Below are 230,686 nucleotides of genomic sequence, written 5' to 3' on the forward strand. Positions count from 1 at the left end.
CCTTCCTGAAGCTCCCCGTCACCCATCAGCACATAGACCAATTGTTTATCACCGTCCAGCTTTTTGGTCTGGGCAGCACCGATCGCTACCGAGAGTCCCTGTCCTAAAGATCCTGAGGCGATCCGGATTCCCGGCAGGCCGTCATGCGAGGTCGGGTGTCCCTGCAAACGTGAATTGATCTTGCGGAAAGTAGCCAGCTCGCTGGCCTCAAAATAACCGGCACGCGCTAAGGTGCTGTAAAACACAGGGGAAATATGACCCTGTGAAAGGAAGAACATATCCTCACCCTTTCCTTCCATCCGGAAGTTGGTGTCATGCTTTAATACATGAAAGTATAAAGCCGTAAAGTAATCGGCACATCCTAAAGAGCCTCCCGGATGGCCTGAACTGCATCCGTGTACCATGCGAACAACATCGCGCCTTACCTGCGAAGCGATGCTTTCTAGTTGTTTAATATCTGTCATTTTTTTCTTATTGCATTTTATTCGCAGCTGCTAAAAACTGAACCATACCCAAATCTGTTAAAGGATGCTTTAATAACCCCAATATAGATTCTAAGGGGCATGTGCAAACATGGGCACCTGCTTCAGCACAACTAATAATATGATTTGGATTACGGATTGAAGCTGCAAGAATTTCTGTTTTATATCCTTGTACATTATATATCTTTGCGATCTGCTCAATCAATTGAACTCCATTCCAACCAGTATCATCAATCCTACCAATAAAAGGCGATACATAAGTAGCTCCTGCTTTAGCAGCAAGAATTGCTTGACCAGCAGAAAACACCAATGTACAATTTGTTTTAATACCATTATCTGTAAACCACTTCAAAGCTTTTACACCTTCTTTTATCATCGGAACCTTCACTACAATATTAGGATGAATAGCCGCCAATTTCTTCCCTTCAGCTACCATTCCATCGAAATCTGTAGAAAGAACTTCTGCACTAATATCTCCTTCCACTATATTACAAATGGAAAGATAATGAGCGTGAATATTGTCTTCACCTTTGATTCCTTCCTTAGCCATAAGACTCGGGTTGGTTGTAACTCCGTCTAAAATCCCCAAATTTTCAGCTTCTTTAATTTGTCCTAAATTTGCTGTGTCTATAAAAAACTTCATGTTATTATTAATTAAATTTATAAATTAGTGCCAACGTTTGCATAAAGATATGGATTTATTTAAAATTCACAATTAAAACAATGATTTCTACAACAATTAACAGACTTTTTATGAAGGTTTAGTTAGGTTGTATTTAAAGTATCGAATATTTGAATATATTTACTTTATTAATAATGTCATATTATTAATAATAGCAAGCATTTCTACTATATTAAATCGATCTTTGCAACCAGCTAAGCATTAGATTATTAGACTAGAAGTAAAACCATTAAACATTTCACATTGAAAAAAATAACGATACTTGATATAGCTAGAGAATTAAATATTACATTCTCTACTGTTGCAAGAGCTTTAAATGATCACCCAGCCATTAGTACAAATACCAAAGCTCTAGTCAGAGAAACAGCTGAACGTTTAGGGTATACCCGTAACAAAATTGCGTCTTCATTGCGATCTGGAAAAACCAAAGTTATTGGTTTAATTGTACCCAGACTTGAACTTAGTTTCTTTAGTTCAGTTATTCATGGAATTGAACATGTTATTAATGCTAACGGCTATACATTACTATTATATCAATCACGTGAATCTATAAAACGAGAAATAAAAGGGATCGAGACCTTTCTACAATTGCAAGTCGATGGGATTATTGCTTCAATATCTCTAGAAACAACTTCTTATAAACATTTTACAGACCTCCGCAAACAAAAAGTTCCTCTATTACTTTTTGATCGAATCATTGAGAATGCCGACATCCCTTATGTTAGCATTAATGACTATAAAGGAGGTTTTATGGCCACAGAACACCTTATAAAACAAGGATATAAAGATATTGTTATTATTTCAACCAACCATAAAATCAGCATCTTTCAAGAACGCTTGAAAGGAAGTATTGACGCGTTAAAGTTTTACAATTTACCAATAAGAGAAGACTTGATCTTTTACGGAAACCCATCCAGAGAGTTTGGCGAAAGTTGCATAAGACAACTCTATCAAAATGGAGAAAAGTTTGATGGTATCGTTACTCCTGAGGATTACACTGCATTGGGTGCAATACAAGCTCTAAAGTCTTATGGACTTAAGGTACCGGAAGATGTAGGTGTTATTGGATTTGCAAATGAAGCTTTCGGGGATTATATTACTCCTAGATTAACTACAATTGATCAACAAAACATAGCAATGGGAGAACAGGCGGCTTCTCTATTTGTTAAGCTAATTAAAAGTCCAGACTTTTATGCACAGCCAATACCCAAAATTATCATTGATCCTATTCTGATTCCAAGAGAGTCTTCTGTTAGAAAAAGTTAGGTTTTCTAATATATTAAAAAGGGTATCAATAAAATTGATACCCTTTTTAATATATTTTAAGATAATCCTATTAATCTTCGATTATATTCTTCATTACTGCCTGTTGCAGCAAAATCATCAAAGGCTTTATCGGTTACATGGATAATATGATCAGCGATAAACTTTGCACCTTCAATAGCTCCATCTTCAGGATGTTTAATTGCACATTCCCATTCCATTACTGCCCAACCCTTAAAGTCGTAAGCAGCTAGCTTACTAAATATCGATTTGAAATCTACCTGTCCATCTCCTAGCGAACGGAAACGTCCGGCACGATCAATCCAATTAGAATAACCACCATACACACCTTGCTTTCCCGTCGGATTAAACTCAGCATCCTTCACATGAAACATTTTTATACGTTCATGGTAATAATCGATATAACTTAAATAATCCATAGATTGTAAAACAAAATGCGATGGATCATACAGTAAACATGCTCTTGAGTGATTATTCACTTTTTCAAGAAAACGTTCATAACTCACACCATCATGCAAATCTTCTCCAGGGTGAATTTCATAACACAAGTCAATTCCATTTTCTTCATACACATCTAATATCGGTAGCCAACGTTTTGCCAACTCATTAAATCCAGTCTCTACCAGTCCAGCAGGGCGCTGAGGCCATGGATAAACCGTATGCCAAAGCAGGGCGCCACTAAACGTTCCAGCTGCACTCAATCCTAAATTCCGGGAAGCCCTGGCAGCAAACTTCACTTGCTCTATGGCCCATTCTGTTCTCGCTTTGGGATTGTTATGATATTGTTGTGGTGCAAAACCATCAAACATCTCGTCATATGCGGGATGAACAGCCACCAACTGCCCTTGAAGGTGTGTACACAATTCAGTAACTTCTAAGCCCCATTCATTAATCTTACCTTTAATTTCCTGAGCATAATCTTTACTTTCAGCTGCAAGTTTTAAATCAAAGTAAGAATTTGCCCAAGTCGGGATTTGAATTCCTTTAAATCCAATACTCTTTGCCCATTTACAAATAGACTCTAAATTATCAAAAGGTGGATTTTCACCTAGAAACTGAGCTAAAAATATACCGGGTCCTTTAAGCGTTTGCATAGTTTAATTATTTATTTCAAAAACAGTCCATTTTTCATTGCTCTCACCACTCTTCACTACCGTATCTATAAAGGCCATTCCTCTAATACCGTCGTCAATAGAAGGAAAATCTAATAATTCTGATGGAGTAGTACCATCTATCTTTGCAGATAAAGTTAAGGCAAAACTACGATATAAATTTGCAAAAGCTTCAAGATAACCTTCCGGGTGACCAGCGGGAGTTCTACAATTAAATTTAGCTATATCAGATAAGAAACCGTTAGTTCCAGCTCGATAAGTTTGAGTTGGTTGAGTATGCCATTTTACCATTAGTGTATTAGGTTCCTGTTGTGCCCATTCCAATCCGCCTTTTTCTCCATAGACACGAATCTTCAGAGCATTCTCCTCACCAGCTGCTATTTGAGATGCCATCAGTACACCTGCAGCTCCATTATCGAATTTTAACAATACATTCCCATCGTCTTCTAATCTTCGTCCTTCTACCATTGTATTCAAATCAGCACAAAGATGTGTGATCTTCAATCCAGAGATATATTCTGCAAGATGGGCAGCATGCGTACCAATATCACCCATTGCCCCGCTCTTACCAGACTTTTTAGGATCCGTTCTCCATGCCGCACCCGCATTACCCTCTCGTTCGGTTAATGTACTTAACCACCCTTGAGGGTATTCAACATATATTTTGCGAATTTTGCCGAACATTCCTTCTTTTACCATTTGTTTGGCCTGCTTTACCATCGGATAACCTGAATAAGTATGAGTTAATAATAATATCAACCCAGTCTCTTCAAGCTTTCTTTTTAATTGGAATGCCTCATCCAAACTAAAAGTAATTGGCTTTTCAACGACAACATTAAAACCCTTATCCAATGCTAACATTGCCGGAGCAAAATGCGCATAATTAGGTGTTACAATGGTAACAAAGTCCATGCGGACATCAGGAGGCAACTGGCTTTCTTTCTCAATCATTTCTTCAAAGTTGAGATACACTCGTTCCTCTGGCAAAAACAACATTTTTCCACTATCCTCAGCTATCTGTGGGTCAATACTAAGAGCGCCACAAACAAGTTCGACAAGCCCGTCCATATTGGCAGCGTGTCTATGAATTGCGCCAATGAAGGCATCTTTCCCTCCTCCTACCATTCCCATTCGTAATTTCCTGTCCATAATATTTATTTTATTCAGTTTTCTAAATTCTTTAATTCAAATTAAAGATTACAATTCTTTATAAAGTATATTCTTATACTGTACTTTAAACGGCTGACCAACATGCATTTGAAATCCAATTAATCCTTCAGCAGTAAAGTTTTTCTTATCATCATCTAACAAAATGCTCATTAATTGACCGTTGACAATCTGAATAATTATATTCCCACGTGCAATAATATGAACCGTGTTCCAACCATTAATATTAAAAATACCTTTTAATAAAATAGGATCTCCAATCTTCGCTACTGATTTAAATAAAGTTATTTCAGAATCATTAACCACTCTCGTCACTTCACCACGCTTTGATAAGACAAGCGCACTTCCTCCTTGCCATTCTCTTACAGTTCTTTCATCATGAATATTTCCAGAATAGCTATTATTAAAATCAATATCAGCCTGATATCCTCTAAGGATCCATTTACCCACTTCAGGCATTTCCTCACTTCTATATTGGATGCCACTATTAACTCCATTAATCCTAAAATCCACTTTTAGCTCAAAGTCCTTAACTACATCTCCCTTCCATATTAAAAAATTATTAATCTTAACCGGATTATCTACGGTCGATTGACCGATGATTTCACCGTTTTCTACCCTCCAGAAAGCGGGATCTCCATCCCAGCCGGCTAGAGATTTACCATCAAAAATGGGAATAAACCCTAGACTGTCATCTTGTATAGTTGGTGGATAAACACCTCTAAATTGGGTTTGAGCAGATGAAAGTGTATTTTGAGCATTCGTTCTATTAATGATAATTAATAGAACGAATACCACAATAATTTTAATTATTGACAGATATTTTCTTGTCCCTATTTCCATAGATATATTTATTAATCCAATAAATATATCTATTTAATTACAAATAATCTTTTAAATATATCGATTAATAAGGTTTTCTAAATACTCTTGTCTACCACTCCTACGTTCTGGTTCTCCATTAGCAATCGCATATTCGCGTAGGTCCTCAAGTTTAAGTTTTCCACTTTCAAACTCCTTTCCCGATCCGCTGTCATAAGAAGCATAGCGATCCTTCCGTATCTTTTTATATTCAGATTTCTCTAAAATCTGGTCTGCAATAATCAAAGCTCTGGCAAAAATATCTACTCCACCTACATGTGCATAAAACAAATCAGCCGGATCTGTAGAATTTCTTCTGATTTTAGCATCGAAGTTAATTCCACCTCCTCCAAATCCATTGGATTCCAAAATAATAAGCATCGATTCTGTCAATTCGTTAATATCATTTGGAAACTGATCAGTATCCCAACCATTTTGATGGTCGCCTCTGTTCGCATCAATAGATCCAAGCGCACCTGCATCAGCAGCTATCTGAAGCTCATGTTGAAACGTATGTCCCGCTAATGTTGCATGGTTCACTTCAATATTTAATTTAAAATCACCTAAAAGATCGTACTGTCTTAAAAAGCCTAATACAGTAGCTGCATCATAATCATATTGGTGCTTTGTCGGCTCACATGGTTTTGGCTCAATAAAGAATGTTCCTTTAAAACCTTGTTTTCTAGCATAATCCTTTGCCATATGTAAGAATTTAGCAAAATGTTCCTGCTCCCTCTTCATATCTGTATTCAAAAGGGTCATATAGCCTTCTCTTCCGCCCCAGAACACATAATTTTCTCCACTTAAAGCAATCGTAGCATCCAATGCCGCTTTAACTTGAGCAGCACCGTGACTCAATACATGAAAATCAGGGTTAGTAATCGCTCCATTCATATACCGCGGATGAGAAAACAAATTTGCAGTTCCCCAAAGCAACTTTACACCGCTTTGTTTTTGTTTCTCCTGTGCGTAAAGAACCATCTTCTCTAATCTGCGTTCATTTTCTACAATATCATCTCCATAATCTACCACATCAACATCATGAAAGCAATAATATGGAAGATTCATTTTTGTAATAAACTCAAACGCAGCATCCATCTTATCTTTTGCACGCTCAATCGGGTCAGCTTTCTTATCCCATGGAAATGATAAGGTGGGTGCGCCGAAAGGATCACTACCGTTAGCATTAAAAGAATGCCAGTAAGCAACTGCAAACTTTAAATGGTCTTTCATACTCTTGCCCCTTACTACCTTATCTGCATCATACCATCTATATGCAAAAGGATTATCCGACTGCAATCCTTCATATTTAATTTCTCCGATTCCCTTGAAAAATTCTTGATCTCCCAATATTGTTTTTGACATAATAATAATTTATTAAATTAACTTAATTCTCTGATTAATAATTCTTCCCATTCTCGATAAACCTCTTCGTAAGAAGTGATAGCTTTGGGCTCAACTATCTTTATCGGTTTTATATTAGCAAATGCCTCTTCTGCAGAGGAAAAACTCTTATATCCAATACCTGCACCTAATGCAGCTCCAACACTTCCATCAGTTTGGTAAAGTTCTACCGGAACTCCAGTGGAGTTCACAAATGCATCAATGAATAAATCACTCATAAAAAGATTGGCTTTTCCAGCTCTGATGATATTAGGCCTCATTCCCATCTCTTTCATCCTATCTAAACCATATCGAAATGAGAAGGCAATGCCTTCTTGGACAGCTCTAAAAATATGCGCTTGCGAATGTCTATTTAAATCAATATTATTTATATGTGCGCCTATAATCTTATTATTTAACATCCTCTCAGCCCCATTTCCAAAAGGTAGTACACGCAATCCTTCACTACCGACGGCTACCCTTTGCGCTTCTCTATTCATACCCTCATAACCTTCGTTAGATAAAAAATTATTTTTAATCCAACGGTTTAATATTCCGGTACCATTAATGCAAAGCAAAACTCCCAAACGATTAACTTCCTTTGTATAATTTACATGTGCAAAGGTATTTACACGCGAATCTGAATCGTAAACTAATTGATCTGTAACTCCATATATTACGCCCGATGTTCCTGCCGTAGCTGCAACCTCTCCTGGTCTTAATACATTCAATGATAATGCATTATTTGGTTGATCGCCTGATTTATAAGTTACCGGAATTTCTGGCTTCAACGATAAAATATCTGCAACACTTTTACTAAGATTACCATGCGCTGAAAATACTTCTTGAATCGGAGGAAACATTCCCCTATCAAAACCATAATACTCAATAATATCTTTCGATAAATCGTTCTCTTTAAAATCCCAGAACACTCCTTCTGATAATGCAGATATACTTGTTGTAATATCTCCCGTTAGTTTCATTGCAATAAAATCTCCAGGAAGCATCACTTGGTATACCTGTTCAAATATATCAGGTTCATTCTCTTTCACCCAAGCTAGTTTTGCTGCAGTAAAGTTACTTGGAGAGTTCAAAGTACGACTTAAACACCTCTCATGCCCTATTCCATCAAAAGCTCTATCTCCAATTTCAACTGCCCTACTATCACACCAAATAATGGAATTTCGCAAAACATGTTTATCCTTATCTACCAGAACTAACCCATGCATCTGATAAGCGATACCGATAGCAGCAATATCTAACGGGTTATATATGCCTGACTTATTAAGCCTTAATATAGCCTTCTGTACATGTTCCCACCACATTTCCGGATCCTGTTCTGCCCAACCCACATTTTTTACTATTATCTCCGATTCTATATCAGGATATTGGGATGAAGCTATACATTGTTGATTAGCTGAATCAACTACTGAAACTTTGATCGAAGATGTACCTACATCAATTCCTAATAATAACATAAATTCTATTTCCTAATAATAACAATTTCCGCATTTTTTCTCTTTTTTAAGCGGGGTTTTCAAAGCCCAACGCCAACGTTTGCATTGAATTTGTAAAGCTAAAAAATATTACAATAAAATAAAACAAATACCTATTATCTTTATGAAACACCATATAGAAATAGTTATTAAATGAGTTATGAACAATTGAATGAATACCTGAAATTAATAAGATGTAAATAATACAATTTATTAATTTCAGGTATTCAAATATAGATTAATTGTCTTTAGCAGATTCGGCTTCAAGCTCTTCCACCGTCCATGGTGTAGTCCTAGATTTCAATTTCTCTCTTAAAGCACTTACCTCTTCTGTACTTATGAAAGGTGAAACTCTATTAAAATTACCAAAATTTCCCGGTCCGCCGCGCAACTCGAAACGTGCATAACTTAAAATTGATGCAATCCAATCATCGCTATTATCTCCAAAAGGAGGCATAAAACCGCCTGGGTAATTTTCGCCATCAATAGCTCCGCTAATACCATTAAGCACTATTCGTATTGCTGTATTCTTATCTCCTAATAATCTTCTTGACCCAACCAATGGTGGAGCAACCTTCGATGGAAGACCTTTTCCATCATCACCATGACAACTTGCGCATAATGCCCGGAAGATTTCGGCACCTTTCAAAACATGATCACGGTCAGAAGCCGATAAAGAACCAAGCCTAACTCCATAATTTTTAATATTTTCAGTCTGCTCTAATGAAGCGAGAGTGGCGTTAAGCATTTCATTATTTTTATTCTCGGCCATAAGAGCATCAATCAGTGGTTGAGTAGCCTTCTTATTAACTGAAAGTGATAAAAGAAGCTGTGTACGAACATCATAATTCGGATCGGATTGAAGCACTTTTAACCTATCCATTATTTTTGCGTTATTCTCTCTAATATACGGTTCACTAATCCAAACCGCTGTTCTTCTTACTTGAGCATTTGGATCATCAAACGCGGCTATTAATATATTCTCATCAATCGAGTTAAGACCTTCAAGAGTCCATAAGGCATGAATCTTCGCCAAGTATGATAACTCTGAATCAGACGAACCTGTCACAATCTGTTTTAGTAAAGGCACTACAGATTTATCGCCAAGCACTACTAATTCCTTTTGAGCGTTATCTCTCCACCATCCATTTGGATGAGATAAATGAGCCACCAACTGGGCTGGTGTTTCATTTAGCATTTTTGGCAAAGGTTGAGACTTATATCCATCATGAACCAAACGGTAAATTCTTCCATGACCAACGTTGTCGCCAAATCCAAATCTATCGATCACTTTTCTAAGAAAAGATCCTGGTCTTGTCCAATTTCCTTGTTGAATGATACCACGATGCATATCTACTATATATAAATGCCCATCCGGACCTGTATAGGTATTTACTGGGCGAAAATTCATATCAGTTGAAGATATAAACTCTTGTCTATAATAGGCATTTTGAACCACTCGCTTACCTTTTAAGTTTAATACTTTTGCTCTTCTTATTAACCTACCAACGGGTTCTGCAACTATATAATCACCTAATAAATCATTTGGCAATGCATTACCTCGGTAAATCGATTGACCTGCAGCTGCAGTAAAGTGATTCAATGTACTATCGGGACGTAATCTAAGTAATCCACCTTGAACATCCGGTGTAGAAATAATAGGCCATACAGCATTAAATTCGTCACTATATTGATCTTTAAAATCAAGGGCTCCGTATACAGGGTTAATCTGAAACCTTTGAACAGCAATCTCCCCACCAGCGCGAGAATAGAATAATCTACCATAATTATCATGCGTTAAACCCCATTGTCCAGCCGAACCACTAATAATTGAATCTGCTTTCAAAACTCCATCAACATACCTAAATCGTATTGGCTCATAAGTCATGTACATCCAATTATCGAGGTTCCAATCCAAGCCGCTTCTTTGATGCTCCATATTAGCATCATTCGCAGAATAACTAGGATCTTCATAAACAATTCTCTTCGCATCTGCTTTACCATCTCCGTTCGTATCTTTATAAGCGGTTATAGTTATACTATTAGTTTCATTTATAAAAACTTCATCATTTACACATAATATCATTCTAGGAAGTAAGAGACTATCAACAAATATTGTACTCTTATCCATAACTCCATCGTTATTAGTGTCTTCAAGCATTGAAACACGGCTAACAGGGCTTTGCTCACCAGAAGCGTTAGCATCTTGCATGTAAGTTAGCATCTCAGCAACAAACATTCTTCCATTACCATCCCAGGCAATAGCAACTGGCTCTTTTATCATTGGTTCACTTGCAACCAACTCTAAATGATATCCTGGAGGTAAATTGAAAGTTTTCATACTTTCTTCCGGAGTCAAATATTCAGAACTAGGATTAGGATCGAACGTTCTTGCAGGGTATGGATTGTTTACCAAGCTAGTATCTTTTGATTTTATTGCTGTACAAGTGATGATTAACATGGAGATCATGATCATGCTAAAAATCCAAAGTGTCTTTTTCATATCTAATTTTTCAGATTATTTTAATTATTTTGTCCGCCCCATAGCATATTTAATCCCTCCTAAAATATGCTTCACAAGAAGAGGATCGGTAATGGATTTTTCGTCATGGCCTAAAGCTGTATAGAAAGAACGGCCTCCATCAAATGCATGAAACCAACTAATTGGATGAAATTCACCATTCTGGCCACCTTCATAGCTATTCTCGTCAACTGTAATCAAAACATCAAGCCCTTGACCAATCCATTTAAAGTTATAGATCTCATCAGTTTTTTCCCACTGTTGTGGTAAATGAGATGTTGATATATTATTCGCGTCAATTATATTCAATAATACATCCTGTTGTCCACGAGGATGATTCTTAAAGTAGGCCCCTATAAGTTCACCATACCATGGCCAATCGTATTCAGTATCTGTAGCGGAGTGGATTCCAACAAATCCTCCTCCTGATTGTATGTAATTCTCAAATGCTTCCTGTTGCTCATCATTTAAAACATCTCCAGTTGTACATAAGAAGACTACAGCGTCAAATTGTTTTAGGTTTTCAGAATTAAAAACCTGTGAATCTTCGGTAATTTCAACTTCAAAACTATTCTCCTTACCCAGTTGCTGAATTACTATTTGGCCAGCTGATATAGCAGAGGAATGTCTAAATGTTACTGTTTTACTGAAAACTAATATTTTATTTGAATTAGCCAATAAATTTTCATTAAATGAAAGAATCAGGAAAAAACAAAAAAGAAGTGATAAAGTAATTTTATTTTTCATTTGATAGACGATTAGTATAATATTAGGAGTAATAGTCTCTTTTAATGAAGAGAGTGTTATAATTCAAGAGTTACTCCCTTATAATGTATGCTGTTCCTGAAATTAATTATTCATAAAGAGATTCATGAATATCAATAACAGTAATATAAGAAACGGGATTAACTTAAAATCAAGCAATCCCGTTTCATTTTTTATCTAATTTGTATAACCTGGGTTTTGTTCAATATTTGGATTTTGATCTATCACATTTTGTGGGATCGGGCTCATATATTGTTTAGGTAAAAACTTCACAGTATATTTCTTTTCCTCTTCAACAGAGTATACCCACACACCTGAGTTATCAGCTGGTTTTGTATTACGGATAACCATATTATGTCTAGGTGTACCCATTATTTCTTCATTCTGAGCTAGACGCTTATTATCAAGGAATCGCTTATCTTCAAAACAAAGCTCCACCCTTCTCTCTCTATAGATTGCTTCTCTCATCTGCTCTTTTGAAAGTCCAGTTGCAAGACTTGGAAGATCTGCGCGGTTTCTAATTTTATTAACTGCGTCATAAACAGATGCGATAGGTCCACTTGCTTCATTCGCTGCTTCTGCATAGTTAAGTAAAACCTCTGCATAACGATAGAAAATGAAGTTTTGACCACTTGCATTATCTCCAGGAGCTTTATCAGGATTTAACTTTTTCTTTTGATAGTAACCTGAATCTCCAACATCTGTTGTACCAGCTAAGTCAATTTGATTTGTTTTATCTGGATTAGGAACAGTTTCGTCGATGCGGGTACGAATTATTTCCTCTCTAGGCATCCAATCCATTTTATAATGAGCTCCATCAAATACAATGAAATCATAAAATCTTTGTTCACGGTCTTTATATGGATCCTGAGGATCATAGCCTGAAGTAGGATCAGTAATTAGTTTACCATTTGCCATACTAAACTGATCAACCAATTCCTGAGTTGGATTATAATTTCCCCATGTTTGATATTCCCCTAATACGTAAGTCGGTCCACCAAATCTTTCATAACTAGAACCCATATTTGTATTAGCGACAACTTGTCTGTCCCAGATCACCTCAGAATTATATTCATTCGACTCTCTCCATAAATTTGCTAAATCATCGAATAAACGGTAAGGATTACCATTTCCATATTCATCAATAAATTTTTTATTAGTGGCTGCAGCAGTAGCCCATCTATTTGCATCATAGTTTCCAAAATGAACAAACTTGCCAGGATCAGGTAAATAAGGCGACGCTGTGTTAAACAGAGGACTTGCGCCAAATAATTCAATCCATCCTTTTACTACTAACGCAGCACCTAAAGTAGCTCTTCCTGCATCAGGTGAACCTGGTGACATTTTAACTGGCAAATAACCATTAGAAACAACACTTCCTAATTCACTAGTAATGAAATTAAAAGTTTCTTCGAAAGTAGCTCTCGGTGTTTGCAACTCTTCTGGTGTCATACTATTACGATCCAATACCTCTGTAAGTATAGGTAATCCTCCTACATGCATAAAGAATTCACTGTAAAAATAGGCACGTAGAAACCTTGCTTCATCAATTCGACGATTGAAATACGCTTCAGAAAAATTAGCCTTATTTTCATTCATTTTTTGTATGTATGTATTGATCTTCCTGATTTTCACAAAGAACTGCTGCCAGGTATATCCATCGGTCGGACCCTGTGTGCCTCCCCAAATATTATCTGTACTGGATGATGGTACAATAGCCATACCTACTCTCCAATTGGACGCCGTATAATAATGGCTAATATTATAATTATCTGTGAAAAAATCCAGGTTTTGTGTCAGGTTTGACTTATTTGGGATCTCGCTATAGATATCATTTAGGTAAATATCTGCGTTCGTCTCATTCGCCCACTGTGTAACGTCCGTTAAATTACTCTTATTATCATTATCCAGGAACTCGTCTGGTTTACATGATGCGATTAAGAGAATCACCCCTAAACATATCATAAAGGGCCTAATTCGATTATATATTGATTTATTTGCTTTCATAATAATTATCTTAAAAATTCAATTCTATTCCAAAGGTTGTTGATTTCATAACAGGATATGAGGTCTCCCGATTAGAGTATCCTACTTCAGGATCTATATGTTTTAGCTTACTAAATGTAAACATGTTTTGACCTGTTGCATATACTCTCAAAGATCCAATTCCCCATTGTTTGGTTATTCTTTCAGGAATTCTATAGCTGATAGAAGCAGTCTTCAAACGAAGATAACTTGTATTTGCCATCCAGAAATCTGAAGCCTTTGTATTATTTGAATAAGGTGCAGGAAGAGAACGAGGATATTTAGCATTTTGGTTTTCAGGAGTCCAACGATTATCATAATACTCATAAGCTGTATTACTTCCATTGTTTTCAAATGGAACAGTCATAAACTGTCTAATATTGATATTTGATTTGCCTGATCCTTGGAAGAATAAAGATAAACCAACCCCTTTCCATTCAACCGAAGGAGTAAATCCAAATGTCCATGCAGGATAAACAGGATTACCAATTACTGTTAAATCATTATCATCAATAATACCATCTGGAGTGCCATTTGGACCACTCAAATCTGCATATCTTATATCTCCGGGATGAAGAGCACCAAACTGTTGAATATTGTATCCATCCTGAGCATCCACAATACCATCATCATTAACATCATCTGCAGTTGAGAATAAACCAAGCGATTTAAAGCCATATGGAGTTCCGAAAGGCTGTCCTACTCTTGTACGGTTAGGGTTATTACGCTCAGCGTCTGTTTGAAAAACTTCAACCATACTATTTTTCGCATAACTAACGTTTGCATTAAAAGAATAACTAAAATCTTCACTAAAGCTTCCTCTGGTTCCTGCACTTATTTCAAAACCTTTATTTTTCATCTCACCCTTATTCTCTTCTGATAATGAAAGTCCGTATTCTACAGGAAGAGTAACTTGAGGAGCTAATAACATACCAGTTCTACGTTCTGTAAAATAATCAAACTCTACGTTAAGTCTGCTATTCCATAGATTGAAATCAACACCAACGTTAGTTTTGGTTGATATCTCCCATGTTATATTCGGATTAGGCTCTCGTTCAATGCGAGACCCTTGCACTAAAGTACCATTACCAAAAGCATAAGCATTTCCTCTTAGGTTATAACCAGTCATATATTGAAAAGCTCTTCCGGCAAGCATCCCTGCTTTACCCCATGAACCTCTAATTTTCATATCTGTTAACCAGTTATCAGTACCATCCATAAATTTCTCTTCAGAGATACGCCATGCCGCTGAGAAAGATGGGAAATACCCCCATCTGCTTCCCGGAGCAAAGTAATAGTGTCCATCATACCTTCCTGCCGCTTCAAACATATATTTCTGATCATAAGCATAAGCTAAACGATATACGTATCCAACTTCACTACCTGTATTCGAATTACCATCATTATTGAAGTCTAAGCGATTTGAACTTCCCAAACCAAGCTCATCAATCCCTACACTAAAGTTATCTCTTCTTGCATTAAAGAAGTCTTCCTTATATTGACGGCCTTCTGCAACCAATAAACCAGTCACGGAATGAACATCATTAAACGTTTTACTATAATTAACGTATCCTTGATAGGTGTAATTAGTTTGACGACGGTTTTCTAAACTAAGCCATGTATAAGGCTTTCCTCCACCTTCTTGTAACGATACAGCCTCTGTAAATGAATAAGGATTCGTAGACAAATCAATCACATGATATTTAAAAGGAACATGATATAGCTTATTATTAATTTGAGTAGGGTCATAACTAAATACACCCTTTACACTTAAGCCATCAATAATTTGTTGTTCAACAAATAAAGTACTTAATAAAGTATTTTGATCAATCTTTCTATATCCTGGAGACCTTAAAACACCTACCGGACTGTTCGCAGAAGATTCTCCCCAATGCTCGCCATCTGGATAAATTAAACTTTGTGTAGGTAAGAATTTATAAAAAGAGCGGAATAAGTGATTCCCTGTTGTCTCATCAGCATCGATGTCGTCTATGCGCGAAATAGATCCCTGCAAGGAGAAACCCACTTTTGTTGTAGCAGTAGGCTTCATTTCCAAATTAATATTATAATTATATCGATTATAGCCTACTTGATCAAAAATTCCTTGTTGGTCATAATAACCTAAAGCAGCATAATAACTAACATGCTCTGTACCGCCCCTGAAATCAATTCCATAGTTCTGAGTAGGGGTATTCTTATTAAATAGATCAAGGAAATTAGAATTAGGATATTTATAAGGATCATCCTTATGTAGCTGATTATAATCTTTAATTAGATCAGGATCATTAGGTGGCGTGGTGCCATTCGGAGTCTGATTATAATACCCTTCATTTTGCAATGTCATATAATCAACTGCGTCCAACATCTTAGGCAAATAAGTAGGATTAGAAAAACCTATAGAAGAACTTAGACGAACCTGAGGCTTTCCAACTACTCCGCGCTTGGTTGTAATTAACACAACACCATTTGCACCCCCTATACCAAATGGAGCCACTGCAGCCGCATCTTTCAATAATGTAACGGTTTCGATAGTAGACGGGTCTATTTGTTGCATATTATCCCGTTTTATTCCATCCACTATAATTAACGGCCCATTATTATCTCCAGTAGTTACAATACCACGAATATGAATGTCTGGACTATCAAAACCAGGTTGTCCACCATTTGGACGCATACTGATACCAGAAAGTCGACCAGCCATAGACTCTGAAATGTTAGGAGCAGGCACTTGAGCTAGCTCATCCCCCTTTATGGAACTGATAGATCCGGTAACCTCTGCACGCTTCTGAGTACCGTAACCAACAACAACAACTTCAGATAAAGCTTGAACATCTGGCTCCAAAATAACATTCAACATACTATTGTTTCCAACAGTTACTTCCTGTTTAAGATAACTAATGTACGTAAACTCAAGAACGCTACTTTGGTTAGGAACAGCAATCGTAAAACGACCATTTAAATCAGTCGCAACTCCTTGAGAGGTTCCTTTAACTTGGACACTCACTCCAATTAATGGCAATCCTTCTGGATCTTTTACAGTTCCGGAAACTTGAGTTTGTGAAAATGCTAACGAAGCAGTTAAAATCGTCAGCACAACTAAAACGGAAAACCTTTGCAGACTCTCCCAATAGTACTTAAGACAAAATCTCAATCTGTTAGATTTGTCTAACACATTTTGTAAAATTTGATTCATAGTAATTAGGTTTATTTATAAATTTAGGACAATAGGTATTCAGTGTATAAAATTGGTTTATAATCTATGCAAACGTTGGCAATACAACAACTAATTAACATTTAGTAAATCAAAATTTAGATTATATTGGATGCCAACGTTTGCATAAACTTAGTAAATATAAAAATTATTTCTTATTAACGCAAAAAAGAAAAAAATATTTAATTGAGCTTTAAAAGACACCATCATTATTAAATCTTAGCAGAGAAGGGCAAAGGTCTTTAAAAAATGTGTTATTATAAATATTATGCAATATTAATGCAACAAACAATAACTTCTAATGCAACAAGTGCAAAATTAAACACAGGGCCAACGTTCGCACAGTAAAATTAAAGTATCAATAATTTAGATTATAATCCAATATCATTTAACTACTCGAATAACTCCTCTCATTACAAGATAATGACCTGGGTAAGAGCATATATAAGGATAAACTCCTGGAGTATTTGGCACATTCAAATAAATTGCTTGTGTTTCCCCTGGTTGCAAAATTTTAGTATATGCAATAACCTTAGAACTATTAGGAACATAATTCATCTTCTCTCCTTGCACGCCTAATTTCAACGCTAACTCTCCGATTTCATTTCCTGCACCAACTTCCGTCATTACAAAATTATGAAGCATATCATCGTTATTATTAAAAACTAACTTAAGCTTGGTTCCGACTTTTACAGTAATATTATCTGTACTAAACTTCAATCCCGACAATGTTCTCAGTGTTATCGTAAGATCGGCTTTTCCACCCCAATTTGCAGGCATTTGTACCGTATGTTTACCTAAAACTTCTTGATCTTTTACTGCTTGAGTTGTATTTGAATTACTAACCATTGATTCATGATCATGACCCATTGACATTTCAACTCTGTTATCATCTGTAATTATTACCTTCTCTCCATTAGGTATATTATTCAATGTGTAATACCCAAAATTATGTAATAGAGGACGTTGTTCTGCAGATAAAACACCTTCAGCTTTTATTTCATGTATGTATCCTTCTTTTAAACTATCTAAAACTAGTCGAACGCGCATTTTATCTTCAGACACGACAATTGCCTTAATCGCACGATCTGCTTGATTAATCGGAGGACTTCCATACGTACTATGATATTTATAAATAAAGTCTCCTATACTATAAGATGATACATCACGAGCGGACTTTTCATCAACTGGCAATGTAAATTCTATTTCAAAACCATCAGGCTGCGCCTTAATTGTTTTCATTTCAAAGGGCATAACACCTGTCCATTCCAGCTTCTGCAATCCAAACGGAGCACTTCCTGTAGATCCCCAACCGCGAGATGTCATTCCAACAAACATGGCTCCATCAGGACCCCAATTCATTCTTAATATACCTGAGGAAAATCCTTCCCGAAAAGGAAAAACAACTCCTTGATAAACACCCTTCACTTTCTCAAGAAATACACGCATAATTTTACTATGACCTTGATCCCCAACAAACAATTGATCTTCAAATGGCCCCATCTTTCCTTCATTATTATAATTAAGAATCCCTGATGTAGAAATCCCTAATATCGTGTGAGGAAACCATACAGCGGGCGTTTTAATTCCTTTAACGGTTTTAGCTACTTCAAACATAGGCTTTCCTGTATCTGGAATATCTGAAGGTTTCAATGTTATATTCGACTCGGGTTCTCCAGACCATTTCAAGCTACTCGGATTTCCCATAAAATCTCTTTCCGCAACATGTGAAATAAAGCCTGATCCCACCCAGTGACCTTGATTATCAGAATAGAATATATCTCCTGAACTATTTAACCCCATACCCGCTGGCGATCTAAATCCGGCCGCAAAAGGTGTCATTTTAAAATCTGGAGAAAATTTGAGCATCCAACCATGCCATTTTGAAAGGCTTTCACTATTCCCATTCCAACCAAGATTCAACGCTACAATCATATCACCATTCTTATCTAATAATGGTCCATAAGCATACTCATGATAATTTCCTGTTTCAGACAAAGGCCAAGAATACATTGTTTCATACTGGTCAGCCTTACCATCACCATCTGAATCTCTCAAACGAGTTAATTCAGAACGTTGTACAGCATAAATATCTCCTTTAATATAATTTAAACCTAAAGGTTCATGTAGACCTTGAGCAAATAATCTGTAAGTTGGCTGCCTTCTATCCTTCATTGAAGTATTGTCTATAATCCAAACTTCGCCTCGACGTGTAGAAACTGCCAGTGAACCACTAGGCAAAAATGTCATTCCACCTACCTCAAGAAGAAGCCCTTGAGGAATAGGCACTGTACTTAACCGATAAATATCATTTTCGGTGTATATCTTAACAGTATCATTAGCTGTAGAATTATTTATACTATTATTTTGTCCAAAGCTAATTGTTGAATATAGAACACCTATGACTGCTAAATATTTTATATAATTTATTTTCAGATTCATGTCAGATTAATTTACCAGATGATCGAATATTCCAATGAGGAGATGTTTTTACTAAATGCGATTACAAGTTCGTCTGCATTTCGCGATTTTCTAATAATAGGCTTCAAACGTTCATTTACTTTTATATAATATGATTTCCCGTCTATAACATATAAACCCTTCCCTAAAGATTCTATCACTTTACCGCTTGCTATTCTAAAATATAAATTTGTCGGTGCATTAGTAACACTAACCTCTCTTATCAAAGATTCTCCATTGGCTACCATTGAAATTTTATCATCAACATTAAATCCACTATACTCATAATGGAAAGTTACATTTTTGTTATTATCTAGAGAATAGCCTTTATTATGAAAATCATCAAATGGAATTGAATCTGGCCATATAGAATCTGAATTACTTAATAAAGCAACCGATGGTGCAGAAGACAAAGTAATCAACGCTCCAAGTGGGGTAGCTAACTGGGGTTCACCTCTAGACTCCCACATATCAGTCGCATCAACAAATCCTCCTCGCCAAAATTGTAAAATGGATCCTTGTTTTAAATCATAAGAATAATTAGTATGATTAGGATTTCCTACTGATATTACGTGCGTGCGCTTGCCATTGTCGAACAATAAATAACTTCTTAATACATATGGTTCTGCTTTAGCTTCTACTATAATAGGATTAACCATACGAAATCGCCTGGCAGCATCACCGGTTAATTGTTGAACAGGTTCTTCGAAGCTTTTATAACTTATATTTCTAAATGCTAAAACATGGTTCTCATCTGCTTGAAAAACGAGAGGCCCCTTTGTACTTTCATCATTAAAAATCGCTCCATCAGAAGGACCTTCTAATGAAATGCCTTGATGAATAAGCACTCCATTCAAATATACCTCAGCAAAACTTGCTTTATCTACTTTCTTCCCTGAACTATCAAAAGTAGGAGATTTGAATTTCACTTTTAAATGTTGCCATAAACCAGGTGCTTTCCCAACATTACTTATAGGCTGCTTTGTATGAAAGGAAATACTACTTTCTGCTTTATTAACATCTATAGTTCCAATTCTAGATAGGGGATTTTGACTTTCCGGCCAACTATCAGATAATTGGATCTTATAACGTCCCATTATATATACGGCAGAATTACTTCCATTAGTTGTTAAAAAATCAAAATCTATTTCAGTATCGCCCTCCAATTGCAATCCAGATACTAAATTAGTTGCGCCTTTCATTGGAGTATTCACAACAATGCCATTTCCCTTAACAAACTTTGTTGTTGATTTATTAAAATCTGTTATTAAATCAGAAACAATCAACCAATTTTCACCTGGTTTCTCGAATGCGTCAAAATTCGAAGTGGGAACAGAACTTTGAGAGAATACATAATTCGAACATATTATGCTCCCTAGTAATAGCAAGACAACTTTCTTCATAAAGCTATAATTTTAAAATTCGTTACAATTTAAAAATTAAACGTCAGATTTTTGTTACAATGCAAAAAATCTGACGTTTAAATAAGCAACAATAATAAGAGTCAATTTTAACTAAAGGTAAATTCAGGCAGATGCATAATCTCTCCTCCTTTCATTGCAGATTCATGTGCTAAAATACCTACACAGGTAATGTTAGCCGCCTCAACTGCATTAGGATAGGGTTGACGATTCTTCGATAATGAACTTACAAACTCATGAACTAAATGGGGATGAGAACCACCATGTCCGGATCCCTGGATGAAAGAAAGATGCTGATGCCCTTCTAAATCATACACAGATTCAGTTGTGAATTCTTGAATCTCTGTAGGTAATAAGTGAGCATAATCCTTAATCTTAACTCTTTCCGGACTTTCTCCGGTATGAATAACGCTATCTTCATGTTCAATCAATGTCCACTCAAAAGATTTTTTAGAACCATACACATCAAAACTCTCCCGGTATTGACGTGCTGTATTAAACAATGAACGGGTTACCTCAGCTGACAGATCGGAGTCCTTTAGCTTAATATGACAAGTTTCAATCGCAAAGGGAGAACCATATTTTGGTATCAGATTTTCATCAATCCTACCAGAACCGAAACAAGAAACATATTCAGCAGAAGCTTTTGGAAGTGCCAAAACCGGACTAACACAATGGGTAGCATAATGCATAGGCGGTAATCCTTCCCAGTAACCTGGCCATCCACCCATTTCCTGTTGATGCGATCCGCGCAGAAATTGAATCTTGCCTAATTCGCCATTTTCATATAATTCCTTTACAAACAAAAACTCCCGGCTATAAACCACGGTCTCCATCATCATATAGGTAAGCCCGGTTTCTTTTACAGCATCGACGATTCGTTTGCAATCCTCAACACTGGTAGCCATAGGAACTGTGCAGGCAACATGCTTTCCTGCACGCAAGGCTGCAATTGACTGCTCCGCATGGTTCTGAATCGGAGTATTGATATGAACCGCATCAACTTCCGGATCTTTCAACAATTCATCGAAATCTGTGTATCGCTTCTCAATCCCAAAAGCATTACCAATTTCCTCCAGTTTCTCTGTATTCCTCTGACAGATAGCATACATATTTGCATCTGGATGCTTTTGATAAATCGGAATAAATTCCGCCCCAAACCCTAATCCTACTATCGCTATATTTATTGGCTTATTACTCATTTCAAATTCTATTTACCTTATTAAAAATCGTATCTAATAATCATTTATTTCTCTTGCGACCACTTTCTTAAAAACTGCAAACCTTCCTCGGCAAAACCATCTTGACTTGGTACTAAAGGTCGCCACATACAAACAGCACCTGCTAACTCTTTATTGTCAGGAGTAAAACTTTCAATAGAAACAGTTTTATTATAATTAATTGCTGTTAACCCACGTTTATAGGCTCCCCAATTAGTTTCACCCGTTCCAGGTGTACCTCTGTAATTTTCCGATACTTGTAAGTGAACAAGCTTATCTCCAACGGAAATAATAGCTTTTTCAATATCTCGTTCTTCAATATTCATATGAAAGCCATCCAGAATAACCTTAGCTGAAGGATGATCAATATCTTTAATCAGCTTCATTACATCTTCAGCAGTATTTACAAGATCCGATTCAAAACGATTAAGAGGTTCAATAGCTAACTCTACACCGAAATCCTCTGCCATTACACATGCTTTTCTGATGTTAACTACAGCACGATCCCATTCAATCCGTTTCTGATCAGGAGATACCAAGCGTGCTTTTCCCACCGAAGAGTACATGGGGCCTGAAACAGATTCAGATCCCAATGCACTAGCTACTTTCACACAAGCATGAATATAATCAAAACTAGTTTGATGATAAACAGGATCATCATTTGTAAAATCCCTGCTTGGACCAAATGCCCCACAAATCATCGCTTTTAGATCATTTTTTAAGAGAGCTTCATTTACTTTCTCTACATCAATTAAAGAAGGGTCTTCTACTGGTATTTCAACAAAATCATAACCCATCCGCTTTATTTTGGGAAAAAGAGATAATGTATCAGAATTAAATGGCGATGTCCAAAGCCATGTACTAACACCAAACTTAATATCTAAGCCCATAAATTAATTTCCTTTTAATAAAGTCAAACTTATTTAACTACTTTCATTACTCCTTGCATCATTCTCCAATGTCCCGGGAATGTACATACAAAAGGATAGTCCCCTACCTGTGATGGAGCAGTAAATTCTAAGACAGTGCTTTCGTCCGGATCTAACAATTTTGTAGCATGCAACACTTCTGGAATGCGGGGAACATAGGACAAAGAGGCTGCATTCGCATTAAGTGCCATTTCATCGGCTGCCGCACCTACTTTATTTAGTGTTCCTGGTTTAATAATAATTAAATTATGTTGCATTTGATCTGGATTTGCAATACGAATACGTACTTTTTGACCAGCTTTAACCGTTACCAACTTCTTACTAAATGCCATCGCATTTGGAACAACATCTATTTGTAATACCGTTACATCCTGTGCAGGTGCATTCACAGGCTTAGCCGTTTCTGCAACAACTGTCTTAGCGGTGCCTGGTTTTCTTAATTCAATGGTAGCATCTTCCATACTCCCGGTAAATCTGAATGTACCTTCATAATCACCAATTTTATCATTAGTAGGTTCTTGAAGATCCTGAGAAGATCGCAAATTCAGGTCTAATGTCTTGGTAAATAATGCGGGAGCCTTACCCTTAGCCACCTGCTTACCGTCCACTTCGATACTCATTTCTCCACCTGCCAGTAACTTAGCAACCAATTCATATTTTTCTGGTAAAGCAGCATTTGAAACAGCCACATAAGATTTACCATCCTGCCGAACGATCATATTTAATTTGCCGTCCTGAATAAAGACTCCATAACCGTTTTCTCTTCCACCTTGACCCGCTATAAAACCTTGAATAGGTGCATTCGGATCAATAGCAACCTGCTGACCTCCTGGGCCATTTGGACGGCCATCCTGCTGGCTTGCACGACCAATAGCAGCTTTAATGATAATTTCCTTGCCAACCACATCCGGGCTAAAAGCTACTGCGCCAACAGAACCTTGTCTGCGAGCTAAGGAATATATCTCGTTACTCAAACCCTGAACAACCCGTTGAGTTAAGGTCAATTCGGTTGTACCTGAAGTCTTAAATCCAGCCGGCACTGATGACATAAATCCATCTTGATGTCTTATAGCTGCTGCATACAAAGCTTTTGAAATCCACTCATCTTTCGCATTCTCAGCATCCAGACTTGCTGTATATAATGCTTTACCTGCTTCTACGGAAGTCGGAAGTTGAGCCACAACAACGAACGCATTCATGCGCGTATTCAGATCAGGATCCTTTAATAAACCAGCCTTTTGAATCAATGCAAATGTCTGCTCATTTTTAGGCAGCACTTCCAGAGCAGCTTTTCTGACACCAGCAGAAGGATGAGATAAAGCACCAACTACCGCTTGAGAAGCCTCAGAATTAGAGCCATCTAATACTTTTAAACCTTCCAAGGTCCATAAAGCATTAATTGCGGGGCCATTCAAACCAATTTCATCAACTTTTTTATCATTAATTAGTTTAATCAATCCCGGTATTGCTGCCTTATTATTATTCTCAACCAATAAACGTTGTGCAGTCAATCGCCAAAATAAATTATCACTTTCCAAAGCGCCTAATAAACCAGCCGTGTTATCTTTAGAAAGACTAATGGGGGTATAAGGTTTAGCATCTTTATAAACAATTCGGTAAATACGACCTCGGTCTAGATCACGCATTGGAGTAATAAAAGCATTACCCTGACCATTTATAAATTGCTTTCCTTCAGAAACGGTAGGTCCAGGAGTAGGGTTATGCTGAATAATGAAGTTATACCAATCAGCAACCCAAACAGCACCATCCGGACCAACCGTTGCCTGAACGGGACCTACCCACTCATCTGAACTTGCTAATAAGTTCCATCCATCTACCTCTTTATAACCTGCTCCACTACGCTCAATTATTGCATTATGAGTAAGTCTACCAGTAGGCTCATTTACAAATGCAATGCGATTCCAATATTCCTTAGGAAAATTCCTAGCCGTATAAAAATCATGACCAGCCGCGGCAGTAAAACCTCCATGCACATCTACCTGTCTTAAATTAGGAGTAAGCGTATGCATATCACCGTGACCCTGAATGATGGAAAGAGGAATAACTTGTTGAGCAACATTTCTTCCTCCAGGTCTTCCATTGCTATTCTGTGTATCAGAAGCTTGAACAATTCTTTCAGGGAAAGGTCTTTGCATCAATTGATAAGGCATTGAGTAATAATCACTGTGATTACCGTTGGCTGTAGAAACAAAAACATTATTATCTTCCGTAAATCCTAAACCCCAGGTATTATTATTCGAATTTGCTAAAAATTCAAAATCAGTGCCATCAGGGTTAAAACGATAAACTCCTTGAGCAAACCTAAAACTCTTATTATCGATGGTATTATTAAATCCAGAATAACCAACTACCCCCCAAATCTTATTATCAAAACCATATCTTAAATTTGAAGGTCCTGCATGTGTATCATTCTTACCCCAACCTTCCATAAATTCCTGACGAAGATCCGCTTTATCATCCCCATCTGTATCCTTCAAGAAAACCATATGGGGAGCCATCGATATAATCACACCTCCATTCGCAAATACGATGCTGGAAGGGATATTAAGACTATCTGCAAAAATTGTAAATTTATCTGCTCTTCCATCACCATCGGTATCTTCTAATATCTTAATTCGATCGTTAGCAGCACCATCCGTTTCCACAAAAGTATTTGGATAATCTACTGACTCTACAATCCACAACCGCCCTCTTTCATCCCAAGACATCGCAATCGGATTCGTTATATCAGGCTCTGCTGCAAAAAGTTTAACTTCGAAATCAACCGGTACCTGCATTAAATCCATAGACTCTTCGGGTGTCAAGGCATATTGAAACTTTGGTGCAGGATCCCGTTTCTCATAATTAGGAACAATGATCGTATCGTTATATAAAACCTTCGGAGTTTTAAATGCTGCAATTTCAGCCTGAACTTTATCACCGATAGCCCACAATACTCCGTTTCCAATCAACTTCTGAAACATCGGATTTGTCCAGGTGCTGTCATTATGACCGTAAGCAGTATAAAACACTCTTCCTTTTCCCTGATTACGAACCCAGGTCCAAGGCTCTTTCACACCATTTTCTACACGTTCCTGCAATACCGTTTTATCAGGATTTATGTTACTATGAACATAGGTTTCATCCCAGGTCTCAAACTCATTAATACCTTCCATAACCGGATGAGTCTTGTTAACATTTACTGCGGTGAAATGACCGGTTTTATGCGATTTAAACTGACCTCCAATAGCTTGGATATACCACGATGAATTAACAAAACTCGCTGATGCAGAATGAATCGGGATCAATCCCTTTCCGCCTTCTACAAAGTCTTTTATCACTTTTTCTTTAGCCGGAGAGATCTTATCATAATTAGCATAGATAATCAGCCCGTCATATTTATTTAAATTTGCTGCATTAAGATCATTCGTATCGGTAGTATAAGTGATATTAATACCACGGGCAAACAAAGGAATGCTAAGCATAGGAGCAAACTTCCCGGAATTATGATGCGTATCTTTATGTCCTAAAAATAACACTTCAGCCCTACGCCCCGGAGGTTGCTGTTTGTCATTCTTGTCTCTTATATTAATTGAATGGTTATAAATACCGTTTGCAAGACTGCTAAGCAAAACACCGCTAAACAGCATTAAAAAGAAAATCTTCTTCATATAAAAAATTGTTTATTATGGTTTATTTAAAATGCAAACGTTGGCAATCAACCAATCAATAACCAAATTTAATAATGCTGACAATATTAGATCAATAATACCAATGCCAACGTTCGCATCCTAAACGTAAATATATATTATTATTTTAATATTTAAAAATTAGCATGAAATAAATGAAGCCAGAGCTGTTAATAGATCGATTTGTCTGCCTCTTCATTTATAAACATATTTTGTAAAAGTAGACACATCAACTGGCTTAAAGATTAATTGAGAAAACATATATAATCCATTCTTCCATACTTTAAAATCGTGCACTCCTGGTTCTATATAATAAATGTGTGGAACCCCTTTTTCAACAAGGTAATCATGTGTGCGTTTGCTGAAACCAATTAACCCGTCGTCAGCTCCACATGATATCCATAACAACTTTAATTGCTTTTTTGCAGCATCAGGGTCAGGAATCAACTTTTCTGGCGCTTTTGTATTTGGAGCTGAAGAAAAACCACCAACCCAGGCAAATTTGTTTAAATTACCTAAACCAAAATTCAAAGATTGTCCTCCACCCATTGAAAGCCCCGCAATAGCACGATGCTCTCTATCTGTTAAAACAGGAAAATTACGTTCTACAAAGGGAATTAAATCATTAAGTAAGTCTTCTTCAAAGACTGCGAAGCCTGCTACTTTATCAGCCGCCATATGGTTTCCTATTGCACGGTCATCCTTTATGGCTCTTCCATTAGGCATTATCACAATCATTGGCTCTAACTTTCCTTGAGCATATAGATTATCTAAGATCACATGTGGTTGACCTCCATTGTACCACTCCTTTTCATCGCCACCAATGCCATGTAAAAGATATAGTACAGGATACTTTTTACTCTCTGAGTAACCTGGCGGAGTATAAACTAATGCTCGGCGGATGGTGCCAACAGTTTTGGACTCGTAACTAATAGTATCGATCTTACCGTGTAATATATTTTCCTGATAGACATCAAAACCAACAGGAGCTTGTTTCACAATATCTTGTGAATAGGCAGGGGCTGTAAATGCAACAAGCATACTTACAATAAAAAGAAACTTTTTCGTCTGTAGTATTATTTTCATATTTAATTATTACTTACTAGGTTTTCATTCATAATTAGGTTAGGCACAAGCATAGATTTCCTAAACTTTCATTTAATAGAAAAGCATAATGTACTTCTGCTAAAATAGTAAATATCATATAACTTTATCCTCCAATTAATGTATAACTTTTCCCTTTCTTAGTTTTGATATCATAAAGCCAATTCTCAGGCATAGAAACACTTAGATCCTTATTTGATGGCTTAATAAGGGGCGAAGGTATATTTACTATTTTATATAGCGGATTTGGATTAACTCCACTCGACTTCTTCAGCAAGTTGTTTGTTTCAGCCTGATTTAACCTTACACGAAGATTACCACCAACTGATGAGTGCACAACCAAGCGCGTTACTTTATGATTATCCCAATCCATATCAATAATAAAACCGCCTCTGGCTACCAAACCTTTTACACTTCCTTTTCCCCAAACATCAGGCAAAGCAGGTAACAAATAAACAAATCCATCATGGCTTTGCATCAACATTTCAGCAACACCAGAAGTATATCCAAAATTACCATCGATTTGAAAAGGAGGATGTGCATCAAATAGATTTGGATACGTACCACCTGATCCTCTTCCTACAGGCGCAATTTGATCAGTTATTAGCTTGTAAGCATGATTGCCATCAAGTAAACGTGCCCATAAATTAATTTTCCAAGCCATTGACCATCCTGTTGAAACATCACTGCGATAAATCATTGAATTTTTTGCTGCAGCAAAAAGTTCAGGATTACGGAATGGCGATATCTGATTTCCAGGAAACAAACCATATAGATGCGATACATGACGATGATGGTCAGTTGGAGAATCCATATCCTCTAACCACTCCTGTAACTGGCCATATTTACCAACCTGCATAGGTGGAAGTCTCTTTCGATAACTTAGAACACTATCAGCAAATGCTTTGTCGATATTTAAATCAGCAGCAGCACTCGCAACAGCTGTAAACAGACCATAAACTAACTGATTATCCATTGTTGTACCTGCAGAAACAGAGACCTGATCTCTGCCTTTAGTAAGATAGGCATTTTCAGGCGATACTGAAGGAGATACAACCAACCAACCATGTTCCTCTTCTGGCTGTAAAACATCAACAAAATACTGAGCGGCACCTTTCATTAGTGGATAATACTTTTTAAGAAAAGCACGGTCTCCAGTATACAAATAGTGTTCCCAAAGATGCTGACAAAGCCAGGCATTACCTGTCGGCCAAAGTCCCCAAAATGCACCATCAACAATACCTGTAATTCTCCATATATCTGTATTATGGTGTAATGACCATCCCCTTGCACCGTACATTTCCCTTGCAGTCGTCTTTCCAGTAACAGATAAGTCTTCTATCATATCAAAAAGTGGTGCACTCAGCTCTGATAATTGTGTAACTTCACTTGGCCAGTAATTCATTTGGGCATTTATGTTTACCGTATATTTACTGTCCCACGCCCCTTTTAAATCGCCATTCCATATACCTTGTAAGTTTGCAGGCTGCGAGCCGGGTTGAGACGATGAAATAAGCAAATATCTACCAAACTGAAAATAGAGCTCTGCCAATTGCGGGTCTTTCCCATTGGCAAAATCTTTAATCCGAACATCTGTAGTAGCTTTTGCAGCTTCACTTATACCTAAATCTAATTTTACCCTATTATAATACTCTTGATAAAACTTAGAATGAGCATGTAATAACGTTTCAAAATCCTTTTTATAAGCCTTATTCAAAATACTTTGTGCACGACTAAAGGGATCTGCACTAATATCATGATAATTTACAAAGTTGGTAGCCATAGATAAGTAAATTACTGCAGTATCAGCGTTATTAATTTTGATGCCTGCCGTATCAGCAGTAACAACACCGCCAGAATTTTTTACACGAGTGATAACATTAAATTTAACCTTACCTTTTTGATTTTCATGATCACTCCCTAAACCCGATAAAACCAGATCTCCCATATGGATTTCTTTATTTTCTTTAAGTGGGCTTTGCAATGTAATATCGCATGTGATCATCTTAGGTTTGTCAGCAGTCAACCTAACCATTAAAACATTATCAGTAAAGGATGTGAAATATTCCCTTTTATAACGCACTCCGTTATGAACGTAGCTTACTGATGCGGTAGCATCTTCAATATTTAAATCTCTTCTATATTCCGATGTATTTTTGTGGTCAGAAAAGTTAATATATAGGTTTCCAGCTAGCTGATAAGGCATACCACTATTACCTTTCGGACCCAACAACTTATTGGCCACTAATTGGGCTTCTTCAAACTTTTTTTGAACCAATAATGCCCTAACCTGCTCAATGCCGGACTTAGCATTAACATCATTATTGTTATTCGGCCCCCCAGCCCATATGGTTGATTCGTTTAACTGTAATCGTTCCATTTGAGTTGTACCAAATACCATTGCTCCAATATAACCATTACCGATAGGTAATGATTCGTTCCAATTACTGGCCGGCTCATTATACCATAAAACATTTTCTTGTGCCACAGCAGTTACATGACAAACAAGCAAACTTAGAAATGCAATTAACCTTTGATAATTAAGTTTCATAATTCTTTTTTTTATATAATTAAGTTCCAACCTACCGGACTAGCGAACAATCCAAAATGGCAAATAAAGTAAACTATAATTGGCCTCCAAATAAATGCTTTAAATTCAATCTAAGATTACACATAATTACCCTGTTATTAAGGAATATTACCATCGCCAATCTTTTACTTTTCTACGTGTCTCTTGTTATCCTGATCTTATGCAATGTAGTAAGTTCGACCGAAAAAGATAGTACAGACTAATAAGAGACTTAAACGATTCTGATTTTCTTAATATCTTTCAAACTCCTAATATTATTTAAACTATCTGACTAGTTATACGAAACATTACAATCAATGGTAATTTCCCTTAATAACAGGGTAATTATGTAAAACCATAAGTCTTTTCTAAATCCTTTATTTGGTTGTTAAGCTACAGCCAAAATGTAGCACCATTTATTAACCAATTATAAACGTGATGCGTATGATATAAAAGACAACCCAATTTTGCAATGTAAGAAAGTGTATGCAGCAATTCTGGTGCATACTAAATCAAAAACAAACCCAAAAAATTATGAAAGTAAAAAAATCTACCCTGTATTATGCAGGATTTCTATCGCCAAAAAATTTGTCGATCAAAAGAATATTGTTACCCGCTATTATGATTGTGGCCACGACAAATATAATGGCTAAAGAAACAAACAAAACACTTGTAAATTCAAATAATTTAATTCTATTACAAACTGAACAACAGGCGAACGTTATAACAAGAGTAATTACCTCTAATAACCAAGCCCTCGGAGGAGTTACAATATCTCAACTTCAAGTTTCGGGAAAGATCACTGATGATGCTGGTATGTCATTGCCAGGGGTGAGTGTAAAAGTAAAGGACACCAACATTGGAACCGTATCAGGTATTGATGGTAATTATACTCTTCCTGCTTCTGGAGAAAATACAGTTCTTGTATTTTCATACCTGGGATTTGAAACTAAAGAAGTGGTAGTAGGAAATCAATCTACTATTAATGTAATCCTTGTACCAAGTAAATCTTCCTTAGATGAAGTTGTTGTAGTTGGATATGGTACGCAAAAGAAAGCAACGTTAACTGGCTCTGTAGTAGATGTGTCTGGCGAGGAGCTAACAAAAAGTCCAAGTGCTAACGTCACTGCGTCTCTTCAAGGAAAATTACCAGGTATGATAGCCGTACAACGAACTGGAGAACCAGGAAGAGATGATGCCAATATATTAATTCGCGGGAATGGAACAACCGGAAACAATTCACCACTTATTATCATTGATGGTGTTGAACGTAGTTTAATTGGTCGGCTAAATAATGAGGATATAGAATCCATATCTGTATTAAAAGATGCATCCGCTGCCATTTATGGAGCCCGTGCAGCGAACGGTGTTATTTTAGTAACTACTAAAAAAGGGGAAATCGGCAAACCTGAATTTAGCATTTCACTTAATAATGCTTTTAGCCATCCTACTAAGATTCCAGATATGCTAGACGCTGTTACTTTTGCTCAGGTTTATAATGAAGGTAATTACTATAGAGCTGGTAGACCTGAAAACTCAACACCTTTCTACTCTGATGATGCTATACAAAAATATAGAGATGGTTCTGATCCCGTTCTATATCCAAATACCGATTGGATGGGAGAAGTAGTAAAAGACTACTCACTTCAACAAAAACTTAACATGCAAGTAACTGGTGGTTCTGAAGCAGTAAGATACTTACTTTCTTTTGGTACAATGAGCCAAGATGGAGATTTTAAGCACAATCCTACCGATTATAAACAATATAACTATAGAGGAAAAATTGACGTAAACATCACTGAAAACCTTAGTATAGGTGCAAACATAAGTGCCATTCTTAGTAAAAAGAACTATTCAATTGTTGGAGGTGAAATCAATTTCGTAAACTTGTTACAAGCTAGCCCGTTATTGGTAGCTAGATATCCTAACGGGTTGATCGCACCGGGTAGATTTGGAGAAAGCCCTCTTTTATTAGACCAAAGAGGTTTTAATAATACCAAAGACGAACCTATATATTCTACATTTACACTTGGCTACAAAGTTCCATTTGTAAAAGGTTTAAGAATTGATGCTTCATACAATTATGATTTAAGTCATGTATTTCAAAAAAGATTTAATCTGCCCTATACTTATCATGAATACAATGTAAATACTCAAGAGTACGATCTAAAACAAGGTACTGGTGCTTCAACAGTAGAACTTTGGGACAGATTCACTAGGTATACTACCCAATTATATAACTACAGGCTTACTTACGAAAATACATTTGGCGATCATAATATAATGGCCATGGTAGGACAAGAACAGCAACAAAATACAAGTAACTGGACTGAGGCTTATAGAAAGAATTTTGTAAGTCCGGCTATCGATCAAATTAATGCAGGTAGTAGTTCTGCTGAAGATAAGAATAATGGAGGTAATGCATCAGCAAGTGCATATAACAGCTATTTAGGTCGTTTAAGTTATGATTTCAAATCTAAGTATCTGTTTGAAACATCATTCCGCTATAATGGATCTCAAAATTTTCCTAAAACCACAAGATATGGTTTCTTCCCAGCAGTACAAGCTGGTTGGCGTTTATCTGAAGAGGACTTTATTCAAAATGCCCTCCCTTTCGTTAACAATTTAAAGGTTAGAGCTACCTATGGAGAAGTTGGAAATGACCGTGTAAGCCAATATCAATATTTGCAATTATTCTCATTAGGTGGCAATTATGTGTTTGGTAGCAATGATGCACCAGGAGTTACTTCTAGCACATTACCCAATCCTAATATAACTTGGGAAGTTAGTAAGAAAACAGACTTTGGATTAGAAGCTTCTCTTTGGCAAGGATTGTTAGGTTTTGATTTTACTTATTTCACTGAAAAAAGAACCAACATCTTGGCGGCTAGAAATCTTTCAATTCCAGCCATTTTAGGTTTCCCTTCCTTACCAAACGAAAACATTGGAAAAGTTGATAATAAAGGTTATGAAATCATCATAAACCATAGAAATACATTTAATGAGTTAAGATATAATATCTCGGCGAACATGGGTTATGTAAAAAGTAACGTCGTGTTTTTAGATGAAACACCAAATCCAAATGCGCCATGGAAAAGTGTAACAGGGCATCCGGTTGGAGCCAATCTAATTTATAAAGCAGATGGAATATTTCATACGCAAGCTGAGTTAGATGCCTATCCTCATCAAAGCGGCACACAGGTCGGAGATATTAAAATTATTGATTATAATAATGATGGTAAAATTGATTCTGATGACCAATACAGATTTGACAAGTCATCTACTCCAGAAGTAGTATTCGGTATGAATATGAATTTTGAATGGCGTAGTTTAGACTTAAATGTATTCTTCCAAGGACAAACCAATGTTTACAACTATGATAGTAATTTTGCAAACTTAGGAAACGCGAATTTTACGAATGCTTTTGTCGCAAGAGCAGCTGATCGATGGACTGAAAGCAATCCAAACGGCACCATGCCTAGATCCGATGGTTTCTCACCAGGAACAAATACATTCTTTTTATACGATGCCACATTTATTAGATTAAAAAGTTTAGAATTAGGTTGGACAGCACCTAAGAAATTAACTTCTACAATTGGATTAAATAGCGTGCGCTTCTATGCAAGTGGTTTCAATCTACTTACTTGGTCTAAAGAAAATAAGTGGTCTGATCCAGAAGGAACAACTGCATTGGTTTACCCACAACTAAGAACCATAAACTTAGGAGTAAATGTTAAATTTTAAAAAGAAGGAAATGAAAAAATTAATTTTATTAATCATAATGAGTTGCGGATTTTATTCTTGTAGCGATAATATCCTCAACCTTTCGCCAATAGATCAAATTAGCGAAGATGCCGTATGGACAGACTCTAAGCTTTTAGCTGCATACCAAACAGAGCTATATAACTCCATACAACATGGTTTCAAAATACACATGCAATCTAAAGCTACGGACGAAGCTTTTGCTAGTATTGACTTTGATATAGGTGTAATCCCAAGAGGTAATCTTAATGCAGATAATGTTGGTAATGTATCCAATGAGCATTGGACTGGCGGGGGTAACATTTACTATTGGAACACCGGTTTTAAATACATAAGAAAAATCAATCTTTTTCTTGAGAAAATGGAATCAAGTACACTTGAACTTAATGATAAAGCGAGATTGATTGCTGAATCAAAATTCTTAAGGGCGTTTATTTATTTCCAGTTCATTGAAAGATTTGGAGGTGTCCCTATTGTAGATAAAACTTTTAATCTAGGAGATGAATTTTCTTTTACAAGAAATACATTTGATGAAAATGTCGCTTTTATTGAATCTGATTTGAATGCAGCCATACCTGACTTACCAGCCAGATATGCCTCAACCGATGCGGATTTTGGTAGAGCTACAGCAGATGCATGTAAAGCATTGAAATCTCGATTATTCTTATATGCTGCTTCACCACTTTTTAATACTACTAATGATCGAAGTAAATGGGAAAAAGCAAGAGACGCCGCTAAAGATCTATTGAATAGTGGATATTCATTACACCCAGATTACACCACACTTTTCAATCAACCAAGTGGTTCTGCAAATAATGAGATCATCTTTTCCAGACAGTTTTCAAGTACAAACTCTCACCAAAACCCCATGAATAATTTAGGTCGTAGGTATGGTGCTTACGGTGGATGGTGGTCTAGTAACGGTCCTTCTCAAAATTTAATAGATGATTATGACATGATCAATGGCGAGCGTCCATTTATTTATTCAGGTAGTGGGGCCAATATCACTAAAAGTGTTAACCCTCTTTCTGGATATGATCCTCAGAACCCGTACAGCAATCGCGACCCACGTTTAGATGCGACAGTTATACATAATGGAAGCCAATACCATGGTGATACTTTTGAAATGTGGGTAGCATCCGACGGAAATACCTGGGGCTATGACACCTACAAAGAAAGTGGAGATAATCCTCGTTCAAACTATCAATTAAAAAAGTTTATGCCAGACGTTAATACACCTCTTAGCTGGCAATACAACTATACAAACCCATGGATAATATTCCGTTTGGGCGAGATATATCTTAACTATGCCGAGGCTTCGTTTGAATTAGGAGACGAAGCTACAGCAAGAGAATATCTATCAAAAGTTAGAGATAGGGCCAGCGTTAACATGCCAGCCATACCTTCTACTGTAACAGGCGAAGCATTAAGACAAAGAATCTACAACGAACGTAGAGTTGAGCTAGCATTTGAGGAACACAGATACTGGGATGTAAGAAGATGGAAAATTGCTGAAGATGTTGGAAACAGACCAATTTACGGCATGGATATATTTAAAGATACTAATGGTAATTTAGAATATGTTCCCGTTTTACTACTTAAAAGAACATTTCTACCTAAAATGTATTTATTACCTATTCAAACTAGTGAAATTAATAAGAACAATGGTTCATTAAGCCAAACTCCTGACTGGCAATAACCAATAAATTTAGTTGTTTTACATTGAATGCGCCATTGCTATAAAACAATGGCGCATTTTTTATTAAGAGAAATATAAAACAACCCCTAGGCTATAGAAACAGCAGCTTTCTCTATTAGAGTAATTGTTTAAATAGGTTTAAACAATTATAGATTAGCCATTGCCTTAATTACAGACGACTTAGGGTCAAGCCAGCTTTTAAAATCGGTGCTAAGAGTACTAAAATCTGAACGATGTGTTATATAGTTCATTGGGTCAATCAACCCCTTCTTCATTGAATCAATCACATGCTCAAAATCAGCCCTTGTGGCATTTCTACTACTCATTAGCGATCCTTCACGCTTATGAAACTCTGGATGGCTAAACGATATTTCTTCTTTCTGCAAACCTATCAGAATAAGACGTGAACCATGTGCCATATATTGAAATGCAGAATTTATAGCACTTCGGCTACCGGTTGCATCTATTACAACAGTAGGCATTTCACCACCTGTAATCTTCCGTATTTGCTGCTTTACATCTAAACGTGCATTAACTGTATACTCGAAGCCGAGTTTCTCCTTACAAAATGCTAAGCGGCTATCCTTAATATCCATAGCAATTACTCGCGCTCCAGCGATTCTGGCAAATTCCATTGCCCCTAAACCAATTGGACCTGCACCAATAACTAAAACAAATTCATTCTCAACAATAGAAGCACGTCTCACGCCGTGAACTCCAATAGCTAGCGGCTCTACCAATGCAAGCTCATCATAAGTTAACCCATTACCATGTACTAATAATCGAGATGGAACGGACAAATATTCCACCATGCCACCATCCATGTGTACTCCACAAACCTTCAAACTTACACAACAATTAGGTTTACCATTATTACAAGCAATGCAATCTCCACAATTAATATATGGAATAAAGGTAACAGGTTCGCCAATAACAAAACCTGGCGCATTATCAGCCTCTATCAATTCTCCAGAAAGCTCATGCCCTAGAATACGTGGGTAATCAAAATAGGGTTGCGTACCTTGGAAAGCATGTAGGTCTGTGCCACAAATACCTATTCTTTTAATTTTTATGATTGCATTATTCTCAGTTAATGATGGCCGATCAGCCTGTTTATACTCAAATTTTCCCGGTTGGGAACAAACTAACGAATCCATTTTCATTCTTATAACCTATAAAACTCAATTGCATTTTTGCCAAAAACCTTCTGTTGTTCCTCATCACTATATCCTGAAAAATAGTTTTTAACAATCTCATAAACCTCACTAAAGGATCCGGATAATGTACAAACCGGCCAATCCGACCCAAACATAACCCTGTCAACTCCAAAAGCTTCAACAACAATATCTATATAAGGGTCAAACTCATCTGCTGACCACTGATTCCATCTTGTTTCAGTAACCATACCTGAAATTTTGCAGAACACATTCCTATACTTGGAAATTTCGATTATATCGGTACGCCAATTTTCCAAGATATTATCTTTAATAAAGGGCTTGGCAATATGATCGATAACGAATCGCTGTTCGGGGAATTTTGCGACCAATTCTTTAGCAAATTGTAACTGGTCGGGATTTATTAGAATATCATAAGTATAATCATACTTAGTAAGTAGCGATATTCCATTTAAAAAATCAGGCCGTAACATAAAATCCCGTTGCTGTTCACCTTGAAGAACATGACGAAACCCTTTTAATTTTTTAAATTGACTGTAATAATCGAGTCTTTTCTCTACATTGGGGGACAAAAGATTTACCCAACCTACAATACCTTTAATAAAGTTATATTGTTCGGCATTGAGTTGTTGGAAATCATTTTCTTCTTCTGACTGATTTGATTGAACAACCACACAACCATCAAATCCATTTGCTTTTAAGGCTACGCCTAACTCTGGCGGTAAATAATCCCGTTGAAGTATAGCCATATCTTCTGTAATCCATGAATCCCTTATTGGATCATATTTCCAAAAGTGCTGGTGCGAATCAATCTTTAGCATTTCGGAAAGTTATTTTAGAAAAGCCAAAGTGTCATCTATCAGCCCCTGTTCAATTAACTGCGTCCAAAACTCCTGAGGAATAACGGTTTGTATCATATCCATATTTTGTTTAATTCGTTTTGGATTAGCTGTATTCAGTGCTATACTTTTTACTCCTGGAGCCTTCAACGCAAATGCTACACACGCTTCTGCGGGATTAATATTAAAAGTTTCGCATATTTTAAAGAAATCATAACGCCATTTTATAAGATGATTATGCCCTGGCATATCCGAATTCACTAGCTTGTAGTCGTAAAAGTTACTGCCAATTAAAAAACCCGAGTGGAAAACAGCAGAGTTAATAATCGGAATATGTTTTTGCTCCAATTCACGCATAAACTCTAATAACTCTATTGGATGACTTTTTAGAGTCATACTATTCGCTATCATCACCCAATCCAAATCTACATCTTTTACAATGCGAGAAATTATTTTCCAATCTTTTGCTCCTACCCCAACTGAACTCACCTTACCACTTGTCTTTAAGTCAGACAATGCACGATATGCTTCAAGTATATCATTATACCGTTTACTTTCATCTTCAGAACTATTAGCTTCTGCTAAATATTCATCGGGGTCGTGAACAGAAACCATCTGCGGAACATAGCCTTTTAGCAATTCATTTCCTTGCTCAAAACATTGCATCATTCCCTGGTAGCTGATCATCTGTACCGCATCATGTTGAAGGTCTATCCAAACATCTTTTTCAAAAGTTGGCTCTGGAGTCTTTAGCTCGGTCCTAAACCATCCCAACTTATTGCTTATAAGTACCTTTCCTTTCTCAACCTTTAAGTCATTCAGATATTTTCCAAGTGATTCAAGAGCCAATCCTGCGCCATATTTTCCGGCCGAATCAAATACAACCTGGCTTGCCGATTGATCAACACACTCTTTAACAATTTCTCTTTTTATCTTTTCCTCAAGAGCAACAAATAAGTTTCCAAGACTGCTTGTCCCAAATATAACTTTCGGAAATTCTAATACCGCTGAATCCATTTTAATGGTGCTCATGAGCTAGTTCTTGTTTCAATTTAGAACCGTATAATGCATAATAGGTTATATAAACATACCCGATAAGTGGTATAACCATAGCAATAGCCATACTCATTGATTTTTCGGCTATGTATCCCATTAAAGGTGGAAATACAGCACCGCCTACAATAGCCATAACCATAATTGATCCAGCTAATTTTGCATTTTTTCCAAGTCCACGGATACTTAAAGCAAAGTTTGTTGGATACATCAGCGACATAAAAAAACTAGTGAGAAATATAGCCCAAACACCTATCATACCAGGGATGACTATTCCAATACCTACTAATAAAATATTGATCATACCATATAAGGTCATTAACTTATTGGGAGGAATAAATTTCATAAAGTACGTTGCAGAGAAACGTCCGATACCAAAGGCGACCAATGTTCCGGTCAAAAAGTAACCAGCAACCTTTTCAGGCTGACCTGTAAAGTCTTGAACATAAGTAATAAAAAAACTCCAAGTACAAGTTTGTGCCCCACAGTAAAAGAACTGAGAAATCACCCCTTTATAAAAATGAGGGTATCGGAGCAAATCTTTAATAGTAGTTCTATGACTTCCATCTTCGACTTCATCATTGCTCTGCGGAAATCTTAAAAATGCTAGAATAACGCCCCAAATAACAGCGAAGCCACCTAGTACAAGATAAGGTGTAACAACACGCATCGTTTCTTGTTCAAGATAGGCTTGATACTGTCCACTTAGCTTCAAAGCTTCTATTTTTGAGGGATCATGCTCAATACCTGAAAATATAAATACGGTACCCAGCAAAACACCTAACACAGCTCCTATCGGATTGAAAGCTTGCGAAAAATTAAGACGACGTTCAGCTGATGCCGCACTTCCCATCTCAACAATAAAAATATTAGCTCCTGTTTCCAAGAATGTTAATCCGGAGGCAATTACAAACAATGCAAATAAAAAATACTCATACTTTCCAGCAATTGCAGCGGGCCAAAATAAAAAGCAGCCCGCTGCAAAAAGGAATAAGCCAAGACATAAACCAACCTTATAAGAATAACGCTTTATTACGAGAACCGAAGGAATCGCAAGCACAAAATAACCCAAGTAGAAAGCAGACTGAATTAATCCGGCTTGAAACCTGGTTAATTCAAATGACTTCATAAATTGCGTTATAAGAACGTCATTCATATTATTGGGAATACCCCAAATGAGGAATAATACAGTTACAAATGAAAATGAGACTACATTATTTCTTGGGATAAACCCTAACACTTCCGAATTTTTAGACATTATTGCTGTGTCAATGAATTATTAACTATTTAAATAATAATGGCGCAAGTTCACAAAGGCTGCGGCGCCAGGTTAAAAACTCATGAGCTGTGTTTTCTGATACATAAGAAACAGCGTTATAACCAGCTGCTTTCAATGCAGTTGCCGCATTTCTAACACCATCTGGTCTTTCTTTGCTGCCAGCACTTAAGAAAATAAGTTTCGGTTGAGATTTACCTTTAAGTTCTTCTGCATTATAAGTTCCACCACTTAGTAAAGCATAATAAGCAAATACATCAGGCTTATTTAAAGTAATAGTATGCGTTTCCATACCTCCCATTGAAAGGCCCGCCATCGCACGGTTATTCCTGTCTGTAAGCGTCCTGAAGTTTGCATCAAGATAAGGTATCAATTCATCTATCAAAACTGTTTGAAATCCTTCTATTTTAAAGTCTCTCATGCCACCAAATCTAACTTCATTAGTCATACCGTATGTCATTACGATAATAAAGGGTTTAACTTTACCTTCAGCTATCATATTATCCATTATTAAGTTAGCACGGCCTTGATTGCTCCATGCAGTTTCATCTTCACCCCAACCATGTTGAAGGTATAATACTGGATAGCGTTTTGAGTCTTTACCATAACCCGGAGGAGTGTAAACAAATGCGCGACGAGAAGTATTAGTGCTTTTAGAAGGGAAGAGTATCTGCTGCACATTACCATGTGGAACATCTTTCAAGGCATAGAAGTCCTGGTCATGCGCAGGTATTTCGATACCACTTTCCCAACGAACAGAACCATAATAATTCAACGCGCCTGGGTCGTTAAATACACCCCCATCAATTGTTAGATGATAGTAATGAAATCCTTCATCCATCGGTCCTGCGGTAGTACCGGTAAAAAAACCATCAGCTCCTTTTGTTAATAAAGTGCCCCCTTGTCCTCCTAAACCTAAGCTCACTCGAATACTGTCTGCTTGAGACGCTTTTACCCGAAATCTTGCGTATCCCTGAGAATTTACCTGTGGATACTCTTGTCCGGGCTGGTTAAGAATTGAAGGTTTAAAATCATCCTTTATTACAGACTGTGCTTGTGTCTGAAAAATGCTTCCTACAAATATTATTGCGAGGGCAATGCTTAAAAACTTTAATTTCATTTTTGATAATTTAGATTATATAATGGTTTATTTATCACTCTTGAAAGACGTTGATTACTGTCATTCTAGATTTTATTTGGCAATTGCAATTTGCATCCAAATAACTGCTTTAATCCAATCTATGATTATAAATAATTACCTCATTATTAAGGAATATTACCCTGATGATTGCAATGCATTAAGTCTCATCAAAGCTTCTAGGCATGTAGCTTTGTTTATAATTTAATGGAGTCTTTCCTGTAATCAATTTAAACATGGAATGAAAAGAAGAAAAATTATTGAACCCACTTTCATAACATATCTGCTTAATACTAATTTCATCCTCGAGAAGCAATTTGCAGGCATGGCTGATCCTTATTTCGTTAACAAATTGCAGATATGTTTTATTGGTTTTGGCTTTAAAATAGCGGCAAAAAGAATTAGGTGTTAAATTAGCTATTGCCGCTATTTCCTCAAGCAATATTTTATCTTTAAAGTTCGCAAAAGAGTAATCATAAATAAGCTTAATCCGATATTTATCTCCTTCATCAAAATTGCACATAAAACCAACAGAAGATAATGGCTTTCCACTATTAGTCAATCCAATAAGAGCCAATACTTCCATCAACAAAATAATACGTGTGTGCCCTTCAGCACTGACCAATTGTTCAATTAAGCCCGCAATTACAGGTTCTTTCTTCGCAGAGATCTGTATCCCCCTTTTTGCATTATTTAAAGTGTGTTTTATAACTTTGTTCTCCGGAACATTGAGGAAAGTTTGACCCCAGAAATCTTCAGAGAAATGTATTACCGTAGCATATGGATTCTCACCTTGCCGCTCTATATGATTTTCGTTATCGTATTTCCAGTAATGTGGCAAATTAGATCCAAGCAAAACTATATTGCTTTGTTCAAATCTTTTAATACTGTCACCCACAAACTGCGTACCTGATCCCTTATGAAAATATATTAGTTCAATTTCCGGATGGTAATGCCATCTATTATTAATGTTTGGCAAACAGTCTTGTCTTGTGCTAAAGGATAGTACTGGCTGATGAGATACTTTTAATAATTCTGGTTTCATAATATCCTCCAAGCTAATTCATTAGTTACAACGCCATTGAATGAAACTAATAAATTTGATTTCTAATATTATAATATTCAGTTAAACTTCAGTTTATAATCTATTTAACTTCCTTGACACCTAAATTCTGATCTCTGATATATCAATAAGTAATGCTAACGTTGGCATAACCACAACAATTAACCAATTTATAATGCTGACAGGAAATACTAGATCAATAATACTCAATGCCAACGTTCGCATTACAATGGTAAAAGTATAAATTATTTTTAAATAACCAAAGATTATTACTAAATAATTCTTTTATTAATTCGAAATAATAAAAGAATTACAAATCAGGGTAATGAAAGTAACAAAAAAGGTTAGTGAAAAAGCTAATTGCTTTCTCACTAACCTTTTAACAAACTTAGTTAAAACCTAATATTTAATTAATAATCAGGATTTTGTTCTAAAGTGTATTTACCATCTTTAAAGCTATTATCAATAGCTTGTTGAGGAATTGGCATAATAGCATCCGGAACTCTGGTATAAGTACCACCTGATAAGTAACCTTTTAAAGTAGACTCATAAGCAATAAAACCATTTAACTCCTTGGTATCTGTAGTTCCATCTTCAGCTCCGAAACGGACTGCATCGAATGCACGGTGACCCTCTAAACCTAACTCTAAGGTGCGTTCAAAGAAGATAGCTTCCAATGCTTTTGCCGAACTAGCAAACTGAGGTGATCCTGGAGGATATAACCCAATCTTATAATTAGCTGCAGGAGTACCATCAGCATTCAGAACCCAGTTTTCTTTCGATCCGGTATTTGTTGCCATACGGTTACGAACCTGGTTTACATAGTCCATAGCTAACGGAAGGCTTCCAATTCTTGCTTCCACTTCAGCAGCCATTAACAATACATCAGCATAACGAATTACATTGATATTTAAATTATTCTCAGGTCTTGATGCAGCTAAACCATTAGCAGCTTTTGAAGTAAAGAACTTCTGGCTAATATAAGGACCAGCAGCAGCAGCGTCTCGAACCCAACTTGGTGAAAATTGTCCGTAATCCAAGAATGGAATACCGCGACGACCAACACTCCAGTCTAATCTTGGATCAATTAAACCAGCATCCGGAGTATAAGGACTTGCTGCAGGAATACCATCATCACTTTTAATTTTATCTGCATTACGAGCAGCATCATTAAAAATAGGAAGACCATTAGCATCTACACGGAAATGGTTAACAAACCATTGTGACGGGTAGAAGAATCCATATCCTCTGTTATCTCCAGGGCCACCACCACTTTGTGGGCTAATATATTGTAAATCTCGGCTTGAATTCGCATAGCCACCGTCACTTCCATCATTCACAGAATGTTGAACAGCAAATACAGCTTCTGGTCCGTTTTCGGTTAAACTGTTAAAGTTTGCATGATAGTCATTATTTAATTTATACTTAACGCCACTGTTTGTTACACCATTTGCAATCACATCGTTAAACGCTGTTTGAGCTAAAGCATAATTTGCATTATCGCCTTCATTTCCCATGTAAAGGTATGTTTTACCTAAATAAGCCATAGCTGCCCATTTGTTAGCTCTACCTTTATCAGCATTCGTAGGGGCCAGATTTTCAGCTGCAAATTTAAAATCAGCAGCAATACTAGGCCATGCGTCTACGAAATTACCTGATTCGTCAGTATTCGGAACTAATGGATCGCCAATAACGGCCTCATCAATAAAAGGCACATTCCCAAAAAGACGTTTTAATTGGAACATATAATGTCCACGTAAGAAACGGGCTTCTGCTGCTATTTGCGTTTTCTGAGCATCAGTTAATCCTTCAACATTTGGAAGGTTTGTCAATACTAAATTAGTGCGATAAACCGCATCATAATAAAATCTAAAATTATTAAGTCCATTACTGTTACCGGCATTCGCTTCAAATTTTTGGATTTCAATCATCTGAGGTTGATCTCCACCGGTTGACCCTTTATGGGCCTCACCACCCCGGATACTTCCGAAAAGGATGTTACCTGGTCCTCTATCCATACCACCCGCACCGTTCAAGGCAGAATATGCGCCTGTCAAGGCCTTATCAATTCCATCGGGTGTAGTTAATACGCTTCCTGGGAAGGAACCGATAGGTTGCTGCTCTACGAAGTTATCCTTGCAGGACAACAACGTAACACATACAACTAATGTAAATATTACTGAATGAATCTTTTTCATATTTATCTTATTAAATATTATTCCTTAATTATTAAAACCCAACGTTTATACCAAACAAAATTTGTTTTGGTGTTGGAAAGCTATTATTAATTACACCCATGGATGTATCACCTCCACTCATGAAACCGTCAGGATCCAATACCGTTGTGTTCTTAGGTTTAGCAGTAAACAAGTTTTGCGACTGAACGTAAATACGTACCTTATCCAATCCAATTCCACTAATTACATTCTTTGGCAATGTATAACCTAATTGAAGCGTTTTCAAACGTAAATACGAAGCAGATTCCAAATAGTAATCGGTAGCGTTCACATTTGAATAGGTATCCAACAAATCAGCCTTAGGCAATTTCGCATTGTTTCCTAATTCAGGAGTCCATGATTCGTAAAGCATACGGGCACTTCTGTTATATTGGAAAGTATTAAAATCAACATTATAACGGCTTAAGTTAAATAACTGACCACCTTTGTTCCAAAATACAAAAGCTGTAAAATCAAAATTCTTGTAATTCAATCCTAAGTTAAAGCTCATTTGGAAATCAGGATGTGGGGAACCGATAATGGTACGGTCATCTGCATTGATTACCTTATCACCGTTCACATCTTGGATCTTCCAACGACCTACTGCAGGTGGAATCCACGGAGTAGTAGTACCTTCTGGATTATAGGTAGCATTAAATGCATCTACTTCTGCTTGCGTATTAAAGAAACCATCCAGTTTATAACCGTAGAAAGAAGCAATCGGATCACCTACACGGGTTAAACTTGGGCTACCATTCAAACGAGTGCTTGAGCCAGCAATTGTTGCTGCAGGATTATCCAATACTCGTGTTACCTCATTTTTGTACTTAGAGAAGGTAGCAGCTAAATCATAACCAAAACCTTCTATAATATCACCACGTTTGCTCAAGCTGATATCAATCCCTTTATTGGTCATATCACCAGCGTTTAGGTATGGTTGAGTAGCATCAATACCTGTTCTCGGGGGTTGATTTTGAACCAATAGATCCTTGGTCTGCTTATTATAGACTTCAATGCTGAAGTTTACCGAATTGTTGAACATCGTTGCATCCAAACCAATATTGGTCGTTGTGTTTTCTTCCCACTTAGCAGTAGGATTACCCACTCTATCAACAGTATAGCTATCACTTTTCACAGCATTACCTCCACTAATAGGGTAACCTTGTGCTAAGCTTGATACATAAACATTGTATTGATTCTCAGCAGAAAGACCACTTTCGTTACCAATAATACCGTAACTTGCACGAAGTTTCAAATCGTTTAAGAATGTAAGGCTTTGCATAAACGGTTCTGCGGAAATTCTCCAACCGATTGCCGCTGCAGGGAAATAACCTACACGGTTATCAGCACTAAATTTAGATGATTCATCACGACGAACCGTTGCATTGAATAAGTATTTACCGGCATAAGCATAGTCAACACGAGTAAATAAAGAATACAAGCTACTACGTCCGAAACCTCCTGAATTCGTTTGAACACCTGTAGCTGCGTCAATTACCTGGAAGTTTGGATCATCTTCCAATGCCAAAGAAATTAATGTACGCCCAGCTGTTAAATTTTCATTGTACGATTTAATAGCTTCTGAACCTAATAAGATCTTGAAATCATGATCTTCTCCAAAAGTAGTACCGTAGTTCAGGGTATTGGTCCAAGTCCACTGATTATTAAAATTCTTTTGATTACTAATCGAGTTCGAATTCGTATTTTCAGCATGCTCATAAGTAACCGGTGATATATCCTTAAAGTTTCTTGAGGAATAATTGATACCAAACGATGTACGAGCTGTCAATCCTTTAATGATATCGACTTCCCCGAATACGTTACCAAAAATACCGTAGTTTGTCATCTTATCGAAGCGGTTACGGTAAGATTCACCTATACCGTTTCTACCAGTATCACCTACGGCAACCAATCCTGGAGCTGCCGAACTTGCCGGATTGCCCATGATATCATAAACAGGAATCAATGGCTGCATAGTCCAAGCTGTTGATGCAGATGCCCGATCACCATTCATCTCTCCATAGGATACTTGAAGGTTCTCTCCTAAACGGATGTTCTTACGAACGTTAAAGGTAGAGTTTGCACGAAGTGAATAGCGCTCAAATGAATTATCCTTTCCAATCGTATTCTCACGTTTCATGTAATTCATACTCAAGGCATAATTACCGGTCTGAGTACCACCACGTGCACCTAATTGAATATTGGTCATAGGAGCAGGATTGTAATATTCATCGAACCAATCTGTATCAGCAGATTTAACGATCTGGTTCAACCCCGGTTGTCCAAATTTATAGTTTGCAGGATCAGTAATAGATGCAAATGTAGCTGGGTCACTAACACGCAATGCTTCTAAAGCAGCACCACCCAGTTTTGAACCACCGTTATAAGCTAAAATATATTCAGGAATAACAGGGGTAGCACCATAACCATAAGCCGGATGTCCCCATGAAGCTCCACCAGGTTGATAAGCAGGATTCCCTGATGTCTCATAAGCTCCTTGTAGCTCTTTCCAGTATAAATCACCCATTTCTTTTGCATTCAAAAGATCAGGAAAATCACTTTTGCTTACATAATCACTACCATAGTAAGCATCTACGGTAACTTTTGGAGCACCTGCCTGGCCTCTTTTTGTTGTGATAATTACCACACCATTGGCAGCACGAGCACCATAAATAGAAGCAGCAGCAGCATCTTTCAATACCTGCATCGATTCAATATCGTTCGGATTCAGGTTGTCAACTGCAGAGTTGGTACTTCCAGAACGGCCTCCACCAACAGGAACACCATCAATTACATATAGGGGCTCTGATCCTGAGAAAGATCCGAAACCACGGATACGAACTTTGGCACCTCCATCTAAGCTACCGTCTGAGCTTACTGTAACACCTGCAGAACGTCCTTGCAATTGACTGGTAATATTACCTGTTGGAGTTGTATTCAGGTCTTCAGCATTTACAATCGAAACTGCACCAATGATGTCTTTCTTCTGTTCTGTGGTATAACCGGTTACAACCACTTCGTTTAAGCTGGTTACTGCTTCAGCAAGTGTCACATTAACCATAGCACGGCTGTTAACCGCAACACTTTGAGCCACATAACCAATGTATGTAAACTCCAAAGTAGCGTTTGCCGGAGCATTTAATGTATAGCGGCCATTCACATCGGTCAATGTGCCGTTCGTAGTTCCTTTTACCACTACGCTTACGCCTGGTAAAGTTTCTCCGGCTGCATCTGTAACTGTTCCTGATACCGCAGCCTGAACCAGGCTGGAATTATTAGCTGCCAAACTTACCATTGGGCTCAACACGCTATTGCTTGATGCAAATGAAGTGCTTCCCAAAACAAGTACAGCTAATACCTGGCCTGCCGTAATTCTCATTACTTTGTTCCAGTTAATAGGTTTTTGTAAATTAAGATTCATAGATTTTTTCTTTCAGTTTGAAATTAAAATAATTAGATCCCCACTCCGATTGCTCAGAGTTTTTCATCATGGGAATTAAAAATCAGTCATGTTATTACAGGACCGACATGGTTTTAAATCAGTTTGTTTTTCTGTCATATAGTTTATTTAGTTTAGTGGTTAATTGATTAAATTTATAATTGGTTAATTATTTAAAAAAGCAAACAACAATCCTAACGTGACTGCTCAACAGCAATCACGTTAGTTTGTTTAGACTATAGAAATTGTGATACTAAGCACCTAATGCTTTTCTTGCGTATTCTACACATTTCGCAACTTCTTTCACAGCATCAGAGCCAGCAGGAATTTCATATTCCAATTCGATGGTAGCAGGGAAATGATATTTGTTCTTTGAAATTAGGTTAAGAACTTCAATAATAGGTGTATCTCCTTGACCCCAAACCACATTCTGACCTCCATTCGCTTTGTTCTTTCTATCTTTAGTGTGCATACTCGAAATATGAGAAGCGCGAGCATTGATAAATTCAATCGGATCAAATCCAGCTGCTACATAATGTCCCATATCAAAATTGGCAGCATTATTAGCAGATTGAATGAAAGAAGCATCCCACATATCAAACGTTTGCTGTAAGTGACCGTGATAACCTACACGCATATTATTTCTGTAAGCAATATCTCCCAAACGTTTCGTTTGAACAGAGCTCGTAGGAAACTCAACCGTAACCTGGTTAGCACCCAATGCTTTACCGGCACGCATAGCGTAATCTATTTCTGCATCCGAATTATTTACCCCCAATGCACTTGGTTTAAAACCATAGACAGTAACACCTGCATCATTGTACATTTTACGCAATTGCTCAAAACGTGTCATAGGTACACTTGCACGCCATTCTGCTAATTTTTTAGCATATTCAGCCTGTGCAGCTACATATTCAGGACTAGGTTGAGGACGCGGTTGCCCTGGAGCAGGCGCAGCCATTTGTGGACGAGGAGGTGCCACAGGAGCTCCAGCAAAAGCTTCCGGAGCTTCTCCCATTAACTCAATAGCACTCACGTTTGCATCTAAACAATACTGAAGAAGTTGTTCAGCACTGCTAGGCATACTTCTAAAAGAATAGGTAATACATCCTATTTGAACACCATTAAATAAAGAATTTGGTTTGCCTAAGTTCTTAATGTAGACAGGTGCTCCAAAAGTTGATTTGGAAGCTACAGCCATACCAGCTACTGCAAGAGTACCGGTGCCAAGAAACTTACGCCTAGATAGGTAGTTGTTTGTCATAGTTTATAAATTGATTGGTTATTGATCTAATAATTATCTAATATCTATAAAACAATTGTAAAATAAAAATTACTATCGTAAAAAAATTACAATCACAAAAATATTATGTTCTACATATTATCTTACAGGTTTATGTACAGAAAATAAGCAATTTAAAATGGCCATTATGAGCCAAAATAAAAACATTAAACAGATCGAAGTCCCAAAAGTTGAACTTCCAGGACTTCGATCTATAAGAATTCAAGAATTATTCTTGTTTAAACTCAACACCATTCAGTGTCATTAGAGGTTGTGTAGCTCCAGCTTCTGCATTTTTAAATACAAAGTATATATCTTGTGGACCTGTTAAAGCCTGATCCAGATTGATAACAACTGGAGGAGCTGTGTTAGCTGCTCTCGCTGCGGCCATTGCTGCTGCTATTGCTTTCTCAGCTGCTGCTTTATTGCCACCTGCATCTTGCAATGCTTGTTCCATAGTAGGCATCTGACCTCTTGGAGGAGCGATGAATAAAGCAATAGTTGTTTGTCCGATCAAGGCACCAGTAGGAGAACCAAGGTGAGCTTCAATCGTAGCACCAGCATTGTTTTCTCTTTGCGTAGCTGAGCCAGCGATTTGCAATGATTTGATATTGGTCAGATCCAATCCCTTGAAACCAACGCTAGTACCATTCAATGGTTTAATAACCTTACCACCTCGTCCGTTATCCGACATTTCACCACCTTGAATATCATCAGCATCACCTGCAGGAACCAATGGGTTGCGCAATCTTACGATACTTTCAACTGCTTGAGCAGGCGCTGTTCCAGCTCCTTTATCAGTATATCCAGCTTGAAGAATATAAGATCCACGACCATTATCACCATCAGGAACTACTGCATTAAAGGTACCTTTTACAGGTAAACTCTTAGAAGTTTCATCCGTAACGTGCATAATGTAGTTTAAGATTGTACTAGCATCATTCGCTGATACACCTGGATTTGCCGGCATTACAGCTTCACCCCATACACCTGTACCACCATTACGTATTTTATTATTTAATCTTTCCCACTCTGAAGGTGTGTTTTTATATTTCTCAGAAATCTTAACCAAAGCAGGTCCGATTGAAACCTGGTCTAAGTTATGACAACTAGTACAGTTGTTTTTAGCCATTAATGCTTGTGCAACATTCAAACCAGCCGACATATTAACACTTCGTTGATTTTGAATTACTTCAGCCCAGTCAAAACCTTCCGATACGTATTGAATCGAAACAGAAACATGATCAGGAGTAATTTTACCGTCAGCTAAGCTTCCATCTTCAGCATCACTTAAATTCACCTGATAGTTAAATGGTTTGCCAGGGAAGAAGAATGTTTTATTACCCAATACATCAAAAGTGATCTCAGGTGCAGTATTACCAGAAATAATTTTCACAGATTTAGAGCTGCTTTCTCCAGATGGATCAGTAACAGTCAATGTAGCTGTAAACACGCCTTCTTTATCAAAAGTAACCGAAGGATTTGCTTCAGTAAATGTTTGTACAGAAGCCCCAGCTTCATCCGTAACTTTCCACTCATATTTCAACTCATCACCATCCAGATCGCGTGATCCTTCAGCAGAAAGTTTAGTAGTAAATGGAACCGGACCCCCATTTTTCTCAACAGAAGCTTCTGCGATAGGTGTACGGTTACCTGCATTATACTCAATTTTCACTAATTGAGAATTATGGCTCTTAGCAAACCAGGTGCTTCCATATTCCAATACATATAAATCTCCCTCCGGACCAAATTTCATGTCAATTGGTTCAACTGGGTGATAGCTTGGTAAGAAACGTTCCATAGATTCGTAATCGCCATTTTCTTTCATGGTAATTGCCATAATCCAACCTCTTGAAAGGTCAGTAGCCAACCATTTACCTTCATAATATGACGGGAAAGGACGTTTAGCATCATCCTTGAAATCTGCTCTATGATAAATAGGACCTCCTGTTGCACTACGGCTACCACTACCTACCAATGGAAACTCTTCTGAAGGACCATAAGGGTAATAGATAAACGGCTTAGCAACTGGCGGCAATAATTCAAGTCCGGTATTGTTTACCGAAGTATTGGTATAATTGTTCGGGTCTTTTTTCTCTAAAGGAACATCCTTTTCGTAATCAAAATACGGGAAAGCAGCATTTGGACCAACAAAGAATGGCCAGCCAAAGTTACCGGGACCACGAGCCTGATTTAATTCATCGTATCCACGAGGGCCAATTTCACTATCTACACTAGCATCCGGACCAACTTCTCCCCAATAAACATAACCTGTCTTACTATCTACAGAAACTCTCCAAGCATTACGGTGTCCCATAGTATAAATTTCCGGACGGGTCTTTTCAGTTCCTTCTGGGAATAAGTTACCTTTTGGAATTGTGTAAGTACCATCATCTTCCGGATGAATACGTAAGATTTTTCCACGTAAGTCATTGGTGTTTGCTGCATGAGCCTGATCATCCCAACTTGCACGTCCTGGTCTTTCATCTGTATGAGCAGATAAAGCATTTCCTGTGTTATTTCCAACAGTCAAGAATAAGTTACCATCTTTATCCCAAGTCATACCACCACCTGTATGGCAGCAAACTTCACGTTGAGTAGTAACTTCCAATAAAACTTTTTCAGAGTTATCTACCAATTTACCATCAACCATTTCCCAACGAGTAAGAATGTGTTTTTTCTCAGTTGGATGAGCATAGTAAATATAGATCCAATGATTCGTATCAAAATCAGGATCAAGAATTAAACCCAAAAGCCCTTCTTCAGCTTCTCTCACAACACCTTCTGCACTTGTATATTTTGTATTAACATTAATATGAGCAACTAACGTGGTTGTATCCAACGCAGCATCATATAATTTGATATCCCCTTTACGTTCAGAGATAACAACATTCCCGTTGTTCATTACCGCAAAGGTATTTGGCTCATCAAGATCTTGCGCCAAGACAACTGGTGTGAAGCGACTATCATCTGGCTTCTGCCCATCATCTACCATTCCGCTATTTCTGGAACAACCAGCAAGCACAACAGTAAACAATACAAGAACCAGACCCATGAGCTTCATAAATTTAAAATTTCTCACAGTACAAATTTTCATAAAGTTTAGTTAATTAAGTTTATTGATATTAAGATTATAAATTAGTTTGCGCATTAATTACAAGGTGTCATATGCACACACTTGTACAATTGAATTTCAAAAGTATATAATAAAAACTTTAGTTCCTATACATTTTTTATTTTATGCAACAAATAAAATATTCATAGCAATGTCACAATCTCTTGCTGTTTTGTAACTATACTGTAAAACGAAAAAAGGCCTTCAATTGACCCTGAGATCAATTAAAAACCTTTTTCCTATAAATTTAGAATCTTATATATTTAGATTCCGCTCAATTTCCAAGGGTCTCTGTACTCTCCCTTAACATATTGATTTACAATATCTACGTTAGTAACACGCATGTTTTTAGCATCCCATAAAAGTTTCTTTCCTCTAGAAGGGTAAGATTTACGCATTGGGCTTCCGGCAGGAGCGTTAGCAGCAGGAGGCACATCAACAGATGAAGTAAACCCTCTGATAGCAAGATTCGCAATTAACATAGCTTCTGTTAATAAAGCAGCTTTTTCAAATGGTGAACTTACTTCCATATTGCCATAACCGGCTAAACAAGCTTGTACCCATTGTGCATAGTGGCCACTAGCTCCATTAGGAACTCTCTTATATTTAACTGGCACATTTAACCCATCCATTCTTGATACAGGCAATAATCTTGCATTATCAGAATAGGTTTCAGCCATCATCTTTCCTTTAGTTCCAATGAAAAGAGAACCATTGGTTGGCCAAATTTCATCCGGTCCAATTTCATCCGGTCGAGAAGGAATAATACCACCATCAGACCAATGTACTTTCAATGCTTTTTTAGTTTTACTAGTAGGAGCAAATGTTAAAGTAGAAGTAGTAGCAACCGGTCCGCTTTCATCATTTGTATATAAAGTAGAAACACTTGATTCTACAGAAGTCACTTCTTTTAAATCAAACACATTCATAGGTGCTTCAATTAAATGCGCACCCATATCACCAATAGCTCCCGTTCCATAAGCCCACCAGCCTCTCCAGTTAAACGGCACAACCGTTCCATACTGAGCATTCGGATCCGATTTAGGATAAGGTTTTGCCGCAGCCGGCCCTTGCCATAAATCCCAGTCTAAAGTAGATGGTACCGGCGATGTTTCTGTCGGCCATTTAACACCTTGTGGCCAGATAGGTCTGTTTGTCCAGCAATACACATCTTCGATATCGCCAATCAATCCAGCCTCAAACCATTCCTTTAAAAGACGGGTACCGTCATTAGAAGCTCCCTGGTTACCCATTTGAGATACCACTTTATAACGTTCTGCTAATTCAGCAAGTAAGCGTGCTTCATAGATATTATGTGTTAATGGTTTTTGTATCCAGATATGTTTCCCCAATGTAATGGCAGCAGTACCAATTACCGCATGCGTATGGTCAGGAGTTGAAACTGAAACAGCATCAAAGTTTTTAACTTCTTTATCGAACAATTCGCGCCAATCCACATACTTTTTAGCATCCGGATATTTAGCATAGGTCTCTGCCCCTCTTTTTTGATCCACATCGCACAGGAATGCAATTTTAGCTTTCCCACTTCCATGAAATCCGTCAATATCACTTGCACCTTTACCACCAATACCTACGCCTGCTATATATAAGGTATCACTTGGTGCTACAAACCCTTTACCTAGAACGTGTCGGGGTACGATACTAAATGCAGCAACTCCCAGTGCACCGGTCTTGATAAATTCTCTCCTTGATGGAGCTTTAGAGGTTTTTGTTGTCTCTTTTTTTGTCATCGTTTTTAGATTATGGTTATTGAATATTATTGGTTGTTGAAAAATTCATAGTGATCTAATCTGCATAGAATAATTATTCTATACCTGTATGCAACAAGCAAGTTACATTTTTTATACTTTTTAACAAATTTATAAATCAGAAAATTTTAAATTTTAAAAGCATGAAATAATGCATGGCTTAAAATTTGGATTTACTGCGATTTATATTTTACTTTAGACGACAGAACAAAAACCCACACAATGAAAATCATTAAAAGCGTATTGATTATTGCTATTATGTTAATAGTTAACCAAAGCCAGGCACAAACCAAGGTAATTGCGCATCGCGGTGCATTTAAACTACAAAACCTGCCCGAAAACTCCATTGCTTCGCTTAAGCATGCGATCCAATTAAAGTGCTTCGGTTCCGAATTCGATGTTCATCTTACTAAAGACGATGTGCTGGTTGTTAACCACGACAAAGATTTTTACGGCATTGATATTGAACGATCTACCTATCAGGAATTATTAGCTAAAAAGCACCCTAACGGAGAAAGCATTCCAACACTTGAAGCCTACTTAAAGGAGGGAATGAAACAAAAGAAAACCCGTTTGGTATTAGAAATAAAAACCTCTGTAATTGATAAAGCACGTACGCTAAAAACAACAGAAATGACTGTAGCTCTGGTCAATAAATTGAAGGCGCAAAAATTAGTCGATTATATTTGTTTTGATTACGATGCCGGAAAGCTAATCCATCAACTAGCACCGAAAGCAGAGGTAGCCTACCTGAATGGAGATATTGCACCCGAGCAAGTAAAAAAAGACGGCTACACTGGCATCGACTATCATTTCAATGTGTTTAAAGCACATCCGGAATGGATAGAAGAAGCACATAAACTTGGTTTAAGCGTTAATGTCTGGACAGTTAACACAGATGAGGATATATTAACTGCCTTAAATCAAAAGGTAGATTATATTACTACCAATGAACCTGAAAGAGTATTTGAACTTATAAAAACACATCAATAAACAATTTTATGAAAAATTATAAATTAAAAATTTTAACAGTCAGCTTTTTAAGCTTTTCAGCCTTCCAAGCCAGCGCACAACAACCTGCAGCAGCTCAACCCGCACCAGCCAGAGGAAATCCTGCAGATACAGAAGTATGGGAACCCATTCCAAAAGTGGTTGTTCCGGGAGCAAGCTTCAGCAATGCGCCCTCAGACGCAATTATCTTATTCGATGGAAAAAACCTGGATCAATGGGTAACAACCAAAGACAAATCACCTGCTAAATGGACGGTTGCCGATGGATTGCTAACAGTAAATAAAGCAACCGGTAATGGAAACATCGAAACCAAGCAATCTTTTAAAAACTACCAACTGCATATCGAATGGCGTATCCCTGCTGATATCGATGGCGAGGGACAAGGCAGAGGTAATAGCGGCCTATTTTTAGCTTCAACAGGAGGCGGCGATAGCGGCTACGAAGTTCAGATTATGGATTCGTATAACAACGAAAATAAAACTTATGTTAATGGAATGGCTTCCAGCATCTATAAACAATTTATTCCGGCAGCTAATCCGGCAAAAAAAGCAGGTGAATGGAATACCTATGATATAGCCTGGGTTGCACCTACTTTCAATGCAGATGGTTCAGTTAAAACACCTGCCCATGTTACTATATTCTTCAACGGCGTATTAGTTCAAAACAATATTGAATTAAAAGGTGAGACCTTATACATCGGGCAACCCGCTTACAAGCAATACGATTCTGCTCCTATTAAATTACAATCACACGGAGATAAGAGCAAACCTATCAGCTTCCGCAATATCTGGGTACGCAATCTATAAGAATTTTTCTACCAGTAAAAGAAGCAAAACGAGGCTTATAAAGATACTTTATAAGCCTCGTTTTGCTTTTACGAATATACCATTATTGATCCTTCCGTTGTATCTGCGTTAAAACAGCCCAAATAGCGCAGACACAACGCGAGGACCACTCGCGAACCATTCGCTTATGTAAAGCAAGGGTATTACAATACATCACTATGCTTTTAAGAAACCTAATATCTGCATCTTTTCTGTATCTTTGCAGAAATTAGAATAAAAGCACCCTTTTAAATAATACCATGTCAAATATCATCGCCATCGTTGGCCGTCCGAATGTCGGCAAATCCACCTTCTTCAATCGTTTAGTAGAGAAGCGCAAGGCCATTGTTGACGATTTTAGCGGAGTAACCCGCGATCGTCATTATGGAACAGGAGAATGGATCGGGAAACATTTTTCGGTGGTAGATACCGGTGGATATGTGCATGGTTCAGACGATATTTACGAGTCAGCCATTCGTGAACAGGTACTTATCGCAATTGATGAGGCAACTGTTATTTTATTTATGGTTGATGTAACTACAGGAGTTACCGACTTGGATGATGAAATTGCAAGCTTACTTCGCCGAAGTAAAAAACCAGTCTTTATGGTGGTTAATAAAGTTGATAACACCAATCTTCATATCGAAGCTACTGCTTTTTACAGCCTGGGCCTGGGCGACCTTTATCCTATTTCATCAATGACAGGTTCTGGAACCGGAGAATTGCTAGATGAAGTTGTAAAGCATTTTGATGACCTGCCAGAAGAAGAAAATACGCTTGGTAAATATGCTATCGTAGGCCGTCCGAATGTAGGTAAATCTTCTCTTACGAATGCTCTATTGGGCGAAACAAGAAATATTGTTACTTCTAATGCTGGCACAACGCGCGATTCGATATCAATTCATTACAATCAATTTGGGCATGAATTTCTTCTTATCGATACTGCCGGATTAAGAAAGAAAGGAAAGGTTACTGAAGATATCGAATTCTATTCAGTTATGAGAACCATCAAAACACTGGAAGAGGCAGATGTTATTCTCCTGATGTTAGATGCTACAGAAGGTATTGAATCTCAGGATATCAATATTTTCAGACTGGCTGAAAAGAACAGAAAAGGAGTTGTGATTATTGTGAACAAATGGGATTTAGTAGAGAAAACACATAAAAGCAGCAAGGAGTTTGAAGATCGTATTCGTGAAAAGATAGCTCCTTTTACTGATGTGCCTATTATTTTCACTTCCGTTACTGAAAAGCAACGAATCATGAAGGTGGTAGAAGCAGCGGGCAAGGTTTATATCAATAAGACCAAGAAGATCTCGACATCGAAACTGAATGATATTATGCTGCCGATTATTCAGAACTTCCCCCCTCCTGCTACGAAAGGAAAATATATTAAAACAAAATATGCAACACAAATCAATGGTCGTTCACCAATGTTTGCATTTTTTTGTAACTTACCTCAATATGTAAAAGAGCCTTATAAGCGTTTTATAGAAAATAAACTTCGGGAGAACTTCGACTTTGAAGGGGTGCCTTTAGAAATTTATTTCAGACAGAAATAAGCTCAGCCTTCGCTGAGTGGTATAAACCGATAAAGCCTTGGGATTGATTTCTTGAGGCTTTATTTTTTTATTATGAATTGTGTTAGATATTATTGCAGAACTTCCAGGCTTCGCTGAATCATGTAATCGTCGTGGTTGCGAACCTTAAACCAAGCTTCATTTCCGAAAAAATAACGCCCCATCAAGGCTTTAATATCTCCTTCTAACTGCTTAGCAGATACGTTAACCTCTTGTTGAGAAAAAGAGACTTCCTGGCTTCTTACAAATTGAAGAAACTCTTGAAAAGTAGCTGAAGGGAGCTCATAATCTTCAATAAAATTCTCGACAGCAAAAGACGGCGGACTATCAATTAATCGATTATAAACAAATTTACTGATCAAATCTTTTGCTAATACTTCCTTATAGAAAGGAGTTAAAGCTGTGGTATCCATCGGAATATAAATGTCGGGCATAATCCCTCCAATAACTTTAAACAACTTACCTGAATTGCTTTTATAGATCCTGCCATCAGCACTTACTGAATCAGTCCGGGTAATTTCCTGCGTAAGCTCGCCACTTAAAAACCGCTGGTTCAATTCATTAAAATACTGCCCGTTCCCGAATTTGTAGGGCTTTTGAATACTTCTGCCTAATGGTGTATAATAACGCGCAACGGTAAGACTTAAGGCAGAGCCATCTCCAAAATCAAATTGCTCCTGCACCAATCCTTTACCAAAAGAGCGTCGGCCGATAATAGTTCCTCTATTTAAATCCTGAATAGCGCCTGCAACGATCTCACTGGAAGATGCGGAGTTCTCATCAATCAATACCACCAATTTTCCATTCTCATATAATCCCCCATCAGTAGAATAATAATCAGTTCGCCTTTCATTAGCACCTGAGGTATAAACTAAAAGTTTATCGGCCGCAAAAAATTCATCTGCCACAGCCAAAGCAGCATAGAAATAACCTCCTCCATTTCCTCTCAAGTCCAGAATCAGTTTATCGAAGCGATGTTTATCCAATGCTTTTAAGGTAGCATCAAATTCTTCTGCAGTACGTTCGCCAAAGCGTTTTATACGAATATAAGCCACTCGGGGTTCAATCATATAGGCAGCATCAAGCGAGCTAACAACAATCTGATCTCGTTTAACCTTCATCGGCGTTTCAATCTCTTTTCCATCTCTGCTAACCCAGATATTGACTACGGATCCGCGCTTTCCACGAACCATATTAGAAATCTCTTCCTGGCTGCGATTAGCTCCTGCAATAAGCGAATCATTAACCCAAATTAATTTATCTCCACGCAATATACCTGCTTTTTCTGCCGGTCCGTTATCAACTATACTGGTAACTAACAGAGTATCGTTTATTGAAAAATACTCAATGCCAATGCCGTCAAAGCTTCCGGAAAGGTTCTCTTCCATTGCCTGAGCCTTACGCGGTGGGAAATAAATAGAGTGAGGATCCAGGCGTGACAGCATTTCCTTGATCGCGGCATCTTGAAGGGTATCTAAACCTACCTTATCAACATAACGCTCTTGAATTAATTGTAAAGCTTTCTGAACTTTTCCCGTTTTATCTGTTGTACCAAGTGGGATAAAACTACTATTACCAATACTGATGGATTCTTCTGCATAATTCTGACCCAGGATTAGCCCGACCGCTAGAACGGCGGCATAAGCCAAGGCAAACCAGATGTTTTTTTTGGTAGAATTTTGCATATAATAATGGAACAAAAATAGCGTTTATCGCTTGTATTTTAACAATTATTGCTTAAAAGAACAAATAAAGAGCCAAATTACTTTATAAAGAATTAATTGTATTAATTTTATGACAGTTACCTGTTATTACACGTGAATATATGCATGAAATTGAACCTTATTATCGCTGGCGCGATGATTACATTGCAGCAGAGGATGAACGCTCACCGTTTTATAACGAGGAGTATAATGAATTTGAATATGATAAGCAGATCTATAATTTTTTACTGCATCCGCAATGGGATTCTTTTGGTTCAGAAACTTTATACTTAAAAGTTTTGTTTGCTGATTATGAGCATGAGTATGTAATTATTGAATTTATAGGCGAGTGGAATGATGCCATCGATAATGATATTATGCTGCTAAAAAGAGAGGTAATTGATTTGATGATTGATGAAGGAATCAACAAGTTTATTTTAATTGGAGAGAATATATTAAACTTTCACACCTCAGATGATAGCTATTATGAAGAATGGTTTGAAGATATTGGTGATGGATGGATTGCAGGAGTAGGTTTCCGCGATCATGTGATTGCTGAATTTAAAGATTCAGATATCGATTACTTTATTAACTTAGGTGGAGCGTTGAACGACTTGAACTGGCGGACTTTAAATCCTGTTCAGGTTTATCATCATGTAAAGGAACAAATACAACTCCGTTTAACTTAAATGTAATGTATGAGGAAATCAATTATTTCGATCTCGTTTCTAGTAGGCCTCATGGTTCTATCTATTAATATTGCTGCCCAGGAAACGGGTGACCAATCTTTTGATAAACTTGTAGACAAAGAAAGCCTGCCCGTTCCGGCTGAAAAAGATCAGCTATTTTATCTTCAGCGTGATCCTAATTCTAATACAGTTATTTATTCGATAAATTTAGAGGATGGCGAGCTTGATACCAGCCGGCCAGTAAAAGCACACTGGATTCGCTATTCAGAAGGAAGTAAGCGAACTAACCTGTCCTTTATCCAACGCACTATGGCCTATGGGGTACATCATACAAAAGTAGAGGATGGCAAATTCGATATCCGGATTCAAGCGTATAAAGATTTACCGATTGAAGTCAGGTATAACAAACAAAGTAAAAAATACCAAGCTTATACTCTCGTTGAAAATAAAGAAATAGTATTGGAACGTATTTTCGTCCGCATTAATGGAGGGTCACTCTTTAAACCGAAAGTAGAATATATTGAAGTTAGCGGTTATAACCCAACCAGCAATGCAAAAATCAATCACCGTTTCCAGCCCTAACAGGCAGCATAAAAGAAACGGTGATTGAAATAATAATTAAACGTCGTATGTAGTAGACGATGTCTCTCCTCCTCTACCTGTCCAATTGGTATGGAAAAACTCACCACGCGGTTTGTCAAGACGCTCATAAGTATGAGCACCAAAGTAATCTCGCTGAGCTTGTAATAAGTTAGCCGGTAAGCGTTCGCAACGGTATCCATCGTAGTATATTAATCCGGCACTCAAGCATGGTACAGGAATACCGTGAGTTACAGCAGCCACAATTACATTGCGCCATCCTGCTTGTGCAGCTTGAATTTTATCACGGAAGAAATCATCAAGAATTAGATTCTGTAAGTTTGGATTCTTTTCAAAAGCTTCCTTGATTTTTCCTAAGAATGCTGAACGGATAATACATCCTTCGCGCCACATCATAGCAATGCTGCCATAATTAAGTGTCCAGCCATATTCTTTGGCTGCAGAAGCCATCATTTGGTATCCTTGTGCGTAAGAAATTACTTTTGCAGCATAAAGAGCATCGCGCAAGTCATTAAGAAAAGCAGTACGATCGCCTTTAAACACTACACTCGGACCTGACAATACTTTAGAAGCTGCTACACGCTCGTCTTTCAATGCAGACAGGCAACGTGCGAAAACAGACTCAGCAATTAATGTTAATGGTATGCCTAAATCAAGCGCTACTGTACCTGTCCACTTACCAGTTCCTTTTTGTCCGGCAGTATCCAATATCTTATCAACCAATGGCTGACCATCTTCGTCTTTGAACGCTAAAATATCACGGGTTATCTCGATCAGGTAACTGTCTAATTCCCCTTCATTCCACTCTTTAAATACATCGTGCATTTCATCAGGCGTCATACCCAACACATCTTTCATGATGTGATAGATTTCGTTGATCAGCTGCATATCACCATACTCGATGCCGTTGTGCACCATCTTCACAAAATGTCCGGCACCGCCACTACCTACCCAATCACAACAAGGAGTACCATCAGCCACTTTAGCGGCGATACCTTGAAAAATAGGTTTTATTGCAGGCCAGGCTGCTTCAGAACCCCCAGGCATGATAGATGGCCCTAACAAGGCTCCTTCTTCTCCACCTGAAACACCGGTACCGATATATAATAATCCTTTGCTCTCTAAATATTCTACACGACGTTCAGTATCAGGGAAATGTGAATTACCACCATCGATAATAATATCTCCCGGTTCTAAATGAGGAATTAACAACTCAATAAAATCATCCACCGGCTTACCAGCTTTCACCATTAGCATCACCTTGCGAGGGCTCTTCAATGAATTGATCAGGTCTTCGATAGACGAAGCACCATAAATGTTCTTTCCTTTTGCACGCCCATTAACAAAACGCTCTACCTTATCTACCGTACGATTGTATGCCGTTACATGAAACCCTTTACTCTCCATATTAAGAATAAGGTTTTCTCCCATCACGGCAATCCCAATGACACCTATGTCAGATTTTTCTTGCATATCAGTTATTTATTTATTTTCCAATCTCCAAAGTTATACTTTAGACGCGAAAAACAAACAGAAATTAAGGAAGTTTATCAGCGATGATGGTTATTTTATTCCTTTTCTACCTAATTCCATTTCACGCATTGAGTTAATTGCTTCAATCTTGTTTTTAAAATATTTATGTTACATTGGGTTTTCTTTTTTATCTTCAAAGTATAAGACCTATACAATCGATATATACATGAATTACAAATATTTATTTTTAATACCTCTTTTATTTATCAGTGTTTTTTCAATAGCCCAGCAAACAACAGCAACAGCACAGAATTATAGTCAAAAAATTGACGGAACAAATTTGTCTTTTACAATGCAGGCTATACCAGGCGGGACTTTCAAGATGGGTAGCGATCAAGGAAAGCCTGATGAAGCACCTGTACACGATGTAAAACTGGATCCATTCTGGATGAGTACATTCGAAGTAACATGGGATATTTTTGAACCATTTCTATACAAAGATTTTGAAGTATCTCATAGTACAGAATCCATACCTGCAGAAGTAGATGCAGTAACCCGGCCCACAAAGCCTTATTTGGATATGACATTCGGCATGGGTAAAGAAAATCACCCGGCTTTAGCAATGACTCAATATAATGCGATTCAATTTTGCAAATGGCTCTATGTCAGAACAGGGGTTTTCTATCGCTTACCAACTGAAGCAGAATGGGAATATGCTGCAAGAGCAAATAAGCAGTCAGCTTATTTTTTTGGTGAGGATGCCGCATTGTTAGATGAGTTTGCCTGGTTTAAAGATAACAGTGGTGATAAAACTCATGAAGTTGGTAAGAAGAAACCTAATCCATGGGGGCTATTTGATATTTATGGAAATGTAGCAGAATGGACTTACGATCAATATGTTGACAATTATTCAGCTTTTGCAGGTAAGGTTAGCCATAATCCGGTAGTTATACCAGAAACGCTTTATCCGCATAGTATTCGCGGAGGCTCATTTGTTGATGAAGCAATGGACTTGCGTTCAGCTGCCCGCCTGGCTTCTGATCCGGCATGGAAACAAATCGACCCTCAAATTCCTAAAAGCAACTGGTGGATGCCAGATGCTCCTTTTATTGGCATTCGCCTCGTAAGACCTGCCGTAACACCTTCAAAAGAGGAGATTGACGCTTACTATGATAAAAAACCTATAGAAGATTATTGAAACCCTAAATAAACAGTTATGAAAAATAAATATGATCGTCGTGATTTTCTAAAATCGACAGCAGTAATTGCAGGTGCTACAGCTATTGGCACAGCACCAATTTCTGGAGTTTTTGCTTCAGTTGATGATACTATCAAAATTGCATTGGTAGGATGTGGTGGTAGAGGTACTGGTGCTGCATTTCAAGCATTAAGTACGAAACAAAATCTTAAGATTGTAGCACTGGCAGATGCTTTTAGAGAGCCTTTGGATGAGTGTTATAAAAAGCTTGTAGAACGCTTTAAAGATAAAGTTGACATACCTGAAGATCATAAGTTTGTAGGCTTTGATGCTTATGAAAAAGCTATTGCGCTTGCAGACGTAGTATTATTTGCTACTCCTCCTGGTTTTAGGCCTGCGCACTTTGCAGAAGCTATTAAACAAAACAAACATGTCTTTATTGAAAAACCTCTGGCTGTAGATGCACCAGGTATTCGCCAGGTATTAGCTACAGCTAAAGAAGCAGAAACTAAAAAACTAAATGTAGTTGTAGGTTTGCAACGCCGTTATCAAAAGAATTATCGCGAAACAATAAAGCAGATTCAAGATGGTGCAATCGGTAAAATTCAAGCCGGACAGGTTTACTGGAATAGTGGTGGTGTTTGGGTAAGGCCTCGCACAGCTGATCAGACCGAAATGGAATATCAAGTAAGAAATTGGTATTATTTCAATTGGTTATGCGGTGATCATATTGTTGAGCAGCACGTGCATCAACTGGATGTGGCAAATTGGGTTGTTGGAGGGCATCCTGTATCTGCGCAAGGAACTGGAAGCAGAGCATGGCGGACAGGAAAAGAATATGGTGAAATTTATGATAACCATGCTGTTGAATTTACCTATGAAGATGGAGCGGTAATTTATAGTCAATGTCGACATTTTGAAGGTACTTCCAATCGAGTAGATGAAACTTTTCAGGGTACGGGCGGTAAAGTCTATCTTTCTGCTTCTAATGTAGGAACACTTTGGGATAAAGATGGTAAAGAGATTTTCAACCATCAAGGAAAAGGTGATCCTAATCCATATCAGACAGAACATGACGAACTTTTTGAGGCGATTGCAAAAGGTGAATATAAGTTTGCTGATGCAGAACGCGGAGCAGAAAGTACATTTACAGGGATACTTGGTCGGTTAGCTACCTATTCAGGAAAAGTTTTGAAATGGGATGAAGCATTAGCGTCTGATATTAGCTTAATGCCAGACAAGTTAAGCTGGGATGCATTGCCAAAAGTTTTACCAGATTCAAATGGTTTTTATCCATATGCACAACCTGGAAAAACAATAGTTATCTAAAGTAAGGTTGAAAAACATCTTTAGTATAATCTTAATTAGTACTTGTTTGGGGTTTTGGTCTTTTCAGGATCCTGAACAAGTACATTATACATTTAATGGTCAGGCACAAGGCACCAATTACCTGATCTCATACTATCATAATAGTGAAAAAGTTAGTCAAGGTCAGATTGATAGTATTTTGTTAGTGATTGACAATTCAATGTCTTTATATAAAAGTAATTCATTGATATCAACGATCAATGAATCTGCGCAAGGAGGAGAATTAGACTTTCATTTTCTTCAAGTTATTAAGAAAGCTTTTCAAATTAATAAAGAAACAGATGGCATATTTGATGTAACTGTTGCGCCGCTGGTTGCAGCATGGGGTTTCTCTTCTGAAAAAATCAGGAAGCTTCCAGACAGTAATCAAATAGCACAGATTTTACCCTTTGTTGGTATGGAAAATATTGAACTCAATGGAAACTACCTAAAAAAGCTAAAACCAGAAGTTAAAATTGACTTAAATGGAATTGCCCAGGGTTATACGGTTGATGTGATAGCAGATTTTCTTACACAAAATGGAATAAAGAACTTTTTAGTTGAAATAGGAGGAGAGTTACGTGTTGAAGGCAAAAAGCCTGATGGAGAAGATTTCCATATAGGTATTGAAGGGCCTGTTAACTCTATAAATAATGAAAGTACAATAAAACATGTCGCTATTATTAAGGGAAAAGCCTTAACAACTTCCGGAAGCTATCAAAAATATATACAATATGGCAAAGACAGGCTGACCCATATTATTAATCCTAAGACCGGCTATCCGGTTCATTCAGAGATATTATCTGTCACAGTCCTTGCTAAAGGCGCTCTATCTGCTGATGGTTATGATAATGCCCTTTTGGCTATGGGCATAAAAAATGCTTTTAGCTTTTTGGATCAGTACCCTGATCTAGAAGCTTACTTTGTTTATAAAAATGAACAGGGCAGTATTGTTGATACGATGTCTAATGGGTTTAAGAGCATTTTAAAAAACTAATCAATTAATTAAATCAACGGTTTTTGAATTTAATTTTAATCCCTTCCTATTTGGTAGAGATTCTAAAAAATTATTTGCATCTTTGCAGTGCTTATAGAGAAAGACGGAGGGATTAGACCCTACGAAGTCTTGGCAACCTGTACTTACAAGGTGCTACATTCTACCTGAACGAGAAATCAAACCAGGAAAGATAAGCTGCAGTTTCATTACCTCCTGCTCCTCTATATTTAAAGCATTTTAAAATAATTTTTCCAGCGTATTTAATTACGATGGTTATTTATCAATGACATGGATATTAGAGAAGAGTTACAAAAGCGTATTTTGATTATTGATGGAGCCATGGGAACGATGATTCAGCCTTATAAGCTGGATGAAGCGTCTTTCCGCGGCGAACGATTTGCCCATCACCCTTGTGATGTTCAGGGGAACAATGATTTATTAAACCTGACTCAGCCTGAAATAATTTTAAGTATTCACCGCGAGTATTTAGAAGCAGGGGCTGATATCATTGAGACGAACACGTTCAGTTCGCAGAAAATCTCAATGGCAGACTATCAGATGGAATCTCTGGTCTATGAACTCAACTTGGAAGGTGCTAAACTGGCAAAGAAAGCAGCCATTGAATCTACACAAAACAATCCTGATAAACCTCGTTTTGTAGCTGGAGCTATTGGTCCAACAAACCGTACGGCATCTTTATCTCCGGATGTTAATGACCCGGGATTCCGTGCTGTTACTTTTATGGACTTAGTAGATGCCTATTATGAACAGGTACGCGGCTTGGTAGATGGTGGTGTGGATATACTTTTAATAGAAACAATATTTGATACTCTAAACGCGAAAGCAGCAATCTTTGCCATAAAAAAATATCAGCAAGAACTTTATGATAGTGGAAAGTTAGCAGCCGACAAACAACTGGAAATTATGATTTCCGGTACGATAACGGATGCGAGCGGAAGAACATTATCGGGGCAAACAGTTGAGGCTTTTCTTAATTCTGTAAGTCATGCCAATGCTTTAAGCATTGGTTTAAACTGTGCTTTGGGCGCTAAAGAAATGCGTCCGCATATTGCAGAGCTTTCTGAAAAGGCAGCATGCTATGTTTCGGCATATCCAAATGCAGGTTTACCCAATGAATTTGGGGCCTATGATGAGGATGCGCATGAAACCTCACACTTGCTAGAAGATTTTATTAAAAATGGTTTTGTTAATATTGTAGGTGGTTGTTGTGGTACAACACCCGAGCATATTTCTCATATTGCAGAAAAGGCAGCTGGTGTAACTCCGCGGAAACCTGCTGAACCTAAGCCTTATTTACGTTTAAGCGGATTAGAGCCTGTAACTCTTCAACCGGGCAGTCTTTTCGTAAATATTGGAGAACGGACCAACGTTACAGGCTCTCCAAAATTTTCTAAACTAATACTAAACGGTGATTTTGAAGCTGCGCTAGCAATTGCGAGACAGCAGGTTGAAGGAGGAGCGCAGGTAATTGACGTAAACATGGATGAAGGGATGTTGGATTCTGAAGCGGCCATGGTCAAATTCTTAAACCTGATTGCCTCTGAACCGGATATTTCGAAATTACCTATTATGATCGACTCTTCCAGGTGGTCGGTTATTTATGCCGGGCTCCAATGTTTGCAAGGAAAAGGGATAGTAAATTCCATTTCATTAAAGGAAGGTGAGAAAGAATTCCTGGAACATGCACGCATTATCATGAATTTTGGTGCTGCAGTCGTGGTCATGGGATTTGATGAAGTAGGACAGGCGGATAGTTTTGAGCGCAGAATAGAAATTGCTGAACGATGTTATAAATTATTAACTGGTATAGGATTCCCTGCACAGGATATTATTTTCGATCCTAATATATTGACTGTAGCGACTGGCCTTGAAGAACATAACAATTATGCAGTTGATTTTATTCGTGCAACAAAATGGATTAAAGAAAATCTCCCTCTGGTTCATGTAAGTGGAGGGGTAAGTAATATTTCCTTCTCTTTCCGTGGAAATAACACAGTTCGGGAAGCTATGCACTCTGCGTTTCTATACCATGCGATTAAAGCTGGTTTGGATATGGGAATTGTAAATGCAGGTATGCTGGAAGTATATGAAGCAATAGATCCGGAGCTACTGATCTATGTGGAAGATGTTTTGTTGAACAGAAGAGAAGATGCAACAGAACGTTTGGTTGATTTTGCAGAAACCATTAAATCAAAAGGAAAGACAGTTGTTAAATCGGAAGAATGGAGAAATGGTACTGTTCAAGAACGTTTATCGCATGCATTGGTAAAAGGGATTATTGATTATTTGGATAATGATGTTGAGGAAGCGCGTTTAGCATACGATCAGCCATTGCAGGTAATTGAAGGACCTTTAATGGATGGAATGAATGTAGTGGGAGATTTATTTGGGGCTGGAAAAATGTTTCTTCCCCAGGTAGTGAAATCTGCAAGGGTTATGAAAAAGGCGGTAGCCTACCTCCTACCTTTTATTGAAGCAGAAAAGCTAAAGAATAAAGATACCGTAAGTCGCAAAAATGCTGGTAAGATAGTTATGGCGACCGTAAAAGGAGACGTACATGATATTGGAAAGAATATTGTTGCGGTTGTATTAGCATGCAATAACTTTGAAGTAATCGATCTTGGAGTGATGGTTCCATTACAGCGGATTATTGATGAGGCAATTAAAAATAATGCAGACATTATTGGTGTAAGTGGGTTGATTACCCCTTCATTAGATGAGATGGGGAATTTTGCCAAGGAAGCTGAACGGCAAGGATTAAAGTTGCCTATTTTAATTGGTGGAGCCACCACATCGCGCATTCATACAGCTGTTAAGATTGCACCCAATTATTCAGGACCTGTTGTGCATGTACTGGACGCCTCACGAAGTGTAGGAGTTTGCACTAATTTATTAAACGAAGAGAATAAAAAGGTATATACTGATAAAATCAGAGATGATTATACCAGGGCGAGAGAAGCTCATTTAAGTAAGCGTTCTGATAAAAAATTCGTAACGATTCAGGAAGCAAGGAAAAATCGTTTTCAAACAGATTGGGTAGATTATACTCCTCCTAAACCTACTTTCTTTGGCACTAAAGTACTGGCTGATTTCCCATTGGAAGAACTAGAGCCTTATATTGACTGGACACCTTTTTTCCATACATGGGAACTTCATGGAAGCTATCCCCGAATCTTAACAGATAAGGTTGTAGGTGCACAAGCCAGCATTTTATTTGAAGAAGCTAAAGTAATGCTTCGGAAATTAATCGATAATAAACTGCTAAAAGCTAATGGAGTTATTGGTTTCTGGCCGGCTAATAGTATAAACGATGATGATATTGAATTATATACTGATGATACTCGAAAAACGGTTTTAACAACTATTCATACGCTGCGTCAGCAATCTGAAAAGGTTAAAGGCGAACCGCATTATGCATTGGCCGATTTCATTGCTCCAAAAGACAGTGGAAGAGCCGATTATTGGGGTGGATTTGCTGTAACGACCGGATTGGGATGTGATGAATTGGTGAAAGAATATGAAGCAAATAACGATGACTATAATGCAATTCTTGTAAAGGCTCTTGCAGACCGCCTGGCAGAATCTTTTGCTGAAAAGATGCATGAACTGGTACGGAAAGATTTCTGGGCTTATGCACCTCAGGAAACTCTGAATAATGAAGAGTTGATTAAAGAGAAATACGATGGTATCAGACCAGCACCAGGTTATCCTGCTTGTCCGGATCATACAGAAAAGCGGACATTATTTGATCTACTGAGCGCTGAAGTGAATGCAGGAATTCATTTAACTGAAAGCTTTGCCATGTATCCGACAGCTGCAGTTAGTGGCTTTTATTTTTCTCACCATCACTCACGCTATTTTGGATTGGGAAAAATCGCGAAAGATCAAGTGGAAGATTATGCTGTTCGTAAAGGAATGTCATTAGAAGTAGCAGAACAATGGTTAAGTCCGAATCTATCTTATTAAAACATTTTACCCATTTCCTTAAAGAAACAATTGACTCAAATGAAAATAACGGAACACATTAAAAATGCTCAAGGAAAAGCTTTATTCTCTTTTGAACTACTTCCTCCTGTTAAAGGTCAAAGTATAAAGCATATTTACGATACCATTGATCCGCTAATGGAATTTAACCCTCCTTTTATTGATGTAACCTATCATCGTGAAGATTATATCTACAAAGAACAGCCAGGGGGATTGTTACAAAAAATTGCCTATCGGAAACGACCAGGCACAGTAGCTATTTGTGCTGCTATTATGAACAGATATAAGGTAGATGCAGTTCCGCATCTTATTTGCGGAGGTTTTACCAAGGAAGAAACTGAAAATGCACTCATCGATTTACAATTTTTGGGAATCGATAATGTATTGGTACTTCGGGGAGATGCTCGTCAAACGGAGAATGCTTTTTATCCTACGCCGGGTGGGCATGCCTATGCATCTGATCTATTGGAACATGTAGTAGATATGAATCAGGGTAAATATTTACACGATGCCATTGATGTTACGGATCAGAGTACCTTCTGTATTGGCGTTGCAGGATATCCAGAAAAGCATTTTGAAGCACCGAACTTAGAAACGGACTTTAAGTATTTAAAGAAGAAAGTTGATTTAGGTGCGAATTTTATTGTTACTCAAATGTTCTTCGACAATCAGAAATACCTGGAGTTTGTTAAAAAGTGTAAGGAGTATGATATCCATGTTCCTATAATACCTGGACTAAAACCTATTACTCATTCAAGACAACTTATATCTTTGCCAAAGACTTTTCATATTGATATTCCTGTTGATTTAAGTGATGCTGTACGTGCATGCAAATCTGAACTGGATGTTAAGGAAGTTGGTATTGAATGGTTAATTTCACAAAGTAAGGAATTGATTGAAATGGGCGCACCGGTTCTTCATTATTATACAATGGGGAATGCTGAACCTACTAAACGAATTGCAGAAGCTGTATTTTAAATAACAATAAATGGAAATAGCACTTGAGAGAATCGCTGAAAAGAAATTACGAAAGTTTACGCAAGATGTATTTCTGGCAATAGGCTGCAGTAAAGATGATGCTGAACTGGCAGCCGATGTGTTGCTTAAGGCAGATTTACGTGGAATTGATTCTCATGGTGTGGCAAGACTTACGGGCTATGTTCGTTTGTGGGATAAGAAACGAATTAATCCGACTCCCCAGATCAAAGTTGTTTCTGAAACTCCAAGTACAGCTACTATTGATGGGGATGCTGGACTAGGTTTAGTTGTTGCACCATTCGCCATGAAAATTGCTCTTGAAAAAGCAAAGAAATGTGGTTCTGGATGGGTAGCTATTAAAAATTCAAATCATTTTGGAATTGCAGGTTATCATGCTTTAATGGCTGTTGAAAAAAATATGATTGGAATGGCAATGACCAATGCGAGTCCGTTGGTTACACCAACTTTTTCAAAAGAAAGGATGCTGGGAACGAATCCTATCTGCTACACTTTCCCTGCTGGTAAATACCCCCCAATTGTAATGGATATGGCAACTTCTACAGCAGCTAACGGAAAATTGGAAGTTGCTAAAAGAAAGGATTTGCCTATTCCAAGTGGATGGGCTCAAGATGTTGATGGAAAGCCTTCTGTGGATGCTGGTGTTGTTACAAGAGGTGGTTCTCTCCTGCCTCTTGGTGGTGATCGGGAACATGGCAGTCATAAGGGCTATGGTTTAAGTGCTGCAGTAGATATATTCTCTGCAGTAGTATCGGGAGCTAATTATGGGCCCTGGGCTCCTCCTTTTGTTGCTTATCTGGATCCGCTGAATGACCTTCCAGGAGAAGGATTGGGACATTTTTTAGGTGCCTGGCGTGTGGATGCTTTTCGACCGATTGAAGATTATAAAAAGAATATTGATCAATGGATAGGGCGGTTTAAAAGCGCTGAAAGGATCGATGAATCGCAACCTGTAATTATTCCTGGTGAACCTGAATATGAAGCTGAACTTGTTAACCGAGTGGAAGGGATTCCTTTGGTACAGTCGGTTAAGGATGATTTAAACACTTTAGCGATGAGGTTTGATATTGAAGCGTTGTAAAGGTTTGTTTATTATTTTGATTTAAAGATCAATTATGATTTCAGTAGAATTTTTGTAGCCAAAAATAAGTTACCGAAATCACAATTGATCTTTTTAGTTGGATACCTACATGAACACCTTTACTAGATCTATAATATTGAGAGTTATTAATCAATCCCCATAAAGATTCGATTCCAGCGGACTTTATTAAAGAGATTCCCTACTTCATCCAAGCTTAACCATACAAACAAGGCTTTACCTACAATGTGATCCTCAGGTACAAAACCCCAGAAACGGGAATCGGCTGAACTATGGCGATTGTCTCCCATCATCCAATAGTAATCCATTTTAAAAGTATAACTATCTGCTTTTTCAGAATTGATATAATAACCATCAGCACGCTTTTCGAAAGTATTACCTTCATACACACTGATTAATCGCTCGTAAAGTGGCACATTCGTACTATCTAATGCGACAGTCCATCCTTTTTTAGGGACGATAATGGGACCATAATTATCAACATTCCAGGGGAAAGCTGCATCATGTGGGTAAATTTGATTGTCATAAACACCGGCAGGAGCAATATTAGGCTTAACGGCTTCTACATTCGCCCATGCAGAAACAGTTTTAGCTTGCCCTTCTGTCATAGTAAAAATATATTCTGTTTCAGATTGACGCATTCCCTCAATACGCATATCCAATAAAGTTTGTGGATTTAAGTCAGTGCCATTTGTTTTTACATAATAGGTTGTTTGACTCTCCGGAGGATTCACATCTGCTTTTCCATTTACATATACCTGAGAATTCACAATACTCAATGTATCGCCAGCAATAGCAAGGCAACGTTTAATATAGTTCTCACGCTTATCAACCGGACGGCTTAAAGGTGCATCGGCATCCATAGGATAGTTGAATACAACAACATCATTCCGCTCTATTTTTTCAAAGCCGGGTAAACGGTGATAATCTAATTTAATTCCTTCCCAATAAGCTTTACCTCCTGTAGGTAAGGTATGATGGGAAAAAGGAAATGCTACGGGAGTCATGGGAACACGAGGTCCGTAATTCACTTTGCTTACAAAAATAAAATCGCCGATTAAAAGACTCTTTTCCATAGATCCGGTAGGAATCATATAGGCTTCAATCAGAAAACCACGAATCAACGTGGCAGCAACGACTGCGAATATAATGGCATCAGCCCATTCGCGGGCAGCATTCTTTTTAAAAGGGTATTTCTCTTTAAACTCGGGTGTGGCTGATTGACCCCAGTAGCTTGTTGTTGTATCCATTCCCCACAAAGGGAATACAACAAAGGGCAATAGTACAGTACCGGCATGATCTAGAAAACTTCGTTTTCCGAAGCTTTTAACAAAATCGATATAAAGAGTAATACCTATAAAGATATTTAGGATAGGGATAATTAAAAGAATTACCCACCAGGATTGTCTTCCTGTTAATTTCGTTATTATATATTCACGGTAAAATGGAATTAGTGCTTCCCAACCTGGTCGCCCGGCTTTAATAAACATTTTCCACAATCCAAAATGGATCAGAACAAGTATAATAAGACAGATGATATAATTCATTGTATGGTTATTTTGGTTGTTTAATTAGTCGAATTTAAACATATCTTTCACATTATAGAATCCAGTTTTATCATGGAGCCATTCAGCGGCAATAACTGCGCCTAATGCAAATCCTGAGCGACTGTGGGCTGTATGCTTAAATTCAATCTGGTCTACTTCAGAACTATAAAGAACTGTATGTGTTCCAGGAACATCTTCTAATCGGTGAGATTCTATTAATAATTGATTGTTTTTAGGAATAGCTTCATCCTCTCCAATAACATTATTAATCCAGCTAGACTTGCTATCATAATTCTCTAAAATTCCTTCAGCAATGGTAATTGCAGTACCACTAGGAGCATCTAGCTTTTGGGTATGATGAATCTCTTCTACCTGAACTTCGTATTGTTTATAAGGATTCATGGCTTTCGCCAATAGTTTGTTAATATGGAAAAAGATATTTACTCCAATGCTATAGTTCGATCCATACATAAGGGTATGATTATGAGTTAAACATTGCTCTTTAATATCATCCAGCTTATCATACCATCCTGTAGTTCCTACAACAAGGGGTACATTAGCCCTAAAGCAAAATTCTATGTTTTCTAAAACTGCACTGGGAGTACTAAAATCAATGGCGACATCGGCTTGCTGAAGTTCTTCAACCGTTACTTGATCGCGATTGTTTTCGTCAACTATCAGTACAATTTCATGGTTTCTATCGATGGCAAACTTCTCGATGATTTGCCCCATTTTACCATAGCCTATTAATGCGATGTTCATCTTCTATTATTGATTGATTTAGATTGCAATATACGATATTATCTTTTTCTGTAAATTAAAAGGTCAGTGAATTGTAAGAGTCATTTTTAATCCGAAAACCGGTGTTCTGCTTGCGAATATGCCTGATGGCTTTTCAATTAACGGATTAATCTTAAAACTTAGGTCATCCTCCATATTGTAACGAAACATCATGCCATCTACATAAGCATCAATTAGATTCAATGCATAAAGTCCTGCACTCAGAAGGATCGTCAAATCCCGGTTTCTTCTGTAAAAATCTTTGGATTGAATAACCCATTCAGTACTGGCTTTGGCATACTTCTCGTATAAATATTGGTTATTATTAAGTGTACGGAACTGGGCTTCAGCAAGCATTTCTTTATAGCCGCTTTGAGCAACATCATAACTTATAATCAGACCAACAACTCCTCCATACAAGATAGGTACCTTCCACCAACGGTTATTAGTAATCTGGCCCCAACCAGGGATAATAGCAGAACGTTTTACGGCGAGCCGGGATCTGTTTTCTAAGGCCAGGCGGGCAGAGTCTTTATATACAACGGATTGTTGCTCTTCAATTATACTTTTTTCTGCATCTTCATCATTAGGAATATTGGTGGTATCTTGCATATTTAAGCTATCCACAGAAATTATTTTGATTTCGCTGCTAACAGAATCGGGTGTTTGTGCTTGCGCAGATCCGATACAACAAATAATAACGATTAGGAATGCTTTAAAATATCGCATTGTTTACCAATCTAATAATTCTAAAATACGATTAAGGTCATCCTCCGAATTAAAAGGAATTTGAATGGAACCCTTACTCTTATCAGCAGCTACACTCAGTTTAACACGTGTAGCAAATTTAGTAGCCAAATCATCTTCAATCTTTTGAAATTGAAAGGATTTGGGATGTGTGTTTTTCTTTTGATTATTACTTTTATCGTCTGTATTCAGCATACGAACAAGCTCTTCTACTTTTCGTACAGAAAGACCTTTTTTAATAATCTCCTGATGGATAAATAACTGCTTCTCTACTTCTGCAACATTTACTAGAGCACGTGCATGGCCCATACTAATTTTACCATCACGAATTGAGGCTTGTATGCTTGGCGGCAATCTTAATAAACGAAGGTAATTGGTTACAGTAGATCGGTTTTTACTAACACGTTCGCCTAATTCTTCCTGCTTAAGATTACATTCGTCAATCATCCGTTGAAAACTCAGGGCTACTTCAATTGCGTTGAGGTTTTCTCGCTGAATATTTTCTATCAATGCCATCTCTAGCATTTGTTGATCATTTGCACTACGCACATAGGCAGGAATTTCTACTAAACCTGCTAATTTTGAAGCACGTAACCTCCTCTCACCAGATATAAGCTGATAAGAATTGTTTGACATCCGACGAACTGTAATGGGCTGAATAAGTCCCTGTAACCTAATCGATTCAGCTAATTCTTCTAATGCCTGGCTATCGAATTCTGTTCTGGGTTGAAAAGGATTGACTTCAATGTCTTCAATCTTGATAGGATTTACAGAACCTAAAGATCTGTTAATTCTATCTTCCGATACAGGTCCATTTTGAGGTTCTCTCCGTATATCCTCATTATCATTCAATAATGCACTTAATCCTTTTCCTAAACCTGTTTTTCGCTGCTGTGCCATATTATTTTGTCGTCTTTTGATCCTCGATCTTTCTTAAACCATTTTTCAATAGAACTTCTCTTGCTAAATTTAAGTAATTGATTGCTCCTTTTGAATTCGCATCATGCATAATCACAGAAACACCGAAACTAGGCGCCTCACTGAGACGTGTATTTCGCTGAATGATGGTATCAAACACCAAGTCTGTAAAGTGCGAACGAACCTCTTCTACTACCTGATTAGAAAGACGCAAACGCACATCGTACATCGTTAGCAAAATTCCTTCAATTTCCAGATCCATGTTTAAACGATTCTGTACGATTTTAATGGTGTTTAATAGCTTACCCAAACCTTCTAATGCAAAATATTCGCATTGTACAGGAATAATAACTGAATTAGCGGCTGTTAAAGCATTAATGGTAATTAAACCAAGAGACGGGGAACAATCGATAATAATAAAATCATATTGATCCTGAATCTGACTAAGAACGTGTTTCATTTTAAACTCACGATTCTCTAAATTGATCATCTCAATTTCTGCCCCAACTAAATCGATATGGGCAGGCAAGAGATCCAGGTTAGGAGTGTCTGTAGTACAGATTGCCTCGATAGCAGGGACATCATTAATTATACACTCGTAAATGCTGGTCTTTATGGTTCGTGGATCGTAGCCTATTCCGGATGTAGAATTAGCTTGTGGATCTGCATCCACCAATAAGGTTCGATATTCTAAAACAGCCAAACTAGCGGCCAAGTTGATTGAAGATGTAGTTTTCCCAACTCCGCCTTTCTGGTTAGCTAATGCGATAATTTTACCCATATATGCAATTTCCTGCTATGTATATAAACTGCTAAAGACTAAATCTATTGTCTTTAATTTAATAAGCAAGCTAATATGTTTAACTTTGCATTATTAGCAATTATGAAAGGGCTAAGATACAAAAATTAAAATTTTAACTTCTTCTCTACGCGCTTATATTATCTTTAATTTTAAACATGATTACGATCATTTCTGGCACAAACCGTTTAAATAGCAGCACATTAAAGCTTTCGAAGTACTATCAAAAACAATTTGCAAAATTAGGGGCAGATACTAGCCTTCTTTCTTTAGAAGATTTACCTTCGAATTTAATTGTATCTGATCTTTATGGCGCCAGAAGCGAAGCCTTTAGTAATATACTAGCTACAATTGAACGGAGTGAGAAGCTTGTTTTTGTTATACCTGAATACAATGGAAGTTTCCCGGGAGTTCTAAAAACCTTTCTTGATGCTACTAAATACCCGGATAGCTTTCAAGGAAAAAAGGTTGCATTAGTTGGCCTATCAAGCGGAAAATACGGTAATATCCGAGGCATTGAACACTTTACCGGTGTTTGCCATTATATGCAAATGCATGTACTACCTCTCAAGATTCATATTCCTTATATCCGTCAGGAAATAAATGAACAAGGCGACCTCTTTAAAGAGGAAACTGTGATGTTTACGCAAATGCAAATTGAAAACTTCCTGAAATTTTAAAGATTTATTTAGGATCTCCTTCTACTGTATAATTTTTCACCTCTCCAAACTGACCAATTGTATCTTTAAAGGTTGCAATATTACCTACGATGATTAAGTAAGCATTAGCCGGTTTAATATATTTTGGGGCAATCGTGTTAAGCGCCTCAATTGTTACTGCATCTAAATTCTTTAAATAATTTTTATAGTAATCTTTGGGCAGGTCATAGATTTCAGTATTCAATGCAAAATTAGCAATGGTAGCGGGGTTCTCTAAAGAGCGTCCAAAACTACCTGTTAAATACGCTTTTGCTGCAGCCACTTCTTCTTCTGTAATAGTTTTCTCAGTAATATTCTTTAATTCATAAAAGAACTGATATGCTGCACTATCAGTAACCTCGGTACGGACACTGGCATCTGCTGTAAAATTACCGCTGATCCTATCCGGACTAATACTAGAATAGGCGCCATAGGTGTATCCTTTACTTTCACGTAAATTCATAAACAAACGAGAGGATGAACCTCCACCCAATATATACGTTAATAACGTAGCACTAATCCTATCCGGACTGTTATATTGAAGCTCTACAGGGTAAGTTATATTCATTACTGATTGTACACTGGCTGGTCTGTCAACCAAGATAACCTGATTTTCTGCAGGAGCAACAGCCTTTCTCCATTCATGAGTAGGAACGGGTGCTTTCTCCCAATCTCCAAAATATTTCTTCACCAGAGCTTCTGCCTCGCTCTTAGTTATATCTCCAACAATTGCCATATAAGCAATATTTGGCCTAAAATAGCTCTTGTAATAATTGGTAATGTCGGCTACTTCAATAGCATTGACAGTTGCTTCAGTAGCATTCTCGCCATAAGGGTGATCTTTGCCATATAAAACTGCATTACTAACAACCATTCCAATAGATCCCGGATCGTCTTTCTCTGCAGCTAAAACTGAAATTGTTTGCTTTTTTAGCTTATCCAGCTCTTCCTGCGGAAAGCTTGGATTAAACAATACATCTGCAAATAGATTTAAGAGAGCTTCCTGGTGTTTAGTTAGAGAGGACGCAACTGCAGAAGTGGAACTTACATTAATGCTTGCGCCAATCTGATCAATGGCTTCATCTAATTGATCTTTATTTAAACTAGTAGTTCCGCCCATCATTAAGGGACCAACTAAACTAGTATATCCGGCTTTATTACCTTCAAGAATAGGATCCCTATCCAATTTCAACGAAAAGGTAACGCGTGGGAGTTTATGATTTTCTACAACAAATACTTTAAGTCCGTTTGGCAAAACAAAGGTTTCAGCATCGCCAATATTAATAATAGGCGCAGGTGCAGGCTCAGGATAATGACTACGATCAACCTGAGCTGAAACACTATTAAAGGTAAAAAACAGAAGCGAGATATAAATACTTATCGATTTCATTTGTTTTCGTTTTAATTTTAATCTTATTGAACAGGGTTTCCAGGTTGAGCAGACTTTGGCAAATAATGCAAAACGACACGCCCGCTCCTATCAAAATATTCTTTTGCTACGCGTTGAATATCTTCTCTTTTAACCTTATTATACTTCTCCATCTCCTTATTTATTTCATTGGCATCTCCAAAATAAACTTTGCTTTCTGCCAAATTCTCTGCAATACCAGCAACGGATGAATTCTGAGTTACAACAGCGTTTTCAACTTGAGCCAATAGTTTCTGAAAATCTTTCTCAGAAATGCCTTCAGCTTTTACTTTTTCAATTTGAACATCAATGCTGTGCTCAAGAGAATCAGCTTCAATACCCATATTTGCGATACCATACAATAAGAAAACACCTCCATCTTCCAAGTCTAAAGGAATTGCAGCTATTTGCAAGGCTACTTGTTCCTTATCAACAAGTTCTTTATTCAATAAAGAACTGTTTCCACCCGTTAAATAAGTAGAAAGCATATCTAAGGCGTAAGAATCTGGATGATCTTTACGTGGAAGATTATAAGCTTCAATCACTGCCGGTAATTGGATATTATCATAAATTACATCTCTTATTTCTTCATTTCTTCTTGGCTCTGTCACTGTTGGACGAGGGATCTCTTTGGTTCCTTTTGGTATTTCTGCAAAGTAAGTTCTTATCCATTTTTCAGCCTGATCATAATCAATATCTCCGGCAATGGTTAGAACTGCATTATTAGGTACGTAAAAAGTTTTATAAAAATCCATAAATTCATCCAGCCTTGCAGAGTTCAAATGTTCCATAGAACCAATGGGCGGCCATTGATAAGGATGAACATGATAGGAACGTTTTAATACTTCAGGAAGGATTGTCCCATAAGGTTGATTTTCATAACGCTGTCTTCTCTCCTCTTTTACTACTTCTCGCTGAGTATTTACTCCAACGGTATCTATTTTAGCATGGAGCATACGCTCGCTCTCCATATAAAGTGCAGTTTCCAGGTAATTAGAAGGTACAACTTCGTAGTAATAGGTTTGATCATTTGAGGTATAGGCATTTAATGTTCCTCCGATGGACTGAATCTTCTTCATATACTCACCCCGACCAATATTCTCGCTCCCCTCGAATAGTAAATGCTCAAAGAAATGCGCAAAACCAGTACGTTCTGGATTTTCATTTTTTGATCCAACATGATATAATACAGATACAGCAACAATAGGTGTCGTTTTATCCTGATGCATAATAACGTTTAAACCGTTATCCAGTTTAAACTCCTTAAACTTAATCTCATTTTGAGCATGTACATTTAAGCCAATACACAAAAAAGCAGTAATTAAGGTTGATGCGAATAATTTCTTCATTTAAGTGATTTTAAAGTTTCTTGAGCTTTCGCAAAATTATAAAAATTAGATGACTTCTCAGGACATTAACCAAACCCATCTATTTGTTGTTTCCAAGCCTGATAAGATCAGGATATCATAATTCTAATAGTAAATTAATGCCTTGAATAACAAAGTAGGTATAATTTTATTCATCTTTGCTCACTTTATGTAGTTTTGTAACGAAAAAGAGACTTGTTTGATAAAACGAGAACAGTGGAAATTTTTAGATCTAAATGGGAAATGTAAATATTAAAGATTTGGCACATGCCTTAGGGCTTTCTACTTCAACAGTATCCAGAGCATTTCGGGGAAACAGCGATATTAATCCTAAAACAAAAGAACGCATATTGGCTCAGGCAAAAGAGATGAACTATCTGCCTAATCATTATGCTAGTAATTTAAGAGATCAAAGGAGCCATACAATTGCCGTTATTGTTCCTGAATTGGCTAATAATTTCTTTTCACAAGCTATTAATGGAATTGAAAAGATAGCACAGAAAAATGGCTATCATATTCTGATATATCGTACAGGCGATGACTTCGAAAAAGAAGTATCCTTTATCAACGCTTTGCATAATGGACGTGCAGAAGGAATCATTATGTCGGTTTCTGGCGAATCTCAAAACCACAGTTACTTAAAGACTTTAAAAGCCAAGGGAATAAAACTTGTCTTTTTTGACCGCGTATATGATGATATACCCGCTTCAAAAGTTATTACTAACGATTATGAAAGCAGTTTTCTGGCAACGAAACATTTAATTGAGGCAGGCTGTAAACGACTAGCTTATCTGGTAATTAATAAAAAGCTTTCTATTGGAAAAATGCGTATGCAAGGGTATTTAGATGCCTTAAAAGAATCATCTATTCCTTTTGATGAAGAATTAATTATTAATTGCAGCAATGAGGCCGAAGAAAATCATAAAATCTTAAGAAAGGTTTTTACTAACCTCAAGCCAGATGGTGTTTTTGCCTCAGTTGAACGTTTGGCAATAGCTAGTTATTATACCTGTCAGCATCTTGGATTAAGCATTCCAGATGATATGAAAATCATTGGTTTCTCCAGTTTAGAAATTGCCCCTTTATTAAATCCATCTCTTACTACTGTAACGCAACCTGCTTATGAAATGGGTATAAAAGCTGCCACGCTTTTATTCGATTCTCTAAAATCTCCGGAACCAGCTCATGATTTTGAGACCCTGGTTTTAGAGTCTAAAATCATTCAAAGAAAGTCGACTTCCTGATTTTTAAGTTGTTATTTCATCTTCATTAGCGAATAAACCCTTAAAAAGTTATCCACATTTTAAACAAAAGGGAAAAATTGTAATTGTTAATCTTCATTTTACAATTTATTAATCTCAATTAAAAAAAATCAAGATTTATATTACAACTTGTTTATAACAAGTGTGTTATAAATTAAAAATCAAGAGTGTAAAATTTACGCTTACTCAATTGCTTTTTCATTGAATTCCGAACCTTCTTCGAATGTTAATAACTTTTAATGAATTATTTGTTTTCGGGAACGTTCCCGAATATCTTTGATTCTACACAACCACTCTTAAAGGAAGATCAATAATTGAGAACTAAAACCCAGTAAAATGAAAAAACAATACTTAAAAAAGTTTAGTCTCTTTTTGTTTCTGACAATGCTGACCAACCTGGCATTTTCTCAAACAGGAAGCATCAGCGGTCTCGTGACCGATGAGACTAATGAACCTGTGATTGGTGCGTCTATTTTTGTAAATGGAACGACAATAGCTACATCCACAGATTTAAATGGAAACTATGTTCTATCATCAGTTCCCACAGGCAACCAAACCTTAACCATCCGATATATAGGATATCTCAATCAGGAACGTCAGGTTTCTGTTTCAGGAGATATTACTGTAAATATTCAGTTAGAAGAGGATGACCTTTTGCTAGATGAAGTAGTCGTGGTGGGATACGGTACGCAAAAGAAAAGCGATTTGACCGGATCAATCGCAAGTGTTTCTACTGATGATTTCCAACAAGGTGCAATCACAACCCCGGAACAATTGATTTCAGGAAAAATTGCTGGTGTTGCTATTACCTCCAATAGCGGTGCACCAGGATCAGGAAGCACCATTCGGATTCGAGGTGGAGCTTCATTAAATGCAAGTAATGACCCGCTTATTGTTATTGACGGAGTACCTGTCAGCAATAGTACAATTTCAGGATCAGCCAATCCTTTAAACTTAATAAACCCGAATGACATTGAGAACTTTACGGTTTTAAAGGATGCCTCTGCAACTGCTATTTATGGATCCAGAGCTTCTAACGGGGTTATTCTAATAACTACCAAAAAAGGTAAAGTGGGAGCAACCAAGATTGACTTTAGTTCCCAATTTTCTATCGCTACTCCTTATAAACAAGCAGATGTTTTATCTGCCGATCAGCTTAGAGACTATGTTAATACACATGGAAATGACACATACAAAAGCTTATTAGGAACAGCTAATACTGACTGGCAAAAAGAGATTTTCCAAAATGCGGCCAGTACCGATAACAATCTAAGTATTTCGGGTTCCCTAAAAGATTATTTACCATACCGAGTTTCGGTTGGATATTTGAATCAAGACGGGATTCTTAAAACTGGAAGCTTAGATCGTATGACGGCAGCAGTGAATTTAAGTCCGAGTTTATTGAATAATCATTTAAAGGTGAACCTTAATGTAAAGGGAACCTACAGTAAGAATAGATTTGCAAACCAAGGTGCTATTGGTGCGGCTGTTAGCTTCGATCCTACCCAACCGGTTTATTCAGGAAATGATAATTACGGTGGCTATTTCGAATGGTTAGATCCGGATCCGACATCATCTACAGGAATTAAGCAATTGGCTCCTAGAAATCCGTTAGGCTTATTGGAACAAAGAAATGATAGAAGTACAGTACAAAGAAGTATTGGAAATATACAACTAGATTATAGCTTGCCCTTTTTACCTGATTTACATGCCAATTTAAACCTTGGTTATGATATATCAAAAGGAGAAGGTACTATTGTAGTTCCTGAATCTGCTGCTGCTTCCTACCGTAGATTCCAAGATGACAATCAGAATTTCTATAGCGGAATAAACAATCAATATAAACAAACTCAACAAAATCAACTTTTAGAGTTCTATTTGAATTACGGAAAAGATCTTGATTTTTGGAATAGTCGTTTAGATGTTGTTGGTGGTTATGCTTATCAGGCTTTTTCAACTACTAATTATAATTATGGCGATTACAGCATTGACGGTCAACTACGTCCGGGATCAACGCCATTATATGAATTTGATAAACCAGAAAACAGATTGGTATCTTTTTATGGACGTGCCAACTACTCAATTAACAATCGTTACTTATTAACAGCTACTGTTCGTACAGATGGTTCTTCTCGCTTTAGTAAGGAAAACAGATGGGCAACTTTCCCTTCTGCTGCCTTTGCATGGAGAATTATCGATGAACCTTTTATGATGGATACTAAAGTTGTTTCTGATTTGAAACTTCGTATCGGTTATGGAATTACTGGTCAGCAGGAAGGTATCGGAAACTATGATTACATTTCCTATTATAACCTAAGTACCGGCTCAGCTCAATACCAATTTGGTGATGAATTCTATAACATGTATCGTCCGGGAGGTTATTATTATAACCGTAAATGGGAACAAACAGCTACCTCAAACATTGGTATTGACTATGGATTTTTAAACAACCGGATTACTGGTAGCGTAGACCTGTATTATAAAAAGACTAGTGATCTTCTCAATGAAATTGGACAGTCGGCAGGAACCAATTTCTCTAATAAGATTGTTGCCAATGTTGGAACAATGGAAAACAAGGGAATTGAATTTGGCTTGAACGCCCAGGCTATCCAAAGAGATAATTTCAACTGGGACATCGGCTTTAACATGACCTATAATAAAAATGAAATCACTAAGTTAACCATTGAAGATAATCCTACTTCTCCAGGAAATAAATACGCAGGAATTTCGGGCGGTACAGGACAGACTGTTCAAATATTCTCGGTAAACTATCCTCGTAGTACATTCTATGTTTATCAGCAAGTATACGGCGACGATGGTCTTCCTTTAGATGGCATCTTTGTAGATAGAAATGAAGACGGGGTTATTAATGAAAATGACTTGTACCATTATCAAAACTCAGATCCTAAACTATATTTCGGATTAAGCAGTAATGTTAACTACAAAAAATGGACAGCTGGTTTTTCATTAAGGGCTAGTTATGATAATTACATTTATAATAATGTATTCTCAAATACAGGAATTGAACGCAATATTTTAAATCCATTAGTTTACTTAAATAATGGCTCAACAGATGTTCTAAACAGTCATATTTCTGGGAACATCAATGGCGATCGCACCTTGCTTTCGGATTATTACATTCAAAACGGTTCTTTTATAAGAATGGATAACATCAATATAGGTTACAATTTCGGCAAAGTTTTAAAGAACGCCGGGGATTTAAGTATTGGATTTAATGTTCAAAATGCATTTGTAATCACAAATTATAAAGGTGTGGATCCAGAATTAGGGAACGGTATAGACAATAACTTATACCCAAGACCGAGAACTTATGTTTTAGGATTAAACTTATCCTTTTAATTGATTAAACCATTTAAATAGTGTTTGGAATTTTATTCTTCACTGCTTAAAATAAAATATAAAGAAGATGAATCTATCATTAATAAAAACCATGATTGCCGCAGCGTTGATTACAACTGCAGCATCTTGTACAGATAAACTGGACCTTCTCCCAACAAATGATGTAACTGCAGATATTGTTTACAGCACACCAGAAGGGTACAAACAAGCTTTAGCTAAAGTGTATGGTGCTTATGCCCTTACAGGAAATACTGGCCCGGCAGGAAATAAAGACATTCAAGGATCTATCGATGAAGGAAACTTTACTGACTTTCTTCGTACTTATTGGTATGCGCAAGAGTTGAGCACAGATGAAGCCGTTTTAGGATGGAGCGATCCCGGATTGCCTGATTTCCATAACATGAACTGGTCACCAACGAATCCTGCATTAACCGGATTATATTATCGCTCTTTGTTCCAAATTACTTTGGCAAATGATTTCCTTAGACAAGCAACAGATGCCAAGATCTCTGAACATGGAATTACAGGTAGCGATGCCGATGCCATTAAAGCTTATCGAAGTGAAGTTCGCTTTTTAAGAGCTTTCCAATATTGGGTATTAATAGATCTATATGGTACACCTGCTTTTGTTACTGAAAATGATGTATTAGGAGCTAATTTACCTCAACAAATTCAAAGAGCAGATCTATTTACTTACATAGAATCCGAATTAAAAGCCATTGAGACTGAACTATTAGACCCACGCACTAATGAATATGGACGAGCAGATAAAGCTGCGGCCTGGGCATTACTAGCTAGATTATATTTGAATGCTGAAGTATATACTGGAACTGCAAAATATAGTGAAGCTATTACCTATTCTAAAAAAGTAATTGATGCTGGTTATAGTTTAAGTAGTGATTATCGTCATTTGTTTTTAGCCGATAATCACAAAAACAAAAATGAATTTATTCTGACCATTAATTATGATGGTACTCGCAGCCAGAGTTATGGAGGAACCTCTTTTATAACACATGCAGCTGTAGGAGGATCAATGCCAGCACAAAGTTTCGGTATTAGCGGCGGCTGGGGTGGTATCAGAACAACAGAAAACTTACCTAAACTATTTCCCGATTATAGCGGAACTGCAGATAAGCGTGCACAATTCTATCAGGATGGTCAAAATATTGAGATCAAGGATATTAGTCTATTTACTGACGGTTTTGGAGTAACTAAATTTAGAAACGTAACACAAGCAGGAGTAGCAGGTTCAAGTTTAGACTTTGCAGACATTGATTTTCCATTGTTCCGTCTTCCAGAAATGTATTTGATTTATGCTGAGGCTACTCTAAGAGGAGGTGCTGGTGGCGATAAAGCTACTGCCATAGCTTATATCAATAAAATGCGGGAAAGAGCTTACACGAACACTTCAGGAAATGTGAGTGATATCAATTTAGATTTCATTTTAGATGAACGTGCAAGAGAATTGTATTGGGAAGGTTTCCGCCGTACAGATCTTATACGTTACAAAAGATTTGTAGAAAATTCATACTTATGGCCTTGGAAAGGTGGATCAAAGAACGGACAAGAAGTAGCATCGTATCGCACATTATTTCCAATCCCTTCAGATGACTTAACGGCTAATCCGAATTTGAAACAAAACACCGGTTATAATTAAGGTTAGACTTTATATGTTCAAATAAAAAAAATAAAGATGAAATCAATCAACTATATTCTTCTATTTACCATGATTTTTGTTTTGCTTGGATCATGTAAAAAGGATGAACAAAAAGCTATAGCTACCTCTGGAACGGCTACTACTTTCAGCGCATCCACTTCAACTGTTGCTCTTTCTAAGGAAAATGCAGACGAGCCAGTCCTTACACTAGAATGGACAAAAGCAGATTTTGGCTATTCGGCGGAAATTGCTAATACAATTCAATTTGATGTACAGGGAGGAGATTTTTCGAATGCAAAAGAAGTTACTACGGATGTTGCTTCTCTTTCTAAGGAATTTCTAGGATCAGAATTTAACAACATGCTATTGTCTATGGATTTGCCAGTAGGTGAACCTGTGCAGCTAATTGCCCGGTTAAAAACTCAGATCAAATCATCCACTTTAACCCCTGTTTATTCAGATGTGTTGAATTTGGAAGCTACTCCATTCTCATTAATCTCATATATCTATGTACCTGGAGATTATCAAGGTTGGAACCCTGCAACAGCCGATAGTTTAACTTCGCTAAAAAGTAATGGTATTTATGATGGGATTATTTATTTCCCAGATAACGCTGGTGCTTCTTTCGAATTCAAAATTACTACCGCTAAAAACTGGGATAATGGATATGGAGATGCTGGTGATGGTAAGTTAAGCACCGATGGAGGTAACTTAAAAGCACCAGGTGCAGGAAGTTATCAAATAAAAGCAGATCTAAATGCTCTTACTTTTGAAATGGTTTACAATCAAATGGGAGTTATTGGAAATGCTACACCAGGTGATTGGAGCACAGATACAGATATGATTTTTGACAATGGAAAACAAACCTGGTCTGTTACAACCCAATTGGTAGCTGGAGAACTTAAATTTAGAAAGAACCATGATTGGGGAGTAAATTATGGAGGAGCTGATGGTACTGCTGTATTAAATGGTGATAACATCAAAATCACCGAAGCAGGCGAATATGTGATTACGTTAGATACAAACACATTAACATATAGCATCATTAAAAAATAAAAAATGGAGGTGGTTCTTATAGTCGCAGACATCTTGTGGCTATAAAAACCACCTCTCTTATTCCATTTCAATCTTCTACTATGAAACTTAAATATATCCTTTCCGTCTTCTTATTTTTCATTTTATCTTCTTTATATGCTCAAATTCCATCTCTTGAGCGTATCGAACCTGCGAATTGGTGGGTAGGAATGAAAAACCCAAACTTGCAATTAATTGTCCATGGCAATAACATTGCTGAACGAACAGTTTCTATCGATTATCCGGGTGTTAGCCTTAAAAAGGCAAATCTCGTAGAAAATCCTAATTATTTATTTCTTGATTTAGAAATCTCTGCTACTGCAAAAGCAGGTACATTCCCAATTGTATTTCAAAAGAACGGAGAAAAGAACATTGAATTTCTCTATTCTTTAAAAGATAGAATAGTCGATGCGAATAGAAACCAAGGTGTAAACAACGAGGATTTCATTTACTTGATTATGCCAGATCGATTTGCAAACGGAGATCCTGAAAATGATATCGTAAAAGGGATGCGTGAAACGAGTTTAAATCGTGATTCGATGTATAAACGTCATGGCGGAGATTTACAAGGGATTATAGATCATCTGGATTATATCGAGGAGTTAGGAGTAACCGCCTTATGGTTAAATCCAGTTTTAGAAAATGATCAGCCTACCACATCTTATCATGGCTATGCTAATACTGAGAATTATAAAATCGATCCTCGATTTGGAAGCAATGAATTGTATAAGAAACTAGTTGAAGAAAGTCACAAACGTGGAATAAAAGTTATTAAAGACCTGGTGCATAACCATATTGGCAGTCAACATTGGACTATGTTGGATTTACCTATGAAAAACTGGGTACACCAATGGCCAAGTTATACCAAAACAAATTATCGAGAACAAGTTTGGATGGATCCTTACGTTGCTCAAGCAGATAAAAAGATTATGGTTGACGGTTGGTTTGATAATCACATGCCCGATGTAGATCAATCGAATCCTTTTGTAAAGAACTATATTACACAAAGCCATATCTGGTGGTTGGAGTACAGCGGCTTAGATGGTTTCAGATTAGACACCTATGCATATAATGACTTAGATTATATGGCTGAATGGGGGGAAATTATTAAAGAAGAATTTCCCAGAGTTACCTTTTTTGGTGAAACCTGGGTTCATGGGGTTCCCAATCAAGCATATTTTACACAGGGAAACACCCTAAATCAAGGATTTGATACGCAATTAGAAGGAGTAACTGACTTTCAGGCCTTATGGGGAATCAATGAAGCCTTAAATGGAAAATTTGGGTGGATGGACGGTGTGGCTCGTTTATATAATGTATTTGCCAATGATTTTGTTTACCAAGATCCAACCCGAAATGTAGTGTTCCTGGATAATCATGATTTATCACGTTTCTACTCTGTAATAGGAGAAGATTTCGATAAGTACAAATCAGGGATTTCTTGGTTAATGACTACAAGAGGCATCCCACAATTGTATTATGGGACTGAAATTTTGATGAAGAACTTCTCTAATCCTGATGGGCTGGTAAGAGAAGATTTCAAAGGAGGTTGGAAAAACGATAAAGAGAATAAATTCATTCAAGATGGCAGAAACGCTCAAGAGAATGAAGCTTTTAATTTCGTAAAAACCTTAGCTAATTATCGTAAGAACCATAAGGTATTACAGAGTGGTAAAATGATGCAATTTATACCTGAAGAAGGTATCTATGTCTACTTTCGATATAATGCTGATGAAACCATTATGGTTATCATGAATAGTAATGAAAAAGAAGAAGAAGTGACTACTACTCGCTTTGCTGAGCGCATAAACGGTTTTAATAAAGCGGTGAATGTAGTATCACAAGAAGAAATAAGCGAATTGAAAACAATAAAGATCCCTGCTAAAACCACTTGGGTATTAGAATTAAGAAAATAAAATGAGAGAAATTAATGCTTGCCTATTCGACTTAGATGGGGTTTTAGTTGATACAGCAATTTATCATTACAAAGCATGGCGACGATTAGCCAATGAATTAGGTTTCGATTTCACTGAAAAAGATAATGAAAAGTTAAAAGGAATCAGCCGTATACAATCATTGAAACTGATCCTAGAATGGGGTGGAATTAAGAAAACATCAAAAGAAATTGAAGAGCTGTCTCAGAAAAAGAATGATTGGTATTTGGAAATGATTGCTGACATACAGCCAAATGAATTATTGCCAGGTTCACGAGAGTTTTTACAAGAACTGAAAGACCATGGTATAAAAATCGCTTTAGGGTCTGCCAGTAAAAATGCCATCATCATCTTGGACAAAACTAATATACGTCATTTCTTTGATGCCATCGTGGATGGGAATATGGTTCAGGCATCTAAACCTGATCCCGAAGTTTTCTTAATCGGTGCTAAGCTTTTAAATATTCAACCTCAACAGTGTGTAGTAATTGAAGATGCGGTTGCTGGTGTAGAAGCAGCTTTAGCAGGCAATATGAAAGTCATAGGTATTGGTGATAAAGGAGTATTGAAAGAGGCAAATTTAGTAGTTGCCAGTTTAGCAGAAATGAGTATTGATCAATTGAACAGTTTATAATCCTACTATTTGAAGGATTGATATTATATGAAGAATTACATAAAAATAGATGAGTGGAATATCATCGAAGAAGGATTTGATCCTACTTTAAATAAAATATCAGAAAGTATATTTAGTATCGGTAATGGTCGTTTTGGACAACGTGCTAATTTTGAAGAGTCTTATTCGGGCAATACATTGCAAGGAAACTACATAGCAGGGATTTATTATCCTGATAAAACACGGGTAGGATGGTGGAAAAACGGATATCCTGAATACTTTGCTAAAGTCTTGAATTCGGCAAACTGGATTGCAATTCTAGTAGAAATAGAAGGAGAACAACTGGATTTGAATACATGTAAAATTTCAAATTTTAAACGAATCCTTCATATGAAAGAAGGCTATTTGGAGCGATCTTTTGTTGCTGAATTCAAAAATGGTAAACAAATTAAAGTAAATACTGCTCGTTTTTGTAGTATCGCGGACAGTGAAATTGGTGCTATCCGTTACTCCATTACTCCTTTAAACTTTTCGGGAATCATAACAATCACTTCTTTAATTGATGGCGATGTTAAAAACAAAGACTCCAATTATGATGAAAAATTTTGGGATGAAGTTTATCAGGAGATACAAAATGAAGAAGCTTTTTTAACTCTTCGTACCAAGAAGACCGCATTCGACGTATGTACAGGAATCAGCACTTCTATTTTCAATGAAGAAAAACCTCTTTCTGTAAAAAGCGAAGCGATTTCCAAAGAAAAGTGGGTAGGGAATCGCATTCAACAAGAAGTGGCAGAAAAAGTAGAATATACACTCTATAAATATGCTGCTATTGTTTCATCCGAAAATTATAAAAAGCCTGAACTAGTAGATGCTTGTAAAAAAACTTTGAAGCGAGCAACTGAAAAAGGTTTTGAAAAACTCTTAGAAGAACAAGAACAAGCCTGGAAAAAGAAATGGGAAGAGAGCGATATCTTGATTGAAGGTGATGCCGCTGCACAACAGGGTATCCGTTTTAATATTTTTCAACTCAACCAGACCTATACAGGCGAAGATGCAAGATTAAACATTGGACCCAAAGGTTTCACAGGGGAAAAATATGGAGGATCTACCTATTGGGATACCGAAGCCTATTGTGTTCCCTTTTATTTAGCAACTGCAGAACAAAAGGTCAGCAAGAATCTATTAATATATAGATATAGACACTTACAGAAAGCCATTGAGAATGCTGAAAAATTAGGTTTTGAAAAGGGCGCTGCATTATATCCAATGGTAACTATTAATGGAGAAGAATGTCATAACGAATGGGAAATTACCTTTGAAGAAATTCATCGGAATGGAGCTATTGCTTATGCTATTTTCAATTACATCCGATACACCGGCGATCAAGATTATTTAATTGATTACGGGCTGGAAGTGCTCATTGGTATTGCCCGTTTCTGGAGCCAACGTGTGAATTGGAGTGAAGAAAGAAAACAATTTGTTATTTTAGGAGTGACAGGGCCTAATGAATATGAAAATAACGTTAATAATAACTGGTACACTAATTTAATGGCTACTTGGTGCTTAAGTTATACTATGGAAGGATTAGCGTATGTTGCAGAACAATCACCAACAAAATATCAAACCTTAATTCAAAAAACTAATTTCGATCAAGAAGCCGAAACAGCTCGTTGGAAAGAAATCATAGACAACATGTATTTCCCAGGCGATGATAGATTGGGAATTTTTCTTCAACAAGATGGATATTTAGATAAAGAACAAACATTAGTAAAAGACCTAAACAGAAAACACTATCCTATTCATCAAAACTGGAGCTGGGATCGGATTTTACGCTCCTGCTTTATTAAACAGGCTGACGTTCTACAGGGCTTATATTTCTTTGAAGATGATTATGATATCGAGACTTTAAGAAGGAATTTTGATTTTTATGAAGCACGTACAATTCATGAAAGCTCTTTATCTCCCTGTGTACACTCTATTTTAGCTGCTAAACTAGGAGATGAAGAAAGAGCCTATGACTTTTATCTCCGTACCTCACGTTTAGACTTAGACGATTACAACAATGATACGCAAGACGGCTTGCATATTACATCAATGGCTGGAACCTGGATGAGTGTAGTAGAAGGTTTTGCTGGAATGCGTGTGAGAAATAATCAATTGTATTTTAATCCAATACTTCCAGAGAAATGGTCTTCTTATTCTTTTACTATTGGTTTTAGAGGTAGTAAACTAAATATAAGAATTCAAGAAAGTCTTATTAAGATAAGTAATCACTCCGGAAAAGACCTGGTTGTTGTTATTCATAATCAAGAATACTCCATTGCAGGGAAAACGAACGTAGAAGTTTCAAGCCTTAAAGACTATCAAAAATGAAGATTGCCAATTGCATACTTATTATATTGTTCGCTGCTCTTAGTATGTCTTGTCAAACTATGAAAAAGAATGCTGAGGTCAATAAAGAGAAGGTTGTACTTTATCAAATGATGGTCCGTCTTTTTGGCAATCAAGATCAAACCAATGCCCATTATGGTTCTAAAGAAGAAAATGGAGTTGGGAAGTTTAACGATATTACGACCCTTGCCTTATCAGAAATTAAAAAATTAGGCGTTTCACATATTTGGTATACAGGTGTTTTAGAACACGCTATGATGACTGATTACACCACTTACGGAATATCATTGGATGATGGGGATGTAGTAAAAGGAAGAGCAGGATCACCTTATGCCATCAAAGATTATTATGATGTTGATCCTGATCTGGCAGTAAAAGTCGATCAGCGAATAGAAGAATTTGAAGCACTTGTTAAACGAACACATGCTCTTGATTTAAAAGTAATCATCGACTTCGTTCCTAATCACGTGGCACGTAAATATCATTCAGATAAGAAACCAGCTGGTGTGCGTGATTTTGGAGAAGATGACAATAGAAGTAAGGCCTTCAGTGCAACCAACGACTTCTATTATATACCAGGAGAGCCTTTCATAGTTCCCACACAAGAAAGACTCAGCCTCCCACAATTTGAAGGTGATATCAGAGACGGAAGATTTGATGAGAACCCCGCTAAAGCAACTGGGAATAATATTTTTTCAGCAAATCCTTCTGATCAAGATTGGTACGAAACCGTTAAACTAAACTATGGAATTGATTACCAAAATGGTGATAAAGAGTATCTTGAGCCTATTCCTCCAGTCTGGGAAAAGACCAAAGCCATTTTATTATACTGGGCAGAAAAAGGAGTAGATGGCTTCCGTTGTGATATGGCAGAAATGGTTCCTGTAGAATTTTGGAATTGGGTTATCCCACAAGTAAAAACGGAATATCCCAACCTTATTTTCATTGCCGAAGCATATAATCCTATGGTTTATGAAAAGTATTTAACCATCGGAAAATTTGACTATTTATATGATAAAGTAGGGCTTTACGATGCTTTGAAGCCTTTGATTAAGAATGATGAAGGTGCAAATGTAGAAATGATCCGCCAAAGCAAGAACTTCATCAAAGATTATCAAAACCAGTTTTTAAGCTTTTTAGAAAATCATGATGAAGAACGGATCGCTTCTGCAGGCTTCGCCGGGAACCCACTTTATGCACAACCGGCGATGGTGGTTTCAGCAACAATTTCTGGTGGACCAATTATGCTTTATTTCGGACAAGAAGTGGGTGAGCCTGGAAAAGGGAATGAAGGCTATGGTGGAGAGGATAACCGAACTACTATTTTTGATTATTGGGGTGTTCCTGAACATCAAAAATGGATGAACAATGGAAAGTTTGATGGCGGTGGATTATCCACCACGCAAAAAGATCTGCGTTCATTTTATGGCAATCTATTACGTTTTGTAAAAAATGATCCTGCTATTGTAGAGGGAACTTTTACAGAATTAGAAGTATCTTCCAATACACCTGAAAAAATATATGCTTTTATCCGCTCTTTTGAGAATCAACACGTATTAGTCCTTGCTAATTTTAATCGCGATTCATCAAATGTAACCATTACGCTTCCGAAAGAATTACTTACTCGTCAAGATCAAAGCCTCACTATTAAGAAAGTACTCACTGGGAACTCTTTTCAAATAAACTCCTTTAATGATGGAATTTCTTTACAAATTGAACCGTCATTCGCCCAAATACTAAAATTTGAACTATGAAACGAATAGAGAAACCTACCCTTTCTTTTTGGCAAATATGGAATATGAGCTTTGGATTTCTAGGAATCCAATTTGGCTTTGCCCTTCAAAACAGTAATGCTTCTCGAATTTTACAAACATTTGGAGCAGATGTAGAACATCTTTCTCTATTCTGGCTAGCTGCACCTATTACAGGCATGATCATACAACCTATTATTGGACATTATAGTGATCGAACCTGGACCAAGCTAGGAAGAAGAAGACCTTATTTTTTAGTGGGAGCCTTATTCGCTGCATTCGCTCTTATGGTAATGCCTAATGCCCATTTATTGGCTTATTTACTTCCACCAATTATGATTGGGGCTGGAATGCTCATGATTATGGACGCTTCTTTCAATGTAGCGATGGAACCTTTCCGAGCATTGGTTGCAGATAATTTACCTGATAAGCAAAGAAGTCTTGGTTTCTCTATACAAACATTTTTAATCGGAACAGGAGCTGTCTTAGGCTCCTGGTTACCTTATTTATTAAGTGAATATTTAGGAGTTTCCAAAGTAGCTCCTCCAGGAGAAATTCCTGATAATGTTATTTTCTCTTTTTATGTTGGTGCAGCCACCTTAGTAGCTACTTTGCTTTGGACCGTCTTTACGACCAAAGAATATACTCCAGAAGAGTTACATCGTTATGATCCTGCTGAAATCGAGGCAGAATCTGAGACAAAAGGAATACTTAGCATTTTTACTGATTTCTCGAATATGCCTAAGGCGATGAAGCAATTAGGTTTAGTACAATTTTTCTCTTGGTTTGCTTTGTTTTCTATGTGGGTGTTTTCAACACCAGCTATCGCACAACATGTCTATAAGTTAATGCCTAGCGATACTTCGTCCAGCACTTACGCTGATGCGGCAAACTGGGTTGGAATTTTATTTGGAATCTATAATGGTGTTTCGGCTATTTATGCTCTATGTTTACCTAAAATAGCCAGATTCACATCTCGCAAAATAACACATGCTTTCTCATTAATCATGGGAGGGGTCGGGCTATTATCTATCTATTTTATAGAAGATCCTACTCTATTAATTTTCTCAATGATTGGAGTTGGTTTAGCTTGGGGAAGTATTTTAGCAATGCCATATGCTATTCTTTCTAGCTCTATTCCTGCACGTAAAATGGGTGTTTATATGGGAATATTTAACTTCTTTATCACTTTACCACAAATTGTAAATGGCTTTTTTGGAGGCATAATCGTAAAAGAGATTTTTGGTGGTCAAGCAATTTTTGCATTAGTAATGGCTGGAATTCTAATGATTGTTGCCGCAATTTCAGTGTTATATGTACAAGACGAGGAAAGTAATCCTGAAAAAAGCCCTATTCTACCAAATTAAACGATTAAAGAACGAGTTATGAAAACGGTGAAGAAATTACTACTCATATTGACAATCCTTAGCCTTGTAGTTTCGGCATGTAAGAAATCAATTGATTCGGGAGAGCCAGGAACAGATCCAACACCTATTCCTCCAAATACTGTAACGGGCGGTCTCCTTTCTTTTTCACCTAACTTTCCATCCGGTAAAGAAGCAATAACTTTTATTTTTGACGCTTCAAAAGGAGACGGTGGCTTAAAAAACTACACAGGAGATGTGTATGTATATACAGGTGTTATTACTGATAAAAGCAATCAAGCTGGTGATTGGAAATACAACAAATGGGATTGGGATCAGACCCCTCCCACTGATGTAAAGATGAAAGCTATTGGCGGAGGAAAATACAGTCTTGAAATAAAAGATTTAAACACTTTCTACAAAATACCAGCAGGTGAAACCATTTTGAAATTAGCGATCATTTTTAGAAATAGTGATGGCTCCCAAACAGGTAGAAATAGTGATGGAAGTGATATATTCTTACCTCTATACAAAGAAAATCAACTCCATATTCGCATTATTTCACCAAGTTTAGAACCTACTTTTAATCCATCTATCAGTGCTGTCTCTAAAGTAGTGGGAGAAGAATTAGAAGTAAAAGCTATCTCTTCAAAACCTGCAAACCTCAGCTTGTCTTTGAATGGCAAGGTCTTTCAATCCAAAGACAACGAGAGCACGATCTCTGGAACAATAAAATTAACAGAAAGTGGCAGTCAACTCATTGAAGCAAAGGCTAGTTCTTCAGGCGAAAATGCAGTAGCCAATTTTGAATTTGCAACTACTGGTGAAGTAGAACAAGCTGAAATACCATCAACAGCCAAGATAGATGGATTTACGCGCTTAAATAATGGTACTTCAGTTATTCTTACCCTTTATGCCCCTGAAAAGAAAGGTATATTTATTATCGGTGATTTCAATGATTGGAAAGCACAATCCGATTACTTTATGAAGCGCAGCCCTGATGGAAAACGATGGTGGTTGCAAATAGATGGGCTTGATCCTCAACGCGAATATGCTTATCAGTTTCTGGTAGATGGTACTTTAAAAATTGCTGACCCTTATGCAGAAAAGATATTAGACCCTGATAATGACACGTATATTCCGGCAGCCAATTACAAGGGTAATAAAACCTATCCCAGTGGTAAAACTACAGGTATTGTCAGTGTGTTCCAAGGTAAACCTGAATCATATAGTTGGGGAATCAACAATTTTAATCGACCAGAAAAGAATAAACTCGTTATTTACGAATTGCATTTACGAGATTTCCTAAAAGCAAATAACTATACTACATTAACAGATACCTTATCTTATTTAAAAAGATTAGGTGTAAATGCTCTACAATTAATGCCTGTTAATGAATTTGAAGGGAATTCAAGTTGGGGTTATAATCCATCTTTTTATTTCACTCCAGATAAATTTTATGGTAGCCCAGCAATGCTTAAAAAACTAATTGATGAATCTCATAAAGCAGGTATGGCTGTTATATTAGACATGGTACTCAACCATTCTTTCGGTCAATCACCCATGGTACAATTATATTTTGATCAAGGCAACAATAGGCCGGCTGCAAATAGTCCATGGTTTAACGCAATTCCTACCCATCCATATAATGTAGGATATGATTTTAATCATGAAAGTGAAGCGACTAAACAGTTCACCAAAAATGTTGTGAAATTCTGGATGCAAGAATATAAAATAGATGGCTTCCGTTTTGATCTCTCAAAAGGATTTACACAGAAGAATTCAGGAAGCGATGTAGGCGGATGGAGCAGCTATGATGCCTCACGTGTTGCTATTTGGAAAGATTACAACAAATACATGAAGAGTCTTGACCCTGATAACTTTTATGTAATATTAGAGCACTTTGCAGACGATCAGGAAGAACAGGAATTATCAAAAGATGGTATGATGCTATGGAATAACCTAAATGCTAGCTTCAATGAAGCAAGTATGGGTTATTTGCCAGGCTCAAACTTCTCAAGAGGATTTTATAATACCCATGGCTTCCAAAGTTCTGAAAACCTAATCTCCTATATGGAAAGCCATGACGAAGAACGGATGATGTATAAAAATTTACAATATGGCAATTCCGCAGGCACCTATTCTATTAAATCATTGGCTACCGCTTTAAAACGTCAGGAAATGGCCGCGGCCTTCTTCTTTGCTATTCCAGGTCCAAAAATGATCTGGCAATTCGGAGAGTTAGGCTATGATCAGTCTATTGAGGAAAATGGCCGCACTGGAGAAAAACCCATCCTTTGGAACTACAAAGAGAATCCAGACCGAATAAAGCTATATCAGACTTATGCAAAACTCATCGCATTAAAGAAAAGCAAAGCTGTCTTCAATACCACTAATTTTGAATATAAATTAGATGGAGCTATCAAATATATTATATTGACAGGCACGGAAGAAACCTTGTTTATAGTTGGAAATTTTGGTGTCAGCTCACAAGAAGCGAAGGTTACTTTACCTAAAACCGCTACTTGGTACAGTCAATTAACAAATGAGCAAATAGCTCTTGCAACAAATAACTATGTCAAGAACCTGGCTCCTGGAGAATATTATATTTTCAGCGACAAAGCAAAATAAAGTTTAATCTGTTTAATCAATCAAAAGGTAAGAATCAAAAAGTATAATTGCTCTTTTATTTTTTATTGTGTAAGTTTGGAAAGATGAATCAAGCATTAACATATAACAGGCTCAGTCTGTATCGAAGTTCCTATTCAAATAAGGAACATACTCGATTCATCAAATTCCTTATTGTATAAGATAGCTGCATCTCAGCAATCTGTTTCTAAAACCAAATTTCTTACATATTCATTAACCTTATCAGTTTGATAATTAACATACAATAGCTTTATGAAAAATAACACCAATACAGCAGTAGTTTTAAGCGAAGAAGACTTCGAACTACTAAAAAGCTTTGTGACACCTTCTGCAAATGATGAAAACCCAATGTCCTTAGCTTATGAATTAAGCCGGGCTAAAGTTGTGAAAAAAGATCAGGTCCCAGAAGGTCAGGTTAGAATAAACTCAAAAGTTACAATCGAAGATTTAGTGAGTAAAGCTAAAACTACAGTCACTATAGTTCACCCTTCAGATGCTGATATTAAACAACAAAAAATATCTGTTTTAACACCTATTGGTTCTGCACTGATCGGCCTTAAAATTAATGACGAAATTGAATGGAAGATGCCTGTAGGCCTAAGAAAATACATCATATTGGAAGTAAGTAACCCTAGTTAGTAACTTACTTTATCAAAGGTTAATCTTTATCCATTACATCTTCCAACTTATAAGAAAGCCCTTCAACAATTAATTGTTGAAGGGCTTTCTTATAAATGTATCAAATCCTAAGAATAGATATTTTTATTCAACCATTTCACACTTTCTGCTACATCATCAATAGTTTTGGCTCCATCCTGTTCAATAAAAGTATGCTGCACCCCGGAAAGCTGTGAATTTTCAAAAATCCGTTTAAAATCAACCTTCCCTTTTCCTACACTGATAGGCCGATTAGTTGATGGGTCGATATCTTTCACATGCCATAAAGGAAAACGGGCAGGATATTCCTTAAACATTTCAACCGGATCCATACCAGCTTGTGTAGCCCAAGCAAGATCTACTTCCATAAAAACCTCATCTTTACTTGTGTTATCAAGAATATAGTTATAAGCACTTACTCCGTCAATCTTATCAAATTCCGATTCATGGTTATGGTAGGCGAATTTCATTCCACTTTTCTTTGCTGCTTCACCTGCTTTAGCAAAAACTTCTGTTGTTTCCTTTATTTCATCCATGGTCGACTCTGCAGACATAGAGCATATAACCCAAGGACATCCACCCTCAGCTGCCTCATCGATTACCTGTTGCAAATTATCACGGAAGTTTGTCAGCTTTCCAAACTGATTGTTTTTTGGCATAACTCCAAACACATGATTACCGATCCATTTCATTCCCAAATCATTAACCATAGCAGCAAACTCTTTCGGTTTATGACCATAATAAAGCCCGCCTGTATAAGCTGTTGCAGTCTCTAATTCTAAAATACCAATATCTGCAATCTGTTTCAATGCAACCTTGGTATCAATTTCTTTGTTATTAAGAAGGAAACCCAATGTATAAGTTTGCAAACCTATTGCAGGATAATTAGCCGCATAACTCTTAAATATTGAATTTCCGCGACTTAATCCTGGTAACATACTGGCAACAGCCAATGCACCGCTAGTCTTTAAAAAAGATCTTCTATTAACCATAATTTATCGTTTACTTTTTTTATTAATAGTACTATTTAACTATTGCGTTATAAATACACAATAAAAGTAAACAACTATTTTAACAATCCATAATTATTTTATTCGGAAATTATTTTCACTTTCGAACAGTTATTGGCTTTGCTTTTTAAAACATTATATTATTAGCTTTGATTATGAATACAAAAGAAGAGTTGCATGATTTCATAAAAAATGGCCATCTTCATTATTTACCCCATCTTGCAATAGACTGTGCTATTTTTGGATACCATAATCAAAAACTAAAGATTCTATTGGGAAAAAGAAGCATGCAAAACGGGTGGAGTCTACCTGGCGGTTTTTTTGGAAAAAAAGAAAGCCTTTCTTTTGCGGCAGCAAGAATACTGAAAGAACAAACTGGATTAGATCAGGTATTTTTACAACAATTCTATACTTTTGGAGACAACGAATACAGATTAAAAGATAAAGGCGATTCTCTTCCAAAAGAGTTTTATGAAATATATGGTGAAGACAATTGGTTAGCAAAACGAACCATCGCCATTGGCTTTTATGCCCTGGTTGATTTCTCAAAAGTAAAGATCAGTCCTGACTTGTTTTTTGAAGAATTCCAGTGGTTTGATTTTAATGAAATACCTTCCTTACTGTATGATCATAACGATATGATTGACAAAGCAACTAAAGTCCTTCGTCAACAATTATTTCACCAACCAATTGGTTACAATTTACTAGATGAAGAATTTACTTTGCCAGAAATCCAATCTCTCTATGAAACCATTTTAAACAAATCACTTGATAGAAGAAATTTTCCTAAAAAACTAATCAGTCATAGCATCATTAAAAAGCTACCAAAGAGAAGAAGCATCGGACCACATCGTTCTCCTTACCTATATTCTTTTGATAAAGAAAATTATTATAAAGCCCTGAAAGAAGGTATAATCCTGGTGTTCTAAAATTCTGTTATAGTACGATATTTACAATCCTACCTTTCACAACAATTACTTTTTTAGGAGACTTGCCATCCAGGTATTTCTGCACATCCTTATTCTTTAAAACCTCTTCTTCAACTTCAGAAACTTCCATATCCAATGAAAGTTGAATCTTCATCCGTACCTTTCCATTAACAGAGATTGGATAAACAAATTCACTCTCAACTAAATGTTGTGGATTAAATATAGGATACGTAGCGTAACTTATTGTACCTGCTTGATTTCCCAATTTCTCCCATAAGTCTTCTGTAATATGTGGAGCATAGGGCGAAAGCACAATACACAAATCCTGTAGAATCTCTCTTTTATTACATTTAAGGTCAGTTAACTCATTAATGCAGATCATAAATGCAGAAACAGAAGTATTAAACGAGAAACGATCGATATCCTCCTGAACCTTTTTAATAATCTTATGGAGGGCCTTTAACTCAGCTGGTGTTGCCTTATCTTCTGATATATTAAAATTAAAATCAGCATCATGAAAAAGCTTCCAGAACTTACGTAGAAACTTAAATACTCCCTCAATACCGTTTGTATTCCATGGCTTACTTTGCTCTAAAGGTCCTAAGAACATTTCATACATTCTCAATGTATCAGCCCCATATGCTTCAATAATATCATCCGGACTAACTACATTAAATTTCGACTTAGACATTTTTTCTACTTCATGTCCACAATGGTACTTACCATTCTCTAATATAAATTCAGCATCCTTATATTCAGGTCTTGAGGCTTTAAATTTCTCAATATTTAAGATATCATTAATAACAATATTAACATCGACATGAAGGGCATTCGTTTTATAATTATCTTTCAATCCGTATGAAACAAACGTATTGGTCCCTTTACCTTCTTCATCCAATACCCGATAAATAAAATTAGATCTCCCCTGAATCATTCCCTGGTTAATCAACTTTTTGAAAGGCTCTTCTTCAGGAACATAACCTAAGTCTTTAAGGAATTTATTCCAAAAACGGCTGTATAACAAATGGCCGGTAGCATGCTCAGATCCTCCGATATAAAGATCGACGGCATGCCAGTAATTAACGGCACTTTTCGAAACAAACTGCTCCTTATTTTGAACATCCATGTAACGATACCAATACCAGCTAGAACCTGCCCAGCCAGGCATAGTACTTAATTCATAATCATATTGATCCTGATATTTCCAATTCTTTGCTCTACCCAAAGGAGGCTCGCCACTTTCGGTAGGAAGATATTGATCAACTTCTGGCAATATCAATGGCAATTCACTCTCTTTCATTAAATAGGGCAACCCATTCTTAAAATAAACAGGAACAGGCTCTCCCCAATAGCGCTGGCGACCAAAAATAGCATCGCGCATTCGATAATTTACTTTTCCTTTTCCCTTATGCATCTCCTCCAATTTTTCTAATAAAAATGGAACCGCTTCTGAATAGGTCATCCCATTGATAAGGTCAGAATTAATATACTTTCCATCTTTTGATGGATCTGCTTCTTGTTCAATATTCTGTTGATCGTGAATTGGGATAATTGGCAAGTCAAAGTGCTTTGCAAAAAGATAATCGCGTTGATCGCCTGATGGAACTGCCATAACGGCTCCAGTCCCATAACCAGCCAATACATAATCAGCAATCCAGATTGGAATAGATTCTCCAGTTAAAGGATGAGTTGCATAACTACCTGTAAAAGCACCTGATACTGCTTTAGTATCAGCCATTCTCTCCAGCTCCGATTTCTTCTTAGTCTTTTCAATATAAGATTCTATTGCAGCTTTTTGCTCAACTTGAGTTAGTTCACTAACCCATTCATGTTCGGGTGCTAAAACAATAAAACTAACTCCGTATATAGTATCTACACGTGTAGTAAAAACTTCAATATCTTTATTGGCTTCTGTCGTAAAATTAACTAAAGCACCAATACTTTTACCAATCCAGTTCCGCTGCATTTCAACCAAAGGATCCGGCCAATCAATGGTTTCAAGACCTTGCAATAAACGTTCAGCATAAGCAACAATACGCATACTCCATTGCATCATCTTTTTTTGCTCTACCGGATAACCTCCTCTTTCAGATAAACCACCAATAACTTCATCATTGGCTAATACAGTTCCGAGCGCTGCACACCAATTCACAGAACTTTCTCTTAGATAAGCAAGTCGGTACTTCAACAATTCACGTTGCTTTTCTTCTTCTGTAAAATCATTCCATTCCTCAGGAGAGAACTCTCTTATATCCTCATCAGAAACAGCGTAAATACCGACACTCCCTTTTTCCTCAAAATGTTGAATAAGCTGATCGATAGGTTCGGCTTTATCACTTGCAAGATTATACCATGCATTAAATAGCTGCATAAATATCCATTGTGACCAATGGTAGTAATCAGGATCGCTGGTACGTACCTCACGACTCCAATCAAAAGAAAAACCTATTTTATCAAGTTGAACACGGTAGCGATTTATATTTTCCTCTGTAGTTATTGCCGGGTGCTGACCTGTTTGAATAGCATATTGTTCTGCCGGCAAACCAAAAGAATCAAAACCCATTGGATGCAATACGTTGAATCCTTTTAACCGTTTATAGCGTGCATAAATATCTGAGGCAATATATCCAAGTGGATGACCAACATGCAACCCGGCACCCGAAGGATAAGGAAACATATCCAAAACATAATATTTTGGTTTTTCCGACGTATTATTTACTTTATAAGTTTGGTTGGCCGCCCAAAATTTTTGCCATTTTCGTTCTATTTCCTTAAATTGGTAATCCATTTTATTGCGTTTTCAAGCTTAATGGCAAAAATAGAATTTTTTTACGGCATTGGGAGTTTTTGAATAAGGATAGTCCTTTTCTCACATCATTTAGTTAATTTCGCACTTTAATACTTGGACATGGAAGAATTTGAAGTAAGTACAACCTCCAGAAAAACAAAATCAGTATATATCTCTACGGTAATAAGTATTGCTTTGGTGCTATTAATGACTGGTTTGTTAGGTTTAATCCTGGTTCACGCAAAGAATCTTTCCAACTACGTTAAAGAAAACATCGTTCTAAACATCATCTTGGATGGAGATGCTAAAGAAGCGGAAGTGCTGAATTTTCAAAAAGAAATCAATGCAGATAAATATGTGCTCAAAACACAATATATAAGCAAAGAACTTGCCGCCAGAAACTTACAACAAGATCTAGGAGAAGATTTCGTTGAGTTTTTAGGCTATAATCCTTTACTATCCTCTATTGATGTATATCTAAAAGCAGAATATGCAAACAAAGACAGTATTGATGTTTTCACCAAACAGATTACAGAAAATAAAATGGTTAACGAGGTTGTATATCAAGAATCTTTAATTGATATGGTCAATCAAAATATCCGTATAATAGGATTGATTATTCTTGGATTCGCATTTATACTATTAATTATTGCGGTTGCATTAATTAACAATACCATTCGTCTGGCAATCTATTCTCAACGCTTTCTGATTAAAAGTATGCAGATGGTGGGAGCAACCAAAGGTTTTATTCGAAAACCATTTATCGGTTATGGCTTAGTCCATGGCCTTTTAGGTGCACTCATCGCCATCATTATGCTAATGCTTTTACTGTACTTCGGACAAGAACAAATTCCTGAATTAGTAATCCTGAGAAATTACTATGAATTTGCTTTGATCTTCCTTGGCGTTATCATCCTCGGGATACTAATGTCCGGCCTTAGTACTTACTTTGCAGTGTCAAAATATCTAAGATTAAGAATGAACGATTTATACCGTTAAAATGGCTCAAAAAACGAAAGAAACCACCCAAAAAAACCAATCATCAGGAATGGTATTTGGCAAAATAAATTACCAGTTTATGCTGGCCAGTATATTAGTAGTTGCCCTAGGATTTTTTCTAATGTCGGGAACTACAGATATTTATAGTTTTACAAAAATAACCCTAGCACCCATTGTTGTTATTATTGGATTCGCATTAGGATTTGTTTCTATCCTGATCAGACCAAAACGTAATTAAGCTATGACTTTATTTGAGACGTTAGTCTTAGCTATTATTGAAGGCCTAACAGAATTCTTACCGGTTTCATCAACCGGGCATATGATTATAGCGACCTCCTTATTGGGCATGGAATCCTCGGCTTTTGTAAAGTTATTTACTGTAGCAATTCAACTGGGTACTATTCTCTCTGTTGTTGTTCTTTACTTCAAACGTTTTTTCAGATCAATCAATTTCTATTATAAGCTATTGGTAGCTTTTATACCTGCCGCAATTTTTGGTTTGGTCTTTAATGATCTGATTGATGATATGCTTGAGAGTCCCATGACCGTTGCAATATCGCTGGTTATTGGAGGGGTTGTTTTATTATTTGTTGATAAATGGTTTAATAATGCTGAAATTAACGACTCCGATGAGATTAGTTATGCAACAGCCCTAAAGATTGGCTTGTATCAGTGTTTAGCGATGATTCCAGGAACTTCCCGCTCAGGCGCAAGCATTGTTGGAGGGATGTCTCAAAAGCTAAGTAGAAAGGCTGCAGCCGAATTTTCATTTTTCCTGGCAGTACCCACTATGTTTGGAGCAACCGTTAAAAAGCTGATCGATTTCTATAAAGGTGGTGATACACTTACTTCTCATGAAGTAGGAATGTTGTTTGTAGGAAACGTAGTTGGCTTCATTGTTGCCATTATTGCAATCAGGTCCTTTATTGGCTTCCTCACTAAAAACGGATTCCAACTCTTCGGCTGGTACCGTATTATAGTTGGAGCAGTCATTATAATATTATTGCTGAGTGGGCAGAGTTTAAGTATGGTGTAATGAATCAAGTTGAAAATATAAGTTTTCCAACCTTTAATTTTGAAGAAGGAGAGGTTCTATTAATTGATAAGCCACTACGTTGGACAAGCTTTGATGTAGTTGGAAAGATAAGAAACTCCATAAAACCCCTTAAAGTTAAAGTAGGTCATGCCGGAACATTAGATCCATTAGCAAGTGGCTTACTAATTCTTTGTACTGGGAAAAAAACAAAGATCATTGATCAATTTCAAGCTCAGGAGAAAGAATATACAGGAACTATCCATTTAGGAGCAACCACCCCTTCTTATGATTTAGAAACCGAAATAGATCAGGAGTTTGATATTAGCCACATAACTCCAGAACAGATTATAAAAGCTACTCAGCAATTCACGGGCGAGATCAGTCAATTTCCTCCACCCCATTCTGCTATAAAGATTGATGGTGAACGTCTTTATGAAAAGGCTCGCAGAGGAGAAGTTGTTGAACAAAGACCTAGATTAGTTAATATCACTACCTTTGAAATAACTGCTATAAATATGCCTGAGATAAGCTTTCGGGTTGTTTGTAGTAAAGGAACATATATACGTTCACTGGCTTTTGATTTTGGAAAGGCTTTAAATGCGGGGGCTTACCTGAGTTCTCTTCGTCGGACCAAAAGTGGCGATTTCTCTGTAGAGAATAGCTATAAAGTAATGGAACTGGTGAATCATATACGTTCACTAAACCAAAAGATTACACAGTAAATTATTGAAGAAAATCGAGATTATCTTGCATTCATATGAAAATCTATAGAAACATAGAAGATTTTATACCTGTTGATAATGCAGTTGTCACTATAGGAACATTTGATGGTGTTCATATAGGTCATCAGAAGATTTTATCGAACCTCAGGGAGAGTGCGAAAGAAATAAATGGAGAAACAGTTCTGTTAACTTTTTTTCCTCATCCCCGAATGATATTGCATCCGGAAGATGACAGCTTACGATTAATTAATACAATTGAAGAAAAAGCACATCAATTAGCAGCTTGCGGAATTGATCACCTGATTATTACTCCATTTACAAAAGAATTCTCCCAACAAAGTCCGGAAGATTATATTCGTGATGTTTTAGTAAGCAAAATAGGAACAAAAAGGATTGTAATTGGTTATGACCACCGATTTGGAATCGATAGATCGGGATCCCTAAGCGACCTTCTTTTCTATGCACCGATATTCGGGTACAGCGTTCAGGAAATTCCAGAGCAAGATATCAATGCAGTTACGGTTTCATCTACTAAAATACGAGAGGCTTTAATAAAGGGGCAGATTGAAGTAGCAAATAGTTTCTTAGGCTATCCATATGAACTTACAGGAACTGTTATTAAGGGAAAAAAGGTAGGAAGAGAAATAGGCTTTCCAACAGCAAACCTTTCAATCGACGAGAGCTATAAACTTATTCCGGCATATGGAATTTACGCTGTAGAAGTATCCATTGTTAATCATATTCAGATTAAGGATGGTGAATTTGAGGATCAAAAAGAATACGAAAAATTTAAAGGTATGGGCTATATCGGCACTAGTCCCACTGTAGATGGCACGAAGAGAACTATTGAAGTTAACTTATTCGATTATCATGATAATCTATATGGCAAAACTTTGCGTGTTAAATTTCTACATTTCGTTCGACAAGACATCCGCTTTGATTCACTCGAAGAAATGATTCAACAAATTGCAGAAGATGAGAAGACAATCAAAAACCTATTGTCTTATAAACTGCACTGATATCTGAAACCGTATTATATCTCCCACAACAACAGAACCTGCCTCTGTTACCGCATTCCAGCTTAAGCCAAATTCTTTACGGTTAACCTTACCAGAAACATCAAAACCTGCTTTAAAATTCCCATAGGCATCCGTCGTTGTCCCACCAAATTCAACATCAACATCTATTGATTTAGTAATTCCTCGGATTGTTAAATCACCAGTCAAAACAAATTCATCACTTTCATTACCTTTTGCCTTTAAAGAAGTTGATTTAAACGTTATAGTGGGATGATTAGCCGCGTCAAAGAAATCAGCTGAACGGAGGTGTTCATCACGAGGTTCCTGATTGGTGTCAATACTTGCTACATCAATTGTAAAGTCGACCTTAGCAGAATCAAAGCTATTATCATTTGGAGTCTCAACTGTACCGTTAAATTTTCTAAACTTACCAGAAACGGTTGAAATAACGAGATGCTTGGCTTTGAAATTTACTTCTGAGTGTGTAGGATCCAATACCCATTTAGTTGCCATAATTTGTTGGTTTTAATAACATTCATATTGTATGAAAACAATACGTTATCTCCACTAACAAACAATGACAAACATTTGTTTATGAAAACTAGGAAAGTATAATTTCATAGGTAATTTCTACTCCCCCGGAAGCGAGCATATCATGAACTGAACAATATTTTTTAACAGCTAGTTCTGCTGCCTTTTCAGCTTTTTCAAGTGAGATTTGATTCCCCTTTATAAAGAACTTAATATGAATATCAGTAAACACCTTTGGGATAACATCCGTTCTATTCCCTGATATTTCAATTTGTATATCCTGAACATCCTGTCTTTGTTTCTTCAATATACTAATAAGATCAAGCACACTACAAGAACCCAAAGCCATTAAAACCAATTCCATTGGTCGAACACCCAAAGCCTCGCCACCTATCTCCGGCGAACCATCAATATGTACTTTTACTTCAGAACTCGATGATGAGCCTTCAAAATGCACTGCTTGATTAGCGAGTTTTAAATTTACTTCCATTTCAACCCTTATTATTTTTCTTAATTGCTATTTCTTAATGCTTGCAAAATATCTTCTTGTATATCTTCGATAGCTTCTAAACCAACAGATATCCGGATACTTCCTGCTAATATACCTAAATTCACACGTTCCTCTTCAGACAGTTTTGAATGTGTGGTAGATGCCGGGTGTGTTACAATTGTCCGGGAATCTCCCAAATTAGATGTTATTAAAATCATCTTCAAACTATCCATAAAACGCTGTGCCTGCTCATATCCACCTTTCAGAACAAAAGTTACCACACCTCCTCCTTGTTTCATTTGTCTCTTAGCCAACTCATATTGTGGATGTGACGGTAAAAAAGGATAACGAACTAATTCTATTTCAGGTTGCTGTTCTAATAACTCAGCAATAACCAATGCATTACTGCAGTGGCGATCCATCCTCAAAGGAAGTGTTTCCAGACTTTTAGATAATACCCAAGCATTAAACGGTGACATCGCCGGACCTGTATGACGGATAAAGAATAACATTTCATCAATCAATTCCTGTTTTCCTACAACCACGCCACCTAATACCCGTCCTTGCCCATCCATATATTTTGTGGCAGAATGACTTACCAAATCAAACCCATATTGAACTGGTTTTTGCAAATAAGGAGTAGCAAAACAATTATCAATATTCAAAATAATATGCGGATATTTCTTTTTAAACCCACCAAGCCATTCTAAATCTACCAATTCAAGACCCGGATTAGAAGGTGTTTCAAGAAATATCATCTTAGTATTATCCTGAACAGCCTTTTCCCAATCTTCTGGCTTTCCAGCATCAACGTAAGTATGAGTTATTCCCCAACGAGAAAATAATTGAGTAAACAATTGATGGGTAGAACCAAAAATGGCACGACTAGAAACAATATGATCACCACTTTTTAAAAGGGCAGCAAAAGAAGCAAATACCGCCGCCATTCCTGATGAAAATGCGAGACCGGCTTCAGCACCTTCTAAAGCACAAACTTTCTGAATAAATTCGGTGGTATTTGGATTCGAATATCGTGAATATATAATACCTTCTTCTTCATTGGCAAATACAGCACGACACTGCTCAGCATCGTCAAAAATAAAGCTAGACGTTAAATATAATGGTACTGAATGTTCCCGGTTTTGAGAGCGAGGGAACTGCTCGCGGATGACTTTGCTTTCGTCTTTCATTGAATTTGATTACATAGAACAAGACTAAAAGCAATATCATTTAGTCTTGTTTATTCCCTGCGAATTTAATGAAAACAATAGACCTTCAGGGAATTATTTTTGTAAAATAACAGCTCTTTTTGACAGAAAATTCTAGCTAAACATCAAGGCACCAACCGTAAGGTTTGTACGGGTATCAATTAAGATAGCTCCACCGGTCGCTTTATTCTCTGCATAAGTATCAACTACCAATTCATCAGCAGATCTAATTCTAACCTTTCCAATATCATTCAAAGAAAAGGTATCAGCAGGAATTTCTTCAAGCGTATTAATATTAACTTTATGAAGTATATCCTGAATTTTTACACGAGATAACTTACTATTTGTTTGAAGAAGATAAGTCTGCGATAAATCTAAAGGCCGTAAATCCATCCAGCAGATAGAAGCTTCAATATCTTTCGTAACTTCAGGAATATCAGCAGCTGATACAATAAGGTCTCCCCGGCTGATATCAATATCGTCTTCTAAACGAATAATAACCGATTCACCCTCTTCCGCATCCACCTTTTGCTCATTATTCAGCTCAATATGGGTAATGGTACTTCTAAAACCAGAAGGCATAATTGCCACTTTATCTCCAACTTTAAAAGAACCTCCAACAATTCGGCCTGCATAACCACGGTAATCATGAAGTTCATCTGTCTGTGGCCTTACAATCCACTGCACAGGAAATCTCCCTTTACCCGATGTCGCAAATGGCTTTACATCAACAGTTTCTAAAAAATGAATCAATGAAGGTCCATCATACCAAGGCATATTCCTTGATTTAATAACAATATTATCTCCTCGCAACGCACTAACCGGAATAAATTCAATATTCTGGATCGTTAATTTGTTCGAAAATTGCAGATAATCACTCTTTATTTTCTCAAAAGATTCCTGGTCATAATCAACCATATCCATTTTATTAACGCAAACCAGTACGTGCTGAATATTCAATAAAGAGACTAAAAATGTATGACGAATAGTTTGTTCAATAACACCTTTACGGGCATCAATTAAAATAATCGCAAGATCAGCGCCAGAAGCACCAGTTACCATATTTCTGGTGTACTGTATATGTCCCGGAGTATCAGCAATTATAAACTTGCGTTTATCTGTCTGAAAGTACTTATAAGCAACATCAATCGTTATACCTTGTTCTCTTTCAGCCTTTAAACCATCCGTTATTATAGCCAAATCTACCGTTCCGTCATCGTTCTTACGGTTCGCACTTTTTATTGCTTCAAGCTGATCCTCTAATATAGAATCTGTATCATAAAGTAAACGACCAATTAATGTACTCTTTCCATCATCAACGCTTCCCGCAGTTATGAATTTTAATATATCCATTTTATAGTAATTCTTGTTTTCAATCAATTAAAAATAGCCGCCTTTTTTACGGTCTTCCATGGCTGCTTCTGAAACTTTATCATCCATCCTAGCCCCTCTCTCAGAAATACGAGATTGACTGATTTCAAGAATCACACCATCAATATCACTTTTATCCGACTCAACTGCAGCCGTACAAGTCATATCACCAATGGTTCTAAAACGAACTTGTTTACGCTCAATTTTATCTTCATGATCAAGATTTAAACTTGGGTCTGCGGTCATCCATTGTCCATTACGATAAATACAATCACGCTCATGAGCAAAATATAAGGAAGGTATCTCTATATTTTCTCTTTTAATATAATTCCAAACGTCTAATTCAGTCCAGTTGCTGATAGGGAATACCCGAACATTCTCTCCCTTCTGAATCTTACCATTGAATATATTCCAAAGCTCAGGCCTTTGTCTCTTAGGATCCCATTGTCCAAACTCATCACGAACAGAAAATATACGTTCTTTTGCTCTGGCCTTTTCTTCATCTCTACGTGCACCACCAATACAGGCATCAAAACCATTCTGTTCAATAGTCTCTAATAAAGTAACAGTTTGTAATGGATTCCGACTAGCATTTTTACCTTTTTGCTCTACTACTTTTCCTTGGTCAATTGCATCCTGAACATTTCCTACAATCAATCTCTCACCCAATTCTTCAATTAAATTATCACGAAAAGTTATCGTCTCAGAAAAGTTATGTCCTGTATCGATATGTACCAAAGGAAAAGGAAATTTCCCAGGTCTGAAGGCTTTTTTCGCAAGATGAACTAAAGTAATTGAATCTTTCCCTCCTGAAAATAACAAAGCAGGTTTTTCAAACTGGCCAGCTACTTCCCTTAATATTGATATTGCTTCTGCTTCTAAATGATCTAAATAATCCATTTCAATCTATAATTTTATACACTTTCTGATGCAGGATCCGTAATATGTAGCCCACATTCTTTTTTACTTTTATCTTCCCACCACCAACGTCCGGCTCGAAAATCTTCTCCAGGTTGAACAGCCCTTGTACAAGGAGCACAACCTATACTCGGAAATCCGCGATCATGCAAGGCATTATAAGGTACATTATTCACCCGGATATACGACTTCACTTCTTCCAATGTCCACAAAAACAAAGGATGAACCTTAATCAACTGATGGCCTTCGTCCCACTCAATCCAATGCATCTGCTCCCGATTTAAAGATTGGTCAGCACGAATTCCTGTTATCCATATCTTTTTACCTTTTAAAGCCCGATTCAAAGGTTCAACTTTTCGGATTCCACAACATTCCTTGCGGTTATCAACCGACTCATAAAAACTATTTGGCCCCTTCTGGCCAATCATCGCTTCAAGCTTTTCATGATCCGGATAGTAAGCCTTAATATCTTTCTTATAACGATCACGCATTCTGCTCCAAACCGAATAAGTTTCAGGAAAAAGCCTGCCTGTATCTAAAGTAAATACTTCGATTTCTAAATTATTGGAAAATATCATATCAGCAATTACCTGATCTTCCCAACCAAAACTTGTAGAAAACGTAATTTGATCCTTAAACCTCTCAGCTAGTAATGCTAATACCTGCTGCGGTTCAAGATCTTTTATTAACTCTTCAACTTCTATTATTTTATCCATTGCATTACATTTAAAATCTCCAAAGAAGGAGAGCAAAAATAATCAAAACTAAAAGAACAGCAGTTCCAATCATTAATCTGAATGTCAATAAAGAAATAGTCAGCGTTTTAGGCTTATCAACCAAGCCAGCTGTTATTTCATTTAGCTTTCTAACTTTATAAGAGAAATCTCCTTTCAACGAATCCCGAACCGCATTTAAACGATCCAGAGTTTCATCTATTTCATTAGGAAGAGCATCATTAAGCACTTCCTTTAAACGCTTGGCAAATGTTGGCGATTTACCATTTGTAGAGATAGCTACCTTTAGGTTTCCTTTTTTTACGATAGATCCTAAATATAAATCACATAAATCAGGAGTATCTGCCACATTCAATAAAATCCCCCGTTCTTTTGCTAGCTCATAAATATATTCATGGAGACCACGATTATCAGTAGCTAAAATAATAAGAGAAATTCCATCTAAATCACTTTCTTCGAAGAACCTCTTCTCAATATGAACATGAGGATAGCCAGAAGCAAAAGATTCAAATTCAGAAGACACCTCTGTTGCTACAACTAAAATATTTGCTAATGGGTCATTTCCTACAAGTGCGGTAAGCTTCTCCAAACCCACATTTCCAGCCCCTAATAACAGAGTATGGAAATTCTGAAGCTTTAGAAATATCGGAAAAAGCTCATTCGTGCTCTTCATCTCCTGCTTATCAACTGTTTCAAATATTAATGAGTTCATTTTCACGAATCAATTTTTGATAGTCTGCATGAAACGACACCACTTCTCCAATAACAATTACTGCCGGCGACTCAATATGCAGCTCTTTAGCAACATTTTCAATAGACTGAATATCGGCTACAGCTATTTTCTCATTGGGCATTGCTCCATTCTGAATAATAGCAATCGGCAAAGAATCGCGGCCCGCTTCTTTATAAATACGAACAATTTCCGGCAACTTTCTTACTCCCATCAATATAACAACTGTGGCAGAGGTCTTCGCTGCTGTATAAACATCTTGCGCAATCTTTCCTGATGATGTAGTTCCTGTAATAACCCAAAAGCTTTCTGTAGTTCCACGATGCGTAATAGGAATCCCTTGTAAACTCGGAACACCAATCGCACTCGAAATACCAGGAATTACTTCTGTTTCAATATTATTCTTATGTGCAAATTCTATCTCTTCATATCCTCTTCCAAAAACAAAAGGATCTCCACCTTTCAAACGTACTACATGGCCATGAGAAAGTGCATATTTAACCAACATTTCATTAATCTGATCTTGGCTATAAGCATGCTTATTAGCCCTCTTCCCGACATATATTTTCTGAACTGCCTGTGGACAATATTGCAAAAGCTCCTCACTCACTAAAGCATCATATAATACAATATCAGCTTTAGCCAGAGCTTTTAATCCACGTAAACTAATTAAATCCGTACCTCCAGGCCCTGCTCCGACCAATGTTATTTTTGAACTTACTGTCATCTTTTCTAATTAGCTATTCGCTAGTTCACGAACCTTGCTTACAATTTGATAAAACTCATTAGCATCTTTTAAATAAGATGCTGCAAAAGCCTGCGTCGGTTCATTGTCTTTTATTTGCATAATAATGTTTGTGAAACTATCTCTAAGTTTGATTTCACCAGTTTCAATAAAGTTCTCTTCAAAGGCCTTAATAGTAGCTACTTGCGTGCTATTATTAACTCCTTTATCTAAAAGGAGAGCTTTGGCTCCTGTAATGAAAACATTATAGGTATGAAAAATAGAGTCAGCCCATGCACCAATTTCATAGCTCTCATTAGCCCACTCAAGTTTCTCTTCTGTCTCGAACAATAGAGTCGCAACTAAATCGATTATCACACCCGCACATTCACCTACACCAATCGCTGGCTCATACAATACGGTATGGCCCCAATCAACATATTCGTCTTCAGTCAATGTTGTTAAATCTGCCAAAGGCTTTAACAAACGATAAAAATAATCCTTCGTTTGACGATCGAAATAATCATGAAAAAGTTCGCTATCAACCGAATTATCCTTAAAATCATCAATAAGATAATTTAATGCTTTGGTTACTCGCTTAGAAGGCACCTTAATAACCCGTTCAGCTGCTCTGCCAATACCGCCACCTAAAGAAGCACCTCCTAACATAATCTGAGCTGCAGGAACAACCGACTTGCCGGCTTTTAATGAGCTACCATGAAATCCGATATGAGCCAAACTATGCTGTCCACATGAGTTCATACATCCGCTTATCTTGATCTTCAAATCACGGTTGTATATTAAGTCGGCATATTCATCCAAGATTACCTTTTCAAGTACCCTTGCCATTTCTGTACTATTAGAAATACCCAGGTTACAAGTATCCGTTCCCGGACAAGTAGTAATATCTGCTACACTATCAAAACCAGGAGCGGCTAAATCTAGCTTTGTTAAAACTTCATATACATGAGAAAGACCCTCTTCCTTAACAAATTTGATCATCAGGCCTTGATTTTGCGTAATGCGAATCTCATCAGCAGCATAAGGTCTTATACCGTCTACTAATATCCGAGCCTTGGCTGTACTAAGATCACCGGTAGGAACCTTTACAAACACACAGAAATACCCATCTTGTTTTTGCTCAAAAACATTCGTTTTGCGCCATATCTCATAGGCTAACGGATTAGCAACTTCAATGGCTTTTACATTTTCGTAATCAGGCAAATCAAGAGGTTTGATTTTATCCCTGTCAATTTTATATGATTTACTCTTTATAGATGGCCGCTCTTCTTCAATCAAACGCAAAGCCTCATCTACTCCAATCTTCTGAATAACAAATTTGAAACGAGCCTTATTACGATTATTTCTTTCTCCTACCCGGCCAAATACCCGGATAGTAGCTTCAGTAAATGGAATAATTTGATCTTCATGCAAGAATTCATGCGCTACATAAGCCATCATAGGCTGAGCACCCAAGCCCCCGCCAATCATTACTTTAAAACCTCGCTCTTCAACTCCATTTACCACTCTCACTCTTGGAACAAAGCCCAAATCGTGGATATAAGCAAATGCAGTATCTTTCTCACTTGAAGAAAAAGAGATTTTAAACTTTCTACCTAATTCCTGGCAAATAGGATTACGAACCAGGTACTCAAACATCTCGCGCGCATAAGGAGAAACATCAAAAGGCTCTTCCCGGTCAATACCAGCAGTAGGAGATGCAGTAACATTCCGCACTGTATTACCACAAGCCTCACGCAATGTAATATCATCTTCAGCAAGTTTCGCCCAAAGTTCAGGGGTACGATCCAGGCTTACAAAGTGAATTTGAATATCCTGCCTTGTAGTTAAATGCAGGTTTTTAATAGCATATTCATCCGAGATATCAGATATCTTTAACAATTGCTTAAAAGTCACCTGACCAAATGGAAGTTTTATCCGCACCATTTGTACACCAGGCTGCCGTTGACCGTAAATTCCACGGGCCAAACGTAAACTCCTGAACTTGTCATCATCAATCTTTCCATCTCTAAACAAACGGATCTTCTTCTCCAGATCAATAATTTCCTTTTCTACAATTGGATTTTCTAATTCTGTGCGAAAGCTTTGCATCTTCTTATTTTTATTAATAAAAAAACCTCTTTTTTTCATAAGAGGCTTACAATAAATTACATTTAATTCATAGTGTTAGCCTGCGCTATTCAAAACACATACACATTGAATATAAATTGAACTTCTCCATACTACATTGCAAATATATATATAATCCCTATGTATTTGGTATACTTTAAATGCAAATAAACAAAAAAGTTGCAATTAGCTGATTATCAAACATAAAAATTCCGTTACAATTTCAATATCGAAGAAGATTCCTTCTCAATAATATCAGCGATACTGGTATCATTTAATATTTGTAACATCGCGTCACGAACTTCTACAAAGGTATCACGGATGCCACATACCTCTTCTGATTTGCACTCATCACACTTCTGATAGAAGTTCAAACTAACGCAAGGCAGCAAAGCAATAGGCCCGTCCAATAGTCGGATAACCTGCGTTAAACGAATATCTTTTGGATCCTTGTTTAAGCTGTATCCTCCTTTCGCGCCCTTTACACTATACAATAAACCTGCATTGCGAAGCTCAAGAAGAATCTGTTCCAAAAACTTTTTAGGAATCTGCTCTTCTGTTGCTATTCTCATTATCTGAACAGGTTGAGCACCGTAATTTTTCCCTAAAAAAATTAATGCCTTTATACCGTACTTTGATTTTTTTGTTAACATGTTAAATCGTATTAGTAAATGCCTTTAAATGAGGAGCAAGATATTGACCTGTGTAAGACTGATCACAATTTACAATATCTTCTGGTTTACCTGCAAACACTATTTGTCCACCCTTCTCTCCTCCTTCCGGACCAATATCAATAAGCCAATCGGCACATTTTATAACATCCATATTATGCTCTATAACAAGAATTGTATTCCCTTGTTCCAATAATGCATTAAAAGACTTCAACAGTTTTTTAATATCATGAAAATGCAATCCTGTGGTCGGCTCATCAAATATAAACAAGGTATTCTTACAAGCATTACCTTTTACAAGGAAAGAAGCTAATTTAATACGCTGCGCTTCTCCGCCCGATAATGTATTAGATGATTGCCCGAGCTGCACATAACCCAAACCAACATCTGATAATGGTTTTAATCTGGCGGCAATTTTAGGATGATCTTTAAAGAACTCCAAAGCCTCATCAATGGTCAACCTTAATATATCAGCAATTGATTTCTCATTATAAACCACGTCAATCACATGTTGTTTAAATCGATTTCCATCACAAGCCTCACACGGAAGATAAATATCGGCAATAAATTGCATTTCAACCTTAATCTCCCCTTCGCCCTGGCAAACATCGCAACGACCACCCTCTACATTAAAAGAAAAGGAAGAAGGTTTTAACCCCAAAGCTTTGGCTGAAGGCAAACTACTATATAAATTCCTGATCTCATCCCAGGCTTTCACATATGTAACAGGATTTGACCTGGAAGAACGGCCTATTGGGTTTTGATCAACCATTTCAATATGTTCCACCAAATTAACATCACCCTCTAAGCCATCAAATAAACCTGTTTGCTCACCCGCATAACTACCAATCGCCTTTTGCAGCGCAGGATATAATATTTGCTTAATCAATGAAGTTTTCCCAGAGCCCGAAACCCCCGTAACAACCGTAAACACCCCTAAAGGAAAAGTAACATCAACTCCCTTCAAATTATTTTGCCGCGCGCCCTTTACAATAACAGAAGAGTTCCATGAGCGTCTATAAGAAGGTGTTTCTATAGCCTCTCTGCCACTCAAATATTTACCCGTATAGCTTTCTTCACTTTCTAATATTCCATCATAATCTCCAGCATATACCAACTCTCCTCCTTGCGAACCAGCTTCCGGCCCAATATCAATAATGTAATCGGCAGCCTGCATCATCTCTTGTTCATGCTCTACAACAACAACTGAATTACCAACATCACGCAATGATTTTAACACAGAAATTAATCGGTTTGTGTCTCTTGGGTGCAAACCAATACTAGGTTCATCAAGCACGTAAATAGATCCAACCAATGAACTTCCTAAAGAAGTAGCCAGGTTAATACGTTGCGATTCTCCGCCTGACAAGGAATTCGACAACCGATTTAATGTTAAATAAGGCAAACCAACTTCGTTAAGAAAAGTTAAACGATTGTTGATTTCCAATAAAAGCCGTTTTGCAATTTTAATTTCCGTATCAGTCAATGTTAACTGCTGAAAAAACTCCAACGCTTTTGCAACAGGCAACAATACAACATCTTGAATAGACCGACCATTTATTTTAACATAGGCTGCATCTTTCCGCAAGCGTGTACCCCTGCATTCAGGACAATCTGTTTTACCTCGATAACGAGAAAGCATAACCCGATATTGAATCTTATAGGCATGTTCTTCCAGGTCCTTAAAAAAAGCATTTAAACCTGAGAAATGTTTATTGCCTGTCCATAATAATTCTTTCTGCGCTTCTGTTAAATCGCTATAAGAACGATGAATAGGAAAATCAAACTTAAGAGCATTATCAACTAGCTTATTTAACCATTCACCCATCTTCAATCCACGCCATGGAGCAATTGCTCCGTCGTATACAGATTTACTTTTATCTGGGATCACCAAATCCGGATCAATTCCAATTATCTTTCCATAACCTTCACAACGAGGACAAGCGCCATAAGGATTGTTAAAACTAAAGAAATTCGGGCTTGGCTCTTCAAAGCTCATTCCATCACTCTCAAACAAATCACTAAAAAGATACTCTTCTCCATTGGCTTCAATGGTACAAACTCCCTTTCCTTCAAAGAAAGCAGTTTGTACAGAATCTCCCATTCTACTCATAGTTTCCTCTTCTCCATCAACACGGATCCGATCAACCACAATAGAAAGGTCTCCCACTTTAAGCATCTCATTTGGAATAGACTGATCTTCCAAAAGAGTTTCAGTTTTCTCTATAACGCCCATCCATTTCACCCTCACAAAGCCCTTTTGCAGTAAAATAGAAAGCTCCTCTTTTAAAGTACGTTCATTATGAGGCTGTAGCGGACTAAATAAGGTTACAACTGTGTCTTCCGGCAAAGCAATCATAAAGTTTACAACCGAAGTCACCGTATCTTTTGTTACTTCCTTGCCCGAAATCGGAGAAATAGTTTTCCCAACCCGGGAAAAAAGCAACTTTAAATAATCATAGATCTCAGTAGAGGTTCCAACTGTCGATCTCGGATTACTCGTAATTACCTTTTGCTCAATCGCAATAGCTGGTGCTATTCCTTTAATATAATCAACCTCTGGTTTATTCATTCTGCCCATAAATTGGCGGGCATAAGACGACAGGCTTTCAATATATCTCCTTCTACCTTCTGCATAAAGCGTATCAAAAGCTAAAGAAGATTTCCCTGAACCCGACATCCCTGTAATAACTACAAGTCTATTCTTGGGTATAGAAACATCAATGTTTTTTAGATTATGAACACGAGCTCCTTTGATCAAGATATGGGTTTTGGGGTTTTCAGCGGTATTTCCTGCCATAAAAATTTCGGATTACAGTATTCAAGAAATTAGTGAATACGAATTATTTACAAAAATAATGAATATGTGGCAGAACACATTATTTTATAGATTATTCTTTGTTTTATAAAAAAAAATGCCTTTTTTTGAGCCGTTACAATTTCTTAATAGGATTTTAACTTTTAACACAGATACTATCGCATAAACTACTACTTAATTATTACTTTTTATTTAAACGAAAAGAATAAATAGCGTAGTATGGACCTACTGTCAAGAACTGACCAAGAACTGATACATTTCTATCTTTCCGGAAACAATACCGGATTAGAAACGTTGATTAATCGACATAAATCAAAAATATATACATCTATATTCTTACTGGTAAAAGATACGTACCTGGCTGAGGATTTATTTCAGGACACTTTTATTAAAGTTATTAAAACTCTGAAAAACGGTAAATATAACGAAGAAGGTAAATTTCTTCCATGGGTTATGCGAATTGCACACAACCTGGTTATAGATTATTTCAGAAAAGAAAAACGCACTCCGGTAATTACCAATTACGATGGCTTCGATATTTTCGATGTTTTGCATTTTTACGATGAAAGCATTGAAGACCAGCTGCTAAGAGAGCAGACGCATCAAGATTTACGAACGATGATACAAAGGCTTCCTGATAGCCAAAAAGAGGTATTAATTATGCGACACTATGGAGAGATGAGCTTTAAAGATATTGCTGAAGCAACCGGTGTAAGTATTAATACGGCTTTGGGAAGGATGCGTTATGCTATTAACAATTTAAAGAAAATGATGGAAATTAAGGAACTATCACTTAATTCTCAAAAGCTTCCAACGTTTTTACAATAATAGCAACACACTCTAATAACTGATCTTCAGTAATAATTAATGGCGGAGCAAAACGAATGATGTTACCATGGGTCGGTTTTGCTAACAGACCATTATCCCGGAGGGCTAAGCAAATATTAAATGCAGTTTCACTTTCTTCAGTGTCGTTAATAACAATTGCATTTAACAATCCTTTACCTCGGATTAGCTTAGCGATCTTACTATGAGCGGTATAGTCGTTTAGTTTGGTCCGGAATAGATGACCCAGCTTTTCAGCATTTTCAGCAAGATTTTCATCTTGAATTACCTGCAAAGCAGCAATAGCAACCGCAGCGGCAATCGGGTTTCCACCAAAAGTAGAGCCATGCTGTCCGGGTTTAATAACATTCATAATGCTATCATTAGCCAGAACTGCCGAAACCGGATAAACTCCTCCTGAAAGCGCTTTCCCTAATATTAAAACATCTGGCTGAACGTTTTCATGATTTACAGCCAACAATTTACCTGTCCGCGCAATACCTGTCTGCACCTCATCAACCATCAATAGCACGTTGTATTTTGTGCAGAGTTCTCTTATCTTAGCTAAATAACCATCATGAGGCACAAAAACACCAGCCTCTCCTTGAATGGGTTCAACCAAAAAACCGGCAATATTCTTATTGGTTGCCAATACAGTTTCTAAAGCCTCAATATCGTCATAAGGAATCCGAATAAATCCGGCTGTATACGGACCAAAGCCACCTCGTGAATCAGCATCGCTTGAGAAAGAAATGATAGTCGTTGTTCTGCCGTGGAAATTATTCTCGCAAACAATAATTTGTGCTTCTCCCTCCTGAATACCTTTTTTCTCATAAGCCCACTTACGGCAAATTTTCAATGCGGTTTCTACTGCTTCAGCGCCTGTATTCATCGGCAATACTTTATCAAAGCCGAAAAGTTGAGTGATATACTTTTCATATATACCCAATTGATCATTGTAAAAAGCACGCGAAGTTAACGTCAGCGTTTGTGCCTGATTTACCAAAGCTTCCACAATTTTTGGATGACCATGCCCCTGATTCAAAGCAGAATATGCCGACAAAAAATCAAAGTATTTTTTACCCTCTACATCCCATACAAAAACCCCTTCTCCTCTGGCTAATACAACCGGCAAAGGATGGTAATTATGAGCTCCATACTTATTTTCTAATTCAATATAATCAGCCGATGATTTTTTATTCTTGAGCAATGACATTCTACTTCCGGATTTACTTTTCAAGCAATTTACAAAAAATATAATAACAGTTTTAGATTATCAGCTATCTTTGGTATCAGAACAAAGATGTATAAAAACATCCTTACAATAACTTCTTAAATCTTATGAAAAACATCAGTTTTCTAATCAACATTCGTACTACCACACTTCTTGCAATACAAGATCTCTCACCCGATCAGCTCAATGAAATTCCATCCGGATTCAACAACAATATTATTTGGAATGCAGCACATCTGGTGGCTTCCGAACAGCGAATGCTTTATTCAAGAAGCGGACAAACCCCTCTTGTCTCATCCGAATTTTTCGACAAATACCAGAAAGGTACACGTCCTGATGGATATGTTAACGAGGAGGAAATTGAAAAGATCAAAAAGCTTCTTATCTACTCTATTGAGAAGTTTGAAAAGGATTATAAAAACAACTTGTTTACGAGCTATGACTCCTGGACTACCTCTTATGGAAATAGCATATCTGATCTCGATGATGCTATTACCTTCTTACCTTTTCATGAAGGCCTTCACCTTGGCTGCATAAAAGCACTTAAGAAACTTGTAAAATAGTTCAGGCTCTCTTAAAAGCCCCTTTATCCATTCAAGTCATACCCAAACAATCCTTGAACAGAAGATGTACAGTCTTTGACCAGTCCTTTTACCACTGTTCAAGGACTGTTTAACCACTGTTCAACCACTGTTTGACTACTGTTTAATTAAAACCAATCTTTCTACATAATTCTGTTAGCTATGACGATTGTATTATCGTTCACTAACAGCGCTTCTTCCAATACAGTTCTTAGGGTCTCAATTTTTAAAAGACTAATAGATAGGCAAATGAGCAATGCTTTGGCAACGATTGCGCAGATTTTCTTGACCTAATGTAACATCTTTGTAATTTCCATTTAGTAATATTGTGTATTGACCATCTAAATATTTACGCCGTTCATTAGAGCGTAATACCAGTTATATTAAGCACCTATTGCTATGAAAAACAAATTATCCAGGCGAGATTTTATACAAAATAGCCTAGCCGTCGGTATCGGTATCTCTATGACCAACCCTTTGTCGGTTTTTGCCATGCAGAAGGAGCAGCAAATGCGCCTGGGCCTGGTTACTTACCAGTGGGGAAAAGACTGGGACCTGCCAACGCTGATTGCTAATTGTGAGAAAACAGGCTTTTTAGGCGTGGAGCTCAGAACACAACATGCGCATGGAGTAGAAACCAGCCTAAACGCTATTCAGCGCGCAGAAGTGAAAAAACGCTTTGCTGATAGTTCAGTTACTTGTGTAGGCTATGGCTCCAATTTCGAGTACCATAGTCCAGACCAGGCGAAGCTTCGTGAAAATATTGAACAGACAAAAGAATACATCAAACTTTGCAAAGATATTGGCGCAACGGGAATCAAAGTAAAACCTAATACCTTGCCAGCTGGTGTTCCAAGAGAGAAAACCATTGCTCAGATTGCTGCTTCGCTTAATGAAGTGGGTAAATTTGCGCAAGATTACGGACAGCTCGTCAGGGTGGAAGTTCACGGACCTATTACTGCTGAAATTCCCAATATGAAGGCAATCTTTGATCAGGTGAACGAGAAAAATGTAAAAATATGCTGGAATAGCAATGACCTGGATCTGGCGCCTCCCGGTTTCGCAGGAAATTTTGATATGTTAAAAGAATGGATTGGAGACACCGTACATGTTCGTTCATTAAACGTTGAAGAATATCCGTATCAAGAATTGTTAAATTCATTAGCAGGCATCAACTATAAAGGATGGATACTGCTGGAAGCAGCCAATGAAGTTCCAGACAGGATTACTGGTATGAAAGAACAATTGAAGCTTTTTAACGGCTTAAAAGCAAATATCAAGACGAAATAAATAGAAGTATCTGCTTTCTTTAGCACATAAAAAAAGGAGACACTATGTAATAACATGGTGTCTCCTTTAGTAGCGGGGAGCAGAATCGAACTGCCGACCTCAGGGTTATGAATCCTGCGCTCTAACCATCTGAGCTACCCCGCCATATTAAAATGCTATCTTTCAAACAATACGCTTAATAATAATTAAGCACGTTCTGGTTAAGCATATGTCCCAAAAAAGAAGGTTGCTTTTTCGGTTTGCAAATATAGTTTAATTTCCCTTTCTTTAGAAAAAAACTTTACAATCTATTTTTGCATTTTAATTGATCAAGAGATATATGTCAGAGAAAATAAAATTCCATTTAGAATATGAAATAAAATCATCCCCCAAAATTCTGTTCTCCTTTTTAATTGAGCCAAATGCCTTATCGCAGTGGTTTGCAGATGAGGTATCAACCCGTGAACATGTATACACATTCACTTGGCATGATGATAGCAGAAAAGCTAAATTAATGAACGAAAGGGAAAACAAGCTTGTTCGTTATAAATGGTTAGAGGATGATCCTTACTATTTTGAGTTGGAAATTGTTCAAGACGAATTAACAAATGACGTTGCACTTGCCGTAACTGACTTTGCATATGAGGATAATCTCGAAGACCGTAAATCAATTTGGGATAACCAAATCGACTATCTACTAAGCGTTTTAGGTGCTTAAATCATAAATTTCTCCTTACCTTTGCAAGGTGAAAAAGATTCATGTACTTGTACTTAAGGCATTCATAAAGCCTTTCATCGTTACGTTTTTTATCGTAATGTTCGTACTCTTGATGCTTTTTCTATTCAAATATATTGATGATCTTATAGGAAAAGGCTTCGAGTGGTATGTCATTCTGCAATTACTCTGGTATGCTTCTGCAACCAATGTAGCGATGGCATTGCCTCTATCTATGCTGCTTTCATCCATCATGACCTTCGGTAATTTGGGGGAAAGTTCTGAACTTACTGCAATTAAAGCGGCAGGTATTTCCTTAAGAAAGGCAATGATGCCTTTAATTATATTCGTTTCTCTTTTTAGCATGAGCGCTTTCTTATTTAGCGATTATATGCTTCCGATAGCCAATTTAAAGATGGGCTCTCTCTTGTATGATGTGCGTGAAAAGAAAGCAGACTTTTTAATAACTGAGGGAGTATTTAACAATAGCATCCCGGGCTACGCTATCCGTGCAAAAAGTAAGAGTGAAAAGGGCAGCAAGCTCGAAGATCTTATTATCTATCAGCATACGCCAAATACCTCAGGCACCAATGTGTTGATGGCTAAAGAAGGGAAAATGTACAATTCTCCGGATAATAATTACATGGTTCTTGAACTTAAAGATGGAGTTCGTTATGAAGAAACATCAGGATCAAGAACATACAATCCGAGACAGCTTTTTACGCGTTATTATTTTGACCAAACAGAACAGAAATTCGATATGTCGGCATTTCAAATGAAAAGGACAGATGAAAACCTTTTCAAAAGCCATTATGCCATGCTGAATTTAAGGCAATTAGAATATTATGCCGATTCTATATCTCATTACAATGATAGCTTACGTCAAGAGGTATTTCAGGAGCTAGAGCCTTATTATAAGATATATTCTCAATATTCATCTGCCAAAAATGCTGCAGATCCGGTTAACTACAAGAACAACCTTCTGGAAATTATTCCCGAGGACAACAGAATGATTGCCATTGCCGAGGCTCAAAGTCAAGTGCGCTATATACAAGATGTACTTTCTATAAAATCAACCATTGACAATGAATATTCCAGCTCAATCAGACGTTATTTGATGGAGTATCAAAGGAAGTTCACCCTATCTGTAGTTTGTCTGGTATTTTTCTCAATTGGCGCACCTTTGGGAGCCATTATTCGAAAGGGAGGACTGGGTTTACCTGTTGTGATGGCCATAATTTTCTTCCTGATCTATTATGTAATTTCAACACTTGCCGAAAAGTCTGCACGAGAAGGAAATATGGATGCCACATTAGGGATGTGGACTGCAATAATTATTCTGGCACCTCTAGGAATTTTCTTAACTTACAAAGCGGCAACAGACTCTGCTTTATTTGATATTGAACAATATAAGCTTACCCTTAAAAATTTATGGGATAAGCTTAGAAAGCGAATCTCCGCTTAGTTTAATGACGGTCATATTATCTAATAAACATTCATAAAACGTACTTTTGTACAAATTTTCAATACCCATAATCTATGACAATTCGTTTAAATACAATCCAAGAAGCGATTGAAGATATAAAAGCTGGAAAAGTAGTTATCGTAGTCGATGACGAAGACCGCGAAAATGAAGGTGATTTCGTGACAGCTGCAGCGAATGCGACGCCCGAAGTAATTAATTTCATGGCAACGCATGGTCGGGGTTTAATTTGTGTTCCGCTAACCGAAGAGCGATGTGATGAGTTAAAACTGGATTTAATGGTAGGTAAGAATACAGCAGCTTACGAAACTAATTTTACAGTTTCTATTGATTTAATTGGCCACGGCTGTACAACAGGCATTTCGGCATCTGACCGTTCTAAGACAGTTAAAGCACTTATAAACCCAGAAACTAAACCAGAAGAGCTGGGTCGTCCGGGACATATTTTCCCTTTGCGTGCAAAAGATGGTGGAGTATTGCGCAGAACCGGCCATACAGAAGCTGCTATTGACCTGGCAAGATTAGCTGGTTTTGAACCGGCAGGAGTGTTGATAGAAATTCTAAAAGAAGACGGTGAAATGGCTCGCCTACCCGATTTATTACTTATAGCTAAAAAGTTTGATCTAAAGATCATTTCCATCGAAGATCTAATTGAATATCGTTTGAATAAAGATTCTTTAATTACAAAAGAAGTTTCTGTTAAAATGCCAACGGCATGGGGCGACTTTGAACTTTCTGCTTATACGCAGAAAAATACAGGTGAACAACATGTGGCTCTGATCAAGGGATCTTGGGAACCTAATGAACCTATTTTGGTAAGAGTGCATAGCTCTTGTGTAACGGGTGATATTTTTGGCTCATGCAGATGCGATTGCGGTGCGCAATTACATGCCGCTATGGAGATGATTGAAAAAGCTGGTAAAGGCGTAATTGTTTATATGAACCAGGAAGGAAGAGGTATCGGCTTAATTAATAAGCTTCGTGCCTATAATCTTCAAGAAAACGGATTAGATACTGTAGATGCTAACTTAAAATTGGGCTTTAAAGCTGATGAACGTGATTATGGCGTTGGCGCTCAAATACTTCGGAATCTGGGTGTTACAAAAATGCGTTTAATGACTAACAATCCTAAGAAAAGAGCTGGAATGATTGGTTATGGTTTAGAGGTAGTAGAAAACGTACCCCTAGAGATCAAATCTAACAAGCATAATGAATTGTATCTACGTACAAAACGCGATAAGCTTGGTCATTCGATCATGAAAAACATATAAAAACAACTGTTCAGCGTTCGACTATCATTGTGAAAAGTTTCATAAAGTCAAAATAGTTGGAAGGTTTTAAAACAAATGACAACGTATTTCTCTTTTATATTAAAAACACATTTTCTCACTTAAAAGATTTGTCATGAAAGCAAAAATTTATTCCCTATTAACAGTACTATTGTTAGCTTTTACATTTAGTTCTTCGGTTTCAGCCGCTACAACAGCTCCTGATAATCCTGCTAAAACTTATACAGACGAAGAAATAACCATTCGCATGAATGAAATGCGAGAACGTGTAAAGGAAATTAAAGAGCTGGATAAATCTGAATTGAGTAAACAAGGCAGAAAAGAGCTAAAAAAGGAATTACGTGAAATGAATAAAGAAGCGAGGGCACTCGGACAGGGGGGAGTTTATCTTTCTGTAGGAGCAATTATCATTATTATTCTATTACTTATCTTGATTCTGTAAGAAATCCATATTTAAAACACAAAAAGGGAAACTCAGGTTTCCCTTTTTGTGTTTTAAATTATTCTCATTTAATCTTTTTTGTCACTAGTTTTTTGTAAAATTGTTACTAGCTTAAACCAATCCTAAACGTATTTCACATATTTAAATCGGTATGATACTAATTGTAGATGATAAGCCCGAAAATTTGGTGTCCTTACGTGGCTTTTTAGAGCACAATAACTTTAGTGTTGATAGTGCATCATCTGGAGAAGAAGCATTACGAAAGGTATTAAAAACGATTTATTCGTTAATAATCTTAGACGTTCAAATGCCCGGAATGGATGGCTTTGAAGTAGCAGAAACTATACTGGATTATAGTAAAGCAAAAGACACCCCCATCCTATTCCTTTCTGCAGTAAATATCGACAAAGAGTTTATTACCCGCGGCTATCAATCAGGAGCGGTAGATTACATAACTAAACCTTTCGACCCTGATATTCTATTACTAAAAGTAAAAACCTTCAATCGATTATTCGAACAAAATAACCAACTAAAACAAATACAAAAATCTTTAAAGAAGGAGATTGAACAGCGAAAACTACTTGAGAAAAAGAAAGATGAGTTTATAAGCATCGCTAGTCATGAACTAAAAACTCCTTTAACGAGTATGCGGGGCTATATCCAACTATTAGAACGCATCATTAACAAAGAAAATAACGAAGACCTCAAGACATACATTTCAAAGGCCAGTTTTCAGATCAATAAGTTAGGCGACTTAGTTTCAGATCTATTAGACATATCCAATATGGAAAGTGGAAAGATGAAGTTTAATATACGCCCCTTTTCTTTTCAAGATATGCTCAACAATGCTGTCGAAAATATTCAGCACATCTTCCCGGAGCACTCTATAATCAGAAAAGGATCTGCTGATTTGATTTTCCTTGGAGATGAAATGCGCCTTGAACAGGTGGTTGTAAACTATTTAACCAATGCTATTAAATACTCGCCAGATAAACGAGAAATAGAAGTTGAATCTATCATCACAAAAGATACTTTAGAAATTCGCGTTTCAGACTCGGGGATTGGTATCTCGAAAGAATTACAAGATCAGCTTTTTGAGAAATTCTTTCGGGTAGAAGAATCTTCCAATCGCTTCCAGGGCTTAGGCATAGGACTTTATATCTGTCGCGAGATCATTCAACGCCATAATGGAATTTGTGGGGTAAACAGTCAGCTGGGAAAAGGATCCACTTTCTTTTTCAATCTTCCAATAAAGAATACTTAGATACTAATAAATCATTTCAATAAATGAGAAAGCTATTCAACAAAATCCCATTACATTTAAAATTGCTTTTTAGTGCAGTTATTCCACTGCTAGCACTATTCTATTATTTTTATATTATTCAGGCAGAAAAACAGATCAGGATCACTAGCACAGATAACTTTATAACACGCCTAAATAGTACAATTGCTACCAACAATCTAATTGATGAATTACAACAAGAGCGACGCTTCAGTTTAAGCTTTATATTAAAAAGGGAAAACAACAGTAATATAAATGGCCAAAGAGAAAGATCAGACATTGCTTTTAGTGAACTAGAGAAGCTCTCAAATGATGGCTTTACAGACGACTATAAGAAGTTTACTTTTATTGATGAGTTAGGAGAGTGGAGAAGAAGAGTGGATAGCGACAGTATTACCGCAAATGAAATACTATCAAATTATCAACTTTTAATTGACCGTTTGCAAGGAATTGTCAATATCAGAACCGACAATCCTCTTTTAATTCAAAGATCTAACAATAAATTAGAAGCCAGTGCAGCCTTATCAGAAATGACTAATTTGATTGCATTGATGCGTTTAGAGATCTACCTGAAACTTATCAATAATCCATCGATAACACCCTCTTTACTCGATTTCCAAAAAAACTATGCTCTATTCAAATCCTACGAATATGAACTTTTAACAAATGGAGATAAAGAAATCGTTAATAATTATAATAAGTTACGAGAGAGCTCAGTCTTAAATCCGACGTTAAACTTCTTTGATACGATCACAGAAACAAATGAGATCGAAAATCCAATTGATGCAGAAGAATGGTGGCGAACTTCCGCCGCAGGAATGGATGCTCTAAAAAATATGCATCAAGGTATCTTAACTAATATACAAACAGATACATTACAAATGTATCAAGACAATATTCAGGAACAGAGAACTCTTCTTATCGCCTTAATACTTATAGCTCTTTTAATATCCATAATTATCTTCTTTGCTATTAAATCTACGACCGAACAGATTAATAAATTAAAGAAAGAAGCTTATAGAATAGCCCTTGGTGAAACAGGAATTGATCTGCCTCCGTATCCAAATGATGCTCTTGGAAGGCTAGCCCAATCGTTTATTCAAATCGACAAAAACAATATAAAAATAGCTAAAGCAGCAGAGGAAATAGGGAAAAACAATTTCAATACCGAGTTTAATGCCAGAGGTGAAAAAGATAAACTAGGCCAGTCTATTTTAAAGATGAACGAATCGCTTAAAAGCTTCTCTGCATCTAAAGAAAATGAAATCTGGATACAAACTGGCTTATCAACCATCAATAGTGTATTAATAGGTAGAAAAAACCTTGAAGAGACCTGTAGTGCCGTATTAGCATCCTTAGTAAACTACTTAAATGCCGACATTGGTACTCTTTACCTTCATAATTATACAGATACCTTAGAACTTCAATGCAGTTATGCAGCCATTAACAATAATTTAATTCCTAAGGTTATTAGACTGGGTCAGAACCGTTTAGGTACAGCTGCAAAAAACATGAAACCTATTATCATAGATCATGTACCTGAAGACTATCTTGCAATAGGAAGCAGTATGGGGAAATCTCAGCCAACTCATTTATTTCTTATACCACTTGTTCAAAACGGCCAAGTAGAAGGTATTATGGAAATCGCTTCTTTTGTTTCCTTTCATAACGCTTCAGTAGATTTCATTAAGCAAGTAGCAGTAAATATTGCAAGTACATTCCAAAGCATGAAATCGAGAGTTCGGCTACAAGAACTTTTGGAAGAAACACAAACACAAACAGAAGAATTACAAACACAACACAGCGAACTAGAAAATCTCAATACAGAATTAGAAGCTCAAACACAAAAATTACAGGCTTCGGAAGAAGAATTAAAAGTACAGCAAGAAGAGTTATTACAAGCTAATCAGGAATTAGAGGAAAGAAGTAATTTATTAGAAGACCGTAATCATCTTATTATTGAGCGTAATCTGGAGATCCAAAAGAAAGCAGAAGAATTAGAATTAAGCACACGCTATAAATCTGAATTCCTGGCAAATATGTCGCATGAACTCAGAACCCCTTTAAACTCTATCTTACTTCTTTCACGCCTTTTAAGTGAAAACGGAACGAATAACCTTAGTCCGGATCAAGTAGAATATGCAGAAGTTATTCAAACTTCGGGAAAGGGTTTATTATCGTTAATTGATGAGATTCTAGACCTATCTAAGATTGAGGCAGGAAAGATGAGTGTTGAGTTCAAGTTAGAAAAGATTGATGAAATCGTCTTAAGAATGCGCTCGCTGTTTGGAGAAATGGCTAAAGAGAAACAACTGGATTTACAATTCTCTGTGAGTGGAAGTACACCAAGATCAATAACCACCGACCGCTCCCGTCTTGAACAAATTCTCAAGAACCTACTTTCAAATGCTCTTAAATTTACTGCTAAAGGGTATATTCAGCTGCGCATTGAACCAAACACAGCCGACCCGGATTTCATTGATGTAATTGTAAAAGACACAGGTATTGGAATTGCTCCGGAAAAACAAGAACACATCTTTGGGGCTTTCCAACAAGCAGATGGCTCTACGCGCAGAAAATATGGAGGAACTGGTTTAGGCCTTGCAATTAGTAGAGAGTTAGCAAGACTTTTAGGTGGCACTCTTACATTAAAAAGTAAAGTAGGTACTGGAAGTGAATTTACTTTAACGATTCCAATTGATATAAATAAACTCTCGCAGAATAGAAAAAGTGGAATAACTGCCGTCCCAGACGTCAAACCTGTTGATACCATTATTAGAGAAGAGATCGATGAGGGGGAAGGTGAGCAAACCTACATTGCTTCAGTTATTCCAGAGGAGATTCCTGACGATAGAGATAAGATCAAAAAAGGAGATAATGTCATTCTGATCATTGAAGATGATCCATCTTTTGCGAAATCTCTACTTTCCTTTACTAGAAAGAAGGGCTATAAAGGCCTTGTTGCAGTAAGAGGTGATTATGGAGTAGAATTAGCTTTTAAATATAACCCACAAGCCATTTTACTCGATTTGCAATTACCTATCAAGGATGGGTGGCAGGTTATGAGTGAATTAAAAGAAAACCCTTCAACGCGTCATATCCCTGTTCATATGATGTCATCCTATGAAATAAAGAAAGAGAGTCTTCGAAAAGGGGCCATCGACTTTATCAATAAGCCGGTTGCCTTTGAGCAAATGAATGAAATATTCATTAAACTAGAAAAAGCACTATCAAAAGGGCCTAAAAAAGTATTGATTATTGAGGAAAACCCAAAGCATGCTCAAGCCCTTTCACAGTATCTGGACAGCTTCAATGTAAAAGCTGAGATTAAAGAAAATATCCAGGATGGAGTTTCCGCACTGCAAGGCGATAAAATAGATTGTGTTATCCTGGATATGGGAATTCCAGATGAAGAAGGGTATAAAACGCTGGAAACAATTAAAGACAACCCGGGTTTAGAAAATCTACCGATCATTATCTTTACCGGTAAAAATCTATCCCGTATTGAAGAACAAAAAATTAAGCAATATGCCGATTCTATTGTAGTAAAAACAGCACATTCTTATCAACGAATACTTGATGAAGTGACACTTTTTCTACACCTGATAGAAGAAAATAAAGTAGCCGAAGGAAAAACTAAGCCTTCCAGAAAAACAGGAAGATTCAACGAAATCCTTGAAGGAAAAACTGTATTAATTGCGGATGATGACATTCGTAATATCTTTTCATTAACCAAGGCATTAGAAAGCAATAACATGAAAGTGTTATCTGCCAATGACGGAAAAGAGGCCTTGGAGATTCTTGAAGCCCATCAGGACGAAGTTGATATAATCTTAATGGATATGATGATGCCCGAATTAGATGGCTATGAAACGACTACACGTATCCGCAAAAACCCTAAAATGGCTAACCTGCCAATTTTAGCGGTTACAGCAAAAGCAATGATAGGCGATCGTGAAAAATGTATTCGTGCAGGCGCATCCGATTACATATCAAAACCTGTAGATATTGATCAGTTAATTTCTTTATTAAGAGTATGGTTATATAATTAATTAAACAAGCTGGAACCCTTAGTTTTACGTATGAAAACACAAATTTTAGTCGTTGACGATGACTCAAAAAACACTTTTGCACTACGCGCTGTACTTCAGTCAAGAGGTTTTATTTGTATACCTGCACAGTCTGCTCAAGATGGCATAGATCACTTATTAGAAAACGAAGAAATTGGCATAGTTTTGATGGATATGATGATGCCGGATATGGATGGCTATGAAGCAATAAGCAAGATCAAAGCTGAAAAAACTTTAAAAGATATACCCATTATAGCAGTAACTGCTCAAGCAATGTCTGGCGACAAAGAGAAATGCCTGTTGGCAGGAGCATCTGACTATCTGCCAAAACCAGTAGACATTGATTTACTGATAAATAAAATTAACCACTACTTAGATAATGGAATTACAAACAGTTAGAGATGAGGACATTGAGATTCTATTAATAGATTTACACCGAGCACATGGCTATGATTTTTCAGACTATAGCCGTGCTTCTATGAAAAGGAGGTTAATTAGGCTTATTACCATTGATAAATTTCCAAGTTTTGCAGAAATGCATTATCGTTTAATCCATGATAGTTTCTATTTAAGACGATTCATCGAAGAAATTACAGTAAACGTTACAGAAATGTTTCGGGATCCTGAGTTCTTTAAATACCTTAGACAACATATCATTCCAACCTTAGGCACCTATCCTTTTATTAGAATATGGGTCGCGGGCTGCGCCTCTGGTGAAGAGGCATATTCAATCGCAATTTTATTAAAAGAGGCCAATCTTTTACACAAGAGTTTAATTTATGCTACTGACTTAAATCCCCGAGTGCTGGAAAAAGCAAAATCAGGGATTTTCTCTTTGAAGTCAATCAAACAATATTCTGAGAATTACCTGGCCAGCGGCGGGTATGAAGATTTCTCATCCTATTATTCTGCAAAATATGATGTCGTTATATTTAATGAAGCACTTCGCAAGAAAGTAGTTTTCTCAACCCATAACCTGGTTTCTGACTCTTCTTTCAATAGTTTTCAATTAGTATTATGCAGAAATGTATTGATCTACTTTAATACACACCTCCAGAGTCATGTACTTGATCTGATAGACAAAAGTTTGGATAACCTGGGATATCTAGCCATGGGTACAAAAGAAACCCTTCGCTTTTCCGGCATTTCTCCAAAATACAAACAAGTAGACACAAAAGAAAAGATATGGAGGAAACATGATAGCTGATCTAATTACAATAGGAGGATCAGCTGGCAGCCTGCAGGTTATTCTCGAAATCCTTCCAAGGCTCAGGTCCGACCTGTCCACTTCCATTGTCATTATTTTCCATAGGAAAGCTACCCCTAATCCAGAAATACTGATCAACCTTCTAGCCTTAAAAAGTTCTCTTCCTATAAAAGAAGCTGAAGATAAAGAAAAGATAAAGCCTGGCGTAATATATATTGCAGCAGCCAACTATCACCTATTCGTAGAAAAAGATCATTCTTTTTCGCTTGATGCTTCAGAGAAAGTTAACTTTTCAAGACCAAGCATTGATCTCACTTTTATAACCGCTGCAGACGTTTATAAAAACCATACGATGGGCATTCTCCTTTCAGGAGCAAACTCAGATGGCATACGCGGACTTGAGGCCATCCAATCACAAGGAGGTTATTGCATAGCTCAAGATCCGGCTACTTCACAAGTACCCTATATGCCTGCAAAAGCAATTTCCAAAAAGGTGGTCGATCATATTGCAACACCTGCAGAAATTGCAGATATTATTAATAACTGTAAATCTACAGTATCCTGAATGTTTCTTTGTGGTTTAAAAAAGCACAACTATCATAACCATCAAGAGACTTATGCCCAAGTAAAATTTTACGTACATAAAGTCCCTTTCTATAAAATTCGTTATGTTTGTGCTGAAAAATTTCAAGCACTACTCTGCAAACATGTTGACACTCGGTGAGATAAAAAAACCCATTGCTGAACAACTTGATCTATTTGAAGGCAAGTTCAAGCAGTCCATGCAGAGCTCAGTGCCCCTTCTAGATCGTATAACACATTATATTGTTAAAAGGAAGGGAAAGCAGATCAGACCGATGTTTGTGTTTTTTGCAGCAGGTAACTGTGGCCTTATCAATGACGCAACACATCGGGGTGCAGCATTGGTTGAATTATTACACACAGCCACGCTGGTTCACGATGATGTTGTCGACAATTCCAATGAACGAAGAGGCTTCTTCTCTGTCAACGCTCTTTGGAAAAATAAAGTTGCAGTACTTGTAGGCGACTTCCTATTATCAAAAGGACTTACGCTTTCGATCAAAAACAATGACTTCAAGCTTCTCAAGATAATTTCAGAAGCAATGGAACAAATGATCGAGGGTGAATTATTGCAAATGGAGAAAGCAAGGCGTCTTGATATTGATGAGGCTGTTTACTTTGAAGTTATCCGTAAAAAAACAGCATCTCTTATCGCTTCTTGCTGTGCATGCGGAGCCGCATCAGTAACTGCAGACGAAGAGGTTATCCAACGAATGGGTCAATTAGGAGAAAAGATCGGCATTGCCTTTCAAATAAAAGATGATCTATTCGATTTTGGAATCGATGATGTAGGAAAACCCTTAGGAAATGATATCAAAGAAAAAAAGCTTACACTGCCTTTGATCCATGCCCTCAAACAAACTAAAAAAGCTGAAAAACGTTACTTTATTAACCTGGTGAAAAACCACAGTGAAGATTCAAAAAAGGTGAAAGAGGTAATTGACTTTGTAAAATCAAGCGGTGGCTTGCAATACGCCCACGAAAAAATGCTTGAATATCAAGACGAGGCCTTCAGGATATTAGACACCTTTCCTGAAAGTGAATACCGTACAGGACTTCAACAATTAGTACAATTTACAACAGAGCGTAAAAAATAAAAAATGGATTCTTCTTTTCTGACACATGAACTTCTTTTCTTTGGTGGATTTCTAATATTTATCGCTCTCATGCTTGCTATTGACCTCGGTCTCTTCAGTAAAAAGAACGAAGCCATCAGCTTTAAAGCAGCCGCAATAATGAGTACCGTTTGGGTAACTTTTGCACTCATATTTTATGTTATACTCCGCATCTGGGGAAATGAGCTACACAACATTCAAGACTTTGAAACCCTTGTAGCCATTACAGAAAAGCACATGCATAACATTCAATTGATCCCGGATGACCTTGCAGCAAGTTTAAGAATTTACAACAACAACCTCGCTCTCGAATACCTCACAGGTTATGTAGTAGAATATGCTCTTTCAGTAGATAATATCTTTGTTATGGTTTTGATCTTCAGCTCGTTTGGAGTTGACCCTAAATATTACCACCGTGTATTAGTTTGGGGAATAATGGGAGCTTTAATATTCCGTTTTATCTTTATCTTCTTAGGAGCAGCATTAATCAGCCGTTTCGATTGGATTTTATACGTTTTCGGCATCTTCCTGGTTTATACAGGAATCATGATGTTTATTAAAAGAAACGAAGAAGAAACCATGGATCCGCAAGAGAATAAAATAGTACGATTCGCATCCAAGCATTTCTCTGTAACGCCCAACTTTATTGGCGATCATTTCTTTCATAACATAGATGGGAAAAGGTTTATAACACCTCTTTTTCTTGTATTATTGATGATAGAGTCAACCGATATCATATTTGCAGTCGATTCCATTCCAGCGATCTTTTCAGTAACTCAAGACCCTTATATCGTATTCTTCTCTAATATTTTTGCCATACTTGGATTAAGATCCATGTTCTTCCTTTTAGTAAATGTAATCCATAAATTCCATTACTTAAAAGCCGGACTAGCTTTCCTTTTGGTATTTATCGGAGCAAAAATGCTATTACATACACCTTTAGAAAGTATTGGCTTTACAACCTCACATTCGCTCATAGTGATTGTTACTATATTAGCAGGAAGTATTATTCTATCGCTTTTATTTCCGAAGAAGGAACCATCAAAACCGGCAAAAAAATAGAATAAGAGCAAAGGCTTTTTAAGAATTCTCGGCGATCATTGCTAAAACGTCATCCAGAAAAACGCGGTCATTTGACAAGCGTGGAACTTTGTTCTGTCCGCCGAGCTTTCCACGCTTCTTCATCCAATTATAAAAGGTGCCTTCTTTGGCTATATGGATAATAGGTTCTTTCAAAGCTAAATTACTGACGCGTTTTGCATCATAGTCTGAGTTAACCTGCCTCAATACTTTATCCAGCACCTCAAAAAAGTGTGGGGCACTTTCCGGCTGTTTTTCAAATTCAATAACCCATTCATGTGCACCTGCTTCTTTATCTTTAAAATAAACAGGTCCGGCAGTATAATCTTTCACAATGGCGCCTGTTGCCTTACAGGCAGCACGAATTGCATCATCAGCATTATCCACAATAAGCTCTTCGCCAAAAGTATTGATATATTGCTTGGTCCTTCCACTTACCTGGATACGGTATGGAGATAAAGAAGTAAACTTTACGGTATCTCCAATCATATATCGCCATAATCCTGCATTAGTAGAAATAATAATCGCATAGTTTTTTCCCAATTCAACCTCGCTCAGATTCTTAGTTTTAGGGTGTTCATCCAAGAGATTCTCCATAGGTAAAAACTCAAAGTAGATACCATAATCCAGCATCAAGAGCATTTCATCCGAATCAGGAAGATCCTGGATAGCAAAATAACCTTCCGAAGCATTATAGTTTTCCATATAATACATATTCTCAGAAGGTATTAATTGGTCAAACTGTTCGCGATAAGGTTTAAAGCTCACTCCGCCATGAAAGTAGAACTCTAAATTAGGCCATACCTCCAGCAGATTAGACTTCCCTGAAATTTCAAGTATCCGCTTTGCCAATACAATATTCCAGGTAGGAACACCAGAAATACTGGTAATATTTTCATTTAAAGCCTGATGCGCAATCTTCTCTATTTTCTCTTCAAAATTAGGATTCAATGTTAATTCAATATCCGGGAAACGATGGTACTCTGCCCAAAAGGGAAGATTCTGAACAATAATAGCAGATAGGTCACCCGATGAAGTTTTACCTATCTCATTAATCTGATGGCTTCCTCCCAAAACAAGGCCTTTTCCTTCAAAAACAGCATTATCTGGTCTGTTATGACAGTAGATACTCAATAAATCTTTACCTCCTGTATAATGGCAATCTTCCAATGCCTCCTCACTAACGGGTATAAACTTACTTCTATCCGCGGTAGTGCCCGATGATTTAGCAAACCATTTAATCGGCGAAGGCCACAGTATATTCTGCTCCCCCTTTAACATTCTTTCTATGTAGGGCTTTAGAGTATCGTAATTCTGAATGGGTACACGTTCTTTAAATACCTCCGGACTTGAAATAGATTCATAATCATATTTCTTACCCCATTCTGTGGCCTGGGCAGCTGCTATCAGATCGTGAAGCCATTCCTCCTGAACCTCATTTGGATATTTTTTAAACAGCTCAATCTGATGCATGCGCTTTTTCATTATCCACTTAAGGATCGAATTAACAATCGCCATTCTGTTCGCTAACGTTTTTTAATTTTTAACTCAAAATGCTGACCCAGATAATACGTTCGCGCCATCTCATTCACTGCAATTTCTTGTGGAGTACCGGTTAACATAATACGACCTTCAGTTAGTAAATAAGCCCGATCGGTAATGGATAAAGTTTCCTGAACATTATGATCGGTTATTAAAATACCAATATTACGATGCTTCAATTTATAAACAATAGTTTGAATTTCATCCACTGCAATAGGATCGACCCCGGCAAAGGGTTCATCCAGCAAAATGAAATTAGGGTTGGCCGCCAGGGCACGGGCAATTTCTGTACGCCTCCTCTCTCCCCCGGAAAGCAAATCTCCTCTGTTTTTACGCACTTTATTTAAACTAAATTCACCAATAAGCTCCTCCAGCTTTGCCATCCGCTCCTCTTTGTCTTTATAATGAATTTCAAGTACAGCAAGAATATTATCCTCTACAGAAAGCTTTCTGAATACAGAGGCTTCCTGAGCCAGATAACCGATCCCCTTTTGAGCTCTGCGATACATGGCATCACCCGTAATATCTTCATCTCCTAAAAATACGCGGCCCAAAGTAGGTTTTACCAAACCCACGATCATGTAAAAAGAAGTTGTTTTTCCAGCTCCATTCGGTCCCAATAAACCCACAATTTCTCCTTGCTCAACCTGAAATGAGACATCATCTACAACCTTACGCTGCTTATATTTCTTTACTAAATGTTCCGCTCTTAAAATCATATTACGTCGCTAATTTACCGATTCAGTTGAATATTCAGCCATTTTAATTCCCTTAATATTTAATTGGATTGATCTTCTATCCCGCCATACATTCTCTTCAATTGAATAGCAAATATCAAATGGCATGCCCTTGCTAACAAGCGAATGCATTTCTGCTAAACCAAAACCAATGCATTCAAAAGCAGCAGAAGCTCCCTGAACCACCCGCATCTTTAAATGATCTTTTCCTACAACATCTGCATAACCCAATAAGTTAACTCCTTTACTCAAAAACAATGGAGTTTCATTTTGAGGCCCAAAAGGTGCAAAGCGTTTTAATATCCTAAAAAACTTACCATCTATTTCTTCTAAATTAAGAACCTCATGAATCAACAATTCGGGAGTCAGTAATTGTAATGGAATATTGGCAGCTACAATTTCTTCAAAACGAGACTGAAATGCTCCTACATTTTCCTCCAGCATAGATAAGCCTGCTGCATATTTATGTCCTCCAAATTGCTCAAAAAGCTCACTACATTGATTTAATGCTTCATACAGATCATAACCTAAAACGGATCTTGCAGAGCCAGATACCATCCCATTAGAGCGGGTCAATACAACTGTAGGCCTATAATATTTCTCTGTTAAACGCGAAGCTACTATGCCAATCACCCCTTTATGCCAATCCTCTTTATAAACAACCGTAGTTTTTCGATGCCGAAGTTCCTCGCTTTCATCAATCATCGCAAGCGCCTCTTCGGTAATCCGACTATCAAAATCTTTGCGTTCACTATTCTGTACATCAATCTGCTCGCTAAACTCCCTTGCCTCTTCTGCACTTCGTGATATCAAAAGAAAAACAGCATCCCGTGCATGCTTTATCCTCCCTGCAGCATTAATCCGCGGACCTATCTGAAAAACTAAATCGCGTGCAGTAAACCCCGTTTTATTGCCCGATAATTCAATAAGAGCAGCCAGTCCCACACAGGGATTTGAATTAAACTTCTGAAGTCCATAATAAGTAAGAACCCTATTTTCTCCAACAATTGGAACAATATCAGAAGCGATACTAACCGCAACCAAATCCAGGTAACAATAAACCTTATCCTTCGGAATTGAATTACTTTGTGCAAAAGCCTGAATAAGCTTAAAACCTATTCCGGCTCCTGATAGCTCCTTAAAAGGATAGATACAGTCTGCCCGTTTCGGATCCAGAATAGCTATTGCTTCTGGTAATGCATCATCCGGATTATGATGATCGGCAATAATGAAATCAATTTGTTTTGAGTTAGCATAAGCCACCTTATCCATTGATTTTATACCACAATCCAATGCAATGATAAGAGAAAAACCATGCTCATAAGCATAATCAATGCCCTCAGTAGAAATGCCATAGCCCTCCGAATAACGGTCGGGTATATAAAAATCAAGCTTGTTATAAAACTCTCTGAAAAAACTATAAACCAAAGCAACCGCTGTAGTACCATCTACATCGTAATCGCCATAAATCAAGATTTTTTCATTTTTTTTCAGGGCTTCCTCAATTCTGGATACAGCTTTATCCATATCCTTCATTAAAAAAGGGTCGTGAAGATGCTCAAGTTCCGGGCAAAAGAAGTGTTCAGCATCCTGGTAACTTTGAATTTCTCTGTTCGTTAATAAACGTGCTAAAACCCGGCTGATACCTAAAGATTTACAGAGCTCCTCTACCTTCTTAGGATAAAGCAGAACCTGTTCTACCCATCTTTTTTGCATATATTTGTAATACAATTTTGGTAAATATACGTCATGTGAGCCGTATTAACAACGAATCAAAACACACTCTTATGCAAACTTTCTCATTACATGAAGGATATTATTCAGTAGGTATAGATAAAAAATTCATTCCTTTTGATCCAAAAACAGATGATAAAAAAGACAGAAAGGGCTCACTATTTATTCACGTACAACCCTTCCTGGTTCAACACAATAACGATCTTATTGTAATTGATACCGGCCTTGGGCAACACCGGAACGGAGAACTTTTAATCCATTCCAATATTCGAAAAGAGGGCTTTGATCCATCCGATGTTAATCTAGTACTGATGTCTCATCTCCATCAAGATCATTCTTCAGGAATGGTTTTCGAAAAGGATGGAAAGCTGGAAATTACCTTCCCCAATGCAGAATATGTTATTCAACGCCAAGAGTGGGAAGAAGCCTACAGCGGAAACTCTTCTTCTTATCGAACTGAAGTGTTCGATGTGCTTCAACGCAGCGGACAAGTTCAATTTGTTGAAGGCAACGGACAATTAAACGACTATATCCGTTATGAATTAAGTGGAGGGCATACCAAGGCTCACCAGGTCTTCCATATTGAAGGAGACGACCAGCTTGTTTTCTACGGAGGAGATGAATGGCCTGAACCCGAACAAGCCTTGCGTCAATTTATGGCAAAATACGACTACGATGGCCGGAAAGCCATGGAATTAAGAGAGCAATATGCAAATTCAGCAGCCGAAAACAATTGGAAGTGCTTGTTCTACCACGCCAATGACACATCCATAGCCACCATTGCCAAACAGGACGAAAGCTTTAAAATAATTCCGGCATAAGCTCGGTAAACACCTTAAAATTTACCAGTTAAACTGAATATCTTTTTCTATGGCCGGGTCTAAGCTATAGTAAACCGGACAAGTTACAGCTGCTTTTTCCAAAATAGCTTTCTCTTTATCGCTATAACTTTTTCCTGCCGGAAAAGTGAAGGAAACGTCCAGCCTAACTATTCTGCGAGGATCTGTTCCCATAACCTTGGTGGTTTCTAACTTCGTTCCCTCTATTTCAATCTCGTGCGTACGGGCAGCAATGCCCATAAGCGTTAACATGCAACTGCCCAAGGCTGTTGCCACTAAATCAGAAGGCGAAAAAGCTTCACCCTTACCCTGGTTATCAACCGGCGCATCTGTAATTATCGAATTTCCTGATTTCAAATGGGTTGCTCTTGTGCGTAATTCCCCTAAATATTCATTTCGTATCGTAGCCATAATATAATAATGATGTAATAATCGTGGTAATTCTAAAGTTCACTTGGTTTATCTACCACACTAAATTACAATATTATCTTTACTTTTGTAGTATGATTGAACTTCCAGTTATTTCAGCAAACCAATTACAGCGCAAACCTGATTGGCTACGTGTTAAATTACCTGTGGGAAAAGAATATCGCCATGTGCGTAGTTTGGTAGATACCCACAAACTGCATACAATCTGTGAAAGTGGAAACTGTCCGAATATGGGTGAATGCTGGGGAGCAGGAACCGCTACGTTTATGATATTAGGAAATATCTGCACGCGCTCATGTTCTTTCTGTGCGGTAGCTACCGGAAGACCGAAGGCTGTAGATTTAGAAGAACCCAATCGTGTTGCTGAATCTGTACGCCTGATGGAAGTGAAACACTGTGTGATCACATCCGTAGATCGTGACGATTTAAAAGACGGTGGGTCAACCATCTGGGCAGAAACAATCAATGCCATCCGTCGCGAAAGCCCGGATACAACATTAGAAACTTTAATACCTGACTTCAGAGGGATCTGGGAAAACCTGGATCGCGTATTAGCCGTTAGACCAGAAGTAGTATCTCATAACCTTGAGACTGTACGCCGCTTAACTCGTGAAGTACGAATTCAAGCTAAATACGACCGCAGCCTTGAGTGCCTAAGACGCATTTCAGAAGCTGGATTACGTACCAAATCAGGTATTATGCTTGGTTTCGGTGAAACAGAAGAAGATGTTATTGAAGCAATGAACGACTTATACAATGTAGGAGTTCATGTATTAACCTTGGGCCAATACTTACAACCCAGCAAAAACCATCACCCGGTAGTTGAATGGATTACACCAGAACAGTTTAACCGCTATAAAGAAATCGGTTTAGAAATAGGATTCAAATATGTAGAAAGCGGACCATTAGTCCGCTCATCATACCATGCTGAAAAGCACTTATTTGATATGCAATAGACAAGAGCTTGATAAACGATAGCTTTATCGTTTATCAAGACTGTATTTACCCGGACCGACAAATATCAACCCAAAGAAAACAATAGCCATTTCTAATGCACGAGAGGCAACTGCTATTCCATCTCCGGCAGAAAGATGATAGATACCTGCCATGATCATGGTGAACAATAAGAAAATACAAGCCGGACGGTAAAACAGTCCAAGCAATAAAAACAATCCGCCAAGCCCTTCAGCAAGAGCAGCCATAAAACCCCAGAAAGCCGGGAAAAAGTGAATATTGATATTGCTCATTGCAGAACCTACTCCTGTCCACATTTCCGGACCGCCTGATAATTTAGGAAAACCATGGATAGTTATAAAGAACAATCCTAAGCCGATACGCATCAGCAATAATCCTAAATCCTTGTAATTCCCTAATGAAGATAATAAAGCCATACTAAATGTAATTTAAAGTAACCGATTTTTCTTGAACGCGCAAAGTTACCGCTTTCCCGAAAATTAATGTCTTATTATTGTCAATATGCCCGGCAGGAAAATCAGTCGCCACGGGGTATTCATATTCCTTAACCAAATCAATAACCATCTCAGGCACAGAAAAACCAAAGCCCGGTTCTTTGTCCTTAAGAGCAGTAAAAGCCCCTACTATCAGTCCTTTTAAGTCCTTTAACTTTCCTGCACGCTTAAGCATACGCAGCATCCTGTCAATAGAATAGTAATATTCTCCCACATCCTCTATAAAAAGGATCTTACCCCGATAATCCACTTCAGAAGTCGAACCCGAAATACTTAATAAGATCGATAGATTACCCCCTGTCAATATCCCCTCTCCATAGCCTGCCTTATTTTCAAATCTACTTGTATATTGATAAGAAATATCTTCTCCAAAAAGAGCTTTCCGCAAGGTTTCTAAAGAAGTTTTAGTTGCATCAGGTATGGTAAGAGGCATTTGTCCGTGCACCGTTGCAATTCCAAACAAAGCTTGTACATGACTATGCAGTACAGTGATATCGCTAAATCCGATGATCCATTTTGGATTATTCTCAAAAGTAGAAAAGTCAATTTTGTCAATAATCCGCACCATTCCATAACCCCCACGAGCCGCAAAAACAGCTTTAATAGAAGTATCATTTAGCATATGCTGCAAATCATTTGCCCGCAACTCATCATTTCCGGCAAACTGATGGAAGAAAGAACTAACCGATTTACCGATAATAACTTCCAAACCCCACGACTCCAGCAACTTTACAGCATCATCCAAGCCTCCGGGAATATTCCCTGCCGGAGCAACAATCCCAATTTTATCTCTTTTTTTTAAAAACGGAGGCACTTTCATACGATTATCGGTTTTAGAAACCACAAATTGAATTATCTTTGTACAATTAACAAATATCGCACAAATTCCTTGGTACGATATTACAAAATAACAAAACACGAAGAGATTGAAAGCGCAAGAAACAAAAAGATTTACGATAACCTCTGCTTTGCCCTATGCAAACGGCCCACTTCATATCGGACATTTAGCTGGAGCTTATATTCCATCTGATATATTTGCCCGCTTTCAGCGACTTAAAAAACACGATGTTTTGCATGTGTGCGGATCAGATGAACACGGTGCAGCAATTACCATAAAAGCTAAAAAAGAAGGAAGTACGCCTCAACAGATCGTTGACAAGTATCATTTCCAGATCATGGAAAGCTTTAAAGAATTTGGGATTGCTTTCGACATTTACCATCGCACCTCTACTCACATTCACCACGAACTTTCACAAGAATTTTTCTTGAACCTTTATAACAAAGGAGAATTCATTGAGAAAATTTCAGAACAATATTACGACGAAGATTTCAATCAGTTTTTAGCCGACAGATACATTATAGGTACCTGCCCAAATTGCCATAGCGAAGGTGCTTATGGCGACCAATGTGAGAAATGCGGCACATCCTTAAATCCGACCGATTTAATTAATCCTATTTCTACCTTAAGTGGAAAATCTCCTGTTTTAAGAGAAACAAAACATTGGTACTTACCGCTTGATAAGTATCAGGACTTTTTAGAAAAATGGCTGATTGAAGGCAAGAAAGATATTCTAAAGTCCAACGTATTCGGACAATGCAGCTCTTGGCTAAAATCGGGTTTACAAGCCCGCTCTATGACCCGTGATCTGGATTGGGGAGTAGATGTTCCGCTTAAAGAAGCTGAAGGTAAAAAGCTATATGTTTGGCTTGATGCTCCTATCGGCTATATATCTGCCTCTAAACAGTGGGCGCTTGATACCAACAACGATTGGGAAAAGTACTGGAAAATACAAGCAGACCCAAAAGACAATGCACACTTAATTCACTTTATTGGAAAAGATAACATCGTTTTCCATTGCATCATTTTCCCGGCAATTTTAAAAGCACATGGCGATTATATTTTACCTGAAAACATCCCGGCTAATGAGTTCTTAAACCTGGAAGGCGATAAGCTTTCTACCTCAAGAAATCATGCGGTATGGCTTCATGAATACTTAAACGAATTCCCTCAAAGACAGGATGAATTGCGCTACGTATTGACATCCATCTTACCTGAAACATCCGACAGTGAGTTTACCTGGAAAGACTTTCAGGCACGTATCAACAATGAATTGGTTGCTATTTTTGGTAACTTCATTAACCGCGTCATGGTACTTTCTCATAAGTATTTTGATGGAAAAGTAATGGAAGCTTCTGCACTTACTGAAAACGACCGCAATGTATTGGAAGAGCTTGCACACTATCCTGAAAAGATAGAAAAATCAATCAACGACTACCGTTTCCGCGAAGCATTATCGCACTTCATAAACGTTGCCCGTTTAGGAAATAAATACCTGGCTGAAGAAGAACCCTGGAAAGTAATAAAAACTGACGAGGAGCGCGTTAAAACCGTATTAAACGTAAGCTTGCAGATAGCATCTAACCTGGCTATCCTGGCATTACCTTTCTTACCGTTCACTGCCGAAAAGCTGTTTGCTATGTTGAACCAAACCCAGAAGGATTGGGATAATGCCGGCAAACCTGACCTGTTACAACCGGGTCATCAATTAGGTGATGTACAACTTCTTTTTGAAAAGATTACCGATGAGCAGGTTCAGTTTCAACTAGATAAGTTGGCTCAGGCAAAAATCGATAATCAGCCTGCGAAAAGTGAAACCAGTGCGGCGAAATCCAATATCAGCTTTGATGATTTCTCAGCGATGGATATCCGCACAGGAAAAATCATTGCTGCAGAAAAAGTTGCTAAAACCAAGAAACTGCTAAAATTAACCATCGATACCGGCATTGATCAACGTACTGTCGTATCTGGAATCGCAGAGTTCTATCAACCCGACGAGATCATCGGAAAGCAAGTATCGATCTTAATTAACCTCGAGCCTCGCGCTATCAAAGGAATCCAATCACAAGGAATGATTCTGATGGCTGAAGACAACAATGGAAAATTAAGCTTCGTTGCACCGCTGGATGATATTAACCCCGGTAGCACCATCCGATAAACTCCATTATTTCATCAATTTTCAGCTGCATTTAAGCAGCATGGAATTGCTATGTCTTTATTTTACTATAGCGCTTACGATGCTGTATAATCTGTCGAAACCCTGATCGAAGATCGTTAAAATCGCGATTTACTCAAACAAGGGTTAAACAGGGTTCAAACAGGGACCAAACAGGGGCATAACAGTCCTATTGCCCTTGTTTGAACCCTGTTTGATCCTTGCTTTATTCCTGTTTAACTATTATAAAGTTAACGCTAGTCTATGTTTAATTTAGGTCTATAAACGCAAAAAGAGGATGCTCTTTCGAACATCCTCTTTTTATCAACAGGGTTGAATTATTTTATACCGTCATGATATCATGCTCTTTCAATTCGGCTAGCTTATCAACTTTAGCGATATATCTATCTGTTAATTTTTGAATTTCTGCTTCTCCGTCTTTTATTTCGTCTTCAGAAGCTCCATCATTTTTTAATTTTCTTAATTGTTCATTTCCATCTTTACGAAGGTTTCTAACAGCAATCCGTCCGCGTTCTGCTTCATCTTTCACTTTTTTAACCAAATCTTTTCTACGTTCTTCGGTTAAAGGTGGAATTAATAAGCGGATAACATTACCATCGTTTTGAGGATTTAAACCAATGTTTGAATCGATGATCGCTTTTTCGATCGTTTGAAGAAGATTCTTCTCCCAAGGTTGAATAACCAATGTACGCGCATCGGGCGTATTGATGGTTGCAACTTGGGATAAAGGAGATGCGGCTCCATAATAATCAATATATATACCATCAAGCATAGATGGCATTGCTTTTCCAGCACGTATCTTGGTTAATTCATTGTCTGCGAAAGACACGGCCTTTTCCATACTTTCAGCCGTATCGTCCAGTTGTAATTTTACGAGGTCGTTCATGGGTATCTAATTTAAAATCAAAAATAGCATTTTTTCCAAGAAATGTTATCGTACCAGGGTTCCAATAGTTTCTCCCTGTACTAACTTTAAGAAGTTGCCTTCCTTATTCATATCAAAAACAATGATCGGCAGGTTATTTTCATGACAAAGCGTAAAAGCAGTCATATCCATCACACTTAAACCACGATCATAGATATCCTGGAAACTTAGTTCTTCAAAACGAGTGGCTGTAGCATCTTTTAACGGATCTGAAGTATAGATCCCATCAACACGGGTTCCTTTTAGAACAACATCTGCATTGATTTCAATGGCACGCAAAGAAGCTGCCGTATCGGTTGTAAAGTATGGGTTACCTGTACCTGCACCAAAAATAACTACACGTCCTTTTTCTAAGTGGCGAACGGCTCTTCTACGAATAAAAGGTTCGCAAATCTGCTCCATTTTGATGGCAGTCAGCAGGCGTGTTTTCAACTCCACTTTCTCTAACGCATCTTGCAAAGCCATGGAATTAATAACAGTTGCAAGCATACCCATATAGTCTGCCTGTACCCTATCCATTCCTGATTTCTCAGCACTTAAACCGCGATATATATTTCCGCCACCAATTACAATGGCAATTTCAACGCCTTCATTGTGCACATTTTTAATCTCACGAGCGTACTGGGCTACTCGATCTATATCAATTCCATAATTTTTCTCACCCATCAGGGCTTCACCACTAAGTTTTAATAAGATGCGTTTGTATTTCATTGCGTTTTCTGAATGTTGAAGAAGTATTACTATTCAGGCATCAAAGGTAAACCATTTTTTTAAATACCCCTGCTGTCTTTTACAATTAGGGAGCCAATTATTGAGATTAATCAATAGAAACAAAAAAAGAGGGTATTTAAAAAGGCACGAATAGTAAAGCTTCTTCTTTTCGGCGCCCTTTTTTTTGTAACAATACAATTAAAGTTCTATACTTGCGCCTTAAACTAATTCTATCCAAAAACCTTAGAATAAACTCTATCTAAATTAAATGAAGAAACTCTTATTGTGTGCCGTAACAGCATTAATATTCTTTAATGCAAAAGCTCAAGAAGTTAAAAGCACAATCAAAATCAACCCTTTAAGTGCTTTATTAAGTACTGGATCCGTGTTTTACGAAAGAAAAGTTAACGAAGGTATGTCGGTGCAGCTTGGTGTTGCTTATACCGGGGTTAAACTTGATGACACTAAATTTAATGGTCTTGCAATTACTCCGGAGGTTCGTTTTTATATTAAAAAACACGCTCCAACCGGAATGTATGCAGCTCCATTCTTAAAATATCAAAATTATACCATTTCTGACCACACAGACAAAGGTAGTTATACCTCATTTGGCGGTGGCGCATTGATGGGGCACCAATGGGTATATAACAGTGGTTTTACCCTGGATCTGTTTTTTGGGCCAAGTTATAACAACGGAAAATACAAAGCTACAATCGGAACTGACGAGCCAGATATTAAAGGCGGAATCGAAGGATTTGGTATCCGTACTGGTGTTGCTATAGGATTTGGTTTTTAATAAAAGAGGGTATCCTAAATATATAGGATACCCTCTTGCAATTTTTATTATTTGCTGCTTAAACCAGCTTGTTCTTTACTAAATATTCTGCAACTTGTACCGCATTGGTTGCTGCCCCTTTGCGTAAATTATCAGCAACTACCCATAGGTTTAAGGTGTTATCCTGAGTTTCATCGCGACGGATTCTACCTACAAACACTTCATCTTTTTCATGCGCATCTAATGGCATTGGATATTTCTGATTAGCAGGATCATCAACAACAACCACTCCTGATTGTTTTGAAAGGATGCTGCGTACTTCGTTTAAATCAAAATCATTCTCAAACTCAATGTTGATAGACTCTGAATGACCACCTATTACCGGGATACGAACTGTAGTAGCGGTTACACGGATTGAATCATCGCCCATGATTTTATTGGTTTCCTGAATCATCTTCATCTCTTCCTTGGTATATCCGTTTTCTACGAATACATCGATCTGAGGAATCACATTTAAATCGATTTTGTATGGATAGGCCTTTTCACCTTCAATACCTGCACGCTCATCATTTAATTGTGCAACGGCTTTAACACCGGTACCCGTAACCGACTGATAGGTAGAAACTACCACTCTTTTAATTTTATATTTATCATGCAAAGGCTTCAATACTACAACCATTTGAATGGTAGAGCAATTTGGATTTGCGATAATACGATCATCAGCGGTTAATACCGAAGCATTAACTTCAGGAACGATTAGTTTCTTTGTAGGATCCATCCGCCAAGCAGAAGAATTATCAACTACAATGGTTCCTGCCTCTGCAAATTTAGGGGCAAATTCTGTTGAAGTTGAACCGCCGGCTGAAAACAGGGCGATATCAGGTTTTAATGCAATTGCTTCATCTGCTGTGACTACCTTAAACTTATTTCCCTTGAAACTAATTTCCTTACCCTTACTTCTTTCTGAAGCAACGGGAATTAATTCAGTAACCGGGAAGTTTCGTTCCTCTAGTACTTTTAAAATCATAGATCCAACCAGACCTGTAGCACCAACAACTGCAACTTTCATTTTTTTTAATTTTTACTTTAATTAATTATTAATATTTATACCAATAGGTACATAAAACACGCGAAAGTACAAAAATATTGCCTATTTATAGCGGGGCTACAAAATATTTACAACATTCAAACATTAGCCTGCCCAGCTTTCGCGATCTAAAGATCGATATTGGATAGCTTCGGCCAAGTGCTCATTCTCAATATGTTCGCTCGCATCGAGGTCTGCAATGGTTCTTGACACTTTTAATATTCGATTATAAGCGCGGGCCGAGAGCCCCAATCGTTCCATTGCGGACTTAAGCAATTGTTGTCCGGATGCAGATACATGACATATTTCGCGAACCATACGATCTTCCATTTGAGCATTGCAATGCACTTCCTGATTGGTTATAAAACGGCCTGATTGTTTTTCACGAGCTTTGATTACGCGATCTCTTACTGTTGCACTATTTTCTGATTGTCCGCTTAAGCTCAGCTCATTAAAATCTACCGGTGTAACCTCAATGTGTAAATCAATGCGATCTAATAAAGGGCCGGAGATCTTACTAAGATACTTTTGTACAACACCCGGTGAACAAATGCAATCTTTTTCAGGATGATTATAATAACCGCAGGGGCAAGGATTCATGGAAGCGATTAACATAAAACTAGCTGGATAATCGACTGTTAAGCGTGCTCTTGAAATTGTTATTTTTCGTTCTTCCAAAGGTTGTCGCATAACTTCCAGAACCGAGCGTTTAAACTCAGGCATCTCATCTAAAAACAATACTCCATGATGTGCCAGTGAAATCTCGCCCGGCTGTGGATTAGCTCCGCCTCCAACCAAAGCAACATCGCTGATTGTATGATGAGGAGCACGAAATGGGCGAACGGTCATTAATGATTCTGTTGCTGCCAACCTGCCTGCTACAGAATGAATTTTAGTGGTTTCTAATGATTCGTGCAAATTCAAAGGTGGAAGAATAGTAGGCAAGCGCTTCGCCAACATAGTTTTACCAGAACCAGGGGGCCCGATCAGGATTACATTGTGACCGCCGGCTGCTGCAATTTCCAAAGCTCTTTTGATATTGCTCTGTCCGCTAACATCGGAGAAGTCGCTTTCATAGTTATTGATGTTCCTCTGAAATTCTGTTCGTGGATCTACATGGGTTTCTTCAAGAATTGTTTTACCATCCATAAAGGAAATTACATCTGCGATATTCTCCACTCCATACACCTGAAAGCCACTAACAATGGCGGCCTCCCGAGCATTATCTTTTGGCAGAATAATACCTTTAAAGCCATCTTGCTTAGCCTGAATGGCTATGGGTAAAGCTCCTTTAATAGGTTGAATTCCTCCATCAAGAGAAAGTTCACCGAGTATTAAGAAGTCATTGAGCTTTTCTGTTTGCAACTGACCAGAGGCTCCTAAAATTGCCATTGCAATAGCGAGATCATAAGCTGATCCTTCTTTTCGGATATCGGCAGGTGCTAAATTAACTACTATTTTCTGTCGGGGCATTCGGGAGCCGGCAGACTGTATGGCACTTTCTATTCGTTGCAGGCTTTCCTTAATGGCACTGTCGGGTAAGCCTACAATGTAATATTTTGTACCCGAAGTAACTTTTACCTCAACTGTAACGGTTATTGATTCAATGCCATAAACAGAACTAGCGTAGGTTTTAACAAGCATAAAACGTTTTTCCCTAATATAGAGAAGAAAACAGAGATAAGCGAAAACGACCGCGAGAGACGCAGTTAATTAGCAAGAATAATGATCAACGAAAGGTTCTTTTCTATTTTCCGAATGGCATTTTCGGCATATTCTTCATAAGCTTGGCTGCAGCTGCAGGATTAGAGAATTGCTTCATTACCTTTTTCATATCATTGAACTGCTTCATCAGTTTATTGACTTCCTGAAGATCAGTACCTGATCCGTTTGCAATTCGCTGACGGCGTGGCTGACTAATGATATCTGGATTTTCACGCTCATAAGGAGTCATGGATTGAATGATAGCTTCAATAGGTTTAAAGGCATCGTCTTCGATCTCAACATCTTTCAGGGCTTTTCCGGCACCCGGAATCATTCCCATCAAGTCTTTCATATTACCCATCTTCTTGATCTGTTGAATCTGGCTTTGAAAGTCATTGAAATCAAATTTATTCTTTCTTATTTTCTTTTGAAGCTCGGCAGCTTCTTTTTCATCAAACTGTTGCTGTGCTCTTTCAACCAATGAAATCACGTCTCCCATTCCCAGAATACGTGACGCCATACGATCTGGATAGAAAACATCCAGGGCTTCCATCTTCTCTCCGGTACCGATGAATTTGATAGGTTTATTTACAACCGATTTGATGGATAAAGCAGCACCACCGCGTGTATCACCATCGAGTTTGGTTAATACAACCCCGGTATAATCAAGTCGGTCGTTAAAAGCCTTAGCTGTATTAACCGCATCCTGACCCGTCATTGAATCAACCACAAATAAGATTTCTTGTGGTTGCGTGGCTACTTTCACAGCCGATATTTCATTCATTAATGCTTCATCAATCGCTAACCGACCGGCGGTATCAATGATCACTACATTATTTCCATTGCGTTTTGCTTCAGCAATACCTTCCATAGCAATAGCAACCGGATCTTTAGACTCCAAGTTAGCGTATACCGGAACACCGACTTGCTCTCCTAAAATCTGAAGCTGATCGACCGCTGCCGGACGATAAACGTCGCCAGCTACCAACAATGGTTTTTTATTCTTCTTATCTTTTAAATAATTAGCTAATTTTCCTGAAAAAGTTGTTTTACCAGCACCGTTTAATCCGGCGATCAGAATAACAGTTGGATTGCCCTTCAGCTCTAGCTCAGTAACCGTTCCACCCATTAATGAGGCAAGCTCATCATTCATGATCTTGGTTAGCAACTGACCGGGAGAAACGCTGGTTAGCACGTTTTGTCCCAAGGCTTTTTCCCGAACCTCATCGGTAAAGGTTTTAGCTGTTTTATAGTTAACGTCGGCATCAAGTAATGCTTTACGGATTTCCTTTACGGTTTCCGCAACGTTAATTTCTGAAATGCTTCCCTGGCCTTTTAAAACCTTAAACGCTCTATCTAACTTATCCTGTAAATTCTCAAACATACCCTTATTGTGTCTTTAATATTGCTCTTCAGCTAAATGTTATTAGATTATTTATTTCGATCTGCAAACACATTGCAAACAACGGGTGCAATTTACGAATATTTGATAGCATTTATAAAAAGTAAATAGCAATGCAATACTGTTTTTTCAAATATTCGAAACTTTCATTCATGCATCCTGTTGAAATTTTAAAGTATTAAAGGTTTCAACAGGATGAAAGCAACGATGATGAAGAACATAAATCAATATGCACTGATTACAGGAGCAACCAGCGGAATAGGTTATGAACTTGCTAAGCTTTTTGCAAGGAATAATTATAATTTGGTAATTGTAGCGCGCGATCAACAGGAATTAAATAGTAAAGCCATGGAGTTTAAACAATATGGCATCAATGTAATTACAATAGCTGCAGATTTGTTTCAAAGAGAAAATGCCTTTTCTGTTTATGATGAAATAAAAAGCCGGGAAATAACCATTGATGTATTGGTAAATGATGCAGGACAGGGATTATATGGCGAATTTAAAGACACGGATATTAACAGGGAGCTGGCAATTATTGATCTTAATATTTCTTCTCTTGTTATTCTGACGAAATGTTTTTTGAAAGAAATGACGAGTAGAAACTCAGGTAAGATCTTGAATCTGGCATCCATAGCAAGCAAAGCACCGGGGCCATGGCAATCAGTTTATCACGGTACAAAGGCTTTTGTGCTTTCATTTACTGAAGCCATTCGGGAAGAGGTGAAAGATTTCGACATCACTGTTACTGCCCTATTACCTGGTGTAACGGATACCGACTTTTTTAATAAAGCCGATATGTTGAGAAGTAAGATAGTGCAAGATAAAGACTCGATGGCAGATCCGGCAGATGTAGCAAAGGATGGCTTTGATGCATTGATGGACGGAAAAGACAAAGTAATTTCTGGCTTTAAAAACAAGGTACAGGTAGGCATGGATAATATCATGTCTGATAGCGCTGCTGCTCATAGTATGAATGAACAGCAGAAACCTGCTGATAATGATTAAAGACTTGTTCTAAAACTTAATTTCAGAGCTTTTTCTTCCTACATTATGACCTGAAATGGCATAATAAAGAATAAACAGGTAGCAAGGAACCATGATCCAGTAAGCCGTTTGTGCACCCCAAGAATCAGCCAATGCTCCATATAATAATGGAATGATAGCTCCCCCTGCTATACCCATTACCAAAAGAGACGATGCCGCCTTGGTAAAACGACCAACACCGGCAAGCGCCAACGGCCAGATTGCAGGCCACATTAGCGAATTAGCTAAACCTAATAAGGCTATGCATGCTACCGAAACATAACCCTGAGTAAAGATAGCTCCTACAGAAAATAAAATTCCTAAAAGGGCACATATACGTAGGGCATTTTCTTGTTTAATGTATTTGGGGATGGTTATAATTCCTATTATATAGCCTACAACCATGGAAATCATGGTAGCTGTAGCAAAATACTTAGCCGTTGTTAAAGGAATTCCTTGTGAAATACCATAACGAATAATGGTATCGCCTGCCATTACTTCCACACCAACATATAAGAAAAGTGTTAATACTCCTAACATAACATGAGGGAAATCAAATACACTCTTCTTACCGAAGTTAGAAGCAGAGATAAACTCATCTTCCTGATCGGTATCTACTTCAGGAAGACTTGATCTATAGATCCAGACAGCAAGAATCAAGAGCACAGCAATAATACCTACATAAGGGGTGATTACCCGCATTGCCATTTCATTTAAGGCAGCAATACGATCATCAGCAGCCATATTTGCTACCTCTGATTGTAGCTTATCTGCATCTTCCAATCTTAAGAATAAACCTAATATAAGGGGCGCCATAGCTCCTGCCAGCTTATTGCATATACCCATTATGCTAATGCGTTTGGCTGCACTTTCTGGTGGGCCAACAATGGTAATGTACGGATTAGACGCTGTTTGAAGGATGGCAAGGCCACTTCCCATAATAAAAAGCCCTAACAGGAACAAACCATAGGTGCGGGTCATGGCAGCCGGAATAAATAATAGAGCGCCAAAAGCCATTACAATTAAGGCTACAGACATCCCTTTCTTAAAGCCAAAAACAGTTAGTACCCGGGTAGAAAGAGGTGCCATTACCAAATAGGCGATATAAAAAGCGAAGGTTACAAAATAAGCCTGAAAGATCGTTAGCTCACAGGCAATTTCGAGATAAGGTATTAATAGCGAATTTAGCCAAGTAACAAAACCGAAAATAAAGAAAAGGGCTCCAATAATAACAATTGGCTTTACGCCTTTTTGAGGTAACTGACCAGGTGAATTAACTTGAGTCATTAGCGTTTATTTTTAGGTAAATGGTGGTTTAAAGCTATTAACGGTTACACCATTAAATCGCTATACAAGACTAATGAAATTAATTTGTAATTAAAAGAAAAGTGAAACACAATCGGTTGTCTAAAAATAGAAGCGCTCCGATGAGATATCAGAGCGCTTCAACCTAAACCTATCTGTAAAACCTTCTGTTTTATAGATTATAGCTAAACAAGTGGCTATTCTATTTAGTTTTAAATGATTTTATAAGTTATTTGGAACTATAGCAACTGTAAGCCTGCTTATGCAACTTAACTTGCCGGCATCGGTATAAATCTTTATATCCCAAACGTGTGTCTTTGCACCTAGATGGATAGCGGTGCAATGTGCGGTTACGAAGCCTTGTTTTACAGGGCGTAAATGATTAGCATTTACTTCTAAACCAACAGCGATGTATTGCTCCGGATCAATTATTAAACTAGAGGCAATGCTTCCTACTGTTTCTGCTAATACAACAGAGGCGCCGCCATGCAATATTCCATAAGGTTGTTTGGTACGATCATCAACAGGCATTCGTGCTGATAAACCTGTATCCGTGATTTCTATAAATTCAATACCAAGTAAACCTCCTAAATGGTTCTTTGGACGGTTGTTTATTTCTTGAACAGAGAAGTTCTTAAACCACATAATACGAAATTAAATATCATTCAAATAGCGATCCTGGATAATGCTTCGATGATGAGCCAGATGACCTGCAATTACATAAACAAGTGCACGGACACTAACTAAACGATCATTCGCTAAACCACTTCTCAACAACTCATTCGTATTGAAAGATTCGATTAGCATCAGATTAGATTTACGTAATAAAGTAAATTCTTCCGAATAATGTTCTAAACTATAATCGTTGAAGTGAGCATTTTGAACAAAGGTTTCTTCATCGTAGCCCGGCAAGGACTGAGTATCATTGCGCGCAAAGCGTAATGCACGATAGGCCATTATTCGCTCAGTATCAATGACATGACCAACGACTTCTTTGATGGTCCATTTCCCCTCAGCATAGGCATATTCTGCTTTTTCAGGAGGGATACTTGCTAGGAAAGCTGGAAAAGAGATCAACTGTTCTTTTAAAACATCCTTAGGATCTTTATTCACTACTTCAATATACGGTTCCCATGAGACAGGGTATTCATCAGATTTTAGCGGGTTCATAAACTAAGCTGCTTTTTAATATAATTCTAAAGGTTGTACCTTTTCCTATTTCGGAATCTTTAACAAAGACCTGACCGTTATGGTAATTTTCTACCATTCTTTTTGTGAGAGAAAGTCCAAGCCCCCATCCACGTTTCCGGGTTGTAAAACCCGGCTGAAAAACTGCATCAAACATAGAACGTGGAATTCCTCTTCCATTGTCACTAATGTCGATAAAAATCTGTTCTCTAACAATATTCTCTTCAATTCTGACCTCTATTTTTCCTGTCGAGTCTATTGCATTGGTAGCATTTTTCATGATGTTCTCTAATACCCAATCGAACAAGGGAACATTTAACATAGCCTCCACATGTTTATCTCCGGAAACCACGAACTCTATTTTATCACTCACTCTTATTTTAAAGTAATTAACAAAGTCTTTTATAACATCATATAAGTTATGTGGCTCTAAAACAGGCTTAGATCCAATCTTAGAAAACCGATCAGCGACGACTTCCAAACGTTTAACATCCTGCCCCATTTCATCAATTAATGGATCATCTTCTGCATTAAACTTAGCTTTAATGAGTTCTACCCATGCCATTAGGGAGGAGATTGGTGTCCCGAGTTGATGGGCAGCTTCTTTTGCCATACCTAACCAGACCTGGTTCTGTTCAGATTTTCTGATGGAGTTAAAAACGGTATAGGCTATCACCAGAAAAATAGCAATTAACGAAAGCTGAACATAGGGAAAAATGCGCAGCTGCGTCAATAAAGCAGAATCTTTATAATAGATATACCAGGACTCACCATTGTAGAGATCAACAATAATAGGTGGATGCTGCTCTTTCATGATCTTTAGCTGCCGATTGAAATAAGCGGGATCATACTTAGGCATAGGAGTGCCCTCCATCACAATTTCATTCTGGAAACTGATATTGGTACGTGAAGTGTCTAAGCCCTTCCAATAAAAGATGCTATCTCTTGCGTCAGCGATAATGGCAGGCATTGCCAAGCTATCGCGTATTGCATAAATAAAAGTTGTGAATTCGTCATTAACATCGGGCATATCAAAAATATTGCGTGTACTCATTGCCCATACTTCTGCTTTTGTACGCTCAGCAGCCGATAGATTCTTTACCAGATAATTGGTATAAATTAAAGAAGTACCGGCTATGATTGCAGCAAAAATTAAGAGGGCGAATTTCCAACGTTGATTATTCTGATAGGGATTCATGACAAATAATTTTAGCCAAAATACATATTTCTATCAAAACATAAACGAATAAGCGCAAGCTCGCTTTCAAATATTTATCTTTGCCGAATGGTTGATGATAAAAAAGTTCGGGTGCGCTTTGCACCGAGCCCTACTGGTGGCTTACATTTAGGCGGTGTTCGCACGGCTTTGTTTAATTATTTGTTTGCAAAAAAACACAATGGCGATTTTATTCTTCGCATTGAGGACACAGATCAAACACGTTTTGTAGCTGGAGCAGAAGAATATATTATTGAATGTTTAAGCTGGTGTGGGATTTTACCACAAGAAAGTCCGCAAAACCCCGGTGAGTTTGGACCGTACCGTCAGAGTGAGCGGAAAGCATCTTATCGTGCGTATGCTGAGAGATTAGTTGAAGATGGCAATGCCTATTATGCATTCGACACGCCAGAAGAATTAAATGCTGAACGCAATAAAACCCCTAACTTTACTTACGGGCATAAAACCCGCTCAAGTATGCGGAATTCATTAAGCCTTCCGGAAGATGAGGTGCGCTCTTTACTTGAGAATAATACTCCGCATGTTATTCGTCTTAAAGTTCCTGAAGATGAAACGATAAGTTTCAGCGATATGATTCGTGGCCAGGTAAGTTTTGAGACCAATATTGTAGATGATAAAATACTTTTAAAGGCAGATAACATGCCTACTTATCATTTAGCAGTGGTAGTTGATGATCATAAAATGCAGATCAGCCATATTTTCAGAGGTGAAGAATGGCTTCCTTCAGCTCCTATTCACATTTTACTATGGGAATATCTGGGCTGGAAAAAGGAAATGCCCCAGTGGGCACATTTACCATTGATCTTAAAGCCTGATGGACATGGTAAGTTAAGTAAACGCGATGGTGACCGATTAGGTTTTCCGGTTTTTGCAATGAACTGGACAGACCCAGCTTCGGGGGAGCTAATTAAAGGTTTCAGGGAAATGGGATTTCTTCCAGAAGCATTTGTAAATATGCTGGCTCTTTTGGGATGGAATGATGGTTCTGATCAAGAACTATTCTCACTAGAAGAACTGGTAGAAAAATTCTCTATAGAGAGGATCAACAACTCTGGCGCAAAGTTCGATTTTGAAAAAGCTAAATGGTTTAACCATGAGTGGATCAAAAAATCTGATATTGAAGAATTAAGACCTTATTTTACTGCAGTCCTGGCAGAACATCAAATCTTTCAAGTAGAGAATCATTATCTGGATATCGTTATAAATTTAGTGAAAGAAAGATTGATGCTTTTAACAGACTTCTGGGATCAGGCTTCTTTCTTCTTTAAAGAGCCAGAAACATATGACCTGGCTTCTGTGTTACCAAAATGGACTGTAGAAAAAACTTCATTCTTTACTGATATTATTGAGAAGTTTGAGGGTTATGAACCCTGGAATTCTGAAGGTATAGAAAGTCTTTATAAGCTTGCAATACAAGCAAGTGGGTTAAAAATGGGAGAGCTGATGCTTCCATTTAGGATTATGTTAGTAGGAGGCAAATTTGGCCCTCATATTTTTGATATTGCCGCAACCTTAGGGAAAGAGGAAAGTATAAAACGAATTAAAAAAGGATTATCAGCTATTTTAGCCCAATAAGATATGAGTGAGTTAAAGACAACGGTTCAGGAGTTAATTAAATATCGTAGAAGTGTTTTTCCTAAAAACTACATCGATAAACCGATCCCTAAAGAAATTCTGCTAGAGCTGCTTAAATGTGCTGTTCAGGCGCCTACCCATAAACTAACCCAACCCTGGAAGTTTACTGTATTTACCGGTGAGGGTTTAGTTAAACTGGCTGATGAACTAAAAAAACAATATAAGAAAAGCGTCTCTAAGGACGATTATAGCAAGAAAAAAGGCGAATCTATTCGGGAAAAGGTATTACAGTCTGGAGCAGTAATTGCCATTTGTCTAAGTGAAAGTGGCAAAATACCTAAATGGGAAGAGCTTGCTGCTGTCGCGTCTGCTGTGCAAAACTTAGCACTAGCAGCCTCTGCAGAAGATATCGGATCGTATTGGAGCAGCTCAAAGATAATTGATGACCTTAATTCATTTCTCAACTTATCTAAGAATGAGAGTTGCATTGGTCTGTTCTATATGGGCTACCATAAGGAAAAAAGATCATTAGGAAAACGCTCTCCTCTTAAAGAGAAAGTAACCTGGATAGAATAAGAATACAAAGCTAATTACTCTCTTTTCCTTTGGAAATCTGATCAATAAATTTTGCCCAGGCAAAAGGATTCAGCAATGGATTTGCATAGCGTTGGTTAATATTCTTATTAACCATGTTTAAATGGCTGCTTACTGCATTATAATTCTGTATCTCGGCAGCACTTCGAGGTGCCTCACGAGCCATGGCTAGCAAACTTTCTCTGCTAAGATTACGCTTTGCTAAAAGATAATCATCATCTGCAACGTCTAAAGCAAGAAAAGCTAAATTAAACTCTTCAACACTTGCCCAAGGAAGAACGACCACTACAGGGAGATTGGTTATGCTTGCCTGCATTTTAATAATCTCGCTATAACGATTGTCTTTTGATTCAGGAATAACAATTTGTGTAGTCCGATATCCAATTGCACTAAATTCAATGGTATCTCTTTCGCGAGCCACAAATGAGAAGTAGCCCTGATGATTGGATGCAAAGAATTGATTCTTATAAGAGATATTTTTGATAGACACGAAAGGAACAACGACCGTGGAAGAGTCTGCATTTTGAATAATACCAGTAAATTGCACTAATTTATTCGTGGTATCCTCCTGGGCATACGCACCCATAGAAATACCAAAAAATAGGACAATTACTATTGCTCTTAAACAAAATCTCATAGACACAAAACTATCAAATTATAGGATTGGCTCAGGTTAAAAAATGTTAAATCAAGCCTGCCTAAAAGGCATCGTTGCATTGGGATCAGAAAAATCTGTAAGGTTAACAGCCTCTACAGCTGTAACTTCTGGGACTGCTTTCTTGATTGCCTGTTCCAAACCTGCTTTAAAAGTCATAATACTCATAGAACACGAAGCACATGCACCTATTAGGCGAAGTTTCACAACATTGTCCTCCGTAATTTCCTCGATAGCAACATTCCCCCCATCTGTCTCTAGAAAAGGCCGCATACTATCTAATGCCTGCTCTACTCTTTCCTTTAATTCCATAACCAACATCTTTAAATGTAAAGATACTAAAATATCTAGCCTTCCGAAAACTTATGCTTTCAGAAAGCTTGCTTCATTTAGAATCGATAATTGTTGTGCAACCTTACTTGCAATTTCCATAAAAATCTTACCTACAATTGAATCATCATCCATTACAGCAGGAACACCAATATCTCCCGAGTCACTAATACTCTTAACGAGTGGAATTTCTCCTAAAAGAGGCACTTCAAACCGCTCAGACAAATACTTTCCTCCTCCTTTTCCAAAAATATAATATTTATTATCAGGTAATTCTGCAGGTGTAAAATAAGCCATGTTCTCAATAATGCCTAAAAGAGGAATATTGATAGAATCCATTAAAAACATTCCTATACCTTTTGTTGCATCGGCAACGGCTACATTCTGAGGGGTAGAAACGACCACCGCACCGGTTATCGGGTAACCCTGTGCAATGGTAATATGAATATCGCCTGTACCAGGAGGAAGATCCACGATAAGATAATCCAATTCGCCCCAATCTGCATCGTTAAAAAGCTGCTTTACAGCTGAACTTGCCATAGGGCCGCGCCATGGAACGGGTTGATTCGGATCAGTAAAGAAGCCAATAGAAAGTAGCTTTAAGCCCCATTTCTCAATAGGAACAATTTTCTGTTTTCCATCTGCACCTAATACAGTGCCTGGCTTCATTCCTTCTAAACCAAACATAATTGGTAATGAAGGACCGTATATATCTGCGTCGATTAATCCTGTTTTTGCTCCTTGAATACTTAAAGCCAATGCCAAATTGCAAGCAACCGTTGATTTACCTACACCGCCCTTACCTGACGATACTAAAATTATATGTTTAACATTGGGTAACTGACTGTTCTTAGGTGCCACGACACGCGATGTCATATTAATTTTAACCTCAATATCTTTGGAAACAAAATGAGTTATGGCATTCCGGCAAGCGTTTTCAAGATGATCTTTCATCGGACAAGCAGGGGTTGTTAACTCCACACTGAAACTTAACGTATCAGGGGTTATTTCTATATCTTTAATCATATTAAGGGTAACCAGATCTTTCTTGAAATCAGGATCCTCAACATAACTTAAAGCTTTTAAAACTTGTTCTTTCGTAATCATTACACGCCCTCTATTATTTTTGTTTTCAAATTTAAGAAATAAGGCTCATAATCTTGAAAAACAACAGATTTTACGGATATTTACAGAATATTCTACATTCAATTAACATTAAGACAGCAGAGATCAAACAATTGGACACTTTAATTTCCTTTTTCAGGAGGATACCGAAAAGATACTACAAGATAGCTGGTATTGTGGCAGGCTCCTTTATTGTGTTATTGACGGTTATTTCAATTATCGTTATCAATAAAAGAGATCCTCTGCTGAAAAGCGCTATCTTAAGAGCACAGGAAAAGGCCAATCAGGAATATCAGATAGACCTAAGCATTGGCAAGGCTTATTTCTCAGGATTGAGCGAGGTAACTCTTGAGAATGTAAAAGTGGTTCCACAAAAGGCAGATCAATTAGCATCCATACAAACATTAACTGTTAGCATTAAAATACTTCCCCTGCTCTTTGGAAATACAAAGATTGCAGACTTAGGCCTGGAAAATGCTTCCATTACTTTTGTTAAAAAAGACAGTATCAGTAATTACGATTTCATATTTCGCAAGAAGGACAGCACTGAAACTTCGACCAACAAGGAGCCACTCAACCTGGCAAATGTTGCAGATAGAATGATTCATCAGGTGTTATTCAAGATACCTGATAATATGAAACTCAGAAATTTTGTGGTTAGCTATCAGGATGATAGTTTGCAACAAAGTTTAACAGTACCTGCTGCAGATATCGATGATGGTGAATTAACATCAACTATTCTGGTAAACCAGAATCAAGCAACCTGGTATCTGAACGGAGACCTTAAACCGAATAAGAATAATTTATTCTTTCAGCTTACTGCAAAGGAGAAGAAAGTTGAATTCCCTCTGCTGGAAAAGAAATATGGCCTTAAATTGAATTTCGATACCCTTGAAGCACATTTAAAGAAAGTTAAATGGAATAATGGAAAAGAAGATTTCCAGATAAGTGCCAGCGGCAGGGTTGTCAACCTCTTAGTAAATCATTGGCGAATAGCTTCTAATAATGTGATTGTACCGAATGGATCAATTGATGCTGAAGTAATTATTGGTAAAGATTATATTGAGCTTGATAAAAACTCACAAGCAACGATTGCCAAGGTTACTGCAAAGCCTTATGCAAGATTTTCACTAAGTCCTAATAAGACCATTGCTTTGGGTTTAGAAGTTCCGGAAACGAAGGCTCAAGATGTCTTTGACTCATTTCCGGCAGGTTTGTTTGAATCGTTAGAAGGAATCAAAGTAAGTGGCACAATGAAATACAGTGCAGACTTCTTCTTAGATACAAAGAATCCAGATAGTGTTAAACTTCACTCCGCACTTCAAGAAAGCGGTTTCAAAATAAATGCATTTGGAAAAACAGACTTCTCCAAAATAAACTCACAATTTGTTTATACTCCCTATGAAGATGGGAAACCTGTTAGGGATATTATTGTAGGTCCGGATAATCCAAACTTTACCCCCCTAAATCAAATCTCCCCACTTTTAAGAAACGCTGTTCTTACTGCAGAAGACCCTTTGTTTTTCAGCCATGAGGGCTTTGAAGAAAGGTCTATTCGTGCCTCAATAGCTACTAATTTTAAAGAAAAAGCATTTAAACGGGGGGGTAGTACTATTTCTATGCAATTGGTGAAAAACGTGTTTTTAGATCGCGAAAAAACGATAGCCAGAAAGGTAGAAGAGATGTTGATTGTATGGCTGATTGAGCATAATAAGATTGTTAGCAAGCAGCGAATGCTGGAAGTTTATCTAAATGTAATTGAATGGGGAAGAAATGTTTATGGCATATCTGAGGCATCTCAAAACTATTTCTTGAAGAAACCTTCTGAGTTGGATTTAGGTGAGAGCATCTTTTTGGCCAGTATTGTACCAAGCCCTAAAAATGGGATCTATCGTTTTAATGAATATGGTGGTCTTAAACCTTTTTTAGCAAGCTATTTCCGGCTAATTGGATCGCTAATGGCAAATGATGGTATTGTAACACGCGACTCCACACAAACCTATGGTTTTTATTCTGTAAGTTTACGAAATGCAGTACTTCCTACGCACAGTGTTCCTGACACCATCAGCCAGGATATTAACAAGGAAGATTTAGAGCGTGAAATAAAAGAAGCAGAACAACTTCTTCAAGATCTCTTTGGAACCAAAATCAATTAAAAGATGAGACTTAATATTGATAAAAAGGAATTTGGATTAATCATAGAGCACGATCAGATAAAAAAAAGAATACGGCTCATTGGTACACAGATTAATGTTGCCTATGAAAAGCAAGTTCCTGTTTTTATCGGTGTCTTAAATGGGTCTTTTATGTTTATGGCAGACCTGATGAAAGAAATTGATATTGCAGCTGAGATCTGTTTTATTAAGCTAGCTTCTTATGAGGGAGAAACTAGAAAAGATGAAGTACAAGAAATTATCGGATTATGTGTTGATATTAAAGATAGAGAGGTTGTTATCATCGAAGATATTATTGATACCGGGAATACGCTCAATTACTTATTAAAACGAATAAAAGAAAAAGAACCCGCATCCATTTCTATATGTACCCTTTTGTTAAAGCCGAAAAAGCTTCAGCATCAATTTAAGAATATTGCTTACGTAGGATTCGAAATACCCGATGATTTCGTAGTAGGCTATGGAATGGATTATAATGGCCTGGGAAGAAACTTAAAAGATATTTATAAAGCGTATTGAGTAGTTCAGCTTATTATTATCTTTGCTCAAAATAACATAACATGACCATACATAAGGAAGGATATACATCTATAGCCATTTGTGTTTTATTTATATTTGTGCTTAATGCGCTTGTTCATTACTATGCCCCAAATAATGGGATATTGACCTGGTCGGTTTACCTTTTATCTGCCTTCCTTTTTATTACTGTACTTCAATTCTTTAGAAGTCCGAAACTGACCGTTACTCAAAATGATTTTTATATCTTAAGTCCTGCCGATGGAAAGGTAGTTGTTATTGAAGAAACCGAGGAAACGGAATATTTTAATGAGAAACGCATCCAGGTTTCAGTATTCATGTCGCCTGTTAATGTTCACAGCAACCGCAGCCCTATTTCCGGCATTATTACTTATTTCAAATATCATCCTGGTAAATATTTAATGGCATGGAACCCAAAGTCTTCAACTTTAAACGAACGTACAACGATTGTTGTTAAGAATAAAGGTGTAGAAATACTTTTCAGACAGATCGCCGGAGCTCTTGCCCGACGTATTGTTTGGTATGTAGACGAAGGTAAAACAGTAAGCCAGGGCGAAGAATTCGGCTTTATAAAATTCGGTTCCCGAGTAGATGTATTTTTACCCTTAGGAACTAAGATCAACGTTAAACTTGGCGACAAGGTTCAAGGCGGAAAAACAGTATTGGGCGAGTTTATAAAAGTCGAAGCATCTGCTAAATAAACATCAGGCAATGAAATTCAGATCGTTAATAATCTTAAATGCCGTACTGGTTTCACTTGCTATCGCATTGGTAAACTTCTATTTCCAACGCGATGTTTTCTATCTGATTATAACCTTCATAAGTTCATTAATTATCAGCTTTTGCTTTTTCTATTTTTTAATGGAACGCTATATCTATAGCAAGATTAAAATCATTTATAAATTGATTCATCATTTAAAACTAGGAAAAGATTTAAAGGATAATTTAGGAGAACAAATAAGTAGAGACCCGATAGGCGATGTACAGAAAGAGGTTAGAGAATGGGCAATTGATAAAAAAGAAGAGATTGATGCATTGAAGAATCAAGAGAAATTCCGTCGCGAATTCCTTTCTAATATTTCACATGAATTTAAAACACCTCTTTTCACTATTCAAGGCTATATTGATGCCTTACAGGATGGTTTAATTGAAGAAGACCCGCTTTTAGCAAACAGCTTTTTAAACAAAGCCGCTAATAATCTGGACCGATTAAGCTATCTGATCAAAGACATTGATGAAATTTCTAAATTAGAAAGTGGGGAACTTCCCATTAACTTTCAGCAATTCGATATTATATTGCTCATTAATGAAGTTCTGGAATCCTTGGAGCTTAAAGCACAAAAACACAAAATCAAACTGGTATTTAAAGATAAACTAAAGGGTCATACCATGGTATTTGCTGATCGAGAGAAAATACGCCAGGTATTGATCAACCTGATCTCTAACTCTATTAAATACGGTAATGAAGATGGGAAAACTACCGTTCGTATATTTGAACTACATGACCAAATTTTAGTGGAGGTAGCCGACAATGGTATTGGTATTGATGAGAAAAACCTGCCGAGAATCTTTGAAAGATTTTTCAGAACAGAGAAAAGCAGAGCGCGAGAAATTGGAGGATCCGGCCTGGGATTATCTATCGTTAAACATATTATGGAGGCTCACCAGCAAACCATTTCTGTACGCAGTAAAGAAGGTGTTGGCAGTACCTTTGGTTTTACACTTGAAAAGAAGTAGTTTAAAACTTAATCTTTAGCTCCCCAGATTCACCTTCCCATAGAGGGCCTTCCTGTAACAGCCTGATCAACTCTTGTGATGTCTGTAAGTTACTCGAAGAAATGATTTTGACATTCTGTGGTTGATTATCTTTTACTTCAAAGTATAAACTTACTTCTTCTCCCTCACCTATCTTTACTCCATTTACACTCAGATAGTCATTGAAACTTACCCAGCCATCCTTTGGCACGATGGAGCCACTTACAAGTGTAGCATTGGCTTTATCCTGTATATGCACCTCCATGCCAATCTGAGACCCTTTGTTAGCTGAGTTCGATACTTGCGGAGTATTAGTCATCCAAAACAACACTCCAATAACGATTAGCATAACACCAGCCACACTGGCAACCGTTAACCGTTGAGCAGTAAAATAAAATCTATTCTTTTCTGTTTGTTGAGCTTCTATCCTGCTTTCTAATTGCTGCTGAAGAAGACTTAACTGCTTATGATTGATGTTCTTAGTAAGACGAAAACCTTCTATAGCATCATGAAGCATCGCATCTTCCAGAGCATCGCGCTCTAATTGATGCATATCTTTGGCACTTAACCTGCCCTCTAAATATTGTTGAATATATAATATATCGTATTGTTTACTCATAGGTTTTATCCATGCAAATTTTTAAATTCCGTTTACCATTTTGAATATAGCTTTTTACCTGATTCATGCTAAAGTTTGTAATCTCTGAGATCTCTTTATAGCACTTCTCTTCCAGGTAAAATAAACGAACGCATACCCTTTGTTCTTCATTTAATTGCTCAATACAATTCTCCATCTTTTGGAGCTGTTCTTCATGGTCATTCTCACTGCTATCTGGATGCAAAAATGCTTCGCTTTCCATAAAACTTTCATCAAATAGAACTTCAGGTTGTTTACCTGTAGCCCGAAGCTGCATTAAACAATGATTGCGTGCAACTGTATACAACCATGCCTTAAAATTCTCAACACGGTGAACCCGTAACTTCTTAATCAAAGATTCAAAGATCTGCATAACGGCATCTTCACTCTTAGTCGTATCCTTCAGGTATTTTAGGCAAAGTCCGAATATTAAAAACATGTAAGGCTCATAGAGCTTGCCTAAAACTTCTAAATCTCCAGTTTCATAAAACTCTTTAAGCCAGGCAGCTTCTTGTTTGGCACTTTGACTTTCTTTATTTATTTTCATTTTTGGCTATAACAAGTATAACCATTTTATTGTTCAATTAAGCACAGCCTTTCTCCATTTGTTGGTTTTTTAATGTAATTTCGTAACGATGGAATACAATGGAATAACATTTACCGAAGATATGATTTGGGCCCTGGCAATAACCATGGTTATTTACTATACGGTCCTTGCATTTTATTGCCATACATTAAAAAGGACTTTAGACCTCATAGCCGAAGGAAACAGATTTCTTAAGCCTAAATTAGCATGGCTGGCTATGATTCCGATTTTTAATATCTACTGGAATTTTGTAATTGCATCTCGCATGTCAGATTCGCTTACCAACGAATTTTACGATCGCAAAATACCCGAAGAAGAATATCCCGGAAAAGTCACTGGAACCACCTATGCTATTTTAATAGCCTTAGCTAACTTCCCCGTTTCTCAAGGGCTTTCAGTATTCACTGGATTATTCTCTCTCTATTTCTTTATCAGGTACTGGATTAAGATTGATAATTTTCGTGTACTCTTAAAAGAGCACAACCGCTATCTTATGTTACAAAAGGAATCAAATGAGCATGAAACTACTTGAAATCACATCTTTTCTAGAGAACTTTGCACCATTAGAATGGCAGGAAGATTATGATAATTCAGGTCTGATTGTAGGCAGGCCAGATCAGGAAATTAATCAGGCTCTGATTTCTTTAGATTGCACTGAAGCTGTGATTGATGAGGCAATTCAATCTAATTGCAACTTAATTATCTCTCATCATCCCATTGTATTTAAAGGAATGAAACGCTTCAATGATGCCAGCTATATCGAACGTGTAATTTCCAAAGCTATTAAACATGGCATCGCATTATATGCTATCCACACGAATCTGGACAACATACAACTTGGCGTAAACCAGCAGATCATGAATCGCTTAGGCATTCAAAAACCTTTAATACTTTCACCCAAAGAAGGGGTTCTTAAAAAACTGTCCGTATTTGTACCAAATACCCATGCTGCACAAGTACGAAATGCTTTATTTGCTGCCGGAGCAGGAAATATTGGCAATTATTCCGAATGCAGCTTTAATATCGATGGAACGGGTACCTTCTTCCCAAAAGAGAATGCTAATCCATCGCTTGGAGAAATCGGCATTCGTGAAGAGGCCAAAGAAACTTCAATTGAAGTTATATATCCAAAGCACCTGGAGCGAAGTATATTGATCGCCATGTTTGAAAGCCACCCTTATGAAGAAGTAGCCTATAATATCTATTCTCTCTCAAATACCTATCAGGAAATAGGTTCTGGCATGGTCGGCAATTTATCAGAGGCATTATCAGCAGATGATTTTCTCGCTTATCTAAAGGAGAAAATGCAAGTTTCTGTTATTCGTCATACTCAGAAATTGAAGAAAAATATCCAACGTGTTGCTGTTTGTGGCGGCGCCGGAAGCTTCCTATTGAGACAAGCAATTCGTGCTGGAGCTGACGCTTTCATTTCAGCCGACTTTAAGTATCATGAGTTTTTTGATGCAGAAAATAAAATAATGATTGCAGATATCGGACATTTTGAAAGTGAGCAATTTACACAACATTTATTGTTGGAAAAAATCCGAAATAAATTCCCTAACTTTGCAATCCGAATAACAATTGAGAATACGAACCCCATAAAATATTATTTTTAATGGAAAAAACTGTAGAGCAGAAGTTACAAGCATTGTGGAACCTGCAAACCATTCATACACAAATAGATAAAATTCATCAAGTTCGTGGCGAACTTCCTATCGAAGTAGCTGATCTTGAGGATGAAGTAGCTGGCCTGGAAACTCGTATTGAGAAAATACGAACTGAGCTTGATAGCTTAGAGGATACGATTGTTAATCGTAAAAATCAGATTAAGGATGCTCAAGCTGCCATCAAAAAATATGAAACTCAACTTGGTGATGTAAAGAACAACCGTGAATACGATGCTATTACAAAAGAAGTTGAGATACAAGGTTTAGAAATACAAGTTCAGGAAAAGAAGATCCGCGAGCTCGAATACGAAATCACGACCAAAACTTCTAAATACGAGAAAGCCCAAGCTGATATCGAAGAACGTAAAAAAGATCTGGCTGTAAAGAAAGAAGAGCTAGCTAATATTACCGGTGAAACTGAAAAGGAAGAACAGAACCTATTAGCAAAAGCAGAAAAAGCCGAGAAGAAAATTGAAGAAAGATTATTGATAGCTTACCAGCGTTTACGCAAAAATGCGAAGAACGGTCTGGCTGTAGTAACCATTGATCGTGATTCTTGTTCAGGTTGTTTTAATCAAATTCCACCACAAAGACAACTTGATATCCGTCAACGTAAAAAGATCATTGTCTGCGAACATTGTGGCAGAATCTTAGTCGACGAAGAATTTACACACGAATCAACTAACGCATAACAAAAAAACCCACGCAAGCGTGGGTTTTTTGCTGAATAGCTATGAGCATACAAATTAATACACAAGAATTTGAAGTCACTGAACATTTCCTTCAATATGTTCAAATCGACACGCAATCTGATCCCTATTCTGAAAGTTTTCCTTCCACTGAGAAACAAAAGGATCTTGCCAATCTTTTATTAAAGCAATTGCTTGAACTAGGAATAAAAGATGCACACCTTGATGAGCATGGTTATGTTTTTGCAACAATCCCGTCTAATACAGACAAAAAAGTTCCGACAATTTGTTTCTGCGCACACATGGACACCTCTCCAGATTGCAGTGGATTCAATGTTAAACCTATCATTCATAAAAACTATCAAGGGGAAGATCTAATATTACCAGATGACCCGAAGCAAATAATCAAAGAAAGTGAACATCCTGACTTAACAAAACAGCATGGCAACGATATTATCACTGCCAGTGGAACAACTCTGCTAGGAGCAGACAATAAGGCTGGAGTTGCGGCTATTATGGATGCTGCAAGGCTATTATTAAAGCACCCTGAAATCAAACATGGTGATATCCGAATTCTATTCACCCCTGATGAAGAAGTTGGGCGAGGAGTTGAGAAACTGGATATGAAAAAACTCGCTGCCGATTTTGGTTATACAGTAGATGGGGAAACTTTAGGTTCTATCGAGAACGAAACCTTCTCTGCAGATGAAGTAATCATTCGTATTCAAGGAATAAGCATTCACCCTGGTTTTGCCAAAGGCAAGATGCTGAACGCCTTGAAGGTTGCAGGAAAGCTTCTTGATTCGTTACCAAAAGATCGTTTATCACCAGAAACAACATCAGAAAGAGAAGGCTTTATTCACCCAGTTGCTATTCAGGGTACAGTAGAAGAAGTAACTCTTCACTTCATTATTCGCGATTTCAATGACGATAAATTAAAGGATCACGAAGCAGAACTAAAGAACATAACTGAAACAGTTATTGCAGCCTATCCAGGGTGCACCTATGAGTTTATCGTCCATGAACAATACCGCAATATGAAAAACGTTCTCAAGGATTTTCCAAAGGTAACGGAGATTGGGATAGAAGCGTTGGAAAGACTAGGAATTAATCCCATTCTTCGCAGTATCCGGGGCGGAACAGATGGATCCAGACTATCTTTCATGGGTTTACCTTGTCCTAATATCTTTGCAGGAGAACATGCCTTTCATGGAAAGCAAGAATGGGTATCAGTTCAAGATATGCAAAAAGCTGTGTTAACTATTATGATGATTGCAAAGATCTGGGAAGAAAAGGCATAACATTTTCTTAGTGAGAAAACTCGAACGAAAAACATTAATCGACACGAAAATATATATAAAAAATATTTGAGATTATCAATTCCATATTGTAGATTTGTCGCTTAATCTATTAAGAAAATAGAACAATACCATGAAACGCTTATTTTTAAATATCTCACCTTATCTATTACTTCTAGTTCCGATATTTATCGCTTTAGGAGTTTTATTAGTTTATTCTGATGTGGCATTAATTGAGCAAGAAACTTCTTTAAATGTTTCATTCATTAAAGTACCGAATTTTAACATTATGCAGTCTATCTGCAGCCTCTTCTAGTAAGAGTTATAAAAAGATTATAAACGAATAAAGCTCCGAAAATCGGAGCTTTATTCGTTTATAACAAGAAGGTTATTACTTAGTGAACTTCCACCTCTTTAATAATCTTCGCGCCTAAGTATTCTCTGTTTAATGTAGCAATATTTGATAAGCTAATTCCTACCGGACATTCAGCTTCGCACGCACCAGTATTAGTACAAGATCCAAAACCTTCTTTATCCATTTGATCTACCATAGCCTGAGCTCTTTCCTTACGTTCTGCTTGTCCTTGAGGCAATACAGCGAACTGAGCTACCTTAGCACCCACAAATAGCATAGCAGATGAATTCTTACAAGCTGCAACACAAGCTCCACAACCAATACAAGTTGCTGAATTAAAAGCTTCGTCAGCCTTAACCTTCGGAATTGGAATAATGTTCGCATCCGGCGTTCCACCTGTATTTACCGAAATATATCCTCCAGCTTGTTGAATACGATCAAAAGCGCTACGATCAACCGCTAAATCCTTTAATACAGGAAATGCTGCTGCTCTCCAAGGCTCTATAACAATTGTTTGTCCATCATGAAAACTTCTCATATGGAGCTGGCAGGTGGTTATCTGCTCTTTCGGACCATGCGGCCGACCATTTATATATAAAGAGCACATTCCACATATTCCTTCACGACAATCGTGATCAAAATAAATTGGATCTTCTCCTTTACGAGTTATTTCATCATTTACAACGTCGAGCATTTCAAGAAAAGACATATCCTCAGAGATATCCTTCGCCTCATAAGTATGAAACTTACCACGAGTATTCTCATTTTTTTGACGCCAAACTTTAAGCGTTAAATTCATATTTCCACTCATTTTATTTATAGATTTGAGATGTTAGGGGAAAGATTACAGATCTTTGAACTCACACCTATTTATAACTACGTTGTGTTAATACAACATTTTCAAATTTCAACTCCTCTTTGTGTAATTCTTCTGGTGCATTTTCATGATACTGCCATGCAGAAACAAAAGAAAATTCTTCATCATCACGTTTCGCCTCGCCCTCTTCTGTCTGGCTCTCTACCCGGAAGTGTCCTCCGCAAGATTCCCTGCGATTAAACGCATCATCAACCATCAATTCTGCAAGTTCAATAAAATCAGCAACTCTTCCGGCTTTCTCAAGCGACTGGTTTAGCTCCTCATTTTCACCCAATACTGTTACATCTGCCCAGAACTCTTTTCTTAATTCCTGAATCAATCCCTTCGCTTTGGTCAATCCCTCTGCAGAACGCGCCATACCGCAGTATTCCCACATAATATGACCTAATTTCTTATGAATATCATCAACCGTTTGTTTTCCTTTAAGGCCTAATAACGTGTTAACTTTTGATTCAACTTCAGAACGCGTTTTTTCAAAATTCGGATGATTAGCATCTACCGGACCAAATCCTAATTTTGCTAAATAATCACCTACAGTGTATGGAATAACAAAATATCCGTCTGCAAGTCCTTGCATCAAAGCAGATGCACCCAAACGATTCGCACCATGGTCAGAGAAATTACATTCTCCTAAAGCATATAAACCAGGCACTGTAGTCATTAAGTTATAATCAACCCATAAACCACCCATTGTATAATGGACAGCCGGATAAATCCGCATCGGTTGCTTATAAGGATTCTCATCCGTAATCTGCATATACATATCAAAAAGATTACCATACTTTGCACGTACAGCATCTTCACCCAAACGAGCGATAGCGTCTTTAAAATCTAAATATACAGCCACTCCTGATTTACCAACACCTCTACCTTCATCCACCATTTCCTTAGCATTTCTAGAAGCAACGTCACGAGGAACCAGGTTACCGAAAGAAGGATACTTACGTTCCAAGTAGTAATCTCTGTCTTCTTCCCTAATATCGGCTACCTTAATCTCACCTTTACGTAGGCGCTGAGCCATTTCTACTGTTTTTGGAACCCAAACACGACCATCATTTCTCAACGATTCCGACATCAATGTCAACTTCGATTGATGATCTCCCGTAACCGGGATACAAGTAGGGTGAATTTGAGTATAGCAAGGATTCGCGAAGAAAGCTCCACGTTTATGCGCCCGCCAAGCAGCAGTCACATTACAACCCATTGCATTAGTCGATAAGAAAAACACATTTCCATATCCACCTGTACATAAAATAACAGCATGTGCTGCATGCGATTCAATTGCACCGGTTACCAAATCACGTGTAATAATTCCACGTGCCTGGCCATCAATGGTAACTAAATCCAACATTTCATGCCTTGTATAGCTTTGAACTGTTCCTTTTTTAATCTGACGATTTAAAGCAGAATATGCTCCTAAAAGTAATTGTTGTCCTGTTTGACCACGAGCGTAAAATGTTCTTGATACCTGCGCTCCACCAAAAGAACGATTATCTAATAAACCACCATACTCACGTGCAAAGGGAACACCCTGCGCCACACACTGATCAATAATATTAGATGAAACTTCAGCTAAGCGATATGTATTAGCTTCTCTTGAGCGGTAATCTCCTCCTTTAATCGTATCATAAAACAAGCGGTAAACGCTATCTCCATCGTTTGGATAATTCTTAGAAGCGTTGATACCACCTTGAGCAGCAATAGAGTGAGCTCTACGTGCACTATCCTGGTAGCAAAAAGTCTTAACATTATATCCTAATTCTGCTAAAGAAGCAGCAGCAGAAGAACCAGCCAATCCGGTTCCAACTACAATAATATTATATTTCCGTTTATTTGCTGGATTTACAAGTTTCAGATTGAACTTATGGTTCGTCCATTTTTCAGCCAATGGGCCTTCGGGTACTTTAGAATCTAAAATCATTTTGAATATTTTATTTTCAGCATTAAATGCTAACTATTAACAACAAAAAAGGAATATAGAGGCATAGCAGCAAACAACAAAGGAATCAGTATACCAAATATCCAGAAACCTATTGCCCGAATAAGCGGAGCATAGCGATTATGGTCAAATCCTAAAGTCTGGAAAGCAGATTTAAATCCATGCGCCAGGTGAAAACCTAATGCAACCATCGCTAACACATAAAAGACTACCAGATACCAGCTTTGAAAAGAAAAGTTTACTTCTTTATATAAATCCTTTGCGATCATGATCTCAGAACCATCCTCAATATATTTCACGAAATCATGAAATTCGGCCGCAGGAATATCACGAACGGAAGTTTCACCGGTCTGAATATTTGTGGTATATTCTACATAAGGAACATCTCCCCAATGATATTGATACCAGAAATTACTCATGTGAGTTACCAGGAAAATAAGAATAATGGTACCTAAAAGGCCCATATTCCGTGAATTCCAAGTGCTATTTGCTGCACCGTTATAAGATGCATATGCAATTGGCCTTGCCTTTCTATTACGATAGGTAATAATCAAAGAATAAAGTGCATGCACAATGAAAGTTGCATAAAGCAAATAAGAAATAGCTTTGATTGGTGCAAAGTGGGTCATAAAATAGGCATATTCATTAAATGCCAGACCTCCGTCACTCTTAAATAATTGCAAATTCCCAACCAGGTGTACTACGAGGAATAAACTTAAAAATATCCCTGTCAAACTCATGATTAGCTTCTTCCCGATCGTGGAAGAAAATAATTGATTGAAACGACTCATTTTTATGGCTTGTTTTTAATAATGGTAAACAAAATTATCCATTTGATTCCACATAGCTAAGGTTTTATCAAAAATAAATCAATTTAGAATAATTCTAAGCAATAAACAAAAAAAGTCGTACTTAAGCAAGTACGACTTTAAAAACAAAAACTAATTAATTTATTTTGTAGGGAAGGTCATTTCTACACGACCACCATCAGGAGAAACCCCTTTAATATTAATCATTGAAGAATTTGATTTACTCAAAGCATTCTCAATCTGTTCAATATTATTAACAGCTACACCATTAATGCTGGTAATGATTAATCCACGAGGAACACCATATTGAGAAAACAATCCATCTCTCCTTACATCAGAAACTACAACTCCGGAAGATATACCCAGTTCTTTTTTACGATCAGCAGGTATGGTACTAAATCCTGCTCCAAGATCATTATATAATTGAGTAGAGCTCTTACTTGCTGTAGTACTTGTCGGCATAGAGGTTGCAGCATCTTGCAAAGTAACAGTTGTTTTATGCTCTTTGCCATCACGTAGATACGTTAATTCAACTTTATCACCAGGCCCCATTCTTCCAACACGTTCTTGTAAAACAGAAGATGCAGTAATTACGCGTCCATCAATCTTGGTAATGATATCACCCTTTTTAATTCCAGCTTTCTCAGCTCCACCATTAACAACTACATCCTGAACATATAGACCGTTATATTCACTAATGTCCAGGCTTTTCGCTACATCTGGGTCAAGCTCAGTAAACGTTATACCAACAAAGCCACGTTTAACCTTTCCAAATTCTTTAAAATCATTCGCAATCTTCTTCACTAAGTTTACAGGAATAGCAAAACCATAGCCTGCGTAGTATCCGGTTTGAGATGCAATAGCAGCATTGATACCAATCAACTCACCATTTGAGTTAACCAAAGCACCACCACTATTTCCACGGTTAATTACAGCATCGGTCTGAATAAAAGACTCAATGGCTGCGCTCACTGGCACTTCATCCGGATTTTCATAATATTGTTGCTGACGCTCTTCTTGTCCTAATAAATTTAAAGCACGACCTTTAGCACTAACAATACCGGCTGTTACGGTTGATTCTAATCCTAGCGGATAACCTACCGCTAAAACCCATTCACCGATATTCACAGCGTCTGAATCACCCAATTTCACAATTGGCAATGGAGAAGAAGCACTAACTTTCAATAATGCTAAATCCGTATTCGGATCCCGTCCAATCAATTTCGCTTCAAACACACGTTTATCAGTTAATTTAACTTCAATCTTAGAAGCATTTTCTACAACGTGATTATTCGTTACAATATATCCATCCGTAGAAATTATGACGCCAGATCCAGATGCACGAGTTGGTTGTGCTTGTTGTTGACGACCTCTCGGTGTTCCAAAGAACTCTTGAAACATATCAAATGGGCTCGGCTGTCCTTGTCTGCCTGTTGTTGAACTAGGCTCATAAGTAGTTACAATATGCACCACTGCCGGAGCAACTGCTGCACTCGCTTGTGTAAAATCAGGATTCCCCGTTGAGGAACTTATATTCGCCGGATTGTTTGCAAAATAAACTTTCTGGCTTTCCTCAAAACTCATCTTATTCAATTGCGTGTTCTCAAACAACTTATAACCGCCAATAGCAAGGAGCCCCCCAAGCATGGCAATTAAAAGTGTAAATCCAATTTTTTTCATATTCATATTATTAAGTATTTTTGTTTAAAAGAATCACCATAATATTGGGCTTCTTTTGAATAGATACAAATTTACTACCAAAGGCTACGAATTGCAAACGTAAAACAGGGCATTTCTGTTAAATAATGTTAAAGAAACGCACTTGGCATTTAAATTAAAAGACACCTATTCGATTAATTGTTTTAATTTTGATCATTATGAGTTTACATACATTCTATAAATACCAAGGTGCAGGAAATGACTTCATTATAATCGATAATCGCGACCTTAAATTTACAGAAAACAATCCACAAAAGATCGCTCAATTATGTGATCGCAGATTCGGTATTGGTGCCGATGGCCTCATGCTATTACAGAGTTCAAAAGGTTCCGATTTCGAGATGGTTTATTACAATGCCGATGGAAATATTGGCAGTATGTGCGGCAATGGAGGAAGGTGTATCGTCGCCTTTGCCAAAGACCAGGGTATTATTTCTGGCAACACTACCTTTCTGGCTGTCGATGGCATTCACGATGCTTCCATCGACCAGGCTGGCACCTGGGTTTCTTTAAAAATGAATGATGTAAACAACATTGATACCGATGGAGATGCCTATGTCCTTGACACAGGATCACCCCATTATGTAAAAATCGTATCCCATTTAGAAACACTGGATGTAGCAACTGAAGGAGCCTCCATCCGGAATCAGGACACCTATCGTAAAGCAGGCATTAACGTTAACTTCACGAGCCCGGAAGACAATGGCTATTTTGTCCGAACATTTGAACGTGGAGTAGAAGACGAAACTCTTGCCTGCGGTACCGGCGTAACAGCAGTTGCTTTAGCAATGGCGAAACACAATCAACAACAAGGCGACATTGAAACTCCCATTCGGGCATTAGGTGGAAATCTTCTGATTCGCTTTCATGCAAACAATAACCACTATTCAAATATATTTCTAGAAGGACCTGCAAAATTCGTTTTCAAAGGAACTATAGATCTTAGCTAAACCATTCGACAGTCCATTAGCTGTCGAATGATCTTTACCTTCAGCCTTAAGCTCAATCTATTTTATGGCAAAGGCACTTTTCCTGCTGTCTTTCTTAATCCTTTTATCAGGATGTAATAAGGATAAACTAAACACAGATCTTCCTCAGGCAGATAAACCAGCTGAATTTGCAAAAGTCCTGATCAGTGAAATTCTTGCCGATCCTAAAAAGGACGGGGTAGAATTCGTTGAAATCTACAATAATTCAACTGAAACAGTCGACCTCAGTTCCCTGCAACTAGCCAGCGTCAATGCATCTGGCAAAAGAAGCAAATTGCATCCGGTTGCCAACTCAAACACCTATATTTCTCCATTCTCCTACAAGCTCCTCAGCAAAAATTCAGAAAAAGTGCAAGCTCAATACCTACATCAGAGCAAAAACACATTCCACAACATGCCATCCTTTCCTGTTCTTACAAATACACAAGGTGCAGTTATCCTCTTCATGAATGAAGCAGCAATTGATAGCTTTCACTACACCCTGGCTATGCATAGCCCCTTTATAAAAAATGCAAAAGGTGTCTCTCTAGAACGAGTAAACTTCCATATACCTGGCCATATTAAAGGAAACTTCTTATCAGCTGCAGCAAGCAACGGTTATGCTACACCCGGCTATCAAAACTCACAGTCAGAAAACAAAGAAACAATCCCTAAGACCGTTTTTCTAAGTGAACAGGTTTTAAATCCGGCCCGAAATAAAACCTTAACAATCAATATTCTCCTTCCCACGGGCGGTAAAATGGCTAACATCCATATTTATAATGCAAAAGGTGTAGGCGTCCGCAATCTCGCAAAGAACCAACTCTTGGGAACAAAAGAGCAATTCGAATGGGATGGCAAAGGCGATAAGGCACAAGCCTTATCTACCGGGATCTATTATATCTATGCGGAAATATTTGACAGTAATGGTTTTTTGAAAACTTATAAGGAAAGCTGCATTCTAGCCAACAAAATTTGAAGCACATTCTATTTTATTTCCAAAAAGTATATATTTGCCACATGGGAAGAGCATTCGAATTTAGAAAAGAAAGAAAGTTTAAGCGTTGGTCCAAAATGGCTATTCAATTCACCCGCTTAGGGAAAGAAATTGCCATGGCAGTAAAAGAATCTGGCCCGCACCCGGAAACCAATTCACGCTTACGTACCGTAATCCAAAATGCGAAAGCGGTAAACATGCCCAAAGACCGAATAGAAGCAGCTATAAAAAGAGCTTCCGATAAAGACGCAAGTACATACGAAGAACATATTTACGAAGGTTATGCTCCTCATGGTGTTGCTATATTAATTGAAACAGCAACCGATAATATTAACAGAACTGTTGCCAATGTTCGCAGTTATTTAACAAAGGCTGGAGGTTCATTAGGAAAGACTGGCTCTCTCGACTTTATTTTCAATCGCAAATCCATGTTCCGCTTTAAAGCAGATGAAAACATTGATCTTGAAGAATTAGAACTGGAATTAATTGATGGCGGATTAGAAGAGCTTTACATCGAAGATGATGAAGATGGAAACGACATCGCTGTTGTTCAAACTTCTTTCGAAGACTTTGGAAACATGCAAAAGTTACTGGAATCAAAAGGCTTACAAGTTATTGCCAAATTAGAAAGAATCACCTTATCTACCACAGAAATATCCGAAGAAGATGCGGCCGACATTCTCAAATTGATCGATAAAATCGAGGAAGACGACGATGTTCAGGCTGTTTATCATAACATGGCATAGAAGAATTTCTATGCCTTCATTACCGGCTGAGGAACTTTAACATAGTAACCCGTCCCGTCATAAGGTCTTTTAAGTGGGTGCTCCTGACATTCAACAGAGCAGCAGCCTTCTAATTGTTCGCCACAAGCATCGCATTGATTAAAATGCTCATTACATTCCGGGTTAGCACAATTAATCATCTTGTTTGTCTTCGCACCGCAATTCCGGCAAGTAGCAATAACAGTAGGATTTACCGTATTAACATCTACTGCAACCCGGTTGTCAAATACATAACACTGGCCATCAAAATCTTTCCCCTCAGCTTCCTTCCCGTATTTAATAATGCCACCATGTAATTGATAAACATCTTTAAAGCCCTCCTTAAGCAACAAGGCAGATGCTTTTTCACATTTAATACCTCCGGTACAATAGGTTACTATCTTCTTATCTTTAAACTTAGCAAGTTCATTGATCTTAGACGGGAAGTCACGAAAGTTCTCAATATCCAGGGTAACTGCATTTTTGAAACGCCCTAACTGATGCTCATAATTAGAACGAACATCCAGGATCACAACATCTTCTGCGTCTTTCATCTCCAAAAACTCATTCGGCTCCAAATAAGTACCGGTTTGCTTATTCGGATTAATGACAGTCGGGTCTTTTAAACCTGAATGAACAATCTCTGATTTATAACGGCAATGCATTTTAATAAAAGAAGGCTCTTCAACATCATCGATCTTAAAATCTACTTTCGCAAAGCGTTCATCTGCATGAATAGCATCGATGTATTTCCTACAAGATTCTTTCGTGCCAGAAACTGTTCCATTCAAACCTTCATCAGCAACGATAATTCGTCCGACTAAGTTTAATGATTTACAAAATTCAAGGTGTTCTGCGGCAAATTCTTCTGCATTCACCAAAGGGCTGTAGCAATAGTACAGCAAGGTCTGATAGCTTGTTTTCATCATATCATTGATACCGCTGCAAACGGCGTTTAATGTTTTTTTTTCAAAGGTAGAAAAAATGAATTAAATTCACATTCAAGAAAAAGATTATGGTCAAGATCCCATCCTTATCAAGCTTATGGCAGAAAAGCAGAAATACACTTCTCCGCTTTCCGTTACAAACTCTTATCTGCCTGACAGCTATGTCAGTATGGATCTGGACAAACAATCATTCAGGTTCTGAGAATGAATATCAGTTCTACAAATTAATTGTATTATGCAACATAGCTTTTACACTTAGTTTGTCTGCCAATCTGTATGCGGAACAACAAAGATGGACACCGTTAAAAAGCATCGGACTGCAACTAGTGGCGCTTGTTTTATGTGCCGCTCTATTTCCACTTCTATCGCCTCAGCTATTTGAAGCCGACCTGTTTCGTTTACTTCTATTTATACTTGCCGGTCACCTTCTTGTTTCTTTTAGCGTTTATCCACGTTCTTCCAACATCCTCGATTTCTGGCATTTCAATAAAACTTTATTTCTTCGCTTTATCACTGCTTTCATATTTTCGGCAGTCTTATTCGCTGGCTTATCTGTTGCGCTTTTAACGATAGATGCACTTTTCAATTATAACATCAGCGACAATATTTATTTCAATCTCTTTATCTTTCTGGCAACAGTTTTTAACAGCCTGTTCTTCCTTGCCGGTGTTCCAGACAGCTCGGATAATAACACTCAAGATAAAAGCTACCCGAAAGTATTGAAGATCTTTACCCAATATGTGCTAATTCCTCTGTTGACCATTTACTTCGGAATACTGGTTGTTTATGAACTAAAAATTGCCATCAACTCTGAACTACCAAACGGAATGGTTTCCATTCTAATATTAGGTTATGCAGTATTCGGAATCCTTTCCTATCTTCTTATTTATCCCATAAGCAATGATTCCGGCAATGAATGGATGCGCCAATTTTCGAAGTTCTTCTTCTGGCTAATGCTCCCTTTATTACTCTTATTATTTGTAGCTATCTGGGTGCGTACCGATAATTACGGATTAACCGAAATGCGCTATTTTATTATCTTATTAGCAATCTGGCTATTGGCTCTGTGTCTTTACTTTATACTCCATAAGTCACCAAGTATCCAACTTATACCCATCAGTCTTTTTATACTGGCACTTTTATCAACTTATGGACCGCAGAGTCCTTTCAACCTATCCAAAAAGTCGCAACAAGCACGACTCCGGACATACATTCATCAACAAGATGAAAATGCCAATCGTGAGAAAACTTCTATTGTAAATTACCTGGTCAATTTTCACGGCTTAACTGCCTTACAAGAGTTCTCTTCTTCTAACTTAAGCAATATTCAAGAACAGATCGCCTTTAATACCGATTCGCTAAACAACAACAACTATTTAATTAAAAGCAAATTACGAGATACCGCATTCGCTATATTATCCATTGACCCCAATGCGGCCTTGCCCTACGATCAATACATTAGTTTCAATAATGCTGATAAAATTATTCCTATCAGCAGTTTCAACTACGCCTACTGGCTACAAAGTGGTTCAGATGAAGAACTGAATTCTCCGCTAGGAAAAATCAACATAGAAAACAATAAAGATCAATCCTTATTAATTAAGATTGGAGAACAAGACAGCGTGAGTTTCGATGTCAACCAGCTTGGAAAAGATATCAGAACTCACTACCAGCAACAAATAACAAACACTTCAGAGCCTAAATGGAATACTGATAAAAATAACAACGTTATAGTTCCTGCCGGGCAAATGAAATTATCTGCCAATAGCTCAAACTATAACGTTGAAATCAATATTCAAACCCTATTATCAACCCTATCAAATGATTCTACTGTACAAGAATATTCGATCTCTTTTACAGGCTACTTACTGATATCAAACAAATAAGCAGTCCTGAATTATATTATTAAACTCAATTACATACCCGGGCCGCCTACATCGCCGCCACCCATATCGTCACCACCCATATTTGGCTCTTGATCGCCAGAGTTTCTTGCAGCACCTTCTTTCAATGAACCGAAGGTGTAGCTTATGCTAAAGCTTAAATAACGCGACTGTCTTCTAAAATCACTTACTTCAACGAAGTTCGGCTGTGTTAATGTTCTTGAAAACTGTTGGTTGTTGAAAACATCTGACAAGCGCAATGCTAAATTAACTTTCCTATCCAATACTGCTTTCCGTAAACCGATATCACTAATCAACATACCTTTCATTTCTCCTTGAGCAATGGCTCTAGGACCCATATAGCGAACAAAAGCGTATCCTCTAAAACCATACGGCAATGGGAAGAAGGTTGAAAAACGACCTGTTAAAGATACATTTGAGTTCTCACGGTCAAACCCAAGTACTTCACTTTTTCGTACACCTATATTTAAACGTACATTCCATTGTGGAACAATGTCTGCACTGGCACCTGTTTCCAATCCATAATAGTTCTCTTTACCAATATTATCGAAAGTGGTAAAAGATATCCCCTCAGAATCTACTGTTGTAATTCGCTGAATAGGATTATTACTGTTTCTATAGAAAACCGAAGCAAAAAGATTAAACTGATTGATAAACTTTCCGTAGCTAAATTCGAATGAGTTAGTAACACTTGGCTTCAATTCAGGATTACCGGATTGAATATTCTCAGGATTTGAATAATCTATAAACGGACTCAATTGATTCCAACGAGGGCTACGTGCTCTGCGGCTGTAACTAACCTTAATATTATCTTCATTCTTTAAACGATACGCAAGATTAACCGTTGGTATCAGGTTCAAAAAGTTATTGCTGTATGATTGGCCCAACAAAGGTTGTTCCGCATCTAAAACTGATTTTTCTAACCTGGCACCCGCCTGCACACTTAAACGCTCAATACTAGTACGATACATGGCATACAATGAATACTGCTGCTCTTTAGATGTTAAATCATCCATCCTATCTGTCATAAGAACATATTCCTCTGTTTGAGGATCAAATTGATAAGGATTAAACTGATCGCTATCCTTCTCCCAGTCTCCTCTAAATCCAGCCTCTAAACTCGAATTCTCTCCAAGAGGCTGAACATAGTCACCCTGAACAGTAAAACCATGATCACCTCCGGTAGAAACCTGGCGTTGCAGATAATCCAACTCATCCCAATCACTTTGTTGATCAAATATCTCGGTTTGATCATTATCTCTTGTTGAATAATATGCCTGTAAGTCAAGTATTTGATCCTCATTAGCAAATGTTTGCTTAAAATCTATCCCTGCTCTATAATTCATCATCGATCTTTCAGAACTAATAGCCCGATTATAACCCGATGTTAATTGATTATTATCATCCAATGTGCGTGTAATCAATGTTTCATTTTCATTCTCAGTATCCCGTCCTAAACCAAAGAAAACACCAAAAGTACTTTTATCAGTTACTTCATAAAAAAGGTTACCTGTATAAGAAAAATCACTTTCCTTTTCTAAACCATTTCGCTGCTGATCGGTAGAAAACGAAGGGCTTACTAAGTTCTGTCTGAAAACACTGCTGTTAGAAGGATCACGTTCAGAGTCAAAGCTAATGCTATTGTTAAAACCAATCCTATTACGGGTTACATTCACATTAAGAGAAGGCGAATACCTGTTAGCCGTAGTAGTAGCCAAAGAAGCAATACCACTTACACCTATTAATCTATTTGATTTAGTAATAATATTTAATACAATTCCGCCCTGCTCTGTAGTATAACGAGCCGACGGGCTTGTTATCACTTCAACTTTTTCAATAGTTCCTGATGGAACCAATTTTAATACCGTTGCAATATCACTGCCATAAACCGTAGAAGGCCTGCCATCAATCAATACTGTTAAATTCTGCCCCATAACACTCGGACTTCCATTTTCATCCATTTCCACCATTGGTATCTGCTCCAATACTTCTGTAGCATTTACACTCATAGATTGAATATCAGGCGTCATATTAAAAGTTGTCCTGTCCAATCCATATTCTACCGCCGGAGCTGCCTTTTCTATCACCACTGCATCCAGCAAACGAGAATCCTGATTCAAGGTAATTACACCTAAATTATGTGAAGTTGTTCCTATTTGAATATTTCCAACCACCTTCTGAACAAAACCTACGAAACTTATTCGGATAGCATAATTTCCGGCTGCAACATCTGTAAACTCAAATCTTCCATTAGAAGCAGTTTGCATATCTTTAACAATGGTTGAATCCGGCAACCTTAATAAAGAAACCGAAGCCAGTTCAACAGCATCTTTTGCATCATCAACTACCTGCCCTCTTAACCCTCCTCCTTGTTGAGCAAAAGCGCCATGAACAGCAAATAGCAATCCGGCAATCAATACTAGTTTAACATTTTTAATTAACGTAAGTTTGAACATAACATCTAAGGCTTTTTAATTCATTTTATAATACCATCTCTATAGAGAGACACGGTTAAAAGTATATGGTTTAAAATTACCGCAGATATTTAAATACAATTTGATGCAAATTTGAAGGAATCTTGAAGTATGCCTTATAAGCACCTATCAATGGTAACAATTATAACGATATTAGAAAGAGAGACGAAGGATGTGCATACTATCCCGATAATCATAACTAATATCAATGTTGCTTTGCTCACAAATCTGCTTTACAATAGCAAGGCCCAAACCAACTGATTCATTACTCTGATTATTCTTAATAAAACGATTGAACATCTTCTCAGCAGGAAAATTCAAAGGGTCTCCTGAATTAGATATTTCCAACCTGGCAGGAGTTAACTCCACGCGGATAACCCCATCCTTTATATTATGGCGTATAGCATTTCCTATCAAATTATTCAATAAGATATTGCTCAATAAAGGATGGATCTTCACTTTAACATGATCTGCAATTTGCTTTTCTAAGTGAAGCGATTTCATCTCAATAAGCTCTTGGAATGCAAAAAGGCTATCATTCAATACCTGACTAAAATTAACTGTTTCCTGCGACTCAAATTCACGGTTATCAAGCTTCGTTATTAACGTTAACGACTGCCCTACTTTACTTAATTTCTCTACCGCATCATGCGCACTTACAATCAATTTAGCCTGCTCATCATCAATTTGCGACTCAAGCAATAACTCCAGCTTACCCATAATAATAGCAAGAGGAGTTTGCATTTCATGCGATGCATTTTCTGTAAACTCCTTTAAAGTCTGATAGTCTTTAAGCGCCTTATTCGTCATCAGGCTTAAGAAGTTATTCAATTTCTTAAATTCTGTCGTTTTCGTTTCCATCAGGCGAAGCGGCTTCTTCTGCTGCAATCTAAACTCTTGCATCGCCTTTAGGGTTCTATTAAAAGGCAATAAAACTTTTCTGGAAATCAATATACTTACCAAGCCGGTTACAACCAGCATAATCAAAAAGATAGTGCTGATAGATTTAACCACAGCAGTGGTAATATCGCGGGTGTCCACAATGGCCCCATAAGTTGAGATATAAAAATGATGACCGCCAATTATTTGTGACGTTGAAACCTTTAACTGTGGTTCTTTACGCCTTAAATAACGTGTATATACAAGCGTATCTGTTACGGAAAGCCTGGTTTTTGGGGTAGACATGGCCAGCTCACTGATCTCCATCCTATTTTGAGATAAGGAATCAGGAATAACTCCCCTGTTCAATTCTCTAATCGTAAAATCAATGTTCTTCCTCAAATACTTTACCTGCTCATAATCCACCTCTGATTTTATGGAATAATAAGAAAGCAAACCACCAATGATAAGCACCACAAAGGTGATTACTAAATACCAAAGAGTGAACTTCTGGATGAGTTTCATTACTTATTTGTGTTTAGCTTATACCCCAGCCCATATACTGTTTCAATATAATCTTTACCATCCGCCTGCACAATCTTCTTCCTTAAATTCTTAACATGCTGATAAACGAAATCAAAGTTCATAAGATTATCTGTATAATCACCCCAAAGATGTTCAGCAATGGTTTGGCGTGTCAATACACGATTCTGATTGGTAAGAAAATACAAAAGCAGCGCATACTCTTTCCGGGTAAGATCAAGCATGTTGTCATTTACACTTACCTCCATATTATCGGTATTAATATAAATCTCATTAAAGCGGATCTCATAAGCTCCCTGCAGATATTTTCTACGGTAGATAGCCTTTAAGCGCGCATTAAGCTCCGGCAAGTGGAATGGTTTTGTCAAATAATCATCTGCACCCAACTCTAGTCCGTTAACCTTATCATCTAACGAGTTTTTAGCAGATATAATAAGAATTCCACTATCAATCTTCTCTGATTTAATATGGCTCAAAATATCCAAACCATTTCCATCAGGCAGAATAATATCCAATACAATGCAATCGTATTTGAAACCATTCAGCTTATCAATCGCCTGAAAATGATTCGTAGCAAGTTCACAAATGTATCCTTCTCTGGTTAGGTAAGAAGTGATGTTTTGTGCTAATTCTTCGTTGTCTTCAATGACTAAAACCTTCATTTATAGCACAAATATATATTTTGTTTTTGATGAAACTTTGAAGCTAGCCTCTTACTAAAGAATTCACTTGTCCATACTTGACTAATATCAAACAGTAAACAGACAGTCCTTGACCAGTCCTTTTACCACTGCTTAACCACTGTTCAACCACTGTTTGACTACTGTTTAACCACTGTTTGAGTATAGCGAATTTTAAAGACGTTTCTTTTTAAGAACGAAACAGACAATAAGATTGAATATTTTACGCTGGAATATTATAAGGTTTCTGCCCTAAATTAGCTTTTGATAGGTTCTCCACCATAAATCAGGGAGTTCGCCATCAATGGCTATTTGGTAGTCTTCATAACGACAAGGAACCATGTGGTAGCGCTCGTTAACCGATTTGGTGTTCGGGTAAGGAACTTGCATCCACCAGCGATCTGACTTCTTGCTTTTCACAAAAACCACTTCATGCTCATCGGCAGTTAAAGAGGTTCGGTAGATCACATAAGCTGACTTTGGCTGCAATGGGAAGTCTTTTTTGCGGCCGTAATACCCATCAATGAAATACCAGATCATTTGTGATAACAGAATAGCTGTTTGTCCGTTTTGATCTAAATCCGGATTAAATTCATAAAATCCAATGGAAGTAAGCTTATCGCTCATACCTGCATAACGACACATTTGGCAGGCTTCTTCGCCGTAAAAACCATTGGGACCAGCATTCGCATTTGCGAAAGCATTCGATGAACGAATGGCTCCCATATCAAAACTTATCATATCGGCATTACGTAGTATGGGTTCTGCCTGCTCTATTTTACCTGAGAAAGTGCCTAAACGATAGACATCAAAAAGAAGCTTATCCAACACTTTAAGGCTCTCGGTATTAACGAAATAAGACTGATAGCCAATGTTGCTGAAATTGAACAGATAATTAGGTTGGTGAAGCATGATCTTATTTAAATAAGACCGCGATGTTGTATCGCTTTCTTCGCTGCTATCTTCTTCCAGATCGAAAGCCGGGTCAATAAGTACTAAATCTACCCTTTGTTCTAATTTCTCATAAGCCATGTATTGAGCATAAGTCAGATCTTGTCCGCCACCAATAATTATAGGCAGTATATTGCTTTTTACCAGCTCTGTAACAACTGTTTTTACAGCCGCATAAGTATCAGTTACTTGAAAGCCTTTTTGTATATTACCGAGATCAACAACGTTGATTTTATGTTCGCCCTGATGCAGCTGATAGAATTTCTTGCGGAAGGCATCTGCCGCGGAAGCACAGCCTTTATTATTAACAGCTTTGCGATCGTCTGCTACCCCAAATATGGCGATATCAACACCCTCCAAGTCAGGAAACTCTTGCTCATAAATTGTGATTATTGAACCAAGCTGACTATTAAGGAAGCCGGCTTCCTTCTTTATTTCCTGAACATTGACTGGAGTAAAAAAATCGATTAACGACATAAATTGGCTTAAAATATATGAGATGGTAAAACAGATAATTCCTACAAATATCCATTTAATACCTTACTTTTGAAAGTGAATAATGCATGAATTAATTTCCAAAAAATATTAATGTGATATTAGTAACGGGCGGAACTGGTTTTATAGGATCACTTGTAATCAAAAGCTTGCTAGAAAAAGGTAAATCTGTTTTAGCAATTAAACGTGCAAGCTCCATTATTCCACAAGAACTACTTTATAAGGCCAATCTATTCTGGTTTGATGCTGATGTAACAGACTATTTCTCGCTGGAAGATGTTTTTACCCAAGTTCGGCAAGTATATCACTGTGCTGGTATGGTTTCTTTTAATACAGCAGACAGAAAGAAATTAATGGATGTAAATGTAAAAGGAACTACACATATCGTTAATCTTTGCCTGGAGAAAAAAGCACGGTTAGTATACCTGAGTTCAGTGGCTGCTTTGGGTGAAGAAAAGGATAGCGGGTTTATTGATGAGAAATCAAAATGGGAATGGCACCCAAAACTAAGTGGCTATAGCATCTCAAAGTTTGAAGCCGAAAGGGAAGTGTGGAGAGGAATTGCAGAAGGTCTGGATGCTGTTATTGTTAATCCGACGATTGTAATTGGTGCTGATAATTCAAACAATACGGCTCAGCTGTTCTCTCTGGTAGACAAGGGTTTAAGATATTATCCTACTGGCAGTACCGGCTTTGTAGATGTTGAAGACCTGGCTTCTATCATGATCCAACTTATGGAATCGCCTGATATTTCAGGAACCAATTTCTTGATCAATAACATTAATCTAAGCTATAAGGAGCTTTTCCAGCAGTATGCCCGTATAGTAAAAAAAGCTCCTCCTTCTATTCCAACCAATCGCTTTCTTCTGGCTTTTGCCTGGCGGGCACAAACTTTGCTTTCGTTCCTTAAAATCATGAAACCAAAGCTCACGAAAGAGATCGCCCGCTCTTCCATCAAAAAGCATATTTATAGCAATGAAAAAATAATAAGCACATTAAACTATTCTTTTAAACCCTTTGATCTTAGTTTAGAAGAAATCAGTCATTAACAACTATATTTGCGTCAAATTTCATTAAACTTCATGAAAACAAATTACATCATAGATTTTGATAGCACTTTTACACAGGTAGAAGCGCTGGATGAACTAGCAAAAATCTCTTTAAAAAACAATCCGGACCGTCAGCAACACTTAGCCGATATTGCAGAATTAACAAACCTGGCAATGGACGGGAAGCTTTCTTTCCGTGAGAGTTTGACGCGCAGGGTGCAGCTTTTACATGCTAACCGTGAGCATCTGGATGCACTTATTAAAAAACTAAAGAAGAAGGTATCAGCCTCCTTTTCACGCAATAAGGAGTTTTTCAAAGATAATTCGAAAGATGTATATATCGTTTCCGGCGGATTCAAAGAATTTATTTGTCCGGTTGTAGGCAACTACCATATCTCTGAAGAAAATGTATATGCTAATACCTTTCTTTTTGATGAGGAAGGTAATATTTATGGCTTCGACGAAAAGAACCCACTATCAGAAGAAGGTGGAAAAGTTAAATTATTAAAGCAGCTGAAACTTGAGGGTAAAGTTTATGGTATTGGAGATGGATACTCTGATTTTCAATTAAAAGAATCGGGTATGATTGAAAAGTTCTATGCCTTTACTGAAAATATAGAACGTGCTTCTGTTTCATCAAAAGCGGATCATATTGCTCCTACTTTTGATGAGTTTTTATATATTAATCAGCTTCCACGCGCTATTTCCTATCCTAAGAATCGGATTAAATGCTATGTTGTTGGTGATGTGCCTCATCATGCCATTAAGTTCTTAGAAAAAGATGGGTTCAGCACCATTCAACTTAATAAAATTGAAGGTGAAGACTTAAGTGAAGCGGGAATGATTTTGTTTCAGGATGGACTTACTTTCTCCAATGAACAAATAGAAAAAGCATCTCGTTTAAAAACAATTGGTTACTTAGGAAATAGTAAACGTAAGATCGATAAGAACTTCTGTCTTCAAAAAGGTATCGTATTATTTGATGATAAAAAAGATACCTGGAAGAGTGCTGACTTTATTCCGAAGAGGATGGCTGATTTCATTAATAACGGTGATACAAAAATGAGCAGGAACTTCCCTAACCTGAAAGTTCCGTTAATGGATAACGCTCACCGTTTGATCCATATTCATGAAAATATACCAGGTATCATGGCGCAAATCAATGGTACCTTCCGGGATAACAATGTAAATATTGTTGCTCAGTTTTTAATGACTAAAAACGGGATAGGTTATGTGATAACCGATATTAGCAGAAAGTATGACAAAAAGCTTTTAACAGAATTAAAGTCGATTGCACATACTATTAAATTCAGAGTACTTTATTAAAAAATCTATTTAAACTAGTGGGATTAATGATTCCACTAGTTTAAAATTCCTGCCAGCGTGGTATGCAGTTCTTCACCACGAATATTAGTTGCAATGATTTTTCCGTTAGGATCCAGTAAGAAGTTTCTAGGGATAGCACTTACACCGTATTTCTTAGCAACCTCATTATTCCAGAACTTAAGATCAGATACCTGAGCCCAGGTTAATTGATCATCCTTAATTGCCTTCAACCAGGCGTTTCTGCCTGTTTCACGATCCAAAGAAACTCCTAATACAGTAAATCCTTTATCTTTATACTTGGTGTAAGCAGCCACGATATTGGGGTTTTCCTGACGACAAGGAGCACACCAACTTGCCCAAAAATCGACAAGAACATATTTACCATGAAACGAAGAAAGCGTTATGGGATTGCCATCCGGGTCGTTCTGTGTAAAATCGGGTGCGATTGCTCCCACCATAACCAGTTTTCCTACTTCAATTTGTTTTCGCAATGCTTTTGCCGACTCCATTTCCTGAAGCTCAGGCGATAGTGCATTCAAAAGAGGTTCTACCAAGGCTACATCAGGTACGGGACCAGCTATTTCAACCAAGGTTTTTAAGCTTAAAAGAGAATTCGGTGTAGTTTTGATGAAATTTATATAAGCTTCATCCTTTTCTTTTTGCAGCGCATTGTATTCACTCTCTAAACGTTGATTAAATTCTTGAGAGTTCAATTCCTCTTGTGTAGCTTGACTGAATTTCTTTCTGAAAGCTTTCTCTTTAGCGGTTACTGCAGCTAAGCTTGAATTTAACTTATAACGATCATCGTTTAGCGGGGTTCCCGACAAAACTGCATTATAGATGGAATCGGTTCCTTTTATACTAATTGCTCCACCTTCCAGAAATAGATTTAAAAGATCAGGACTGCTCAATTTAGACATCCCTACACCTTTGTGATCAATTGTTAAGAGAGCATCACCCGGCTGACTCACGACTCCGGCAAATGTAAATTTACCTTGGTTAATTGATGTTGAATCTATCTTTCTCTGCGCTCCATCACTGTATATAAGATAAGCTTTAGCAGTATTTGGAACATTCGTTATTTCTCCTGTGATCGTATAGCTCTCTTGCGCAAATACCATAAATGGTAACACAGCAAAAGCACTTAATAACATTCTCTTAATCATTGTATTTTCTTTTTATTTGAGAGATATTCAGACAATCCCTCCAAGCAAAATTAACTATTTACAAATAGATCATCGTCATATAAAATTAATATTAGAATTCAAATCCTTTTTTTCTTAAATTGCGCTAGTATAGGTAAAATATAAAATATCGTGGAAAAAGTGCATTCTATAGAAGTTGAGCAAACAACGTCGTCTCGTTTAGCCCAAGTAGATTTTGAGAATCTGAAGTTCGGACATATCTTGTCTGATCACATGTTGGTAGCAGAATATAATAATGGTGCGTGGCAAAGCGTCAAGGTTGTACCTTATGGCAATATCGTCATGAGTCCTTCTAGTTCATTTATTCATTATGGACAGTCAATTTTTGAAGGAATAAAAGCTTATAAGCAAGAGAATGGGGATGTAAGTATTTTCCGTCCGGATCAAAATCATGAGCGTTTTAATAAATCAGCTGCTCGTTTAGAGATGCCTACTGTTCCTGCCGAAATTTTTATGGACGGTCTGAAAACATTAATTGATCTGGATAGAGATTGGGTACCTCCAACAAAGGATGCTTCTTTATATATTCGTCCTTTTATGTTTGGGACCGAGGCTGCATTGGGCGTACATCCTTCTGCTAGTTATACGTTTATGATTATTACGAGCCCTGTTGGTTCTTATTATAACAAACCGCTGCGATTAAAAGTAGAAACTCATTATACACGTGCCGCTAATGGCGGTGTAGGGTTCTCTAAGAATGCAGGTAATTATGCGCTATCTCTTCATCCAACTAAGTTGGCTCAAGAAGAAGGTTTTGACCAATTAATTTGGACAGACGCAGAAGAACATGCTTATGTAGAAGAAGCAGGAACGGCCAATCTTTTATTTAGAATTGGGGATACGCTGATAACTCCTTCTTCAGAAACCATTTTAAGAGGCATTACGCGATTAAGCATTATGGCGATTGCTGAGAAATGGGGCTTGAAGACTGAATCTCGCAAAGTATCTGTTCAGGAGTTAATTGATGGAATTGAAAATGGTTCGGTTACGGAAGCTTTTGCTGCTGGTACTGCAGCTACATTAACCCCAATTGCAGAAATAGGATATCAAGGAAAAATATATAAATTAAGCGATCCGGCGACACGTGAATTTTCAAATAAGGTTTTACAGTATTTGAATGATTTACGCTATGGAAGGATTGAAGATGAATTTGGATGGAATTTAGTGGTTGATTAAACCACTATTCCTCTTCCTTTTTCTTAAATACCCCTTTAATAAAAGACCCCACTTTCTGAGCAGCTTGTTTTGTATTCTCAACTCGCTGCTTAGTTTGTTCGGCTGTCTTTTTTAGTTTCATTTCTCGCTCTGCACTTACACCAACACTTGTTTTAACGCCCTGGAATATACTTTTCCACATGAATTTAAAAATCGAATAGGTGGATGGACGTCTGTAGTAAACAACGCCGGGAATGTATTCGCCTAATTCAGTCGGATTACTGCTATTAATAATAAAGCTGTTTGCAACTGTAGAAGCAATCTTACTTTTAACAACACCCTTCTCTTCTAACATCAATAGCTTAACTTTTAGATTATTATATCGGAAGTTTACTGTACCGCGGGCATCCCTTTCATTTGCTTTAAAATTAAAGGCAAGGCTCCTAATATTAGCTGAATTTATCTCTACTTCTGCCAGCGGCATCAATACCCGATTTAAGACTCTGCCATTCATAGCGTTTAACTTACCCTGAAATTCAAAGGCACCAATCTCCGAAACCAGATCAAAATGGAGATTCGTTTCCAAAGTTGCGGCATTCATAAATTTACTTTGCATAAAAACACCCATAATTGCATTGCGGCTGATGGCTATAGAATCATTGGTAACATTGGTAAAACGGATAGTGGAATTATTAAACGACAGCTTACCCGTTTCCTGGGTTACCTTACTTAACTCTTCATAAACAATATCTGTATTCAGAAGGTTCAGCGTATCAATGTTTAAATTCCACGCCAATTTCTGTAATTGCTGCTGAGGGTCTTTCCCCTTTTTACTTGCAGGAGTCCGTGCATAATTGGTATTATTATAAATCTCAACTGCCCCCTTTCCAATATCAATTCTCTGGGCATGAAAACGTTGATTATTCAATAGTTCAGGAATATTTATATTCTCGATCAATAAAGAATCAAAAGCTAAATCAAAGCGCTCTGTTGGTTTCTCCACCACCTTATAAAAGTCGGCTTTACTTTGTCGTGGCTTTAGCTCTACCCTATTAATTTTTAAGCGTTTATCTGTTGTTGAGAAATCTATTGCTGAAAGGTTGATGTAATACATGCTGTCTCGGGTAGCAATTTGATAGCTATCCATTTTAAAGTCAACTCCCGATGAATAATAAATACGCGATGAATCCTTCTGAGAAAGTGAATCGATCAGGAAATCATGAACAGCGATATTGATATTCTTTAGCTTGGTTTCTTTTGAATCTTTCAGTGTATTGTTTCGATAGGTGAAGTTTAGGTTATTTACATTGAAATTATCGATACGGAGCTCTTTAAGGATCTTTGATAATTTTTGATAAGGCGTTTTCTTCTCTTTTACCAAGATCGAATCATTCTGCGATAAATCTTCATTCATAACCAAGACCGTAGGATCTTGCACCATAATTTCATCAACATTCAATCTCTGCTGCTTATACAACCTGGTGGGATGGAAATTCTTAATCTTAATTGACTTGACCTGAATGGAATACTGGTTATCAGGAGCATCGCCTGTTGTCTTTAAGCGTTCATAAACTTCTTTAATAGGAGTTAATGAAACATTCGTGAGATAGGCATTTCCACTGTACCAGCTAAAATCAAAGTCTTCGTAACTTAAGTGATAAAGGCCATCAGAAGAAGCGTTGACAAGAGCCTGCAAACGTTCACTAAGAATGGGTTTCCAATGCCGGCTTATGTACCAGGAACCAACCGCTACTATCAAGATTAAAACTACCAATATGGCGATAAGCACCTTCCAAATTCTTTTCATATAGATAAACTAAAGTTCAGGCACGCCCAGATTAACTTTCATTCCCATAAAAATGCTTTTCCACATCAGGTTAAAAAATGATCTCTCCCGATCATGTATATAACTAATATCGGCATTTATTGGGGCTTCCCCCTTTTTTCGGGGATTACTATTTTTTATAATAAAGGAATTAGCCAGAAACGAAAGGAAACCCTTCTTTTTTAAAACATTCCCATCCTTTCCTAAAAGATTCACTTTTAAATTATCATAGAGCAATTGAACATGCGCAGTTGATCCATAGCTATTTGCATTCACATTAAACGTAACTTCTTGTATTGTTCCCTCTTCAATTCTTGCCATTGCCATAGGTACTAAAAGTTCATTGTAAAGCTTAGCATCAGACTTAGCAAGGGAGCCTTTATAATTAAACTCACCATCCTTATCTTCCATGTTTAAATTGATATCAACCATTAGCTTGGTTTTTCCTAGAAAATTTGTTTGGAAAGTAGTACGGCACCAAGGGTCTTTCTTCCACTGTAAAGTATCGTTTGTTACATTATGAAGTGTACCATAAATATTTGTGAAAAATGCAGTACCTGCTTTCTCCGATTGCCTGCTGAGCTCTTTATAATAAACATCAAAGTTCTTAACATACATGGTATCCAACACCAAAGGAATTTTTAATCTCTTTATAGCAATGTTTGGAAAATTACCGGTCTTGATCTTTCCTGAAGGTGGCATCATTTTATTATGAAAAACTCTTAGCTCTGCATTTTCAAGATCTAATGCTAATACATGGAGCCGGCCTGATAATTCCAACTGTTTAAAATCAACCTCTTTGGCATTTATTCTTTGGACAACCAATTGATAGCGATCGCCTTCTTCTCCTAAGCGTTGTGAGAACTCCATTTCTGGGTATTGAGGAATCACTTTAAAATCAAGAATATCAAGCGCTTTTCTCTTTACAGAAGCCTTGATCTCACCAATTGTATATTTATACATTCCATCGTTTGATGCGAATTGAACCTTTCTACTATTAACCTGGATGTCTTTACAGAACCAAAAGGCGGTTGAATCTTTCTGGCTGAGGGAATCAATAGAAACTGATTCCATTGCAAAGCTTAAATTACTCCACTTTCCACTTTGCTTAGTAGTATCACCCATTTCTTGTTGAACATAAGATAGTCCATTAACTCTGAACACTTGTACCCTGGCATCTTTTAACAGGGAAGGCATTTGTTCATACATCGTTTTATTGACGTTAGAATCAACCTTTACTGTATCATGCATGTTCATAACAATAAGATCGGGCCTATTGAGTGTAATACTAGAAACCTGTATATTCTTTTTGAAAAAAAGCTTTAAGAAGCCGAGGCCCGATATATCTAACGAAGTGGCTTTTAATTTAAAAAGCTTAGAGGCTCGTTGAGCACTATCAAGGTGAAAATAGGCTGTTGTATCTGGAAGTAATTGTACATTGTTTAATCTGATAGACCCGTTCAATAAGCTAACGTTCATCCTATCAAATTTCAACTCATACACGCCCTTGCTTTCTGTTCGTATTCTATTTTTAAGATTCTCCGGGAGTCGGTTCTGTAAGATGAAACCACCAATAATCAATAATAAAATGATAAAACCTGTTACAGCTGCTGTCCAAATTAAGATTCTCTTCCAATTAGTTTTAGTCGATTTTACTTGATCACTGTGGTTTTTACCCATAAAGTATAATAAAACTCGTTCTTATTTGTTCTAATAACATAAAACAAGGTAAATAGTTCGTTCATTAAAAAACTTATATTATTTTACCTAGCATTAACATGACAAACTGTCATTATATCAATTTTTTTGTATCTTTGATGCTCGAAATAAAAAGCTATGTTAGAATTAAATATTCAATCAAAAGAACACGATGAAGCTCGACAAGGGGAAGCACTTTTGCTAAAGAATGATCTATTAATAAATAATAGCAGGAAGCTTTATATCGAAAGTTATGGTTGTCAGATGAATTTTGCAGATAGCGAGATTGTTGCTTCTATTTTATTTGACCATGGCTTTGAGACTACAGGTACTTTTAACGATGCGGATGTAATTTTCATTAATACCTGCTCTATTCGTGAGAATGCAGAGCAGCGGGTACGTAAACGTTTAACTGATTTTAAAACTGCAAAGAGTCAAAACCCGGGAATGATTATCGGAGTGCTTGGCTGCATGGCTGAACGCTTAAAATCGAAATTCTTAGATGAAGAGAAATTAGTAGATTTAGTGGTTGGCCCGGATGCTTATCGCGATTTACCAAACCTTATTGGTAAAGTTGAGGAAGGTTCTCGCGAAGTAAATGTGTTGCTTTCGAGAGAAGAAACCTACGCTGATATTAGTCCGGTACGTTTAAACTCCAATGGAATTACAGCATTTATCTCCATTATGCGGGGTTGCGATAATATGTGTTCATTTTGCGTAGTACCTTTTACGCGTGGAAGAGAACGGAGCAGGAGTGCTGAATCAATTGTAAAGGAAGCAAGAGATTTATTTGAAGCAGGCTATCGTGAGGTAACTTTATTAGGTCAGAATGTTGATTCATATAAATATAAAGCAGATGATAAAGAGGATGGAGCGGTTATAAGTTTTGCAGATCTATTAGCGATGGTTGCTGATGTTGACCCTTTATTAAGAGTACGGTTCTCAACTTCGCATCCTAAAGATCTTACGGATGACGTTCTATACACAATTGCTAAATATTCTAATATCTGTAACAGCATTCATTTGCCTGTACAATCAGGGAGTTCGCGTGTTCTGGATTTAATGAACCGTACTTATACAAGAGAGTGGTACATTGACCGTATCAATGCAATTCGCAAGATTGTACCAAATTGTGGTATTTCAACTGATATAATTTCTGGTTTCTGTACTGAAACAGAGCAGGATCATGAAGATACACTGTCTATTATAGATTTGGTTCAGTTCGATTATGCATATATGTTTACCTATTCGGAAAGGCCAGGAACATTGGCTGCAAAAAGATTCGAGGATGATGTACCTGAAGAAACCAAAAAACGAAGACTGACAGAAATTGTTAATAAACAAAGAAGTTATAGCCTTAAAAGGCTTGAAAGTCAAGTAGGGAAAACTCACAAGGTGCTTATTGAAGGTTTTTCAAAACGTTCTGATCAGGATTTCTGTGGCAGAAACGATCAAAATGCAATGGTGGTTTTCCCTGTTGTTGATTCTTATAAAATTGGTGATTATGTAACGGTTATCGGGGAGACCTGTACGTCGGCTACATTAATCGGAAAAATTATTGAATAGATACGAATGGATATACAAGATGTAAAAAACAGATTCGGAATTATTGGGAATTCTCCTCTATTAAACCGGGCCATTGATGTTGCTAAGCAAGTTGCGCCAACGGATATCTCTGTTTTAATAACTGGTGAAAGTGGTAGTGGAAAGGAAGTATTTTCACATATTATCCACCAATTAAGTGCAAGAAAGCATGGACCTTTTATTGCAGTAAACTGTGGAGCTATTCCAGAAGGAACAATTGATTCAGAGCTTTTCGGTCATGAGAAAGGTTCCTTTACAGGTGCTCATGAGGCTCGGAAGGGATACTTTGAAGTAGTTAATGGTGGTACGATCTTCCTGGATGAGGTAGCTGAACTTCCTGTTGGAACACAGGCCAGGCTGTTACGTGTATTGGAATCTGGCGAATATATCAGAGTAGGTTCATCAAAAGTGCAAAAAACAGATGTTCGTATTGTTGCAGCAACGAACGTAGATGTATATAATGCTGTTGAGAATGGTAAATTCAGAGAAGACCTGTATTACAGGCTGAATACTGTTCCCTTAAGAATTCCTTCCTTACGTGAACGTAAAGAAGACATCAACCTGATCTTTCGGAAGTTTATTGCTGATTTTACAGATAAATACCGCAGTCCGAGTGTGCAACTAACAGAAGATGCTCAAAGGTTATTAATGGAATACAATTGGCCGGGAAACGTGCGTCAGCTAAAAAATGTTGCAGAGCAGATTGCTGTTCTTGAAAAAGATAGAACCATTACTTCTCAAACAATAAAGAACTATCTACCGCCTGAAGGAAAAAGCAATTTACCGATGCGTATTTCGCATGGCAATAATGATGATTTCTCTGAAAGAGATCTCTTATACAAGGTTCTTTTTGATATGAAAAAAGATATGGTTGAGTTAAAAAAACTGGTTGTTGGCATTGTAAACAATGGTGTTAATCCATCTACCATCGATGAACACTCTCCTTATATCAATCAGCTATATCAGGAAATAGACCAGCCACGCGTAGAATTTCCAAGTTCCCCTACACTAACAATCCACCAACCAAATCTCGATCGATCAGACGATATGAATATTACTGAAGATGTAGAAGAAGTTGAAGAATCTCTCTCATTAATAGACAAAGAATCGGATTTAATTAAGAAAGCACTTAAAAAACATAAAGGAAAACGTAAATTAGCTGCACAGGAACTAGGGATTTCAGAACGCACTCTATACCGTAAAATTAAAGACCTAAATCTAAACTAATGCTCCTTGCTATTAAAAATAAACTAAGCTACGCTCTTCTCTTATTTGCTGCTATAGGATTCAATTTATCTTGTGGTATTTATAGCTTTACAGGAGCTTCTATACCGCCAACGATGAAAACTGTTAGCGTTGATTTCTTTGAGAACAATGCCCCTTTAGTAGTATCTTATCTAAGTACAGATTTTACAGAAGCGCTGAAAGAAAGAATCAGGAATCAAAGCAGCTTGAGTATGGTCAGAACAGATGCCGATGCATCGTTCTCTGGAAGAATTACGGGTTATACTATTAATCCGACAGCTGTTCAGGGTAATGATCGTGCCGGATTAAATCGATTATCAATCACAGTAAGCGTTAAATATACCAATTCGGTTAACCCAACATATAACTTTGATGAATCCTTTACCCGTTTTAAGGATTTCTCTACCAATGCTGGCCCTATTCAAAGTCAGGAGCAACAATTGATAAAAGAGATTAATACGATGCTAACTGAAGATATTTTTAACCGTGCATTTGCAAATTGGTAAATGGAAAATATTAATGTGGAAATAAGTAACAAACGAGAGAAGTTTTATCAGTTCTTAGCCAATCCGGATGAGGCTGATTTAACCGAGGTTAAGGACCTTTGTAAGGAATATCCTTATGTTCAGTCGCTTTGGGCTTTGCAGGCACGGCTAAGTGTTTTGCAAAACACCAGGGACGCTAAAGATATTTATCAAAAAGCAATCTTACATAGTACCAATCCTGAACTATTTCGGGAATTTGTATATAAGACCCAAACACAGGTTGAGGAAATTGAGTACATCGATACAGAGGACTATTATATTGAGGAAGAGCCTCAAAACATAGCAGAAGATTTTGATTCACTTTCACTCAATCCAGAAATACCTGAATCACCAAAAGAAGCTGACGGTTCAACACCTAGCCGCTATATGGATGACTGGATGCCTTATACATTTGTATGGTGGCTTCAAAAGACCCGAATGGAATATGCAGAGACTTATCAACCTTATTCTACTTCAGGCTTGAGTGAAAACAAAGACAAGGCTGATAAAAACAATTCGGCCAATCCATTAGATCAGCAAATTAGAGAGCATATTTTTAACCTTCAGGATCCGGAAGAGAAATTAAGTGAACAATTTGATGGAAGCGCTAAAGTTTTTAAGGTTCCTCATAAGGAAGACGCAATCATCGAAAAGTTCATCAAAGAAGATCCTCAAATAAAGCCTCCGGCAGCTGATAAAATCAATTTAGAGAACAAGGCACGCAAAAGTGCCGAAGATAATTCAGGTTTTGTATCTGAAACGCTGGCCAAAATTTATACCGAACAAGGACTTTATCACAAAGCTTTAGACACTTATAAAAAATTAAGTTTGAAATATCCCGAAAAAAGTCTTTATTTTGCCAACCTTATTGAAAAACTGAATCAGAAATTAAATTAATTATACAATGTTTTATTTATTTATCGCTCTTATTATCCTAGCCTGTGTTTTACTTGTATTTATTGTATTGATACAAAATCCAAAAGGCGGTGGATTAAATTCAAACTTTGCCGGCTCAAACAACCTAATGGGCGTTAAACGTACAGGAGATATCCTTGAAAAAGGTACTTGGGTGTTAGTTATAGCTATTATGGTTATTTCTTTATTAATCAATGCAACCATGCCTACCGATGGAGGTGCAGCTATAGGTGGTTCTGGATTAGGAGATCAAATTAATCCTACTTCGGTGCCAACAACAACGGCTCCGAACACAACTGCGCCATTAACTCCGGTTACTACGCCAAGCGATACAACTAAGTAATTAGATGTAAAAAAGAGATTGAGGGGATGGAAGGTATTTCATCCCCTTTTTATGTAACATTACTCTGTCATTTTTGCATAGCTAATGACAGTTTTAAAAGATGGAATTTGCTTTATAGAGCCAAATGGTGAAAAATTGGCAAGAATTGTTCAAAAACGGCCTTTGGCATAATTCCTGAACTAACAATATTATAGTATTAAACATTAAATTTTTAATAGATCAAATTATGGCATTAAACATTAAACCTATCGGAGACAGAGTGGTTGTACAAGCCGCTCCTGCAGAAGAAAAAACCGCATCAGGGATTTATATTCCGGATACCGCAAAAGAAAAACCTCAACGTGGCTCTGTGGTAGCTGTTGGTAATGGTAAAGTTGACGAACCATTAACTGTAAAAGTTGGTGATGAAGTACTTTACGGTAAATATGCAGGCACAGAAATCACCTACGAAGGTAAAGAATACTTAATTATGCGCGAATCAGATATTTATGCAGTTCTTTAATTGTAGACAATCTTAATTAGCATAACATTTATAAAATTAATCAACGTTTGAATAATTATCTGATTAAAAATTATTAATTCTAATTACTTAAACATTACAATTAAATAAAATGGCAAAAGAAGTAAAATATAATATTGATGCGCGTGATGCTCTGAAAAGAGGTGTTGACACGTTAGCAAATGCTGTAAAAGTAACCTTAGGCCCAAAAGGCCGTAATGTAATTATTGAGAAGAAATTTGGTTCTCCGGCTATTACTAAAGATGGTGTTACTGTTGCTAAAGAAATTGACCTGAAAGACCCGATGGAAAACATGGGTGCTCAAATGGTAAAAGAAGTAGCTTCTAAAACTGCTGATCAAGCAGGTGACGGTACAACTACTGCTACTGTTTTGGCTCAAGCTATTATCAGCGCAGGAATTAAGAACGTTGCAGCAGGTGCAAATCCAATGGATTTAAAACGTGGAATTGACAAAGCAGTTTCTATCGTTGTTAACAACCTGCAATCTCAATCTCAAACAGTAGGAGAAGATAGCCAAAAGATTAAACAAGTTGCTTCAATCTCTGCAAACAATGACGAAGTTATCGGTTCATTAATTGCTGAAGCAATGCAAAAAGTTGGTAAAGATGGTGTAATAACTGTTGAAGAAGCAAAGGGTACTGAAACTGAAGTAAAAACTGTTGAAGGTATGCAATTTGATCGCGGTTACTTATCGCCTTACTTTGTTACCAACACTGATAAAATGGAAGTTGAATTAGAGAGTCCTTATATCCTGATCTACGATAAAAAGATCAGCAACATGAAGGAACTTCTTCCTATTTTAGAAAAACAAGTACAAACAGGAAAACCACTTTTAATTATTGCAGAAGACTTAGACGGAGAAGCTTTAGCTACATTGGTAGTGAATAAGATCCGTGGTTCATTGAAAGTTGCAGCTGTTAAAGCTCCAGGATTCGGTGATCGTAGAAAAGCAATGTTAGAAGATATCGCTATCTTAACAGGTGGTACTGTAATCTCTGAAGAAAGAGGTTTCAAATTAGAAAATGCTGAATTAGATTTCTTAGGTCAGGCAGAAAAAGTACTTATCGATAAGGATAATACTACTATGATCAATGGTTCTGGTAACAGCGAAGATATTAAAGCACGCGTAAATCAGATTAAAGCTCAAATCGAAAGCACTACTTCTGATTACGATCGTGAAAAACTTCAAGAACGTTTAGCAAAATTAGCTGGCGGTGTAGCTGTATTATATGTTGGAGCTGCAACTGAAGTTGAAATGAAAGAAAAGAAAGATCGCGTAGATGATGCTTTACATGCAACACGTGCAGCAGTTGAAGAAGGTATTGTAGCTGGTGGAGGTGTTGCTTTCATCCGTGCAATTGAGGCTTTAGCTGATTTGAAAGGTGATAATGAAGACGAAACTACAGGTGTTAACATCATCAAACGTGCAATCGAAGAGCCTTTACGTCAAATCTGTAATAATGCAGGTGTTGAAGGATCAATCGTAGTTCAAAGAGTAAAAGAAGGTAAAGCTGATTATGGCTACAACGCTCGTACAGACTCTTATGAAAACCTGATTAAAGCAGGTGTTATTGATCCAACTAAAGTTTCTCGTATAGCATTAGAAAATGCAGCTTCTATCGCATCTATGTTATTAACTACTGAAGTAGTTTTAGCAGATGCTCCTGAAGAAGATAAAGGCGGCGCTGGTGCTCCTCCAATGGGCGGCATGGGCGGAATGATGTAATATCATTTAGCTTTATAAGTATAAAAAGGCCATTCTGTTTATTCAGGATGGCTTTTTTCATTTAAAGATGTCATCCAATAATTCTTTAATCACTTTATTGCTTTTTTATAATTATTTTTGATTAAGAAAATCGACGGGCATGAATAGATATATATCGTTTTTAAAGAAGTATTTCTTACTTAGTTCTATCACTGTATTACTATTCTCGGCCTCTTGCCAGAAATCAGATGCCCCAGCTCCCATACCTCCAAGAACCAGAGATACCTCACGTGTTCCTGGTAACCCAGCATCCAATACTGCGGTTAACACATGGATAACTGATAGCATGCGCATTTATTATTACTGGAATGAAAGTATTCCTAAGGATGATCTTTTGAACCTTAAGCTGGCACCTCCGGATTTTTTTGAAAGCATACTGGATGATGCAGATCGATTCTCCTGGATTCAAAATGTAGATGACTTAAATGATAACCTGGCTGGCGTAAGTACCACTACCGGATTAAATATTATGCTCGTATCCTACAACGATGATAAAAACGTTCTGGGAGTAGTGAGATATGTTATTCCCGGATCTCCGGCAGACAATCTGGGTATAAAACGCGGAGTGCTTTTCAGCGAAATAAATGGAACAACAATGACTCCTGGAAACTATGAGACGTTGCTAGACCCTTATTTTAACGGAGAGAGCTTTCAAATTACCCTTGCTACTATTGAGAATGACGTCGTAAAAGAAGGAAATAAGGTTAACCTTAGCGTTACTCGCGTTGATGAGCCCTCCGTGTATTATCATAAGATATTTACCACAAACTCGGGCAAAGAAGTAGGCTATATCTTTTATAATCGTTTCTTAAATGAAAAAGCAGATGAACTTTTTAGCGTGTTCAATGAATTTAAGTCATCGGGCGTAAACGAATTAATTTTAGACCTTCGCTATAATTTAGGAGGAGGAATTTCGGTATCAGGCGTATTGGCGGCTTTGATTAAACAAAGCTATAACAAGGATCAGATCTTCGTTAACTACAATTATAACAAGCTCTTTAATGCATTGATTCCTTTGGAAGAAAGAAACGATAGCTTCGCAAAGCTGTTCCCGGCAGTATCAAACATACAAAATACCGATAATGCTATAAGTGACATTGACTCCAAAGTAAAAAATGCGAACTTAAATCTTCCAAAGGTTTATATACTCGGAACTTACAATTCTGCTTCTGCCAGCGAATTAGTAATTCATAATCTGGCTCCTTATATGCAGGTTATTCATATTGGCGAAACCACACGTGGAAAGAATGAAGGATCCATTACAATTGAGGATAAGAGAACACCACGAGTTATAAACTGGGCTCTTCAGCCAATCATTGTAAAGCTAGCGGATAAAAATGGAGAAGGAGATTACGATCAGGGCTTAATACCAGACTATGAAGTTGACGAAACCGATGTGTTACCTTTATTACCCATTGGCTCAGAACAGGACCCATTGGTTGCAAAGGCATTGAGCTTGATTGACCCCATTAGCAGTCCACAAGCACGAGCCAGAACCATGGCAATTACACCAACACCTTTATTACAAAAAGTATCTTTTGCTAATAAATTCGATGAAAGAACAATGAAAGCGAAACCTGTTCAGGTTGATGGAACCATTGATACAGAAACTCTCAAAAAAATAAAGGAAGAAAAGTAGCTTAAAGATTAGATCTGAAAGTCCATTTGGAAGAGCTCTGCTAAATGATGTTTTAGCCGGGCTTTAACTTCCGATATATCTTGCTTTGCTCCAAGCTCTATTTCCATGGAAGTAACCTGTTTATCATCAATACCACAAGGTACAATGTGATTAAAATAGCCTAAGTCAGGGTTCACATTAAATGCAAAACCATGCATAGTTACCCAACGACTGCTACGAACACCCATAGCGCATATTTTACGAGCTCGCTCACTATCAGGCTCCAGCCATACTCCTGTATAACCAGGAAACCTTCCAGCCTCTATACCATACTCTGCTAAAGTCAGTATAACCGCTTCCTCCAGTGTTCTTAGATATAAGTGGATATCCGTAAAGAAATTATCAAGATCCAATATAGGATAACCTACAATTTGACCGGGACCATGATAAGTGATATCACCTCCACGATTAATCTTATAATAGCTGGCACCCGCCTTTTCCAATTCAGCCTCATCTAATAACAGATGCTCAGGCTTACCGCTTTTACCAAGAGTATAGACATGTGGGTGTTCTACAAAAACGAGATAGTTATCCGTTGGATTAGCTGTACTATTTGTACGATTAGCAACTTTCTGAGCTACTATATCCGCGAAAATGGTCTCCTGCTTTCCCCAAGCCTCCTGATAATCGATACTACCCCAATCCTGAAAAATAACCTTCTTATTTTGCATCACCTTTTTTCAATCTACAAATTTACGCATTGCAAACATATGCTAAAAGATACCCATCCATTTTCTCATAATCTACTGTTAAATATTGCGAGAAATCAGGGGTATATAAATGGGCCCGAAGCGTGCCAGCTTCCTGAAATTGAAAGGCTTCAACATCAATATTCTGTTTTAAAGAAATTCCCTTCTTTCCTTGCCATTTAAATATTGCCTCTTTAGCACACCAGCAAACATATAATCTTTCAATTTCATGCTCACCATGTACTCTTTCAATTTCAAAATCTTTTAGAAACTTTTTGGCAATACGCCTTATCTTGGGTTGAATTATCTCTATATCCACACCTACGGCATTCTTTGGATGAACCATTGCAATAGCAAAATCATTAGAATGGCTTAAAGAAATATACCCTTCATAATTATCAATATAGGGCTTACCATGCTCATCTTTCAAACACTCTGCAACCCCCTGCGGAAATAACGCATTTAATGCTTGCCTTACTGCCAACCAACGAACTCTTCCTCTTTCTGAACGTATAGCAAGTAATTCGTTCTGTTCTCGTTTACTGATATTTAAATTTGACCGCAATTCCTCCTCATTTTCCTCAATATGCCATAAACATAAAGAGCTTCCATTGGCTAAGGTTTTAATATAACGTATCGGCATTCTCTATTATATTTCTAATTATTCTTGATAAGAGCATTCCAAATTACAAACATTTGTTCGGATATTAATTTAAAAACAGTTTCTTGACTTTTCCGAGTATATTAAGCAAGATTATTTTCTAATTTTACAGCTATGATTTTATCTGATAAGCGAATACTCGAAGAGATTGAAGCAGGAAACATTGTAATCGAACCTTATGATCGTAAATGCCTGGGAACCAATTCATATGATGTACACTTAGGGAAATACCTGGCCACTTACAAGAACCGGGTATTGGACGCAAGAGAACATAATGAAGTTCTTCATCTGGAGATTCCAAAAGAGGGCATAGTCCTGGAACCAGGCACTCTATATTTAGGCGTAACCGTTGAGTATACAGAAACCTACAAGCACGTTCCTTTTTTAGAAGGAAAATCAAGCATCGGGCGCTTAGGAATTGATATCCATGCTACTGCCGGAAAAGGCGATGTTGGTTTTTGCAACACCTGGACCTTAGAAATATCAGTTACCCAAGCTGTTCGCGTTTATGCAGGTATGCCCATTGGTCAGTTAATCTATTTCGCTGTTGATGGTGAAATTGAAACTCCATACAATACAAAAGGGAATGCCAAATACAATCGGAAAACTACCAAACCGGTAGAAAGCATGATGTGGAAGAACGACTTTTAATCATCGCTAAACTCCATTAAATAAGCTTTCAAGAACTCATCTATTTCTCCATCCAATACAGCCTGTGTATTGGATGTTTCGTAATTTGTGCGTAAGTCTTTCACCAATTTATAAGGGTGCAACACATAATTTCTTATTTGCGATCCCCATTCAATCTTTTTCTTATTGCCTTCAATTAAAGCCGTTGCTTCCATCTTTTTACGCATCTCAATCTCATACAATTGAGATTTCAATAGTCGCATCGCATTTTCCTTATTTTGCAATTGAGAACGGGACTCCTGGTTTTTAATAACGATCCCTGTAGGTTTGTGATGCAACCGAACAGCGGTCTCTACCTTATTAACATTCTGACCTCCAGCACCTCCAGAGCGAAAAGTATCCCATTCAACTTCTGAATCCTTGACATCAATCTCAATCGTGTCATCAATTAACGGATAAACATAAACAGAAGCAAATGAGGTATGCCTTTTAGCATTAGAGTCAAAAGGAGAAATACGCACCAATCGATGCACCCCATTCTCACCTTTTAAATAACCGTATGGAAAGCTGCCTTCAAATTGCAAGGTAACTGTTTTCAGTCCGGCAATTTCACCCGACTGATAATCCTGCTCTGTAATCTTATAACCATTTCTCTCTCCCCACATCAAATACATTCTCATCAACATCTCAGCCCAATCACAACTTTCTGTCCCTCCGGCACCCGATGTAATCTGAAGAACCGCACCCAACTGATCTTCTTCAGAACTTAACATATTTTTAAACTCAAGATCTTCTAATGCACTTACAGCATTGCGATATACTTCGTCAACCTCTTCTGCACTGGCATCGCCAGCATGAAAGAAATCATACATCACAACCGTATCCTCAACAAGCGACAATAGCTTATCGTAGGAGTCAGTCCATATTTTCTTACTTTGAATGGTATGTAATACAGCCTCAGCTGCCTTAGGATCGTCCCAGAAATTAGGAGTAAGTGTTAAACTCTGGTCTTTATGGATCTCTTCTTTTTTAGTATCGATGTCAAAGGTGCCTCCTCAGGGAAGCAGTTCGATCCCTCAAATCTTGAATGTTTTCTTTGGTCATTGGACAAATATACGATTAATGATGAGTCTATTTTTAGAACAACGAAAACAATTGATGGTTTAATAAAATCAATAATTACTTCAATAGTTCTGTTATATCTTCTTCTGTTAATGACTTTACGAAGCTTTCTTCAATCTGAATTAAGGAATCGGCAATTACTTTCTTTCGATTTTGCAAAGCCAGAATCTTCTCTTCTACAGAGTCTTTGGTAATAAATTTATAGATAAATACATTGCGACTTTGCCCGATACGGTGCGAACGATCTATCGCCTGCATTTCTACTGCAGGGTTCCACCAAGGGTCTAATATAAAAACATAATCTGCTTCTATGAGGTTCAAACCTACTCCTCCGGCTTTAATGGAGATCAAAAAGACATTTACATCATCACTCTCTCTAAACTCATTCACTACTTCCTTACGATTCTTCGTAGCACCATCTAAATATGCATAAGCAATCTTCTCTTGATTAAAGTAATCAGCATAAATTTTCATCTGCCTTACAAACTGAGAGAAAATCAGAACCTTATGGCCCCGCAATAAGACATTCTCCAGGGTATCAATAACATTCTCAAACTTTCCTGAAGATCCTTTATACTCATTATCAATCATGCGCGGATGGTTGGCTAACTGCCGAAGCTTACTCAAACCCTGTAAAACCTGGATACCCGTCTTCTTAAAGCTTCCATCCTCCAATTGCTTAAGCATTAAATTACGATATTCAGCTTTAACCTTCTCATAATCGTCAGCCTGTTCGTCAGTCATACTACAATAGAATATCTTTTCAGACTTTTCCGGAAGCTCTGTAGCCACCTGTGCCTTGGTACGACGTAAAACAAAAGGCTTAATCAATACCTGTAGCCGTCTGGCAGCTTCTTCATCCTTTTTCTTTTCAATAGGAACCACAAACTCCTTTAAAAAGAATGAATGGCCTCCCAATAATCCCGGATTAATAAATGCCATTTGCGGCCATAAATCAGCCACTGAGTTTTCAACCGGCGTACCGCTTAATATCAATTTATGCCGTCCCCTCAACTTATTAATCGCCTTAAAAGATTTCGAAGAAACATTTTTTATATTCTGACTCTCATCCAATATGATATAATGAAATAAGAAATCGCCCAAAACAAGTTCATCAATCCTTGCAATTCCATAAGTGCTGATAACCAAATCATAATTGGAAAAATCTACAGAAGATTTCCCACGCATCCCTCCTGTATGATTTAGAATTTTCAAATGAGGAGCAAACTTCTCAGCCTCACTTAACCAGTTATAGATCAATGAAGTGGGCATTATAATCAACGAAGTAGGATTGCTTGTCTCGGTTGAGAGATCTTCTTTCTCTTTTTGCAAAAGAGCTAAAGTTTGTACAGTTTTTCCCAAGCCCATATCATCTGCCAGACAACCTCCAAAATGATACTTCTTTAAGAACTGGAACCAATTATAGCCCGCCTTTTGATAAGGCCGTAAGCTTCCACTAAAATTAACAGGGTCGTCAACCTCTTCCAATGTCTCAAAATCAATCAATCTTTCCATCTTCCTTCGCATGCTGATTCCTGCTATTTCACTTACCTGCAACTCATTGATCACCCCTACATGCTGCTTTTTTAATCGCAAAGATTCATTGCCCTCTGCGAAATAAAAGAAATTCACGAACTGCGTAAACCACTGCTCCGGAATAATAGCAACTTCGCCCGAAGGAAGGACAAACTCCCTTATCTTATTTAATATGTTTTTTCGAAGACTTATAAATGGGATGCTATACTGTCCAAATTGAACCATCGCCTGAATGTCAAACCAGTCATTATCCTCCTTAACTTCCAGATCCAGCTCTATCTTTCCAAATAGAAATTGTTTCTCGGCCTTCTTTTGAATAACCTCAAAACCATTCTCTTTCAATACCTCAATATGCTCACTTAACCAGTTAATCAACGAGAAATCCTCCTGCCCCATGCTATCATTCAGCGAAGGATCTATTTCAAACTGATTTGAAAGTCCCACTTTAGGATGAAGCCCCAAACTCTTAAGGAATGAAATTCTCCCACTCTCCCATTGCACCGATCTTTTTATCCGATAAAATGTGTAGGAATCAGATTCTGCATCATATTCTAATTTAACACTAACTTTCTTTCCTGATATCTCTGAAAACGTATAAGGACCATATTTAAACTTAACTTTAAGTACAGGGCCTTCAGCCGCCTGATAACTAAATTCAATGATAGGAGTGCCATCATACTGTTGAGTCTTTATCTCAAAACCTTCGGCATATACATGATGCTTCTCAATCAACGGTCCTATGAATTTCTTAAAATAACTTTGCTCTGCCGAACGGGGAATAGAAATAAATCGTTTATTCAGGAAAGGAGATAATTTCTTACCATCTACATCCTGCTCAAAGAAGTACAGAACGTTTTCCAATAACAAACAAGCAGGTTCATTAGTAATAACTTCTGCATCCTTATACATGAATTCTATCCTAAAACCATCATACTTCAATGTTGGAAAATAACGGAGTTCGGTATCAGAGCGTCTAAAATGAAATAAAACAGAAGTTAAATGCTCCGCGAATGCCAGAGGAGTCTCAACCGGCCATCCTTCTTTGCTCATTAAAAAAAGAGATTTCTCTTTAAGCAAACTAAGGATCTGGTTCAAATTCTGTTCAATCCTGGGACGAATAACAGCGAAAATCTTTGGAGTGAAGATGTTTAAAAAGTATTCCGAAGGACGAATATTCTTCTTATAAAACCGCTTAATCAATTGACTTTGCTCAATCTCTTCACACAGTTTAATCAAAGTCCAATCCGTCTCATCCATGCCTTGCTCATATTCAGAGGCAGTATTCATGAACAATCGCTGGTAGGTAAGCGAAAAACTATGATCCTGATTCAGTTGCACAACATGAGGTTCTATTAAATAACCCAGAAACTCATGCTTACACAAAGAATAAACTATCTTAAATGGTTTCTTGCTATCTACTCTCATTATTCAATTAAAAATCACTTTTTATTCCTTATAATTCTTAAAAGGGTTTTAAATATAATGATTCCTTTTGGATAAAAGCCTATTATTAAAAAACAGGCTGAGAAAGATTACCTATAAACAAAAAATGCCCTCCTGTAACAGGAGGGCATTTCATATAATTTTAAAAGATCTATGCTCCTAACTGAACTCTTTTGAATGCAGTTACAGTCAATCCTTTAGATACACTATCCAAGAACTGGCTTATATTTTTAGAAGAATCTTTAACAAATTCCTGATTCAATAAAGTGTTTTCTTTATAGAATTTATTCAATTTACCTTGTGCGATTTTTTCAATCATAGCTTCAGGTTTTCCTTCAGCACGAATTTGCTCTTTGGCAATTTCAAGCTCACGCTCAACTAAAGTAGCATCTACACCGTCTTTATCGATAGCAGTAGGATTCATTGCAGCAATTTGCATCGCTACGTCTCTACCTGCATCTTCAACACCTTCTGTATCTGCACTTAATCCAACCAATACAGCTAAACGGTAATTGCTATGAACATAAGCTACTACTTTCTCAGCTTCAATAAATTCGTAAGTCGAAACTTCAACCTTCTCACCAGTTTTACCAGTTTGCTCAATAATTAAATCAGCAACACTTACGTTATTGATTGTTAATAATTTTAATGCTTCTACACTTGAAGGATGCTCTTGAGCAGCAAGATTAAGAATGCTTTCTGCAAATGCAACAAACTCATCGTTCTTTGCAACGAAATCAGTTTCGCAATTAACTTCAACAACTACCCCTCTTTTTCCATCTACAGAAGTTTTTGCTAAAACCAAACCTTCATTTGATTCACGATCTTGACGATTTGCAGCAACCTTTGCACCTTTTTTACGTAGATAATCAACTGCATCCTCAAAATTACCTTTAGCCTCTACCAAAGCCTTTTTGCAATCCATCATACCTGCGCCTGTTTGTTGGCGTAGTTTATTTACGTCTGATGCAGAAATTTGTACTGTCGACATTTTTTCTCCTTTATTTATTAATAAAATAATTATGGGTTGCTAATTAAGTGTTGTGATAAAGCAAAACACATAATCAACAACCCACAACATTAAAAAATTTAATCCTTTTTCTCTTCTACTTTATCTTCTACACTCTCTTCACTTGCTGTTTCAGCAGCTTGAGGTGCATCTGAAGTTGTAGTTGCAGATTTACGTGCACGTTTAGCACCGCCTTCTTTTTTCTCAGGAGCTGCTTCTTGCTTAGCATTATCTATTTGTGCTTTTGCTGCTGCCGCTTCTTTCTCTGCTTCATCTTCCTTATCGCGCTTGCGTTCATCTAAACCTTCTTTAATTGCTTGTCCAATTACGCCTGCAATTAATGAAATTGATTTAGAAGCATCGTCATTCGCCGGAATAGGGAAATCGATATTTGATGGATTAGAGTTGGTATCAACCATTCCGAAAGTAGGAATGTTTAATTTGATAGCCTCACTAACTGCAATATGTTCTTTCTTTACGTCAACAATAAATAACGCAGCAGGTAAACGGTTTAAATCAGCGATACCACCTAATAGTGATTCCAATTTAACACGCTCACGTTGAATCATCAACTTTTCTTTCTTTGATAAAACATCGTATGTACCATCTTTCGTCATTTTGTCAATGTTCGACATCTTTTTGATCGACTTACGTACAGTAGCAAAGTTTGTAAGCATACCACCTAACCAACGTTCCGTAACAAACGGCATGTTAGTTTCTTTGGCTTGCTCCGCAATAATATCTTTTGCTTGCTTCTTAGTAGCAACAAATAATATCTTACGACCTGATTTTACAATTTGTTTAATTGCAGATGAAGCTTCTTCTAACTTCACCAATGTTTTATTTAAATCGATAATGTGGATGCCGTTACGCTCCATGAAAATGTATTTCGACATTTTCGGATCCCATTTGCGGGTAAGGTGTCCAAAATGTACACCTGCATCCAGTAATTCCTGATATGTTGTTCTAGCCATTGCTTGGTCCTCCTTAAATTAACGTTTACTAAATTGAAATTTCTTACGAGCTTTAGCACGTCCTGGTTTCTTACGCTCAACCATACGGTTATCACGAGTTACCAAGCCTTTAGCACGTAAAGCCGCTTTAATTTCTGGGTTGAGTTCAATTAGAGCTTTAGCAATTGCTAAACGCACTGCTTCTGCCTGACCTTTTACTCCACCACCCGAAACGTTAACTTTAACATCATGGTTTCCAGAAACTCCGGCAACCTCAATGCTTTGCGTTACTATGTATTGCAGGGGCAATGTTGGAAAGTATTCTTTGTAATCTTTACCGTTTACGATAATGGTTCCGCTACCTGCACTAAGATAGATACGTGCAACAGCAGTTTTTCTTCTTCCTGAAGTGTTTGTAATTGACATTTCTTTTCTCCTTAGAATTTAACTGTTTTAGGACTTTGAGCCGCATGTGGATGCTCATTACCAACATACACATAAAGGTTCTTAAATAGGGCGCGGCCTAATTTGTTCTTAGGCAACATACCACGTACCGCTTTCTCAACGATGCGCGTCGGGTGTTTAGCCAATAATTCCTTAGGAGAAATGAAACGCTGACCACCTGGATAACCAGTATAAGAGGTATAAACTTTATCATTCAGTTTATTCCCGGTCAACTTAACCTTGTCTGCATTAATAACGATCACGTTATCTCCGCAGTCTACGTTTGGGGTAAATGTAGGCTTGTGTTTTCCTCTGATTACTTTCGCAATTTCAGAAGACAAGCGCCCCAAAATCTCACCTTCGGCATCAACTACAATCCATTCTTTATTAATGGTTTGCTTGTTGGCTGAGACAGTTTTGTAACTTAACGTATTCACTTGCTTTGTTTTATTTTATGAATAATTTATATTTTTTCCCTAAAAATAAGGACTGCAAAGGTAAGAATAAGTTTTTTGAAACCAACATAGATTTACTAATTTTTCTTAGGTTTGTTTTATGAAGCTACCAACCTTACCCGGTTTTGACCCTCAGGCATTTGAGAAATATTTCAAAAACACGGGCTGGCTTATGATGGCACGTGTAGGCACGCTACTTGTAAAGATGCTTACCGGAATTGCTGTAGCCAACTATTTAGGTAGCTCAGGCAATGGAATATTAAACTTTCCCTTAGCCCTTATCACATTTTTTATGGCTGCTTCTGCATTAGGCCTGGACTCCTATATTACCCGCGAACTATTGCAACGCCCTCAATCTAAAAACGTATTATTAGGAACCGCATTTGCCTTGCGTCTATCTGCAGGATTAATTGTACTGCCTTTAATTTATTTCACCTACTTCCTGATTAACGGCCTTTCAAGTGCTAACCCGGGCGTTCCATTTAATTTTATCGCCATTGTTTCCTTCGTCTGCGTTATCCAGTCCATTAACATCATCGATAGCTATTTCCAGTCGCAGGTTCAGGGAAGAAAGATCATGATCGTGCAGGTTATCGCCAATATTATCTCTGCCCTGGCAAAAATAATCCTTATATTTTTAGCTGCTCCCATTACCTGGTTTATCTGGGCGCTATTAGCCGATGCTGCATTTTTAGCTATTGGCTATTTATGGATGTATCAAAAGAGCAATGAGTCTGTCTTTCATTGGAAATTCGATAAAAGCCTGGCGAAATATTTACTCAAAATGGCGTGGCCGCTTGCTTTTTCAGCCATACTGGTTACCCTCTACATGAAAATAGATCAGATAATGATCAGCAGTTATTTGGGCAGTAGTGCGCTGGGCATTTATTCAACTGTAGTAAGCCTGAGCGAAAGCTGGTATTTTATCCCCGTCGCAACAGTAAGCGCACTCTTCCCGGCAATCATGAATGCCCGGAAACACAATGAAGAACGCTATCAGAATCGGCTCCAAAACCTGTATGATCTTATGTCATTTATCAGTGTTGGAATAGCCATCATCATGACCTTTGCATCCCCTCTCATATATAGAATACTTTACAAAGCAGATTATGCCGCAGGCGCTGAAGTTTTAGCCATTCATATTTGGGCAGGAATATTCGTATTTTTGGGGAGTGCTAGCGGCCAGTATTTAATTGCCGAAGGTTATACCAAACTCTCACTGGTGCGTACCGCCGTAGGAGCTTTGGTAAATATTATTTTAAATATATGGTGGATTCCAATTTTTGGCATAAAAGGTGCGGCTTGGGCATCATTAATAGCTTATGCAGTAGCTACATTTTATATTGTACTAATACCAAGAACAAGAGCCCAGGGTATCATGATGTTAAAATCAATATTTCAGATAAACTTAATCAGAAAACTTATTAAACCTTGAAAAATATATATCCTATCTCCAGTCTTTTAAATATCCAAAAGCTACGCTCCATACTATCTTTTGGCATAAAAGGTTATCTAGCAGAAATCGGTTGGTTTGTTGCCCTTAAGCATAAATCATCTGTAAACGGAGAGAATGAACCGATCCCCTGGCTCACGTATTCATTTATCGATTTTCTGGAAAACAGGCTAAATAAAGAACAGTCTATCTTCGAATTTGGCTCAGGTAACTCAACACGTTATTTTGCAAAGAAGGTAAACGATATCAGCTCCTTGGAGCATGATAAAGCCTGGTATGAAAGCGGACTTAAGAATAAACCGCACAATGCCAATCTGATCTTTTGTGAACTTGACGCAGATGGCAATTATTGTCGCGGAGCAATTAATACCAAACAAAAATTCAATATTATTATTATAGATGGTAGAGATCGTGTAAACTGCTGCCTGCAAAGTATTGATGCCCTTAAAGAAGACGGAGTACTTATCTTAGATGATTCTGAACGCGAACGTTATACAGCTGGACGGATTGCTTTAATAGAAAAGGGCTTCAAAGAGCTTTCTTTTAGCGGCATTTCACCAGGCTTTTTTTACAGGAAGGAAACTTCCGTATTTTACCGAAGCAATAACTGTTTAGGTATTTAATATATCAATTTTAATGTAATTCTATATGCAGCATCTTGCGCCCATTGCTTTATTTGTATATAACAGACCGGAACATACACGCCGGACGATTTCCTTTTTACAAAAAAACCTGCTGGCAGATGAATCAAGATTATTTATTTACTCAGATGCCGCCAAAGACGAGGCCGATAGAAAAAAGGTTGATGAAACAAGAGAGCTCATCAAAACGTTTGATGGTTTCAAATCCGTAAAAATAATTGAACGTAAGGAGAACTATGGCTTAGCTGCATCCATCATTGATGGTGTATCAGAACTTACAAAAGAATATGGAAAGGTAATTGTTTTTGAAGACGATCTACTAGCCTCACCCTTCACCTTAAGATATTTCAATGAGGCCTTAAGAACCTATCAGACAGAAGAGCGTGTAATGCAGATCAGCGCCTATATGTTTCCTCTAAAAGATGCAGAGAAATTGCCAGAAACATTCTTCTTCCGGGCAACTACAAGTTGGGGTTGGGCTACGTGGGAAAGAGCCTGGAATCACTTTGAACCCAATGTTTCTCTTTTATATCAGCAATTTGACCAGAACAAAATCAGAGATTTCTCTATAGATGGTTCCATGAATTACTGGAAACAGCTACTCGATTTTAAAAGCCATAAAAACAACTCCTGGTCTATCCGCTGGTATGCATCTGTCTTTTTAAATAAGGGGCTCGTTTTACATCCAAGAGAATCATTAATCGATAATATCGGACACGACGGCACAGGTGTACATTCAATCATTGAAGATACTTACCAGGTTACCATCTCCCGAAAACCCGTTCATAATTTCGCGTCAGAAATTAAAGAAAATAAAGAAGCACTGGCAGCGATCAAGCTCTTTTTTAAACATAGAAAAGGAAGCCTATTCAAACGAGGAAAGAAATTCCTTATTAATACATGGTATCAATTTTTCAAGTCGTAGAATGATCGAAGTAAGCGTAGTTATACCAATATATAAGTCTGAATTAACAGATTCTGAATTAAGGTCTTTCAAACAGTGCCTGGATATACTGGGAGACCACCCGCTGATGCTCGTTGCTCCAAATGGTTTAGATACTACATTTTACGAGAACATTGCAGGCAGAAATCTTCAATGTGCATACTTCAATAAACGCTATTTCACTTCTGTACGCGGCTATTCTGAACTATTTTTAAGCAAGAAGCTCTACTGTCATTTTGAGGCATACGAATACATCCTTATCTATCAATTAGATGCCTGGGTATTTCGCGATGACCTATCTTATTGGTGCGAACAGAAATACGATTATATTGGTGCACCCTGGTTAGAAGCCCCTCCCATAACATCGGGCAAGAAACCGCTTATTAACCTTTCTAATTTCTTAATAAACAAGGTAGGTAATGGAGGCTTTTCGTTGAGGAAAGTGAAACCACATATCAAATGGGCCTGGTGGGTTTCTTTTCTATTTAAGTTCTTCCCAAAAAACGAAGACATTTTATGGACACTCTTCGCACCTTTTAAAAAGCCCAATGAGATAGAAGCCTTACAATTTGCATTTGAATTAAATCCAGAGCATTCCTATGAGCTCATCAATGAGCAATTGCCATTCGGTTGCCATGCCTGGGAAAAATACAATCCTACATTCTGGAAAAGATTCATTTAAATCATGCCGACTAATTTTCATCCCACCCTATCAGTTATCACCATCGTTTATAACAACGTAAAGGATATTGAACGGACCATGCTTTCAGTAATTAATCAAGATTATGATGCAATAGAATACATCATTGTCGATGGAGGTTCAACAGACGGGACCTTGGATATAATTAAGAATTACGAAGATAAGATCACCAAATGGATCAGCGAACCCGATAAGGGGATCTATAATGCCATGAACAAAGGGTTAAAAATGGCGAGTGGCGACTATGTTCTGTTTATGAATTCAGGCGATGAGATATATGCCAATAATACTGTATCTAAGGTGTTTGCATCAGAACCGAATGCTGATATCTATTACGGAGAGACTGAAATGTTCAATGAAGATTGGGAAAGCCTGGGAACACGCCGGCATAAAGTTCCCGAAAAGTTTACCTGGCGCAGCTTTAGATATGGTATGAGCATCAGCCATCAAGCCATCTATATCCGCAGAGAAATAACCGAATCCTATGATGAACATTATAAATTAAGCGCAGATATCGACTGGATTCTTAAAGCTGCCCGAAAAGCAAAAAAGATTGTAAATACTCATCAATATGTTGCTAAATACCTAGTTGGGGGGATGTCTAAAAAACGCCACCGTGAAAGTCTGAAAGAACGCTTCCACATCTTTACTGAGTATTATGGCTTTACTGCCAACCTATTTAACCATGCAATTATTGCAGCCAAGTTAAGCTGGTATTATTTGAAAAACAGGCGAACAAACGATTAATCAGAAGCTTGATTAGCTAAGGCCAAAAGATTCCCTAAATTTTCAGCTGTCCTTGTAAGGTTAGAAGCCGTATGCTTAAAAGCTTGGGCTAAATCAATGGGTTCATTTCCGATTGACAAAATCACATCAAAATATTCCTGCAAATCAGTATTCACATCCAAAGGCACTTTCCCTGCAAAAGCAATAACCGGCAAGCCCTTAAGCTTTGCCCGATAAGCTACTCCAAATGGCCCCTTTCCTTGCAGCGTTTGCTCATCAATACTTCCTTCTCCTGTAATTACCAGATCTGCATTTTCTAAAGAAGAAGAGAAATCAGTAAACTCTAAAAAGTAATCAATTCCATTCACAAGCTTTGCATTTAAAAAGGCATACAATCCGGCTGCTGCACCTCCTGCAGTACCGCCATGCTTTACAGAAGCCATATCCTTTCCAGTCTGTTTCAAAGCTACTTCTGACAGTTTAGAAAGCGCTTTATCCAGCTTATTCACATCTTCTGTCGATGCACCCTTTTGAGGCCCGAAGACAGCAGCTGCTCCCTCATTACCTAATAATAAATTGTCTACATCGCAAAGAACAACCACCTCACAGTCCAACATTCTTTTATCAAATAAAGAAAGGTCAATAGAATACAAATCAACCAGACTCTCTGGAAGCGATATCAATTCTTTACCTTCTTTATCCAAAAAACGGATACCCAAAGCTTTCAATATTCCGCAGGCACCATCCACCGTGGCTGAACCTCCCAATGCAATAATGAACTTCTTTACTCCTTTTTCAAGAGCTATTTTTATCTGTTCACCGGTTCCAAAAGATGTTGCTATCAATGGGTTCAATTCTTCCGACTGCAGCAAGCGTATTCCAGATGCATTTGCCATCTCGATAACAGCTGTTTTGCCACCGTCAATCAATCCAAAAGATGTGCTTATCTCTCTTCCCAATGCATCGTGCACGGACGATTCTATTATTTCTCCTTTAAAATTGTCTATAATTAATGCCCCCGTTCCATCACCTCCATCGCCTATCGGAAAGCAGGTACAATTGCAAGCAAGCTTACTTTGTAAAAAACCTTTCTGGATAGCTAAAGCTGCCTCTGAAGCATTCAAACTATGCTTAAAGCTATTAGGAGAGATAAGGATCTGCATTGTTAACCGTTTACCACATTAACCGGATTACCTTTTTTGAAAGCAGATAAATTATCTGTAGCAATCTGCAATAAACGAGTGCGCGATTCGATCGTTGCCCAGGCAATATGAGGAGTTATGATGCAATTCTTCGCATTAAACAACGGATTATCTTTTGCAGGAGGCTCAAGCAATAACACATCAATACCAGCCCCGGCAATAACGCCCTCATTTAATGCGGATGCAAGATCTTCCTCAACGATAATAGGCCCTCTGGCGGTATTTAAAAGAAATGCAGAAGCTTTCATGCTTTTTAAGCTTTCCTTATTAATTAAACCTTCTGTTTGAGGGGTTAACGGACTATGGATACTCACTACATCCGATTCTTTTAAAAGATCAGGTATCTCTGCCCATTTAAAATTCTTGCGCTGTGATTGATTACTATGTGTTCGGCTTGCGCCAATAACATTCATCCCAAAAGCGGTAGCCACATCAGCAACCTGTTGTCCGATGGTGCCAAAACCGATGATCCCCATTGTTTTACCCGAAAGCTCAATCAACGGATAATCCCAAAAACTAAAATCTAAAGAACGCGACCATTTGCCATCTGTCACAGCATCGCTATGGCGCTGAACATGCAAGCAGAGTTCCAGCAACAATGCAAAAGTTAATTGCACAACAGAGGGCGTGCTATAACCAGGCACATTACACACAGTTATTCCACGTTTTTTTGCAGCTTCGATTGCAATAATATTATAACCGGTTGCCGTAACCCCGATGTATTTTAAATCAGGCAGGCTATTTATTTCTTTCTCACCAATAGAAACTTTATTAGTCAGCAGAACATCCGCACCTTTGCAGCGTTCAATTATTTTATCAGTCGGTGTGCGATCATATACTACAACCTCACCCAACTGCTTTAAGCCATCCCAACTCAAATCTCCCGGATTTAATGTACAACCGTCAAGTACGATAATTTTCATTATATTAATTTGTTTTTTAATGGAAATGAAGCTATCATGAGTTATCGTTTTCTCGATTTATAAACTCCATGAACTCATGATGGTTTCTTTGAATTTTCTTTATACCTAAATTATTAAAAGTAAAGAAAATTAATCAAAAATGATAAGCCAGGTTCATAATTTCTTCTAATCATGCTTTAACCATGTATTACCCTTGCTTTACATATTCGGCTTATTAGCGAGTGATCCCTCCGTTGAGTCTGTGCTTTTTTGGCTGTTTTAACGCAGATACAACGGAAGAACAAAGAAATATGTAAAAATAAATGTAATAGGAGGGTTAATTTGGGGTTTATTCAATTATTCCTAAGCCTGTTGCTGCCCAGTAAATACCGCCATAAATATGAGCTAAAAACCAAGGATCTTTGAATGCCTCAGGCATATGTCCAAGAGTTGTGTAGAATGATCTCCCTCCATCATATTCCTGATACCATGCTACAGGGTGAAAATCACCCATTGCAGTAAATCTATTGGGGTTTCCCCATGTTCTATCAGGATCATAGGTTTTTTCATCTACTGTAAGCAATGTTTTCAAATTGCCTGTCAATGCTTCTCCATATGAATACCACTCTTCAGTCCAGATCCATTTGTCGGGAAGATGCATAGTAGCCGGGAAATTTTTATCAACTACATTCATAACAGCAGTTTGCTCTTCTGGGTGATCAGTAAGGCTGCGTCCGACTAGTTTTCGGAACCATTCTTCCTGGTTTCTATTGGCAGAAGATCCATGGATGCCCACAAATCCGCCACCGTTGCGGATAAAAGCTTTGAAATTTTCCTTCTGTGCATCAGAAAGGTCTTCTCCTTTTGAGTGAAGAAAAACAATGGCATCAATTCCTTTCAGAAATTCTGCTGAAAAAGGATCTCTAACATTTCCACTACCGTTCTTCTGTGCCCAAACTAATTCAAAATGATGTTGTAATGCCATCTCCTTGAACTCAATCATGGCAACCGGAACAGTAGGGTCATGCCATCGATCCGGCCCCGTATAAACCATTACTTTAAATTGTTGTGCAAAAGCAGGGACCGTGCTAATTAACACCATCAAAACGATGAAGATGTAATTGATTTTTTTCATCAGGTTATTTAATTGGTTTCGCAATTCACATTCTATGCAAACAACATTCTTATGTCCTTATGTAATCTTACGGCTTAAGAATTTTTAGAGGAGGCCTTGTATTCCTTTTGTTCTCTCCAAACTGCAAAGCCCAATACTAAAAGTAATAAGACGGAAGCAATAAGGGAAATAGTTTCTCCGGTATAATAAGATTGAGGTTCGAATTTGAATTCTACTTTATGGTTACCTCCGGGAAGCTGAGCAGCACGCAATACATAGTCGGCTCTGAAATATGGAATTTCTTGACCATCTACATACGCTTTCCATCCTTTATCATAATAGATTTCAGAAAATACTGCTACAACGGTGCCTGGAGCAGAATATTCATATATCAAATGATCTGGACGGTAATCAACTAATTCTATAATGGCATTGGTTGAATTACTGATCTTGGCAGAATCGATAAGGTGTTTAAATTCTGTGTGAATGATAGCTACGTCTTTTGGATTGAAGCTATCAAGTCCTTGCATTTCCTGCTCTGCATTATCTACATATTTAATACGGTTGATAAACCATGCATTTCCTGCAGCCGAACTTCTGTTCTGGATATGTTGAGAATCTTGCCCATCGGAAGTAATAACATACTTCGTATTCAGCATATCCAATACATCCTGATTAATGGCGTTATTGAACTGACGTTCTAATAATTCTTGATAACGCATTAATTTAGCAGCATGGTATCCTCCAATGGTATTGTGATAATACGATGTGCTTGCACTATTGAATGTAGAAATGGTTAAATCAAGAACCCGATAATCTGGCTGTGTATCACGGTTAATAAATTTATCTACCTCACGTTTCGGGAATTGATTGGCAAGTACAGATGCTTCAACAAAATTATCTTTGTTTAAATAGCGACGGTTTACACCCCACATATCAATCAGAATAGCTACTGCTAATAAAATGATAGCTGTTTTTGGTTTCAATTTATCTTTAACCCAAAGCCAAACGACTCCTGAACCTAACAATACAAAAATGAACGATCTAAAAGCATCGTTTCTTGCCATAGCGGTACGATCACTAACCAATGCATTCAAGATAGATTGTGCAAAATTATTATCGCCAAGCTGCTGTCCTAACTGTTGAGCTATTGCCTGATGATTACTGGTTTTAAAGCTTAAGAACAGGTTGGGCAAAATGGCTACAATTAAGGCAATGCCACCGACAATATAAAAGCTATAAAGTACCTTTTTATCTAACTTTGGAATCTCTGTCCGCTTGGTAATAATTTCGTTTAAAGCCAATACTGCAAGGATTGGAATAAAGAGGGATGCGATTACCAGAGTTGACTCTACAGCTCTGAATTTATTATAAAGTGGGAAATAATTAAAGAAGATATCGGAAATAAATGGCAAATGTCTTCCAAAGGCGAGGAATAGACTCAGAAGCGTTGCTCCTAATAGCCACCATTTTAAGCGACTGTGAACGATGAATAGTCCCAATACAAATAAGAAAATTACAATCGCACCAAAATACCATGGTCCAGAGGTAAAAGGCTTATCGCCCCAATAGGTAGGCATTTGCTGTGCGAAACCCACCGCTTGGTTTGCAGGAACACCTTCTTTAAGAAGCACTTTTGCAACTTCTGAGTTTTCGTCTAATTGAGGACCTGAACCACCGCCGTATGCATTAGGAATTAGGAAAGTAAGGTTTTCCATTACTCCCTGACTCCATTGATAGGCATACTCTCTATCAACTCCTTTTGTATCTGCAGCCTTTGCTTCAGTTGTTAAATTTGATTTACCTCTGATAGATTCCTGGCTATATTCATAGGTAGTCCATAATAAGCCAGCATTTACTGCCAAAGCTAATACGCAAGCTACTGCCAAAGAACCGATAGCTTTTCCAAATTCAGCTGTTTTCTTTTCTTTAATGGCATGATATAGTTCTATTCCCACCAATATTAACATAGCAATAAGGAGGTAATAGGTCATTTGAATATGGTTTACCCTGATCTCTAAGGCCAGGAACAGGGCTGTTAAAGCGGCTCCCCATAGATATTTACCCCGTAACGTTAGTAAAATACCGGCTATAACAGGTGCAAAGAAAGCAATAGCGTAGGCTTTACTGGCATGCCCTGCTTCAATATATATAAAATTATAAGAGGAGAAAGTAAATGCAACTGCCCCTAATGCGGCAATCCATGGCTTAACGCGCATTACATTAAAGAGCAAATAAGAACCTATTAAATAGAAGAGAATGGTATCAATCGGATTGGGAAATACGGTCTTAAAGAAACCCATAACATGGGTTGTAATGTTCTTAGGATAGGATACCCAGATCTGATAAGAAGGCATTCCACCAAACATTGCATTGGTCCAAAGTGGTGCTGTACCATCTTCTGCTTTAAAATCCATGATCTCCCTTTGCATGGCTTTCGCTTGGATAACATCTTGTTGTACAAGCTCTTTACCTTGCCAGGCAGGAGTAAAATAGATAAAGCTGATAGCTATAAATAGTCCAATGATTGCAAAATGGACGGAGTTACGCGTAAACCAATGTTTCATTCTCTGAATTCTATGTCTGAAAACTCAAAAATATAGAATAGAATCCAATTTTTATGAAGAGAATAGTATTTTGTATAAAAACGCTTACTTTATCTCTTCAAAATCAACAAATTCACCTGCTTGGTTTGCGCCATTCTGGTTAGATGGCTGAGGAGGAATGTAATCGATATTAATCTTACCATCCGCTTTCTTTTGATGTTCACGAGGGTTTTGTCTACTTCTTTGCTGACCCTGTGCCTGAAATTCTTTAAAGGCTTGCTCCTGCATTTTTTTTGCAAAGCCTCTTAAAATCCATGGCAATAAACGAGCCGTCAGTATACGAAGTATCCATAAGACCAATATTGCAATAAATAAAAACTTTATAAAACCCATATCGTTGTAAATCCTTTTCTTTTATAAATCTTTAACAAAATTAATAAAAAACTGTTTATTAAAAATTTATCTGCTGTAAAATTGACGAGTGTATTACTTTTGTTGCGCTTGCTTAATGGCGTCCACCAGTTCTTTTGGTCGCTGACTACCAATAATATACACTAATCCTTCGCGGTCTGTTATCCAAACAGCTTTCTTACCACCGGCATAGAAACGTATTTTACCATTTTGATGAAGATTATAAACCGGGTTATTAACCAAGAACGTACTGTAACCTTTGTTTTCTACCTTAACAACGCTATTTAAATCAATCTTTACCAGGCGGGTGGTCCATAATCCGCTCATTTGTATGCTATTTTCTGTTACCGTAATTCGGTAATGCAGCATATACATCATGATGATGGAAACAAAAATAATGATGGAGCCTGCAACTAAAAATAGCCTGCTATTCTCTTCATGCTCTATATTAAGATAATAGGCAACGAAGCAGAATAACGCTAAAAGTAAGCGTACGCTCAGCCATCCGCGATCCCGGCCGAGGTATTGGTTTTCGATATAAATTGCTTTACTCATCTTTTATTTCATCGAAGATAATAACTTTTTTAGTTTTTGGTGTCACCTTAAAATTATCATCAATTCTCCAGGGTAAAATTGCTACAATTGATTGACCAGCATCTTCAATGACAGGTACTTCCTGCTTTAAAGTAACCGGTATTTTTAAAGAGATCAGGAAGTCACTCACTTTTTTTTGTCCTTTCATACCCAAGGGCTGAAAGCGATCTCCTTGATGCCAGGAACGGACAAGAAGCGGAAGTTTGACTGCATCAAAATCAATGACCTGTATAAAACCTGTCAAGCTTAAGTCTGCCCTATCTGCACTATACACTTTATATCTTTTATGAAACCATGTAAATTCATAAGGAAGTGCTTCTATAGATAGATCTTCAAAATTCTCTTTAACAAGTGGTTTCAATATCAGGCTTGTCCGATCTACCAATATTTGATGTGTTGAGGAATAGAAACTTCTTCCTGAACCATTATCCCAATCTCTTAATAAATCTGATAAAACTGCCTCTGTAAACCCATAAGGACTAAAGAGTTCATAGATCCATAAACTAATAGGGTTGAGCTCTTTTAGATGGGATATTTGAATATGAGTTTCTTCATTTGGCTCTTTAATAAAGAGTTCTAATCTTAACTCCTCAACGGCTTGAGTCAAAAAAGACTCGACAGCATGGAATCTTTTGCTATTGGCAAGGAACGTTTTCTCAATTTCAGGATTGATTTTACGCAGAACAGGCAGAACTTCCAACCTGATTCTATTCCTTTTATACTTGGTACTTGCATTGGATGCATCTTCCCGAAAATCTAATTTCTTCTGAACAACAATATCCTTTACTTCTTCCCCGGTAAATGCCAGTAGGGGACGAATCAGCTTATCTCGTTTGGGTAAAATTCCTGATAAACCAGCAATGCCTGTCCCCCGCAGAAGATTCAAGAATACCGTTTCTACTGAATCTGTTTGATGATGTGCGACTGCAAGAAAGGAATAATTGTGCTTGCTTCGAATCTCTTCTAACCATTTATAGCGAAGATCTCGCGCTGCCATCTGTATAGAAATATGGTTTTCGCTTGCATATTGTTCAGTAGAGAAATGGGTTGAATAGAAATCAACTTTAAATTGATCTGCCAATGATTTAACAAATTCTTCATCGAGATTGGATGCCTCTTCTCTCAATCCGAAATTACAATGAGCAATTCCAAAATTGAAACCAGCTTCTGCAAATAGATAGGCCATCAAAACAGAATCTTTGCCACCACTTACAGCCAGAAGAATTGGTTGTTCTTTTGTAAACAAACTATTTTCAGCAATAAAGCGCAAAAACTTATCCATGAATTGCATAGTCAAAGTTATGGAAATTATCTTTGGCAGCACATTTGCGATTCCTTAAATGACATTTTTATTTTATTATGGACTTTGGTTAAAGCAAAAACGTATTTTTGAGGCGGTGAAAAAAATAATCTTCTTTTTAATTATTTTATTATTTCCTACTTTATTATTGGCTCAACAAACCATTACGGTAGTATCCAATACAAAAGTAACTTATGACCAGGACCGTGGATCGTACCGCTGGTATCATCCCGTTTTTGCCCATGAGGGAAGTACGCTCGCTGCTGACAGCTCGGATTTCAATGAAGGAGATAATTTTTTTGACGCCTATGGCCATGTGGTAATTACTCAGCCCAATGGCACCGTGGTTTATGCCGATAAGCTTCATTATACAGAAAGTACCCAACAGGCATTGCTGACAGGCAATGTGCGATTGGTAGACCGCGGTGCTACTTTAACCACAAACTACCTAACCTATAATATGAAATCAAAGATTGGTTCTTATCATGGGGGAGGGAAAATAATTAACGGTACTGATACATTGGATAGTACGCATGGTTATTATTTTGAGAACACACAAGATGCTTATTTTCGAGAAAATGTAGTTGTAAGAAGCAAAGACGCTATTATTAATACCGATACGATGCGGTATAATTCTAATTCTAAAGTGGCTTATTTTTATGGACCTACTAATATTAAAGGAGGAAGCGGAAATCTTTATACAGAGAATGGCGATTATAATACAGAAACCGACCAGGCAAAGTTTGGGAAAAATAACTTATACACTGAAGGAAGTAAATTTCTGAGAGGTGATAGCTTGTATTATGATGGAGTTTTAGGGAATGGGCGCGCGGTAAAAAATGTTGTATTTATAGATACAGCTCAGAAAATTGTTATGCGCGGACAGCTGGGTGTTTATACGAAAGCTACGCAGACTACTGTCGTCACGCAGAATGCCTATATTGTTTTAGCGACGGAGGATTCTACGTCGACCTCAAGCGATTCTACGAATTTGGCAGCCGACAGCACTGCTATAGATAGTTTATCGACTAAGCCGGAAACAAAGAGAGATTCTACTTTTATGACAGCAGATACTCTTTTTTCACAAGTAATACCTCTTCGCGATTTTATTCATTTAAAATTAAATCTGGGAAAAGAGAATGATAGTCTGGAAGAGCCGGACGAGTCTCTGGGGCTACCTTCGGACACATCCGTCCGGAATAATATAATTAGCAGAGGCCCTCTCATACCAACAGATTCTTTAAATACAACCGATTCTTTGTCGGTGAGCGCAGCCGACTCTTTGACAATAAGCACTGTCGATTCTTTGATGGCTGATAGCATTGATAAAGCTGATATTCCTATTGATAGTTTGACAAAGAGGCTTCCCGAAAAGATACCTGATACCTTAAACGTTGATAGTTTGGATGCCTTTGCTGTTGATTCAACATTTATATCACCGGTAAAAGGAACAGCCGATAGCTTACTAAATGAGGCTACTAAAGTTGCACTTCAGGCCAAAACAGATACCCTGAGGACAGACACTGGTGAAACAAGAATTGTCAAAGCTTATCATAACGTTAAAATCTTCAAATCTGACCTGCAGGCAATTGCAGATTCGGCTTATTACGGTTATGCTGATTCCATTATCAGGTGTTATGGAAAACCTATTATATGGTCTCAAGGTTCACAGCTTTCTGCTGATACTGTTTACATGCTTCTAAAGAATCAGAAGATGGAGAATGTTCTATTTGAGAGGAATGCCTTTATGGTCAATACACAACTTGATTCAATCAAGTTTAACCAGGTAAAAGGACGAAAGATAACAGGTTATTTTAAAGACAATAACCTAGACCGGATTTATGTTGATGGAAATGCCGAAAGTATTTATTTTACTGTTGAAGAAGAAGAATATACAGGAATGCTAAGAAGCATAAGCAGTCGGATTAAGATTAAGTTTGAGGATAACAAAATGACAGATGTCATTTCAATTCGAAAGGCAGAGAGTGTTTATTATCCCATTGCCTCAGTTCCGGCAGGACAAGATATATTGGAAGGTTTTATATGGAAACCTGAATTACGACCAAAGTCGAAAGAAGAAATAATTCCATCTGATGATCAGGAAGCGAAAGCTGTTGAAGAGGTTCCTGTTACTGAAGAAGAAAAACCGGCTACTGAAAATATTGCCGCTCCTGCGCCAGCCAGTGAGGAAACTCCTGCTCCTACACCTACTGAACCTGAGCCGACTGAAGAAAATGCGCCAACTTCTGAACAGCAATAGCTCGGTGGCTAATGTTGTTTTTCTCTGACGCATCCATCTGTGCGAATGATTTTGAATAACCTTCCGGAATAAATATCGGGTCGTATCCAAATCCATTATCTCCCATTCTTTCAGTGCTGATCGAACCTTCAATCCTACCTTCAAAAAAGTATTCTTTGTCTTCTAATAACAAGGATATCACGGTTACAAAAGCTGCTTTTCGGTTGCTTTTACCCTTTAAATTGTCCAGCAACAGATTGATGTTCTTTTCCATATCTCTTGATCCGGAATAGCGCGCTGAAAGAACACCTGGCTCATTATTTAATGCTTCAACCATTAAACCAGAATCGTCAGCAAAACAATCCAATTGATAATGCTCTTTGATATAATGGCTCTTCTGGCTGGCATTTATTTCAAACGTATCTCCCGTTTCAGGAATATCAGCCGTACAGCCGATATCATCTAAACTTTTTAAGATGATATGATTATCCAGCATGGCATTAACTTCTTCCAATTTGTGTTTATTGTTGGTTGCAAAGACTATTTCTCTCATATTAAAGACTCATCAGTTTAATTGCATCCCAAAATAAACGTTTCTTTTCTGTGTCTCGTAGCATTTCTTCAAAACTATAGCTGTATAAAAACTGAATGTCATCTTGTATTTTTAATATGTTCTCTGCGCAACCTTCTATTCCCAATAGCTGAGGTTCAGCACCAAGGAAAATGCAATTTTTAGGATTAAGCTTCTCTTTAACCTTTCCGAATGTCAAACCCTTATCAGGTTCATTATGATTCAATACTACAATGTCTTCAAGTGCTAACTTCAAGGCTTTTAATATCTTCATAAATGCAATTTCAGCATCGGCCGAAAGAAATTCATTACTATTATCTGAAATTACAAAAAGAATATTCTTATTATTGCCACCATAAGTTTTAAGTACGATTTCTGACTCCGTTTGTATGGGCCGGATTTCAAAAGAGGCATCATCAATCGAAGGACTTTGAAAGTCTATATCAAAGATAGTCTCTGACATCAAAGCTTGAAGTGCTAAGGGATTGGAAGTATTCAACGGACTCATGGGTTCAAAGGTAAAGAAAGCTTCATTTAAACAGTAGAATTAATGTTAAAAATCGTTAAAAGCAAAGTCAATCTACGATAAATACCTAACTTAGCGAATCTTTTAAAAACTGAACAGATAGTATATCATAAATGAAGAAGTATTTTAGTTTAATCATATTATTCCTCGTTGCATTTAGCAATTCTGCGAAAAGTCAACAGCTTGATAAAGTAGTTGCAGTAGTAGGCAATAGTATTATTTTAAAATCAGAAATTGAAAATCAATATATAGCTCAGGGAAGCCCTGCTGATGTTAGTGCTAAATGT

Annotated in this window: 186 protein-coding genes, 1 tRNA gene, 1 pseudogene and 1 riboswitch (1 of these 189 cut by a window edge); of the genes and pseudogenes, 85 read left to right on the forward strand and 103 right to left on the reverse strand. The window is 37.4% G+C overall.

Going from position 1 to position 230,686, the window contains the following annotated elements; translation table 11 throughout:
- Both C8N28_RS05915 and fsa read right to left on the reverse strand, forming a co-directional pair.
- Nucleotides 1–464, reverse strand: a pseudogene (locus C8N28_RS05915) (transketolase); the annotation flags it as partial.
- Between the two features lie 7 nt (nt 465–471).
- The gene (gene fsa, locus C8N28_RS05920; RefSeq protein ID WP_132222601.1) at nt 472–1,125 is read right to left on the reverse strand and encodes a fructose-6-phosphate aldolase; all 654 of its coding nucleotides are present in this window, start codon (nt 1,123–1,125) and stop codon (nt 472–474) included.
- 282 nt (nt 1,126–1,407) lie between these two features.
- Here fsa and C8N28_RS05925 point away from each other — a divergent pair, with 282 nt between their 5' ends.
- Nucleotides 1,408–2,430, forward strand: coding sequence for a LacI family DNA-binding transcriptional regulator (locus tag C8N28_RS05925; protein ID WP_132222603.1), 1,023 nt, complete (start codon nt 1,408–1,410; stop codon nt 2,428–2,430).
- Between the two features lie 56 nt (nt 2,431–2,486).
- Here C8N28_RS05925 and C8N28_RS05930 read toward each other — a convergent pair whose 3' ends face one another.
- From C8N28_RS05930 to C8N28_RS06005, 16 genes are all read right to left on the reverse strand, one after another.
- Nucleotides 2,487–3,542: a sugar phosphate isomerase/epimerase family protein gene (locus C8N28_RS05930; RefSeq protein WP_132222605.1), complete on the reverse strand. Its 1,056-nt coding sequence runs from the start codon at nt 3,540–3,542 to the stop codon at nt 2,487–2,489.
- Between the two features lie 3 nt (nt 3,543–3,545).
- Nucleotides 3,546–4,709, reverse strand: coding sequence for a Gfo/Idh/MocA family protein (locus C8N28_RS05935; protein ID WP_132222607.1), 1,164 nt, complete (start codon nt 4,707–4,709; stop codon nt 3,546–3,548).
- A 48-nt stretch (nt 4,710–4,757) separates the two neighbouring features.
- Nucleotides 4,758–5,570: a 3-keto-disaccharide hydrolase gene (locus tag C8N28_RS05940; RefSeq protein ID WP_132222609.1), complete on the reverse strand. Its 813-nt coding sequence runs from the start codon at nt 5,568–5,570 to the stop codon at nt 4,758–4,760.
- 51 nt (nt 5,571–5,621) lie between these two features.
- The gene (xylA, locus tag C8N28_RS05945; protein WP_132222611.1) at nt 5,622–6,953 is read right to left on the reverse strand and encodes a xylose isomerase; all 1,332 of its coding nucleotides are present in this window, start codon (nt 6,951–6,953) and stop codon (nt 5,622–5,624) included.
- 17 nt (nt 6,954–6,970) lie between these two features.
- Nucleotides 6,971–8,449, reverse strand: coding sequence for a xylulokinase (locus C8N28_RS05950; RefSeq protein ID WP_132222613.1), 1,479 nt, complete (start codon nt 8,447–8,449; stop codon nt 6,971–6,973).
- Between the two features lie 256 nt (nt 8,450–8,705).
- Nucleotides 8,706–10,970, reverse strand: coding sequence for a DUF7133 domain-containing protein (locus C8N28_RS05955; protein ID WP_132222615.1), 2,265 nt, complete (start codon nt 10,968–10,970; stop codon nt 8,706–8,708).
- Nucleotides 10,971–10,994: 24 nt separating this feature from the next.
- Complete coding sequence (locus tag C8N28_RS05960; RefSeq protein ID WP_132222617.1) at nt 10,995–11,735, reverse strand: ThuA domain-containing protein; 741 nt, start codon at nt 11,733–11,735, stop codon at nt 10,995–10,997.
- A 195-nt stretch (nt 11,736–11,930) separates the two neighbouring features.
- Nucleotides 11,931–13,760, reverse strand: a complete 1,830-nt coding sequence (locus tag C8N28_RS05965) for a RagB/SusD family nutrient uptake outer membrane protein (RefSeq protein ID WP_132222619.1) — start codon at nt 13,758–13,760, stop codon at nt 11,931–11,933.
- A gap of 10 nt (nt 13,761–13,770) precedes the next feature.
- Nucleotides 13,771–16,971 carry a SusC/RagA family TonB-linked outer membrane protein gene (locus C8N28_RS05970; protein ID WP_132222621.1) on the reverse strand — a complete coding sequence of 1,067 codons (3,201 nt, stop codon included), beginning with the start codon at nt 16,969–16,971 and terminating at the stop codon, nt 13,771–13,773.
- 402 nt (nt 16,972–17,373) lie between these two features.
- Nucleotides 17,374–19,431 carry a plastocyanin/azurin family copper-binding protein gene (locus C8N28_RS05975; protein WP_132222623.1) on the reverse strand — a complete coding sequence of 686 codons (2,058 nt, stop codon included), beginning with the start codon at nt 19,429–19,431 and terminating at the stop codon, nt 17,374–17,376.
- Nucleotides 19,432–19,442: 11 nt separating this feature from the next.
- Nucleotides 19,443–20,852, reverse strand: a complete 1,410-nt coding sequence (locus C8N28_RS05980) for a family 16 glycoside hydrolase (RefSeq protein ID WP_132222625.1) — start codon at nt 20,850–20,852, stop codon at nt 19,443–19,445.
- Nucleotides 20,853–20,959: 107 nt separating this feature from the next.
- Nucleotides 20,960–22,072, reverse strand: a complete 1,113-nt coding sequence (locus C8N28_RS05985) for a Gfo/Idh/MocA family protein (RefSeq protein WP_132222627.1) — start codon at nt 22,070–22,072, stop codon at nt 20,960–20,962.
- A gap of 44 nt (nt 22,073–22,116) precedes the next feature.
- Nucleotides 22,117–22,980: a sugar phosphate isomerase/epimerase family protein gene (locus tag C8N28_RS05990; RefSeq protein WP_132222629.1), complete on the reverse strand. Its 864-nt coding sequence runs from the start codon at nt 22,978–22,980 to the stop codon at nt 22,117–22,119.
- Nucleotides 22,981–23,009: 29 nt separating this feature from the next.
- Complete coding sequence (locus C8N28_RS05995; RefSeq protein WP_132222631.1) at nt 23,010–26,690, reverse strand: PVC-type heme-binding CxxCH protein; 3,681 nt, start codon at nt 26,688–26,690, stop codon at nt 23,010–23,012.
- Between the two features lie 213 nt (nt 26,691–26,903).
- Nucleotides 26,904–27,794 carry an alpha/beta hydrolase gene (locus C8N28_RS06000; RefSeq protein ID WP_132222633.1) on the reverse strand — a complete coding sequence of 297 codons (891 nt, stop codon included), beginning with the start codon at nt 27,792–27,794 and terminating at the stop codon, nt 26,904–26,906.
- A gap of 124 nt (nt 27,795–27,918) precedes the next feature.
- The gene (locus C8N28_RS06005; RefSeq protein WP_132222635.1) at nt 27,919–30,363 is read right to left on the reverse strand and encodes a glycoside hydrolase family 95 protein; all 2,445 of its coding nucleotides are present in this window, start codon (nt 30,361–30,363) and stop codon (nt 27,919–27,921) included.
- A gap of 552 nt (nt 30,364–30,915) precedes the next feature.
- Here C8N28_RS06005 and C8N28_RS06010 point away from each other — a divergent pair.
- Nucleotides 30,916–34,125, forward strand: coding sequence for a SusC/RagA family TonB-linked outer membrane protein (locus C8N28_RS06010; protein WP_221410210.1), 3,210 nt, complete (start codon nt 30,916–30,918; stop codon nt 34,123–34,125).
- Between the two features lie 10 nt (nt 34,126–34,135).
- On the forward strand, nt 34,136–35,842 hold the full coding sequence (locus C8N28_RS06015; RefSeq protein ID WP_132222637.1) for a RagB/SusD family nutrient uptake outer membrane protein: 1,707 nt from the start codon (nt 34,136–34,138) through the stop codon (nt 35,840–35,842).
- Between the two features lie 146 nt (nt 35,843–35,988).
- Here the strand turns inward: C8N28_RS06015 and C8N28_RS06020 are convergent, their stop codons facing one another.
- From C8N28_RS06020 to C8N28_RS06070, 11 genes are all read right to left on the reverse strand, one after another.
- Nucleotides 35,989–36,999 carry a zinc-binding alcohol dehydrogenase family protein gene (locus C8N28_RS06020; protein ID WP_132222639.1) on the reverse strand — a complete coding sequence of 337 codons (1,011 nt, stop codon included), beginning with the start codon at nt 36,997–36,999 and terminating at the stop codon, nt 35,989–35,991.
- Nucleotides 37,000–37,007: 8 nt separating this feature from the next.
- The gene (locus tag C8N28_RS06025) at nt 37,008–37,838 is read right to left on the reverse strand and encodes an amidohydrolase family protein (protein WP_132222641.1); all 831 of its coding nucleotides are present in this window, start codon (nt 37,836–37,838) and stop codon (nt 37,008–37,010) included.
- A gap of 9 nt (nt 37,839–37,847) precedes the next feature.
- A complete protein-coding gene (locus tag C8N28_RS06030) occupies nt 37,848–38,888 on the reverse strand; it encodes an aldo/keto reductase (protein ID WP_246012762.1) in 1,041 nt (346 codons plus the stop codon).
- A complete protein-coding gene (gene fucP, locus C8N28_RS06035; protein WP_132222643.1) occupies nt 38,875–40,167 on the reverse strand; it encodes an L-fucose:H+ symporter permease in 1,293 nt (430 codons plus the stop codon). Before fucP ends, C8N28_RS06030 begins: the two co-directional genes overlap by 14 nt.
- 25 nt (nt 40,168–40,192) lie before the next feature.
- The gene (locus C8N28_RS06040; RefSeq protein WP_132222645.1) at nt 40,193–41,305 is read right to left on the reverse strand and encodes an alpha/beta hydrolase; all 1,113 of its coding nucleotides are present in this window, start codon (nt 41,303–41,305) and stop codon (nt 40,193–40,195) included.
- A gap of 178 nt (nt 41,306–41,483) precedes the next feature.
- Nucleotides 41,484–42,368 (reverse strand): AraC family transcriptional regulator, encoded by an 885-nt coding sequence (locus C8N28_RS06045; protein WP_132222647.1) that lies wholly within the window; start codon nt 42,366–42,368, stop codon nt 41,484–41,486.
- A gap of 428 nt (nt 42,369–42,796) precedes the next feature.
- On the reverse strand, nt 42,797–44,584 hold the full coding sequence (locus tag C8N28_RS06050) for a RagB/SusD family nutrient uptake outer membrane protein (protein ID WP_132222649.1): 1,788 nt from the start codon (nt 44,582–44,584) through the stop codon (nt 42,797–42,799).
- A 31-nt stretch (nt 44,585–44,615) separates the two neighbouring features.
- Nucleotides 44,616–48,023 (reverse strand): SusC/RagA family TonB-linked outer membrane protein, encoded by a 3,408-nt coding sequence (locus C8N28_RS06055; RefSeq protein WP_132222651.1) that lies wholly within the window; start codon nt 48,021–48,023, stop codon nt 44,616–44,618.
- 271 nt (nt 48,024–48,294) lie between these two features.
- Nucleotides 48,295–49,305: a sugar phosphate isomerase/epimerase family protein gene (locus C8N28_RS06060; protein WP_132222653.1), complete on the reverse strand. Its 1,011-nt coding sequence runs from the start codon at nt 49,303–49,305 to the stop codon at nt 48,295–48,297.
- 247 nt (nt 49,306–49,552) lie between these two features.
- Complete coding sequence (locus C8N28_RS06065) at nt 49,553–52,405, reverse strand: PQQ-dependent sugar dehydrogenase (protein WP_221410211.1); 2,853 nt, start codon at nt 52,403–52,405, stop codon at nt 49,553–49,555.
- 296 nt (nt 52,406–52,701) lie between these two features.
- Complete coding sequence (locus tag C8N28_RS06070) at nt 52,702–54,189, reverse strand: Gfo/Idh/MocA family protein (protein ID WP_132222655.1); 1,488 nt, start codon at nt 54,187–54,189, stop codon at nt 52,702–52,704.
- Nucleotides 54,190–54,429: 240 nt separating this feature from the next.
- Here C8N28_RS06070 and C8N28_RS06075 point away from each other — a divergent pair, with 240 nt between their 5' ends.
- The 3 genes from C8N28_RS06075 (at nt 54,430) to der (ending at nt 57,604) form a co-directional block, all read left to right on the forward strand.
- The gene (locus C8N28_RS06075; protein ID WP_132222657.1) at nt 54,430–55,200 is read left to right on the forward strand and encodes a glycerophosphodiester phosphodiesterase; all 771 of its coding nucleotides are present in this window, start codon (nt 54,430–54,432) and stop codon (nt 55,198–55,200) included.
- Between the two features lie 8 nt (nt 55,201–55,208).
- Complete coding sequence (locus C8N28_RS06080) at nt 55,209–56,024, forward strand: 3-keto-disaccharide hydrolase (RefSeq protein ID WP_132222659.1); 816 nt, start codon at nt 55,209–55,211, stop codon at nt 56,022–56,024.
- 278 nt (nt 56,025–56,302) lie between these two features.
- Nucleotides 56,303–57,604 carry a ribosome biogenesis GTPase Der gene (gene der / locus C8N28_RS06085; RefSeq protein ID WP_132222661.1) on the forward strand — a complete coding sequence of 434 codons (1,302 nt, stop codon included), beginning with the start codon at nt 56,303–56,305 and terminating at the stop codon, nt 57,602–57,604.
- Between the two features lie 89 nt (nt 57,605–57,693).
- Here der and C8N28_RS06090 read toward each other — a convergent pair whose 3' ends face one another.
- On the reverse strand, nt 57,694–59,307 hold the full coding sequence (locus C8N28_RS06090; protein WP_132222663.1) for a S41 family peptidase: 1,614 nt from the start codon (nt 59,305–59,307) through the stop codon (nt 57,694–57,696).
- 140 nt (nt 59,308–59,447) lie between these two features.
- Here C8N28_RS06090 and C8N28_RS06095 point away from each other — a divergent pair, with 140 nt between their 5' ends.
- Both C8N28_RS06095 and C8N28_RS06100 read left to right on the forward strand, forming a co-directional pair.
- Complete coding sequence (locus C8N28_RS06095) at nt 59,448–60,014, forward strand: hypothetical protein (protein ID WP_132222665.1); 567 nt, start codon at nt 59,448–59,450, stop codon at nt 60,012–60,014.
- 9 nt (nt 60,015–60,023) lie between these two features.
- On the forward strand, nt 60,024–60,596 hold the full coding sequence (locus C8N28_RS06100; RefSeq protein ID WP_132222667.1) for a DUF4833 domain-containing protein: 573 nt from the start codon (nt 60,024–60,026) through the stop codon (nt 60,594–60,596).
- Between the two features lie 36 nt (nt 60,597–60,632).
- Here the strand turns inward: C8N28_RS06100 and gnd are convergent, their stop codons facing one another.
- A complete protein-coding gene (gene gnd, locus C8N28_RS06105) occupies nt 60,633–62,087 on the reverse strand; it encodes a decarboxylating NADP(+)-dependent phosphogluconate dehydrogenase (protein WP_132222669.1) in 1,455 nt (484 codons plus the stop codon).
- Between the two features lie 226 nt (nt 62,088–62,313).
- Between gnd and C8N28_RS06110 the strand changes: the two genes are divergently transcribed.
- The 6 genes from C8N28_RS06110 (at nt 62,314) to C8N28_RS06135 (ending at nt 71,711) form a co-directional block, all read left to right on the forward strand.
- Nucleotides 62,314–63,285 (forward strand): formylglycine-generating enzyme family protein, encoded by a 972-nt coding sequence (locus C8N28_RS06110; RefSeq protein WP_132222671.1) that lies wholly within the window; start codon nt 62,314–62,316, stop codon nt 63,283–63,285.
- An 18-nt stretch (nt 63,286–63,303) separates the two neighbouring features.
- Entirely contained in the window at nt 63,304–64,614 is a 1,311-nt protein-coding gene (locus C8N28_RS06115) for a Gfo/Idh/MocA family oxidoreductase (RefSeq protein WP_132222673.1), read from the forward strand.
- Between the two features lie 46 nt (nt 64,615–64,660).
- Nucleotides 64,661–65,629 carry an FAD:protein FMN transferase gene (locus C8N28_RS06120; RefSeq protein WP_246012763.1) on the forward strand — a complete coding sequence of 323 codons (969 nt, stop codon included), beginning with the start codon at nt 64,661–64,663 and terminating at the stop codon, nt 65,627–65,629.
- Between the two features lie 88 nt (nt 65,630–65,717).
- A riboswitch (SAM riboswitch) is annotated at nt 65,718–65,826 on the forward strand.
- A gap of 91 nt (nt 65,827–65,917) precedes the next feature.
- Entirely contained in the window at nt 65,918–69,616 is a 3,699-nt protein-coding gene (metH, locus tag C8N28_RS06125; RefSeq protein WP_132222677.1) for a methionine synthase, read from the forward strand.
- Between the two features lie 39 nt (nt 69,617–69,655).
- Complete coding sequence (metF, locus tag C8N28_RS06130; protein ID WP_132222679.1) at nt 69,656–70,612, forward strand: methylenetetrahydrofolate reductase [NAD(P)H]; 957 nt, start codon at nt 69,656–69,658, stop codon at nt 70,610–70,612.
- Nucleotides 70,613–70,622: 10 nt separating this feature from the next.
- Nucleotides 70,623–71,711: an Ldh family oxidoreductase gene (locus tag C8N28_RS06135; protein ID WP_132222681.1), complete on the forward strand. Its 1,089-nt coding sequence runs from the start codon at nt 70,623–70,625 to the stop codon at nt 71,709–71,711.
- A gap of 146 nt (nt 71,712–71,857) precedes the next feature.
- On the opposite strand, the gene lepB is transcribed toward C8N28_RS06135, so the two are convergent.
- The 5 genes from lepB to C8N28_RS06160 all read right to left on the reverse strand — a co-directional run bounded on the left by lepB (nt 71,858) and on the right by C8N28_RS06160 (nt 76,502).
- On the reverse strand, nt 71,858–73,276 hold the full coding sequence (gene lepB, locus C8N28_RS06140; RefSeq protein ID WP_132222683.1) for a signal peptidase I: 1,419 nt from the start codon (nt 73,274–73,276) through the stop codon (nt 71,858–71,860).
- Nucleotides 73,277–73,300: 24 nt separating this feature from the next.
- A complete protein-coding gene (gene dapB / locus C8N28_RS06145; protein WP_132222685.1) occupies nt 73,301–74,038 on the reverse strand; it encodes a 4-hydroxy-tetrahydrodipicolinate reductase in 738 nt (245 codons plus the stop codon).
- A gap of 63 nt (nt 74,039–74,101) precedes the next feature.
- Entirely contained in the window at nt 74,102–74,785 is a 684-nt protein-coding gene (locus C8N28_RS06150; RefSeq protein ID WP_132222688.1) for a DUF5683 domain-containing protein, read from the reverse strand.
- Nucleotides 74,786–74,788: 3 nt separating this feature from the next.
- A complete protein-coding gene (locus tag C8N28_RS06155; protein ID WP_132222690.1) occupies nt 74,789–75,703 on the reverse strand; it encodes a ParB/RepB/Spo0J family partition protein in 915 nt (304 codons plus the stop codon).
- A gap of 1 nt (nt 75,704) precedes the next feature.
- Nucleotides 75,705–76,502 (reverse strand): ParA family protein, encoded by a 798-nt coding sequence (locus C8N28_RS06160; protein WP_132222692.1) that lies wholly within the window; start codon nt 76,500–76,502, stop codon nt 75,705–75,707.
- Nucleotides 76,503–76,678: 176 nt separating this feature from the next.
- Between C8N28_RS06160 and C8N28_RS06165 the strand changes: the two genes are divergently transcribed.
- A complete protein-coding gene (locus C8N28_RS06165) occupies nt 76,679–77,200 on the forward strand; it encodes an NADPH-dependent FMN reductase (RefSeq protein ID WP_132222694.1) in 522 nt (173 codons plus the stop codon).
- A gap of 4 nt (nt 77,201–77,204) precedes the next feature.
- Here the strand turns inward: C8N28_RS06165 and C8N28_RS06170 are convergent, their stop codons facing one another.
- Together C8N28_RS06170 and C8N28_RS06175 are read right to left on the reverse strand one after the other, a co-directional pair.
- Nucleotides 77,205–78,608 carry a M16 family metallopeptidase gene (locus C8N28_RS06170; protein WP_132222696.1) on the reverse strand — a complete coding sequence of 468 codons (1,404 nt, stop codon included), beginning with the start codon at nt 78,606–78,608 and terminating at the stop codon, nt 77,205–77,207.
- Between the two features lie 23 nt (nt 78,609–78,631).
- Nucleotides 78,632–79,975 (reverse strand): M16 family metallopeptidase, encoded by a 1,344-nt coding sequence (locus tag C8N28_RS06175; protein WP_132222698.1) that lies wholly within the window; start codon nt 79,973–79,975, stop codon nt 78,632–78,634.
- A gap of 254 nt (nt 79,976–80,229) precedes the next feature.
- On the opposite strand from C8N28_RS06175, the gene C8N28_RS06180 reads away from it, so the two are divergent.
- From C8N28_RS06180 to C8N28_RS06230, 11 genes are all read left to right on the forward strand, one after another.
- Entirely contained in the window at nt 80,230–81,237 is a 1,008-nt protein-coding gene (locus C8N28_RS06180) for a LacI family DNA-binding transcriptional regulator (RefSeq protein WP_132222700.1), read from the forward strand.
- Nucleotides 81,238–81,591: 354 nt separating this feature from the next.
- Nucleotides 81,592–84,615, forward strand: coding sequence for a SusC/RagA family TonB-linked outer membrane protein (locus tag C8N28_RS06185; RefSeq protein ID WP_132222702.1), 3,024 nt, complete (start codon nt 81,592–81,594; stop codon nt 84,613–84,615).
- Between the two features lie 67 nt (nt 84,616–84,682).
- Nucleotides 84,683–86,272, forward strand: coding sequence for a RagB/SusD family nutrient uptake outer membrane protein (locus C8N28_RS06190; RefSeq protein ID WP_132222704.1), 1,590 nt, complete (start codon nt 84,683–84,685; stop codon nt 86,270–86,272).
- Nucleotides 86,273–86,308: 36 nt separating this feature from the next.
- Complete coding sequence (locus C8N28_RS06195) at nt 86,309–87,328, forward strand: SusE domain-containing protein (protein ID WP_132222706.1); 1,020 nt, start codon at nt 86,309–86,311, stop codon at nt 87,326–87,328.
- Between the two features lie 80 nt (nt 87,329–87,408).
- A complete protein-coding gene (locus tag C8N28_RS06200; RefSeq protein ID WP_132222708.1) occupies nt 87,409–89,262 on the forward strand; it encodes a glycoside hydrolase family 13 protein in 1,854 nt (617 codons plus the stop codon).
- A gap of 1 nt (nt 89,263) precedes the next feature.
- Nucleotides 89,264–89,914, forward strand: coding sequence for a beta-phosphoglucomutase (pgmB, locus tag C8N28_RS06205; RefSeq protein ID WP_132222710.1), 651 nt, complete (start codon nt 89,264–89,266; stop codon nt 89,912–89,914).
- Between the two features lie 27 nt (nt 89,915–89,941).
- Nucleotides 89,942–92,269, forward strand: coding sequence for a glycoside hydrolase family 65 protein (locus tag C8N28_RS06210; protein WP_132222712.1), 2,328 nt, complete (start codon nt 89,942–89,944; stop codon nt 92,267–92,269).
- Between the two features lie 59 nt (nt 92,270–92,328).
- Nucleotides 92,329–94,041 (forward strand): alpha-amylase family glycosyl hydrolase, encoded by a 1,713-nt coding sequence (locus C8N28_RS06215; protein ID WP_246012764.1) that lies wholly within the window; start codon nt 92,329–92,331, stop codon nt 94,039–94,041.
- Nucleotides 94,038–95,405, forward strand: a complete 1,368-nt coding sequence (locus tag C8N28_RS06220; RefSeq protein WP_132222716.1) for an MFS transporter — start codon at nt 94,038–94,040, stop codon at nt 95,403–95,405. Before C8N28_RS06215 ends, C8N28_RS06220 begins: the two co-directional genes overlap by 4 nt.
- Before the next feature lie 18 nt (nt 95,406–95,423).
- Nucleotides 95,424–98,033, forward strand: coding sequence for an alpha-amylase family glycosyl hydrolase (locus tag C8N28_RS06225; RefSeq protein ID WP_132222718.1), 2,610 nt, complete (start codon nt 95,424–95,426; stop codon nt 98,031–98,033).
- A gap of 270 nt (nt 98,034–98,303) precedes the next feature.
- Entirely contained in the window at nt 98,304–98,690 is a 387-nt protein-coding gene (locus C8N28_RS06230) for a GreA/GreB family elongation factor (RefSeq protein WP_132222720.1), read from the forward strand.
- Nucleotides 98,691–98,797: 107 nt separating this feature from the next.
- Here the strand turns inward: C8N28_RS06230 and C8N28_RS06235 are convergent, their stop codons facing one another.
- Entirely contained in the window at nt 98,798–99,700 is a 903-nt protein-coding gene (locus C8N28_RS06235) for a TIM barrel protein (RefSeq protein ID WP_132222722.1), read from the reverse strand.
- Between the two features lie 173 nt (nt 99,701–99,873).
- On the opposite strand from C8N28_RS06235, the gene C8N28_RS06240 reads away from it, so the two are divergent.
- Nucleotides 99,874–100,647, forward strand: a complete 774-nt coding sequence (locus tag C8N28_RS06240) for an NUDIX hydrolase (RefSeq protein ID WP_132222724.1) — start codon at nt 99,874–99,876, stop codon at nt 100,645–100,647.
- 7 nt (nt 100,648–100,654) lie between these two features.
- Here the strand turns inward: C8N28_RS06240 and leuS are convergent, their stop codons facing one another.
- A complete protein-coding gene (gene leuS / locus C8N28_RS06245) occupies nt 100,655–103,435 on the reverse strand; it encodes a leucine--tRNA ligase (protein WP_132222726.1) in 2,781 nt (926 codons plus the stop codon).
- 120 nt (nt 103,436–103,555) lie between these two features.
- Here leuS and C8N28_RS06250 point away from each other — a divergent pair, with 120 nt between their 5' ends.
- From C8N28_RS06250 to C8N28_RS06270, 5 genes are read left to right on the forward strand one after another with little or no spacing between them, the layout of a single operon-like run.
- Nucleotides 103,556–104,434 (forward strand): cell division protein FtsX, encoded by an 879-nt coding sequence (locus C8N28_RS06250; protein ID WP_132222728.1) that lies wholly within the window; start codon nt 103,556–103,558, stop codon nt 104,432–104,434.
- Nucleotide 104,435: 1 nt separating this feature from the next.
- Nucleotides 104,436–104,672 (forward strand): DUF3098 domain-containing protein, encoded by a 237-nt coding sequence (locus tag C8N28_RS06255; protein ID WP_132222730.1) that lies wholly within the window; start codon nt 104,436–104,438, stop codon nt 104,670–104,672.
- A 3-nt stretch (nt 104,673–104,675) separates the two neighbouring features.
- Entirely contained in the window at nt 104,676–105,470 is a 795-nt protein-coding gene (locus tag C8N28_RS06260) for an undecaprenyl-diphosphate phosphatase (protein WP_132222732.1), read from the forward strand.
- Complete coding sequence (gene truB, locus C8N28_RS06265; protein ID WP_132222734.1) at nt 105,470–106,192, forward strand: tRNA pseudouridine(55) synthase TruB; 723 nt, start codon at nt 105,470–105,472, stop codon at nt 106,190–106,192. Before C8N28_RS06260 ends, truB begins: the two co-directional genes overlap by 1 nt.
- A 35-nt stretch (nt 106,193–106,227) precedes the next feature.
- Nucleotides 106,228–107,211, forward strand: a complete 984-nt coding sequence (locus C8N28_RS06270; protein ID WP_132222736.1) for a bifunctional riboflavin kinase/FAD synthetase — start codon at nt 106,228–106,230, stop codon at nt 107,209–107,211.
- On the opposite strand, the gene C8N28_RS06275 is transcribed toward C8N28_RS06270, so the two are convergent.
- The 11 genes from C8N28_RS06275 to uvrA form a co-directional block, all read right to left on the reverse strand.
- Nucleotides 107,188–107,724, reverse strand: a complete 537-nt coding sequence (locus tag C8N28_RS06275; RefSeq protein WP_185140128.1) for a YceI family protein — start codon at nt 107,722–107,724, stop codon at nt 107,188–107,190. The two genes, C8N28_RS06270 and C8N28_RS06275, sit on opposite strands and share 24 nt — an antisense overlap.
- Nucleotides 107,725–107,812: 88 nt before the next feature.
- Complete coding sequence (locus C8N28_RS06280; RefSeq protein WP_132222740.1) at nt 107,813–108,232, reverse strand: OsmC family protein; 420 nt, start codon at nt 108,230–108,232, stop codon at nt 107,813–107,815.
- 20 nt (nt 108,233–108,252) lie between these two features.
- Entirely contained in the window at nt 108,253–109,422 is a 1,170-nt protein-coding gene (locus C8N28_RS06285; protein WP_132222742.1) for a trans-sulfuration enzyme family protein, read from the reverse strand.
- A 132-nt stretch (nt 109,423–109,554) separates the two neighbouring features.
- Nucleotides 109,555–110,793 carry a sulfate adenylyltransferase subunit 1 gene (locus C8N28_RS06290; protein WP_132222744.1) on the reverse strand — a complete coding sequence of 413 codons (1,239 nt, stop codon included), beginning with the start codon at nt 110,791–110,793 and terminating at the stop codon, nt 109,555–109,557.
- Between the two features lie 27 nt (nt 110,794–110,820).
- Complete coding sequence (gene cysD / locus C8N28_RS06295; RefSeq protein ID WP_132222746.1) at nt 110,821–111,711, reverse strand: sulfate adenylyltransferase subunit CysD; 891 nt, start codon at nt 111,709–111,711, stop codon at nt 110,821–110,823.
- A 14-nt stretch (nt 111,712–111,725) separates the two neighbouring features.
- Nucleotides 111,726–112,445, reverse strand: coding sequence for a phosphoadenylyl-sulfate reductase (locus tag C8N28_RS06300; RefSeq protein WP_132222748.1), 720 nt, complete (start codon nt 112,443–112,445; stop codon nt 111,726–111,728).
- 10 nt (nt 112,446–112,455) lie between these two features.
- A complete protein-coding gene (locus C8N28_RS06305) occupies nt 112,456–113,175 on the reverse strand; it encodes a precorrin-2 dehydrogenase/sirohydrochlorin ferrochelatase family protein (protein ID WP_246012765.1) in 720 nt (239 codons plus the stop codon).
- A complete protein-coding gene (cobA, locus tag C8N28_RS06310) occupies nt 113,156–113,920 on the reverse strand; it encodes a uroporphyrinogen-III C-methyltransferase (protein ID WP_132222750.1) in 765 nt (254 codons plus the stop codon). The genes C8N28_RS06305 and cobA overlap by 20 nt, the downstream gene beginning before the upstream one ends.
- A 9-nt stretch (nt 113,921–113,929) precedes the next feature.
- The gene (locus C8N28_RS06315) at nt 113,930–116,029 is read right to left on the reverse strand and encodes a HEPN domain-containing protein (protein ID WP_132222752.1); all 2,100 of its coding nucleotides are present in this window, start codon (nt 116,027–116,029) and stop codon (nt 113,930–113,932) included.
- A gap of 233 nt (nt 116,030–116,262) precedes the next feature.
- Nucleotides 116,263–116,700 (reverse strand): RrF2 family transcriptional regulator, encoded by a 438-nt coding sequence (locus tag C8N28_RS06320; RefSeq protein ID WP_132222754.1) that lies wholly within the window; start codon nt 116,698–116,700, stop codon nt 116,263–116,265.
- Nucleotide 116,701: 1 nt separating this feature from the next.
- Entirely contained in the window at nt 116,702–119,518 is a 2,817-nt protein-coding gene (gene uvrA, locus C8N28_RS06325; protein WP_132222755.1) for an excinuclease ABC subunit UvrA, read from the reverse strand.
- 237 nt (nt 119,519–119,755) lie between these two features.
- On the opposite strand from uvrA, the gene C8N28_RS06330 reads away from it, so the two are divergent.
- The gene (locus C8N28_RS06330) at nt 119,756–120,364 is read left to right on the forward strand and encodes an RNA polymerase sigma factor (protein WP_132222757.1); all 609 of its coding nucleotides are present in this window, start codon (nt 119,756–119,758) and stop codon (nt 120,362–120,364) included.
- On the opposite strand, the gene rocD is transcribed toward C8N28_RS06330, so the two are convergent.
- Complete coding sequence (rocD, locus tag C8N28_RS06335; protein WP_317127318.1) at nt 120,330–121,601, reverse strand: ornithine--oxo-acid transaminase; 1,272 nt, start codon at nt 121,599–121,601, stop codon at nt 120,330–120,332. The two genes, C8N28_RS06330 and rocD, sit on opposite strands and share 35 nt — an antisense overlap.
- 101 nt (nt 121,602–121,702) lie before the next feature.
- Here rocD and C8N28_RS06340 point away from each other — a divergent pair, with 101 nt between their 5' ends.
- Nucleotides 121,703–122,158: a DinB family protein gene (locus C8N28_RS06340; RefSeq protein ID WP_132222759.1), complete on the forward strand. Its 456-nt coding sequence runs from the start codon at nt 121,703–121,705 to the stop codon at nt 122,156–122,158.
- 483 nt (nt 122,159–122,641) lie between these two features.
- Nucleotides 122,642–123,466, forward strand: a complete 825-nt coding sequence (locus tag C8N28_RS06345) for a sugar phosphate isomerase/epimerase family protein (RefSeq protein ID WP_221410212.1) — start codon at nt 122,642–122,644, stop codon at nt 123,464–123,466.
- A gap of 70 nt (nt 123,467–123,536) precedes the next feature.
- On the opposite strand, the gene C8N28_RS06350 is transcribed toward C8N28_RS06345, so the two are convergent.
- Nucleotides 123,537–123,610: transfer RNA gene (locus C8N28_RS06350), tRNA-Met, on the reverse strand.
- Nucleotides 123,611–123,785: 175 nt separating this feature from the next.
- Here C8N28_RS06350 and C8N28_RS06355 point away from each other — a divergent pair.
- The 11 genes from C8N28_RS06355 to C8N28_RS06405 all read left to right on the forward strand — a co-directional run bounded on the left by C8N28_RS06355 (nt 123,786) and on the right by C8N28_RS06405 (nt 136,692).
- On the forward strand, nt 123,786–124,163 hold the full coding sequence (locus C8N28_RS06355) for an START-like domain-containing protein (RefSeq protein ID WP_132222763.1): 378 nt from the start codon (nt 123,786–123,788) through the stop codon (nt 124,161–124,163).
- Between the two features lie 28 nt (nt 124,164–124,191).
- Nucleotides 124,192–125,625, forward strand: a complete 1,434-nt coding sequence (locus C8N28_RS06360; RefSeq protein WP_132222765.1) for an LptF/LptG family permease — start codon at nt 124,192–124,194, stop codon at nt 125,623–125,625.
- Between the two features lie 74 nt (nt 125,626–125,699).
- Entirely contained in the window at nt 125,700–126,914 is a 1,215-nt protein-coding gene (locus C8N28_RS06365) for a bifunctional 3,4-dihydroxy-2-butanone-4-phosphate synthase/GTP cyclohydrolase II (RefSeq protein WP_132222767.1), read from the forward strand.
- 133 nt (nt 126,915–127,047) lie between these two features.
- Entirely contained in the window at nt 127,048–127,374 is a 327-nt protein-coding gene (locus tag C8N28_RS06370; RefSeq protein WP_132222769.1) for a hypothetical protein, read from the forward strand.
- Between the two features lie 151 nt (nt 127,375–127,525).
- Nucleotides 127,526–128,638, forward strand: a complete 1,113-nt coding sequence (locus C8N28_RS06375; RefSeq protein ID WP_132222771.1) for an ATP-binding response regulator — start codon at nt 127,526–127,528, stop codon at nt 128,636–128,638.
- 23 nt (nt 128,639–128,661) lie between these two features.
- Nucleotides 128,662–132,708: a response regulator gene (locus C8N28_RS06380; protein ID WP_132222773.1), complete on the forward strand. Its 4,047-nt coding sequence runs from the start codon at nt 128,662–128,664 to the stop codon at nt 132,706–132,708.
- 30 nt (nt 132,709–132,738) lie between these two features.
- Complete coding sequence (locus C8N28_RS06385; protein WP_132222775.1) at nt 132,739–133,125, forward strand: response regulator; 387 nt, start codon at nt 132,739–132,741, stop codon at nt 133,123–133,125.
- On the forward strand, nt 133,103–133,933 hold the full coding sequence (locus C8N28_RS06390; protein WP_394345265.1) for a CheR family methyltransferase: 831 nt from the start codon (nt 133,103–133,105) through the stop codon (nt 133,931–133,933). The genes C8N28_RS06385 and C8N28_RS06390 overlap by 23 nt, the downstream gene beginning before the upstream one ends.
- Entirely contained in the window at nt 133,923–134,498 is a 576-nt protein-coding gene (locus C8N28_RS06395) for a chemotaxis protein CheB (RefSeq protein WP_132222779.1), read from the forward strand. Before C8N28_RS06390 ends, C8N28_RS06395 begins: the two co-directional genes overlap by 11 nt.
- A gap of 142 nt (nt 134,499–134,640) precedes the next feature.
- Nucleotides 134,641–135,612, forward strand: a complete 972-nt coding sequence (locus tag C8N28_RS06400) for a polyprenyl synthetase family protein (RefSeq protein WP_132224898.1) — start codon at nt 134,641–134,643, stop codon at nt 135,610–135,612.
- A gap of 3 nt (nt 135,613–135,615) precedes the next feature.
- Nucleotides 135,616–136,692 (forward strand): TerC family protein, encoded by a 1,077-nt coding sequence (locus tag C8N28_RS06405; RefSeq protein WP_317127319.1) that lies wholly within the window; start codon nt 135,616–135,618, stop codon nt 136,690–136,692.
- Between the two features lie 18 nt (nt 136,693–136,710).
- Here the strand turns inward: C8N28_RS06405 and C8N28_RS06410 are convergent, their stop codons facing one another.
- From C8N28_RS06410 to recJ, 3 genes are read right to left on the reverse strand one after another with little or no spacing between them, the layout of a single operon-like run.
- Nucleotides 136,711–138,228 (reverse strand): GH3 auxin-responsive promoter family protein, encoded by a 1,518-nt coding sequence (locus C8N28_RS06410; protein ID WP_132222781.1) that lies wholly within the window; start codon nt 138,226–138,228, stop codon nt 136,711–136,713.
- Nucleotides 138,229–138,236: 8 nt separating this feature from the next.
- Nucleotides 138,237–138,971, reverse strand: coding sequence for an LPS export ABC transporter ATP-binding protein (lptB, locus tag C8N28_RS06415; protein WP_132222783.1), 735 nt, complete (start codon nt 138,969–138,971; stop codon nt 138,237–138,239).
- Nucleotides 138,972–138,980: 9 nt separating this feature from the next.
- Nucleotides 138,981–140,705: a single-stranded-DNA-specific exonuclease RecJ gene (gene recJ, locus C8N28_RS06420; protein ID WP_132222785.1), complete on the reverse strand. Its 1,725-nt coding sequence runs from the start codon at nt 140,703–140,705 to the stop codon at nt 138,981–138,983.
- Between the two features lie 71 nt (nt 140,706–140,776).
- Between recJ and C8N28_RS06425 the strand changes: the two genes are divergently transcribed.
- A complete protein-coding gene (locus tag C8N28_RS06425; RefSeq protein WP_132222787.1) occupies nt 140,777–141,544 on the forward strand; it encodes an MBL fold metallo-hydrolase in 768 nt (255 codons plus the stop codon).
- Nucleotides 141,545–141,565: 21 nt separating this feature from the next.
- Here C8N28_RS06425 and C8N28_RS06430 read toward each other — a convergent pair whose 3' ends face one another.
- A complete protein-coding gene (locus C8N28_RS06430; protein WP_132222789.1) occupies nt 141,566–141,973 on the reverse strand; it encodes an OsmC family protein in 408 nt (135 codons plus the stop codon).
- Nucleotides 141,974–142,065: 92 nt separating this feature from the next.
- On the opposite strand from C8N28_RS06430, the gene lipA reads away from it, so the two are divergent.
- Nucleotides 142,066–142,947, forward strand: coding sequence for a lipoyl synthase (lipA, locus tag C8N28_RS06435; RefSeq protein WP_132222791.1), 882 nt, complete (start codon nt 142,066–142,068; stop codon nt 142,945–142,947).
- A 24-nt stretch (nt 142,948–142,971) separates the two neighbouring features.
- Here the strand turns inward: lipA and C8N28_RS06440 are convergent, their stop codons facing one another.
- The gene (locus tag C8N28_RS06440) at nt 142,972–143,382 is read right to left on the reverse strand and encodes a DoxX family protein (RefSeq protein WP_132222793.1); all 411 of its coding nucleotides are present in this window, start codon (nt 143,380–143,382) and stop codon (nt 142,972–142,974) included.
- A gap of 1 nt (nt 143,383) precedes the next feature.
- The gene (locus tag C8N28_RS06445) at nt 143,384–144,280 is read right to left on the reverse strand and encodes a S66 peptidase family protein (RefSeq protein ID WP_132222795.1); all 897 of its coding nucleotides are present in this window, start codon (nt 144,278–144,280) and stop codon (nt 143,384–143,386) included.
- Between the two features lie 106 nt (nt 144,281–144,386).
- Between C8N28_RS06445 and metG the strand changes: the two genes are divergently transcribed.
- A complete protein-coding gene (gene metG, locus C8N28_RS06450; RefSeq protein WP_132222797.1) occupies nt 144,387–146,456 on the forward strand; it encodes a methionine--tRNA ligase in 2,070 nt (689 codons plus the stop codon).
- Nucleotides 146,457–146,796: 340 nt separating this feature from the next.
- Here metG and frr read toward each other — a convergent pair whose 3' ends face one another.
- Both frr and pyrH read right to left on the reverse strand, forming a co-directional pair.
- Nucleotides 146,797–147,360, reverse strand: coding sequence for a ribosome recycling factor (gene frr / locus C8N28_RS06455; protein WP_132222799.1), 564 nt, complete (start codon nt 147,358–147,360; stop codon nt 146,797–146,799).
- Between the two features lie 45 nt (nt 147,361–147,405).
- Nucleotides 147,406–148,110, reverse strand: coding sequence for a UMP kinase (gene pyrH, locus C8N28_RS06460; protein ID WP_132222801.1), 705 nt, complete (start codon nt 148,108–148,110; stop codon nt 147,406–147,408).
- 268 nt (nt 148,111–148,378) lie between these two features.
- On the opposite strand from pyrH, the gene C8N28_RS06465 reads away from it, so the two are divergent.
- Complete coding sequence (locus tag C8N28_RS06465) at nt 148,379–148,906, forward strand: DUF3575 domain-containing protein (RefSeq protein ID WP_132222803.1); 528 nt, start codon at nt 148,379–148,381, stop codon at nt 148,904–148,906.
- Nucleotides 148,907–148,964: 58 nt separating this feature from the next.
- On the opposite strand, the gene C8N28_RS06470 is transcribed toward C8N28_RS06465, so the two are convergent.
- From C8N28_RS06470 to ffh, 3 genes are all read right to left on the reverse strand, one after another.
- A complete protein-coding gene (locus tag C8N28_RS06470) occupies nt 148,965–149,954 on the reverse strand; it encodes an aspartate-semialdehyde dehydrogenase (RefSeq protein WP_132222805.1) in 990 nt (329 codons plus the stop codon).
- Nucleotides 149,955–150,077: 123 nt separating this feature from the next.
- Nucleotides 150,078–151,616 carry a YifB family Mg chelatase-like AAA ATPase gene (locus C8N28_RS06475; protein WP_132222807.1) on the reverse strand — a complete coding sequence of 513 codons (1,539 nt, stop codon included), beginning with the start codon at nt 151,614–151,616 and terminating at the stop codon, nt 150,078–150,080.
- A gap of 103 nt (nt 151,617–151,719) precedes the next feature.
- Entirely contained in the window at nt 151,720–153,060 is a 1,341-nt protein-coding gene (gene ffh / locus C8N28_RS06480) for a signal recognition particle protein (RefSeq protein WP_132222809.1), read from the reverse strand.
- A gap of 225 nt (nt 153,061–153,285) precedes the next feature.
- On the opposite strand from ffh, the gene C8N28_RS06485 reads away from it, so the two are divergent.
- Nucleotides 153,286–154,086 carry an SDR family NAD(P)-dependent oxidoreductase gene (locus C8N28_RS06485; RefSeq protein WP_246012766.1) on the forward strand — a complete coding sequence of 267 codons (801 nt, stop codon included), beginning with the start codon at nt 153,286–153,288 and terminating at the stop codon, nt 154,084–154,086.
- Between the two features lie 9 nt (nt 154,087–154,095).
- Here the strand turns inward: C8N28_RS06485 and C8N28_RS06490 are convergent, their stop codons facing one another.
- From C8N28_RS06490 to C8N28_RS06505, 4 genes are all read right to left on the reverse strand, one after another.
- Nucleotides 154,096–155,391: a sugar MFS transporter gene (locus C8N28_RS06490; RefSeq protein ID WP_132222811.1), complete on the reverse strand. Its 1,296-nt coding sequence runs from the start codon at nt 155,389–155,391 to the stop codon at nt 154,096–154,098.
- A 240-nt stretch (nt 155,392–155,631) separates the two neighbouring features.
- Nucleotides 155,632–156,054, reverse strand: coding sequence for a hotdog fold thioesterase (locus C8N28_RS06495; protein WP_132222813.1), 423 nt, complete (start codon nt 156,052–156,054; stop codon nt 155,632–155,634).
- Nucleotides 156,055–156,063: 9 nt separating this feature from the next.
- Complete coding sequence (locus C8N28_RS06500; protein WP_132222815.1) at nt 156,064–156,579, reverse strand: DinB family protein; 516 nt, start codon at nt 156,577–156,579, stop codon at nt 156,064–156,066.
- Nucleotides 156,560–157,795: a sensor histidine kinase gene (locus C8N28_RS06505; protein ID WP_132222817.1), complete on the reverse strand. Its 1,236-nt coding sequence runs from the start codon at nt 157,793–157,795 to the stop codon at nt 156,560–156,562. Before C8N28_RS06505 ends, C8N28_RS06500 begins: the two co-directional genes overlap by 20 nt.
- Nucleotides 157,796–157,882: 87 nt before the next feature.
- Between C8N28_RS06505 and gltX the strand changes: the two genes are divergently transcribed.
- The gene (gene gltX / locus C8N28_RS06510; RefSeq protein ID WP_132222819.1) at nt 157,883–159,409 is read left to right on the forward strand and encodes a glutamate--tRNA ligase; all 1,527 of its coding nucleotides are present in this window, start codon (nt 157,883–157,885) and stop codon (nt 159,407–159,409) included.
- A 3-nt stretch (nt 159,410–159,412) separates the two neighbouring features.
- The gene (locus C8N28_RS06515) at nt 159,413–159,985 is read left to right on the forward strand and encodes a nitroreductase family protein (protein ID WP_132222821.1); all 573 of its coding nucleotides are present in this window, start codon (nt 159,413–159,415) and stop codon (nt 159,983–159,985) included.
- 10 nt (nt 159,986–159,995) lie between these two features.
- Here the strand turns inward: C8N28_RS06515 and C8N28_RS06520 are convergent, their stop codons facing one another.
- Genes C8N28_RS06520 through C8N28_RS06530 form a run of 3 tightly spaced genes read right to left on the reverse strand, consistent with a single transcriptional unit; the run spans nt 159,996 to nt 162,095 of the window.
- Nucleotides 159,996–160,640, reverse strand: a complete 645-nt coding sequence (locus tag C8N28_RS06520; RefSeq protein ID WP_132222823.1) for a peptidase associated/transthyretin-like domain-containing protein — start codon at nt 160,638–160,640, stop codon at nt 159,996–159,998.
- 51 nt (nt 160,641–160,691) lie between these two features.
- On the reverse strand, nt 160,692–160,970 hold the full coding sequence (locus C8N28_RS06525; protein WP_132222825.1) for a NifU family protein: 279 nt from the start codon (nt 160,968–160,970) through the stop codon (nt 160,692–160,694).
- 51 nt (nt 160,971–161,021) lie between these two features.
- Entirely contained in the window at nt 161,022–162,095 is a 1,074-nt protein-coding gene (locus C8N28_RS06530) for an Mrp/NBP35 family ATP-binding protein (protein ID WP_132222827.1), read from the reverse strand.
- A gap of 53 nt (nt 162,096–162,148) precedes the next feature.
- Between C8N28_RS06530 and C8N28_RS06535 the strand changes: the two genes are divergently transcribed.
- The 4 genes from C8N28_RS06535 to C8N28_RS06550 are packed head-to-tail and all read left to right on the forward strand — an operon-like array spanning nt 162,149 to nt 166,561.
- The gene (locus C8N28_RS06535) at nt 162,149–164,269 is read left to right on the forward strand and encodes a transglycosylase domain-containing protein (RefSeq protein ID WP_246012767.1); all 2,121 of its coding nucleotides are present in this window, start codon (nt 162,149–162,151) and stop codon (nt 164,267–164,269) included.
- A gap of 3 nt (nt 164,270–164,272) precedes the next feature.
- The gene (gene hpt / locus C8N28_RS06540; RefSeq protein WP_132222829.1) at nt 164,273–164,806 is read left to right on the forward strand and encodes a hypoxanthine phosphoribosyltransferase; all 534 of its coding nucleotides are present in this window, start codon (nt 164,273–164,275) and stop codon (nt 164,804–164,806) included.
- A 41-nt stretch (nt 164,807–164,847) separates the two neighbouring features.
- Nucleotides 164,848–165,525 (forward strand): phosphatidylserine decarboxylase family protein, encoded by a 678-nt coding sequence (locus C8N28_RS06545; protein WP_132222831.1) that lies wholly within the window; start codon nt 164,848–164,850, stop codon nt 165,523–165,525.
- 10 nt (nt 165,526–165,535) lie between these two features.
- The gene (locus tag C8N28_RS06550; RefSeq protein ID WP_132222833.1) at nt 165,536–166,561 is read left to right on the forward strand and encodes a sensor histidine kinase; all 1,026 of its coding nucleotides are present in this window, start codon (nt 165,536–165,538) and stop codon (nt 166,559–166,561) included.
- Between the two features lies 1 nt (nt 166,562).
- Here C8N28_RS06550 and C8N28_RS06555 read toward each other — a convergent pair whose 3' ends face one another.
- Together C8N28_RS06555 and C8N28_RS06560 are read right to left on the reverse strand one after the other, a co-directional pair.
- Nucleotides 166,563–167,198, reverse strand: a complete 636-nt coding sequence (locus tag C8N28_RS06555) for a hypothetical protein (RefSeq protein ID WP_132222835.1) — start codon at nt 167,196–167,198, stop codon at nt 166,563–166,565.
- Nucleotides 167,191–167,763, reverse strand: a complete 573-nt coding sequence (locus C8N28_RS06560) for an RNA polymerase sigma factor (protein ID WP_132222837.1) — start codon at nt 167,761–167,763, stop codon at nt 167,191–167,193. The genes C8N28_RS06555 and C8N28_RS06560 overlap by 8 nt, the downstream gene beginning before the upstream one ends.
- An 88-nt stretch (nt 167,764–167,851) precedes the next feature.
- On the opposite strand from C8N28_RS06560, the gene C8N28_RS06565 reads away from it, so the two are divergent.
- The 5 genes from C8N28_RS06565 (at nt 167,852) to C8N28_RS13780 (ending at nt 171,772) form a co-directional block, all read left to right on the forward strand.
- Complete coding sequence (locus tag C8N28_RS06565; protein ID WP_132222839.1) at nt 167,852–168,334, forward strand: hypothetical protein; 483 nt, start codon at nt 167,852–167,854, stop codon at nt 168,332–168,334.
- Nucleotides 168,321–169,418 carry a Nif3-like dinuclear metal center hexameric protein gene (locus tag C8N28_RS06570; RefSeq protein WP_132222841.1) on the forward strand — a complete coding sequence of 366 codons (1,098 nt, stop codon included), beginning with the start codon at nt 168,321–168,323 and terminating at the stop codon, nt 169,416–169,418. The genes C8N28_RS06565 and C8N28_RS06570 overlap by 14 nt, the downstream gene beginning before the upstream one ends.
- A complete protein-coding gene (locus C8N28_RS06575; protein ID WP_132222843.1) occupies nt 169,418–170,161 on the forward strand; it encodes a zinc ribbon domain-containing protein in 744 nt (247 codons plus the stop codon). The genes C8N28_RS06570 and C8N28_RS06575 overlap by 1 nt, the downstream gene beginning before the upstream one ends.
- A 41-nt stretch (nt 170,162–170,202) precedes the next feature.
- Entirely contained in the window at nt 170,203–171,459 is a 1,257-nt protein-coding gene (gene pepT, locus C8N28_RS06580; protein ID WP_132222845.1) for a peptidase T, read from the forward strand.
- Between the two features lie 130 nt (nt 171,460–171,589).
- A complete protein-coding gene (locus C8N28_RS13780) occupies nt 171,590–171,772 on the forward strand; it encodes a hypothetical protein (RefSeq protein ID WP_165870307.1) in 183 nt (60 codons plus the stop codon).
- A gap of 79 nt (nt 171,773–171,851) precedes the next feature.
- Here C8N28_RS13780 and C8N28_RS06585 read toward each other — a convergent pair whose 3' ends face one another.
- From C8N28_RS06585 to C8N28_RS06600, 4 genes are all read right to left on the reverse strand, one after another.
- Entirely contained in the window at nt 171,852–172,622 is a 771-nt protein-coding gene (locus tag C8N28_RS06585; protein WP_221410213.1) for a succinate dehydrogenase/fumarate reductase iron-sulfur subunit, read from the reverse strand.
- Between the two features lie 55 nt (nt 172,623–172,677).
- The gene (locus C8N28_RS06590; RefSeq protein ID WP_132222849.1) at nt 172,678–174,609 is read right to left on the reverse strand and encodes a fumarate reductase/succinate dehydrogenase flavoprotein subunit; all 1,932 of its coding nucleotides are present in this window, start codon (nt 174,607–174,609) and stop codon (nt 172,678–172,680) included.
- A gap of 29 nt (nt 174,610–174,638) precedes the next feature.
- Nucleotides 174,639–175,418: a succinate dehydrogenase cytochrome b subunit gene (locus C8N28_RS06595; RefSeq protein ID WP_132222851.1), complete on the reverse strand. Its 780-nt coding sequence runs from the start codon at nt 175,416–175,418 to the stop codon at nt 174,639–174,641.
- Nucleotides 175,419–175,577: 159 nt separating this feature from the next.
- The gene (locus C8N28_RS06600; RefSeq protein WP_132222853.1) at nt 175,578–177,116 is read right to left on the reverse strand and encodes a Do family serine endopeptidase; all 1,539 of its coding nucleotides are present in this window, start codon (nt 177,114–177,116) and stop codon (nt 175,578–175,580) included.
- A 197-nt stretch (nt 177,117–177,313) separates the two neighbouring features.
- Between C8N28_RS06600 and dapF the strand changes: the two genes are divergently transcribed.
- The 3 genes from dapF (at nt 177,314) to C8N28_RS06615 (ending at nt 179,866) form a co-directional block, all read left to right on the forward strand.
- On the forward strand, nt 177,314–178,105 hold the full coding sequence (gene dapF, locus C8N28_RS06605; RefSeq protein WP_132222855.1) for a diaminopimelate epimerase: 792 nt from the start codon (nt 177,314–177,316) through the stop codon (nt 178,103–178,105).
- Nucleotides 178,106–178,169: 64 nt separating this feature from the next.
- Nucleotides 178,170–179,102: a lamin tail domain-containing protein gene (locus C8N28_RS06610; protein ID WP_132222857.1), complete on the forward strand. Its 933-nt coding sequence runs from the start codon at nt 178,170–178,172 to the stop codon at nt 179,100–179,102.
- A gap of 41 nt (nt 179,103–179,143) precedes the next feature.
- Entirely contained in the window at nt 179,144–179,866 is a 723-nt protein-coding gene (locus tag C8N28_RS06615; RefSeq protein WP_132222859.1) for a YebC/PmpR family DNA-binding transcriptional regulator, read from the forward strand.
- An 8-nt stretch (nt 179,867–179,874) separates the two neighbouring features.
- Here C8N28_RS06615 and trhO read toward each other — a convergent pair whose 3' ends face one another.
- Nucleotides 179,875–180,813: an oxygen-dependent tRNA uridine(34) hydroxylase TrhO gene (gene trhO / locus C8N28_RS06620; protein ID WP_394345262.1), complete on the reverse strand. Its 939-nt coding sequence runs from the start codon at nt 180,811–180,813 to the stop codon at nt 179,875–179,877.
- An 86-nt stretch (nt 180,814–180,899) separates the two neighbouring features.
- Here trhO and C8N28_RS06625 point away from each other — a divergent pair, with 86 nt between their 5' ends.
- Nucleotides 180,900–182,717, forward strand: coding sequence for a DUF4153 domain-containing protein (locus C8N28_RS06625; RefSeq protein ID WP_132222861.1), 1,818 nt, complete (start codon nt 180,900–180,902; stop codon nt 182,715–182,717).
- A 29-nt stretch (nt 182,718–182,746) separates the two neighbouring features.
- On the opposite strand, the gene C8N28_RS06630 is transcribed toward C8N28_RS06625, so the two are convergent.
- From C8N28_RS06630 to C8N28_RS06645, 4 genes are all read right to left on the reverse strand, one after another.
- Nucleotides 182,747–185,191 (reverse strand): TonB-dependent receptor domain-containing protein, encoded by a 2,445-nt coding sequence (locus tag C8N28_RS06630; RefSeq protein WP_132222863.1) that lies wholly within the window; start codon nt 185,189–185,191, stop codon nt 182,747–182,749.
- A 171-nt stretch (nt 185,192–185,362) separates the two neighbouring features.
- Nucleotides 185,363–186,613, reverse strand: a complete 1,251-nt coding sequence (porY, locus tag C8N28_RS06635) for a sensor histidine kinase (protein WP_132222865.1) — start codon at nt 186,611–186,613, stop codon at nt 185,363–185,365.
- Nucleotides 186,613–187,293, reverse strand: a complete 681-nt coding sequence (locus C8N28_RS06640; RefSeq protein WP_132222867.1) for a response regulator transcription factor — start codon at nt 187,291–187,293, stop codon at nt 186,613–186,615. The genes porY and C8N28_RS06640 overlap by 1 nt, the downstream gene beginning before the upstream one ends.
- Before the next feature lie 270 nt (nt 187,294–187,563).
- Nucleotides 187,564–188,739, reverse strand: coding sequence for a formimidoylglutamase (locus C8N28_RS06645; RefSeq protein ID WP_132222869.1), 1,176 nt, complete (start codon nt 188,737–188,739; stop codon nt 187,564–187,566).
- Between the two features lie 113 nt (nt 188,740–188,852).
- On the opposite strand from C8N28_RS06645, the gene C8N28_RS06650 reads away from it, so the two are divergent.
- Together C8N28_RS06650 and C8N28_RS06655 are read left to right on the forward strand one after the other, a co-directional pair.
- Nucleotides 188,853–189,806, forward strand: a complete 954-nt coding sequence (locus C8N28_RS06650; RefSeq protein WP_132222871.1) for an SDR family NAD(P)-dependent oxidoreductase — start codon at nt 188,853–188,855, stop codon at nt 189,804–189,806.
- Between the two features lie 33 nt (nt 189,807–189,839).
- Complete coding sequence (locus tag C8N28_RS06655; protein WP_132222873.1) at nt 189,840–191,132, forward strand: HAD-IB family phosphatase; 1,293 nt, start codon at nt 189,840–189,842, stop codon at nt 191,130–191,132.
- Between the two features lie 35 nt (nt 191,133–191,167).
- Here the strand turns inward: C8N28_RS06655 and C8N28_RS06660 are convergent, their stop codons facing one another.
- The gene (locus tag C8N28_RS06660) at nt 191,168–192,298 is read right to left on the reverse strand and encodes a TlpA disulfide reductase family protein (RefSeq protein WP_132222875.1); all 1,131 of its coding nucleotides are present in this window, start codon (nt 192,296–192,298) and stop codon (nt 191,168–191,170) included.
- Between the two features lie 150 nt (nt 192,299–192,448).
- Between C8N28_RS06660 and C8N28_RS06665 the strand changes: the two genes are divergently transcribed.
- Complete coding sequence (locus C8N28_RS06665; protein ID WP_185140129.1) at nt 192,449–193,513, forward strand: branched-chain amino acid aminotransferase; 1,065 nt, start codon at nt 192,449–192,451, stop codon at nt 193,511–193,513.
- A gap of 4 nt (nt 193,514–193,517) precedes the next feature.
- Here the strand turns inward: C8N28_RS06665 and C8N28_RS06670 are convergent, their stop codons facing one another.
- Both C8N28_RS06670 and C8N28_RS06675 read right to left on the reverse strand, forming a co-directional pair.
- Nucleotides 193,518–195,299, reverse strand: a complete 1,782-nt coding sequence (locus C8N28_RS06670) for an AsmA family protein (protein ID WP_132222879.1) — start codon at nt 195,297–195,299, stop codon at nt 193,518–193,520.
- 9 nt (nt 195,300–195,308) lie between these two features.
- Nucleotides 195,309–196,997: an AsmA family protein gene (locus C8N28_RS06675; protein ID WP_132222881.1), complete on the reverse strand. Its 1,689-nt coding sequence runs from the start codon at nt 196,995–196,997 to the stop codon at nt 195,309–195,311.
- Nucleotides 196,998–197,153: 156 nt separating this feature from the next.
- Here C8N28_RS06675 and miaB point away from each other — a divergent pair, with 156 nt between their 5' ends.
- The 7 genes from miaB (at nt 197,154) to groL (ending at nt 203,872) form a co-directional block, all read left to right on the forward strand.
- A complete protein-coding gene (miaB, locus tag C8N28_RS06680; protein WP_132222883.1) occupies nt 197,154–198,581 on the forward strand; it encodes a tRNA (N6-isopentenyl adenosine(37)-C2)-methylthiotransferase MiaB in 1,428 nt (475 codons plus the stop codon).
- A gap of 6 nt (nt 198,582–198,587) precedes the next feature.
- On the forward strand, nt 198,588–199,826 hold the full coding sequence (locus C8N28_RS06685; protein ID WP_132222885.1) for a sigma-54 interaction domain-containing protein: 1,239 nt from the start codon (nt 198,588–198,590) through the stop codon (nt 199,824–199,826).
- Nucleotides 199,826–200,350, forward strand: a complete 525-nt coding sequence (locus C8N28_RS06690; protein WP_132222887.1) for an LptE family protein — start codon at nt 199,826–199,828, stop codon at nt 200,348–200,350. Before C8N28_RS06685 ends, C8N28_RS06690 begins: the two co-directional genes overlap by 1 nt.
- A complete protein-coding gene (locus C8N28_RS06695; protein WP_132222889.1) occupies nt 200,351–201,265 on the forward strand; it encodes a hypothetical protein in 915 nt (304 codons plus the stop codon).
- 7 nt (nt 201,266–201,272) lie between these two features.
- A complete protein-coding gene (gene secG, locus C8N28_RS06700; protein ID WP_132222891.1) occupies nt 201,273–201,626 on the forward strand; it encodes a preprotein translocase subunit SecG in 354 nt (117 codons plus the stop codon).
- 226 nt (nt 201,627–201,852) lie between these two features.
- Nucleotides 201,853–202,128: a co-chaperone GroES gene (groES, locus tag C8N28_RS06705; RefSeq protein ID WP_132222893.1), complete on the forward strand. Its 276-nt coding sequence runs from the start codon at nt 201,853–201,855 to the stop codon at nt 202,126–202,128.
- A 109-nt stretch (nt 202,129–202,237) separates the two neighbouring features.
- The gene (groL, locus tag C8N28_RS06710; protein ID WP_132222895.1) at nt 202,238–203,872 is read left to right on the forward strand and encodes a chaperonin GroEL; all 1,635 of its coding nucleotides are present in this window, start codon (nt 202,238–202,240) and stop codon (nt 203,870–203,872) included.
- Between the two features lie 111 nt (nt 203,873–203,983).
- Here groL and C8N28_RS13785 read toward each other — a convergent pair whose 3' ends face one another.
- Nucleotides 203,984–204,199 (reverse strand): hypothetical protein, encoded by a 216-nt coding sequence (locus C8N28_RS13785; protein WP_165870308.1) that lies wholly within the window; start codon nt 204,197–204,199, stop codon nt 203,984–203,986.
- On the opposite strand from C8N28_RS13785, the gene C8N28_RS06715 reads away from it, so the two are divergent.
- Nucleotides 204,198–205,550, forward strand: coding sequence for a S41 family peptidase (locus C8N28_RS06715; RefSeq protein WP_165870328.1), 1,353 nt, complete (start codon nt 204,198–204,200; stop codon nt 205,548–205,550). The genes C8N28_RS13785 and C8N28_RS06715 overlap by 2 nt on opposite strands.
- Nucleotides 205,551–205,558: 8 nt before the next feature.
- Here C8N28_RS06715 and lipB read toward each other — a convergent pair whose 3' ends face one another.
- Entirely contained in the window at nt 205,559–206,260 is a 702-nt protein-coding gene (lipB, locus tag C8N28_RS06720) for a lipoyl(octanoyl) transferase LipB (RefSeq protein WP_132222899.1), read from the reverse strand.
- Nucleotides 206,261–206,282: 22 nt separating this feature from the next.
- On the reverse strand, nt 206,283–206,921 hold the full coding sequence (locus C8N28_RS06725; RefSeq protein ID WP_132222901.1) for a 4'-phosphopantetheinyl transferase family protein: 639 nt from the start codon (nt 206,919–206,921) through the stop codon (nt 206,283–206,285).
- A gap of 132 nt (nt 206,922–207,053) precedes the next feature.
- Here C8N28_RS06725 and dcd point away from each other — a divergent pair, with 132 nt between their 5' ends.
- Nucleotides 207,054–207,590, forward strand: coding sequence for a dCTP deaminase (dcd, locus tag C8N28_RS06730; protein ID WP_132222903.1), 537 nt, complete (start codon nt 207,054–207,056; stop codon nt 207,588–207,590).
- Here dcd and prfB read toward each other — a convergent pair.
- The 6 genes from prfB to rplM all read right to left on the reverse strand — a co-directional run bounded on the left by prfB (nt 207,587) and on the right by rplM (nt 214,513).
- A protein-coding gene (gene prfB / locus C8N28_RS06735; protein WP_394345263.1) for a peptide chain release factor 2 occupies nt 207,587–208,673 on the reverse strand; the annotation gives its coding sequence in 2 pieces (ribosomal slippage) (nt 207,587–208,621 and nt 208,623–208,673; 1,086 coding nt in all). The two genes, dcd and prfB, sit on opposite strands and share 4 nt — an antisense overlap.
- A gap of 75 nt (nt 208,674–208,748) precedes the next feature.
- Nucleotides 208,749–211,652, reverse strand: coding sequence for a DEAD/DEAH box helicase (locus C8N28_RS06740; protein WP_132222907.1), 2,904 nt, complete (start codon nt 211,650–211,652; stop codon nt 208,749–208,751).
- 169 nt (nt 211,653–211,821) lie between these two features.
- Nucleotides 211,822–212,661 carry a translation elongation factor Ts gene (tsf, locus tag C8N28_RS06745; RefSeq protein WP_132222909.1) on the reverse strand — a complete coding sequence of 280 codons (840 nt, stop codon included), beginning with the start codon at nt 212,659–212,661 and terminating at the stop codon, nt 211,822–211,824.
- A 98-nt stretch (nt 212,662–212,759) separates the two neighbouring features.
- Nucleotides 212,760–213,653, reverse strand: a complete 894-nt coding sequence (rpsB, locus tag C8N28_RS06750; RefSeq protein WP_132222911.1) for a 30S ribosomal protein S2 — start codon at nt 213,651–213,653, stop codon at nt 212,760–212,762.
- An 18-nt stretch (nt 213,654–213,671) separates the two neighbouring features.
- Nucleotides 213,672–214,058, reverse strand: coding sequence for a 30S ribosomal protein S9 (gene rpsI, locus C8N28_RS06755; RefSeq protein WP_132222913.1), 387 nt, complete (start codon nt 214,056–214,058; stop codon nt 213,672–213,674).
- A gap of 11 nt (nt 214,059–214,069) precedes the next feature.
- Nucleotides 214,070–214,513, reverse strand: a complete 444-nt coding sequence (rplM, locus tag C8N28_RS06760; RefSeq protein WP_132222915.1) for a 50S ribosomal protein L13 — start codon at nt 214,511–214,513, stop codon at nt 214,070–214,072.
- Between the two features lie 118 nt (nt 214,514–214,631).
- On the opposite strand from rplM, the gene C8N28_RS06765 reads away from it, so the two are divergent.
- Genes C8N28_RS06765 through C8N28_RS06785 form a run of 5 tightly spaced genes read left to right on the forward strand, consistent with a single transcriptional unit; the run spans nt 214,632 to nt 219,015 of the window.
- Entirely contained in the window at nt 214,632–215,966 is a 1,335-nt protein-coding gene (locus C8N28_RS06765; protein WP_132222917.1) for a flippase, read from the forward strand.
- Nucleotides 215,963–216,607, forward strand: coding sequence for an FkbM family methyltransferase (locus tag C8N28_RS06770; protein ID WP_132222919.1), 645 nt, complete (start codon nt 215,963–215,965; stop codon nt 216,605–216,607). The genes C8N28_RS06765 and C8N28_RS06770 overlap by 4 nt, the downstream gene beginning before the upstream one ends.
- 25 nt (nt 216,608–216,632) lie before the next feature.
- On the forward strand, nt 216,633–217,550 hold the full coding sequence (locus C8N28_RS06775) for a glycosyltransferase family protein (protein WP_132222921.1): 918 nt from the start codon (nt 216,633–216,635) through the stop codon (nt 217,548–217,550).
- Between the two features lies 1 nt (nt 217,551).
- Nucleotides 217,552–218,250, forward strand: coding sequence for a DUF5672 family protein (locus tag C8N28_RS06780; protein ID WP_132222923.1), 699 nt, complete (start codon nt 217,552–217,554; stop codon nt 218,248–218,250).
- A gap of 3 nt (nt 218,251–218,253) precedes the next feature.
- Entirely contained in the window at nt 218,254–219,015 is a 762-nt protein-coding gene (locus C8N28_RS06785) for a glycosyltransferase family 2 protein (protein ID WP_132222925.1), read from the forward strand.
- Here the strand turns inward: C8N28_RS06785 and C8N28_RS06790 are convergent.
- The 7 genes from C8N28_RS06790 to tilS form a co-directional block, all read right to left on the reverse strand.
- Complete coding sequence (locus C8N28_RS06790) at nt 219,012–220,157, reverse strand: glycerate kinase (protein WP_132222927.1); 1,146 nt, start codon at nt 220,155–220,157, stop codon at nt 219,012–219,014. The genes C8N28_RS06785 and C8N28_RS06790 overlap by 4 nt on opposite strands.
- A 2-nt stretch (nt 220,158–220,159) precedes the next feature.
- Entirely contained in the window at nt 220,160–221,119 is a 960-nt protein-coding gene (locus tag C8N28_RS06795; protein WP_132222930.1) for a D-2-hydroxyacid dehydrogenase, read from the reverse strand.
- A gap of 328 nt (nt 221,120–221,447) precedes the next feature.
- On the reverse strand, nt 221,448–222,233 hold the full coding sequence (locus C8N28_RS06800; RefSeq protein WP_132222932.1) for a ThuA domain-containing protein: 786 nt from the start codon (nt 222,231–222,233) through the stop codon (nt 221,448–221,450).
- A 74-nt stretch (nt 222,234–222,307) separates the two neighbouring features.
- Nucleotides 222,308–224,779 carry a YfhO family protein gene (locus C8N28_RS06805; RefSeq protein ID WP_132222934.1) on the reverse strand — a complete coding sequence of 824 codons (2,472 nt, stop codon included), beginning with the start codon at nt 224,777–224,779 and terminating at the stop codon, nt 222,308–222,310.
- Nucleotides 224,780–224,863: 84 nt separating this feature from the next.
- Nucleotides 224,864–225,151: a DUF4834 family protein gene (locus C8N28_RS06810; protein WP_132222936.1), complete on the reverse strand. Its 288-nt coding sequence runs from the start codon at nt 225,149–225,151 to the stop codon at nt 224,864–224,866.
- Between the two features lie 93 nt (nt 225,152–225,244).
- Complete coding sequence (locus tag C8N28_RS06815; protein WP_132222939.1) at nt 225,245–225,724, reverse strand: hypothetical protein; 480 nt, start codon at nt 225,722–225,724, stop codon at nt 225,245–225,247.
- Nucleotides 225,717–227,045 carry a tRNA lysidine(34) synthetase TilS gene (tilS, locus tag C8N28_RS06820; RefSeq protein WP_165870309.1) on the reverse strand — a complete coding sequence of 443 codons (1,329 nt, stop codon included), beginning with the start codon at nt 227,043–227,045 and terminating at the stop codon, nt 225,717–225,719. The genes C8N28_RS06815 and tilS overlap by 8 nt, the downstream gene beginning before the upstream one ends.
- A 58-nt stretch (nt 227,046–227,103) precedes the next feature.
- Here tilS and C8N28_RS06825 point away from each other — a divergent pair, with 58 nt between their 5' ends.
- Entirely contained in the window at nt 227,104–229,323 is a 2,220-nt protein-coding gene (locus C8N28_RS06825; protein ID WP_132222943.1) for an OstA-like protein, read from the forward strand.
- On the opposite strand, the gene C8N28_RS06830 is transcribed toward C8N28_RS06825, so the two are convergent.
- Both C8N28_RS06830 and C8N28_RS06835 read right to left on the reverse strand, forming a co-directional pair.
- Nucleotides 229,271–229,855 carry a non-canonical purine NTP diphosphatase gene (locus tag C8N28_RS06830; protein WP_132222945.1) on the reverse strand — a complete coding sequence of 195 codons (585 nt, stop codon included), beginning with the start codon at nt 229,853–229,855 and terminating at the stop codon, nt 229,271–229,273. The two genes, C8N28_RS06825 and C8N28_RS06830, sit on opposite strands and share 53 nt — an antisense overlap.
- A 1-nt stretch (nt 229,856) precedes the next feature.
- The gene (locus tag C8N28_RS06835) at nt 229,857–230,381 is read right to left on the reverse strand and encodes a hypothetical protein (protein ID WP_132222947.1); all 525 of its coding nucleotides are present in this window, start codon (nt 230,379–230,381) and stop codon (nt 229,857–229,859) included.
- A 131-nt stretch (nt 230,382–230,512) separates the two neighbouring features.
- Here C8N28_RS06835 and C8N28_RS06840 point away from each other — a divergent pair, with 131 nt between their 5' ends.
- Nucleotides 230,513–230,686: the 5' portion of a peptidylprolyl isomerase gene (locus C8N28_RS06840; RefSeq protein ID WP_132222949.1), read on the forward strand. Its footprint extends 1,158 nt past the window's final position; 174 of the gene's 1,332 nt are visible here — the first part of the coding sequence; it begins with the start codon at nt 230,513–230,515; its stop codon lies beyond the right edge, outside the window.

This window comes from Albibacterium bauzanense (assembly GCF_004339765.1).
GTDB classification, from domain to species: Bacteria; Bacteroidota; Bacteroidia; order Sphingobacteriales; family Sphingobacteriaceae; genus Albibacterium; species Albibacterium bauzanense.

Bases quoted from the DNA above. Each gene is read 5' to 3' on its own strand.
- recJ (WP_132222785.1), bottom strand. From the start codon at position 140,705: ATGCAAAAAAGATGGGTAGAACAGGTTCTGCTTTATCCTAAGAAGGTA.
- metH (WP_132222677.1), top strand. From the start codon at position 65,918: ATGGATATTAGAGAAGAGTTACAAAAGCGTATTTTGATTATTGATGGA.
- dapB (WP_132222685.1), bottom strand. From the start codon at position 74,038: ATGAACATCGCATTAATAGGCTATGGTAAAATGGGGCAAATCATCGAG.
- C8N28_RS06115 (WP_132222673.1), top strand. From the start codon at position 63,304: ATGAAAAATAAATATGATCGTCGTGATTTTCTAAAATCGACAGCAGTA.
- C8N28_RS06090 (WP_132222663.1), bottom strand. From the start codon at position 59,307: ATGCAAAATTCTACCAAAAAAAACATCTGGTTTGCCTTGGCTTATGCC.
- C8N28_RS06285 (WP_132222742.1), bottom strand. From the start codon at position 109,422: ATGAAAGACGAAAGCAAAGTCATCCGCGAGCAGTTCCCTCGCTCTCAA.
- C8N28_RS06315 (WP_132222752.1), bottom strand. From the start codon at position 116,029: ATGCAAAGCTTTCGCACAGAATTAGAAAATCCAATTGTAGAAAAGGAA.
- cobA (WP_132222750.1), bottom strand. From the start codon at position 113,920: ATGACAGTAAGTTCAAAAATAACATTGGTCGGAGCAGGGCCTGGAGGT.
- C8N28_RS06695 (WP_132222889.1), top strand. From the start codon at position 200,351: ATGGAAAATATTAATGTGGAAATAAGTAACAAACGAGAGAAGTTTTAT.
- C8N28_RS06030 (WP_246012762.1), bottom strand. From the start codon at position 38,888: ATGAGCACCATTAAAATGGATTCAGCGGTATTAGAATTTCCGAAAGTT.
- dcd (WP_132222903.1), top strand. From the start codon at position 207,054: ATGATTTTATCTGATAAGCGAATACTCGAAGAGATTGAAGCAGGAAAC.
- C8N28_RS05955 (WP_132222615.1), bottom strand. From the start codon at position 10,970: ATGAAAAAGACACTTTGGATTTTTAGCATGATCATGATCTCCATGTTA.
- C8N28_RS06255 (WP_132222730.1), top strand. From the start codon at position 104,436: ATGGCTCAAAAAACGAAAGAAACCACCCAAAAAAACCAATCATCAGGA.
- C8N28_RS06505 (WP_132222817.1), bottom strand. From the start codon at position 157,795: ATGAATCCCTATCAGAATAATCAACGTTGGAAATTCGCCCTCTTAATT.
- metF (WP_132222679.1), top strand. From the start codon at position 69,656: ATGAAAATAACGGAACACATTAAAAATGCTCAAGGAAAAGCTTTATTC.
- C8N28_RS06830 (WP_132222945.1), bottom strand. From the start codon at position 229,855: ATGAGAGAAATAGTCTTTGCAACCAACAATAAACACAAATTGGAAGAA.
- C8N28_RS06135 (WP_132222681.1), top strand. From the start codon at position 70,623: ATGGAAATAGCACTTGAGAGAATCGCTGAAAAGAAATTACGAAAGTTT.
- C8N28_RS06045 (WP_132222647.1), bottom strand. From the start codon at position 42,368: ATGAAACCAGAATTATTAAAAGTATCTCATCAGCCAGTACTATCCTTT.
- C8N28_RS06600 (WP_132222853.1), bottom strand. From the start codon at position 177,116: ATGAAAAAAATTGGATTTACACTTTTAATTGCCATGCTTGGGGGGCTC.
- C8N28_RS06215 (WP_246012764.1), top strand. From the start codon at position 92,329: ATGAAAAAGAATGCTGAGGTCAATAAAGAGAAGGTTGTACTTTATCAA.
- C8N28_RS06270 (WP_132222736.1), top strand. From the start codon at position 106,228: ATGAAAATCTATAGAAACATAGAAGATTTTATACCTGTTGATAATGCA.
- C8N28_RS06025 (WP_132222641.1), bottom strand. From the start codon at position 37,838: ATGCTAAAGATTGATTCGCACCAGCACTTTTGGAAATATGATCCAATA.
- lipB (WP_132222899.1), bottom strand. From the start codon at position 206,260: ATGCAAAATAAGAAGGTTATTTTTCAGGATTGGGGTAGTATCGATTAT.
- C8N28_RS05930 (WP_132222605.1), bottom strand. From the start codon at position 3,542: ATGCAAACGCTTAAAGGACCCGGTATATTTTTAGCTCAGTTTCTAGGT.
- C8N28_RS06345 (WP_221410212.1), top strand. From the start codon at position 122,642: ATGACCAACCCTTTGTCGGTTTTTGCCATGCAGAAGGAGCAGCAAATG.
- C8N28_RS06690 (WP_132222887.1), top strand. From the start codon at position 199,826: ATGCTCCTTGCTATTAAAAATAAACTAAGCTACGCTCTTCTCTTATTT.
- C8N28_RS06060 (WP_132222653.1), bottom strand. From the start codon at position 49,305: ATGACAAACAACTACCTATCTAGGCGTAAGTTTCTTGGCACCGGTACT.
- C8N28_RS06015 (WP_132222637.1), top strand. From the start codon at position 34,136: ATGAAAAAATTAATTTTATTAATCATAATGAGTTGCGGATTTTATTCT.
- rpsI (WP_132222913.1), bottom strand. From the start codon at position 214,058: ATGTCAATTACAAACACTTCAGGAAGAAGAAAAACTGCTGTTGCACGT.
- secG (WP_132222891.1), top strand. From the start codon at position 201,273: ATGTTTTATTTATTTATCGCTCTTATTATCCTAGCCTGTGTTTTACTT.
- C8N28_RS06675 (WP_132222881.1), bottom strand. From the start codon at position 196,997: ATGGGTAAAAACCACAGTGATCAAGTAAAATCGACTAAAACTAATTGG.
- C8N28_RS06305 (WP_246012765.1), bottom strand. From the start codon at position 113,175: ATGAACTCATTAATATTTGAAACAGTTGATAAGCAGGAGATGAAGAGC.
- tsf (WP_132222909.1), bottom strand. From the start codon at position 212,661: ATGTCGACAGTACAAATTTCTGCATCAGACGTAAATAAACTACGCCAA.
- C8N28_RS05990 (WP_132222629.1), bottom strand. From the start codon at position 22,980: ATGGGCTTAGATATTAAGTTTGGTGTTAGTACATGGCTTTGGACATCG.
- C8N28_RS06195 (WP_132222706.1), top strand. From the start codon at position 86,309: ATGAAATCAATCAACTATATTCTTCTATTTACCATGATTTTTGTTTTG.
- C8N28_RS06640 (WP_132222867.1), bottom strand. From the start codon at position 187,293: ATGAAGGTTTTAGTCATTGAAGACAACGAAGAATTAGCACAAAACATC.
- pgmB (WP_132222710.1), top strand. From the start codon at position 89,264: ATGAGAGAAATTAATGCTTGCCTATTCGACTTAGATGGGGTTTTAGTT.
- miaB (WP_132222883.1), top strand. From the start codon at position 197,154: ATGTTAGAATTAAATATTCAATCAAAAGAACACGATGAAGCTCGACAA.
- dapF (WP_132222855.1), top strand. From the start codon at position 177,314: ATGAGTTTACATACATTCTATAAATACCAAGGTGCAGGAAATGACTTC.
- C8N28_RS06545 (WP_132222831.1), top strand. From the start codon at position 164,848: ATGACCATACATAAGGAAGGATATACATCTATAGCCATTTGTGTTTTA.
- C8N28_RS06425 (WP_132222787.1), top strand. From the start codon at position 140,777: ATGCAAACTTTCTCATTACATGAAGGATATTATTCAGTAGGTATAGAT.
- fsa (WP_132222601.1), bottom strand. From the start codon at position 1,125: ATGAAGTTTTTTATAGACACAGCAAATTTAGGACAAATTAAAGAAGCT.
- C8N28_RS13780 (WP_165870307.1), top strand. From the start codon at position 171,590: ATGAAACGCTTATTTTTAAATATCTCACCTTATCTATTACTTCTAGTT.
- C8N28_RS06100 (WP_132222667.1), top strand. From the start codon at position 60,024: ATGAGGAAATCAATTATTTCGATCTCGTTTCTAGTAGGCCTCATGGTT.
- C8N28_RS06645 (WP_132222869.1), bottom strand. From the start codon at position 188,739: ATGTCGTTAATCGATTTTTTTACTCCAGTCAATGTTCAGGAAATAAAG.
- C8N28_RS06235 (WP_132222722.1), bottom strand. From the start codon at position 99,700: ATGGTTAATAGAAGATCTTTTTTAAAGACTAGCGGTGCATTGGCTGTT.
- C8N28_RS06570 (WP_132222841.1), top strand. From the start codon at position 168,321: ATGAAACTACTTGAAATCACATCTTTTCTAGAGAACTTTGCACCATTA.
- C8N28_RS06210 (WP_132222712.1), top strand. From the start codon at position 89,942: ATGAAGAATTACATAAAAATAGATGAGTGGAATATCATCGAAGAAGGA.
- C8N28_RS06220 (WP_132222716.1), top strand. From the start codon at position 94,038: ATGAAACGAATAGAGAAACCTACCCTTTCTTTTTGGCAAATATGGAAT.
- truB (WP_132222734.1), top strand. From the start codon at position 105,470: ATGAATCAAGTTGAAAATATAAGTTTTCCAACCTTTAATTTTGAAGAA.
- C8N28_RS06585 (WP_221410213.1), bottom strand. From the start codon at position 172,622: ATGAGTGGAAATATGAATTTAACGCTTAAAGTTTGGCGTCAAAAAAAT.
- hpt (WP_132222829.1), top strand. From the start codon at position 164,273: ATGAGACTTAATATTGATAAAAAGGAATTTGGATTAATCATAGAGCAC.
- C8N28_RS06170 (WP_132222696.1), bottom strand. From the start codon at position 78,608: ATGAAATCGATAAGTATTTATATCTCGCTTCTGTTTTTTACCTTTAAT.
- C8N28_RS06470 (WP_132222805.1), bottom strand. From the start codon at position 149,954: ATGAAAGTTGCAGTTGTTGGTGCTACAGGTCTGGTTGGATCTATGATT.
- C8N28_RS06175 (WP_132222698.1), bottom strand. From the start codon at position 79,975: ATGAAGAAATTATTCGCATCAACCTTAATTACTGCTTTTTTGTGTATT.
- C8N28_RS06020 (WP_132222639.1), bottom strand. From the start codon at position 36,999: ATGGATTCGTTAGTTTGTTCCCAACCGGGAAAATTTGAGTATAAACAG.
- C8N28_RS06445 (WP_132222795.1), bottom strand. From the start codon at position 144,280: ATGAAAGTGCCTCCGTTTTTAAAAAAAAGAGATAAAATTGGGATTGTT.
- gltX (WP_132222819.1), top strand. From the start codon at position 157,883: ATGGTTGATGATAAAAAAGTTCGGGTGCGCTTTGCACCGAGCCCTACT.
- C8N28_RS06410 (WP_132222781.1), bottom strand. From the start codon at position 138,228: ATGGCGATTGTTAATTCGATCCTTAAGTGGATAATGAAAAAGCGCATG.
- C8N28_RS06500 (WP_132222815.1), bottom strand. From the start codon at position 156,579: ATGAACCCGCTAAAATCTGATGAATACCCTGTCTCATGGGAACCGTAT.
- der (WP_132222661.1), top strand. From the start codon at position 56,303: ATGTCAAATATCATCGCCATCGTTGGCCGTCCGAATGTCGGCAAATCC.
- C8N28_RS06465 (WP_132222803.1), top strand. From the start codon at position 148,379: ATGAAGAAACTCTTATTGTGTGCCGTAACAGCATTAATATTCTTTAAT.
- groES (WP_132222893.1), top strand. From the start codon at position 201,853: ATGGCATTAAACATTAAACCTATCGGAGACAGAGTGGTTGTACAAGCC.
- C8N28_RS06370 (WP_132222769.1), top strand. From the start codon at position 127,048: ATGAAAGCAAAAATTTATTCCCTATTAACAGTACTATTGTTAGCTTTT.
- C8N28_RS06070 (WP_132222655.1), bottom strand. From the start codon at position 54,189: ATGACAAAAAAAGAGACAACAAAAACCTCTAAAGCTCCATCAAGGAGA.
- C8N28_RS06280 (WP_132222740.1), bottom strand. From the start codon at position 108,232: ATGGAAGTAAATTTAAAACTCGCTAATCAAGCAGTGCATTTTGAAGGC.
- C8N28_RS05970 (WP_132222621.1), bottom strand. From the start codon at position 16,971: ATGAATCAAATTTTACAAAATGTGTTAGACAAATCTAACAGATTGAGA.
- C8N28_RS06655 (WP_132222873.1), top strand. From the start codon at position 189,840: ATGAAAACAAATTACATCATAGATTTTGATAGCACTTTTACACAGGTA.
- uvrA (WP_132222755.1), bottom strand. From the start codon at position 119,518: ATGGCAGGAAATACCGCTGAAAACCCCAAAACCCATATCTTGATCAAA.
- C8N28_RS06200 (WP_132222708.1), top strand. From the start codon at position 87,409: ATGAAACTTAAATATATCCTTTCCGTCTTCTTATTTTTCATTTTATCT.
- C8N28_RS06405 (WP_317127319.1), top strand. From the start codon at position 135,616: ATGGATTCTTCTTTTCTGACACATGAACTTCTTTTCTTTGGTGGATTT.
- C8N28_RS06185 (WP_132222702.1), top strand. From the start codon at position 81,592: ATGAAAAAACAATACTTAAAAAAGTTTAGTCTCTTTTTGTTTCTGACA.
- C8N28_RS05980 (WP_132222625.1), bottom strand. From the start codon at position 20,852: ATGAAGAAAGTTGTCTTGCTATTACTAGGGAGCATAATATGTTCGAAT.
- C8N28_RS06795 (WP_132222930.1), bottom strand. From the start codon at position 221,119: ATGAAAATTATCGTACTTGACGGTTGTACATTAAATCCGGGAGATTTG.
- pyrH (WP_132222801.1), bottom strand. From the start codon at position 148,110: ATGAAATACAAACGCATCTTATTAAAACTTAGTGGTGAAGCCCTGATG.
- C8N28_RS06520 (WP_132222823.1), bottom strand. From the start codon at position 160,640: ATGAGATTTTGTTTAAGAGCAATAGTAATTGTCCTATTTTTTGGTATT.
- ffh (WP_132222809.1), bottom strand. From the start codon at position 153,060: ATGTTTGAGAATTTACAGGATAAGTTAGATAGAGCGTTTAAGGTTTTA.
- tilS (WP_165870309.1), bottom strand. From the start codon at position 227,045: ATGGATAAGTTTTTGCGCTTTATTGCTGAAAATAGTTTGTTTACAAAA.
- C8N28_RS06785 (WP_132222925.1), top strand. From the start codon at position 218,254: ATGCCGACTAATTTTCATCCCACCCTATCAGTTATCACCATCGTTTAT.
- C8N28_RS06155 (WP_132222690.1), bottom strand. From the start codon at position 75,703: ATGGCACAGCAGCGAAAAACAGGTTTAGGAAAAGGATTAAGTGCATTA.
- C8N28_RS06040 (WP_132222645.1), bottom strand. From the start codon at position 41,305: ATGAAATTAAAGTTTTTAAGCATTGCCCTCGCAATAATATTTGTAGGA.
- C8N28_RS06670 (WP_132222879.1), bottom strand. From the start codon at position 195,299: ATGAAAAGAATTTGGAAGGTGCTTATCGCCATATTGGTAGTTTTAATC.
- C8N28_RS06290 (WP_132222744.1), bottom strand. From the start codon at position 110,793: ATGGATATATTAAAATTCATAACTGCGGGAAGCGTTGATGATGGAAAG.
- C8N28_RS06430 (WP_132222789.1), bottom strand. From the start codon at position 141,973: ATGGCTACGATACGAAATGAATATTTAGGGGAATTACGCACAAGAGCA.
- C8N28_RS06475 (WP_132222807.1), bottom strand. From the start codon at position 151,616: ATGCTTGTTAAAACCTACGCTAGTTCTGTTTATGGCATTGAATCAATA.
- C8N28_RS06180 (WP_132222700.1), top strand. From the start codon at position 80,230: ATGGGAAATGTAAATATTAAAGATTTGGCACATGCCTTAGGGCTTTCT.
- C8N28_RS06330 (WP_132222757.1), top strand. From the start codon at position 119,756: ATGGACCTACTGTCAAGAACTGACCAAGAACTGATACATTTCTATCTT.
- C8N28_RS06790 (WP_132222927.1), bottom strand. From the start codon at position 220,157: ATGCAGATCCTTATCTCTCCTAATAGCTTTAAGCATAGTTTGAATGCT.
- C8N28_RS05940 (WP_132222609.1), bottom strand. From the start codon at position 5,570: ATGGAAATAGGGACAAGAAAATATCTGTCAATAATTAAAATTATTGTG.
- C8N28_RS06165 (WP_132222694.1), top strand. From the start codon at position 76,679: ATGATTACGATCATTTCTGGCACAAACCGTTTAAATAGCAGCACATTA.
- C8N28_RS05960 (WP_132222617.1), bottom strand. From the start codon at position 11,735: ATGAAAAATAAAATTACTTTATCACTTCTTTTTTGTTTTTTCCTGATT.
- C8N28_RS06660 (WP_132222875.1), bottom strand. From the start codon at position 192,298: ATGATTAAGAGAATGTTATTAAGTGCTTTTGCTGTGTTACCATTTATG.
- C8N28_RS06075 (WP_132222657.1), top strand. From the start codon at position 54,430: ATGAAAATCATTAAAAGCGTATTGATTATTGCTATTATGTTAATAGTT.
- C8N28_RS06440 (WP_132222793.1), bottom strand. From the start codon at position 143,382: ATGGCTTTATTATCTTCATTAGGGAATTACAAGGATTTAGGATTATTG.
- C8N28_RS06740 (WP_132222907.1), bottom strand. From the start codon at position 211,652: ATGAGAGTAGATAGCAAGAAACCATTTAAGATAGTTTATTCTTTGTGT.
- C8N28_RS06815 (WP_132222939.1), bottom strand. From the start codon at position 225,724: ATGAGTAAAGCAATTTATATCGAAAACCAATACCTCGGCCGGGATCGC.
- C8N28_RS06765 (WP_132222917.1), top strand. From the start codon at position 214,632: ATGAAGCTACCAACCTTACCCGGTTTTGACCCTCAGGCATTTGAGAAA.
- C8N28_RS05965 (WP_132222619.1), bottom strand. From the start codon at position 13,760: ATGAAAGCAAATAAATCAATATATAATCGAATTAGGCCCTTTATGATA.
- C8N28_RS06225 (WP_132222718.1), top strand. From the start codon at position 95,424: ATGAAAACGGTGAAGAAATTACTACTCATATTGACAATCCTTAGCCTT.
- C8N28_RS06715 (WP_165870328.1), top strand. From the start codon at position 204,198: ATGCGCATTTATTATTACTGGAATGAAAGTATTCCTAAGGATGATCTT.
- C8N28_RS06080 (WP_132222659.1), top strand. From the start codon at position 55,209: ATGAAAAATTATAAATTAAAAATTTTAACAGTCAGCTTTTTAAGCTTT.
- C8N28_RS06835 (WP_132222947.1), bottom strand. From the start codon at position 230,381: ATGAGTCCGTTGAATACTTCCAATCCCTTAGCACTTCAAGCTTTGATG.
- C8N28_RS06050 (WP_132222649.1), bottom strand. From the start codon at position 44,584: ATGAAAAAGATTCATTCAGTAATATTTACATTAGTTGTATGTGTTACG.
- C8N28_RS06395 (WP_132222779.1), top strand. From the start codon at position 133,923: ATGATAGCTGATCTAATTACAATAGGAGGATCAGCTGGCAGCCTGCAG.
- C8N28_RS06550 (WP_132222833.1), top strand. From the start codon at position 165,536: ATGAAATTCAGATCGTTAATAATCTTAAATGCCGTACTGGTTTCACTT.
- C8N28_RS06260 (WP_132222732.1), top strand. From the start codon at position 104,676: ATGACTTTATTTGAGACGTTAGTCTTAGCTATTATTGAAGGCCTAACA.
- leuS (WP_132222726.1), bottom strand. From the start codon at position 103,435: ATGGATTACCAATTTAAGGAAATAGAACGAAAATGGCAAAAATTTTGG.
- C8N28_RS06525 (WP_132222825.1), bottom strand. From the start codon at position 160,970: ATGGAATTAAAGGAAAGAGTAGAGCAGGCATTAGATAGTATGCGGCCT.
- C8N28_RS06560 (WP_132222837.1), bottom strand. From the start codon at position 167,763: ATGAAAATAAATAAAGAAAGTCAAAGTGCCAAACAAGAAGCTGCCTGG.
- C8N28_RS05975 (WP_132222623.1), bottom strand. From the start codon at position 19,431: ATGAATCTGAAAATAAATTATATAAAATATTTAGCAGTCATAGGTGTT.
- C8N28_RS06380 (WP_132222773.1), top strand. From the start codon at position 128,662: ATGAGAAAGCTATTCAACAAAATCCCATTACATTTAAAATTGCTTTTT.
- C8N28_RS06485 (WP_246012766.1), top strand. From the start codon at position 153,286: ATGATGAAGAACATAAATCAATATGCACTGATTACAGGAGCAACCAGC.
- C8N28_RS06775 (WP_132222921.1), top strand. From the start codon at position 216,633: ATGCAGCATCTTGCGCCCATTGCTTTATTTGTATATAACAGACCGGAA.
- C8N28_RS06365 (WP_132222767.1), top strand. From the start codon at position 125,700: ATGACAATTCGTTTAAATACAATCCAAGAAGCGATTGAAGATATAAAA.
- C8N28_RS06400 (WP_132224898.1), top strand. From the start codon at position 134,641: ATGTTGACACTCGGTGAGATAAAAAAACCCATTGCTGAACAACTTGAT.
- C8N28_RS06630 (WP_132222863.1), bottom strand. From the start codon at position 185,191: ATGTTCAAACTTACGTTAATTAAAAATGTTAAACTAGTATTGATTGCC.
- cysD (WP_132222746.1), bottom strand. From the start codon at position 111,711: ATGGATTATTTAGATCATTTAGAAGCAGAAGCAATATCAATATTAAGG.
- C8N28_RS06005 (WP_132222635.1), bottom strand. From the start codon at position 30,363: ATGAAACTTAATTATCAAAGGTTAATTGCATTTCTAAGTTTGCTTGTT.
- C8N28_RS06095 (WP_132222665.1), top strand. From the start codon at position 59,448: ATGCATGAAATTGAACCTTATTATCGCTGGCGCGATGATTACATTGCA.
- C8N28_RS05950 (WP_132222613.1), bottom strand. From the start codon at position 8,449: ATGTTATTATTAGGAATTGATGTAGGTACATCTTCGATCAAAGTTTCA.
- C8N28_RS06340 (WP_132222759.1), top strand. From the start codon at position 121,703: ATGAAAAACATCAGTTTTCTAATCAACATTCGTACTACCACACTTCTT.
- C8N28_RS06300 (WP_132222748.1), bottom strand. From the start codon at position 112,445: ATGGATAAAATAATAGAAGTTGAAGAGTTAATAAAAGATCTTGAACCG.
- C8N28_RS05995 (WP_132222631.1), bottom strand. From the start codon at position 26,690: ATGAAGAAGATTTTCTTTTTAATGCTGTTTAGCGGTGTTTTGCTTAGC.
- C8N28_RS06495 (WP_132222813.1), bottom strand. From the start codon at position 156,054: ATGTGGTTTAAGAACTTCTCTGTTCAAGAAATAAACAACCGTCCAAAG.
- porY (WP_132222865.1), bottom strand. From the start codon at position 186,613: ATGAAACTCATCCAGAAGTTCACTCTTTGGTATTTAGTAATCACCTTT.
- lepB (WP_132222683.1), bottom strand. From the start codon at position 73,276: ATGAATTATATCATCTGTCTTATTATACTTGTTCTGATCCATTTTGGA.
- C8N28_RS05985 (WP_132222627.1), bottom strand. From the start codon at position 22,072: ATGAGTAATAAGCCAATAAATATAGCGATAGTAGGATTAGGGTTTGGG.
- trhO (WP_394345262.1), bottom strand. From the start codon at position 180,813: ATGATGAAAACAAGCTATCAGACCTTGCTGTACTATTGCTACAGCCCT.
- C8N28_RS06110 (WP_132222671.1), top strand. From the start codon at position 62,314: ATGAATTACAAATATTTATTTTTAATACCTCTTTTATTTATCAGTGTT.
- C8N28_RS06805 (WP_132222934.1), bottom strand. From the start codon at position 224,779: ATGAAACATTGGTTTACGCGTAACTCCGTCCATTTTGCAATCATTGGA.
- C8N28_RS06010 (WP_221410210.1), top strand. From the start codon at position 30,916: ATGAAAGTAAAAAAATCTACCCTGTATTATGCAGGATTTCTATCGCCA.
- pepT (WP_132222845.1), top strand. From the start codon at position 170,203: ATGAGCATACAAATTAATACACAAGAATTTGAAGTCACTGAACATTTC.
- C8N28_RS06055 (WP_132222651.1), bottom strand. From the start codon at position 48,023: ATGAATCTTAATTTACAAAAACCTATTAACTGGAACAAAGTAATGAGA.
- C8N28_RS06250 (WP_132222728.1), top strand. From the start codon at position 103,556: ATGGAAGAATTTGAAGTAAGTACAACCTCCAGAAAAACAAAATCAGTA.
- C8N28_RS06555 (WP_132222835.1), bottom strand. From the start codon at position 167,198: ATGAGTAAACAATACGATATATTATATATTCAACAATATTTAGAGGGC.
- lipA (WP_132222791.1), top strand. From the start codon at position 142,066: ATGATTGAACTTCCAGTTATTTCAGCAAACCAATTACAGCGCAAACCT.
- C8N28_RS06565 (WP_132222839.1), top strand. From the start codon at position 167,852: ATGGAATACAATGGAATAACATTTACCGAAGATATGATTTGGGCCCTG.
- C8N28_RS06320 (WP_132222754.1), bottom strand. From the start codon at position 116,700: ATGTTAACAAAAAAATCAAAGTACGGTATAAAGGCATTAATTTTTTTA.
- C8N28_RS06230 (WP_132222720.1), top strand. From the start codon at position 98,304: ATGAAAAATAACACCAATACAGCAGTAGTTTTAAGCGAAGAAGACTTC.
- C8N28_RS06800 (WP_132222932.1), bottom strand. From the start codon at position 222,233: ATGAAAAAAATCAATTACATCTTCATCGTTTTGATGGTGTTAATTAGC.
- C8N28_RS06490 (WP_132222811.1), bottom strand. From the start codon at position 155,391: ATGACTCAAGTTAATTCACCTGGTCAGTTACCTCAAAAAGGCGTAAAG.
- C8N28_RS06530 (WP_132222827.1), bottom strand. From the start codon at position 162,095: ATGATTACGAAAGAACAAGTTTTAAAAGCTTTAAGTTATGTTGAGGAT.
- C8N28_RS06575 (WP_132222843.1), top strand. From the start codon at position 169,418: ATGGAAAAAACTGTAGAGCAGAAGTTACAAGCATTGTGGAACCTGCAA.
- rpsB (WP_132222911.1), bottom strand. From the start codon at position 213,653: ATGGCTAGAACAACATATCAGGAATTACTGGATGCAGGTGTACATTTT.
- groL (WP_132222895.1), top strand. From the start codon at position 202,238: ATGGCAAAAGAAGTAAAATATAATATTGATGCGCGTGATGCTCTGAAA.
- C8N28_RS06615 (WP_132222859.1), top strand. From the start codon at position 179,144: ATGGGAAGAGCATTCGAATTTAGAAAAGAAAGAAAGTTTAAGCGTTGG.
- C8N28_RS06685 (WP_132222885.1), top strand. From the start codon at position 198,588: ATGGATATACAAGATGTAAAAAACAGATTCGGAATTATTGGGAATTCT.
- lptB (WP_132222783.1), bottom strand. From the start codon at position 138,971: ATGATTTTAAGAGCGGAACATTTAGTAAAGAAATATAAGCAGCGTAAG.
- C8N28_RS06810 (WP_132222936.1), bottom strand. From the start codon at position 225,151: ATGGGTTTTATAAAGTTTTTATTTATTGCAATATTGGTCTTATGGATA.
- C8N28_RS06355 (WP_132222763.1), top strand. From the start codon at position 123,786: ATGTCAGAGAAAATAAAATTCCATTTAGAATATGAAATAAAATCATCC.
- fucP (WP_132222643.1), bottom strand. From the start codon at position 40,167: ATGTCTAAAAATTCGGAAGTGTTAGGGTTTATCCCAAGAAATAATGTA.
- C8N28_RS06160 (WP_132222692.1), bottom strand. From the start codon at position 76,502: ATGGGTAAAATTATCGCATTAGCTAACCAGAAAGGCGGAGTTGGGAAA.
- C8N28_RS06385 (WP_132222775.1), top strand. From the start codon at position 132,739: ATGAAAACACAAATTTTAGTCGTTGACGATGACTCAAAAAACACTTTT.
- C8N28_RS06610 (WP_132222857.1), top strand. From the start codon at position 178,170: ATGGCAAAGGCACTTTTCCTGCTGTCTTTCTTAATCCTTTTATCAGGA.
- C8N28_RS06515 (WP_132222821.1), top strand. From the start codon at position 159,413: ATGAGTGAGTTAAAGACAACGGTTCAGGAGTTAATTAAATATCGTAGA.
- C8N28_RS06825 (WP_132222943.1), top strand. From the start codon at position 227,104: ATGACATTTTTATTTTATTATGGACTTTGGTTAAAGCAAAAACGTATT.
- C8N28_RS06275 (WP_185140128.1), bottom strand. From the start codon at position 107,724: ATGGCAACTAAATGGGTATTGGATCCTACACACTCAGAAGTAAATTTC.
- C8N28_RS06240 (WP_132222724.1), top strand. From the start codon at position 99,874: ATGAATACAAAAGAAGAGTTGCATGATTTCATAAAAAATGGCCATCTT.
- C8N28_RS06375 (WP_132222771.1), top strand. From the start codon at position 127,526: ATGATACTAATTGTAGATGATAAGCCCGAAAATTTGGTGTCCTTACGT.
- C8N28_RS06190 (WP_132222704.1), top strand. From the start codon at position 84,683: ATGAATCTATCATTAATAAAAACCATGATTGCCGCAGCGTTGATTACA.
- C8N28_RS06595 (WP_132222851.1), bottom strand. From the start codon at position 175,418: ATGAGTCGTTTCAATCAATTATTTTCTTCCACGATCGGGAAGAAGCTA.
- C8N28_RS06150 (WP_132222688.1), bottom strand. From the start codon at position 74,785: ATGCGATATTTTAAAGCATTCCTAATCGTTATTATTTGTTGTATCGGA.
- gnd (WP_132222669.1), bottom strand. From the start codon at position 62,087: ATGCAAGAAAAATCTGACATAGGTGTCATTGGGATTGCCGTGATGGGA.
- C8N28_RS06780 (WP_132222923.1), top strand. From the start codon at position 217,552: ATGATCGAAGTAAGCGTAGTTATACCAATATATAAGTCTGAATTAACA.
- C8N28_RS13785 (WP_165870308.1), bottom strand. From the start codon at position 204,199: ATGCTATCAGTTATCCATGTGTTAACCGCAGTATTGGATGCTGGGTTA.
- C8N28_RS06590 (WP_132222849.1), bottom strand. From the start codon at position 174,609: ATGATTTTAGATTCTAAAGTACCCGAAGGCCCATTGGCTGAAAAATGG.
- xylA (WP_132222611.1), bottom strand. From the start codon at position 6,953: ATGTCAAAAACAATATTGGGAGATCAAGAATTTTTCAAGGGAATCGGA.
- C8N28_RS06725 (WP_132222901.1), bottom strand. From the start codon at position 206,921: ATGCCGATACGTTATATTAAAACCTTAGCCAATGGAAGCTCTTTATGT.
- frr (WP_132222799.1), bottom strand. From the start codon at position 147,360: ATGAACGACCTCGTAAAATTACAACTGGACGATACGGCTGAAAGTATG.
- C8N28_RS06625 (WP_132222861.1), top strand. From the start codon at position 180,900: ATGGTCAAGATCCCATCCTTATCAAGCTTATGGCAGAAAAGCAGAAAT.
- C8N28_RS05935 (WP_132222607.1), bottom strand. From the start codon at position 4,709: ATGGACAGGAAATTACGAATGGGAATGGTAGGAGGAGGGAAAGATGCC.
- C8N28_RS06000 (WP_132222633.1), bottom strand. From the start codon at position 27,794: ATGAAAATAATACTACAGACGAAAAAGTTTCTTTTTATTGTAAGTATG.